Below are 230,686 nucleotides of genomic sequence, written 5' to 3'. Positions count from 1 at the left end.
CCTTTTGGGTATCTCTAAACTACTACTTGCAAAAGCCTCTCCAGGTTGGTATTGACTACCAAATGAGTTTATCAGACTTTACACAGCGCGATCGAGAAGACGAATTTTATCGGCTATTCGGACACTTAAATTACCAAATATCCGATACCATTTATATGAATGTCCAGGCTGGAGTAAGTTTAGGTAGTTCAACCGCCGAAAACATTGATTTTGATGGTTGGTTCTTCAGTATTAATTATGGTTTGCAATTAGGTCGGTTTTGAAATTTGTCATTTGTCATTTGTCCTTTGTCATTAGTCGTTTGTCCTTGGTGATTTATCTTTTATTAAAAACTAATGACCAATGACCAATAACTAATGACTATAAATAAGAAATCCAATCACTCCAGCTACCAGCATAAAGCTTACCCTTATTAATATCAGCTAATTCTAAAGAAAGTAAATTCACACAAGCAGTAACGCCAGAACCGCAATATACCAATATTTCTTCGGCTGTTTTTAGCTTTTCCCACCGACGGCGTTGTTCTTCTGGAGGGAGTAGGTAGCCGGAAGAGTCTGTAACTTCTTGCCAGGGATAGTTGACTGCACCGGGAATATGTCCAGCAATTCGATCGATTGGCTCTCGTTCGCCTTGGTAGCGATCGCTCTCTCTTGAATCTACCAATACTACCTCATGGCTATCTTTGCGGCTTTTCACCGCTGTAATATCTACCACCTTTTCTGTTTGTACTTGAGGGACAAACGTACCGATTCGGGGAGGAGGAATAACATTTGTAACAGAATACCCAGCTTTTTGCCATCCAGCCAAGCCGCCATCTAGTACTGCTACTTGCTCATGTCCTAGATAGCGCAACAGCCACCATAGACGAGCCGCAAAGGCAAAGCGCGAATCATCATAAGCTACAACTAAACTTTTTTGGTAATTTACCCCAATCGCTGCCAATTTGTTAGCTATATCATTAGGGTTAGGTAAAGGATGTCTCCCGCCATGCTTACCCACTGGACTGGAAAGATCCTGATTCAAGTCTAAATAATATGACCCCTGTATATGACTTTTTTGATACTGTTGTTGTCCTAGTTGTGGATCGGCTAAAGAAAAGCGACAATCCACAATAACGACTTGCGGATCTTCTAGATGTTCAAACAGCCAAGCTGGCGAAACAACAAATTGGGGACTTGTACTGAGCGAAGCCGTTGGCGCAGCCTCTCGTAGAGAAGTATTGGGCATTAGTCATTATTTAGTTTTTTTGTAAAATGTCAGACTTAGAGAATTTTACACCTAAGTTAACAGCAGATGGTTCTTTCACCTTTGTCTCTCATGAGTTTGGTGAATCCTTTCACAGCCATTCTGGAGCTACACAGGAGAGTTTTTGCAAGTTTGTGGAACCGACTCAACTGGCTACAGCAGCGCAAAAACCGATCTTGCGACTATTAGATGTTTGTTATGGTCTAGGATATAACACGGCTGCTGCTTTGCAAACGATTTGGGACGTGAATCCTAGTTGTTGTGTTGAAGTAATTGGTTTAGAACTGAATCCAGCAGTGCCACAAGCGGCGATCGCTCATCAGTTGTTCGAGAATTGGAACTGTAATTATATTGATGAAATTTTGAAAAAGCTAGCTTTTGAGCATCAAGTACAAACACCTTGCCTGAAAGCGAAGCTACTGATTGGCGATGCTAGAACTACGATCGCGCTAGTACGTCAGTCGGGTTTCTGGGCAGATGCAATTTTCCTCGATCCCTTTTCACCACCACAGTGTCCTCAATTATGGACTGTTGAATTTATTAAACAACTCTCATTGTGTTTACATCCAGATGGTTTATTAGCCACCTATTCTTGTGCTGCTGCTGTACGTACAGCACTTTTGGCTGCTGGTTTGGTGATATCTTCTACCCCACCTGTAGGAAGGCGATCGCCTGGTACCGTGGCAACACATTCTCAAAATGCTAAGTCTAAAGACGACTCCCTACTCACTACCCTTTCAGAAGTTGAAAAAGAACACTTGCTAACTCGTGCTGCTATTCCCTATCGCGATCCTCAATTGAGCGATCCAACTGAAGTCATAGTTAGGCGGCGACAACAGGAGCAAGAAACCTCTTGCCTAGAACCTTCCTCTCATTGGCGAAAAAGGTGGTTATTGGGAACACAAGATAGGGATTTTATGGGAACTAGTTTGTAGTTTGATTACAATATCATACAATATGCTACGTCTATGGACTGCAAGCCTAATTCAACGAGTTTTTACGAGTCAAATAGCTTATCAATATGTTAGTATTCAATATCACATAGTCTATAACAGTAATGGAATATTGCTATAACTAAGTAAGTAAAAGTAAGTAAAAACATTTGTATCTAATGATTACAATGATTACTATAAAAACTTGAAAGTCCAAATCAGATATTTCGATATAAAGAAGCCAAATATAACGCTTTTTGGCGTCAGAAAGCGAAAAAACCTCCGTAAAAAACCTGATTTAACATTTGCGATAATTTATAATACTGAAATTAAAAGCAAAAAATTTGACAACAAGATACATCTTGTTCGTAACATAAAAGATACATGCTGCGAAAAATCCCATCGCCAGCTTGACATCATGCATAATCCATATCGAAATTCTGACTCAGATACAGTCGAATCTTAAATTTGTTTTTAAAATCTGACACTGTTAACTAACTTGTGCAAAAACTTGGAGTGTCTTTGTGATTCAATGGAAATCCAACCATACAGGCTTTACAGAAAAAATTGTTAATGGATCAAACTCTATTAGCACAGTGAAGAGTATCGGTTCAAATCATGCCGTGGAATCGCAAAATGCGGAAGGTTATTCTTTAGGCTTATCTCAAGGAGACCTGATGCTTGAAGATAGACAAGCAATATCTTCTTGGATAAAATCTGATGTTAATTATGATGATTCATTGGTCTCTAGAACACTACAAGCCAAAGGTTCTAAAGTGAATGGGTTTGATTTAGATCCGCCGAAGGTTTTAGTAGTTGACGATCATGCCGCCAGCCGGATGACTGCTGTTGCCCTTTTGGGGATGGAAGGATATGAGGTGATTGAGGCGGACACTGGGTCTATTGTTGTGGGATTGGTAACTCAAAAACAACCAGATTTGATTTTGCTGGATGTGATGATGCCAGGAATGGATGGATTTGAAGTGTGCCAATTGCTTAAACAAGATGAGCAGACTAGACTAATCCCAGTAATTTTTATTACAGCGTTAAATGACAGGCGATCGCGCATTCGGGGAATTGAAGTTGGGGCAGATGATTTTCTCACCAAACCCTTCGATCGAGTGGAACTCGCAGCGCGTGTAAAGTCCTTGGTGCGGCAGAAGCGTATGAACGAAGATTTAGACCATGCCGAACAAGTACTGTTTTCCATTGCCATGTCTATCGAAAGTCGCGATCCTAATACAGGCAACCATTGCGAACGTCTAGTAAAACTGGGGCAATTTTTTGGTGAATACCTCAACCTCTCACGCTATCAAATTCGAGATTTAAGGTGGGGTGGTTATCTCCACGATATTGGTAAGGTGGGTATTCCCGATGCTGTGCTGCTAAAAAAAGGCAAACTCACCCCCGAAGATTGGCAAATTATGCAGCAGCACGTTTTGATTGGAGAAAAAATCTGCCAACCACTACGCAGTATGCGCGGTGTAATTCCGATTATTCGTCATCACCACGAACGTTGGGATGGTTCAGGCTACCCGGATCGACTCAAGGGAGATGATATTCCTTATCTAGCGCAAGTATTTCAGTTAATTGATATTTATGATGCCCTAACCAGCGAACGACCTTACAAAAAAGCTTTTACTTCAACAGAAGCCCTTTTAGTGATGCAAGAAGAAGCTGATTCTGGTTGGCGTAACCCCAAACTAATGCAGCAGTTTGCAGAGTTTATTTGCTCTTGTCAGGAAAATGGGAAGAGTGGGGAATAGGGAGTAATGATTTGTAGCTGCTGTAATGAACGCTAATTTGCACGATCGTAATCTCTGCTTTTGAGGAGTGAAATTATACCGACTCTAGAATTCTGGCTCCTTTAATATTTTCAGTCTTCTATAATTAGCTGGTATGATTTGAGCCGAGATTTTAAAGTACTAACAGCATTAATCACATTTCACTGATAGCTGATAGCTAATTATGGTAGTTGTAGCAATTTTAGCGGCGGGACGCGGCACACGGATGAAATCACGCTTACCCAAGGTTTTACATTCTTTGGGTGGGCGATCGCTAGTAGAGAGAGTTCTCGAAAGTATAGAACCACTTTCGCCCTCACGGCGAATCGTGATTGTGGGATATCAATCTGAGGAAGTGCAAGCCGCCATGCACTCGATTCCCAGTTTGGAGTTTGTCGAACAGACTGTGCAATTAGGGACAGGTCATGCTATCCAGCAATTACTTCCTCACTTGGAAAATTACACAGGAGATTTACTGGTACTTAACGGCGATCTACCGTTAATACGCAGCGAAACTCTTCTTCAGATGTTACAAACTCATGTCCAAAATCAAAACGCTGCCACTATTCTCACCTCGCATCTACCCGACCCTACAGGCTACGGGCGCGTTTTTTGTAACGATGAAAATATTGTGCAGAAAATGGTCGAACACAAGGATTGTACGCCTGCTCAACGAGAAAATCAGCGGATTAACGCTGGAGTTTACTGCTTTCGCTGGCCAGATTTAGCAAAGGTGCTTCCTCACCTCCAGGCAAACAATGCCCAAAAAGAATACTATCTTACCGATGCTGTGACTCAGGTAGGACAAGTGATGGCAGTGGATGTGGAAGATTACCAAGAAATTCTTGGCATCAACGATCGCTTGCAACTGGCAGCAGCATCCGAAATTTTGCAAAAACGAGTCAAGGAAAAATGGATGCTGGCGGGTGTCACCCTCATCGACCCCACAAGTATCACCATTGATGAAACAGTGGAATTGCAGCCGGATGTAATTATTGAACCCCAAACTCACCTGCGGGGAAATACGGTAATTCAAACAGGAAGTCACATCGGGCCGGGGAGTTTAATTGAAAATAGTCAGTTAAGTGAAAATGTCACAGTGCAATATTCAGTAGTCATAAATAGCACCGTGCAGGCCGGAAGCCGAATTGGCCCTTATACTCATTTGCGCGGTCAGGTACAGGTGGGTGCTGGTTGCCGTGTGGGGAATTTTGTGGAACTGAAAAATACGCAATTAGGCGATCGCACCAATGCAGCCCATTTGTCATATATAGGTGATACTGTTGTCGGCAGTCGGGTGAATATTGGTGCTGGTACAATTACTGCCAACTATGACGGCGTAAAGAAACATCGTACCAAAATAGGCGATCGGACAAAAACTGGCGCCAATAGCGTTTTAGTGGCTCCGCTCACTTTGGGAGATGATGTCTACATTGCAGCTGGTTCTACTGTGACAGAAGATGTGCCTGATGATTCTCTGGTAATTGCCCGTAGTCGTCAGGTGGTGAAACCCGCTTGGCGAAGGAAAAATGTTGAAAATGAAACCACAGATCGACATAAATAATTCATCGGTGTTAATCGCGCTCGATCTGTGGTTTTAGACTAGAAACCACGATTTTTGCTAGATGTCTAATCTAGCTAGATTAGTAGTATAGCCAAAATCTCAACACATAACATACATGGAAGAACTGCTAGAACTTAGGCAATTTCTAGAACAAGGCAAAATCCATGAGGCGTTGCTGTTGGTGGATGAGTTAGAAGAAATGAGCCTCAGTGACAAAATCAATAAAATTGATAGTTATGGTGTGATTCTGCTCATCCATTTAATTAAACAAATGGCCGAAAAACGTTCTACTCGCTCTTGGGATGTTTCAATAGAAAATACAGTGCGGGAAATCAACAAAATAAACAAGCGCCGCAAATCCGGTGGCTTTTACTTGAATCAAGCAGAATTAATCGATATTCTAGAACAAGGATATCAAGTGGCACTGAAAAGAGCGGCGCTAGAAGCTTTTGAAGGGCGTTATGAAGCCGAACAATTAGCTGCAATGGTTGACCAGCAAGAAATTTTAGCCGAAGCGCTGAAACTGATTCAACAATAGCCGATCAGTTCGTTGCCAGTCCATTCCAAAGTATCACCAATTTTTTCGCCATCGTGGTAGGCGGCGAGTAAGATTTCGCTAGTTTTCCCCCAAGCGATCGCTCCACTAGCATCTAAGGCGATCGCTCCCAAATCGCGTTTGTTCTCGTGGGCTTCCCCAAAGGAACGCTGCATTGCCTCCTTCAGTGACATCCCATCAGTGACACGTACCACAATCCGTGCGGCTAAACACTCATCGATAATATCTTCACCAATGCCAGTACAGCTAACACCAGCATTACTAGTAGCATAATTACCTGCTGGCATCGCCGAATCACTTACCCTACCAATCCGCTCAAATCCCTTACCACCAGTAGAAGTGCCAGCAGCTAACTTACCAGATGCATCTAAAGCTACTACACCGATGGTACCGCGTCCGGCATTGCTGGTTTCTAGCAGTTCGGGTTCTGCTACTACGCCTGCCATTGCGCTTTTAAAATTATCCTGGCGCTCTTGTATCCACTCTTGTAACCGCAAATCAGTTAAAGCGTTATAGCTGGGAATTTGCATTTCTCGCGCCAACTCAGCCGAACCGAAATCTGATAGCACTCGGTCTGGGGAGCTTTGTAAAAATTGCGCTAAATCAATCGGATTTTTCACCCGCGAGATATTAATCACACCACTAAACCGCCCTGATGCACCATCCATCAGAGAAGCACTCATACGGATTTGTCCATCGGATTGCAATACTGAACCAGTACCAGCATTAAAACGGGGGTTGTCTTCGAGCATTAAACAACCCTGCACCACTGCCTCTGAGGCAGTTGCTCCTGACAATAGCAGAGAATAAACTTCTTCTATTACTGTATGGAGCGATCGGCGCACCGCCTCTAATCCTCCTTTACCGTGGAGAGAACTACCAGCCCCGCCATGAATAATTAATTTAGGTTGCACCTGTAACTCCATTAATCTCTTGCGCTATTTGCGTCTGTATCGCGGTTGGTTTCATTTTGAGCTTCAGAACGGCGACGACGACAACGTTCTGAGCAGTATTTCACATCGTCCCAACAATCTTGCCACTTTTTACGCCATGTGAAAGGACGTTGACATACCGGACAGATTTTTGTAGGTAAGTCAGATTTAGAACGAACACGTCCCATATAAATACTGTGTAAATGAGAATTTCATTTCTGAGGGAGATGGAAGATAATTATAACCAGTTTGCTACGAAGGCAGGATAAATTCGACGAACAAATATATTGTCAATCTATCCTTAGACTTATTTGCAACATCTATTCTAAAAAGAGAGAGGCTTTAAATCTTACTATCCTTCTTTTTTAGGGACTTGCAAAAAATAAATTATCCTAAACTATTTTTAGATTTGTAGAGGTGCAAGGACTTACATTGGTGTCAACTTAAGGTTAAAGCTTTTAGCAGTTTATCTCATTGGCTGTCGGAGAGTGGGAATGTTTAATGAGAGGCAGCATTTCTAGCCTCTGACTGGAAACGAGATATTAAAGGAGTTTTAGCTGAAGTTTACTGATACCAATAAAGGACATGAAACACCCCTGATGGGTTAGGGCAAGGAAGGCTGTTTCATGTCCTAAAAGGTGCTGATTTAGAAACGTTTTAAGCAAAAAATCAGGTGAATCAAAAATCTGATTGCACAAGAAAATAGTGATGCCTTCTCCTGTCAGAGACGCTTCTCTTCCAGAGACGCTAACGCGAACGCAAACGGCAAGGCTTCTCTACGAGAGGCTACGCCAACGCTAACGCATTGAAATTGACTCTTTGAGATAGTAATTTTTCGATTACTAACTTCCCCGCATTTACTGCCTATAGGACTCGTATTTGATTGCCTGAAAAAACTCAGTACACATTTATTCCTTCTTCCCTATTCCCTATTCTTCTCCAAATCAAAGTGGATTCCTACATGTTGTTGACAATATCCTTAATAGCTCGAATGAAATAGGCTTGGGATTAGGGGGATTAAAAGTCCTTAAACTCATATCGAAACACTTTTAAAACGACCTCTAAATACTAGACGTTGTAAATAGCTTGATAGTACATAGCAAAGTACTTTCCAAAAAAGTTTTTCATCCTATATAGTGTCAGTAACTTGATAGTAGAATGTTTTTTACTTTGCAAAAGAAAATTTACGTAAAACTACTATTCATCGAATTCTAATAGTGCTATTCTTTGTATGCCACTAAAAAACAAGTTGTAGTGGTACGACCACAAACAAGTTGACCTTACTAATTCTTAGGAAAGTAAAATCATGATTATCAACGATCTTTCTCATGTAGAAACCGTTCTTGAAAATGAGAATGTTCAAGGTGGAATAGCTTTTGCAGATGCTAATTCAAAAGCATTCGCTTTTGGTAAAAACATCGCTATCACCAGCATTTCTACTAGCACCGTTGCTGTCTCCAAGAAATACAGCCTATCTGCTAGTGTCGGTTCATCTAGTTCTTCTGCTGGCTAAATATGCCTTAGTCCTACAGTGTACTACAGTGCATTTTAGATAGAAAAATTGCTGAAAGTTCTCAAAAACTTTCAGCAATACGTTCGTTTTTCAAAGAGAGCTTTTTTATGGAACGATTAAGAATTTTCGATCTCAGTTTTTGTGAAGATGAAGCTTCCGATCTTAGTCAAGTACAAGGGGGAGTTGCATCTGCTTACGCACGTAGTTATTCCACTGCTAAGAAGAGCAGTTATAAAGTAGACAAATCCGGTATTTCCGCTGAGATTTCAGGTGCTCTTAGTGCCGCTCTTGCTGGCGCTATTACTGATGGTGATAAAGCTATTGCATCTGCCAATACATCTGCAACAGCTTCCTAAAGCTTGCATAACCAGATTGTAGGTAACTTTTATGGGCAATGTCCATAAAAGCTTCTTATAAATATTTCTATACCTCTATCTTATACCACATAGTAGTATAAGACAGTAGGTAAAAGTGACACTTCAACGTTGCTCACTGACCATGCTTGTTTTTGAGTTCAAAGCTTCTGAAAAGTCAGCCCAGATAACAGCAATAGATAATGCAATTCTGCCTGTAAAAACTCATTAAAAATAGCTGTATTTGGCTATAGATGAATGTTAAAAATACAGTTAAAAAAGATTTGCATAAATTATTGAATTGATCGTGCTGTATTTGCAGGTAACTTTCCTTTTACTAATGAACTTAACTCAATGGTAAGACTTACCAGTGGAGAACAAGCATGGTCTTCTATCTCTTGGTTTTATGACAACTGTAAAAAGGGTACTCTGAGTTTAAAACCATTCATTTTTATAGCTATTTATTTGTATTTATTTAATGCTTATCTGTCAGGGTGCAAAATCACAAAATCATTTGCATACCTAATGACTTAGGGTTCCCATAAATCAATTTTGTACCGATCTGAATGGAATGCTAAGTAGGTAGCCGAGAAACCCGAAGAAATAAAACCTCGTTCTGCTAGAACTCGATCGATTCGATTTGTGATAGTAAGGGTAACTATATAAGTAGGTCGGCGTAAATAATTATTGTTGGGCTAAGGCAGGGGACAGGGGACAGGGGGAGAAAGAGTTTAAGTCTTATTTACTTTTCTTTACATTGGTTGATTTTATTACACCGACTTACTTATACCAGTTCAATTAATGATTGCAACACATCCTTGGGTAAAGACGCGATGAATCGCGTCTCTACAAATAGTCTATTTGTCGCATTATTTTTTCAAATTGGTATTACTTGCCCCATTTGCTTACCCTGAAGACTTGGTAGTATCAGCTTACCCGTTTGAGCAAACTCCTGAAAACAAAATATTTTTGAGAGATGGCTTAAACACAAAGACGCAAAAGCACTCCCTGCGCCTTTGCGTCTCTGCGTAATATATTCCTTACTACACCATCTCAGACGAAGCCTGCACTACCGGTTGCGGCTGTGGCTGGAACATGAATAACGAGTAAACAACGTCTCGGCGGATGTTAACCATCATATCCAAGAACAATTCATACCCCTCGCTCTTATACTCAATGAGCGGGTCTTTTTGCCCATAACCACGTAATCCCACCGATTCGCGCAAGGCATCCATTTGTTGCAGGTGTTCCCGCCACAGAGTATCAATGCGTTGCAAGATAAAGAAACGTTCCGCTTGGCGCATCAGTCCGGGTTGAACTTGGTCAATCTGCGCTTCTTTGAGATCGTAAGCAATTCGTACCTGTTCGTGGAGGAAGGCTTTAATCTCGTTGACTGTAATATCTTCTAATTGACTAGCTTGTAAATCCGCTAGCAGATAGACGAATTCTTTGACTTTCTCAACCAACTTTTCTAACTCCCACTCTTCCGAGGGTAAGTCTACGTTGATATAGTAGTCAACGATGTCATCCATCGTTTTTTCAGCGTATTTAATCACCTGTTCTTTCAAATCTTGACCTTCTAAAACTCGGCGACGTTCAGCATAAATAGCACGACGTTGATTATTCATCACCTCGTCATACTCAAATACCTGCTTCCGAATGTCATAGTAGTAGGTTTCAACTTTTTTCTGTGCGCCTTCCAAACTCCGGGTAAGCATTCCAGATTCGATGGGCATATCTTCTTCCACTTGGAAAGCATTCATTAACCCAGCGACGCGATCGCCACCAAAAATCCGCAGTAAGTTATCTTCTAAACTCAGGAAGAATCTTGTGGAACCAGGGTCGCCTTGTCGTCCGGCACGTCCGCGCAACTGGTTATCAATCCGGCGTGATTCGTGGCGTTCTGTACCAATGACGTGCAAACCACCGAGTCCTACTACTTCATTATGCTCTCGGTCGGTAAATTGTTCGTATTCCTGCTTAATTTGCTTATAAGCTTCCCGCAATTTCTGAATCACAGGGTCATCAATGGGAGCTTTTTCTGCGGCTACAGCTACCTTGTCTTCAGCTTCCAGTTCCGGTAAACTGCGTTCACCATACTCACGCACGGCAATTTCTACTGCATCTTTGAGTAGTTTTTCTGTTTCTTTTGTCAACTGAGTCGGGAAAATTTCTGGCGAAGCTCGCCAAGTTTTGACTTTTTTACCAGGGACAAAGCCTTGACCACCACCATGTCCTGTAGGCAATCCGGCTGCTCTTTGCACGCCAAAGGCATCTTCATCTTCTGGCATGACGATCCGGGGCATAAAGTATTCTCGCAGCTTCAGACGCGCCATATATTCGGAGTTACCACCCAAAATTATGTCTGTACCTCTACCAGCCATATTGGTAGCAATAGTAACAGCACCTTTTCGTCCAGCTTGGGCGACGATTTCCGCTTCACGTTCAACGTTTTCCGGTCGGGCGTTAAGTAATTCGTGAGGAATTGCCAATTCCTTCAATAGCCGACTGAGAAGTTCGGATTTTTCTACACTAGTGGTTCCCACTAAGACAGGTCTGCCGAGTTGGTGCATTTCGGCACATTCTCTGGCGATCGCCCCCCACTTGCCTGCTTCTGTCTTGAACACCATATCAGACAAATCTTCGCGTCTGCGATCGCGGTTGGTGGGAATTACCGCAACTTCAAGTTTGTAAATTTTTTCAAATTCTGGTTCTTCGGTTTTTGCTGTTCCTGTCATTCCACCGAGTTTTGGATACAGCAAAAACATATTTTGGTAAGTAATTGTCGCGAGAGTTTGAGTTTCTGGCTGAATCTCTACGCGTTCTTTCGCTTCAATGGCCTGGTGTAATCCATCACTCCAACGCCGCCCAGCTAATACTCGACCAGTAAATTCATCCACAATTACTACTTCACCGTTGCGGACGATGTAATTTACATCTTTGAGGAAAAGTTCCTTGGCTTTAATTGCATTGAAAATGAAGTGCGCCCAAGGATCTTCTGGGTCAAATAAATCTGTGACTCCTAAAAGATTTTCCGATTCCGCAAACCCTTCATCTGTCAATAGCACGTTGCGAGCTTTTTCATCCACTTCGTAATGCTCGTCTTTTTTGAGTGTGAATGCTATTTCAGCAGCTTGCAGATATTTTTCTGTAGGTCTTTCCACCTGCCCAGAAATAATCAGTGGTGTCCGCGCCTCATCAACTAAAATCGAGTCCACCTCGTCAATTACGCAATAATTAAACGGGCGTTGTACCACATCTGCCATTGATGTCGCCATGTTATCCCGCAGATAGTCGAAGCCGACCTCGCTGTTGGTAACATAAGTGATATCGCAGTCGTAGTTTTTCTGGCGTTCACTAGGAGTCATGCTTGACTGAATTAGCCCCACACTCAGCCCCAAAAACCGATGCACCTGTCCCATCCATTCAGCGTCCCGACGAGCTAGGTAATCGTTTACGGTGATGACGTGTACACCTTTACCAGTAAGGGCATTTAAGTAACTTGGCAAGGTGGCGACTAGTGTTTTACCTTCACCAGTTTTCATCTCGGCAATTTGCCCCACGTGCAAAATAATACCACCAAGGAGTTGGACATCAAAATGCCGCAAGCCTAATACTCGCCGTGCTGCTTCCCGAACAACGGCGTAAGCTTCTGGCAATATGTCATCTAGGGTTTCGCCTTTAGCGAGCCGTTGTTTAAATTCGACGGTTTTACCTTTTAACTCATCATCGGAAAGAATCTTAATTTCTTCCTCTAAAAGGTTAATTTCAGTAACAGAAGGTTGGTATTTTTTAAGCTTACGAGCGTTGGGGTCGCCCAACAAAAGTTTTAGCATGGCAGGTTATAGAACTGAATCAAGGGGGATGGGAATTAAAGGATCGGCATTGATTATAAACATTTAACCCAGTCCAAACGTCTTGGTCGTGGATGGGTGTGAAATGAGAATTACCTCAAAAGCAGGATAAAAACTAGCCAATCATTTAATAAACTGATTGGTTTGAACTCTTATCTTATATTTACTCTTTCTTCATAGTATCATTTTGCCTCCAGATGGGGCCAGAGAGGGTGTGGGGGAATAGAGTTAGGAGTTAAGAGTTATGAGTTATGAATTTTTAAACTCCTCATTTCTAACTCCTCACGCCTCACTTCCACTCTGCTGTCAGGCGGCGGAAATTGTAATCATTAGCACTGGGATGACAGCTGACACAGCTGCCAACCTGAATGGGACGTGGTAACTCAACTCCTGGATGCAAAGCTTTGAAATAACGCGAGTTGTTGAGGCGATATGGTGTTTCTTCATCGTCTAGCTGCACGCGGGAGAAAGTCGAAAGATATTTCCACACTAAGATGCGTTGCGGATCGACTAAAGGCTGGAGTTGTGCGCCGTAGTGCTGCGAGTCTTGCAGGATATTTTTCCAAGTTTGGGTAGGTAAAACGGCTGGCGGTATGGCAATGTGACATCTGGAGCAGTTTTCTAAATAAAGTTCTTGCCCCAATTGGTATTGTGCAGGTACTACGTCAACAGTGCCAATTTCAGCGGGAGGAGTCGCACTTTGGGCGTTAGTTGCCAAAGCTAGAAGCCAGCCCATAGCTAAACTCCACGTTATAATTACCAGAAGTAAACCGAAAAATTGGCGTTTGAATTCACGTTCGGCGCTTGGCTGTAGCGCTTGGCGTTGACGTAGCCCACCGTAGGTATCGCGGATTTTGCGCTTAACAAAAATTGACATTCCTCACATTCCCAAATATTTAAAAGTGGCGCTTGTGCTAATCATAAGACTTACGCAGTATCGGCAGTGTTTCAAATTTTGTGTAAGTGGTTTTGTCAAGCAACACATCTTTTATATTGACAACAGTAATATAAATATCTATTTAGCGCACTACTGACTATGCAAGGAAAAATATTTTAGTAGTTATAACCTGACTCACTAGAAAAATTAGCCACAATATCTCGGATTTCATTTGCACCAATATCTTCTCGGTCAGAATTGGAATAAATCGTTAGTAGCAAAATACTTGTAGGTGACTCAAGTTGATAAATCAATCGGTATCCAGCACTCTTACGTTTTTGGATACTACTGTTACGAACTCTCAGTTTGTAAACAATACACACCTCACCAATGTGCGCGTGCGAGTCATGTCTGACTCTACTGACGCAAAATGAACCATAAAAGCGCAAAAAAATATTTTACCCAGCAAAAAATGCAGTTACCGCCACCTGGGATAGCTGTTTTTTAGATCGTCAAAATCATTTTACATTAAGGAATAGAAACCGATCGCAATAATCGCTCAACAACAGTTCTTGAATTGCGCCCTCCTCTAGGAATAAGTCGATGGCACAGAACATAAGGGACAAGAAATTTCACATCATCGGGAATGGCATAATCACGCCCTAATAGAAAAGCTAACGCTTGGGCAGCCCGTTGTAATGCTAATGTGCCACGGGGACTGACACCAAGGGCGATTTCCTCATCTTGACGTGTTGCCCGTACCAATTCGAGAATGTATTGTTGCAAGGAAGTTGCTACTTTTACTTGAGAGCAGAGATAACGCAATTCCTGTACTTCTGCCAAGGTAATACAAGGCTGCAAATCAGCAACTTTGACACCATTTTGGAGATTTTGTAGCATCAGGAGTTCTTCTGCTTCAGAAGGATAGCCCAAACTCAGCGACAACATAAACCGATCCATTTGTGCTTCCGGCAGGGGAAAAGTACCTTGATACTCGATAGGGTTTTGAGTAGCAATTACAAAGAAGGGCTGAGGAACTGCACGAGATACACCATCAACTGTTACCTGATGTTCCTCCATAACTTCCAATAAAGCTGACTGAGTGCGGGGTGTGGCGCGGTTAATTTCATCAGCCAATAGCACATTAGTAAAGACTGGCCCAGGAAGAAAAGTAAATTCGCCGCTTTTTGGGTTCCAGATGTTGGTGCCGGTAATATCAGTTGGCAGTAAATCGGGAGTGCATTGTAGCCGTTGAAACTTGCCATCCAGCGAGCGAGCTAAGGATTTAGCGAGTAGAGTTTTACCAACACCAGGAACATCTTCTAAGAGAGCATGGCCACCACCTAGCAATGCTACTAGCACCAAGCGTATTGCCTCAGCTTTGCCAACGATGGTAAGAGCCAGATTTTTTGTTAAAGCGTCGATTTTTTCTCTCATGCGTTGTAGGGAATGGGGAGTGGGGAGTGTGTAATGGGGAGTTGGGAGTTGGGAGTTAGGAGTTGGGAGTTAGGAGTTAAGAGTTATAAGAATTCTTCCCTAATGCCCAATGCCCAATTTTCCTAAATACATTGTTCCCACTCAGAACTCCTAACTCTGCCAATTTTAGATTTTGAATTTTGAATTTTGGATTGAAATAAAAATCTAAAATCTAAAATCCAAAATTGAATGACTCCAAACTCCTAACTCTTAACTCCTAACTTTTAACTTTCCGCTCCAGCACTCAAAACTTCTCTAGCAACAACACAGTCAAGTTGAATTTGTGTTTTCAGGGCTTCGAGAGAAGGAAATTTTTGTTCGGGGCGCAAAAATTTAACTAGTTGCACAACCAGTTTTTTGCCATACAAATCACCAGACCAATCGAATAAATGTACTTCCGCAGATGAATAAGTACCGTTTACAGTTGGACGATTACCGATATTCATGACGCCCAAGTTCTCACTAGGAACAGTATCAGATGTTTCACCAAGAGTGAAAACACGGACAGCGTAGACTCCTTGGCGGGGCAAAAACTTTTCTTTTGGTAGTTGGAGGTTAGCGGTGGGAAAGCCAATTGTTCTGCCCAATTGTTGACCTTGAACGACATCACCAAGGAGGGTGTAAGGGCGTCCTAATAACAGATTTGCGTTTTTGATGTCTCCCTGCTCAAGGTTTTGGCGGATCAATGAAGTGCTAATACGGGCATCTTGAGTCGGAGTAGTACTGACGCAACTGGTTTGGGTGGACGAATCACCTGTATAAGTTTGTAAGGGAACGATGGTAACGGGAATATTGTGCTTGGCGGCGAGTAATTGCAAATCTTGAGCAGTACCACTGCGCTTTTCGCCAAAACAAAAATCTTGCCCGATGCTAATTCGTTGGCATCGCAGTTGTTGCACGAGAATTTTTTCGACAAATTCTTCGGGGGTTAACGCAGACAATTCTTTGTCAAAGGGTAGTAATACCAGTTGTTCTACCCCAAGCGATCGCAATTGTTGGACTTTTTCATCCAGTGGCGTTAACAATGTCCGGGGTTGCCCTGTAAAGAACTCCTGTGGATGGGGGTCAAAGGTGACAACAGTTGAATAGGTATATTCTTGTGTCAGTTGATTTCCCTTTGAGTGCGGATTACTAGCTCCTGACAAGTGACCACCAGTGTGCAAGACTGGTTGAATTACCCTTTGATGACCAAGATGAACGCCATCAAACTTGCCAAGGGCAACAGCAGTCGGCGTTAGTAGCCCAACGCTAGAAAAAGCAACCCGCACAGAACACCCATTTTTAGACAAATTTAGCACGTGGATTCTGAGATTTTAGGTTTATTTTAGCTCTCAGCAGGAAGCTACCCTATAGTAAACCGCCTTAAGGAGGACAGCTTTTGTAGTACCAATTTGTCATTTATCCTTTGTCCTTTGTCCTTTGTCATTTGTAAATAACCAATGACCAATGACCAATGACCAATAACCAATGACCAATGACCAGTGTGTCCTCCTGTTGTCGCCCTAATCCTGTGGTCGGCGTGACAATTCTGGGCAGCGCTGTCTCACCGTACAGCCAACAGGGACGCTCTGGCGCTGAAAGCCTCTGATCACCAATCTAATCTAAAATCTCTAATTCCTCCGATCGCAATCTTTAGGTAGAAAACTTGCTAACAGGAAAAGATTCTGATAAGACAACTGAGGTTGGAACCTGAAGTACCAATCCTTCCCGTGCCATAATCGCACCAGGAAATTTTTCAGCGGCTTCTTTGCCTACACGATCCAAAAAATCGTCATCGTGCGCTGGGTCGTGATGGTAAATCACCAGAGTTTTGACGTTAGCGGCTTGTGCCACTTTTACAGCTTCTTGCCAGGTAGAATGTCCCCAGCCAATTTTCGGGGATTTTGGCGAGTGGTATTCCTCGTCTGTGTAGGTAGAATCGTAAACCAGAATGTCAGCATTACGAGCTAACCACAGCACATTGTCATCAAGTCGATCGGGAAAATGTTCGGTATCAGTGATGTAAGTAGCAGCACCACCACGCCAGTTGACGCGATATCCTACAGCTTCACCTGGATGATTTAAAGGTGCTGTTTCTACAGTAACTTCATCAATGTGGATTGGTTGCCCCGGTCGAATGTCGTAGAAATTTAAATTGGCTTGCATAATCTGCAAGGGTACAGGAAAGTTCGGGTGCAACATTTGATCGTTGAGGCGCTGTTCTATGGTAGAACCATCAGGTGCGATCGCGCCGTAAATATGAAAGTCATTCCCCTTTACAAACCCTGGCGTAAAGAAGGGAAAACCTTGCATATGATCCCAGTGAGAGTGGGTAAAAAATATGTGAGCTTCTAACGGCATTTGGCGCAACAGAGATTGCCCCAAAACATGTAGTCCCGTGCCAGCATCGAAAACTAAGCGTTTATCGCCCGTTTGCATTGATATGCAAGGGGTATTACCGCCGTAACGAACAGTGTGTGGCCCTGGGCTGGGGATGCTGCCACGAACGCCCCAAAATTGTACGGTAAATTGATTCTCTATCCTAGACATGGGTGTTGCTTGCTGGACTGAGCGGGCGATAAATGAAAGAATTGTTACTTATTTTGTCTAAGTTTATGCTGTCTCTCCAATTTTGCTAGAGGGAGGATTTCTTGGTAAAACAGCATATCCTGTTTCTGGCTGATTGTGTAAATGTGAATGAAATACGTCTGTTAGAATTTTCCAGGTTTTGAGGTGAATGTGTATCGGTTATTTCAAGAGTGCCCCTACGTTATAGCCTACATTTTTCCGTGATGCATTTGAATAACCTCATTTTTGTCCCGATCAATCAAATGATTTAAGGAAAATTGAATTCCCACTCCGATAATTTCTCTAATCCAGTTGCGTAAGTAAGATTGTATTGTAACGGAGTAATACTGATGTAATTTTTACGTACAACTTCCACATCTGTAGGTACATTTTGAGGCAGATTTAATCCGCTTGGGGGTTCTACATCCTCAATTACCTCTCCAGTTAACCAGTAGTACGTTTTTCCACGAGGATCGACTCGTTTGTTAAACACATCAATGTAATGCCGTAATCCTTGACGGGTGAGAGCAACTCCGGCAATTTCTTCCCATTTGACCGCAGGAATATTGACATTGAGCAACATTAAATCTGGCAGCGGTTTTTGGGCTAACTGGTCTACGAGAACTGTGGCAAACTTAGCAGCAGCTTGAAAATCTTTAGATGTATGACTCATCAGACTCAGCGCTATGCTGGGAATACCTTCAATTAGACCTTCCATTGCCGCAGAAACAGTGCCAGAATACAGAATTTCTGTTCCCAAATTCGCACCTTGATTAATACCAGAGAGAACCAAATCCGGCGGAGTTTCCAGCAAAGCCCACAGCGCCAATTTGACGCAATCTGAAGGTGTACCATCACAAGCCCAAGCTTTGACAGCAGGATGAAAAATCTCTTCAACAATTTCGGCGCGAATCGGTTGGTGTAAAGTTAACCCGTGTCCAGTTGCCGATCGCTCTCGATCTGGGCACACTACACTCACATCATGACCAGCCTCTGCCAAATAGTTGGCTAGGGTACGAATCCCCAAAGCAGAAACGCCGTCGTCGTTGCTAATTAGTAATTTCATAGTCATTGGTCATTGGTTATTAGTTATTAGTTATTGGTTATTAGCCATTTGTCAATGTCTGAGGTCACAAACAGCAAAAAACATTTATACTCACTAGTAGTTCGCTTTCGTAACTTGGCTCTTTTAAGGGCAAGGGGGAAAGGGAAAGATGTTTACTTCTTTAACCTTTAAGATGAACTTCTTTTCCCAGCCCTCACAAGCGCAATTTTGGGTTGCCAGACTAATAGTAGTTCGCCAAGCGAACGCAAGCGGGGGAAGGGGGAAGGGGGAAAGGGTTTAAATCCCTTACCATGAATTCCCTTTTCCCTTTCCCCAGCCCTCACAAGCGCAATTTTGGGTTGCCAGACTACTAGAGTGTGTGGCGGGATTTTGCTTACCTTTAAGACAAGTTGCTCAATCCCCAAGTCTGGTTAAGTGAGATGTTAGCTGGATTTACGTGCCTGCTGTACTAGCCCAATCGTCTATCACTGATAAACAGAGGTTTGGTTGAAACCCTCACCTTTAGCTGATGTTAATGGTATGACTGTAAGTTTATTTATCGACCAGTTCACAGCTTTTGACTATAGACTAATGACTAATGACCAATGACTAATAACTAATGACTAGCAATTTAGAAGCTCAACTTTTAGCACTGCGGCAAGAAGGAGAAAAAGCGATCGCAGCTGCCGACACCTTAGAACGTCTGGAGGAACTCAGAGTTAACTATCTGGGTAAAAAAGGGGAACTGGGGGCGCTGTTGCGAAGTATGGGGCAGATGAGCGCAGAGGAACGACCAAAAATTGGAGCGATCGCCAATACAGTCAAAGAATCCCTGCAAACTAGTCTAGACCAGCAACGTGCTGCCTTAGAAGCCGCGCAAATTCAAGCTTTGCTAGAGGCAGAAACTCTGGATGTAACTATGCCGGGAATTTACAGCCCCCAAGGTCGGATTCATCCCCTCAATGGCATTATCGACCGGGCGCTGGATATCTTTGTCGGTATGGGCTACACGGTAGCTCAAGGGCCAGAGATGGAAACAGATTATTATAATTTCGAGGCTCTCAACACCCCGCCAGATCACCCCGCCCGTGATATGCAGGATACCTTCTACCTGCCGGATGGCAATCTTTTACGCACTCATACTTCGTCAGTGCAAATTCGTTACATGGAAAGAGAAGAACCACCGATTCGGGTTGTGGCTCCAGGGCGAGTTTATCGGCGAGATAATGTAGACGCGACTCACTCGGCAGTTTTCCATCAAATAGAACTTTTAGCCATTGATGAGGGACTAACTTTTACAGACCTCAAAGGCACAATTAAAGTATTTTTGCAAGCAATATTTGGCGATTTACCAATTCGTTTTCGCGCCAGTTATTTCCCCTTTACTGAACCTTCGGCTGAAGTGGATTTGCAGTGGAATGGGCGCTGGCTGGAGGTGATGGGCTGCGGTATGGTCGATCCAAATGTACTTAAGTCTGTGGGTTACGATCCAGAAGTTTATACAGGGTTTGCTGCCGGTTTTGGTGTAGAACGCTTTGCAATGGTGTTACATCAAATCGATGATATTCGTCGGTTGTATGCTAGCGATTTGCGTTTTTTGCAGCAATTTTAGGGAAGCGATCGCTTTAAATAATTAGCCAACATTAAATCCAAAAACGATTGAAATTATCTCATTCGGGCTTTTATTTTAAGTAAGCTTTGATGATTTGATAAAAGATTGAAAACTGAATATGAGGTAAAATTGCAACCAACAATAGAACAATTGCGAAGCTTTTACCAAATGTCGGTGAGGATGAGCAATTTACTTCGACCAATTAATTTAGTGCGAATGGACGAACGGACAAAACGTATAGTCATGTTGGTGGGAGAGACAATAGAAATAGAAATTTATCCCAATGGAGAGGTATTTACCAAATGACACAACCAAACTTTGTGGATATGACTGATGCCGAGTTACGAGCTTACGTGTTGCAAAATCCTAACAACACTGAAGCTTTTCACGCATACGTCGATCGCTTGCACGCCGCCAATCCAAATCCACAGCTAATGTCGATAGAAGAGGCTGAAGCTGAATTGGAAAGGAGGGTAAAACAAGGTCAAAGATAGTGGTAAGCATCCTGAACAAATCTTCAGGATGCTTTGCAAAATTTTACCAGATCGAAGTAAACTATCAGTACGCAACTCTGCTTTATGCGATATGACCGCGATCGCTGGCAAACATCTAACGCTTGAGGAATATTTTAAGTATGACGATGGCACGGATAGCCAGTATGAACTGGTGGCAGGCGAGTTAGTTGCAACGCCACCCGAAAGCCCAAAAAATGTCCAGATATCTCTCTTTTTACTGGTAAATTTCCTCAAGTTTGTTCCAGTTAATCGGTTGAGTAACAAAGTTGAAATTGTTGTTGCTGGTTCTCGTGCAACAACTCGCATTCCTGACTTAATTGTGCTGACGGATGAACTTGCAACCGCCTTAGAAGGTGCAACGCGATCCACAATCACCCTGGATATGCCACCTCCAGCATTAGTTGTTGAAGTTGTTTCTCCTGGCAAAGCTAACGAGGATCGAGACTATCGCTACAAACGTTCTGAGTATGCTGAAAGAGGAATTGCTGAATATTGGATTGTCGATCCACAAATAAATACAGTTACCGTACTGATATTAGTTGATGGGTTTTATGAAGAAACCAGATTTGTAGGAAATAGTGCGATCGCTTCTACTATTTTCCCAGAATTACAGCTAACCGCAGAGCAAATACTCAACGCTGGAGAAAGCAATTAGTGAGTTGTCTGCGAGGGATTAATGGCGTTGAACTCAATATCTTAACCATTTGGATGGTTGCAAACGATACAACCAAATTTGTCACCTTAGTGCCAGATTAAGGAGCCAACTCATGAAGGTACAGCACCCCCTATTCTCTCAAGTTGCCTTAGCACAAGACTTACCAGAATACAATCTAAAGCGAGGAAATGTTGCAAAAATTGTGGAATATTACCCCATGCCCGAAGGGGAAGAGGACGGGTATAGTCTAGAAGGGTTTGATCTGCCTTATGTGACGATCGAAGTACCAGCATCTCAAATTATCCCCAATGCCCAGTGGCAGCAAGAAGAAATGATTTTAGCTTTTCATAGATAAAATTTTATTTTCTTTCTTTACGCGAATTTACTTTCCGCTCTGGTCTGATGACCGAATGAACATATCTTTCAAAACATCCTTCTAAATTGGCTCCTTTGAAGTTAACTTCTTTCAATTTAGTTTTCTTTAAATTGGCTCCTTTCAAATTGGCTCCACCTAAATTTGCACCCCACAAACTAGCTTTACTCAGATTTGCTCCCTGTAAATTAGAATATGTTAAGTTTGTATCCCACAGTCTAGCTCCTTGAAGATTTGACCTTTGAAGGTTAGCTCTACTCAAGTTGGCATCTCTCAGATTAGTATTTTGTAGGTTTGCTCCTTCGAGATTCGCTCCATGAAAATTGATACCACTTAAGTTTGCTCCTTGGAGATTAGCATTTTGTAAGTCAACGTATGCTAGATTAGTCTTTTCAAGTAAACTATATGAACTAATCAAAGATACCACTCTCTGAGCAGTATCCAAATTTGGTGATCGAATATACAAATGAGAGTTAGACTTGCAAGTATTGTTTAACAGCTTTACCTCATTATTATCAATTTCTTCTAAAGTTTTTACAAGATTGTCATATAGCTCATAGCGCAACCACCAAATACACCACTCATCAAAACTAAAAGTATTCAAGATAGTTTGCAAATCTTTTTTTATAAGGTTGATTATATCAGTCCATTCACTATTTACTAATTCTACACCTATCAAAAGCGCCAAATTTTCTCGCACTTCATCTGATTCGAGTAAATTAGCAATTTTATAGACTATTTGAGTCTCATTATCTACTTTTATTAGCCTACAACGAGCGATCTCCAATAAAATAGCTTTTGCAAAAGCTTCGAGTGAGTTTAGTGAAAAATCTGTAATTAATTGATTCTTATCAAAGATGTGTATCATTTTTAAACTCCCCAAACACACATTGTAGATGCTTGACTTGTGCCTCTTATTCAGTTTTCCCATTAGCGGGTGCTAAATCACACGTATAAACTTCGATTAAAAATAAATAATATTGGTAAACCAGATGAAGCTATCTAAGAGGTGCAAGGGCGCACGTTTCTTGTGCTGTCGCTGCTATTGCTTCTGGTAAAAGCCTTGATATATACGCCTCAAGATACTTAGAATTTTGCACTAAAAGTAAGTAAACATGAGCAAACGAATATATATTTATTTTTGTAAAAACGGTGAAAGAATGTATTTGTAAGGTAGGTGCTAAATTTACATACTTATAAATTTTCTCGCCTGCTTACTTGGTATCTTTTCTAGTTCTCAATTTCAGTCTATTTACGATATGTCATTAGCCAAATTTTATTTATACTACAAATGTATTTATTAAATTTGCTATATACTCATGAACGCCATTGAACTAATAAATTTTACTTTATCGAAATATAAATTAGATCCTAGAAATCAACATTATTTAGTCATAGTAGATGCAATGCAAAAGTATCAGGCTAATCCTCCTGATATCATTATTAATGATATGAAGGATGCAAAGTATAGATCAAAGTATGAAAATTTAACAATAAATAAACAGTTTATTTTTGAAAAAGATAGATTAATCAGTTTAGATGATTTATTTTATAAATTTATCAGGTGTCCTAACGGTATAACTTCTGAGAATTTTAAACAAGCATTAACAGAATATGAAAATGAATTTATAAAAAATCCTAACATTATAGATCCATTTGACATTTAGCGATTTTCTGGTTTAGCAAAGCCATAAGCTGATGAAATTAGGAATCAGTTGTTGTATGGATACATCCTTCCAATCCTGAATGATTTTGAATATCTCTCAAAGGTTCAAATCTACCACCTAAGTATTTGGCGAGAAACTCTTCGGCGATCGCAAAAAAGTGCAAGCGATTTTCTGGTCTGGCAAAACCATGTCCTTCATCACTGTAAAGTACATATTGCACTGGTAAACCAGCTTGTTGCATTGCGTTGACAATTTGATCGCTTACTATTCCTAGCATTTAAGCTTGTCATTATGTCCTAACCTATGTGACTACGGCTATAACTTAGCGGCAATTGTCGCAATGTCCGCAACGCAGGTTAGCAGCTTCTTTATCAAAACCAAAGGCATTTAACAAAAACTGCCAACGACACTGCTTAGTTGTTAGGTATTGCTGCATTTGTTTAGCGGCGTGTAATTGCGTCGCTGGCTGATTTTCGGCTTTTTGAGCAATGGTGTAATGAAAAGGATCGAGCCAGTTTAACTGGCCGCTGCTATGGAGTAAAGCTAATGCTGTAGCACCTTCGGGAAATTGTCGCGTTACTGCATTCACTTCTCCCTGTTTTGGTAATTTTTTCACAAGTTGCTGCGCTATTTGTTGTTGCGATCGCATTTGTTCTTGAAAAAACTCCTGTCTTTGCTTATCCCCTGAATCTAACCACCCCGTAGGTTCACTTACCAATGTCAACGCCTCTGCTGGTTTCCCATCCCTTCCAGCCCGGCCTATTTCTTGCACATATTCAGATAGCAGATGTGGTGCGTGAAAATGGGCTACCCAGCGAACGTCACTTTTATTAATCCCCATACCAAACGCACAGGTACAAACCACAAAAGGGATTTTACCACTTAACCAGCTTGCTTCTACTTCACGGCGTTCAGTCGCACCCAATCCCGCATGATAACTAGCTGTTGCATAACCCATCTCTGCTAACCACTCAGCTAAATCTTCGCTATCTCTGCGAGTGCGAACATAAACTAATCCCGATTGTTGCGGTCTATTTTGAATAAACTTTAATAATTGTTGTTTTCTACCTCGTGGTGTCCAAGCGATGCGAACGCTGGGATGCAAGTTCGGACGGTAGGGATTCAAGCGAAAAATCTCTGGTTGCTGTAATTGTAAAACTGTTTGAATAATTTTTTGGGCTGAGGGGTCAGCAGTCGCGGTAAAAGCCGCGATACTAATTTTTGTTCCTGGTGGTTTTGATTTGAGCAATGCCGGACGCACCGCCCCTAATCTGCGATAAGCTGGGCGAAAAGTATCGCCCCATTGCACCAAACAATGAGCTTCATCTAAAATCAAACCATTAATTTGCAATTGCGGGTGAGATAATCTTTCCCACACTGGCACACTTAGTAAAGTTTCTGGTGACAAATACAGTAATCTTAGCTGTTGACGTTCTAAAGCTTGCAGAGTTGCACGGCGTTGAGATGAAGATAATTCACTATGCAAAAGTGCTGCTTTTTGGTGGCTTTCTCGTAGTTCCTGTACTTGGTTTTCCATTAGCGCCACCAAGGGCGAAACTACCAAGGTTAATCCTGTTTGTAACAGTGCGGGAAGTTGAAAACAAATCGATTTACCGCCACCTGTGGGCATAATAATCAGCGCATCTTTTTGTGCTAATAAACTGCTGACAATTTCTCCCTGTGGTGGACGGAAATCTTCATAACCCCAGATTTTTTTGAAAGCAGCGCGGACTTCTTGCCAAGATTTGGTTGTAGGCTGATTCATAATCAATAACTATATGCACCCATATCATTAGACTTCTTGCAGAAGAGGGGTAAAGGGTAAGGGGTAAAGGGTAAAGGTATGGAATTTTCCCTTCCCCTTTAACCTTTAACCTTTCCCCAACATCTTGCAAGATGTCTATTGAATGCTGAATATAGCCTTTGTTATCCAGTTAATGGTTCAGTAATTTCATCATCTTAACTGAACTGTATTGAGTTAGAAAGCAGGTTCCTCCTACCTCCTGAACTATTTATTAAATCTCCACTGATAATCCTGGATTAAAATAATTATTTGGTTCATCTGGATAACCACGCGGATTACAAATAACGCGAGTCAAACCGATTTGATAATCTAATTGATTGTGAATGTGGCCATGAATCCATAATAATGCTCCAGAGTCCTCAACTAAATTATCAAGATTTGAAGCATAAGCAGCACTTAAAATATCTTCTTGATATTGAAAAGGTATAGACTTTGCACTAGGAGCATGATGACTGATAATTACATTTTTACCAGACAAGCCAGATAATGTATTTTTTAACCAATTAACTGACTTTTTACAAATTATGGTTGTGTCAAGAGTTCTTAACTTTGAGTATTGAGGACTTAATCTAATTTTCTTATAATCGTTCATGACTTGACTAGCTTCTACACCTGCCATACGTGGTTCACCAAACAGTTTAAAATCAGTCCATAAGGTACAACCTAAAAAATTTACACCCTCAATGGTAACTAAATCATTCTCTAGAACATGAACATTAGTTCCTAATGAATAATCTTTCAGCTTCTCAACAAGCCTTGGATAAGCACTCCCATAGTATTCATGATTACCTAATACATATATCACTGGTTTATTGGGAATGTTTTGAATTGCCCATTTAATTCCTCTTTCTCTTAAATCAATATCTCCAGCTAAAACAACAATATCCGCATTTATATCAGGAGTATTAAAGGGTTTAAATTCAAGATGCAAGTCACTTAATATGTGAATTTTCATGCTAATTCCATAATTGAAGCATTTTGAAATACTATAGGACTAGTATTTGATTTTTGAAATGCACGTAGTGGACTATCTACGCAAAATAGTTTATTAGACGTAGACGTAGGTTGGGTGAAGCGGAGCGTAACCCAACATATATCAGGATGTTGGGTTACGCAAAGCCTCCACCCAACCTACAATTTTCTTGTATCGTATTTGTATTGTAATAAGTTAGTTTTATGCCCCTGAATAGAGCGATAAGTACTAGAACAAAAACATAGTTACAGTTTAATTATTAATCTCAGAACAAAGATTCTAAATCTCGATAACCACTGGCAACACGAGTAATACTAATTCCGTCTTCCCTTGGATAGTAAAATATAATGTAATCATCCACAACAAAACCGCGCAGATTTGGTACAAACCTTTCATAGCTTTTTCCTATATTAGGGAAACTCGCTACTAATTTACATTTGGAGCGAATCTCCTCAAAAAGTTTACTGGCTGCTTTTGGGCTACTCCGAGCAATATATTCACAAATTTCATCTAAATCTCGAATTGCTGCATCTGAAAATGAATAATTACTCATTCAGAGGACTCCTCAGCAATTAAACGAATTTTTTCTTGTAATCTGGCAAATACAACTTCGCCGTCAGTTACTTGTCCCTTAGCAATTTGTTCAGTTCCTACAGCAATTTTTTGCCGTAATTCTTCAAGTCGTTGCTCTCTTTCTTGTAACAGTTTAAAGGCTTCATTGATGACATCATCTGCATTAGAAAATCTACCACTTGCAAGCTGTGCCTGAATAAATTGCTCTAGTTCTGGTTTAATTTGGATGTACATATTTTCTAGCTTTATAGAATTAATATTTTTATCTAGATTCTAACAGCATTGACAGAACGAGAGAAAATCATGCTAACCAAGCTTGAGCAAAGCAGGGGCGAACCAGTGCGTAGGAGTAGCCCACACTTCTCTACGAGACGCTCCGCGAACGGCTGCGCTCAGTGACCATCGTAGACATCGCTAACCCACATTGACAGTTAGATTACAATCTTAGGTATAGTTTCTCTGACTGGAGTTGTTCATCGGGTGATTCAATCCGATTCAATGACAAAGCATACCAGACAAGTATTACTTAGTGCGCTCAAGGTGGTTGTCTTATGCCTGACACTGTTCCTACTATGCACTAGCAATAGTTGGGCGCAAATGACTACTGACAGCAAAATTTCTCCGCTGATTGAGAAGCTGATAGATAACGATGCCCACATCAGCAGCCTTGCAGCAGATGCATTAGTTAATATCGGTTCCCCAGCAGTGCCGTCTCTAATTGAAGCGTTGAAAAATCAAGATAGTAATCTTCGCTGGCACGCCGCTTCGGTTTTAGGAGATTTGGGTGCAGAAGCAGCACCAGCAGTTCCAGCCTTAAGTACGGCATTGCAAGATGAGGATGGACAAGTCCGCCTGTACGCTACTTTAGCTTTAGGAAATATTGGTACAGCAGCCAAAGCAGCAGTTCCATCTTTGATGGCGGCATTACAAGACAAGGAGCAATTCGTTCGCATTTATGTTCCTTCTGCCCTCAGAAAAATTGGTGTAGAAGCAAAAGTAGCTGTCCCAGTATTAACTGCTGCCTTAAAAGATCATAACCCCACTGTCCGTTACAATTCTGCCTACGCTCTGGGTGCAATGGGTACAGAAGCAGTATCTTCTGTCCCGAATTTAATTGCGCTGTTGAATGATAACCAGTTTTACGTGCGTTTAGGTGCTATCAAAGGTTTAGGAGGAATAGCGGCAGGTTTTCAAGACAAAGCAAATGCTTTACCTACCTCCAAGTTGCAGAAAGTCATCTCAGACTTTGAGCAGGTATTGGCAACTATACAAAAATACAAAGATAAATTCACAGAGACGGACATTAGGCTGATACGTCGCCCTCTCAATGCCCTGAAAGCAGAAAAAGAAACTCGCCTTTTTGATAGAGTTCTAGAATCGCTATTTAAGCATAAATTACTCTTGGGAATTGCCGCTTACGTTATCTTATTGCCTTCTATTTGGTTAATTCTATTGCGGCTAGCCCCTTTATGGTTGTTGAAAATTAACAACGCCCTCAAACCCTACACAGATTTTTCTCTCCCATTTATCAGCGTTAATGTACCTCTGCGATATGTGCTATTTGTTGGCTGGTTTCATTATCATCCGAGAGTATTAGATGCATGGGTAGCTAAATATATCAAAGCAGCCCGCGAACAATTTCCCAAAAAGGATACAGTTAGCAGTCGTGCTTGTTATATTCCCATTCCCGTTGTTCTGGATGGTACAACAGTTCCGCAACTGATGAATGAGAATTTGCGCTCAACTTTCGAGAAACAACGTAGCTGTCTAGTAATTGGTGGAGAAGGGGGTGTAGGTAAAACCAGTTTAGCGTGTCGAATCGCTGGATGGGCAATGGCTGAGGCTGAAGACCAACAACTCTGCAAACACTTGATGTTACCTGTGCTTTTGGAAGAAGAATTTCGGGTAACTGAAGGTAAGTCGCCGCTTTTAGAAGCCATCAGAGGACAGTTGCAAGCTTTAATTGATGAACCAGAGCCAATTTGTCAAGAATTACTGTTACGTTTGTTAAGAAAGAAACGCATTTTAGTAATTGTAGATCGGTTCTCAGAAATGAATGCTACTACACGAGAAGCAATTGAGCCGGAGTCGCCAGAGTTTCCGGTGAATGCATTGGTGATTACTTCCCGAATTGAGGAAAAGCTGGGGCGAGTTAATAAGACGATAATTAAACCTTTGCGGATTGAGGCGAATAAACTATCGTCCTTTATGGAAGCTTATCTCATGCAGCGAGGTAAACGCGATCGCTTTACTGACCAGGAATTTTTTGACGCTTGTAACCGTCTTTCTTTGATGGTCGGTCAAAATAATATCACTGTCTTGCTAGCTAAACTTTATGCCGAACAGTTAATCGCCAGTAAAGACATTACATCTAATATTTCTGCGCTACCAGAGAATATTCCTAATTTGATGCTGGGTTATATCAATGAACTCAATCGCGATGTTACAGACAATCAATTTGATGACCGCACCGTTCATCAAGATGCCAAAGCTATCGCCTGGGAATGCTTGCAGCAAAATTATCAACCAGGAACCGCCAAGCGTGTAGATGCAGTTGCGGCATTAGCAGCTTTAGGTATTGATGACCCGGAAGCACACCTCAATTATCTGGAAAAACGTTTGCATCTAATTCAAACTATCGGTTCTGCCAAAGATAGAATCCGTTTTTGTCTTGACCCTTTAGCTGAATATCTTGCAGGTTGGTATTTAATCGAATTGTATGGCAATAACGATGGCAAATGGCGATCGCATTTTTTCAAAAAGGCAGATGATTTAGTCAAAACAGGCAGACAAGATGCCATCAAAGGCTTGTTATTGGCGGTGCGAGATTGCTACTTATCTGAGGTTCAAGGTAGCAAAGAAACCGACTTTGTACCCCAAAAGTTGGGTAAACTGGCTGGATTTACACCTCCAGTCACAGCAGTTAGTAGTGTGCAAACAGTAATACCTTGATTAATTTCCAGCTTGTAATTCTGCTTGTAACTGTTACACTCGTTCTACTGTTAACCCTGTAATTCTTGCAACTATTTCCACTAATATTTTTTTACCCCACCCTAACCCTCACCTTATAAAGGCTACGGTGTACACACATCTCTAAAAATCCTACCCACCCAATATTTCTGTTCAAGTGAAAGTCCTACACAGAGCAAATATCCCGCCCGGAACTAAAGTTCCGGGCTGATAGTTAAAGTCCTCTAAAAGAGGACTAAACAAGAAATTTAGTTTATATCATGTCCGCCTAATTAGTTATAATTCGCCCATCTGTGCAAAAACCAGGAAACCCTCTTTCCCCCTACTCCCAGCAAGAACTGCCCCCCTGCGATCTTAATGATAAGTCTTTAACCGAACATGATATTAGTCCTCTTTTAGAGGACTTTCGTTCAAGGGGCGACAATCGCCTCTAAACCCTGCAAGCTAAAGGTTTGGGAGGCACAGACCCCTGGAAACATTTGTGTGCTTATTGAGAATGAACTGTACAGTTATTAAGCTACTATCTGTAGGGTACAGTTTAATGGTAAAAAAGAACGGTCTCGTAATTTGATTAAGACCGTCATAATAATGCTGGCATCATTCTACCAAAATTTTTTAGAAAAATACCTAAATAAAGCACAGTTAATCACCCTAAAGATGTTGGTGTGGTTACTACAAAATCAAAAACAAGTGAAGATAGAAAGACTGGCAGCGACACTACCATTACCAATACAACAAAATAGTCGTAGACGGCATATACAAAGGTTTTTAACGCTAAATGCCTTAAGTGTAGTATTGTTGTGGTTTCCGATTATTGAAGCCCTAATTAACCAACATTTTCAACTGGGGTCACAATTAACCATTGCAATGGATAGAACACAGTGGAAGGAAAATAATGTGTTGATGGTGAGTGTGATTTACCAAAAAAGAGCTTGGCCAATATATTGGTGTCTGCTAGGAAAAGATGGTAGTAGCAACCTAGAAGAACAACAAAAAGTATTACGTCCAGTAATTCGACTATTAAAAAAGTACAAACTAGTAATTATTGGGGACAGAGAATTCCATAGTGTCGAACTAGCACAGTGGCTCCACAAGCAGAACCTCAGTTTTATATTTCGTCAAAAAAAGGATACTACTTTTCGTCAAAAAAGACAGAAATTTCAACCTTTAAGTAGCATTGAGATTTATCCTGGTATTCGCTCCTTTTATCCTGATGTTAAAGTTACTCAAAAAAAAGGTTTTGGTTGCTTCAATTTAGCTGTTTATTGGAAAAGGAAGTATAGGGGGAAGCAAGATAAGGAAGCTTGGTATTTATTAACTAATTTACCTGATTTAAACACTGCCCTCAAAATATATGCTCAACATTTTGGCATTGAAGCGATGTTCAAAGATTGTAAAACTGGTGGGTACAATCTAGAAGCTTCTCAAGCCAATCCTGATAGACTTGTACGTTTAATTTTTTTAATAGCTTTAGCAATGACTAGTGCTTGGATACAAGGTCAAAAAATTAAATTACAACGACAACAATCTTATGTCTGCCGTTCCCAAGAGCAAGGTAAAACTGAAAAAAGGCATAGTAATTTTTGGATAGGTTTATATGGTTTCAATTGGATAGAAGCTTTGCATGAGTGTCAAGCATGGGTCGAAGAAATGGTCGGTTATATTCGCAATAAGCAAGCATATTATCAGCGAGGTTTAAAGGCTATGGAGCTTATACAGCAAGCACTTTAACTCGCTTGTCGCCCCTTGAAGGACTTTCGTTATGAGACTCGGAATTGATTCCGAGGCGGGATAGATACACTGCACTAATACTTGTGTGTACACCGTAGCCTTGTAAAGGGCAGGGAACTAAAGGGGAGAAATTGAATTTCCAGTTGCCTAAAAGTCGGGTATTTCTGGAGCTGCTGTGCTACCCAACGAGGATCTACAGCAGATTGCAAATGAGTGAGGTACAAATAATCGTAGGGGCATAACATGTTATGCCCCTACCCTGTATATTAGACCTCTTGCAAAAAGCACTTTTGCAAGAGGGGGAAAAGGGTAAAGGTTAAAGGGTAAAGGGACTTTTGCAGTACCTTTTTCCCCTTCCCCTCGCCCCTTATCCCCTTCTTGAGACCCCACCTTCCCCTTTTCCCGACTTATGCAAGAAGTCTATTCATCTGTGGTTAAATATTTTTTCTAAACTTACCCATGCGGGAACTAGGCAGATTTCTTATTTTCATCTGATGCTTGTCCTGCACTACCTTTTAAGCGAGTCAACCTGCTTCTGCGTATACGTTCGCTGTCACGAACCCCACCTGCTACTTCATATTCGCTGCTGTCTGTGCCATACTTAAAACCAACGCCCTTCAGCATCTTATCTGAAAGTTTACTTAACTTTTTTTCCATTTGATCGATTTTAGTTTTAGTAGAGTCAACCACAGCTAAAGCGTTATTATAAGTATCAAGCATAGTGCGAAACTCCTCAATTGATTGAGTCAGATTTTCCAAATCGCAACTATTACCAAAATCCATGTTTGAATCAATTGCTTTGAATCCAGATGTTCTCAATTCAGCTTTTTCTAGAATCCGCGATGTCCGCTTTGTACGAGGCATGGATGTACTCCTTGAAGATACAGCACTTTCGAGGTAAATGAGGTACACATAATATTGGTGTATCAAGACTTAAAATGAAAGCATACTCAATCGATTTACGAGAAAAAATAGTAAATACTTACGAAAAGGGTGGTACTTCAATAAGAAAGGTTGCTGTGCAATTTGGTGTAGCAAAAAGCTATGTGCAAAAGCTAATCCAACTTCATAGAGTGCAAGGACATCTAGAACCTAAAAAGCAAGGTGGAGCCATGAAGGGTAGGTTAGATGATTTCGTGAGCGAATTAGCCGAAATGGTTCAAATTTACCCAGACGCAACTTTATTGGAATATTGCGAATATTTTGGAGAAAAATACAACGTTTGGGTGTGTGCAAGTGTGATGTGTTGTGCATTACAAAAACAAAAATTAACGCGAAAAAAAAGTGAAAGTGCAGCCAAGGAAAAACAGAAAGAGTCCAAAAACTGAGAATAGAGTATTGGGAGAAAGTAAAGCAAGTAGACCCAGAAGACCTTGTATTTATAGATGAAATGGGTGTTTTACTTGGCTTAACTAGAACTCATCAAAGAAGCGAGCGCGGTACTAGAACGTATAATTTTAAACCATATTACCGGGGAGCAAAAATAAGTGTAATCGGAGGAATTAGCTTAAAGAAGGTTTTAGCCGTGATGACTTTAAACGGCTCAATGGATGGAGATGCATATAAAGTTTTTGTAGAACATTTTTTACTTCCGCAATTATGGGTTGGTGCAGTCGTTGTAATGGATAATCTACCTGCTCATAAAGTCGAAGAGATTAAGCTTTTGATTGAAGGAGTGGGAGCAAGTGTTCTTTATCTATCTCCTTATTCTCCTGAATTCAATCCAATTGAACATTGGTGGTCACAATTAAAAGCTTTTCTGAAACAATTTTCTCCCAAGAGTGCATCTGTCGTTGATGGTTTAATTAAAATTGCGCTGAAACTAGTTGATCCAAAGCATCTAAAAAATTGGTTTACTAATTGCTGCTACTGTACCTCATGAACCTCAAATTTGCTGTATTTCTAGAACTAGCTTGCCTCAATTAAGCTGTATTTTGTATCAGAAAAACTCGCAAATCATTATATTTTTTCTAATAATATTTGTCGGCAATTCCAGTGGTTTTGCTGAAGTCAAGAACTAGATGCTGATTTTTATAAAGATAATACAGCAGATTGCAGGTAAGTGAGGTACAGAACCAAAAACTTACAAATCAAATTATTCTTCTCCCTCCTGCCTCCTGCCTCCTGCCCTCTGCCTCCTGCCTCAAAACCAATGACTTTGTACCTCATGCAAAAGAAAACTGCTGTATATTTGAACTTTATACAAGCTTCAGTTTATTCACCATCGCTTTCATGTTGATGATTAATGTCGTAATATTAGTGAACGCCGTGTGCAACTTAATTTTGTTAAACCTTGATTCTACTGTGGGGTAGGCAACATGAGCGCCCAGAAAGGACGGACAAGAGGGAGCATCCCACAAGAATAAACAAAAGTCGCACATCGCGTTAGTGACTAATATTGTAATGTTGCTGACTAATATCGTAATGTTTGATGACTAATGTCGTAACATTACTCACTAATATCGTAATGTTAGTGACTAATATCGTAATGTTCGATGAATAATGTCGTAATATTACTCACTAATATCGTAATGTTGGTAACTAATGTTGTAATGTTTTGCCAGTTGCTTGAGTCAGGTTGACAGTAATATAGCGCTTCTTAGTTGAGTGCAATACAAACCTAACCTCCAGCCCCTTCCCTACTAGCGTTGGAGAGTAAAATTCAAAGCCTCTCTCTTAAAAGGAGAGAGGTTTGGAGAGAGGTCAAGATTTTTTCAGAAATCACATCGGATTCCTATAGCTCTACTGATTTTGAGAATGGAAAGGACAACCACCTGCCGTTAATTTCTGAAGAAAGACATTATTATCAAAATAATGCTCTAAAGACTCAATCTTCAAATCATCAGTGACGCGAGCAATACTAACTCCGACAATTTCGATTGTTTCACCTGTGGGTGCATAGTCCTTATAGGAACCATTAAATGTTCCCCAATGTCGCCACTTAAAGGTAACATTAGGCGGCCCAGAAAGGACTTCTGTTAATTCCCAAAGAAAGCCATTGGGGAAGGCTGTATGAAAAACTTGAAATGAAGATTCAAAAGTTTCTGTTTCCGAGTTATATTGCTCAGTTTTACCCAAAAATAGGTTATAAGTCCCTTCGTTTGCAACATCTTCAGCAGTGAATTCTTGTCCGCCATTGGTACTCATCTTAAACTTATCGGTAACAATCGAAAGCCACTGTTGAGGATTAGATTTATTAGAAGCTTCCATCTCAAAAGTGCGGACTAAATTTTGAGCGATCGCTTCTAATGAACCTTTTGGATGCTGAAATTTACTCTCTTGATGAAGAAATTCATTGGTGTATGAATAATCCGGGCGTTTTCCTTCTCGCCACTGTACTTCTTCATCATGAGTAATGACTATATCTCTATCTTGTACCCAGAGTGGCAATTCTGTTGTTTTCTCGCTACTCATACAAGCTAACTGGTTATAAACATCGTTTTTCAGAATAAAGTTTTATGCATACAAGTCAATCGAAAAATCTAAAAAAGTAAAAAATATTCATAATCAACTCAATAAATTTAGCTTGTGATATCCGACATTCTTCACCCTCACTGTCACAATCGGTTTTTTCGTATTTTCATATACAATTAAAGCTACTTTTTATACGAAAGTGAATAAATGTCACATTTTCAATTCTACCGTTTGTTTATTCTCCATAGTTTAGATATTTTCTTCGTGCCATTCGACTCTGTACTTGATTGCTCTATAAAGATGCATTATTGCTTTGCTAAGTTTAAAGACAATTTTCTCCAAGATACAGCGTTTAGGATATACAATTCTTGCGTGTTCTTCAAAATAAATCAACATTTCATCCTTGTTTGACTGTCCCTTTTTAATTTTAATTAGTTCGGTTTTATTATTAAAAAAGGAAATACCTGACATCTCGCTCCATCTCACTGGCAGCCCTGCTTTATAGGCAGCTAGACCTATGGCATTACCTTCACTTTCATAAACTCCATTTAGCTCAAAATATTTGGCAAGGATTTTCCACGTTTCTAAAAATTCAATTTCTTTTCCTGCTGATTTAGTAACAGAAAACAAATATTCATGGACAAAGGTAACATTTTCCCATTTTGGCTCTAAATTTAAAAATTCTCCTGCTGTTTTAATTACGTCAATCTCTGTAGAAAAATTTTTGTTAGTTGTTCCCAAAGCTTTGGCAAATTTTTTCGGCATATCCATACAAGCTCTAGCACTTATCCCTGGCTCTAAAAGCCATTCTATATCTTCTGGTACTGGTGCCAAGATCCGCATATCTGAATCAATGAATATACATGAATTAAATAGAAATAATGCTTTAGCAATTGCAAATCTTTTGTCGTGATAACACTTAACACCCTGTTGCTGATGCTGAAAGGCTAAAACTTGAGGATATTTGCTAAAATCTTGAGGACGATCGGTGAGAATTATAAAAGCAGTGTTAGGTGAATATAGTTCGAGGTCTTTTGCTAATAAACCAGCTAACGCCCGATACACTTTACCTAATGCTAAAGTACAAAAACAGTATTGTTGTTGAATCATATTTGGAGTATTTGAGAGTAAGCCTTGAAAATGTAAAATGACTAAATTAGTTAATACAACAGATTACCTATTAGTAAGTTACTAATACTTTTTGGATAAACTAACAATTCTAGTTAAATGACAAAAATCTAATTTTCAATAAAATTATAAGCAAGGGATAAAGGTGAATTGAAACGCTTTTTATTTTCACCTTAACTGAGTGAGAAGTATTGAGTGAAGTACAGGATTTTAGCCTACAAGCTAGATAAAAAGCCTTTTTTATTTCTGGCCGGAGTCTGTGAAAAAAACCTCATAAGGCAAGAAAAACCGCCAGAGGAAACCAGGGGGAAGTACGGCACTCGATTCAGCATCTATAGGTAAATATTGAGAACGGTAGGTTTCAATAGCCTGCTTTTTCCGAGATTGCACTTGATGAATTGCAACTCGATGAGCGCCTACCAATTCATCAAACTTCAGGTTGCTAAACAATAAGGACTTCCAAAGCAACCAGATAGCATATTGCCATAGCTCTACTGTTACTTCTGCTTTAGCAATAGCAGCTTTAACCAATTGATAAGTAATTTCATGATCTGGACTGCGATCTTGTTTATGAGTAACGTACACCTCTTGGGGTTGAAAACTACTTAATAATTGGGCCATTTCTTCAATTGTTTGCTGTTGTTCAGCTTCTGTCATTTTGGATAATGCACCATCACATTTATCAAGAAAGTGAATATCTATTGATTCCACCCCTAAAATTTTCAAAGCTGCTAACGCTTCTTCTTTACGAATTTGAACAATTTCTGAACGTGTAATCTTGGTATGACCTTGATGAGAACCTCCTCCATCTGTCACAAAAACAACTTTTATTGGTATCCCTTGTTCACGCTTGAGTGCAATCATACCCCCACAACCTAGTGCTTCATCATCTTGGTGAGGAGAAAATACAATGACCGATTTATGATTAATATTTAGTAGCTGACTACCTTGATACAAAAGCCAGTAAAACTGTAGTTTAATCAGCATTTCTCGAAATTTGTAATTCAACAACCACCACTTATTATGTAAACCTAACTTGAAGCGGTGAAGAAGATATCTCATTTTCATAGCACCCAATAGATATGATTTGAAATTCCGGTAATTTTTTACCATAAATGTCTGAATGTTTCTTATAATAAACATCACAAAATCGCTCTCCTCAATTGAAAGAGAGATTAATGGAAATTTGATTTCAGACTTTTACCTTATTCGGATATTAAATAAAATGTATGTCAATATTATGTAACTTCTATGTCATTTATATAAATTGAAGAATTTGAGTGAGTTGGTGTAGATATAGCGAAGCTATCATCGGGGACAAGATAAGCTGAAAGTATTGCAGAATATGGGTTTGAGAAAAAATAAGTGTTCATTGGGTTTTAACGAGCGTTTTATAAGCAAAGCCACAAATTGGACGAAATCTGTATCTCAAAGACAACACCAATTCACCGCAATTAGCGCGAATTGGTGTACCGTAGAGATAAGAAAACTTGGCTTTGATATGACTTCACATAGGGTCAACCGCAGCACCAGGATTCCAACATTGGGGACAAAACTTAAGCCCAGAAATCTGAGATACTTCTTCGCCCTTGATTACAGCAGAAAGATATTCTTGGGGTTGGCGTACACCAAACGCAACAGCTAAACCTTGAAGTGTCTTGCAATTAATTCTGACCGTAAGTCCCTTATGGTACAGAATATGGGTTGTATAAATCCGAGTACAAGCAAACACGGATGTTTATCGAGTTAGAAAGTTATCTTATTAGATTTAGGTTTATTCATCCGCTAGTTACACAGAATTCAATTCTGAATTCTGGCTCACCTCGACTGCGCTCGGCGACCACCTGGCCCCTGAATTCTGTTTCGTTAAATCAAATCCAATTGCATTACATTCCCTTCAGAAAAACCAAGGCTGGAGTAAACTGGTTTACCCAATGGCGAGACGTTAAGAACCACCCGCGTACAAGCGATCGCTTTTAAATATTCAATTGCTCTATTAGTTAAGGATTTAGCAATTCCTTGTCTGCGGTAAGGTTGTTCGACATAAACGCCCCAAATATATCCAAACTTGCGATATTCATCTTTGAAAACATTCGGGTATAAACCTGCAAACAGTTGACAACTTACAGAACCCACAACTGTATTATCAATCTCTGCAATAAAAGCCTTATAAAATAAATCTCGACGCGCCTCTTCTATAAATTGGAGAGTAATATTCTCCCATTCCAAAAGTATATTACTTTCATCAACACCAATATCCAGCCACATTTGGTAAAAGTGTTTTGCAATCAGTAAGTCTTCTTTGGGGATGGCTTCTCTAATAATGATATGTTTTTCTGTCAGCATAATTCCCAACAAATTTTTAGAACTCACAAATAACGCCAATTTGAAAAAAGAATGCGACAGATACATACGGACATATCTTTGTTATGTCTGGCTTTCTTAATTTTTGAATACTTCGGCTACGCTCAGTACAAGTTTTGAATTTTGAATTTTGAATTTTGAATTGATATAACTCCTCTCCAAAGTTGGAGAGGAGTTTGTTAGCATCAGCTAAAAACTAGCAGTTTCACAGATTCCGATCTCAGACTTTCTGTGCAGTTACTTCCTCTGGCTTTTCTTGAGTTTGCAAAGATGCATACAACCTATTCAACGCATTTACATAAGCTTGCGCGGATGCCACGATGATATCGGTGTTCGCTGCATGACCAGAAAACACTTTAGATTCATAACGTAAACGAATCGTCACTTCGCCAAGGGCATCAATACCGCCTGTTACTGACTGCACAGAAAACTCAATCAACTGGTTAGGCACATTCACCACCCGGTTGATAGCTTTGTAAACTGCATCCACTGGCCCAGTACCGATCGCAGCATCGGTTAATTCTTCACCTTCTGGGGTACGCAGGGTAACTGTAGCAGTAGGACGGGCGTTGCTACCGCAGGAAACTTGCACCAACTCTACCCGGAACAAATCGGGTGCTTGTTGGATTTCATCGTTAACGATCGCTTCCAAATCCCAATCGGATATTTCTTTCTTTTTATCTGCTACTTCTTTGAATCTGACGAATGCTTTATTTAATTCAGTATCCGACAGTTCAAAGCCCAATTCTTTTAACCGAGTGCGGAAAGCATTTCTCCCTGAATGTTTGCCCAAAACGATTTGATTGTCTGTTAAGCCAATCAATTGAGCATCCATAATTTCATAGGTGAGTTTGTTTTTTAGAACACCATCTTGGTGAATTCCAGACTCATGGGCAAAGGCATTTGCCCCTACAATCGCTTTATTTGGTTGTACTAACATTCCCGTCAAATTAGAAACTAAGCGTGAGGTTTTATAAATTTGTCGGGTGTCGATATTTGTCAGGGGTTCTTGAGAATTTTCTGGTCTGCCGAGATAAGGGTTAAAATATTGCCGCCGCACGTGCAACGCCATTACCAATTCTTCGAGTGATGCATTACCGGCGCGTTCGCCAATGCCATTGATCGTACATTCTAGTTGCCGTGCGCCATTTTTGACGGCTTCTAAGAAGTTAGCAACTGCCAAGCCTAAATCATTATGACCGTGAACGGAAATAATCGCTTGGTCGATGTTGGGGACATTTTCGATAATGCCTTTAATTATGGCCCCAAATTCGCTAGGGGTTGTGTAACCTACAGTATCGGGAATGTTAACTGTTGTTGCACCAGCTGCGATCGTTCGCTCTAACACTTGATACAGAAATTCTGGATCGGAACGAGCCGCATCCATCGGCGAAAATTCCACATCTGTCATGAAAGATTTGGCATAAGCTACCATTTCTTCAGCGATCGCTAACACTTCTGCCCGTGACTTTCGCAATTGATACTCTAAATGAATATCAGAAGTCGAAATGAATGTGTGAATTCTGGCATTAACTGCTGGTTTTAATGCTTCCGCAGCCGCTTCAATATCTGCTTTAATCGCTCTTGCCAAACTACAAATTACCGGGCCATTTTCTGTCCCGACAATTTGAGCAATTTTCTTGACTGCTTCAAAATCTCCGGGACTCGCAAAGGCAAAGCCTGCTTCGATTACATCTACACCTAGACGCGCTAATTGCTTCGCAATAACTAGCTTTTCGTCTATATTCAAAGTGGCTCCCGGACACTGCTCTCCATCTCGCAATGTTGTATCAAAAATGATGATTCGATCTGTTTTGTTTGTCATTTGCCGTTTATTGTTTAGTGTTTAGTGTTTACTTGTGGCTTAATATATCTTCAACTCTAGTTTTTCTTTTACTCTGATTTTTGTAAATAATTGTTAAAGTTACTAACCTTCAGTTTTCTCTATTTGATCTCTGATATCATTTAAATCTATATATCTATCAGTAGCATTGCGTAGCTCTCTAGCAATCATTCCTTCTGTTGATACTACTGTAATATGTGTATTTTTTGAGCGTAATAGTTCGATTGCTCTTTCAAAATCTCCATCACCACTGAATAATACTACTCGGTCATACTGGTCTACTGTATTAAACATATCTACAACAATTTCAATATCTAAATTCGCTTTTTGCGAGTAACGACCTGACGTATCATCATAATATTCTTTGAGAATTTTAGTTCGTACTGTATATCCTAGACTAATTAGAGCGTCTCTGAAACCTCGCTGGTCTTGTGGATCTTTTAAGCCAGTGTACCAGAAGGCATTAATTAATGTTGTTTCTGATTGCTCATGTTTGAAGTATTCTAAGACTCGTCGCGGGTCAAAAAACCAGCCATTTTTTTGTTGAGCATAGAACATATTGTTTCCATCTACAAAAATAGATAGACGATTCATTGGAGAACCCATACAAATTTACACCTAATAATATATATGAATTTAGATGGAACAATAGATTATAGCAATTTTCAAATGCCTTGTTTGCTAATATCTATAACGTAGTTTTTTATCTATAGCTTTTATCCTACCTCTTTCAAGACATAAAAACGCTTGCAATATTGGAGTTGAGATCCTGAGTGTTAACCTGATTCACTCAGCACAGCAAGAGCCACCCGGCGATCAAAATCTACCCATAAAATTGACCCAGTAACAGCATTCATCGCTGCATAACACTAAAGTTTACTCCTAAAGAGGTATAACATAGGCTTAAGGTAAGATATAAATTAAACCCTATATTTTGCTAAAGCTGTCAGTATTAGGACACGCTTTCTGGAGATTACCAACATTGCGCCAGAGACAGAAGACAGCCTTGGACGTTTATGGTATGACACCCAGTTAGAAACGTACTTGTTGGTTAGGTTAGGGTAAAATCTTGCCAGAACCAAATGCGCTGGTAGAGTATATCCGGCTCCGATCTATGAGACAATCACTACTTGTAACTCATTCAACAGAAAAAGAATAAATTAAGTAGTGGTTGAATAAGAATTTTTTGGGGGCTGGCTCTGCCAATAAAATTTTGTTGATGAATAGAAGATACTTTACAAATGTATAAGATTATCATTTAAGTCTTATTTCAATGTGCTTACACTAAAACGCGGTCTGAATAAATAAAAGTGTTGGACTAAAATCAATCAGTAACACGATATGGCAGAAGAACCTACATCTACCTTAACTAAAAACTATGTCTCTACTGCCAATAGACTGTCAAGTAAACCAACAAAAGTGACTTCAACAGCATCTGCTCGCCACTCTCGCTGGATGGTTCGCTTAGGTCATCTACTGGCAGGTACTTGGGCAATTGGGGGCGCACTATTGAGCGCTTCTGGTGGGGAATCGGTTCAATTGATGGAAAATCAGGTGCTTTCTGGCTTTTTTCAAATGCGTGGGTCGATCGCGCCTCCAGAAGACATCGTAATTTTAGCAATAGACGACCAGTCAATATCGGTTCCCGAACAGTACTATAAAACAGATCCAAAACAGTATGCTTATTTAGAAACACTAAAATCTTATCCTTATAAACGGGCTGCATACTCCCAGGTAATTACAAAATTAATCAAAGCAGGTGCCCGCGCTGTAGCAGTAGATGTAGTTTTTGATACGGCAAGCAGCTATGGAGTTGCAGACGATCGCCAATTTCAGGCAGTACTGCAAAAATATGGCAATAAAGTTACCTTAGCAGCCGTTTACGAAAACTCCCAGACGCACCAAGGGTCTTTTACGCAACTAACAGACCCACAACAAATGTTTCGTACAAAGTCAGTATCCATTGGTTCAGTTAATTTTCCTTTAGAAGTAGATGGAAAAGTTCATCGATTAGCAAGTGAGTATCCCAAATTATTAGGTGAAGATAATTTATTTACCAAAAAGCGACTCTCTTTTGATGAAGCCGCGCTGAAGGCAGCACAAGTAAATTATCCCCGGCCAAAAGGCGATCGCATTTATTTTTGGGGGCCTGCGGGTACATTTGAACAAAAACCTTTTTGGCACGTACTCGACCCGCAAAACTGGAACAGCTATTTGCAGCAAGGAAAGGTGTTCAAAGACAAGATCGTGCTGATTGGTGCAACAGATCGGTTACACAATGATTATTATCCAGTTGCTGGTAGTAATAGCACTGAACCGATGTCGGGCGTGGAAATTCACGCCAATGCGATCGCAACTTTGATGACAGGAAAAGCGATCGCCCCAGGAATTAAAAGTCCACCATTGCAGGGTTTGTTTGTGCTAATACTAATTGGCAGTGCAGCCTTGATGATTGGCAGACGCAAACGTAGCATCCATAGATTTTTCTATAGCCTCGCCCTGTCTGGCGCTTGGGTAGGAATTAGCTATGTGTTATTTGTCTATGGTCAGTTAATTTTTCCTACTAGCATACCAGCGATCGCGATCGCCATGACCGGAATTTCCTATTTGGCAACTTCAGTCATCAGAGAAAGCATCAGAAAACGCCAATTAGTAGATATTTTTCAAAAGTATAAAACTTCACCCGTTGTCCAAGAGATTATCAGCCAACAAGATGACTTCCAACACCTAATTCAGCAACGAGATTTAGCCTTATCAGGGAAAGTCTTGGCGAGACGCTACAAAATTGTCAAAGTTCTCGGTTCCGGTGGATTTAGTGAAACCTACATTGCCGAAGATACCCAACGTCCTGGTAATCCGCGATGTGTTGTCAAACAATTAAAACCAGCCAACACCAAACCAGAAGGATTGCAACTTGCCAGACGTTTATTTCACTCAGAAGCACAAACACTAGAAAAATTGGGAAGGCACGCTCAAATTCCTCAACTTTTGGCGTATTTTGAAGAAGATGAAGAATTTTATTTAGTCCAAGAACAGATAATTGGTCATCCTTTAAATCAAGAACTTCCAGCAGGTAGAGCAATTGATGAAATTGCCGCGATCAAAATTCTCAGAGACTTATTGCAAACATTAACATTTGTCCATGAAAACCACGTGATTCATCGGGATATTAAACCCAGCAATATCATCCGGCGACACTCAGACGGAAAACTGGTGTTGATTGACTTTGGAGCCGTTAAGGAAGTCGGCATCAAACAGCTCGATCGTCAAGAGTCCACCCCATTCACCATTGGTATTGGTACTCAGGGTTACGCTCCAAGCGAACAATGTTTTGGGCGTCCACAGTACAGTAGTGATATCTATGCAGTTGGCATGGTTGGAATTAAAGCCTTAACTGGTGTAGCACCCCGTGAGCTAGATAGAGACGCAAATGGGGAAATCAAATGGAGCGATGCCTTTCTCTACGAGACGCTCCGCGTAGCTTGCTTCTCCGAAGGAGTACGACAGGCTCAGGGTAAGACCTACGGCGGTAAACTACACACTCAGGTCAGCCACTCCCTAGCTAAGATTCTCAGTAAAATGGTGCTAAATGACTTCAAAGAGCGATATCAGTCTGCATCAGAAGCTCTTAAGGATCTTGAAGCTCTTAAAGTTCTTGACGATTTGGTAAATTTCCAACAGAGAGACTATATTCCACAAGATGACTTATTAATGAATACTTTAGACGATTTAGACATCCCCACAAAATCTTACTCAGAAGGACAAGAAACTTCCAAATAAAAAAATCTCCAATCACTAGACCTCTTGCAAAAGTAATTTTTGCAAGAGGGGGGAAAGGGATGCATGTTAAAGGGAAAAGGGTTTTTATGAGCCGCTTTCCCCTTTTCCCCTTACCCTTTTCCCCACAAATGCCAAGAAGTCTACTGTGGAAGCTCTTCTTAAGTAGGCAAAGCCAAATCTGATAGTTGTATTGGATACAAAAATTTGAATAATTTATACCAATTTGAAAAAATAATGCGACAAATAGACTATTTGTAGAGACGCGATGAATCGCGTCTTTACCCAGGGATGTGTTGCAATCATTAATTGAACTGGTATTAATTTTTGGAGTTGTCAAAGTAATAATCTGGCACGAAAATAGGAAGGTGAGAAGAAGGATTTCCCTCTTCTCTATTTGTGGCTTTTTCACTCAGTCCTGCACATGATTTTAATTTAACGACAGAAATTCTTCTCCTGTCGTGGGATGAATGCCTATTGTTTCATCCAAATCTTCCTTGGTAATGCCCTTGCGAATTGCCACACCTAAACTTTGAATGATATCTGCTGCATGTTCGCCTACCATGTGAGCGCCCAAAACTTGCCCAGAATCACTATTTAGCACTAACTTTATAGTGGTTGGCTCATCCTGTTCGATCATTTGATACAACAGTGGTTGGAACTCGGTGCAGTAGCATTCTACAGATTCACCAAATTTTTCTCGTGCTTTCGCCTCCGTCATCCCCACACTAGCCGCTTCTGGACGGCAAAAAACAGCAGTGGGCACATAATCATAATTTAGTTTTTGCGCCTTGTTCCCAAAAACTGTATCGGCAAAGACAATACCTTCTGCCTTAGCCACTGGAGTCAATTGCACGCGGCTGGTGCAGTCACCCACAGCAAAAATGTTTTCTTGGCTGGTGCGGCTGTATTCATCTACTTTGATTGCACCATGTTCGCCAAGTTCAACATGGGCATTTTCCAAACCAAGATTCTTGGTATTTGGAGCGTAACCTGTGGCAACTAAGATGGTATCTGCTGTAATTATTTCTTGGCTCTCACCAGTAATAGTTAACAACAAACCCTCTTCTGAGTATTTGATTTCTTGAACACTGCTATTGGTGAAAAACTTAATTCCGCGTTTAATCAACCCCTGTTGTACAGCAGAGCAAATGCGATCGTCAAACCCCGATAAAATCATCTCGTCTTTTTCAATCACCGTCACCTCACAACCGAAAGCGTGCATCATACTGCAAAATTCCACACCAATGTAGCCGCCGCCAATAATTGCTAAACGTTTTGGCAGATAGGGTAACTGGAACATCTCGCGGGATGTGATGGCGTATTCTATACCTGGGATTTTGGGCTTAAGGGGTTGTCCTCCCACAGCAATTAAAATTTTGTCGGCTGTAACTTTGCGTCCATCAATATCGATCGTATGGGTATCGATGAAAGTGGCATGTTGAGAAATTAATTCAATTCCAGCTTTTTGCAATTGCTGAAAATAGGATTGGTTAACGCTGTCAATATGCTGATGTACTGACTTAATAAATAATGTCCAGTCAAAGTATGTTTGACAGTCACTCCACCCATAACTTTGTGCGATTTGATTTTTGAGGGCGAAGTCAGCAGCGTAGACAATCAGCTTTTTGGGAACGCAGCCGCGATTTACACAGGTGCCACCAATAGCTTCTTGTTCGGCAATGGCGACACGTACACCATAGCTAGCTGCTTTTTTAGCTGCTGCCAATCCCCCAGGCCCAGCACCAATGACAAACAAATCGTAATCAAATGTCATAAAAATCTGTTCCTTTTTCACTTTTTGGAATGCAGAGCTATTTCATACCTTATAGTGATTCACACAAAACTTCATCTACTGTCTTTGGGTGGACAATTTGGGATGAAACCAGGCTAATATTTAGCAGATTGCCGCATTAATAGCAATTACATCCAAAAGGAACAGCGATCGCCCGATCATTACTAAGTTACATGACATTTCGTTGTGGAACAGACAATATACTCATTCTACAAGAGGTCAATGTTAGCGATGCCTACGCTTTTAACTTAGCGTAGTCAATCACTTGGCCGATTAAATAACAGCCTCATCTCCAGCATGATTTTGTTAAATGCTGTTGTTAATATTACTCAACTTACCCATAACTTAATTTTGGCTAAACTTGAGAATTTTTAATAAAAGTTTTTGTTTTTACGCTTGACAAGTATAAAATTATACATTAAATTAGTAAGCATGATAAAGGCGATCGCCCAATCCCGGAAAGATGAATGCGATCGCCCTTTGTCAGCCCTTTATCAGGAGACGATACAATCATGGCACAATTATCAAAATCCGCCCAATCAAAGTTAGAGCAGTTCTTGGGTAAAAATTTAGATACACCCACCCCCAAACAATCTCTCCAACAGCAACTTCCCAAAAGAGAGCCAATTAAGCATACGCTGATGGGTTCTCCCAAAGCCATTACCAGTACAATTCATCATTTACAGCTAATTGGCTACGCCAGTGTCGGAGACTGGAGTCCACTGGTACCAACTGGTAAACCAGATGAGGTCATGAGTATTTTAATCCGTTACATTCTGATGCAATAACCCAAATGCAGAGACGTTGCATTGCAACGTCTCTTGTTTTTGTTGAATGAGTTTAAACAACGAAATTAGGATTTAGATGGAAATGAGGTTAATGCCGAGTGTAGGCGATCGCACTTTTGCTCCAAAGCATATAAATAACAGCCTAATCTTCAGTTACAACCTCACCTCAGACTAAAATAGTTATGGAAAAGCACCCTTGTAAATAAATCTATGAATGTGTTCTTAAATCCAGAGATAGAGCAATTCATCCAAACTCAGATAGAAAGTGGTAAGTATGCTTCGCCAGAGGAAGTAATTGTTGATGCTCTCAAAGTGTTTGCAGCAAAAAGTAACATTGAAGCACCAGTGCAGGTAAAAACACCTGAAGAATTGGGGTGGCCTCCTGGTTTTTTTGAACAGACGGCGGGTTGTCTGCAAGATGATCCTCTGGTGAGATATCCCCAAGGTGAATATGAAGTGCGGGAGCCGTTAGAGTGATGTATTTATTAGATGCCAATGCTTGCATTGTTTATCTAAATCGTCCAATATCTGGAGTGCGACGACGGTTAGAGTCTTTATCACCACAGGATATTGCTGTTTGTTCAATTGTTAAGGCTGAACTGTTCTATGGTGCGAGAAGAAGCAATAATCCTCAACGCACCTTAGCTTTACAGTTAGCTTTTCTCAATAATTTTGTCTCTTTGAGTTTCGATGATGTGGTCGCCACAATTTTTGGTCAAATTCGTGCTGAATTGGCAACTTTAGGTACGCCTATTGGGCCTTATGATTTACAAATTGCATCGATTGCTAAGGCACATAATTTAATCTTAGTTACCCACAATAAGAATGAATTTAATCGCGTCAATGGGCTACAGATTGAGGATTGGGAGGAAGAAGGTTGATAATTGAGAGGGCAAAAGGGAAAGAGTGTAAAGGGTAAGGAATCCTCACGCCACAGCTACCGCAACCACCCGACAACCTACATCGTAGCCGCTAAAATCACGTGCGTCGTGGAGACGATAGGCAGATCTGCCTCCCTGGGCACTGTTGACCCACGAACCGCCACGCGATACTTTTATGTTATTATTTGTACCATCTAGCCACGGACTACCATCTGTCGGTGCGCCTATGTAATTATCGTTATATACATCTTGACACCATTCCCATACATTACCACACATATCATATAAACCGAAAGAGTTTGCCCGAAATTTCCCAACATCTGTTGTCTGCCCTTGATATTCGCCTTTGGGTGCAGAGCCGTAGGGATAGTTGTCGTTGTAGTTTACTAAATCTGTGGTAATTATTTCACCAAAATAAAACGGCGTGGTTGTTCCCGCACGACAAGCATATTCCCATTCGGCTTCGCTTGGTAATCTGTAAATACGTCCTGTCTTCTGGCTCAACTTTTTACAAAACTCTACTGCATCATCCCAACTCACACTTTTTACAGGTCGTTTCTCACCTTTGAAATTGGAAGGATTCGTCCCCATAATTGCTTGATACTGTGCCTGGGTGACTTCATATTGACCCATGAAGAACCCAGGTACTTTTACCTCAAGCTGCGGACTTTCATTTGAAAATCGTCCTGCTTCCTCTGGTGGTGAACCCATCGTAAAGGTTCCCCCTGGTATCTGCACCATTTCCAAGGTGACACCATTCCCTAAGTCTTCAACAAAATATTTCGCTTCTCGGTTGCTGCGGTTGGTGATTTTTCCTTGTGCATTCACCGTTACTGTTTCAAATTGAAAAGTTTGTAAATTTATTCTTTGTGAAGAAGTTGGACTTTTTGAAGGTGCAGACGGAGCATTGGGGATTTCTGCTTTTGGCGACGTTGTAGTTTTATTAGTGTCAGCAACAGGGCATCCTTCCGTACTAAATTTAAGTAGACGCTCTCCTATAATTGCCAAACTGAACCCCGCAACTGTCCACCCTACATTTTGAATCACCCGACGACGTGACAGGTCTGATGGGGGTTGGGGTTTAGGTGCAGGTGGTGACGGTGGTTGTGGTCGTTGCGGTTGTTGTGGTGTCATTGAACTAAATAAAATTCACCCTGTTCTTCAAAGTGGGCAAATAATCGCGGTATCTGGTCGCTATTATTTCCTAAGCAGTATAAAACTTGGGCTTCGCTATCAAATAATCTTCTAACGAATTGTAATATTGTTGGGTCGGAGTTAGGTTTGAGGTGTTTGACCACATACTTGGGATGGTTGGGTAAGTCTAAGTCTTCAGCAAGCTAGGTGTCGCCAACCCCGTCGCTGCCTAAGAGTTTGATAATTTTGTAGCGATTTCGGAGAATTTCGCCTATTAGCATCAGCTTTATCCGACAGAAGATGAATTACGTTAATTCTCCCAAATTTTACACTTATAGGACAATATCTAATACATTCGTGCGATCGCAGCGAAAACAATAGTTCCATTCCTGACCAATTTCTTAACTGTGTTATTTTGTATTCAATGTTGGTGTTGTACTTCTCAAAAATTGCGATGTCTACGACGGGCTGCGCTACGCACATCGAAGACACCCTACTTTTACCCATCGCTGAAATAAAAAAACGACCATTCAAAAAGTAAATCGTTTTCTTCTTTGCGTGAGGTAAAAATCAAAAACAAAGGCGGGCGCGGGGATTGAACCCGCTAATCCCCACAATGGTGGAGACGTAACCGATAACCCTAAATTCATCGGCCCCGAAAGGCAAGTTGCGAACAAGGATAACCCGCCATGAAATATGAAGGATAAAGTATTTCATCCTTTACCCTTCAGCAATATCTACAACTCACCCGTAGCTAGCATCTGGATAATCCGAGGCGTACCTTGATCGAACCCTGCCAAATCCCAAGATAGCGAATCTTCAGGATCTACCAAGGTAATTTGGTAAGGTGTCAAGGTGACATACACCGCCTTGACGTTAGGATTTACCTTTTTGCGGTACTCCTTCAGCGCTTGACTTGGATGCTTATACCCAGCCCAGCTTTCTGAGTCAGTCCAAAAGCAGACTACATCAGCTTTAAACTTATTCTTAATCATCCAGTCATAAGCTACCGATGCATCCGTTCCACCGAAGTTTTGATTGCTAGCTTTGCGAACCGCAGAACTAAAACTATCTTTGGCGGTGATACCCAATTCCCGGAATTCCGTAGCAAAGCCGCGAATCATGTAGTTTTTCTCTGCTTTTGCTGTCACCAGTGCCATTGTGGTGGCAATTTCACAGCAAGTCAGTCCCATATCTGCAACCATGCTACCCATAGAACCAGAAACGTCTACGGCGTGCATGAATACTTTACCTGTGGGTTGCACAACATCAAAAGACAGTTCAACCGCCTTTTCTAATATGTCTACAATCCGAGGAACTGGATTCCAAGTTTTCTTACTGCGTCCTAATGTTCCACCAGATTGATATGTTTTGAGTGCTTTCAAAACATCAATTGGATGAATGCGACCTTTACGCAGATGTTCTCTGCGATTAAGAACTGCTTCCACTTGCAGCAAGTTGGCGCTTTCATCGGCTCGCAACACACCCAGTTCAGTTAAAGAACCCAAGTTACGCAACATTGCACCTATTGGCATTTCCTGAAATAGCAGCTGCCAAGCAAGCTTATCCATTTTGCCCACAGGTGCAGCCATTTCGTGGGTTAACCGTCCTTGAGAAATAGCTTCATGGGTTTGAGTTGGATTGCGCTTCAGCCACTCATACCACCAAATCTGCGCTAACGCTTCTGAGGGGATATCTGCTGGTAATTCTTCCCAGCCTCTAACTACCCACTCAAATAGTTGACGGTGATTTTCTGTAGGCGGTTTGACATGGAACAACCGCAATGCATCTCGGTGGGAGAAGCCTTGACGCTGTTGATATTTCAACAGTTGATAAGCTAAACCCTTGACATCTTCCCTTGAGAGCCAAGTTTTACCAGCTTCCCGCACTACTTTGCCAAATCCCCGCAGAGATTTGGTGTAGTTCAGCCATTCGTAGAAGTGGCTACCGGTGCGGACAACTTGCGGGAAAATTTCACCAAACGCCTGTTTTGCTTCTGGTGTTTCACCCATCGATAGCAACACTAAAGCCAAGATAGGCGCACTGTTATTCATAGCGCGTCCATCGCTAGCATACAAAATTTCTTCTGCTACACGACCAGGATTTTCGGCAACAGCAAGTCTTACAACTGTCACAAAATCTTCAGTTAATTCCTGTTTACCAGCGTAGTAAGTGCTTTTTGCTGTGCCAACTAAAAGACAACGGCGCAGCATTTTCCAAATGCCAGCATCAAACATCCAGCCGCCGGAACGTCCCTGAACCATTTCGGCTTCTCGTCCGGGGATAGGTTGATTTTGGGGTGTAGTTGCCTTCTTTTTAGTGAAAAAATTGTAATTCATCGTTTCATCTCTCGGCCCTTGCGGGCAAAAATGAAAGGTGGCGGAGCAGGAATCGAACCTGCGACCTCTCGAACCCTAATCGATAACCCTAATTCGTCGGCCTTTGCAGGCAAGGGGTGAACAAGGATGTTTAGCGCTCTACCTCTGAGCTACCCGCCACATAAAAATTTTGGATTTTGGATTTTAGATTTTGGATTGAATTTAAAATCTAAAATTAATTGGTGTAGTGGAGCGGGATTTGAACCCGCGACCTCCCGCTTGGCAGGCGATAACCCTCAATTCGTCGGCCTTTTCAGGCAAGGGGTGAATAAGGATATTTAGGCGCTCTATCCACTGAGCTACCCACCACATATAAATTCAAAGCATTAAATTTGCTGTAACGAAGTAGGATTTTTACCTACACCTCCAGAAGTTTGATCGGGGGTGTTTTAGTTATATGCGATAACCCTCGATACGTCGGCCCTTTCGGGCAAGGTGGGCGCTCTGCCATTTGAGCTATTCGCTACTGCTGAAAGCTAACTCCCTCATGAAAGTTTACTTGTATCATTAATGTAGTATGTGTATTATCTGTTGTCAAGGGTCTGGTAAGCCAATTTAGAATTATTGCTTTGGAAAGAAAAGCTGAGATGTGTTGCGATCGCCATACATCTCAACCCCCTTATTTTTTCTGGTAAAAACTTTTGCGCGTAGTTTACCGCCGTAGGCATCGCAGACCAATCTTATATGAGCAAAAAGTTAATAAGCCTATAACACTTACTGAATAAAGCTTTTGCCGAAAAATTTGCCGCAACTTTGCCAAACGATACAAAAAAGTGTCTCAATTTTTGCCAATATAATAATATTATTTCCCAAAATTCACTTGGCAAAAATCGGCATGAGTGAGAAACCCATAGAAGGTAACGGTAAAGCTTTTCTCGTTCTACTTTTGCCCATCTCGTTTTTGATTATTTTCCTAGTTACTACCTGGAGAATTTTACTGGCGGTAATTGTGCTAGTAATTGCCTTCAAGCTTTGGCAGGAATATCAATGGCAACAGTGGACTGTGCGAGTTAATCCAATTTTTCATCAATTGGTTCGTGAAAATCAAGGCAGACTGACGCCAATGGACTTGGCAATCAGGGGCAATTTTCCTGGAACAACGGCAAAACGCTACTTGGATAGTAAAGCCTCGGAATTTGGTGCCAGTATAGTCAACTCTGAAGATGCAGGGCAGTCTTATTACTTTATAACTGCTAGCATTCTCGGCAATATTCTTGATAGTAGTGAGCCTGTTAAAGAACTTCCGGCTCAACCAGTTACTAAAACAGCGCGATCGCTTTTAGCACCACCAACCCCGCAGGAGGAAGAACCAGAAGCCGAATCACCACCACAGCAAACAGATGAGGAAGTTAAACGATCGCTGGAAAAACAGTTAATTTTTGGCTCTCTGATCCAATCTGAACTTGCTAAACGGCTCAATGTCTATTCCAGCACGGTTTATAAACGGCGAAACGATCCAGAGTTTCCTGAATGGAGCCGCAGCAGAGACCCTGATGGTATTGCCTGGTCATTCTCGGAAAAAACTAAAGAGTTTTTCCCAGTGGAGGAAGGATAACAATTCAAAATTCAAAATTCAAAATTCAAAATTAGAATTTTGGAATTTTTGTTTGTAAACCCACAGCTTCGTTGATGGAATTTAATCCGCTTTGTTCTAGTAGGACAAGTAAACCAGCTAGAATTCGGCGTACCATCATTGGCCCTTCGTAAATCCAGCCTGTATAAACCTGAATCAAGCTAGCACCAGCAGTAATTTTTTCCCAAGCATCTTCTGGGGAAAAAATACCGCCAACACCAATAATTGGGATTTGTCCTTGAGTTTGCTGCCAAATAAAACGAATTACCTCAGTGGAGCGATCGCGCAATGGTTTACCGCTAATTCCGCCTGCTTCATCCTGGGGTGATTTGCCTGTTTGGTCAATCGCCTGGGTTTTGAGTCCATCACGGCTGATGGTTGTGTTAGTGGCGATAATTCCCGCTAGTTGGTAGGTTTTAGCAAGAGTTACGATCTCAGCGATCGCAACCCAATCTAAATCTGGGGCTATCTTGACAAAAATAGGTTTATATGTAGTATTTTCTTGTTGTAATAAATCTAAGATGGCACTGAGCATAGAAGCATCTTGGAGCGATCGTAACCCTGGTGTATTGGGAGAAGAGACATTAACAACAAAATAGTCTCCCAAATCCTTGAGTAAACGAAAACTATCGAGATAATCCTGTGCGGCTGCTTCTAGGGGAGTTATCTTAGATTTGCCCAAATTTATTCCTATGGGTATTAAGTGGGTTGACTCCTGTTTTTCTTGTGTTAATCGTGCCGCCATTGCTACTGCACCACTGTTATTAAAGCCCATGCGATTGAGAGCAGCTTTATCCAACGGGAGGCGAAACAAACGGGGACGCGGATTTCCGGGCTGTGCGTGAAAAGTTACAGTTCCTAGTTCTGCAAAGCCGAAACCCAGGTTAGACCAAATGCCAGCAGCTACTCCATCCTTGTCGAACCCAGCTGCTAACCCTACAGGATTTGGAAAGTTTAGCCCAAACAAATTTTGTTCTAGGCGGGAATCGTACAGACATAAGGACTGCTTTAGGCGTTGGTTTACCCAACTAGCAGGAGGGCTAATATTTTTTTGCGATAGCCAACTAAAACTGCGAATCGTCTGCTGATGTAACCACTCTGAATCGGTTTTTACTACATTGAACAAAAGCGGACGAATAGCAAGTTGATAAATGTCCATTTCAATCCTTAACACTACGCGAATTCGGTAGACTGCCGCGCTTCCTCTTTAGCTCGTCGGAGTTCTTCTTTAGCTTGACGGAGTTCGTCTTTAGATTGCCGTGCTTCCTCTTTAGCTTCTCGGAGTTCTTCTTTGACTACCCGCACTTGTTCAGCAAACAGCCGGGTTTCTTCGGCAGAATTTCTGATTTCTTCAGCAAGCTGCCGGGTTTCTTCGGCAGAATTTCTGATTTCTTCACTAAACTGTCGCTGCTCCTCTTGTGAGAGCCTTTTATTTTCAGCAGACTCTCGCTCGTTCTCTTGTGAGAGCCTGGTATCTTCAGCAGACTCTCGCTTTTCCTCTGAGACTTGTCTCTGTTGCTCTTGAGCATCAGACGTAGTTTCGCCCATTTCCCTGGCACTCCATAATCTAAATTTAACGAACCTGTTACCTACAACTTTTAGCAAACACCTGTGGCAATATTACTCAGGGTGCTTTTCTGGGCATCTTATATATTACAAGTTATGTTAACCAATAAATCAGATGGGGCAGCCGCAAAAACCTATAGCCGCCGAACAACAGATCCTCTCTTTAGGGCGCGTCCTCCAGAGCCTCAGAGAAGAAGATGATGTTGACGTTCTGATTGAAACTACTATTTCTTATCTCAAAGAAGAGTTTGACTACAAACTGATTTGGATTGCTCTTTACGATCGCCTGAATCACATATTATTCGGAAAAGGGGGCATCACACCCGATCGCGATATGAGCTTTTTACGCCAAAGAGTTGTTCTCAGCCCTGGAGATTTATTAGAGCAAGTAGTAATTGAACAGCATCCTTTAGGCGTAGCTGATTTGCAAACTGAAATCCGCGCCGCCGAATGGCGAAAAGTTGCCGAAAAATTCCACATCCAAGGAACGATTATTTTACCGATTCGCTACAAAGACCGTTTCTTGGGCTTGGTATTACTGGGTTCAGAACGCTGGGGCTACCTACTGACAGGAGAAACAAAAGCACGTTTGATGATGGTTTTAGGTGAACTAGGGGCAGTGCTTTATCAAAATGAAATGCATAAGCACCAAAAGCAAACCAGGCGAACTGACGAGCCATTATTAGAATTGCTAGAAAATTTACGCAGCCTCAGTAACCTGAATCAAAGACTTGAAGCAGCAGTGCAAGCAACTCATAAATTTGTCTCCCCCAGCCGGACAAATGTTTACTGGTTTGAGCGAGAAGGGCGCTACTTTTGGTGTCGAATGAGCAATCAGCTGGTCAAAATGGATCGCAATTCTAGCACTCAGCAAGCAGCGGGAATGACTGTACAGGACTTAAGCGATTTTTATTATGCTTTGGCAGTTAACCAAATAGTCTCCATTGGTGATGCCCGCAGTTCTTTAAAAAGCCATTTTACGGCTAAATTGCTGCAACGCTTGCAGGTGCGATCGCTTCTGGCAGCTCCGATTTTCTGGCAAAAGAACTTAGTCGGTTTTCTGGCGGTGGAAAGCAATGAACCTCGCATCTGGACGGACACAGATAAAAATTTTGTCCAAGGTGTTGCTGGTTTAATCTCTCTAATTACACCTACCGAAAGCATGGAAAGCACTATCAAACAGATTCAAGAGGATGCTCAACTGACCAGCCAAGTTGCTCAAGGTATCTATAGCGAACATGACCTTCAGGTAACTTTACATAATTGTGCTAAAAGAGTTTTAGCTCGATTAGGTGCTACCCGCTTTTTGCTGTTGCAGTACGACGCCGAGCAGAAGAATTATCAATTTACTTACCAAAGTCAGCCCCAAAATCGTCGGCCGTTGACATTTACTCTTCATACTCTCAAAGAATTAGATGGGCAGCTTTTGCAAGGTTCAACACAGGCAGTGGAAATTGAGAACTTAGATGAAGATTTACGCTTTTTTAACTGGCGACCCTTGTTATTAGAGAATAATGTGCGATCGCTGCTTGTTTGTAAATGCACTCACGAGCATATACCAGCAGCACTTTTGGTGATTACTCATGAAAGCCATCGTTCTTGGACAACTCTAGAAAAAGAATTGCTGTGGGCTGTCAGTCAACAGATTGGTGTAATTATTCGTCAGTGGCAATTACATAACCGCACTACCCAGCAGCAAAAAACTTCCCAGGCTTTTGAGCAGTGCTTACGCATCCTGACACAATCCCAGAACAGCATTGAGGTCGAAAAAAAGCATTTAGAACCTACAGCACTCGAACAAATAGCCTCAATTTTGGGCTGTCCCCTAGCGCTAATGCTATCTTGGGCACCTGGTGAAAGTTGGGCAGAGATTATCCCTGGAGTGATTGACAATAGCCAATTTGGGATTTTTTCTGATGCATCTATTTCTATCCGAGCTGAAGCCTTAATTCAGTGGGCACTTGCTACAGAGAATTATCTGACTTTGAAGGTGGATAATTTGCCTCCAGAAACCCGGAAATGGTTGAATGTTCCAGACAAAAGCCAAATTATGGTAATGGCATTACGTACAACTGCTGATTATGAAACCACTGGTGTCGTGTTGCTTGTAGACTATCAAGAGCGTCGCTGGTCAGAACCAAACCTTAGTGCAACAGCAACTCTGATTTCTCAATTAGCCTGGTGGCGTCGTGAAAAGCAAATTACCCGACTTTTAGAATCCACAACCGAAGAATTACGACAACTCAACTGGTACAAACATCGTCGTCTAGAGGAAATTCAAAGAATAACGGCCCATTCCCTGAAACAAATACACGATTTGGGCATTCCTGCAAATGAATTGACTCAGATGCGTTACCAGCTATTGCTGCGGCAGTTAGATCAGACAGCCACTTCCATGAGTGGAATGCTAAAACTTGAGAACTGGCAGCTACATATTAGTTGGGAAACTATGCCCATAGCCAGTTTACTGAAGCGATCGCTCGAACGGATCGAAAATTTACTCAAACAACAAAAGCTGTGGATTGGTGTACATGGTTTGGGACAACCAATTGACGAGCAAGAAGCACCCAAGAATTCTTCATTAGTTAGAGGCGTTCCTCCCTCCAGCGCTCAATCTGCAATGGCGATCGCTGGTGATATTGTCAAAATTGAATTAGTTATCCATGAATTATTGGTTACTGCCTGTAACCGTTCTCAAATCGGTAGCAGAATTGATATTTGGTGCCGCCGTTTAGATGCGTCAAAACCCTTAGATATAAAATATTCTTCTTCTACAACTGGAGTGGCTGAACATCAGACATCGCTAGAATTATCGATCACATATAACGGTGCGATCGAACCACAGCTACTCACGGAACTACATAATAATACACCCAAAGATGTGCTTGCTCCTTCCTACCTCGACCAACCACCAGCTTTACATCTGGCGATCTGCCAAAACCTCATGCAAGAACTAGGAGGAGAGTTGAATTTCTATGAGTTACCAGATAATCGGGTAGTCAGTCGCTTGTTGTTGCCCTTAGCTATTCATGATTCTTAATACCAATTCGTAATCGTAATTAAGAAAGTCAGATATGGCCTGGCTTTTGGGGTTTGAATGTGTTGCCTCATTTTAGAGAATTGGTATTAGAACTCCTGCCTCACTTCGACTACGCTCAGTGACCACCTGCCTCCTGCCTGGTTGTTGAGCGTAGTCGAAACACTGTCTCCTGCCTGGTTGTTGAGCGTAGTCGAAACACTGCCTCCTGCTATACAGTGAGTTGCTTGCTCATCAAAGGATGCTTTGGCAGCAACATCACTTATATGACAACACGCTTGGGTTAAGGGTTGTTGGTGTAGATAATTGGTCTTTGAAGACGCGATAAATCGCGTCTCTACATCTGGATCTTGTTGCTCATTCTGAACTGTATTAACTTATGTGAACTTTTCTCTACTGAATTTGTGAACTTTTCTCTACTGAATCCTTACGTAAATCCCAATTAAAAAATGCTCTTTTTTACTCAAGCTTTACAAGAAACTAGTGGATGCACGACTAGTATAAATATGTAACCAATTGAACGCGCACTGGGTTTAATAACTAAATTACTTATATGGTTATTACTTATATAAAACTGCGCAAATGGTAAATAAAAATTAGTCCTGAAATAGAAGATTCCTTCTAAATAAGACAAACATGGCTTGAAAAGTTCCCAAGCTGACCATCCTGCTTGCCTATAACTTGTTCTTACTTATCAGTAAGGCAGTAGACAAGCATGACAAATTTGCAATCTTAACATTCTGAATGAAAACAATTAATTGTATGAAAAGCTACACCAAAATTGTAAAGCGTTTTTTTGCATTGGCTACTCCAGCGATCGCTACTTCGATATTGGCAACCTTACCAAGCCAAGCTGCTACCATTGCATATTCTGAGTCAAAATTCAACATCAACAACTTTAGTAGCAGCCCTTTAGATGTTAGGACTTTGACTGATACTTTGACCAACACAATTAGCACAGGTGGTCAAGTAACTGCTGATGCTAACGCTGAGGCTAAGTTTAATATCGATGCAAACAACTCTGCCTCCAATTTTTCCTTCAGCCAAGCTCAAGGTCAGGGTGATGGCTATACAGGGTCGGCGGAAAGCTTTGCTGGGATTATCGGTTATGATTTCATCGTTGACAAAGAGTTTTCTTTTGATTTCAGTGGCTTATTTAACCTGAAAACATCCATTGATGATGCCGTGACTGAACGTGCAAATGCTCGTGGAGAGTTCTTATATGAGTTATACGACAGCGATACTGGTAATCTTTTAGACTCTTTCAAGATTTCTGGAAATTTATCAACTATAGGTAACAATGATGCTTTTGTATTTGAACCGAGTAGTAACATAACTCTTGATTCAAATCAGACTACTATTGATAAATCTTTTGGCGGAACACAGGAATATGCTTTGACTAGCTTTAAGGGTAAATATTCCCGTACTTTCGATAAGTTAACTCGTTTAACCTTAATAGAATCTAAAAGTAATCAGGTGAGCGTCTATACTGTCCCAGAACCCTCAACAATTCTAGGTTCGCTGTTTACTTGCACTATGTTTGGTGCTGTCTCGATACGCAAGCGTAAAAGAGCTTCTTCGCTTGCGTTGTTGGTTAATAAGGATTGATTTAAGGTCTGTAAAACTTTCTTTTGTCACTCCGGGAACAGTAAAATCAGAAAGAAGGACTCAAAGCCAGGAGGGGAGAATGACACAGCTAAGAAGCCCCAAACCCAGCATCAAAAGCCAGAATAAACTGCCAAGTCCTCGCTCATATAACAATACGGTTCAGTTAAGCCCAAAAACCTGATGTGAGACGCGATAATCGCGTCTTCAAACACCAATAATTCTTAACTGAATCGTATTGGACTATATCCGAAAGCGCCCAGAATGCGATCGCTCTTAGTATTTGTTGAACTATATTTCTACAAGAGAGTATGTTGGTCAACTCTAGTATCCTTCCCAGAAATTACCTCAACTGTGCGGAATCCAAGCACCGCCAACAGATTATTTTCAGGGAGCTTGACGGGAGCAGGTTGATCGCCGTGACCTGGAGCGGGGAGGGGATAAGCGGTCGTCGTAGCACTATGGAAGCGAATATTGCCTTCGCTGTGCTCGATCACTTGATGGATGTGCCCCGTTAACACTGTTACCGATGCAAAGCGAGATAGCAGTGAGAGCAACTTAGCAGAATCAGCAGTTGCCCATCCCCATTTGGGATAAAGGTCATATAGAGGAATATGGCTGAAAACAACCAGAGGCGTATCCTGTTTCTGCGCTGCCAAATCTTTGGAGAGCAAGTCCAGTTGCGCCTCACCTAGTTTGCCTGTGCCGGTTGCCCCAAAGTCCAGCACATTGGTTAAGGAGACAAAGTGGATTCCCGCCCAATCCCAAACCTGTAAGCCTTCTTTGGCATCCTTGCGGTTAAAGGCTTCCTCGTAGGCTTTGCCGCGATCGCCAATGGTATCATGTTCCCCTGGTAGGGTAAACAGTGGGACTTTCAATTGGGAAAGTAGTTGTTTGGCTCGATCGAATTCTTCTGGTTTAGACAAATGGGAGATATCTCCCGTGTGAATCACAAAGGCGGGTGGAGTGGGTAAGGCATTGATCGCATCGATCGTTTTCTGAAGTGTATCGGTGACATGTTCATTTGCAGGTTTTTTGAAACCGATGTGTGTATCGCTAATTTGAACGAAGGAAAACGGTGAGGCCGTGGATGATTTTTGAGCATTTGGTTCTCCCACATTACAGGCAGTCAATAAGCCATTTGCACCAACAGCCCACACAATGCCGAGTCCTGTCCAGCCCACGTGTTCAATAAATTTTCTGCGTTGCATTGGTATTCCTCTGGTTAGTTTTTCTTATTTGTTACCTTCAACGTCCCTTTCATAAAGGGATGAATTGAGCAAATATAGGGATAAGTACCTGGTTTAGTGGCGGTATAGTTCCAGGTTTCATTGGTATCTAGTGCTTTAGAGTTGAAAGTACCATCCGTAGCTGTAGCCGTGTGGGGTTCTTCATCGACATTGATAAATTGCACAGTTTTACCAACAGCGATCGCCAAATTCGCTGGCTCAAATTTGAAATTACGAATTTTGACAGTAACATCGGCAGGCTGTTGGCTAATTTGGGGCTGTTCCTTGGGTTGTTTCATCATCATTGGTTGCATAGTCGTTGCCTTATGGTTCGGACTACAGGATGACAACGACAACAGGATGACCAGAAAGGCACTGGCGATCGCGATGAAAAAATAAGAAATGTATTTCATGGGCGTTCTTCCATCCGCTTTGGTTGACGGCGTTTAGCAAACAGTCCAGTCATGCTCACTCCGGTAGCCACTAAACCAATTAGACCTAGCCCATTTAAAACTGGCACAATGGCATCGAGTTTGAAGATTTGCATAGTGTGAACAGCGATCAAAAATCCAGCCAACTCTTCTTGATGCAACCATGTGTCGGCGATCGCAACGCTAATGCCAGTCAGAGCCGTAAAGAGCAACGGCAAACAAAAGAGTGTGGCAATTAGCCGATGGTACTTGCGAAATGTGTTTTTCATAGTTTGAGTATTCTTGTAAGGATATTACTGGAAGGCATCAAGATTTGATTGGTAGAAGCAAAGCATTGGCTAATCAAGTGCCCGAAAGGATGCTTTCGATGAACTCCCGAATGCTTTGCCATGCCAGTTGAATCGCGGCGTTGTTTCATACCTTGGTCATGATTGATTCAGCAACGCCAGTTTTTTAGTCTGCTGTAAATCCTTGCAGTTGATCTTCAAGGTTATGGCGATAGGCTCGATCGCTTAACGTTTGCTCAGGTAGGCGATTCGCTTTGACAGCGGCTTGAATAATGTCTTGAGCTGTAATTGTTCCAGACGCGATCGCATCGATCAATGCACCATTGCTGGGAATACCTTGGTCTTTTAAGTAGCCTTGATATGCAAGAGTTGCCAGATTAAAAGACCCGATCTGGTTTGCCCTGTGTTGATTTCCCACGTATGGATTAAGGCTGATTGGTGCGGTTTGGGCCTGCGCCGCAGCAGGCAAAATGGTGGCAGACAGCAGCAATGTTGTTAACAGCACAGAAATAGAGCGTCGCATAGAATTACCTCTAAGATTGGTTGTTTGGCTACAGCGGTTTTACTGACCTTCAATGCATGGATGCAGCACAAACTTTCAGACAATTTGGTTGAATCCAAACTGCCAAAAAAGAGCGTTACAAATTGACGATATAAATTTCGTCGGGACATTGCAGTGCAATGGCCAGTGTTAAAAGCTGTAGGAGTGGGTAGGTAAGCAATTAGCGTGATTTCAGGAATTTAGTTACAACTTATGCCTGCAAAGAATGCTAACTGGGTTATTTACTTGTCTCTACCTTTAAGACGACTGAGAAGCAATTTTGGATTTAAACTTTTCAAATGCCTTTGCTAGACTGATGTTCGCGGTGCGTTCGGTTTGGGGTGCGAGTTAATCAGAACAAAATAACCGACTTCTACAAAATTTCGACACTAGACTCATCCAATTAGCTTCACCAATCGTTTTAGAAATGAAAGTAAGTTTGCTCTATACTCAAAAGTTGTGAAATCAGGATTGGCACTCACGCTGCAAGATACATTAGGCATTTTTGCAGAGAAATTAGCCTCGGTCTATTCACCTGAATCTATGGATCTAAGTTCTCGCGATCGCCATTCATCAGAACCTTCATCGAAGAGCGATGCTGCACTTTTGGATGACCTGAAGGCACATCTTCCAACGGCGTTAAAGTGTCTCTACGAGCGCTACGGCAGCGTGGTGTATGGAGTGGCGCTGAAAGTTTTGCAAAGCCAGCCGGAAGCCGAAGACCTAACCCAGGAAATTTTTCTATCATTATGGCAGCGTCCGGTTGACCCAGTTCACCACGATCATTTGATGCGCTACCTGATTGTCATGACTCGATCGCGGGCGATCGACAAATTGCGATCGCGCAGTCGCACCCTTAATTTGGTGCAACGTTGGGGGCAGAACGTTACTGCTGCACCCCCTGCGCCTACTCCGGTTGAGCAGGCTGTTTTCAATGAGCGATCGCAGCAAGTGCGGCAGGCTTTGGCCCAGCTTTCAGATCGGCAACGACAGGTGATCGAACTGGCGTATGATGCCGGACTGAGCCAATCAGAAATTGCCCAACAACTGCATAAACCCCTGGGAAGCGTCAAAAGCTGGACTCGCCAGGGACTCTTGAAACTGAAGCAACTTTTACAACACTCCATTGACTAAGGTTATGACTGAACCCCTTACTCCTCAAGCAATCGAAACCTTGGCAGCAGGCTATGTTGTGGGCGACCTCGATCGCGCCGAACTAGAAGTTTTCGAGCAACTGCTGGCAGAAAATCCAGCATTAGTGGCAGAAGTGAAGCGGCTTCAGGCAACCTTAGATCGGGTTGTTTACAGCTTAAATAGCGTTGAACCGCCTCCCCATCTCCAATCTGCCATTCTGGCTGCCGCTACCACGACTTTCCAATCCTCCCAGCCCAAACCGTCTCGGCTTTTCTGGTACAACATCATGGGTAGTGTCGCGGCACTCCTAATTCTGTATTTAGGAATGGATAACTATCGCTTGCGACAGGATTTCCGTATGGCTAGTGACATCAATACCCTACTGCAACAGTCACAGACACAACTTTTCTCTCTCAAGGCTGTGAATGCGTCGGATACCGCTACGGGTAGCTTTGTGGTGAATCTAGGACAAAGACAGGGGATTCTAGCCGTGCAAAATCTGCCAGCTCCCCCCACAGGAAAAGTATATCGACTTTGGGCGATCGCTGATGGCGAAAAAATTCCCTGTGGCACTCTGAAAATTAATGCTCAGGGAAAGGTGCTAGATAAATTCTGGATGCCTGCCGACTTTTATGACACAGGTATCTCTGGATTATTCGTGACGTTGGAATTGTCTGAAACTAGTCGTTATCCAACCGGAACTATCGTGATGCAGAGTAACTCATCGACCAATATCTAACCTCAGTAACTCACCCTCTATCCCTAGCCCAAATACTATTACCACAATTAGATCGGATTTTCTCCAAAATCAAAAATCTGCGTTAAGGTCAAGCCATTCGCGCCTATTGGCCTGGAGTGGTAATTAATCCCACACAATACTTGTCGGGTTTTGGGGAAAAGGGGAAGGTGGGGCCCCCTCTAGGGATAAGGGGCGGGGGAAAGGGGAAAGACAAAACCTTTAACCTAAACCCAGTAACCTTTTCCCAAAACCCAATTCCAAGTTAAAAATCCACAAAGCGTGCAGTATTGTAATCCTACACAATTACCCAATCCAGCACTGATAATTGCAGAGGTAGGAGCAAGAGTTGGTTATTTACCAGAGCAATAGCTATTAATTTCATTGACTATTGAACTTTCTTCGTTACTACTCTTTTGCAGAGATACCAGAAAGCCCTTTGCTGCTGGTAGATTCTTTTTATCTATGGCTGTTGCTGCATTATTCAATTCTTTGCTAATGTTCTGATAGAGTGTGATAAAGCGTCCTTGGAAACCTTGCAATTTTTCATCTTTAATTTCTAGTGTTTTCATCTCTTTCGCAAGTGGATCTATCTTAGCCGAAAGTTCAGTTAGAGCTTTGGAACCTTTTGCAGGATTGGGATTTTTAGCGAATTCCTGACCGAGAGTAGATGCCTGATTGGCAACCTTTATGATTTTGTTACATTGAGCAACTTTACTTTCGCCACAACCTGCAAATAATAAAGCGATCGCAGTAGTGGCTGAAAGTATAAAACTTTGCTTAAATACGTGCTGCATAGGTTCTATGATCTCCAACTATGTTTCGTGAAAGTTGGGCAGTAGAAATGAAGGATAGCGAAAATACTTTTTCTAAAAAGAATCTTTATTTTTATTTTTAACTTTCTTGCTGCCCTGTTACTTTATACTTCATTTTTTCGATAATGCGTATGTAATTATACGTAAATCAACATAAATATGGGGAATTCCCCATTTAAGTAAGTCGGTGCAGTAAAACCAAACTGTGTCAACAAAAGTAAATCTGTCCATTTAAAATATGCTTGAGTACACAGCTAAAATTTTGTTTAGCTCCCAGTAGAACAATAGTATCGCTCTCCTATTTTCCAAAGCTGGAGCGCAACTATTAGAAAGATAATGCCTGCGATTGGCGATACATAGCAAAACCACAAAGGCGCTAAAAAAGCATCTTCTTTTTCAAGTACTGCAAGCAAAGGAAAATAACTAACGCAAGCAAGTGGTATCAAGAAAGTAAAGAATCGCTGAAACCACTTGCTATAAATTGCAAGAGGGTACTGAGCCGTTTCGACTCCTCCATAAGTGAGGATATTCATAATTTCGAGAGATTCAATAGTCCAGAAGGTGATGGTTGCTTGTATAATAACAATGCCAACAAAGAGCGCAACCCCACCAATAAATGAAGTGCCTAAAAGCCATAAATTTTTAAAATTTAAAGGGATGTGGAGAGATGAAAGTGACCACCACGTAACAACAATTCCTTGAAAAAGTCTTCCGATTCGTTTTAAAGTAAACTCTTTACCTAACAGTTGAAGTGCTGTGGTGCGTGGACGAACAAGTAAACGGTCAAAGTCTCCACTTTTAATTATTGTTGTAAATGAGTCAAATCCTTTTCCAAGGGCATCAGCACAAGCGAAAGAAATATTAACTATTCCATAAAAGAGAGCAACTTCATTTAAAGTCCACGTACCAATACTATTAAAACGACTAAAAAGTGCCCAGATTCCAAAAAATTCAACAGCAGTTCCTACAAGCTGCCCTATGACTTGCAGCCAGAAAGAAATTTTGTACTGCATTTGCGACTTGAAAGATACAGAAATATATCGAAGGTAAAGCAAAAAATCATTCATAATCGCGTTGTAATTTTCCTATAAAATAAATTACTTAACTTATCTCCTACTTAAAAAATTACGAATTACGTTAGCGTAGCAGTAGCGAGTCCACGTACCCCTACGGGGAAGCAAGCTACGCTTTTAGCGTGTCGTAGAGAGCGTCATTACGAATTACGAATTATTGACCGACATTCCTTGATGGTACAAGCCCCTAGATTTATCTATGGGGGTCAATCCAAAATCCAAAATCTCAAATCCAAAATTGTCTGACCGACATTCCTTGATGGTACAAGTCCCTAGATTCATCTATGGAGTTAATCTAAAATCTAAAATCTAAAATTCCCAAGCCCTAGATTTATCTATGGGGTCAATCCAAAATCCAAAATCTCAAATCCAAAATTGTCTGACTTATCCTCCCTGAATGACAAGCTTTCTGATGCCATATTTCACAAGAACACGCCCAATGATAATAATGACAACTATCCAAAAAGCTTGATGCAGTAATATATTAAACAGGGAATTTGGTTGAAGATTTCCAGTAAAAAGACGAAAAGGTTTGTCGATTAGTCCTGAAAAAGGAAGTGCATTCAAAAAAGGCTTGCTCCACTCAGGGAAAAGTGGCAACGGAACAATCATGCCAGAGAAGATACTAACAAGAGTAGGTAGAATACTATTAATTCCCTCCCCCGAAATTGTCCACATCATTGATACAGTCAGAAGCATAGTTAATGCAGACGAAAGTAAAATTGCACCAATAAAAGAGAGAAAAAAGGCAACAAAAGAAGCAAAGGAGGGTGAAAAAGAAAGCGACCATTCATCAAGCCCCAAAAAGGGAAAAAGAAAAATTGTGACTCCAAGAAGCGGAATGCTACGAAGTATCAGGGGCGTTGTGCGAAGTGCCAAAGCGCGAGTAAACCAAAAATTATAAAGGTCTGTGGGTCGAAGAAGATCGTATCCTACAGCACCAGTTCGGATGAGTTCTTGAATATCTCTATCACCTCCCCAAGGGACAATTGCCATCAAAAACGCCTGTCCCAGCCACACATATCCTACAGCTTGTTGAAAAGTCATAGGTTGAGCAGAGGTTGTATGAGTAAAGAATGCCTGTAAAACCATTACTTTTACTAACCCCCAGAAAAGCTGAGTTCCAACGCCAGCCAAAGCAGCAGCACGGTATTGCAACAGCAGTGTAAATCTAGCAACAAACAGTGACCAATATGCTTTCATGGGATAATTCCTGCTGAAATTGCATAAAGTTCCGCAATTATCTCTTCAATAGGTGGATTTTCTACAAAAAGATCCTCTACTTCGTGTTGTGAGGTAACTTGGCTAATTAAAGACGCAGCAGAAAGCTTTGTGGGATCGAAGGCGAGAGTTACGGTGCGACCTTCTTTAGAGATAATACTGACTCCTTCTAGTTCAAAAAAGAAATCATCGTTTGCTAGGTCGATTCTTAAGTATCGACGCGAGGAAACTTGAGAACGCAGTGCTGCTAGAGTTCCATCACAAAGGATTTCACCTCCACCAATAATAATTATGCGATCGCACAATGCCTCGATATCATCCATATCATGAGTAGTCAGGATGGTGGTTACTTGATGAGTTTTATTTAGCACTTTGATAAATTTTCTGACTGCAAGCTTGGAAACTGCATCAAGCCCAATAGTAGGTTCATCAAGAAAAAGAATTTCCGGTCTGTGAAGCATGGCGGCTGCAAAGTCACATCGCATCCTTTGACCAAGGCTTAACTGCCTCACCGGAGTGGAGAGAAAGCTGGCAAGACCAAGCAAATCAATCATTTCTTCGCGTGTCTGGCGATATTCTGATTGGGGAACGCGATAAATATCCCGCAGCAAATCGAAAGACTCAATCACTGGTAAATCCCACCAGAGTTGTGTTCTTTGACCAAACACTACACCGATACGATTAACGTGCTTGATTCGATCTTTCCAAGGAGTTCGTCCGCCAATTAGGCATTTTCCACTAGAAGGTACGAGAATACCGCTTAAAATTTTAATCGTAGTCGATTTCCCGGCTCCATTTGGACCAATGTATCCTACAAGTTCTCCTCTCTCCAGGGAGAACGAAACTCCTTTGAGGGCATAAACTTCTTTAGTTTTTCGCTGCACAAGTCCTCGTATTGAACCGAAAAGCCCAGAGGAACGTTCAGACACAAAGAAAGTCTTCCTGAGATTTTCGACCAGAATGTGAGACATATTTGGGCAGGAGGCAAAAAATGAGCTTGGCTGGAGTAAGAATTGTCTTGCTAGAGGTAGCTGGGGCAATCAATGTCGGAGCGATCGCTAGGGGATGAAAAATTTCGAGATATATCATTTAATAATAAGTAAATTGCCAATGCAATCCCCATGCCAAGAATCACCTTAGAAGTATCAGAGGAATTATCTCAACAACTAGCACAAGTAGGCGATCGCTTACCTGAACTACTTGCTTTGAGTCTCCAACAACCAGCTGTACCAGCACAAGTTTATCGATATATCCTAGATTTTTTGGCTAGCAACCCTACTCCTGAACAAATTGCTGAATTTAAACCTACTCCCCAAATGCAAGAACGGTTGCGTACCTTGTTAACACGCAGTAACGCAGGTGAACTCACACCCACGGAGTTGAAAGAACTAGATGAATACGAACGTATTGAACACTTAGTTGTGATAATTAAAGCTGGTAACTTATCTTATTTGACCAGCTGACCGTGAGTGTAACCTATATTCCGATTGTTCTTCGCCGACTTGTAGAAGAACGCGCAAACTACAGATGCGAATATTGCCAGTTACCCGCAGGAGTTGCTTTTTTTGCCCATGAGATCGATCATGTTATTGCTCAAAAGCACGGTGGCGCAACAAATGCTGATAATTTAGCCCTCACCTGCTGGCGATGTAACCGTCATAAAGGCACTGACTTAGGATCTTTTGATCCAGAAACAGGGGCTTTTAGTTTTCTCTTTAACCCACGCACCCAGAAATGGGCTGAACACTTCACATTTTCAGAACTGAATCTAGTGGGATTAACACCTATGGGACGTACAACGATTAGATTACTACAAATAAATAGTGACGAACGACTAGCTGAACGGCAAAGATTGCGCTGAACTGTTCAGAACTGACGCAGGCATTCACTTACACCGCTAAAATAATTTCAAGGAAACTCTTCAGCAGAAGCATAACGCTGAAAATTAGCCTGTAAGGATTATCTGGTGCGATCGCAGGAGGCAAAAAATGGGCTTGGCTGGATTAAGAATTGTGTTGGTAGAACCAGCTGGGCCGCTCAATATCGGCGCGATCGCCAGAGTAATGAAAAATTTTGGGCTGTATAATTTAGTATTAGTGAACCCCCAATGCGATCCTCTATCGACGGAAGCTTTGATGATGGCTGTTCACGCTCAGGAAATTTTAGAATCTGCGGTATTCGTGGCGACCTTACCAGAAGCATTACATGGATGTGTCAGGGCGATCGCTACTACTGGTCGCGTTCGTAGTTTAGAAACACCTTTAGAAAATCCTCGCACTGCACTACCCTGGTTAGTGGAGGAACCAGAAAAACCCACAGCCCTGATTTTTGGCAGAGAAGACCGGGGATTAAGTAATGAAGAATTAAATTATGCACAGCGGTTTGTTGGCATTCCCACAAGTCAAGATTATGTCGCCCTCAATTTGGCTACTGCTGTCGCAATTTGTTGTTATGAATTGTCACAATCTGCCCAAAAACTTGACACTCAAACTTTACCTCAAACTGAACTCGCACCCTTAGATGTTGTGGAAGGATACTACCAGCAATTAGAATCACTATTACTGAAAATTGGTTATGTATATCCCCATACGGCAGCTAGTCGGATGAGAAAATTTCGCCAATTGTATAATCGCGCTCACTTGAAAACTGGGGAGGTGGCCATGCTACGAGGAATTTTGCAGCAGGTAGAATGGGCCCTGAAAAACCAGAAGAATAGTGAAAACTTGTAATTATTCGTTTAATATATACGCAATCATCTCCCCAAAATAATTAATATGGCTTAAACTAAACACAAAAATGCTACTTAGTGGCAAAGTGGAATTTGAGTATTAATATTGCTTAAAGATTAAGTTTGGGGTCAAGAGTCTGCAAGAAAACACTCAAGTGGGTCACAAGGAGTAACGGTGTCAGAATCAAGTGGCGAACTAACAGCTTTCTCGCGGCGTCAACCCTTAAATCGCCGCCAGCAGCCACAAAAAGTTCAAAAAGTGGTAAAGAAGAAAGTTAAAGCTAACAGTCAGCAGCAAACTACAAATGGACAAGAAGGGGCACTAACACGCCCAAAAAATCAAATTAGTCCTTCCTCCCCAATCTCTGGCGCTACACGTAGGGTAAAATCGGGGTTAGTTATGCCAACGGCAGTAAAACCAATACCTAGTGTCAAGGGAAATCCTCCCTTCCGGCCGGGTGCTGTGATGGTTAAAACAGTGCGGATGGAAAAGCCAAAAACAGGCAGACGCTCATCGCGAAAAACCCAGTTAAAGCCAATGGCCAAAACCGTATTGTATGTTTTGCGGTTATTGATTGTGGGTATTGGCATGGGTGCAATTGTGGGCACTGTATTGTCAGTATTAGACCCAGCCAATCGCATTAGCACGAATTCGGCGTCGCAATCTAATAATAATGTTAGTAATGTGGCGCGATCACAGCCACAACCTACCCAAACTCCCCCAGCCGCAGCTTCGAGTATATACCTATCTCAAGAAATTACCTCTTTGAAAAATGCCGTGCAAAATTTGGCGGCCACCAACCCAAATCTTACACCTGGAATTTTCTTAGTAGATTTAGATACTGGTAATTATGTAGATATTAATGCCTCTACCACTTTTCCGGCGGCTAGTACGATTAAAGTACCGATTTTGATTGCCTTTTTCCAGGATGTGGACGCGGGGAAGATTCGCCTAGATGATATGCTGACCATGCAACAGGATATGGTAGCCGGCGGTTCGGGAGATTTGCAATACAAACCACCAGGAACTCAGTACGCCGCTTTGGAAGTAGTCACTAAAATGATTACAATCAGCGATAATACGGCGACAAATATGCTGATTGCCCGACTGGGAGGAATGGACGCTTTAAACCAGCGTTTCCGTAGTTGGGGATTGACAACCACAACAATTCGTAATCAACTCCCAGATTTGCAAGGGACAAATACCACTAGTCCCAAAGAACTAGGGAATTTGATGGCGATTGTGAGTCAAGGAAATTTAGTCAGTATGCCATCACGCGATCTCATGCTTGATATCTTGCGTCGCACCCAAAAAGACACTCTGCTGCCAGCAGGTTTGGGAACAGGTGCCAGAGCATACCACAAAACGGGTGATATCGGCACAATGTTGGCAGATACAGGTTTAATTGTGGTTCCAACTGGTAAGCGCTACATAGCCTCTGTAATGGTACAACGTCCTGCAAACGATCCCCGCGCCGAAAAATTGATTAGCTCAATTTCTCGTGCAGCCTACCAAGAGTTTAGCCAAAATCCTGTCACACCCAACACCACTACAAACATACCCGCAAATGGTTATCAGCCCCAGGTTGCGAATCCTGCTTTACCTAACGATACAACAAGCACTGCACCCATGAGCATTTATCAGCCTCCTGTTGCCACTCCTGTACCTAACGGTATGGGAAGTACAATACCCACAAACGTTTATCAGCCCCAAGTTGCGAATCCTCAATATTATCCTCAAAGATAATTTGTAATTCGTAATACTTTTCAAACAAGTGAAACTATTAAGATTTGATGATATGATTAAGGTCTAAATTACCATTCAAATCTTAAGAGTTCCTATTCCTAATAGCTAGTTTTCCACACCAAACGCAATTTATTTTGAATATTTATAGTCAATTAAATTGTTCTAACAATGTCTCAACACTAGCATTACGATCCAAAAAAGAAAATAAATGCCAGTAACGCAATTTTCCTTCTTTATCTAATACAAACTGCGCTGGCAAAGGCGCTCCCAGTGCTTGTCCTACTTGATATGTACGAAATACTCGACAACTAGGATCGCTCAAGAGTGGCATTTTTAAGCTTAAATCTTTGACAACTATTTGACTTTGCTTTTCATCAGTACTAGTAATCATCAAAACTTCTATTCCGCGATTTTTGAATTGCTCGTAGTTTTTATTCAAAGCTTTGATGTGAGGAAAACAAAGAGGGCAATATTGCTTTTCGGTAAAGATGCGAGTAAAGGCGAGTAACACTGGTTGTTTGCCTTTATAATCAGACAACTTTACTAAAGTTCCGTTGGTAATATCTGGCAATTGAAAATCAGGTGTTCCTACTCCCAATCTGAGTTGATTGCTAGCTGGAACTGGTAAAAAATTACGGAAGAATCGCTCATTTAATAAGCCACTAAAGTCAGTTGAAGTCAACATATTTTTAGCCTTGATTATTTAAATACTATTTTATAAAAAACCACAGATATTGACTGAGGTTGACATTGTTTAATGTGTATCTCTGTTTATCTGTGGTTTTCATTGATTTTGCTTTCAACTCTAAAAGGCTGGATTAGAGTTTTTTAGCTAGCGAAATTTAGACAGCAGAGAAGTAGACTTTAGACTTCACTGGGTCCGGATTCATGGTCTTGTCACCAGGTTGCCAACCAGCTGGGCAAACTTCGTCAGGGTGAGACTGAACATACTGAATTGCTTGTAATGTTCGCAAGGTTTCATCAACGCTACGACCAAAAGCTAGATTGTTAATGGTGGCGTGCTGTATGATACCATCTTTATCGATGATGAATAGACCACGCAAGGCTATGCCTGCTGCTGGGTCAAGAACGTTGTAAGCGGCGCTGATCTCTTTCTTGATGTCGGAGACTAGAGGATAATTCAGGTCGCCGACCCCACCAGATTTACGATCTGTTTGAATCCAAGCGAGGTGAGAAAATTCACTGTCAACGGAAGCCCCAAGGACTTCAGTATTGATTTTCTTGAATTCTTCGTAGCGATCGCTAAATGCTGTAATTTCAGTAGGACAAACAAAGGTAAAGTCTAGTGGGTAGAAAAACAGGATGACATACTTACCGCGATAATCGGAAAGTTTGATTGTCTTAAATTCCTGATCTACCACAGCTGTTGCTGTGAAATCGGGAGCTTGTTGACCAACGCGGAGGCTTCCTTCGGTTCCGTAAGTAAGGGACATTAACCTAATTCTCCTTTATCGGTTTAGTAGCGTTGGAATTTGGGTCAAGTAAAATTTACCCATCCACGCTCTCACAGTTTAATTACGATCTGTTACGACTATATCATACTCATAACGATTTTGAGTAGCAAATGTCTGATTTAGATACAAGAGAATGGTTACTTACCAACGGCTTAGGAAGTTTTGCCAGCGGTACAATTTCTGATGTCCGCACGCGCACATATCATGGTTGGCTGTTTGCCGCGACAAACCCACCTTCTGGAAGGACTCTGCTGCTTTCGCACTTAGAAGCTAGCTTGGAAATATTAGGGCGCGTTGTGGCACTGGGGACAAATGTTTGGGGTAACGGTCAGATTGAGCGAACAGGCTACGAACAGCTACGCTGTTTTGATATTAACCCAGTTCCTAAATGGACTTGGGGTCAAGATAACTGGCAATTAACCAGACAATTGGTGATGCCTTATGGTTTGGTGGGGACTGGAGGATGGGGAGCAGGGGAGCATACAACTCTTGGAGAGGCTACGCCAACGACTACGCTCAGTAACCGAGGAGAAGTTGCAGAAAGTTTTTCCCCTCTGCCTCTTATGCCCAATGCCCAATTTTGCCATCGAATTTTAATCCAGTATCGCTATGAAGGAACTGAAACAGCGATTTTACGGTTGCGACTGTTGATAGCAGAACGTGACTTTCATCACCAGCAGATTGCTAGTCAAGAATTACAGTTTTCACAATTGCTAGGGGAACAGCAAGTCTGTTTACAAGCAATCAATTCTGGGCGCTTCGGCATACCTTGGCACTTGCGTTGGACACAAGGAAATTATCAACCAGATGCAGTTTGGTATTGGGATTATAGATTGTCTGAGGAGACAAAACGCGGATTAGGCGACAAGGAAGACCTCCACAGTCCTGGTTACTTGATAGTCACACTTCAACCAGGAGATACGGTAACTTTAGAAGCACGAGTAGGTTTTCCCGACTCAGTGCCAGGTGTTCTCACCGTCAAAACCTTCACAGAAGCTGTGGAGGCAGAGCAAGAAAGGCTCTCCCAAATTTTTGGATGGAGAGACTCAGGCAGGGGGGCAGGGGAGCAGGGGAGCAGGGGGGCAGGGGAGCAGGAGAGCAGGGGAGCAGGGGAGGGGAAGAATAACTACAAATATCCAATGCCCAACGCCCCATGCCCAATGCCCAATGCCCAATTCTCAATCTGGCAACAACTACTCAAAGCAAGCGATCGCTTTATCGTCTATCGAGCCTCAATTGCCGGCCCTACGGTTATTGCTGGTTATCACTGGTTTAATGACTGGGGACGCGATACATTAATCGCTTTACCGGGGTTGGCACTAGTTCCACAGCGTTTTGACCTCGCAAAAGGAGTATTGCGAACTTTTGGGCATTATTGTCGCCACGGTTTGATTGCGAATGCATTTCCCGATCTCAATAGCGAACCAATTTATAACAGTATTGATGCGGCATTGTGGTGGATTGAAACTTTAGGACTTTATTTAGAAGCTACCCAAGACTGGGATTTTTTGGCAGAGCAATTTCCTGTAGTACAACAAATCTATAAAGCGTTTGTCGGTGGTACACATTTCAATATCCAGGTGGATGCTACCGATGGGCTAGTTAGTTGGGATGCTCGTGGTGTAGCTCTCACTTGGATGGATGTGATAATTGGGACACACCCCGTCACACCCCGTTATGGGAAGCCGGTGGAAATCAATGCACTGTGGTATTCTGCTTTATGTTGGCTGAGTCAGTGGGCAGAGCGCTTGAGCCAAATGGAATATGGCTCACCAGTGCGTCTTACTAAGCAAGCACAGCGTTATGCTAACCAAGCACAACACGTGAAAACCTCACTGCAAAAATTCTGGAATCCTCAGCTAGGTTATCTGTACGATACTATTGAGCCAGACGATCGCCGGAATTTTCAAATTCGTCCGAATGCCGTTTTGGCGCTGTCGTTACACCATTGTGGGTTTTTTGAACAGCAAGGGTGTCAGATATTAGATTTGGCAACTACCAGCTTGCTCACACCTTATGGTCTTCGCAGTCTCGATCCAGGAGATCCAGAATATCAAGGAAAATATGAGGGCGATCAACAGCAACGCGATCGCGCTTATCATCAAGGCACTGTTTGGACTTGGCTAATTGGGCCGTATATTCGGGCTTGGCAACGTTTTTATCCACAACAATCGTTGCCTTTTGATTGGCAACCCTTGCTAGATCACTTTTTCTTTGATGCTTGTCTTGGTTCTATTTCTGAGATTTTTGATGGCGATTCACCTCACACACCCAGAGGAGCGATCGCTCAGGCTTGGTCAGTTGCCGAAGTAATCCGCTACATTAAATAGTTGTACCGATATAGATGGTCTTGGATAATTATTCTTGATTAATATACATTCACAAATTAACGTTGCTAGTTGGAACCAACAAAACCACTGCTATACAAGCTTTTTATTAATTTATCTGATTATCCAAAAGTTACTAAACATTTTTGATGATTTCACAAATTGAGGCAGCAAAACCAAAAATGTTTATTTTCTTCTGTGAGGAAATATTTTATAAGAAAACTTCGTGAATCAGATGTAGTTTTATTGTATAGTAGCAATGTAGTTAAGGCTTAATTTAGATACTCTACAGGATGTATAATTAATAGCCCAATTACTATTGATCGCATCTAATTTTATATTTCCTTATTATGAAAAGCATCATATTTTAACCTTAAATAAGCCTAAAGAAGTATAGATATAAATTGAGAAATCAATTAATAAAATAAAGTACAAAAAATGAAGTTCACGTAGGAATAATTGTAAATAAAGTGACTCAACCTAATAACAACACTAACCTTCAAGAAGCAACAGATTTAGGGACTTCCATTGCTCTAGCTACTACTACAGATAAATGGCAAGTACTGTCATACAAGGCTCCAATCCTACCTATACATGCCGCTCTACTTCGTACTGGTAAGATATTCTTTTTCTGTGGCTCAGGTAACGATCCCAATCGGTTAAATACTCCCTATGACAGTGTGGTTTGGGATATAAACAAGGGAACCTTTTCGCGTCAAGCGCCTCCATTGGATAGTAACAATCAACCTATGGATCTTTTCTGTGCTGGTCACTCCTTCCGGCCTGATGGTCTGTTATTGGTTGCAGGTGGAACTTTGCGCTATGACCCATTTTATGGTTCCCCCTATGCTCTGATGTTTGATCCCATTGCTGAAAAATGGGTCAAGATCCTATCAATGAATAATGGTCGCTGGTATCCTACTGTGTTAACACTAGGCAGCGGTCGAGTCTTAGCAGTGTCCGGGCCAGATAAAGATGGCAAGCTCAATAGACAACCAGAAATTTATTCTGCTTTCTTTCCAAATGGTTGGAACGCTTTTCCAACAACTAGTGCTTTACCGGCATACGCACATCTGTTTCTACTAAGTAGTGGTAAAATTTTTTATTCAGGTGCTCAGATGGGTGTTACTGGAGTGACACCAAGGATATTAACCCTGCCAGAGAAATTTACACAATCCATTACAGAAACAGTGGTTACAGGGCTGCAAGATATAGCTTTTGGCGATCAAGCTGCCAGTGTGCTTTTACCACCTGCACAAGATCAAAAGGTGATGATTCTCGGTGGGGGTAGTGGTAAGACAGCAACAAAGAGAGTAAATATTGTCGATTTAAAAGCTAGTAATCCAACTTACGTAGCAGCAAAGCCTTTAAACTATGCTCGGATGCATCACAGTGCAGTTTTGTTGCCCGATCGCACAGTGTTTGTTTGCAATGGTAGCAAAATGAATGAGGACACAACACAAGCAATGCTGCCAGCAGAAATCTACAATCCAGCGACAAATACCTGGACAGTAGTAGCTAAACAAACTGTCCCCCGCGTATATCACTCGGTGGCTTTGCTGCTACCAGATGGTAGGGTTGCAGCAGCTGGAGGGAACCCTCAACGGACGGTCAATGAACTGCGATTAGAAATCTATAGTCCTGCGTATATGTCGCGATCGCGTCCAGTTATTCAGAGCGCTCCTCAAACAGTGACCTACGGGCAGCAATTTACGATTCAGACACGCCAAGCTGCGAATATTAAATGGGTTAGTTTTATTAGACCAATGGCAACTACCCATTCTTGCGATACGGAACAAAGGTTAGTCGATGCACCGATTATTTCTAGAAACGCTACTTCTCTTAAGGTCACGGTCATAAACAATCGAAATATCGCACCCCCAGGCTGGTACATGCTTTTTATTAGTGACAACAATGGAACACCCTCAGTAGCAACCTGGACGCAAATATATTAGCCTTATCTGTTTAAGTAAGTCGGTGCAATAAAACCAAACTGTGTCAAGAAAAATAAATAAGGCTCAAACTCTTTCTCCCCTGCTCCCTGCTCCCAGCAAGAACTGCCTTAGCCCAACAATAATTATTTAGGCCGACCTACTTATGTTCGCACTGCTACCTAATAAAAGTCATTAATTCTAGGAAGGAAAATATGAATTACAAGCTATCACGTCGACGGTTTGGACAATTGGCACTTGCTGGAACTGTAGTATCTGGACTTAGTTATCTAACCAAGAAAGCCTTGGCAGAAACACCAACTGTAAATATTGTCGGTATAGGTTCTAGCCCGATCGTTACTATTGACCAAACGGCTATTACAGAGGTAAACACCACTGAATTAGTAGAGAACACTGCCCTAAATAATGTAAGCACAGATATTAAGCCTGTAGGACTAGTTTTGCAATCCTTAATGACAGGCAAGGCTCAGGTACTTACGGATAAAACTACACCTCTATTAGAGCCTAATGAGATATTGAGTGGTTTTACCTCTTTAAGCGATGGCACACTTGTTGTAGCCATTACTCCGGTTGCGCTTAGTCGGAGACAGGCGACACCTACTCGCATTACATTTTTGGGTACGCCTGTAAAAACTTTGATCGTCTCAGGACTTAAACCAAATCAACAGCTTGGGAGCTTGCTAGGTACTAATGATGGGCGACTTCTTGGTTTAGTAGGTAAGAAGAACGGTACACCACCAATCAGATTGGTAGATATTAACCTTCAAACAGGAGAGATAAGTTCTATTAGTAAGGTTAAATTCCTGGACGATGAGCGGATCAGCAATCTAGCTGAGTCCCCAGATGGAGTACTTTATAGCTCTGTAGTTGGTGCGTATGGTGAGACAACTCTGGTGCAGCTAGATCCAAATCAAAAAAAGCCCATCAGACTAGGACAATTGAAAGTTAATGGTCAAGCATGGAATAATGGCTTACAGAGCTTAGTTTGCTCTGCAACAGGTCAACTCCTCGCCTTTGGGGCTATGAGATATGAGACACCTAATGCTGTATTTATTGTTGATAAGAACAGCGGAAATATGACTCGGTTACAAGACTTTGATACTGCTCAGATTACGCGTGCTCGTGCTTAGTCAGTTCGGGAAAAGTCGGGTTTATTCACCTCTAGCTAGCTGAAACGACACAAGCACGTTAATATATCCCAAAATAAAGCAACGGTGTAATGAGGGTTTCAGCTTATCCCGAACTCAGGTTACTTAATTGGTACTGGGCAATTAAAATCATCCAGTAGACCGAAGCGCAAAAAGGGCAGATAATGATTCTGCCCTTTAGACGTTAAAACTTAATTTTTGATCTTAAAGCTTAGTAGCGCGATCTATTGTATCCACCGCCACCGCCGCCGCGACGATCGCCACCACCAAAAGAACCACCTCTATCTTCCTTTGGTTTGGCTTTATTCACTTTGAGATCGCGTCCCATCCATTCAGCTCCATCAAGAGCATCAATGGCAGCTGTTTCTTCAGCTTCTGTGCTCATCTCTACAAAGGCAAAGCCGCGTGGCCGTCCTGTTTCACGGTCAGTAGGTAACTGAACCCGCTTTACAGTACCGTGTTCGGCAAATACAGAATTGAGGTCATCTTGTGTGACTTGGTAGGATAAATTACCTACATAAATTGACATCCATTATCTCCAAAATCATAGGTGTGTAGAGATTTAGATTTCGGAGGCAAGCTTGTTAAGACCAAAAGGAAAAAGCCTGTCAATACTAAAAACAAACAATGTAACCGAATTTTATTCTCACTTGATTACCTTAGCATATCATTGAGTTCTTACCCACTGTAACCAAGATTGGGCATGGGGCAGAGGGGAAAAACTTACTGCAACTTCTCCCCTGCTCCCCTGCTCCCCCGGTTACTGAGCGTAGTCGTTGGCGTAGCCTCTCCAAGAGTTGTATGCTCCCCTGCTCCCCCTACCGCTCATGGGCGAACTCCGATACATTAAGTAGCAGAAATTCCCCAAATAATTGCAAAATAAATGCAGTTCGTCATTGTTACTAATTGGAAATGCCGACTACACTTGCTGACGCACAAAATTTACTTTCTGACCTGATCGCTCGCTACTCTAAGCGTGTAGATTATCTGATGATTCGCCTGGAAGAAGCAGAAGGGACTGATATCTTGTTGCGTGGCGACAAGGTGGAAACTCTCAGTGAAGGCATCTCCATTGGTGGACATATTCGCGCTTGTTATAAAGGGGGATGGGGGTTGAGCTGCTTTAACCAACTGGCAACAATCGAAGAGCGCATAGAAGAAGCGATCGCAGCTGCGCGGATGGTTGGTAATGAAGAAACTTTACTTGCACCCATTGACCCAGTGCAAGCAGTATGCATTCTACCCCTAAAAGGTACCGATCCCCGAAATATCCCACTCTCGCAGAAAAAACAATTGTGCGATCGCTATGCCCAATTGCTTAAAAGCGTCGATCGCCGAATTACCACTACCTCGGTGCGTTACGGTGATAGCGCCCAAAAAGTAATCATTGCTACTTCTGAAGGTACTTTAATCGAGCAATCTTGGGTAGATATGGAAATGCGCTTTGCCGCCACCGCCAGAAATGGCGAAACCGTACAAACTGGACGGGAAACTACTGGCTCTCGCAAAGCTTACGAAGATTTAACTAGTTTGGATGAACAGGTAAAAGATGCTGCTCAAAGAGCGATCGCCGCTTTATCTCTACCACCGGTCAAAGGCAATACTTACACTGTAGTCATTGACCCAATTCTCACGGGTTTATTCGTCCACGAAGCCTTCGGACATCTTTCTGAGGCTGATATGGCTTACGAAAACCCCGATCTGCTGGAAGTTATGACCATCGGACGGCGGTTTGGGCCAGAAGAACTGCAAATTTTTGATGGTGCAGCTCCAGAGGGACATCGCGGTAGCTATTTTTACGACGATGAAGGCACACCAGCTACTACGACTCAACTAATTAAAGATGGAGTTTTAGTAGGACGTTTACATTCTCGTGAAACTGCTGGCAAATTGGAGGAAGCGCCTACGGGTAACGCCCGCTGTCTCAACTATCACTTTACTCCCATTGTGCGGATGACAAATACCTGGATTGAACGGGGTAAAACACCAGTTGCAGACTTATTTACCGATATCAAAGAAGGAGTTTATGCCCGTAATTGGTTGGGTGGGATGACCAATGGAGAAATGTTCACCTTTAGCGCTGGGGAAGCGTGGATGATTAGGAACGGCAAAATTGCTGAACCTGTCCGGGATGTGACGCTTTCGGGAAATGTATTCCAAACTTTAGCGGATATTGAGGCACTTGGTGATGATTTTTATTGGGATGAATCTGGCGGTTGTGGTAAAGGAGGGCAAAATGGCTTGTCAGTGGGTTGTGGTGGCCCTAGCCTCCGAATTCGAGACGTAGTGGTTGGTGGGGAAACATGAACTATCTACTTCAGTCGTAAGAATCATAATCTGTAAAAGAATAGGAATTGGTTTTGCCATAACCTTTAGCAGATGAACACCACAATTGAGTATAGCGATCGCTTTGCACTAATGCTTAACGTGAGTTCGACAGACCTCTCTCGGACAGCCTCCCTCTCCTAAAAGACGAACGCGAGTGCGTCTGGGTAAGGAGAGGGAAAAGTAACGAGTAAGGAGGGTTTTTGCTCCCCTCTCCTGGTAGGAGAGGGGCTGGGGGAGAGGTCAAAATAGCACTCGTCGAACTCACATTAATGCTTAACGTGAGCCTCCATTGCAGACTCACGTTATTGCTTAAACTTTTAAAGCGAGCAACATCCCTCCCAAGTATGAAATTAACTCACAACTCTAGGTAGTAGCGCTAGTAGTTAAAAATAGCTAGTCTAGACAAAATTGATTCAATATCCACTCTAGTTTGATTCATCACACTAATCCTCCGTGGCGCTTGCTGAAGATTTACAGTTAGTCTGAATAGTTCAAAATTATTCATAATCGTTTGCTTGCAGACTCGCTACTACTGCGCTAACGTAATTCGTAATTAAAGACTATTTCAGACTCTTATTTAAACACCCAAACTGAAACGCCACGTATATATAAATGGCAATTACATTCAAGAATTACGAATTACGAATTACGAATTACGAATTAGTTAAACGTTCCTTAGCACAGCGACAGATATGAAAGCAGATCAACTCCTGAAAAACTATGCCGCAGGTGTCAGAGACTTTACTGGTATCAACTTGAGCGAGGCCAACTTAAGGGAAGCCGATCTCAGTGGCGTAATTTTAGATCGAGCAATTTTAGATGGAGCTAATCTAAGTCACGCTAATTTAGCGCACGCCAGTTTAATTGAAGCAGACTTAAATGGAGCAGATTTGAGCAATGCGGATCTCAGTAATAGCAACTTAAGCGGAGCAATTTTGGATGGAGCTATCTTGGATGGAGCTATCTTGGATGGAGCTAATTTGAGTCACGCTGATTTGACGGTTGCTAAATTGATTGAAACTAAATTGAGTGAGGCGGATTTGCAGGAAGCAAACTTGATAGCGGCGAATCTAGATGGAGCAGATTTAAGTGGTGCAGATTTAACTGTAGCTGACTTATCCCAGGCAAATCTCACTCAAGCAGATTTGAGCCAGACAAATTTGAGTGGAGCAAATTTGGATGGAGCCAATATAGAAGGAACTATTCTAGATGAGAATGTTTAATCTCGTTTCCATACAGAGCAAGGGTTCTGGGTTGCTGACTCAATACATTAACCAAAACAGTACCTCGGAACACCGAGATTAAAACTCGAAACTAGAGCTTGATTTCATGTTTGTTTGATTACTGAATTAAACCCGGAGAACCTCACACGCCAGATGCTCCTCTACTTGGGGAAACTCCAGACGCTCGCGGACTCGCTTGCCGCCGACGCTATCGCTTTTGGAGTGTCCTCTTCTCCCAAAGGCAGAGGCTAGCGCCAAGGGAGAAGACTTCACTGGTTCTCTTAATCTCCTCTTTGCAGACGCGACAGCTTACACACAAGTTTTTTAGAGTTGCAATGGCATTGTTTCGACTGACAATGCGATTGTTTCGACTGACAATGCGATTGTTTCGACTGACAATGCGATTGTTTCGACTGACAATGCGATTGTTTCGACTGACAATGCGATTGTTTTGACTGACAATGCGATTGTTTCGACTGACAATACGATTGTTTCGACTGACAATACGATTGTTTCGACTGACAATGCGATTGTTTCGACTGACAATGTGATTGTTCTGGCTAACAATGCTATTGAGATGAGAACTTAGAATGTTGCACAAGAGTTTATAACTTTTGTGTACACACGATCTGCTTGCCCGAAAAAGTCAGGTGGATATATTTTCTATACACAAGGATATTACTGTGAAAAAGTTTGCTACAAGTAGTGTTATTTACGATTGTCATAATTAAAACAATTGACTCTCAACTATCAATGGTGAACTCTACCCTCGTCGTCACACTTTATGTCAACCCTATGACAGGGAATGATACCAATACTGGTTCACGGTTGAGTCCTTTTAAAAGCCTCACCCGTGCTTTAAAAGTAACCAAAATCCCGACGATAATTCATTTGGAGTCGGGGACTTACAATGCCGCTAGTGGTGAGGTGTTTCCACTAATCATTCTTGGAGGGGTGACAGTGGTGGGTAATGAAGCTAACAAAGGTGTAGGGATTGTAATTTCCGGGAGTGGTGAGTATCAAAGTCCCAGTTTTGGTATACAAAATATTACGCTGCTCTTGGTAGATAATGCCAGTCTTTTAGGTGTAACTGTCACCAATCCCTCAGCTAAAGGTACTGGTATCTGGATTGAATCGGCTGCACCTACTTTAAGTAACAATACTTTGAGTAACTGTGGGCGGGAAGGTGTGTTTACCACTGGTACTGCCAAACCCGCAATTTTAGATAACATATTTGTACAAAATACTGCTAGCGGGTTAGTAATGGCAGGTCATAGCCAGGGAGAAGTACGGCGGAATGTATTTCAAAGAAACCCTTTAGGTATAGCAATTAGTGACTTTGCCGTTCCAACGATCGCCAATAACAAATTATCAGAAAATCGCACGGCGATCGCACTTTCTCGTCATGCCCAACCTGTGCTGCGTCAAAATCTGCTTACTAAAAATACCCAAGGTGGTTTATTAGTCAATGGCAATGCAGTCCCAGATTTAGGTAATACCGAAGATCCAGGCGATAATATTTTTCGCGATCATAGTGAATTTGATTTATATAATGCCACTACACAAAAGCTAGTTTCCGTAGGTAATCAATTAAATGCTGCTCTAATCAAGGGCTTAGTCGAATTGATCCCAGCCAATGAAGTAACACTTAGCACCAGTTTTTCTGATTCCCCAACAGAATCCTCATCTCAACAACTCCCCTTGTCTCCTTGTCCCCTTGTCCCCTTGTCTCCTTCTCCTCCCCTCCCTGCATCTCCCGAACTAAAGGGACATTGGGCAGAACCATTTATTCAAGCATTAGCGAGGATGGATTTAATTCATGCGTTTGCTGATGGTAGCTATCAGCCAGATAAACCCATGACTCGCGCCCAGTATGCAGCAATGGTTGCGATCGCTTTTAACCCATTTCCCAAAATCCCATCTCCTGATTTTACGGATGTACCCAAGGATTTTTGGGCTTATAGCGCTATCCAAATCGCGGCTAGCGGTGGCTTTGTTGGCGGATTTAGCGATCGCACTTTCCGCCCCGATCGAAGTGTGCAGCGGCTACAGGTGATTGTCTCCTTAGTAAACGGACTGGGATTACCAGCTGTTGATAGCGGTGTTGTAGAAGTATATAGCGATCGTCATACCATTCCCGACTATGCCCGAACAGCCGTTGCTACTGCTACACAAAGGGGAATAGTTGTCAACTATCCAGATCCGAAAGTACTTGCACCTTTACGTTTTGCAACACGCGCCGAAGTTGCAGCGATGGTTTATCAGGCATTAGTTGCCATTGGGCGAACATCTGCGATAAAAATAATTCGTAATACAACTCTTGGAGAGGCTGCGCCAACAGCTACGCTCAGTACAAGTTCGTAATTCGTAATTAAGTTTTGCAAGGAGGATAAAGACAAGAGCCACAAAACTTGCTGCGACTCGACGGCTCGACTGAACATTCGCCGAACGTCTTGTCAGTTGCTATGCAACTTAAACCCTTAGAATTTGTTAAATCAGTCTATGTGGGGTTGCATTCTAGAAGTTGACAAGTAAAATAAGGAACACTGCCTATCGGCTCGGCAACTCTTGGAAAAATAAACCATGTAGTTAAAAGCACGCTAGGCTAATATGCGATGGGTGACAAATCTTAGACCTATTGCCTAAAGCTAATAGCCCCATGTTAACAACACTTCCAGACACCTCTGCCAACTTGGCGATCGCCTTATTAATTAACTATAGTTTCGATCTTGGTGGGTATAGTGCCAATGAGCTAGTTGAGCGTTGGCAAACGCAATACCCCCTTAATTGGCTACACCTGGCAGTGATTGAGGCACTATATCAAGGTCGTTATAAAGCGGTTTCTGTGCAGCAAATTTTAGTATTTTGGCAACGCCGGGATCAGGCTACATATCATTTCAACATGGAATTTGAACGGATGATTTGTAGCAAGTTTCCTCAAAACTTAACGTCATCGACTGCGCCAGCTCTACCGCCAGCCAAGAAAAAACCCACTGTAGAGCAAGTTACGAGTCCTCAATTACCACCAGCTAAGATTCGCAACGGCTATCAACACAGCAATACTGCAATTCTCCAACTGAAAAGTTATCAACCAAAGACATCTTTGAGTGAAGAAGAAGGAAAGCAGGAAGATAGAGACAATAAAACCGTCTTAAAATCTCCCCTTCCTGCGAAATTTACCTCTTCAGCAACCCTTGAGCGATTATCTGCTGTCAGCCAAAAGCAAACTTCACAAGAAAGTCCAGTGCCTTTCGCGTCACCAAACCATCATCAACGACAGCCAAAACTGCTCCCGCCTGCTCCTATTCATGCCCCAATTGGGCAATTTACCCCCGAAACAAGCGATCGCCCTGATTCTTTTACATCTAAACTCAAAGCCATGTCTAGCGAACATAACCCAGGTGTGGGGAGCAGGGGAGCAGGGGAGCATACAACTCTTGGAGAGGCTACGCCAACGACTACGCTCAGTAACCAGGGGAGCAGGGAGCAGGGGAGCAGAGGAGCAGGGGAGCAGGGAGCAGGGAGCAGGGGAGCAGAGGAGCAAAGGAGCAGGGAGCAGGGAGCAGGTGGTCACTGAGCGTAGCCGAAGTGGGAGCAGGGAGAGAATACTAATGACAAACGACAAACGACAAATGACAAATGACATTTTATTCTGCAACTAATAGCTTGAAGCGTTCATCGTCGGCAATATCATCAAAATCGAGGTCGGTTGCTGCGTCTTCTTTATACCTGGGATTAAGTTCAATCGCTTGTTGTAGAGTTAACAGAGATCGGTCAACTTGTCTTTGCAGTGCGTAACAGGCTGCTTTGTTGTAATAGGCACTGGCATAATCTGGCTTAATTTCTAAGGCTTTGTTAAAACTAGCGATCGCTTCATCATCGCGTCCTAATCTTACTAATGTATAACCATGTTTATCCCAGATTTTGGGAGAATTAGGTTGGAATTCCAGCGCTTTCTCAAAGGAGATTATTGCCTCTTCGTATTGTTCTAATGCTACTAGGGAAAGACCGCGATTTAACCAAGCAACGGCATCATCTGGTTTGATTTGTGTAGCTTTATCAAATGAGTCAAAGGCTTGCTGATGCTGTTGTAAGTTACCAAAAGCAACGCCGCGATCGCACCAAGCTTGATGATAATCTGGCTGAATCGCAATCGCTCGATCGTAAGATGCGATCGCATCTTGGTAGCGTTTTAACCTTCCCAGAGTTAGACCACGTTTTAACCAAGTTACAGGTTCATCAGGTTGGATTTTAACTGCTTGGTTGTAAGCTGCGATCGCATCTTCATAGCGCCTTTGAGAAAACAGATCGTCTCCCTGTTTTACATACTCATCAGCAGTGAATTCCGGTTGTTGCGGCTGTTCTTGTACTTCTTCTTGAACTTCAGAATTTACCATCTCTATAATCGATTCCGGCGTAATTTCAGTTAGTTCTTGAAGAATCAGATCCTTTCTTTCTTCGGCATCCAATTGTAACTCAGAGAGTTGAGAGGCAAACTCAGTTTCTAATCTTTCTAACTTCTCTAAAATGAGAATCTTTTGTTGTTGAGCATTCCATTGGAATTCTGAGAATTGCGAACTAAACTCAGAGCCAGATTTTTCTAAATTCTCAATGATTAGCTCTTTGGATTTTTGAGCATCTGACTGTAATTCAGACAATTGAAATTTAAATTCTGACTGTAATACTTCTAAACTGGCAATAATTTTATTTTTTTGTTCTTGAGCATCTACCTGCAATTCAGATAATTGAGATTTCAGTTCTTGCTCAAATATATCTAAACCGTCAACGGCAATCTCTTTTTGCCTTTGAGCATCAACCTGTATTTCGGATAACTTTTCTACAAATTCTGACTGTAATTTTGTTAAGCTTTCAAAAATTATATCTTTTTCTTGTTGCGCATCAGTCTGCCATCTTGAAAGTTGAGATGTGAACTCAGACTTTGATATTTCTAAATCAGCAACGGCTAGTTCTTGCTGTTGTTCCACACCTAACTTTAACTTAGACAGTTCTTCTGCGATCGCAGATGCTAATTTTCCTAAATTTTCCAGTGCTATATCTTTTTGTTGTTGAGCATCAAACTCTAATTTAGATAACCCCGAAGCAAATTTCAACTCTAAATTTTTTATATTTTCTTGAGATTTTTTTAGTTCCGCTTCCAATCTAGTTAATACCTGCGCTTTCGCTAAATCTAGATCGGATATCAGAATAGATACATTTTCTTGTTCGTTTTTAATTTTTTGTTGCAAAGCAGTCGTTTGCTGTTCTAATTCATAATTTATTTTTTTCGCATCTTGAATAACATTTTCAGCTTCTTGTTTAACAGTGGTTAGCTGATTTTGTAATTTTTCCATTCCCTGGACTTGTTGCATTGCCCTATCAACAATTTCCCTAATTATCACCCGTCGCAACAGCCACAACAAAGCAATGACTGCGACTGGAAAGAGACTTAGTATAACTAGCCAAACATCGAGTAAAATAGTTGTGCGGCTAAAAGTGCTTTTGAAATCAGATTGAACTTGTTGTTGAATTCGTTTTTCTGCTCGTAGTCGTGCTAATTCTTCCCGTTCTGAATTCGATAACACCGGAGTCGGAGTTAGTGCTGGATTGGGTGATGGTGCAGATTGTCCACTGGCGATTCCAACGAATAACAGTAAGGGTAAAAATATAATAGTGCTTTTTACAATTAAAGCGAAAACAGCTTGATTTTTGCTCTGCATAACAACCATCTGCGTCTGTTGGTCAGTTTTTGAAGCGGCGTGCCTCTTTCCAATCTATAACAGAATTAAGTAGTCAAATGTTGTAAAGGCAGTGTAAAATTCTGAGCAATCCTTAACTAATCCGTTTCCTCGTCCTTAGTGTACGTACAACTTTAGTAGTAGAGTGCAGTTAAGTTTGTGACAATTTTTTTGAGGTACTATTATAACATTACTAAGTTGTTATTACTGCTAAAGATGGTGAAAGTCAAGCGGTAAAAATAATAATTTATCAACTAGTGGAAGAGAAAATGCGAAAGCATCGACGCTTTCTTAGACCATTCACCAAAGAAGGTTTGGATTTTGTTTTTACAGATAACAGGGCGTTTAAACTGGAAGTTCTACCTGTATGGGAAGTGTCAGATGTGGTTACTTCGCATTAACATTAAATTATCGACAATAAGTAAATTACTTGTACTCAAATTAACTTAACAAAGGCGGTAGAAAATGGGTCGCATAAATCCTTACACACTGCAATTGCAGATTACCCGAATGTTTGAGCAAGGGCAATCATTTTTTGCCACAACCAAGGTACAGGAATGGTTGAAAGAACATAAACACAATCCAGAAGATTATGACATTATTTTCCATAAAAAACCTGCACCTCCTGGTTCCAAAGAAGTGATGGTTGTGGAAATTGAATTACGCCGCAAAGATGGACAACCTGTAGATCCGTGGTTGCAGGAACAAGCAAATCTCCATGCCTGAGCGCAACTATAGCAGTCCTAAATTAGATGTGGAAACTTATTTTTCTCTTCTTGGCATTTCGCAGAAAAAGTGATTTGTTCATTTTCACAAATTTTATATAAGTGACGTTGCATCTCTAAAAGATGCAACGTGTAGCTTTTTCGTTCAAAACTTAATTCAGAATGCTGTCTTGTTAAATAAACTTACTGCGAGAATTTTTCGGCTGGATACCAATTACAGATGGTCGGGGAATACCTGTAGCTTGCTCCTTACCACCATCATTTTTTGAGATATTACTTGGCCAACTACTGCCACGAGGTAAACTTCGTGTTTGATTAAATGTACTACCATTCAAATCTAGTAATTCAATGCTGCGACTTAGCATTGTGCCATCGTTAATTGGACAATCTTCACCAGGATGTTGTACTGAAATAATCAGTGTATTTCCAACAAAAGTTGGCCCGGTCATTTCGCAACGCACTGGGCCATGAGCAAACGGTATTACCTGTCCAGCATTTGCACCACTGGTAGGGATATAAAACAGCCAGTTATTACCGAATACTCCGGTAAAATCAGAAACATTACCACTAACTGTATGATCGATTTTGGTTTGCTTACCTTCAGCACCTACATTAAAACCGTTGTGAGTGTCGGTAGACATATCCGTGACACCCCAAACATTTCCTTGATTGTCAAAAACTAGATTATCAACGTTGGCAAAACCAGCACCATTAACTGAACCGGCTTCGCCACCTTGGACAAATCTCTGCCACCGGAAGGTTAAACCTGTAGCATCGGCACTATCTTCAATAATTTTATACAGTCCTCCTGATTGCTGAGTCGCATTGGCATCTGTGTTTAACTTAGCAACTTGAAAAATCCGCGAATCAGGATAACCATCACTTCCCGGCGCACCATCAGTATAGGCAATGAATACTTCTTTGGTGGTTGGATGCACTTCTATATCTTCGGGACGCGCTGTGGGAGTTCCCCCAACTAAGTTGGCAGCTAAAAAGGCATCACTCAGAACAGCACCTTGGCTAGAGTAGAAGTCAGAGAGTTTCTTATTTTGATAATCAGGTAGTGCTTTTGCTTCGTTAGTGCGATCGCATTTAAATGTACCACCATCTTTGGTTTCACCTGCAATGCCACTACGTCTCGGTAGCGGTAAAAGACCTTCTTTTTGAACTTTCTGTAACGCAGCAAATTCTACAGAAGATAGAACTGTCGGCGTAATTGGATTGGTAGCAGTAGTTAAAAGTAACGGTATCCATTTACCTGTACCATCTGGATTGTAACGGGCAACATACAAAGTTCCCTTTTCCCATAAACTACTGTTAGTTTTACTGGTGGGTGAAGAAATCGTGTTTGCGCTGACAAATTTCCAAGTGTGTCCCCCACGTCTGTCATCACCCAAGTAAGCAACCAATTTCTTACCTTTTTCAACGCGCAGGGCAACATTTTCATGGCGAAAACGACCTAACGAAGTGTGTTTGCGGGGGCGGAATTTCGGATTTTTGGGGTCAATCTCTACAATCCAGCCGTATTTTTCGCCAACTAATCCAAAAGTCTTGCCAATCGTTTTGTCTGTATAATCTATCTGAGTACCATTAGCTTTGACTCCTTCTGTGAAGCTATTTTGGAAGTTCTCTTCCGCAGATAAAATCGTTCCCCAAGGAGTTTTACCGCCAGAACAATTAAAGGCAGTACCAATAATTTTGTTGCCCAATTCATCAGAGGATAGATTAAAAACTTGGGTTGCAGCTGGCCCAGTTCCAATTAAATAATTTTTGTCACCTTTTTGATGATTGCGACTTCCCCAAGCTGTGATACTTTTGTAGTCATCATTGCGTTGGCTATTGATACCCAACCCAGAAAGACCATGAAGCCGGCGATTTTTAGCATCTTTGACTACAGCAAAACGCTTATTCTTATTCTGGCGAGAAATACGAACGATTGAGCCGCCTTGATTATATAAAAATTCACCTTCGACTTCAATATTTCTGCTGGAGGGTAAAGCCCAACCAATTACGTTTTCAAATGCGTCGGGCAGTCCTTTCAGATCGGATGAATCTTCTACGACTAAAGTAGAAAATGGAAAACTAATGTATTCATGATTCACCCATAAATACCCGACATCATTAGTTTTCCCAAGGGGAATAAATCCAGTGAAATCGTTATTGTAACCGAAATAATCATCTTTGTTGGGAAAGACGCGATCGCCCCAACTGACAATTACATAACGTTCGTACTCTGGCGGTACTATCACATCATCAATAACGTTATAGTTACTTAACTTAATATCAGCAGATGGATAAACAACTTCTCCCTGATCGATTCTTTTTGGCAAGAAATTTTTATGCTGTTGATAAATTGGTAGGGGATGTGGTAAGCGTACAGGTGTAAAGCTGATACTAGACGTTTTTGCATCTGCCCCACTAGCAAAACTATTTAGAAGTTTGTCTCCCAAAATAGCAGCACCAGCACTGCCAGCAAGAAATATTAAAATTTCTCTACGACTTAATTTAGACATTCAACTTTCCTCTGTGTGGCAGAAAAAATTAGTAAAAATAAACTCTAATTTCTGAAAAATTACTGTATTTGAAATACTTAATAAGTTATTAATAATAAAAGGATATTATTTTATAATTTACTTTAGTTGATAATGATTAAGCTGAGGTTATAAGTTAATTAACTAAAAATTATCACCTCTGACTATTTCCTTAGCTCAAATCAAGTAAGGAACAGTGTCAGCGCCCTATCTGTCCTATCCTGGAGATGGATAAATCAATAGTGTTGTGGGTGAGACTGTGTTTTTCAGCGTTGTGATACCGACTTATAATCGCCAACCGATTTTAGAAAAGTGCCTCCGCGCTTTGGAGTTGCAGGAGTTAAGTCAGCCAAGTGTGGTTACTGATTACGAGATTGTCTTGGTAGATGATGGTTCTACTGATGGCACATTGGAGTGGTTAGCAGCACACAAAGAAGAGTTTCCCCATGTGCGCTGGTTTGAGCAAGATCATGCTGGCCCAGCTGCGGCGCGGAATTTGGGAGTAGAAAAGGCTCAGGGAGACACAATTATCTTTATTGATAGCGATCTAGTAGTGCTGAAGAATTTCCTGCAAGCTCATACTGATGCACTAATAAAGGGGAAAGAGAAATTGGGGAGCGATCGCTTGTTTACTTACGGCGCAGTTATTAATACTTGCAATTTCGACAATCCAACTGCTGAACCCTACAAAGTCACAGATTTTTCCGCAGCTTTTTTTGCTACAGGAAATGTAGCAATTCCTAAACATTGGTTAGATAAAGCCGGACTTTTTGACACCAGTTTTCAACTCTATGGCTGGGAAGATTTAGAGTTAGGTGTGCGACTAAAAAAACTAGGTTTGACACTAATTAAATGTCCAGAAGCCGTAGGATATCACTGGCATCCAGCATTTAACTTAGAGCAAATTCCCCGATTAATTGACCAAGAAATTCAACGCGGACGTATGGGAGTTTTATTTTATCAAAAGCATCCCACATGGGAAGTGCGAATGATGATTCAAATGACTTGGCTGCATCGCTTACTTTGGGGAATTTTGTCAATTAACGGCACACTGAATGAACGGACAATGGCTCCGTTATTGCAATGGCTAATTAATTTAGGTAAACCACAATTGGCTTTAGAAATTGCCCGAATTTTTCTCAACTGGTACAACGTGAAGGGTGTCTATGAAGCCTATGCTCAAATTCAGTAAACATCGTGATTTAAACACTTTAGGAAGTAGCACCGTGTAATCAACCTGTTAAAACTTTGTTGGTTATGTCGCACATCTCAACTCAATACCTGATTCTCTGATAATGAACAGATGCAGGATGTCGGGAAATAGAAGGTTAAGCGACATAAGGTAAAAAACTTCTACTTTAAGGTATTTAGCGCTAGATTAAGTTACAAGCAATAGAGTCAGGTAATTTTCGGGAAACATATTTAGGACTTACGCACAGGTAACGGAAAACGAACCACAGAGGCCGCAAAGGTCACGGAGAAATGAGAGTTTGAGAGGATTTTTGCGTAATTCCTAATATTAACAGACGACTCGTTACACCGGGGAGCCTGACCAATTATGACGGGGGCGGGTTTCTTCTTTGAAGGGCTTAGTCATGAATCGATTAATTTGTCATACATCAAAATACTGCTAGTGTTTTATTCAAACCCTACCCCTTTCTCCATACACTTGTCTAGACATAAAGAACTGAGAAATTTTTACTTAGTATCCAAAGATAAGGCAATAAACTGTTGTCAACACTTTTGAACAAGTGCTAAAATCTTCCCTATACAGGGAATGATTTATTTTTGTAAGAATTCAGGAGTCAAAATAGTTAAACGATCGGGAAAAAATTTGATTAATCAATATACCAATTATATTAGATTATTTCTAAATTCTTATGAGTGCTGAATTCTTACTTATTTAATTAAAATATATGTCAAAAAAAGTTTAAAAAGTAACAACCTGTCTATACTTTTTCTAGGTTAATGTAGAGTTTAAAGCTTGGAGTTAATGCGTATGTATATAGAAACTTTTACCCCTACTGAAGCTGCTGCATTTGTTGAATTACCAACAAAGAAGATTTATAAGGAAGTAGAATATAGAATTCTTCCTGAATATAATCCTCCAAGACTTAATTTTGCCGCATTAGTTTATCTACGTTTAATTAAAGAGATAGACTTTATTACTGTTGATTTTCGCTCATCTCTTTATCAAAGCTTAGTTAGAGCCTTGGAGGAAAAGTTACCAACTATTGAAATAGCAAGATTTGTAAAAATAGAAGTTGAGTCTATTGCCAAGGAAGTATTAGAATTTATCAAACGTTTTCAGGCGTGGAAAGAAAATTTAGTTTCCGATCCGAACATAATGGGCGGAGAAACAGTGTTTCCTAATTCTCGGCTTACGGTTCGTCATATTGGTTCAATGCTTGATAGAGGCGAGTCACTAGAGGTTATACACGAAGACTATCCTTATTTGACTGAAGAAGATATAAAATTTGCTCAAGTCTACGTGAAAGCTTACCCAAGTGTTGGACGACCTAAAAAGAATTAAATTCCTAATTGATGAGGATATTTCACCAGCCGTTGCACGTTACTTGTGTAACGAGCTTTTTATTGATGCAATTGCTGTTAGAGATCGGGGGTTACTTGGTGCAAAAGATTATCAAGTTTTAGAATACGCTTTTAATCAAGAGCGTATTCTTGTAACAGCAAATGTTCGGGATTTTGAAAAGTTTGCTCGTACTACAGAAATCCACGCTGGTATTGTATTCATTTGCCAGGGAGATTTATCTCGAAATGAGCAAATTACTATTGTCAAAGAAGCTGTGAATGCAATAAATGCTGAATTAGAAAATGGACGCGATATATTAAATCGTGTCCTATACATGGAAGAAGATGGTACTAAAAGGTTTGAGAATTTGCGGTAAAACTAGCAAAAGTATTAGGCGAGCAAGGTTTATTCGCCCGTCAAACGTCTAATATAACTAAAAAATAAGTCCACTGCTCTGTCAGACTTCAAGGAGAGTTTGTATGACGAATGTATGACAAAATCAGTAACCTTTAGAGGGAGCAACGCGATTTTGTGAGGTCAGACAAAAAAGGTGCGATGCCTGCGGCGGCGTAGCGATCGCTTCCAACCATCTCAAACTACTCAAGCAGCAGAAGCTTCTCAACCAAAACTTTCTGCCCACGGTGAAAATGAGAACAGTCTAATTTAGTCTTCAACCGGAAGTTCAACAAGTCATAGCGAGGTTCACCATCTGGATGACTAGCCCTTGGTGGAATATCGAGTGCTTCGATTGGACAACCGCCAATTGTGGAATCTGGAGTTACCCTAAAACTCAAGCCTGGTAACTCAAGGCGCTTGACTACAATATTCCGCCACCGACGAGAATGGTGAATAACAAGCTCCACCTCAACTTGAAGAGAAATTAGCAACTCCATTATTGTATTTTTTAATATTTTCAACAGCTTTTATCTCTCTTCTATTAGTCTCCGTAAGGGCGATCGCTATTTGTAGAGACGCGATTCATCGTGTCTTTACCCAAGGATATGTTGCAATCATTAATTGAATTGGTATGAGATATATTACGTCAAAATCGCCCCACCCATTAAGCGCTCATATCGATATTTCAATTCTTCTTTCATTAAATACCAACGCTCTAAAGTAACATCCATTTCTATAATTTTCTCGGCTGCTTGCCGCGCTAAAAGTAAAACTTCCTCATCGTCAACCAAACTCGCTAAGGTAAAATCTGGCACTCCAGATTGACGAGTTCCCAGTACTTGCCCTGGTCCGCGAAAACGCATATCCATCTCGGAAATGAAAAAGCCATCCTGAGATTGCTCCAACACCTTCAACCGTTGTTGAGCATCAGGACTCCTAGAACTGCTCATCAACAAACAGTAAGACTGAGCCGCGCCACGACCAACGCGCCCCCGCAGTTGGTGCAGTTGTGATAAGCCAAATCGCTCTGCATTTTCAATCAGCATTACTGTAGCATTAGGTACGTCTACACCAACCTCAACAACAGTAGTAGAAACCAAAATTTGCGTTTGGTTATCACGGAATTTGGTAATAGATTCATCCTTTTCGGCTGAACTCATGCGACCGTGCAGTAACCCCACTTGAAAGTCGGGAAAAACGCTTTCTTGTAGCTTTTGATGCTCATCTACAGCCGATCGCAAATCTAATTTTTCTGACTCTTCCACCAATGGCAAAACCACATAAACTTGTCTACCTTGGACAATTTCTCGGCGAATGAGGTCGTAAGCATGGTTGCGTTGCTGACCCGATAGCACTGTTGTCTGAATTTTTTGCCGTCCCGGCGGTAACTCATCAATTTGGCTGACATCCAAATCCCCGTGTATTGTTAGTGCCAACGTTCGGGGAATCGGGGTAGCTGTCATAGTTAACACATGAGGTTGATTGCCTTTTTGCTGCAAACGTGCCCGTTGTTCTACCCCAAAGCGATGCTGTTCATCTATGACTACTAACCCTAGTTGTTGGAAGTTTACAGGGTCTTGAATCAACGCATGAGTTCCCACTAACAGAGGTAATTCACCAGTTCCTAACTGAGAATGTATTTGTCTTCGTTTAGCAGCTTTAGTGGAACCTGTAAGTAATTCCACTGGTAAATGCAGCAGGTTAAACCAACTAACTAACTTACGATAATGTTGTTCTGCCAAAACTTCTGTGGGAGCCATCAGTGCCGCTTGGTAGCCAGATTGAATTGCTGCAAGGATAGCCAGCACGGCAACGACTGTTTTACCAGAACCGACATCACCTTGCACCAAACGATTCATTGGCACGGGTTTTTGTAAATCGTTGAGAATGTCGTTGAGAACTCGTTGCTGTGCGCCAGTGAGTTGAAAAGGCAGTATTTCGTGAAATTTCTCTACAAGTTGACCGCGTGGGACAAGGATGGCGCTGGTTTGAATCGCTCTTGCTTGCTGTTGACGTTGCAGTAACCCAAGTTGCAGGTAGAAAAATTCGTCAAAAACTAGGCGACGACGGGCAACTTGTAGAGCGGCGCTATCACTAGGAAAATGGATATTAGCGATCGCATCTTTTAATTCCATCAAACCATACTTCTGCCGCAAACCACTTGGCAAAGGGTCTTTCAGGTTAGCCGCAGCAGGCAAAGCAGCAATTACCGCCTGTCGTACTGTATTCGCCACCACGCCTTCAGTTAGTCCATAAATTGGTACTACCCGCCCAATATTTAGCGACTCAATCGTATCTCCTGGACTTGCCAAAACCTCTAATTCTGGATTATCCAATGTCAAGCCGTATTTACTTTCTTTCACCAATCCACAGGCTGCCAGAATGCTACCTACTGGATAACGGCGTTTTAAACTTTCTTGCCAAGCGCGACTGCTAAAGCGCGTACCTGCGTAAAAACGGCCAATTTTGATTTGACCGCTGTTATCTTTTACTACCAATTCTAAAATTGATAATTTCTGATTTTTAGGGCTAGTAAAGCAGTTGCAACGCTTTACCGTTGCCACTATTGTCACCGTCTCACCCGCTTGTAACTCGCGGATATTCACCTGACGCGCATAATCAATATGGTCGCGAGGATAGTAGAAAAGCAAGTCACGGACGGTATATAAACCAAGCCGTGCCAAATTATCAGCTTTTTTAAAACCTATTTCTGGTAAATCACTAAGTTTTTGTTCAATTTTTGGTGCAAGTCTCCGACTTACCTCAGTAACAATTGGAGATTTGGGATTTTTAATTTTGGATTTATAAATTCTCCCTTGCTCCTCTGCTCCTCGGTCACTGAGCGACTTGCCTTGAGCGAAGTCGAAAGGAGCCGAAGTGCTGCTCCCCTGCTCGTCCTTCCGCTGCTCCTCTTGCTGTAATTGGGAAAGATACCTACGAGTCTCTGCTACTAAATGCTGCCTTTCTTCCAGTGCTAGATGTGGATAACTAGCAAATTGCACCGCTAATCCTTGCCAACGGCGGCGTTCAGTATGGGGTAAGCCTGTTGGGAATTTGCCCAAAGTTAGGCTCAGAAATTCACTGAAACGGTATTCTCTGCCCATCAAGTCTGTAAAGCCACGTTCAGCTTCTATTGCCAAGGCTTTGTGCAATCGTATCCAATCTGGTTTTTCATTAGTCATTGGTCATTGGTCATTGGTCATTAGTCATTGGTGAGCCAGTGCGGTCTTCTCCCAAAGGGAGAGGCTAGCGCCAAGGGGGTTTCCCCCATGAGCAACTGGCGTTAGCGCAGCGTTAGCGACGCAGGAGCGTCACCCGAAGGGTCATTGGTCATTAGTCATTGGTCATTTGACTCTCGACAAATGACTAATCCTCAAACCAACTAGCGCGCCATGCAGCTTCAGCTTCAGCGATCGCCTTTTCTTTATATCTTTTTTTATACTCTCGTCCTAGTTTGTTTAGCTGAACTAAAATACTGCGGATTCGCTTGCGATCGGAGGAAAGGGTAACATCAGCAAATTCAATTTCTCCTAGCCGCAGGTTAATAGCCATGATTTGAGTCAGTCCCGAATCTTCTGACTGTTGCTCATTTTCAATTTCAATTACTAAGTTTAATAAATTGGGTGGCCCTGGCATGACCTCAGCAGATGCTTCTGATGCTGCCGCCGCTGCTGCTAAAATCGGCTCTGGTAATTTTTTCGGCAATACTCCAGCTTTTTGTAACAAAAGATTAGCATCGTGCGAAAGTTTTTTCAGGATATCTTGCGCAACCTCTTCTAATTTTTGTTGCCATTTTGCCAGTTCTATAGGATCGGAGGTGTTGGCAGTGAGATACTGAGAATTGGAAGTGTCAAGAAATAGTGAAGATGAAGAGGGTGTTACTTCCTCATCCACTTCATGCATTTCATCTCCTTCATCCATCTCATCTACCTCATTTTCCCCTGATTCTTCACTTGTAAGATAAATGAGCAATTGTTCAGCTGCGAGTTCACCCAACTTGCGGATGGCTTGTTGCAATTGTTGGCGCTGATTCAATGATAAATGCAAAAAGTTTTCGGGATATCCTTGAGTGCAGAGGTGGTAACTCGCGAGAATCAATTGTTTGCGTACAGCTAGCCCCAAGGTGTTTAGATAACTAGCATAAGCGCTTTGTAGTTCGATTGCGATCGCCCGGATCGCTTCTTGGAGTGCTGCAATATCCTGCTCAATTCGCTCGATTGCTCTTGCCATATTTTTTCGCTCTTGCCCATCTGAACCATTACATAGTACAAATGTACAAATTTATTTTAAGATAACTTTTCAGAGAATTTTAGATTTTAAATTAAATGCGATATTTCACGTCTTTTACTAAATAAAAGACAGGTCAAGCAAATAACCTGACCTGTTTTTTAAAGAGTCATTAGTCATTCGTCATTTGTCCTTGGTAAAGACTAATGACTAATGACCAATGACCAACGACTAATATTACTTAGTACCCATTTGTGCAGCGACTTCATCGGCAAAGCTGATTTCTTGCTTTTCAATGCCTTCGCCCAGTATATAACGGACAAAGCGAGTCACTTGAATCTCTTCACCTAATTGAGCCTTGACTTGTTTGATCAGGTCTTCTACGGAAATACTCTGATCGCGAATGTAGGGCTGATCGAGCAAAGTTAATTCTTTCAGGCGTTTTTCAATCCGTCCCTGAACAATCTTTTCTTTGATGTTTTCAGGCTTGTTCGCCAAATCATCCTTGCCCATTTCAATGTCTTTTTCCTTTTGGGCAATTTCGGCGGGGATTTGGTCTACGCTCACATACTCGACATTGGGACAAGCCGCAACTTGCATTGCAGTGTTCCGTGCCAAGGTTTGGAACTCTGAATTAGCAGCCACTGACTCAGTTTGGGAACCCAGTTCTACTAATACACCAACTCGACCGCCAGTGTGAATGTAGCTGTCTACTACACCTTGTGTCCCTTCTGCTATTGCAAAATTAACAAAGCGGCGCACTTGGATGTTTTCACCAAGGGTGGCAATGGTTTGCTTGATAAATTCTTCTACAGTCGCACTTTCATTATCAATATAGGGTTGAGCCAGCAAAGACTCAACACTATTAGCTGTCGCTGCTTGCTTTGCTAGATTCTTAACTAAAGCTTTAAAAGCCTCGTTACGAGCAACAAAGTCGGTTTGGCAGTTGACCTCTATGAGTACACCCACTCGACCTTCAGGCTGAATGTAAGTGTCTACTAAACCTTCTGCCGCAATGCGATCGCTTTTTCCCCCCGCCTTAGAGATGCCCTTTTTCCGTAGCCAGTCTATGGCTTCTTCTATATTGCCATTAGTCTCTATCAGCGCTTTTTTGCAGTCCATCATGCCAGCACCAGTTTTTTGGCGTAGCTCTTGGACGAGTTTTGCAGATATTTCCGCCATGTTGCCTCAATTCCTAACTTGACCTCGAGTTGTAATCACTTAATTTAGTACTGAGTACTGAGTTTTGTTAGCGTTAGCGGGGCGTTTAGCCCGTGCTGAGTTTTGAGCGTTCAGTTATCAATTTTATTCTTCATTGACAAATCACAACTTACAACTTCAAAAATCAAGACTCAGCACTATTCAATTTGCTGAGTCTTTCTATCTTACTCAGGACTTAGCACTCAAGACTCAGCACTATTCTTCTGTTTCCTCGTCGGGAATTACGGCATCAGTATATTCGCTTTCTTCGTAGTCATCGTCATACTCACTACCGTCGTAATCTTCGTAATCATCCTCAACATCCAGCTGACCATGACGACCTTCATAAATGGCATCTGCCAATTTTCCGACTATCAGCTTAATTGACCTGATAGCATCGTCGTTTGCGGGGATGGGGATATCTACTACATCGGGGTCACAGTTTGTATCCAACATGGACACAATGGGAATATTCAGCTTTTGGCATTCTTGAACTGCGTTATATTCCCGGCGTTGGTCTACGATTACCACGATATCGGGCACTTTTCGCATTGTCTTAATACCGCCCAAGTATTTCTGAAGCTTCGTCATTTCCCGACGTAGCATTGATGCTTCTTTTTTCGGTAATAAATCTAGTGCGCCAGTTTCCTCACGGCGTTCTAAATCTTTCAGACGGTCAACCCGTGTTTTGATGGTTGCCCAGTTGGTCAACATTCCGCCCAACCAGCGTTGGTTAATGTAGTGGGAACCACAACGGCTAGCTTCTTGGGCAATAATTCCAGCTGCTTGGCGCTTAGTACCGACAAAAAGAAATTTCTTCCCTTGTTCTGCGTGCGATCGCATGTAGTTGTAAGCATTATCCATCAACTGGGCAGTTTGCACCAAGTCGATAATATGTACACCATTGCGGGAAGTATAAATGTAAGGAGACATTTTTGGGTTCCAACGCCGGGTCTGATGCCCAAAGTGAACCCCTGACTCCATCATTTGAGCCAATGAAACTACTGGCATATATTTTTCAACTCCGATTCGGGTTAAACCTCCATCCAAGTGTATTTCCCAATCGGGAAACACCCGAATTCTTAGATGTGCGAGATTAGTTAACCATACTAGGTTAACATATTCTGAAGAGTTGTAGTTGCTGGATCGAGTGAGTCCAAGAAAATAGCGCTGCCTACTCAACAATTGGGCAGCACTATTAATGAAAATCTTGCTGTTTTAAAGGTCTACTAGCGGTCTTCTCAATCTTCGGGTTTAGGTTTTTGTCGCCGTTGTTCGATCTGATCGTCGATGGTTTCTCTCATTTTGCGATCGGCAGCGTCCATCGCAGAATACTTAAAGCGGTTGATTATGCCACTGAACAAGTTGCCAAAGAATCTTTCAATTTCTTGCATAATTTTATACCTCAATATTTAAAGGTAAATTCTTGACTTGACATTGGTCTTGGACTTTTTAGTGGAAGTTAGAAATAAAACACCAATCTCTGCTTCAAGTATCTATTAGTCTCTTAGCGTCTCAGGGTTCTTAAAAGGCTGGCGGTTTATTTATCCTTTGATTCAGTTTTGCTTGCGAATGACTGTATAAAACAGTCTTCTCTATAAAATCAGTATTGTTGAGACTTGCTAGATTGAAACGCGCTAGAGATTCATCTATTGTATTCTGTCTCAAGTAATAAATGTGGCAAACACACAGGTAACAAATTGTCTACTTGTTTATAACACCTAGTACGTCTACGATGCACGTAGCTATAGCAACTTCTGGTGCGTGTTACTCAATAGTATCGGTGTCTACATTGAGCGATGGCTGCGCCAACGCCAAGGGCGAACGCAACCTTACCTTTAACTGTTCTATTTGCAATTCTGCTTGTTCAGCTCGTTGGCGTTCTTGTTCAGCTCGTTGGCGTTCTTGTTCTACCAGTTCTTCTGCTGCTGTCTTGCTAAAACTTCCTGCCTTAAAGCCTGTGCCAGTTCGTCAGGGATCAGTAATTTTTCCCCGGTATCTTCTCGATAAAACCCAATTAGCCTTCCCTCAACTACCAAGCGCAGTTGTAAGGGTTCACTGCGTCCATCCTGTATAGGTTCGTAGATTTCTCCCCGCAGGCGATAGCCACGTAACTGTTGTTCCACCCACTCGCTTTTAGGGTCAAATAGCCAGTATTCTTTGACACCTAGCTGCTCATAGAGGGTCTTTTTGAAGATTTCGTCTTGTCCCTTAGTTCCAAAAGATGTCATTTCAAAAATAACTGTGGGTACTTGACCTTCTTCCCAGATTTTATAGTTGTCTCGACCGCCAGGTGTAACATCAAAAATTACCATTACATCTGGGGCTACCCGCAACTTCGGAAAACCCTGTGCATAGTAAAGAAATTGATTTCCTAATACTGTTGCCTGACGATTTGCCAAATACTGTTTCAGGACTTCTAAGGTAGTTAGTAAAGCATAAAGGTGGTCGTAGGTTTCTGCCACTGGTTGACCATCAGCACTGGGGTAGAAGATTTCTGATTCGACACTAACAGGTAAAGTAGCCGTCATGGTTGTAATTTCAGTGCTACGAGATTATTGTAGAACAACTCTAGTTCTCCCTAACTTGAGATGTGCAAGCTTTTCAAAATATAGCTAGATAACTCACAAAATCCTTCCCCTTCGGCAGCAGTGGTAATGTAAGCAGGCTGATATTTCAATTGATTCACATATTCCAGCACGTTAGCCACGCCTACAGAAACAGGAAAATAACGCCGATCGAATAAACTTTCATCATTGGGACTATCGCCAACAGTCACAATTTGTTCTGGTGAGTACTGGGGCAAATATTCGTGCAATACTTGCAATAATCCCACAGCTTTATCTTGTCCTTGAGGTTTAATGTGACACTGCACGTTGCTATAGGTAAATCCCCAACCCATTTGTTGACAGAGATTATCTAGGGTTTGTAGTTCGTTTTCACGCAAACCAGCTACATCAAAAGTCCAGTCGGTGACGCGAAAGCGATTATCAGCAGATTCTTGGATTTGGGGAAATTTAGTTTGTAAATTCTCAAAAGTCGTAGCCAAGTGCTGGCGATGTTGAACTAAATCAGGAATCGGTGTTAAGACTATTGGTTTCTGATTTCCAGGTGGAAAGAACAAACCGCCATTTTCTGCCATCCCACCTGCCACTGGCATCAAACTACTCAATCCACTTACCCATCCAGCCGAACGTCCGGTGACAATTAGAACTTTAATGGCAGCTGCTGCTAAATCCTCTAAAGCTTGTAGCAGTGCGGGAGTAAATTTTCCTCGTCTAGTCAAGGTGCCATCCATATCTGTGGCTATCAGACGAATATTGCTCAAGCTTGTAGATGAAACCTCAGATAGGGGAGCGAGGCTCAAATCTCTGGACATATACGGTTTGTAAAAGGCTGTAAAAAATATTAATCATACAGCAAGATGACCTTAAAGATTTGGGCATCCTAAACATCAGGAGTCAAGTTTTTCAGTTTCCCACCATGTCCACTTCAATGTTTCTTGCCCAATCCTCTGGGAAAAAGGCTACTAAAAAGGCATCCCAGGAAGTGCCAGCAAGTAATCCTCAAATACCACCATTACTGTTGGTAACTTCTGGAGGACTGGCTTTAGTGGTGATTGCTTTGATTGTGTATATTAAACTCCAGAAGGATAAGCTGGAGAAAAAACTTAAGTTTGAGCAATTCCGCGCGCGAGAATTAGAGAAAAAGTTTAAGCTGGCGCTGGAAACAATTCGCAAAATGGAAACTAATCCCGATTTGGTGAACTCACGGGATTTTAACCTGGATTATCTGCGGATGCGGATGTCAGAGGAGGTGTTTCACTTTGCAATTCTTAATCAAATAAAGATTCAGATCAAAGAAAAAATTTCTCAAGCCCTGCGTCCAAGTCAAGCCCAACAAGGATCGGTTGGAATTGCTAATAGTGCTGGACGACAAGTAGATGAAATTTTTGATGTCGAGTATGAAACTGGTAGTCCAGGGAATTCTGCTAAACGAGTGCTGTTTCGGATTCAAATCAAGTTAATGAAGTTACCGACGCAAGCAACTTCTGCTACTATTAGTCAAATTATTGATTGTATAGAAACTTATTTAAGCCCGATAGAAGACGAAGATAGTTGGCAACCAATAATTCAAGGTCGGATTGCTACCATGCATTGGGATCAAAAGGCTAAACCTACGCCTCTACTAGTACTGGAACAATCGAATGAAGGTGTGAATGTAACTTTCCGTACCAGTCGCCAACCAAATACTCCAACTCCACCAAAGTCACCTGGAATTAAAAAATCAGGCTCGGCTAGACAATAAATTATGGTTGTCATTGGTCATTGGTCATTAGTCATTGGTCATTGGTCATTGGTCATTGGTCATTATCGGACACTTGTACTAAGCTTTATCGTTGACGCAGCCTCTCGTAGAAAAGTATTGGTCAATGGTCATTAGTCAAGAGTTACTAGCTAAATGATCAAAATGACAAAGAACAAAGGACAAATGACTAAAAATCATGACTGAATAACTGTATTGGGGGAATTACGGGTTAAAAGACCATCTTCCATTTCGACGATGCGATCGGCTATGTCTAAAATACGGTTGTCGTGTGTCACCAATAAGATAGTAGTTCCTTGATTTTTGGCTAGACTCTGCATTATTTCCACGACATCGCGTCCTGATTGTTTATCTAATGCTGCTGTTGGTTCGTCTGCTAGTACCAAGGGGGGACGATTCACCAAGGCGCGGGCGATCGCAATTCTTTGCTTTTGTCCACCAGAAAGATTATCTGGGTAGTAATCAACTCGTTCTTCTAGACCAACAGACCCCAGCATAGCTTTAGATTTAGCCATTGCTTCTGCTTGAGAAATATTATCGTTCAATTCTACCGCCATTTGCACATTTTGCTTGGCTGTCAAGAACCCTAGCAAATTGTGAGCTTGGAAAATATAACCAATGTTGCGTCGCATCTGCACTAATTTGTTTTGACTGACGCCAATAAGTTCTTCACCTAAAAATTTTAAACTTCCCTCTTGTACAGACCGCAAACCACCAATTAAGCTCAGTAATGTTGTTTTACCTGAACCTGATGGCCCGGTCATAATCACAATCTCACCTGGATAAATGTTTAGGTTTATATTAAATAATATCTGTTTTCTCAGTGCGCCTTTGCCATAGAAGTGATTGAGATTTTTAATGGCGATTACAGGTTCTTTTTCCATCATGCTTTTGTTAGTTGTAAATTAGTATTTCAAATTTTAACTTTAGTGACTGTCAGAAATTAAATTTGCTAGTTATGAGCATAAGTCCAATTTATTATTAATATTTTTTAATTAAAATTAGATTAGTTAAAAAATATCTGCTGGATCGGCAGAGCGTAATTTTCTAACTGCGATCGCACCAGAAATAATGCACATCAGCATAGTCAAAATCAATACCATTACAGCCCGCTCAAAACTCATAAAAACTGGTAAAAGTGTGGCATTTCTGGCACTGTTATACATAAATAAGGCAAAAACTATTCCAGGAAAATATCCTAAAACTGCTAATAATAAAGCTTCTTGAAGAATAACTGTCAATAAATAGTTTTGTGTATAACCTATCGCCTTAAGGGTAGCGTACTCGGCTAAGTGGTCTGCAACTTCTGTATAAAGAATTTGATAAACAATTACAGTCCCCACAATGAAACCCATAACAGTCCCTAATGTGAAAATAAAGCCAATAGCTGTACTATTCGCCCAGTAACTCCGCTCAAAATCAATAAATTCTTGTTTAGTTAAAACATTTACTTCATTAGGTAAATACTTTCGTAATTGTTGGGCCACAACATTAGCATCTGCTCCCGGCTTTAATCTAATTAGCCCAATATCAATTAATCCTTTTTGGCGATTGCTAAATATTCGCAGAAAGTTGATATCGCTCGTAATTAAATTACCATCTGCACCAAATGATGCACCTAATGTAAAGAGTCCTTCTACTTTAACTCGCCGCCTTCGGACTTCTGCCGTTACAGGCTTTCCTTGGTCATAATTAGCAGCGATCGGCCCATACTCTACCCTAGAAGAACGGTCAAATAGAACTACATCAGGTAGTTTAAGTTTATCTAAATTTTCCTGAACTCCAGGTAAGTTAACTAAGTTAGTTTCTGGGTTCATTCCAAAAACTAGGATACTCCGAGGACGCCCGGTTACAGGATTTTTCCAGATTGTAAAGTCCAAATAGATCGGATGTACAGATTGAACTGCGGGTAATTCTAAGGCTTTATATAATCGTCGCTGAGAAAAGCTTCTCATCGCCAATATAGCGTTAGATTGACTATTAATTAAAACAATATCGCCTTGTAAGCTGTTATGAAATCTAACGTTACTATAATACAGAGCATCTCGAAAGCCGAGTTGCATAAACATTAAAATATCGGCAAAAGCAATTCCTGCTAATGCCACAGCTAGGCGAGTTTTTTCCCTTGTCAGTTGTAGCCACGACAGAGGTATTTTTTGATTCATTTTATAGGCGTCTCAACAAGTGTAGCGATTTTAGATTTTCAACCCATTATGGTGACACCCGTACCGGATTGATAGAATGTTTAAAATTGATTAAACAGACTATTGAATCATATTTTTAATCCAAAATATCAAATTATGGATTGGAATTACTGCTCACCTATAACTTAATTAGTTATTAATATCCACAAGAACTTTGGCGTAAGTTAAACCAGAAACTTTCTGGCTATCTTCTGGAGACAGAGCAATTTTAACTTCTACAACTCTGGCATCTACATCTGCGGCTGGATCTGTATTCAGTACATCTTTTTTACCAATTTTTCTGCCAATTTCAGTGACAGTTCCCTTTAATTCGCCGCTAAATGCGCCGTTATCACTGGTGATAGTAGCATTTTGACCAAGACGCACTTTAGCAATGCTGTCTTCAGCAACTTCAGCAATTACAAACATTTGCTTGGTTTGGCCAAGTTCAGCAATGCCATTTGCGCCGATCGCTTCACCCGATTTGGCATAAACCTTTAAAATCTCTCCAGCGATTGGTGCTTGAACGTAGCTCAATCTCAGTTCTGCTTCAGCTTTTCTAACATTTGCGATCGCATTACTAACTTGGGCTTGCGCTACTTGCACATCGGTAGGACTAACATCTAAAATTCTGCTTAGTTTGGCCTTTTCTTCATCGATTTGTCTTTGCAAAGTTGCAACAGTTTTATCGCGGTTAACTCTAGCTTCGATTAACTGCTGTTGCAAAGTTGCTAAATTTTGGATTTGGTTGGCTCTAGCCTCTGCAAGTTGCTGTCGCAAAGTTGCCAATGTCTGCTTTAAGGTAGCTTGGCTTTCAGCCACCTGCTGATTAGCAGTTATTGCACTCAAGCGTCTTCTGTCTCGTTCTTGCTGAGAAATAGCACCTTCTTTGTATAAATAATCATAGCGTCCGGCATCGACTTGAGCATTGCGCTGTTCGGCTTGAATACGTACAACCGTTGCTCTGAGGGCATCTCTTTGCCCACTGAGTTCAGCTTCTAGGCGATTCACGGTTGCTTGTTGGACAAGTTTATCACCGCTTAACTGAGCTGCAACCCTTGCGATCGCTGCTTGCGCTGCATTCCTTTCGCCAATTAACTGCGCTTGTAGGCGAGCAATAACTGCTCTTTGAGCTTGAATATCCCTTGGAGAGCCAGCCCTGACTTGCGCTAAATTCGCACGGGCTTCTTGGACTTTCGCTTTTGCTTCTTGTAGTCCGGCTACTTGGGTATCGCGGTTGTCTAAAATTGCCACAATTTGACCTTGCTTTACCTGTTCGCCCTCTTTCACCAGAAGTTGCTGAATTCGTGATGATGGTGCTAATCCTGATGATGGGGCGGACAATTTAACAACTTCGCCTCGCGGTTCCAAACGCCCTACAGCACTAATGCTATTGGTAGATGGCATTACGGGTGCGGATGTAGTTAGTTTTCTTAACTGCTCGATTTTAGCCGTACCTAGTATGCCAGCGGCGATTACTACTGGCACGGCTACAGCGATACCCCACCAAATCTTAGGTTGTTCATGATTTAGTGTTTGTTCACTTGGTTTCGGCTTTTCAGTCACCCTTGACATAATATGTTGCCCATTTACCTGAATTGTGCTAATGGAAGTAATAAATAAAAAGGTTTTTAATCAACAGCCAGCTGTTAGGACAAACAACGTGGTTTCAAGCTGGGTATGGCTTAAAAATCGATTGTGTGATGAACGTTCAACACTATGGCTTAACAAAATGGTGTTTTCTATAACCGCTCATTATGTATGCAATACACTTTGACCTCACTTCCATTTCTCTCTCCTAAAAGGAGAGAGGCTTTGAATCTTACTCTCCTTCCAGCGACAAAAGTTTTTCTGCTTCCCTCTCCTCGTAGGAGAGGGTTAGGGAGAGGTAGGGAAGGGGCTGGGGGTTAGGTCTGTATTGCACTCAACTGATAACCGCTATATTGAGACATGAATGCAATCGGAGTTAGCAGAATTCACAAGCAGTATGAATCTAGATATAGAGATGCGATATATCGCATCTTTATAAAAAATTCTCAATTGGTATGATGCGGTACTTTACTGCTACATTCACTACAGTTATAGTTAGTCACAAAATTGAAAAGAAACATCAAAAATAGACTGTTGCCTTTGTTAGACACAATCTTGCTACAAAAGTTAGTCTTCCTTAAGTGAATCAACGATTAACTAACTAAAAAATGTCTATCAACTTGAACATTCCTAACATCAGAGTTTCCTTAACTTTCTGGTCGATGAGTTAGCTGTCTCTAGTTGTTTGCACTTACCAAGACAACAAACCATTTTGTGATATTCGCTTCAAAGACCTTGCTATTCTCCCTGTTGCTGTTTTGGAACTCCATAAAACTCTCGTTGAATGAATTCTACATTTATCCGTTAGCTGAAAACGTAGCAGAACCTACAGATGGGGGAGATGAGGGTGATGGAGGAGATGATTAAGTTGGGAGGTCAAATAAAACTGTGGTCATATAATTTTCTGCCCAAGCTGGGCCAAAGGCTTTTTCAAGTACGCGGCGGGTTTTATCGTTTTGCTGCTGTTTGGTGCAGTAGTTGTGTTGTCCGGCGAGATTTTGGGTGACTTGTTCAACTGAAACAGGATGTGAGGCGATCGCTTGGATGCAATGAATGTCTAAAAATTCTCGCACCCGCGAGAGAAACATTGTTTCTTCTTCAGGGGAACTGGGGCGGACAAAGATGCAGAAATCCGAAAAAATATTTCCCCATTCTGGTAATTCACGGGGTTGGGAAAAGTTAAGCACTGTTAGCTGTGTCAGTGCCGAAGTATAAGATTCTGGTAAGGTGCGTTCTACTTGAATAGGAGAAAGGTCTGCGATCGCTGCACTAATTTGACCTCTACCCCCAACTAAATCACAACCAAACATTGGCAGGTTGTATTCTGGCCGGGGAAACATGACGCAGTGCAAAATATCCAGCATATTGCCGATTTTTGCCAGTTCCAAGTGCATTTTCCGAAACTGGGGCGTTTGATAGCAACGGTTTTCAATCGTCAGTTTTTCGCCTTCTAATCTACCTTCCACATACCCCAACTCATTAGGCAAATAGTAAGGGGATAAATCTAGGTGCTGATGCCAAGCTGCCTCAATACAATCAGCTAGCTGACGAATTAGGGGATGTTGTTGCTCGCGCAGCGAGGGCATAGAAGTAAATGACATATTCTAGTTGGGAATGCGATCTAATGGCCAGTCTACAACCTGTCGTGCCATACCTGTTGTGGTCTGCAATATAAGCAAACACTTACACTCAGCCAACGTAAATTTATAAGACAGATACTTTTCACAAGGATTATTTATTTTGTAGTCTAGGTTACAGAAATAATTTTAGATTAGCCCATTTGTGAAGGCTAATAGAAAGCTATGAAACTAGATTCTTATAAACCGGATTTTGCTGTACATACAAGAAAGCACAATAATCTCGAAGGCTTACAGAGGTTCAAAGCTTCTACTTGGGTAAACCTTTTGCAACTTCCCAACCCATTTAGTTTTGACGAAGCACTTTTATTGTGTCCGGTTTCAGCAGATGAGTGGCTAGCCTGGATTCCAGATCATGGAGAGGCAATACTCAATATCAGGCAATTTAGTTATTAATCATTAGTCATTTGTCATTGGTTATTGACTTTGGACAGATGACTATTCCTGCCAGAAATCAGTGACATCGTATCCCAATTCACTTAACATCTGCCGCAGCAGAGGTAAACTGAGTCCAATTACATTGCTGTGGCAGCCTTCAATTTTTTCTACAAAGAAACTTCCAAAACCCTCAATGGCAAAAGCACCAGCACACTTGAGCGGTTCACCTGTGGCAACATAAGCTTTAATTGCCTTCTCGTTCATTTGAGCAAAGTAAACTCTTGTAACTCTTGACTTGACTAAAGTACGGTTTTGCTGATGGTCAATTAAGGCGTGACCTGTGTACAAGTCGCCAAAGTTATCTTGCATTATCTGCCAACGAGCGATCGCTTCCGAGAAGTCTGCTGGTTTGCCATAAATTTCACCATTGATGGACAAAACTGAATCACAACCCATAATCAAAGCTGATTGAAACTGTGGGGCTACAGTTTCTGCTTTATACTGGGCAAGAGTTTTGACCAATTCTGCTGGTTCACTTAGTTCAATTTGCGACTCATCAAAGTCACTAGGTTGAACTATTGGTTCAATACCAACAGTTTGCAGCAAGCGGCGTCGGGCTGGAGAAGCTGAAGCTAGTACAAAAGGTGGAATTTTCATGAGATTTTAGAAAAATTGTTAATTGGGCATTGGGCATTGGGCATTGTAATTAAGTTTCTTTCTTATTCCCCATTCCCAATTCCCCATTCCCCATTCCCTACTCCCTAATTAATAAACAGAAAAAGAATTAACGACCTCATCAATCATTCGTTTAACTTTCTGCCAGCGTTTTTCAGGAATTGAGGCGTTGAAGGTAAAAAGTTTACCACGACTCACAGCAACGCTGGCGATGTTGTGTCGTTGTTGTTGATTGGGGAGTTTAACCTCATACTCTAAAAGGTAATATGTTTTACCATCTACTTCTCGCTGGGCAGCATTGACTAATTCAGCCGAACGACCAGAATCGGGAGGCGCAAGAGCTGCTTTTCCTAATTTGTATCCTACTTCTGTTGGGGTTCCCAATTCTGACAAAGTTTTGCCTTCAGGAACTGGGCTAATCACAACCGAAACGTTTTCAGACACCTCAATCAAATCGTGGAAAACCACATCTGGGCCATTGGCAACTTTAACTGGCAGCCAGCCGTTAGGATATAAAAACTGATAGCCATCACCACTGTCTACAAAGCTTTTAAGTCCAGCCGCAACCGCTACATCCGAATTACTCAGACTGAAGCTCAACACCAATAGCAAAATTAATACAATTCGTTTCCACATTTCTACAGATTCCTTTGGGCTGGAGATAACACAAGGCTTGCATCATTTCTCGTCTTTATTCTCCCACCAACCGGGACGCTTCGGATAATGTATTAGATGGTAAGTATAAATGCTTATGTTCCCTAACGCCTAATTTTGAAGAAGAATTCAGGAGTCAGAATTGTCATACCAATTTGAAAAAAGAATGTGACAAATAGACCATTTGTAGAGACGCGATTCATCGCGTCTTTACCCAAGGATGTGTTGTAATCATTAATTGAATTGGTATCAGAATCAAGACGTTTCTGGTAGAGAAGCGTCTCCGACAGGAGAAGAGAAGGCTTTACACTATCCGTCAGCGTACAGAATTCCCAACTAAATTCTGGCTCCTGAATTCTGTTCGATAAAAAAGAGAGGCAGATAATTCTACCTCTCCTATATGGGGATAGACAAATTACTTGAACTATCCCATAATTAATTCCAACTAACTAGACTTAGTATCTGTTGGGTTTGTGAACAAGAAAGCTGAGAACTTGGCACTGCTTGATGTTGTCAAAACCCACAACACGGATATAGCTGTTGTTAAATTGAGAGCGGCATCCTTGAACTTCGCTCAATACTTCTTGAGTGGATTTAGCACCGAACAAAGGCAGCTTCCACATTGTCCAATATAATTCTGTTGGCTCAGAAGTTTCGTTAAATTCGATCGCAGGAATGTAACCTTGATTCAAGATGTACTGGACTTGTTTAGAGATTTGAGCATCAGACAGAGGGGGAAGATAAGAAAGGGTTTCGTAACGACGCTCTTTTGGTAAAGTTTGCATAGCTTTTGATAATGGGTTGCGATTTTTACTAGTAGATTGACCGAACTAATTGGATAAGTTATCCAAATCTCGATCTGAAGGTGTTTGATGTTCTGGTTGCAGACTGGGGTTAGATGTGTCTATTTGTGTGATGCGTTCTAAATGCTGGCGACGCTGCTCCATGTTGGCTTGCTGAATGCCAGTGCGAACCATTTCCGGTAAAAATTCTGCAATTTCTTCCGCAATGTGTTCTCTGACAGTCATGATTCGCAAAGCCAAATCTGGTTTTTCTCGCAACAGTTGCTCAATGAATGACTCACCATTTTGAATTTTGCCAGACGAAAAGTTATGCAACCAAAGTTCTAATGGCGGATTAGTTTCACCTAGCTGTGCCAATACTGTCCTTAGAGCCTGATAAGTCAGATAGCTTTGGAGAGTTTTGGCTGTGTCCTTCGCAATTTGCTTAAGATTCATGCTTGACCCCAGCCCTGAAGAGTTATGAGTTATGAGTTATGAGTTATGAATTAATGCAAATCCTAACTCTAGTACAGACGCGATGAATCGCGTCTCTACTTCTAACTCTTAACTCTTAACTGTTAACCCAGATCAGACGGTATCCATTGCTTCAAACTCGAACTTGATTTCTTTCCACAGTTCGCAAGCAGCAGCCAGTTCAGGAGACCACTTGGCAGCTTCACGGATGATATCGTTACCTTCACGAGCCAAGTTGCGGCCTTCGTTACGAGCTTGAACAACGGCTTCTAAGGCAACGCGGTTAGCAGTTGCACCAGGAGCGTTACCCCAAGGGTGTCCCAGAGTACCACCACCGAACTGTAGTACGGAGTCATCACCAAAGATTTCTACTAGCGCGGGCATGTGCCATACGTGGATACCACCAGAAGCAACTGCCATTACACCAGGTAGAGAAGCCCAGTCTTGGGTAAAGTAAATACCGCGAGACTTGTCTTGCTCAATGTAGTTTTCACGCAACAGGTCAACGAAGCCCATTGTGATGCCGCGCTCACCTTCCAATTTACCAACTACTGTACCAGTGTGGATGTGGTCGCCACCAGACAAACGTAGAGCTTTCGCCAATACACGGAAGTGAATACCGTGGTTCTTTTGACGGTCAATTACAGCGTGCATCGCACGGTGAATGTGCAGCAATAGACCGTTATCGCGGCACCAACGAGCCAATGTAGTGTTGGCGGTGAAACCTGCGGTGAGGTAGTCATGCATGATGATGGGCATTTTGAGTTCTTTAGCGTACTCAGCCCGCTTCAGCATTTCTTCACAGGTAGGAGCGGTGACATTTAGGTAGTGACCTTTGATTTCACCGGTTTCTGCTTGAGATTTGTTGATAGCTTCAGCGACGAACAAGAAGCGATCGCGCCATCTTTGGAATGGTGCGGAGTTAATGTTTTCGTCGTCTTTGGTGAAGTCCAAACCACCGCGTAAGCACTCGTATACAGCGCGTCCGTAGTTCTTAGCGGAAAGACCCAATTTGGGCTTAATGGTACAACCCAACAAAGGACGACCGTATTTGTTTAACTTATCGCGCTCAACTTGGATACCGTGAGGAGGCCCTTGGAAGGTCTTGATGTAAGCTACTGGAAAACGGATGTCTTCTAGACGCAGTGCCCGTAGAGCTTTGAAACCAAATACGTTACCGACAATTGAGGTCAATACGTTGGTTACAGAGCCTTCTTCAAATAAGTCCAAAGGATAGGCAACGTAACAAATGTACTGGTTGTCTTCGCCCCGAACTGGTTCGATGTCATAGCAACGACCTTTGTAGCGATCGAGGTCGGTGAGCAAATCTGTCCACACAGTTGTCCAAGTACCTGTGGAGGATTCAGCCGCAACAGCCGCACCTGCTTCTTCGGGAGGAACACCAGGCTGAGGTGTCATACGGAACGCAGCTAGAAGATCGGTATCTTTTGGTGTGTAATCCGGTGTGTAATAAGTTAGTCTGTAATCTTTAACCCCGGCTTGATACCCAGATTTGCTCTGAGTCTTCGTTTGAGCGTAAGACATAATTTTATCCTTCCCTGAAATCACTCTTGTTAATTATCAAATCACGTTTTGTGCAACTTCCCCTCACCCCGCTCTTGCCCCCCTGAGCGAGGGGAAGATCGGAAAAATTTTTTGTTAGGAGTTGCCTTTGGCAAAGGTTAGCAGTTTTTTTGCGGCGGACACAATGGATAGCGGTGGTAGCCCTCCTCACCAGTGTTTTCCCCTTCTAGGGGTACACGACCTAGCGCTTCTACTATTCCCTCTTGCTAAAAATCAAAATTCTTTTTTACCTCTTCTTCGCACCCAACTAAACCTTCTCTTCTCAATTTCACCAAAACTTCCGCACTTTGCGGCTTGATTTAGATAATTCCCCCATAAATTCGGGTATTCAGGGGATTGGGCTGGCTGGCACACATTCCCGCCTTTACACTCCTTATATCTTTCCCTTTCACGGAAAAGACACCAGAAAAGAATTTACTTGACAGAGATTTAGCAGAGTGGTGAGCAAAAGATAAAAGAATTGCACACCACGTAATTTGTAACTTGTTTCACAATATATCAAGAATTCGATAAGTTATTCTTTGAAAGTTTTTAACTTATCTATTTAATTTTGTTATTACATAAAGATTTAAACTTTTTGTTACAAATACTTTACAAAATGTCATTAATAACTGTAAAGAACTGAAAAGATGAGGGCGATGGCGAAATCCCCAGTTCCCACCAATACACTGAGTTTCGAGTGCGCGATAATCGAGCGACTTGTACTGAGTTTCGACACTTCGACTGCGCTCAGTGCATCGCTGCGCGGTAATCGAGCGACTTGTACTGAGCGTAGTCGTTGGCGCAGCCTCTCCGACAGGAGAAGTAAGTCGAGATTCAACTACCGCTTGTCGTTGGCGCAGCCTCTCCGACAGGAGAAGTAAGTCTAGATTCAACTACCGCTTGTCGTTGGCATAGCCTCTTCAAGAGTTATGTCCCCAATCCCCAATGTTTGAAAAATCCCAGCTAGGGGAACACTGAAATTAACCCAAAGCCAGTTGAGGTAAATGCTATGGGTACTGTCTTTAAAGGAAATGTCACCGTGGTATTGTTTTACAAGCGTACTAGTTTATTAATTACTTCTATCTTGCTGGGGTTGATAGCTTTGCCAAATATGGGATGGGCGCAAAAAACCCCTGACATTAATTCATCTGATGTAACTCCCGCTTACCCAGCTTCCGCACCGCCACCGCGAGTAGAATCTTTGCCCGATGAGCGGGGAGTTGAAGAAAATTCGCCAGAAACTGATTATCGTGTTGGTAACTTACTGGCAGATGTTACAGGCAATCTTTGGGTAGGTTCTTGGCGGGGACTATCGCGAATCGATCCTAAAACCGGCAAGATTATTTCTCGTGTTAGCTTACCAAATGTTGCCATTGGTGCTTTAGCCCAAGACAAAGTAGGACGTTTGTGGGTGGGAAGTTATGGCGGACTAGTTCGAGTAGACCCTCGAACTAATGAAATCACCGCACAGAATTTATTTTTGCCTTCTAAACGCGTGTTGTCACTGTTACTTGACAAACGAGGTTATTTGTGGACTGGAACCGATAGCGGTTTAGCCCTAATTAGTCCCGACCAAGGCTTGATTATGACAACATTAAAAAATCTGCCTGGTGTCAGTGCTAATGCCCTGACTTTAGATGCTGAAGGTCAATTGTGGGTTGGTACTCTGGATGGGTTGGTGCGGGTAAATACTGCTAGTGCTGCGATTATGAAGCGAATAGCTGATTTGCCAGGGACGACTGTACAAGCTTTAGCTATTAGTCCAGAAGGGTTAATTTGGGCGGGAATGCCGAATAATTTGCTAGTTATTAACCCAAAAACTGGTGCAGTGTTGCGGTCTGTAACTCGTCTGCGTGGGCGTGATGTAACGGCGATACGTTTTGCTAAAGATGGTAGTGTCTGGGTCGGGACTAATAATGGTTTGTTACGATTAGATCCAAATACAGGAGCCGTATTAGACCCAGAAGTTGCTGGACTTCCTTCTAGTCGGGTTCTTACCCTTGCACCTGACATCGCCAATAAATTATGGATTGGTACTAGTGAAGGTCTAGCGTGGTTAATGCCCAAAACGGACAGTGCAAAACCCCATATTGCATTCAGTCGCGCCGTTAAATGATTAGTCGTTTGTCCTTTGTCCTTTGTCATTAGTCATTTGCTAAGGACAGAAGACAAAGGACAAAAAATCCAAAATCTAAAATCTAAAATCTAAAATTGGCAATGGCAATCACTACCCAGCAATTAATTCAATGGAAACAACAGGGACGTTCAATTGTGGCGTTGACTGCCTGGGATTATGCGATCGCTCAACTCCTGGATGCAGCTGGTGTAGACTTAATCCTTGTGGGTGACTCTATGGCAGTAGTTTTAGGGTATGAAACAACACTGCCAATTACTTTGGATGAAATTATCTATCATGCTAAAGCTGTTCGCCGTGGGGTGAAACGGGCATTAGTAGTAGTAGATTTACCATTCTTGACGTATCAAGAAAGTCTCCAACAAGCGATGCACTCAGCTGGGCGGGTACTAAAGGAAACGGGCGCTCAAGCGGTAAAGTTAGAAGGTGGCTATCCTGCGATCGCTGAAACTGTGACTCGTTTGGTAGAAGCCGGAATTCCGGTCATGGGTCATGTGGGTTTGACACCGCAATCAATACATCAACTGGGTTTGCGACAACAAGGAAAGACGCAAGAAGCCAGTGAGAGGATTTTACAAGAAGCGATCGCTCTCGAACAAGCTGGTGTATTTTCTCTAGTTTTAGAGCATATCCCCGCAGATTTAGCAATGCAGATTTCACAAAAATTGACTATTCCCACAATTGGTATTGGTGCGGGAGTTCACTGCGATGGACAAGTTTTAGTTACTTCAGATGTCCTTGGACTGGCCCAGAAGCATCCACCATTCGCCAAAGTTTACACAAATCTACGCGAGACAATTACCAAAGCCGTCCAAGATTATGCCGCAGAAGTGCGAGACCGGAAGTTTCCTTGACTTCATCATTAACTATGGCTGAAAGTGAAGCAACAAATTTCTTAATAGTTCTACTTCAAAAAGAGCCAGAGCAAGTACAAGCTTGGTTGAGAATGGTTTGGGCAGAGCCACAGCAAGTACCAGAAAAATTTAATTGGCTTGGTTTAGCTGAAGTCTCTACTTTCAGAGCGCAAGAACTAGCCAATGAAGAATTTAATGAATCTCATTCAGAAAGCCTTGCTTGGGCAGAGATAGCAACTTCAGTTTACGAATTTTTAGCTGAAAATAATCCTAGTTTTTCTGAGCTATATCTAAATTCTTTAATGGGATTACGAGCTTACATGATTGTAAAATTTGGTGCCTTTCCAGAAAATCCAGTTCTCGATATACAGCAGATTGTTACTTGGTTTTTCGATAATTTACACATTTCCTACCAAGAAGCATTAACTAAAGCAGCAGATTGGAGAGAAGCTTTAGCAGCCAAGAATCCAGAAGAAACTCAAAAAAAGTTTGATAGCGAACTTGAAGATTTCAGAAAACTAAGGTTGATTAAGAATCGGTTATCAATCATTAAATATTTATCTAAGAGTAAAGATTTTGTTCCAAACGAGGAACTCAATATTTGGATTTCACTTTGGGAGAAATTGCCCTGAGTTCTACTGCTGAAGTATTTTTAAATCTTTTTTTAATGTAGTACCGCAACCTAAATAATTAAATCAACAATAACTACTAAATAAAAGTTAAATAAAGGGCTAATCGAGAACATAAAAAACCTCGACTTAATGCCGAGGTAGATGGGAGAAGTCCAAATGTCGATGGGATATTGCAAAACCGAAGTCTGTTTTTCTTAGTTAACACCCAATGCAACCAAAACTATATAGGAAATAGACAAGGTGCAATTTTAGCTATGCAGCTTACTCTAGGGCTTTACTAAGCTATGTAAATAAATATAACAATAATATTACAAATAGTCAACTAGACTTGACAAACAAAGGCTGATATATTTTATAAGGAATACTTATCAAAACAGTACGAGCCGCAAATAAAACGGGTTACTGGGTGAGATAGTCAATGAAAACGAGAACCGATGTTTTGGGGAGTAGAAAAACTAAACGATTAGCTGCACAATTCAGGTAGGTGGAATTAAGCCAGAGATTTGAGAAGCTAGCTACTAGATCGCGAAAGTCTTTACAATTCCCTTGTTGACTCAAAAAGTATTTCTCGACCTATGACGAATCAAGCTCCTATACCGGTTATTGTCAACGGTGCTGCTGGCAAAATGGGCCGTGAGGTGGTTAAGGCGGTGGCACAAGCGCCTGACTTAAACCTAGTGGGTGCAATTGACTACAGTTTAGAACATCAAGATAAAGATGCCGGGGAGTTGGCGGGTTTAAGCGAACCTTTGGAAGTGCCAATTACCAATCAATTAGAACCGATGTTGGGGTATGTGGCTGGCGACAGACAATCTCCTCCAGGGGTGATTGTAGACTTTACCCATCCCGATTCAGTTTATGACAATATTCGCAGTGCGATCGCTTACGGTATTCGTCCTGTAGTCGGCACTACTGGGTTAAGTTCAGAACAAATTCAAGACTTGGCAGATTTTGCCGACAAAGCTAGCACTGGTTGCCTAATTATTCCTAATTTTTCCATTGGCATGGTACTGTTGCAACAAGCTGCGATCGCAGCTTCTAAATATTTTGACCATGTGGAAATTATCGAACTGCATCACAACCAAAAAGCTGATGCTCCTAGCGGTACTGCCATTCAAACAGCCCAGTTACTAGGAGAATTGGGTAAAACTTTTAACCCTGCTCTTGTAGAAGAAACGGAGAAATTACCAGGAGCGAGGGGCAGTATTGCAGATGAAGGAATTAGAATTCATAGCGTGCGCTTGCCGGGATTGATTGCCCACCAGGAAGTGATTTTTGGCGCAGCAGGACAGATTTATACTTTACGACATGATACGAGCGATCGCGCTTGTTATATGCCAGGAGTGCTACTAGCAATTCGCAAAGTCTTAGGGTTAAAGTCGTTAGTATATGGATTAGAAAAGATACTTTAAACTCACTATTGGGCATTCATTACTTAGCACTCATGTTAGTACCACTGACTCGCCAGAAATTTGAACAAGTTGTCCCCCTAATTGCTACTGGTTTGCAGTACAAATATTACTGGGGGAAGTTCTCAAATTTTTTGCAACGGCTGTTAATTTCTGTAGTTGCGGTAGTTGTTATTTTGCTTGTAACAGTTATTTTCAAGCTTGAGTTTGCTTCAATAGTATTTGTACTAGGGGTAATTAGCGCTTTTTTTTGGCTGTGGTATCCAGTGTTTCAAGCAAGTATGCGGAATTTACAATGCCGCCGTTATAAATACGGCGGCTTTTTCCGTGGTCGAGTCTTAGATTGGTGGATTACAGACCAGTTAATAGGTAAAACCGAAACAGTCAACAACAAAGGCGAATTGGTGATTGTAGAAAACCGAGAAAAACAGATAAATTTAGAGATAGGTGATGATACAGGATTTAGTATTGAGTTTGTAGCGCCATTGCGTCCTGCCCACAAAGTTATTACTCGCGGTCAAATTGCAGAAATGGTAGTGATGTCCAATCGCCCAGATTTGAGCAGTATTGATGAATTTAGCGATATATACTTTCCTAATCGTGACCTGTGGGTTAGCGATTATCCTTATCTGCGCCGAGATTTCTTTAACGAAGTCGGTCGTCGCTTGCGTGAAGACCAACAACAAAAGCCGCGTCGGCGGCGTCGTAGAGTAGAGGATTGAAAAGGTAATTAGCTATAGGACAATACAGTTCAGAATGAGCAACAAAACCCAGATGTAGAGACGCGATTTATCGCGTCTTGAAAGACCAATGTCTACATCAATAATCCTTCACCCAAGCGTATTGCAGTATAGACTTCTATTTCACATATCCTGAATTTCCTGCCTGATTGCTAACGAGAGCATCCCACTTTGATGAGTTTTTCTTGCAAGCGATAAGTCACTGTCCCACAGGCAAAACCTGCCGAATTAGATTCTACATAAGGTCGTGTCGGCGGATTTTGTTTATCTAACCGCGATTTCCAATTGCCAGATATTTTTTTTAGAGTGGGATACTTGCTTAAAAATTGTGAGCCTGCAACAATATCGTGAGAACCTTTAACATTTATCTTAGAACTATTCATGTAGATATTATAATCATAAATAACGTTTTTATTTTTAGTCTTATTATTAATATTTTTTCCAGGATAAGCATAGAGAATGTTCCTGAGAATTCTGACATCAGATGATGTATGAGCAAATATTTGCCCGCCATTAAGTTCTGGACTTTGATTATTTAAAACAGCTGTGTTATTTACAATATCAACATGCTCGCTTAAAAATGCATGAATACCTGACCCACCATTATTAAATGCAAGATTATTTTGAACTAAAGTGTATCCTTTATATGCATCCAATTTGGAGTTATTTTGATCGTTTCTAGAACTATCGATAATAATACCATTACCGTCTGTGATCTTTCCGACTGCAATCCAAGGGATGTACATGCGATTGTTGTAGGTTTTGTTGTTAGTAACAAACATCTTGTATCCCCGCTTATTGTCAGAGTTCCAACTATTCAAAATTGAAATGCCACTGTTACCATAAACACTATACCAGGCATTATCGAACACTTCGTTATTATCTATTGTCACATAATCCGATTCAATCGCTGAAATACCTGCTCCTCCACACTTATGTACCTTGTTGTTGACAATCCGTATATGGCGACTATGACCATTTGTTCGTCCATCCACACTGATGCAGTTTCCATTTGTAAGCGGGTTTTGTTTGTTAGTCTTCTGACTCATTGCATAATCAAGGGTTATATTGCGATTATTTCCTATCACCTCCAGCCCATTTATCTCGATGTATGAAGCTCCATTTGAAATCGAGATACCGTTCCATGTATTGTGCTGAATTTTTGGGAAATGACCGGGATATGCTTTATACTTAATCCATGCATTTGCAGTTCCAGAACGTCTAATACTTACTGCACTACCAGCTTTGCCTAAATTTGTGTACACTCCGTTCATAATCAATACTGTATCGCCAGGGTTAGTCAGATTTGCTGCCTTTTGAATTGTTCTAAAGGCGGATGAAATAGAGAGTCCGCTATTTGTGTCATTTCCAGCACCACTAACATAGTATGTTTTTGGAGTTACCGTAGTGCTAATTAGCTGACGGTTGGATAGGATAATTTCCTTGTTAGTAGATACCTGACGAACGTTTTTAACTAAAGATACTTTTATTCCTTCTCCATCAACCAAAAGACTTAATACCACAGGAATTGTAAGATATGCACTTAAATTGAAAGCTTGAATTACCACAAGAAAAGGCTCCTTGAACGGCACGACTTCAGAAAAATATGAGGATATTCAATGATTGATGAATACTCTTTTGGATACAAAATATAATCATCGAGTCGACTTTCCTAGCTCCCCCGATTTCCATCTTGTCCATAGGCTTGCCAAGCTAAGTCTACCAACCCATCAACGATCGCAGCTGCTACAACTGCATTACCTTTGCGGCCGTCAATTATAATGTGAGGGACTAGAGAGTCTTGTAAACGTTCTTTAGCTTCATCAACATTTACAAATCCCACTGGAGTTGCGATTATTAAAGCAGGTCTAATTTCCTCAACTTCAATTAAATCCACCAGTGCAGTCAAAGCCGTTTGGGCTTGACCCACCACAAAAATTCCCTCTGGATAACGCTTTGCTAAAGTTTCTATTCCCCATGCTGCGCGAGTCTTTTCTTTTTGAGGGCGTGTGAGAGCTTCCATGCTGCAATACACTGGATTCGCAAAGGTATTTTGAATATCGTAGGCAATACCTACTTGTACCATCGGGACATCTACCACAATCGTGGTACGTGCGGCTAGCGCTGCTGCTCCAGCTTGCAAGGCACGCTCAGAAAAGCGAATCAAAGACTTATACTCAAAGTCAGCCGTGGCGTAGATTACCCGACGCACAATCTCATACTCTGCGGGTGAAAAGACATGATCGCCAATTTCACTATCAATGATTGCTAAACTTTGAGCATCAGTTACGTGCCATTCCATTTTTGTTGAGCTTCTCAAATATTAGCTTTCAGCTTATCAGCTTCAGAGAGTTAAGAGTTAAGAGTTAGGAGTTATAAGTTAATTAAACTATTCACTCCTAACTACTCACTCATAACTCATTACTAGAAGACCGATTGAAAATAGGAGATAGGTAGGCAACCAAGACGCCAATGAGAAACCCAGAGATATTGCGAACTAAAGGCAACCAGTCGCTTGTACGTGTCACAACTGGCCCAATGCCGAAGGCAATAAACAAGATTCCCCACAAAGGTGAGAAAATTAAAGCCCATTGCCAAGCAAAAACTTGTCCTTTTTGGCGGGGTTGAGCTGCAAATCCACAAATCACCCCACCAATAACTGAGGTAATCAAGGTGAGAATCCACTGCTCTCGTGGTAGTCCGGGGACAACATTACAACCCCCTTTGAGCAAACAGCCTTTAACCGATTCTAAAGCTTGTAGAATCGCTTGATCTTCACCTTGTTCGCGGACAAAATACAAATTACCGAAGCGAGTTTGCAGTTCTATCCAAAAAGTCCGGGGTAAAAGTTTATAAACAGCATCGCCGACGCTAAAACTGAGGATGTTACCGCCACGAGAATCGGCAACGAGTAGAATGCTTTTGTCATCCAAACCCCAATATTTGATAACTGCGCGACCTGGGGTGCGGTCATACTGGGTTAAGACTCGCAATTTCCAGCCTGTGTCGGCTTCAAACTGCTCTAAATCTTTAACAAGCTTTTCTTCTTGCAGTACAGGCAGAGATTTAGCTAAATCTACAACTGGGGTAAAGGTGTCAGGAAGTAACTCAGGATTGTCATAAGCCAGTGCTGGGGGAGAATGCATCACCCAAATTGACCCAGCCAGGAAAAATATTGCAATAGATACTAGAATTCGTCGCCAAAAACAAGATTGCATGGACGTTTTTATACAAATATTAACGGTAAAAGCGAACAAGTTGTTTTAAAAGAGTACTAGAAAAATGATATGTTCTTTACACTTGTTTACTTTACTCTAATCTAGGGGATCAAAGCAAAAGGTTTTTGAGTATTGGGTATGCCCAATGACGGCAGTTGCTCCACTTGGGGAGACCCCAGACGCTCGCGGACTCGCTAACGCTACGCTATGCGCTAAAGCGTCTCCCCTTGGGAGAAGACCGCACTGCCTCCCCAATGCCCTAATTCAATCTTCATCATCGAAATTGGTTTCCCAGCTAGTGGCATCGTTATAACCGTCATTAACGCGGTACACTTCTGCTTTGATTCGACGATTTTCTTGCCTCAACACTTCTCGTTCTCGCAACGTTAGTGGTGGTTTTTCATTGCTTGGGGTGCGATATCGCTCGTCCGCCTTGCGGGTTTTTGGCGCGTGAAGTTTCTCCAAGCAGCTTTCGCGCCCACAAAGATGCTGCGCGTACTTACTTGCAGATTTTGAGCCTGAATTCTTGCACTATCAAGGCTTTGATCGACTTGTTTCACAACCTGACTAGCACTTTTTACGCCCTCACTGACATCATCAGTTAAGTCAGTGATTTCCAAACCAGTCACACGGATAGCTTCTAAAGTCGGTGGTAACTCCCGCGAGAGAGTATCAAATAGCTTTTCTGCACTGCGAGCCGCGCGTGCTAACTCCTGCAAAGCCGGTATCGCCGCCACTAAAACCGCAGTCAAGCTTGTGGCGACTAAAAGTAAGGAAAGTCCCAACCAAAACAGGGGTTCAATCACGGTTATGTCATTTATGAGCGTTCTAATTGCTGTGGAAGCGAATCTGAGTCTTTAACAGATGTTTGTCGCTTCAAGACTTGGCTTTCTCGCTGGCTGGCATCTACACCTGCTGCGATCGCTTCCCGTAATCGATCTAAAGTCTCATCCCAATTTCGTAGTGCGCTAGCAGAGAGACGATCTGCCTGAATTTGCACACTCATTGATAAATCTTCTGCCAATTCTGGGATAGCATTAGCAGATTTTTTCAAAATTTTACGCGTTTCGCGCCCTGTGCGTGGAGCCACGAGTAAACCGGTCAAAGCACCGATTGTAGCTCCCAGCATCAAACCGCCAAAAAATACTCCAGAACGGTTATTAGACATGTTATTGTTTCTCTCCTTACACCCATTTTAGGTGGGTTTTCTCCCCTTGTAAGACTCAACCGATTTTATTCAGTTAATCTATGGTGACAAAATATCAGCCAGAAATGTTGCTTTTATTCATTAATACTAAAAGCATTAATTACTTGTAATTCAAAACTCCCCGTATTTCTCAACGTTTTGATACCTCTGGTGGGCATCTTTTTGTGTTATGTCTTGGGTATTCCATACCCTTCTACTGAAGGAACGCTCTTAATAACAAGCTTTGAGGGTATGGAAAGAGGAAGTGATGCCTGCGGCGGTCACTGAGCTTTGTCGTACCACTTCGTGGAAGCAAGCTACGCGGAGCGTCTCGCAGAGAAGTGCGGGCTATGCCTACGCTAGAAGCCAATGCACCCTATGGGATCTTACTACGGATCTTTCTGTGTGTTCCCCGTCAGCCTTAATATAGACCTCTTGGCATTTGTGCCTTTTGCAAGAGGTTGGGAAATGGGTGCATGTTAAAGGGGAATGTTAATTTTATCCCTTTTCCCTTTAACCCTTACCCTTTACCCGACAAATGCCAAGAAGTCTAATGTTCATATGAACCTGACATAACTCATTTTGCAACTGTTCTTTTCCGAGATATTAACTCTAGCTTCAGAAAATAACGCTGCCAGATTTGCCGCCCTAGCAAAAGTAAATTGATAATTTGCCGCACTTGTTGAATTTGCATTTGTAGCGCTTGATTTCTCTGCCGTAAGTTATAAATATTCTGTTGGCTGAGATAAATATTTTCGGGTGCTTTATTCAGGGTTGTATTCGTACAACTTTCATAAGCGGTTAACCTATCTGCTATGTATGCTAACTGCTGCTTAAGTTGCCACACCCGCCAAGCCACATAAATTAGTATCAGTGAAATCAGGGTGTTAATTATGACAACTAAAATTACCATTATTTATCTTGACCAATATTAGCTTTGAGGAATTGTTCTATATACTTGATTTGGCTCTTATTTAATGATGAAGAAACTAAAGGATAAAATTTATGGCACAAAGTACATCCTGGATTCTGGCAATAAAAAGTAGTTAGATAATGCTCTAAGCAATATTAAAAGGCTTTACTAGGTAAAAATTAGTGTAACAAAGGCTGATGGCTAAAAAATCGCCAATTTGCCAATTTTGTAACAATGATATGTCCACACCTGGCAAAACCACAGCTACAATTGCCTTAGATTCACGACTCGGTTTGCGAAATCAACCCGTATGCTCCATAAGCCCCATTACTACCTCCCACTCCTTAACCTGCTAATCCTAATCAATGTGCGAGCTTTGTGGGATGTAAGCGCAATGGTATAGACCCTTCAACAGATGGTGAGAGAACTACACTTCTTGGAGACTCCCCAGCATTGCCTCTATTATTGTGCTTCGACCTCTACCAGTTTTCCAGTTTGTCGTGTGCAGTTAACTAATATTTTGCCTGTAAACACCTCACTAGTGGATCGCCAATCAAAAATTGCTGGGTGTGGACTTGGGAAACAGATAAGTGATGGAGGAGAAAGTCTCTTAATTCCTCTTCCCTTAAACTTTACCCTTTTCTTTGCCGAAGCCTTCTCCCTCAGCCCTTAATCTCTTCTTTGCTGAAGACTCTCCCCTGGTATTTTACTAATACTTTACCAACAATGATTATCTTTTTTTATACATCCAGTAGGAGTTGAGGATGTCAAAAAAATCGCCATTGAATAATTTCTTCCCAGTTATTCTTGCTGCCTTAACAATTGGATTTGTTGGATGTAGAAATCAAGCTGTAAGCACTACATTCACTCAGACTAACACCCAAGTAAATGAGAATCTTCCCCAAGTTGTAGCGACTACAAGCGTACTGTGTGACTTAACCAGGCAGGTTGCTGGCAATACAGTTAACCTCACCTGCTTAATTTCCCCTTCTGCCGACCCCCAATTTTATAAACCAAAACCGGAAGATCGTAAAGCCATTGAGCAAGCTAATCTTATTCTTTATAATGGTTACAATTTTGAACCAAATCTGATTAAGTTAATTAAAGCAACTAAAAACCCTACACCAAAAATAGCCGTTGCTCAACTGGCAGTACCTAAGCCACAAAAATTTCAGGTAGGTGGTAAGAATATAACCGCTCCTCATGTTTGGCACAATACCAAAAATGCTATCAGAATGGTGGAGGTAATTAATAGTAATTTGAGAAAATTACAATCTAGTGATGCAGAGGCTTATAGCAGTAATACTAAAAAAATTACCAATGAACTCACTCAACTAGATAGCTGGATTAAGTCAAGAATTGCCAGTATTCCTACCAAAGAACGTAAGCTAGTTACAACCTCTGATGCACTGAGTTATTACGCCAAAGCATACCGTATTTCATTGACAGGAGGATTGCAAAGTATTAGTACTAATGAAAATCTGACAACCGAACGAGTCAAAAATTTGGCTACAAACATTAAACGGGCTAAAGTCTCAACAATTTTTGCTGAGGCGGAAATTAATCCTAATTTGATTCAATCTGTAGCCAAAGAAGCTGAAGTGAATATTTCTGACAGAAAGCTGTATGCTGAGGGACTTGGTGAACCAGGAAGCGACGCGGACACTTATCAGAAAATGATGATTGCCAATACACGCACAATTGTAGAAGGGCTAGGAGGGACGTATTTGATGTTTGAAAGAAAAGCTGCTAGGTAGCCATAACATCAATTTAGTAATCCTAAAAACTCAGTTTATTAGTAGCAAGTTGAGTTGAGAAACAAAACCTAACATTTAATCCTTGTTTATGTTGGGTTTCACTGGCGTTCAACCCAACCTACATTGATAGATTTTGTTATTCAAAATTTAAAATCGTTAGACTGAAGGCTTACGACAAGTCCAAAATCCAAAATCGACTCACCATCCCCAAGTACCAGGAGCGCCTTTAAATGGCCCAACAATATCACTGGTTATCCAACCGCCGTAGAAGTTGCCTGGTTGTGGTTGCACCTCTTCGCTATTAACGTAGCATTTATCCATTAAATGAGCATAAAAAGCTACATAGTCCTTGATAGATTCAAAGGCTGGTGTGGGTTTGGGGTAGAACCAAGCAGCATTATGGACTTGTTTATCACCAACTCGGATTGTATAGTAACCAGCATTACCCTTCCACTCACAAAAGCTAGATTGCGGAGTCATCTGTAGATATTCCATTTTGATATCCGCTGGGGGAATGTAGTAAGAAGGAGGATGACTGGTTTCTAAAACACGTTTGGCGCTGTGAGTATCTACAATTACTACTCCGTTAAAGATTATTTGGATATGTTTGGTTGTGTCCTCCAAAAGAGGAGGACGGGGGTAATCCCAAACTGATTCTTGTCCGGGAGCGGGTTCGATACGTTGAAAATTAACCATTATGAAGAGTGCTGCTTGCTAAGTGCTAAGAGAGAAAAAATACTCAGTACAAATCTACTTGGTGAAGGAGCAACTTCCCTTGTAGAGCCACTGCAATCTTTTAACTCAACCCTCTTCATCGTACCTGTTTAAGAGCATCAACTTGCTTAGTAAATAACTCCGTGAATAAACTAAGCACAGTCCGTTCTTCGCGCACTTTTATATTGGCACTGATGGACATACCTGATTGCAAGTTAACTTTTTTGTCTTTAATCACTAGGGATTGTCTATCTAATGAGACTTTTGCCGGAAATCTGTAAAACTGATGGGTTTGGTCTGGCGGTAATGCGTCTGAACCTATCTCAGTCACTTTTCCCTTAATATCGCCAAACTCGCTGTAAGGAAAGGAGTCAATTCTGACATCTACTTTCATACCTTTTCGGACAAACCCAATATCTTTGTTAGTGATGAAAACTTCAGCGATATAGTTTTCTTTGGGGACAATTTGCAACAGTTTTGTAGTTGGAGTTGCAACAAATCCAGGGTTTTTTGCTTGCAAATCGAAAACTGTTCCGGCTACAGGTGCGCGGAGTTCTTGATATTTAACGTTTAACTGTGATTGAGATATTTTGCTATTGACATCTGCCAAACGCTGCTCATTTTCCAGCACAACTTTCATGAATTGGCTATCGATTTCGGCAATTCGCTGTTTGTTATCAGCTATCTTATCCAAAATGTTTTTATCAGAAACAGCGACCGTATTGCTTAACTCTTGTTGTCCTTTTTCTATATCAAATTGGAGACGTTTCAGTTCTTCACCTAGTTGCGCTACTTCTGCCGTGCGGTTTTGAACTTCTTGTTGCTGGTTGAGATACTGAAGTTGAGAAATACCACCTTCTTCTGCTAATATCTTCAGCTTATTTAAAATCCCCTCTTGAATAGCTAAACTTGATTTACTATCTTCCAGCTTAATTTGATTTTGAACCAGTTGTTTTTTGGTTTTTTCGACTTCTAATCGGGCTGCGGAAGACCGAGAGTCTAATTCTTGTTTGGCAACTCGTAGAAGTTGTTGTTCATCAATTCCGACTCCAGAATCTTGACCAGAATTTTTTAATTGAGTGCGGAATAATTCATTTTCTGCTACTAATGCTGCCCGACTTTTCAACAGAAAAGCAGTTTCTTGTGGCAAGTTACTACGCAAATATAACAGTTCAGATCCATTGGCAGTACTTGCATTCATCAATCGCCGATAAATCTGATTTTCTTTCATTAATGCAAGGCGAATTTTATTCAAAGAATTTAATTCGGCAACAGAGGCTATGGAATCAAAAGTTAGCAGTATATCACCTGGCTTCACTTCTTGTCCATCTTTTACATTAACTGTTTTCACTACTCCACTCACAGGAGCCTGAACTTCTTTGACTGTTCCTTGAGGTTTCAATTGCCCGGTTGCTGGCACTACTTGCTCAATTTTTGCAAAATAAGTCCAACCAATACCAAAGCAGGCTAACCCCACTAGTGTAATCATGATTGTACGCGACCAAATTGGAGATTGGCGCAAGACAATAGATTGCTCAAATTCCAGATTGTTTAAGTTAGTTAAAGACTCTTGAGCAGCTTTTTGTTGTTTTGTCAGGACTTGTGAATCGTGCTTTACTCCATTTTTGTGATTGCCGTTTTTGTGATTGCCGTTGAGGTGATTCCCATTAAGTTGAGTCATAACGATTTTGGGTTTTGGACTTGTCGTGAGCGTTCAGTCGAACGATTTTGAATTTTTTGTGGGTTGGGCAATGTTTCCCGATGCCAAAAACCTTTGCCCTCAAGAATGATTAATTACAAGTTTACATCTTGTTGCTGATACAGGTAATAATAATGACCCTTAGTAGCCATTAATTCTTGATGGCTACCTTGTTCTATAACCCTGCTGTTATCCATCACAACAATCATATCTGCATTACTGACAGTATTCAATCGGTGGGTAATAAAAAATACTGTATCGCCCTTGAATGCTTTGGCTAAATTGAGACATATTTGCCGTTCTGTAGGATAGTCTAATGCGCTAGTTGCTTCGTCTAAAACTAATAATTTTGGTCGTTGTAAAACTGAACGAGCGATCGCAATTCTTTGTCGTTGTCCACCGGAAAGTGCAGAACCCCGTTCTCCCACCCGCGTGTTGTAACCGTTAGGTAAGTTCATGATAAACTCGTGGGCACACGCAACCTGAGCCGCTTCGATAATTTCTTCGGTTGTGGCATCGGGATTGGTTAGGGCAATATTTTCCTGAACGCTGCCGTCAAACAATAATGTTTCTTGGGGAACTACACCAATTTGTCGTCGCAACGAATAAAGTTCTACTTTGGCGATATCATAACCATCAATCAAAATTCTGCCAGACTCAGTTTCGTAAAGTCTCAGCAGTAATTTCATCATCGTACTTTTACCAGACCCACTTTGCCCGACAATGCCGATAAATTTACCTGGGGCAAATTCTAGGTTGACATTAGAAAGTTGCAGAGGACCACTTGTACCGAAACGGAAGGAAACATTTTCATATTTCACTGCTCCCTTGATTGAAGGTAAAGGTATATTGTAGCGGTCTGTTTCTGCTTCTTGTGGGGTATCGACAATATCGCTTAAACGCTCTAGAGACAAGGCAGTTTCTTGGAAGCTTTGCCAGAGTTGAGCTAAACGTAATATTGGGCTGGTGACATAACCCGATATAATCCTAAAGGCAATTAATTCGCCTAAAGTTAGTTGTTGTTGCAGTACTAAATAAGCTCCTACCCACAAAACTAGTAAGCTACTGAGTTTGTTGAGAAAGTTGCTAGTAGAGTTAGCGAGGGTAGAAGTCACAACTGTTTTAAAACCAGCGGCGACAAATCGGGCGTAACGCTCTTGCCAGGAAAAGCGCGATCGCAATTCGATATTTTGCGCTTTTACTGTTTGAATTCCTGACATCACCTCCACTAAATAAGATTGAGTTTCGGCGTTGCGTTCGGCTTTGGCACGTAACTGTCTGCTAATGGTGGGAGAAGCAACTAAGGTGATAATCACAAATATTGGAATTGTGCTTAAGCCGACTAACGTGAGTTGCCAACTGTAAATCAGCATCACACCTATATAAACCAGCGAAAACAAAGCGTCTAATCCGACTGTTAAAGCAGTACCAGTCAAGAATTGGCGAATATTTTCTAGTTCGTTTATGCGAGTGGAAAGTTCACCCACCGGTCGGCGTTCAAAATAGCGCAGTGGTAGACGTAGTAAGTGGTCAATGATTTGCGACCCTAAACCCATATCGATCCGGTTCGTGGTATCGACAAATAAGTAGGTTCGTAAAGTAGTCAACACTGCTTCAAATAGTCCGACTACTAAGAGCAAAATCCCCAAAATATGTAGTGTGCCAATACTATTTTGAGTGATAACTTTGTCGATAATTAATTGAACGACTAGAGGATTTGCCAAAGCTGCCAACTGCACGAAAAAGGAAGCGATAAAGACCTCTATCAGAACTCGACGGTGCTTTGACAAATAGGGCAGAAACCACCGTAAACTAAAGCGTTCTTGGGGTGTTTGGTTGGTCGTAGTCAGCAGTAATACCCTAACTTTGGGCGGAAAGTCAGTTGGATCGACATCTAATTGTTCAACCAATTGAGCTACTTTGCAGCGCACAATTCCTTTGGATGGAACACCTACAACCGCAATATTTGCATTTACTTCATATAAAACGGCAAAATTATCACCGTAGTGAATAAGCGCAGGTGTCGGAATGCGCGTTACTGAAGCGACTGGTAACTCTATCAACTGCGCCTTCAGTCCAATTAACTCTGCTAGGTAAGCAGTAACTTGAAACGATATAGTCCCCTGACGTTTGATTTGCTCAGTTAAGATCCGGCGAACCACCTCGCGACGAAACGGCATTTCTAAATGCTTCGCGATCATTTGGAAGCAGGCGAAGGCTGAATTTAGTTCTCCTTTACCGCCAAAAAATGGATATTTTTGTTTTGACGGATTCTTCGAGTTTTGGGGGACTGGCTGTGGAACTATTTCGTCTGATGCGTAGGGAATAATATCTAAGTCGTCAGCGCTATCTCTATCTACTTTGGTTTCAGTTACCGCAAGTTCTATCTCATGACTAGTTTCTAAGATCAAATCTGACGGATGTATACCAAGCAAGCGTGCGGGGTTTTGACCGATGACCTGAATTTTGTCTCTGTCATCGTCTGGTTCTAGGCGATCGCCAGGTGAAAAATTCGTGACTGTACCACCGCCACTCACAAACCAAACGCTTTTGCTATCCAGTTGGTGGAAGGGAGTTTTGCCGGAAGGGAGATAATGTATTTTCGCCTGTGGTAAGGCTTTTTCTGTCAGTTCTCTGAGATTTAAAGTAGCGATCGCTTGCTTTTGCCAATAGGAAGCGAGAATATCGAAAACTTCTACCAAATAACTGCGGTTCTTGCGAGCTTCGGCAAAAGCTGGGTATGAAGCCAGAAAGCTAAAATATGCTGATGCACTCAAGGTTAAACATACTACTTCGGTGGAAGCGATCGCTGTTTCACAGGGGACATCGCGCAACAAACCAATTTCACCGATAATTTCCCCAGGTTGTAGTAATTTTAGGGTAATTGGCAATTGCGTCTGAGGGTCGTATCCCAACAAGCGCACTTGTCCCTCATAAATGATCGTGATGCGTTCCGGGAGACTTTCTTTACCGATGATTTTCTGGCCTATGCGATAGCGCCAGGCTTGCAGTTGTTCTGATAGATTAGCGATCGCTCCATCTGGCAACTGCTCAAACCCCTCTAGGGCGGTGAGAAATTCGGGAAAAGTGTTCTTAATATAAGTCATATAAAACAAGTTAAAGTGAGGAGTTAAGTTGAAAATATTAGGGGGTATCTCTTGTACTAACAGTAGCAGTGTTTGGTTTTATGCCAGCAGTAACAATACTTCTGTGGGATTCAGGTGTTTAAATGTGTAAAAGCACAGAGGATAAGTTCGTCTAATTGCAGACCTGTATTTATATCACACGGTGACGATTGTTATGTGTTTTTCAAAAGGAAGCATACTCTAAATAGATCGAAGACAAGTTATCACTTGGTTAACGCTACATAATTTATACAAAATTAAAATCAATATTTAGTATTGCAATTATGCAAGATGGATACTTATCATCAAACCAAAACACATAAACGTGGTTGTTAAATTTAGCGCTGCATATTTTAGTTTATGATAGTCAACATGAAAATATCACAGATGCTTTTCTAAGTAAATACCCTAATTAAGAATTATGTAATAAAAAAAACTTTAAATTTCTAAATTATTTTTGACAAATTCTTGAATACAGGGATTGACAATATCATTAATAGCGAAAAACAGGAGCTTTCCTCGTTAAACATCGCCTATACTTAATTATGAAAGAATTCTCCATCACTTTTTTGCTAGCTTAATTTAATAAAAATTAACTGGTAAAATAAAGATTTTTTGTCCCCTTAAAGGAGTCAACTATTAAATTTATGAAGGAAAGACAATAACTGCCTTCAGTAAATTTACTAGTTTAATTAATAGCAAGTCCATTTAATCACCATGCATAAAACAACCTCATACTGTAACCGGGATGAGGTTGTTGAATTTTCCTAAGTAATTAAGCTAATGCGCCTACATATTGCACAAACTCCGTTAAGACCGTCATTAGTCATTAGTCACTTGTACTGAGCGACTCGTACCGACTTGTGCCGAGCGAAGTCGAGGTAGCGGAGCCGAGGTAAGCCGAAGTATTAGTCATTTGTGTTTACCAACTGGACTTTGGACAATTGACTTAGGACAACCTTCACCAGTTGATGTGCTTTTCTTTTCGCGTAACAGCTTACTCGCCTTTGATACTAGCCAAGATTGGCACTCAAATTGACCTGCACAATTACATCGTTGTAATCTTTATCACCACCATTTGGTAAATCCTCAAAACCAAAGGTGTTATTTCCCAATAGTCGAATGTGATCTACCTTATCTGAATTAGCACCCAAAAATGTGAAGTAAACATTCTTATTGCCATTGCCATTAAGAATCGCATCAGGTCTGCCATCCACAATAATAAATGGTGCAAACAAAGAATTCGGATCAAAAGTGCCAGTGGAATTTGTAGTGCCTTGGTTGCTTACCGTCAAGTCAATGCCTGCAACACGCCCACGCACAGCAGCTTCGGCGTAGCCAGCCTGACCAACGAGAATATCTGCCGTGCCATCGCCATTGGTGTCAATACCACCATTTTCATCAGCCACCCGATAAAAGCCGACAAAGTTATTGTAAGATGCCTCTCTGTTGACTTGAAACTCAGCTGTTACCGATTGTGTCACACTCCGTAAATCAATCAGTTCGCCTTGATATTCACCTTGCACACCAGTACCTAAAGATACCTCTTGATTGGTTGGCTGAATATCCACAACCAAATTCTGAAAATTAAGAGAAAACCCTTGATTTTCTATGTTGTTATTTGTACCTGAAGAAAAAAGCACACTTGAGGAGGGGGTTTTTCCAGACAGTACAGCTTGAGTAGTACTGTTGGATACCAGATAAAATCTGAGTCTGGTATCAGAGTTGAATTCTAATATGTTTTTCAGGTCGGCGGGATTAAAACCATTAGGCAAATTGGCAAGAGTGGAGAAAACCACCTTTGAACGCAAAAGAGCCGCTTGTGTATAGCCTTCTGCACCAGGGGCTATGCCGTTAATCCTACCTTCTTCATCGTCAACAGTAAATACATTTAGTTCATTCACCTCTTTAGAGGTGTTGTTTTTAATCTTGACTGAGAGTTTTGCTTTATCACCTTCATTGTTCAGCTTAGTCTTGACACTAAAGATATCGCCTGTAATTGTGACTAGAGGAGTATTGTCAGCAACCGTAAGTTGAAACACATCACTGGTTTCCTCTCCAGCAATATCCTTAGCTGTGACTTTGATATTCAAACTACCTACATCCTCATTCTCAGGAGTACCACTGAAGGTAAAGGTAGTAGGATTGAAGTTCAACCAAGTGGGTAGTAGCTCATCATTTTCCAGGGTTGCAGTGTAGGTGAGGATGTCTCCAACATCCACATCGCTAAAGGTGTCATCTGGGACGGTGAAGTTAAAGAGTGTGTCTTCGGTGACTTCTTGGTCTGCAATTTCTTTTACCAAGACAGGAGGATCGTTGACATTATTAATCGTGATTTTAAACACATCACTGGCTTGCTCTCCTGCAAAATCTTGAGCGGTAACTTTGATGTTTATACTACCTACGTCTTCATTTTCAGGAGTGCCACTGAAAGTCCTGGTAGCAGCATCGAACTTCAACCCTGTCGGTAAAGGCGTATCGTCGGGCAGAGTTGCAGTGTAGGTAAGGGTATTTCCGACATCTGGGTCAGTGAAAGTGTCATCTGGTACAGTGAAGCTGAAGAGAACACCTTGAGTGGCTTGTTGGTCTGCGATCGCCTTGGACAAGACTGGAGGAGTATCAACAGTAAGTTTAAACACATCACTAGCTGTTTCTCCACCAACATCCTTAGCGGTAACTTTGATGTTTAGACTACCTACGTCCGTATTCTCAGGAGTACCACTGAAAGTCTTGGTAGTAGCATTGAACTTCAACCCTGTCGGCAAAGGCGTATCGTTGTCCAGAGTTGCAGTGTAGGTGAGGCTATCTCCGACATCTGGATCGGTGAAAATGTCATCTGGTACAGTGAAGCTGAAGAGAATACCTGGGGTGGCTTTTTGGTCTACGATCGCTTTGGACAAGACTGGAGCAGTTAGTACTGAAGCGTAAACTGCCATTACTTCTGGCTGAAATGCCAGAGTAGGAACAATTGCGCCCGTAGAAACTTCCAGTTCCCAGTCACCACCTAATGCAGTACTCCCCGTTAAGTTATCAGACGCCGCTACTACTGCACCTGTGAATTCACTCAGACGTTGTACAAATGCTTTACCTTGCTCTGTTTGCCCAACTTCGCAACCATACAATAGTAGTTGTGCATCTGTACTCAAAACATTTGCCCAGTCCATGAGTTGCCAAGCATAATGGTTGAGGGTTTCGTAGCTGAGTTGACTGTTTCCCAGGTAGACTTGCCCTGGTGCGCCGTGAGAAACAATGTGTAGAGTATTGATTTCCCGATGAGTTGCCAGCACTTGGCTAATTTGTTCAATGCCATTCTGGTCAGGATCTAAGACTACAACAGAGGTATTCGGCAATACACCTGCTACTAGACTTTGGTAGTTCTCAACCTGTGGGTCTATGAAAACTAGGTGAGTAGCAGGTATTTGCTCATACAAGTCTTGAGTTGATTGGGTAGCGATCGCGATCGGGATGGTGTCTGACATAATTACTCTTATTAATTAATAGTTTTTTCGTTGCAGCCGTTGCGTGCTATATCCTGGAAATCACGTAGAAGCAGGATTTTTTTGGCATAGCCAAGGAGCCAATTATTAAACTGATATAAAAATCATATTTGATTTATGGACAAGATTTTAGATAAAATCCCGATCGAATGGGCTTTTCAGTCTCAGCATGTTTTCAAAAATTAAATCGGAATCCGAATATAAATATAAAAAGCTAATGGTAAACTTCAGTAAATATACTGCCTAAACCTTCGGCTCGATATTACCATACCATCAATAATAGACCTCTTGGCAAAAGTGCTTTTTGCACTCTTGGGGAAAAGGTTTTGGTTAAAGGGGAAGGGGACTTTTGCAGTACCTTTTCTCCTTTTCCCGACTTATGCAATAAGTCTAATAATAAATGGCCCAAACAGAGAATCAGCTTTGAAAGTCGCGGTGTAATTAACTGTCCCTTGGTTATTCACCGTCAAAAAATACCTGTAACACGCTGATGCACAGGTTCAAGACTGATACAAAGGTTTTATTGGCGATCGCATTTATACATATATGAGTCCATACGATCGCCATGCAGAAAACAACCTCACCCCGCAACCGGGATGAGGTTGTATTATTTTTATAAGTAATTACTCGCCTTCGATCTAGGCAAGATTGACATTCAAATTGATCTGCACAATCATATCGTTGTAATCTTTATCACCACCATTGGCTAAATCCTCAAAACCAAAGGTGTTATTTCCCAACAGTCGAATGTGATCTAGCTTATCTGAGTTAGCACCCAAAAATGTGAAGTAAATCTTTGGATCGTTATTGGCATTATTATCGAGAAACTTATCCGCTTTACCATTGATAATAATAAAGGGTGCAAATAACGAATCAGTTCCGAAAGTGCTGGTAGATGTTGCCGAACCTTGATTGCTCACCGTCAAGTCAACGCCTGTAACACGCCCACGCACAGCGGCTTCGGCATAACCTGCTTGTCCAACGAGAATATCTGCTTTACCATCGCTATTGGTGTCAATGCCACCATTTTCATCAGCCACCCGATAAAAACCGACAAAGTTGTTCAATGCAGCTTCTCTATAAACTTTAAAGTCAGCCTTTACCGGTTTTCCTACACCCCGTAAATCAATCAGTTCGCCTTCCTTTTTGCCTTGCAAATTTGTACCCAAAGATATTTCTTGATTTGTTGCCTGAACCGTTACAGCGAAATCTTGGAAGTTAAGAGAAAAGCCTTCCTCTGCTGTGTTGGTATTTGTGGCTGAGGAAAAAACCACACTTGAAAAAGATGCTTTTCCAGACAGTACAGCCTGAGTAGTACTGTTGGATACGCTATAGAATCGGAGTTTGGTATCAGAGTCAAATTCTAAGACGTTATTCACATCGTCATGCTTGAAACCCTTGGGCATATTAGCAAGGGAGAAGAAAATCACCTTGGAGCGTAGAAGAGCAGCTTGTGTATAGCCTTCTGCACCAGGAGCTATGCCATCAATCTTACCTTCATCATCATCAACATTAAATACACACAGCTCATTCACCTCTTTAACAGTGCTGGTTTTAATTTTGATGGAGATTTTTGCTTTATTGCCTTTAGTCTTCAGCTTAGTCTTGACACTAAAGATATCGCCTGTAATTAATGTGAAAAGAGTAGTAGGAGTATTTTTATCGGCAACCCCAAGCGTAAATGTATCACTAGCTTGCTCTCCAGCAATATCTGTAGCAGTGACTTTGATGTTTAGATTACCTACATCCTTTTTTGTGGGAGTCCCACTGAAGGTAAGGGTAGCAGGATCGAACTTCAACCAAGTAGGCAGTAGGTCATCATTTTCTAGAGTTGCAGTGTAAGTCAGGGTATCTTCAACATCTGCATCGCTAAAGGTTTCAACTGGAAGGGTGAAGTTGAAGACACTATCTTCGGTGGTTTCTTGGTCAAGAATTTCATTTGTCACCTCTGGCGCATGATTCAAAGAGGCACTAAACACCGCCACAGCAGAGTCATCAGATCCAGCAGTATAAAGGTATTTGCCATCGGAGCTGAGAGTTACAGAAACCGCACCACCAAGTCCATCAACACCATCTGTATCATCTTTTTGAACTTCTACAAAACTTAGTTTGCCTGTGGTTGTATCCCGCTCAAACACAGCTACAGCTGAGTCATCATATCCAGCAGCATAGAGGTATTTTCCATCGGAACTGACAGTAATGGAAGAGACACCACCAAGCCCATCGACACTACTGATACCATCTTTTTGAACTTCCACAAAACTCAGTGCGCCTGTGGTTGTATCCCGCTCAAACACAGCTACAGCCGAGTCATCATATCCAGCAGCATAGAGGAATTTGCCATCGGGGCTGACTATGAGGGATTTAGCACCAGCAAGTCCATCGACACCATTTGTATCATCTTTTTGAACTTCCACAAAACTCAGTGCGCCTGTGGTTGTATCCCGCTCAAACACAGCTACAGCCGAGTCATCATATCCAGCAGCATAGAGGTATTTTCCATCGGGGCTGACTGTGAGAGATTCAGCACCAGCAAGCCCATCAACACCATTTGTATCATCTTGTTGAACTTCTACAAAACTCAGTGCGCCTGTGGTTGTATCCCGCTCAAACACAGCTACAGCCGAGTCATCATATCCAGCAGCATAGAGGAATTTGCCATCGGGGCTGACGATGAGGGATTTAGCACCAGCAAGCCCATCGACACCATTTGTATCATCTTTTTGAAATTCTACAAAACTCAGTGCGCCTGTGGTTGTATCTCGCTTAAATACCGCTACAGCCGAGTCACTATATCCAGATGCATAGAGGAATTTTCCATCAGGGCTGACAGTGAGGGATTCAGCACCAGCAAGCCCATCGACACCATTTGTATCATCTTTTTGAAATTCTACAAAACTCAGCGCGCCTGTGGTTGTATCTCGCTTAAATACCGCTACAGCCGAGTCATCATATCCAGATGCATAGAGGAATTTGCCATCGGGGCTGACTGTGAGGGATTTAGCACCAGCAAGTCCATCGACACCATTTGTATTATCTTTTTGAACTTCTACAAAATTCAGGATTTTCTGTGTCATATTTTCCTTGAGATTGCAAAATAGTTTGTAAAAGTAATCTTCTTTTCTAGCAAAGTGAAGAATGTACTATATAGCTTATTGTCTGATTTTTATTCAAGCCTCAGTATATATACTACGTATTTTCCAGCTTCTAACTGATACAAGGGCTTTAATGGCATCAAATTTATACATGTATAGTTAAAGTTATTACCCACAAATAAAACAACCCCATCCCGCAAGCGAGATGAGGTTGAAAGCTATAACTATTTCTGTAAATTTAGATGTCTACAATAGCTCGATCTATACAAGCCCTCATTTTTTCAGCTAGAGTTCGAGCATGGGGTTCTCTAAAAATAGAGTCGTGGTTTCCTGGGACATTTTGAATATCCAAATCTCCTAATACCATTTCACTCCAACCCATTTTGGGGTCAACCTCCCGTTTTTCTAATGCATTGCGCTCTTCTGCTCGGAATACAGTAACTCGACCTGGATAAGCTTTTAGAACGTATTCTCTGGCTGCCTGTTTATTGGCCTCTTCGATTGTTAATTTACGGTAGTTATAAGGTACAGTCCGCCAGATTCTTAAGGAAAACTTAAAGATCAATTTTCGGAACTTTTCTTGAAATTTATACTTCAGCCAAGAACTTTTGTTCCTGATTTGCTCAAGCACGTAATTAGTTCCAAGTTTTGTCAGGTTGTCCCAATGCTGAGAAACTCGCTTTTCTAATGGCGCTTGTTTAATGTAATTTGGGCCAGTAGTATCAAATAAAGCTAACAGAGCTACTTTTTGACCTTGTTTGACTAGTTGTTGAGCCATTTCCCAAGCTACTAATCCGCCAAAAGAAGAGCCACCCAAAAAATAAGGGCCTTCAGGTTGAATAGTTTGTATCTCTTTGATGTAATGAGCCGCCATTTCTGCAAGCTTGGTAAAGGGAGCTTCTTTTCCACTTAATCCTCGTGCTTGTAATGCATAAAATGGCTGATTTTCACCTAAATGAAGTGATAAATCTCGATAGTAGAGGACACTTAAACCAATTGCATGGATACAAAATAGAGGTGGCTTAGAACCGTTGGGCTGCATTGGTACTAGTGATGACCAAGGTATCGATTTTCCTGAGTTGGGAGTAGTACTACTTTTAACTTTATTATGGCTTTCTGGGAAAAACCCTTGCTGGCGAATAAAATTAGTTAATTGCTCAATAGTTGAATATTGCAAGAGAATAGCTAAGGGCAGGTTTAGTTCAAATGTTTTTTCAATCTGAGAAAACAAGTGTACTGCAAGTAGTGAGTTTCCACCTAAATCAAAAAAGTTGTCTTTTATGCCAATGGGATGCATACCTAAAAGGTCTTCCCAAATTTTAGTTAACTGAAGTTGTAATGGATCTTCTGCTGTGGCAAATATTTTTTCTGTTTTAGAATTAGTTGGATTCAGTGCAGATAAAGCTTTGCGATCGACTTGACCATTAGCATTCAATGGCAGAGAATCGACTATGAAAAAGGCAGAAGGCAACAAATATTTAGGCAGCTTTTGCTGGAGAAAACTCAGCAGTTGCTCACTCCCAAAAGTTTCTCCTTGTTTGGGAACAATATAAGCAACTAAACTTTTATCCCCAGGAACATCTTCTTTGGCAATCACCACAGTTTTTTGTACGCCTGGATATTGCTCTAAAATTGTTTCAATTTCAGCCAACTCAATGCGAAAGCCGCGAATTTTTACCTGATTGTCTAAGCGGTCTAAAAGCTCAATGTTGCCGTCATTTAAGTAGCGTCCTAAATCACCAGTTCTGTAAAGGTATGCCCCAGATTCGCTGCTAAAGGGATTGGGGATAAATTTCGCAGATGTTAATTCGGGACGATTAAAGTGGCCTTGGGTAACACCGATACCGCTGATGTAAATTTCACCAGTTACACCAATAGGGAGGAGTTGCGATCGCCCATCAAGAATGTAGACTTGGGTATTGGCGATCGCTTTTCCTATGGGAATTTCTGACCGAGTGTTACTGGCTTCAGTGGCAGTCTTAGGATCGTAAACTGTGGCGGTTAAGGTTGTTTCTAGCGAGCCATAAGCATTCAGCCAGCGTACTTGCTTGCCAACTTTTTCTACCCAAGTTAGATAAGCATGGCGTGAAACTTTTTCACCACCAACCATCACTAAGCGCAAGCTAGCTGGCAAGGTTTGGGGAGATAGAGATGGCTCTTTAACTAACTCATACCAAAAAGAAGTAGGTAAATTGACAACAGTAATCTGTTGTTGAGCAATGAATAGGAAAAATTGTGCTGTCGAGTTTTGTAGCTTTTGAGGCTGGAGAATTGCGGTAGCACCAGTAATCCAACAGGGGAAAAGTGATTCAATAAAAGTATCGCAGCTGATACTAGGTATAAGTAATAGGCGATCGCTCTGGGTCAACTCCCAAGTTTCACTTATTGCCAAGCTGTGGCTGACAAGATTATGGTGGGTAATAGCTATACCGTTTGGTTTTCCATTGGAGCCGGACACATACATTACACAGGCGAGAGTCCGATATGTGCCATAACTTTCTGGATTTTCAGTCACGTGTACGGCAATAACTTCCCACTCACTATCCAAACAGATAGCTTGTGCTTGATGCTCAGAGAGTTTGTCAACTAATGAGCTTTGGGTTAACACCAAAGATATTTGGGCATCTTCTAAAATCACAGCCAGACTATCTTGCCCAGATGTCGGAGCGATCGGTACGTAAGTTCCACCGACTTTTAAAATACCCAACAGCCCGACAATCATCTCTAGGGAAGGCTCTAGATAAAGACCGATGAGTACCCCCGATTCTACCCCTAAAGTTTGCAAATAGTAGGCTAGTTGATTTGCCCGTTGGTTAAGTTCTTGATAAGTTAGTTGCTGATTTTCAAACCTGACTGCAATCTTATTTGGAGTTGCTTTAGTTTGAGTTTCAAACCACTGATGGATACAAGTATCCTGGGGATAATCAGCTTGTTTGCTATTCCACTCAACTAACAATTGATGTTGTTCCGGTGCTGTCAACAGGGGTAATTCAGCGATCGGGCGATCGGGATTAGCAACAATACCTTCAAGTAAAGTTTTGAAGTGTCCCAACATCCGCTCTATGGTACTGGCATCAAACATCTCGGCATTGTAATCAAATACCATACCTAGACCATTATCCTGTTCCCGCAAGACCAATGTCAGATCGTATTTGGTCTTGCCATGATAGATGTAGCCAAATAAAGAAGTGATAGTCAAATCAGGTAGTTGCACTGATGCCATACCACGACCATTCGACCAAGGAGGATTGAGGGAGAATTTTACCTGCAACAGGGGCGAGCTATTGCGACTTCGCTGTTCTGGTCTAAGTTCTTCAATTAGCTTCTCAAAGGGTAGGTCTTGATGGGTGTAAGCTTCTAAGCAATCCTTACGCACGCGGTCTAATAATTCTCGGAAAGTTGGGTTTCCTGCAAAATTACTCCGCAGTACAAGAGTATTAGAAAAAAATCCAATCAGCCCCTCGGTTTCAACTTGTCCTCGACCTGCACTTGCAAAGCTAATTAGTAAGTCTTCTTGTCCAGAATAACGGTAGAGCAATAGCTCAAATGCTGCCAGTAGAGTCATGAACAGGGTGACACCCCATTTTTGACTCAAGTCTGTTAGGGCATGGTTCAGCGTCTTTGATAGCAGCAGGGCCCCGCGATCGCCTCGATAGGTTTGCACTCCTTGAGGACGGGGGCGATCGTAAGGTAACTCAATGATCGGTAAATTGCCTTCTAGCTTTTGCTTCCAGTAGTTTACCTGTGACTCTAAAACTTCTCCTTGGAGCCATTGATATTGCCAATTGGTAAAATCAGCATACTGTACTGGTAAGGGAGTTAAAGGAGAAACTTGACCTGCTGATAATGCTTTATAGATGGTAGTGAGGTCTTGATAGAACAGATCGGACGAAGCACCATCACAAACTATGCAGTGCATATTCCAGATTAGCAGATGTTCGCGATCGCTCAATCGCAGCAATAACACCCGCAAAATCGGCCCATTAGCTAAATCAAAGGGTTGATGAGCTTCTTTTGTTGCCAGTAGGTGAGCTTCTGCCTCTCGTTGTTCATCAGGTACTTGCCGCAAGTCAATTATTGGCAATGTCAAGGAAACATCGGTGGCAATGACTTGAGTGGGTTTTCCATTCACTGCTGGAAAAGTTGTCCGCAGAACTTCATGGCGACGGACGACTTCTCTTAAACTTTCCTCTAAGACAGCAACATTGAGATTCCCCGTAAAACGCACCACAACCGGCATATTATTTGAGGAACTATCAGGCTCAAACTGATGCAGGAACCATATCCGTTGCTGACCAAAGGAAAGCGGCAAGTTGCCATTCCGTTCACAAGCGACAATTGGGGGAATCTGTGAACTGGCGGCTGTAGTAATTTGTCGGAGAAAGTTGATGATTTCGGCTTTTTGAGTTTTTAACTCCGTCAGCAATTCTGGTGTGAGACTATCTTTTGCCGCCCGATAACGTAAGCGATCGCCTTCTAGCCAAAGTTTAACATCGCGCTGACGTAGCTCAGATAGTAGTTCATCTAATGTTTTCATAGCTCACCTTCCTCGTAATCATCAGCCGTTTCACTCTCAGCAGCTTGAACACCTTGGGTTGCCCAACGCAGAGTTTCCACTCGTTCAGCCAAATCTGCTACTGTTGGTAATTCAAATAAATTCGACATCAGAATTTCTGCTTGCAAAGCTTGGCGCATTCGAGAAATCACTTGAATTCCTAGTAGAGAATATCCACCCAATTCAAAAAAGTTGTCGTAAATCCCGACTCGCTTGACATTTAAAACCTGCGTCCAGATATCTGCAATCTGCTGCTCAATGGAAGTGCGAGGCGCTACATAATTTGCCTCCAGTTCTGGGCGGGAAGCATCTGGTTTTGGCAATGCCTTGCGATCGACTTTGCCATTGGGGGTTAACGGCATAGCTTCTAGTGCCATAAAGATCGTTGGCACCATAAAGTCAGGAAGCTGTTGTTTCAAGAATCGACGCAACTGTGAAATCACTTGCAAGCTATCTTGACCAGTTTCGGCAACAATATAACCGACTAGACTAGTCTCATTAGGAGTGTCTTCTCGAACAATGACAACGGCTTCTTTTACTTCTGGATGTTGCAAGAGTGCGGTTTCAATTTCACCCAATTCTATGCGGAAACCACGTAATTTTACCTGATAGTCGATACGACCCAAGTATTCAATATGCCCATCTAGTAAATAGCGAGCCAAATCTCCAGTTTTGTATAAACGCGATTCCGGGTTTGGGCTGAAGGGATTAGAAATAAATCTTTCAGCAGTCAGTTCGGGACGATTCAGATATCCCCTTGCTAGTCCTTCGCCACCAATATACAACTCACCTGATATACCAATGGGAACGGGTTGTAAATGGGAGTCTAAAATGTAGATTTGCGTATTAGCTAGAGGGCAACCAATGTTTATTGCTTTATTTGCCGTTGTCACCTTATAGCCTGTTGACCAAATCGTTGTTTCTGTGGGCCCGTAGAGGTTCCACAGACAAGCTCCTTTTGGTAATAATTGATTTGCGAGGTCTCTAGGTAAGGCTTCACCTGTGGAAATCATCTTCAATTGAGGACTACCTTGCCATCCGGCTGCCAGTAATAGCCGCCAAGTAACTGGCGTCGGTTGCATAAAGGTTGCGCCGGAGGTGGTTAGGGTTTTTAACAGTTGAGTACCATCAGCCGCAACTTCACGACTCACCAATACTAACTTCGCACCTACAGACAGAGGTAGAAAAATTTCTGAAACGGCAATATCAAAAGATAGGCTAGTAACAGAGAGGAGAGTATCTTCAGCAGTTAAACCGGGTTCTTTTGCGATCGCATTCAAGAGATTAACAGCACTCTGATGTTGAATTTGAACGCCTTTCGGTTGACCTGTGGAGCCAGATGTATAGATGACGTAGGCTAAGTTATTGGCAGTGACGTTATGTGTTGGGTTATCTAACCCGGAATTATTTATGGATTGCCAATTGCTATCAAGGCAAACAATCTTTGCCTGATGGTTGGGTAGTCCCGATTTTAGCTTCTCCTGCGTTAGTAGCACTGACACCTGAGCATCTTGCAGCATGAAAGCTAAACGTTCTTGAGGATAAGCATAATCTAACGGTACATAAGCTCCCCCGGCTTTGAGAATGCCTAAAACTCCTATAACCATTTCCAAGCTGCGCTCGACACACAGACCAACCAGAACTTCTGGCCCGACTCCTAAGCTTTGGAGGTAATGGGCTAGCTGATTGGCTTGCTGATTCAGTTCGCGGTAGCTAATTTGTTCATTTTCAAAAACTACAGCGATCGCATCTGGAGTCTTCTCCACTTGAGTTTCAAACAGTTGGTGAATGCAGATATCTTGGGGATAAGCTGTTTGAGTATTGTTCCATCTTGCTAATAACTGTTGCTCAACTGCTGGCAAAATTGGCAATTTAGCAATAATTTGATTAGGGTTAGCAACTATACCAAATAACAAAGTTTCAAACTCTGCCATCCGGCGGCGGATAGTATCAGCGTCAAATAAGTTAGTGTTGTACTGGCATTCCAGAATAAGTTCACCATGCGATTCTGTAGCATTGATAAACAGTTCAAAATTCTCGAATGCGCGGGGATTGGAGAAAAATTCTACCTCTAAATCAATAAACGGAAGCCGATCGCTGTCTAAGGCTTGATCGACATTAAATATAATTGGTACTAAGGGAATGCGGCTAGAATCCCGTGGCAATACTAATTTTTTGACCAGACTACCAAAGGTAAATTGTTGATGGTCATAAGCATCTAAGACAGCCGATCGCCGCGTTTGCAAGTAGTCACTGAACGATTTTTCCCCATTAATCTGGCTACGCAATGGTAGTAAATTTACACAGTGACCTACAAGATTATATTGCCCTAAAGCAGCTTGTCCGGCGGCTGGAATACCTACAACTAAGTCGTTTTGTCCTGTCAGACGGTGCAGCCAGACCTCGAATCCTCCCAGAATCGTAGTCATAAAGCTACAACCGAGTTTTGTTCCTAGTTGTTTCAGGTTAGTAACTAATTCGGAATTTAAATGCCAATCTTCGCGGGCGGCGTTAAAGGTTCTGAGTGGAGGACGGGGGCGATCGCAGGGGAAATCGAGTACAGGTACAGAGTCAGCGAATTGTTGTAACCAGTATTGTTCTGTGGCGATCGCTTCTGGACTATCCGCCTCTTCTTCCTGCAAAATCGCATATTCACTTAAGTAGTCTGGTTCTTCTAATTCAGGAACAATACCCTGTTGCAAGCCAGAATAAAATTTACCCAAATCTGGTATCAGCACAGCCCAAGACCAACCATCACAAATAATATGATGGGCTGTCAAAATAGCTAGATGCTCCTGCGGCTGCAATTTGACAATTTTTGCCCGAAATAGAGGACCATGTTCTAAATCAAAAGGTTGCTCTACCTCTTGTCGCAAGATACTAGCTAATTTTTCCTGTTTTTCCTGTGGTTCTAGGTTAGACAATTCAATAATAGGAATTTCAATTTGCCGAGAAGCAACAATGCAGAGTGTATTGCCATCGGTACTAAAAGTTGTCCGTAGTGCTTCATGACGTTGTACTAACTTTTCTACCGCAGATTGGAAAAGTTTAACATCAAGTTCGCCTTTTAGTCGCAGAGATTGAGACTCATTATAAGCACAATTAGCAGCATCGCCCATTTGCACAGAAGCCCAAATTTCTTTTTGTGATTCTGTAGCGGGGGCGGTTAGAAGTAATTCTCCATCTGCAAATGGATCAAAATCAACCGCAGTTAATGTCGATTGGTAATCTACAGGTGATAAGGTCATAAAACTCTATTATTTTCTCAGTTTATTGAATGTGGATAAATCTCAATCTTTTTTAGATTACTGACTTTAAATACCTTGTTTAGCCAAAATTGTAGACTTTAAATAATTACGTGCCGGGACTTCTACATATTTATATGTCAATGATGCAGCCAATAAGACAATCATAAGAAATACCCCTAAAGATGTCAACGATTGATATTCTGTGAACTCTTTACCAAAAACATCATGAAATTTATAAAGCCAGAATGATTTTAACAATTCTTGAAAAAACCAATGAACCATATAAATTGAGTAAGATATAGTCCCAATGTATAGCATTAAGCCTGAATTTAAAAATTTTGATATTACGCTATTATTCTTGATAGATACAGATAATATCAATAAAGAAAAAGCTGGTAAAATTAGCCAATCATGAAGATTACGAAAATCATGCCAATAGTAATGCATAATCAGAATTATCCAAGTTATAGCTATCATTGCCAGTAAATTAAGATTGCAATACTTTTTATAATTACCTCTATGGTAAATTTTGTAAGTTATAATACCAAGTATGCATTCTAAACCACATCTAGCTATCGAAGGTACGCCAATAATAGTATCTAAATTTCCACCGGTAAAGGTGATTAGTAGTAATATGCTAAACAGAGTAAAACTATAAATAATAAAATCATTTTTATAGCTATTCTTTAATAAAAATAATAATAAAAATGGAAATATACAGTAAATAAAAAACTCTACGCTAATTGACCAAGCTGGTTCATTCCAATAGGTATCACACCAGAATAAAGGTGGGCATTTTAGATCGAATGCTTGAAGAAGGAAAATATTAGCAAAAAGAGCAGTTAAGTTAAATTTACCAGTAAAAGCAGAAGTGTTGAGGAAAAGTAATTTTACAACCTCTAATCCAAAAAATAGAGAAATAATAAATATATGCAGAGGATAAATTCTAGCAAAACGCGAGAATAAATATGAACGATAGTTCTTTAAGCTGACTTTTAAATAAAAAGTCTCTGTATAAACGTGGGTCATGATAAAACCACTCAGAATAAAGAAAAAGTCAACCCATAAATATCCATTTTTAAAAAAATTACTATAGGCTGATAAAGTTGAACCTATTTTCGGCAAACCGTAATAAGAAAAATGGTGTACAACAACAACCAAGGCTGCAATACCGCGTAAAGAAGTGAGCGATTTGATGTGTTTATACATTGATATTTTTGGTTTTAGTTTCTATCTATAGCAATCCTATTTAAATTGTAAAAGTTATTTTTTAAACTAAATGTGTAGTTGATTTATATCAGCTACATGAAGGATGTAACAAGCGCTTACTCTTGTATAGAAGCAAGCTACGCGAAGTGTCTAAAATATAAGATTTTACAAATGATTTAGAATTGCTATAGAACACGACTCAGTATTCAGGCTAATTAATAATTAGTCATGTGAACAAATTAGATTTTTTTGGCAATATTGTTGATAAATTGCTTTAACTTTCCCTCAAGAGATTTGAGTCTTAATACACCAGAGCGCAGGATCATAAATTTACTTTTCGGTTGGCGATCGGATAGAAGACCCAAAGCAAAAATTTTGAGCCGATCTTTCAAAGCAGATTTACCTGGTGGAGTGGGTTTTAATCCTAGTCTGCGTAAGTAGCTGTTGACTTGATATATTCTGGCTTTGAGATCGTAAGGTTGCAGATAAAATAGGATACTCAAAGCCACAGAGACATTATTACCATTTTTAGCCCAGTGGGGTGCCAATATTGGATGATGGAGTCCCTTACCTGGTTGCAAATGATAAACAGTCGCTTTACTTTGATTCTCCTCTTTATAATTTGCTACATTCAGGTCGCCTACATAAAATTTTTCGATTTCCTCTTCGCTCAGTACAGAACGATCGCTTTGATTGAAGAGGCTCATATCTTTCTCGCCCTGAATTTGAAACAGAAAATTCAACTCACTATCGATATGATAAGGTGTAATAGAATTTGGGGAACCAATAAAGATGTAAGCACCTAGCCAGGTCATCTGCTGCCGAAGGGGTTTACCTGTAAGAGTTTCGAGTTCAGTTATAATCTGGTTGACCAAGGCAGCATATTCTGGATCTACTTGAACATCTTCAAGCATGACCCAAGAATCCGATTCCCCAATATGTGCGATCGCTTCGTTAATTTGCTTGATTCCAGGTCGCTGATTCCACTTTTGCTCAACAGGAACTTTGCTGATATAAGACTGGATTTTATTTGTTCTACCCTGACTTAGCATGGTATTTGCAAGCTCAACTAAGCGAGGGATCTCAAATAAAGGATGTCCTGCAAGGTTGTGCGAAAACATGAAGTGAGAAGAGTTGAAGTTTTCCCGAAAGTTTGAAAAATCGGTTTCAATGATTTGTTCGGGAATTTTTAGATCGGACTTAATAGAACTCGGTTCAAGTAGATTATCAACTGACATACAAAACCTGGATGGATGAGTATTTACTATTTGCAAAAATTACTGGCGCTCATTACACTTTCTATACACTTGATTTTTGAAAGCACTTCAAGAAACACTTGCGACTTGTAAATATTTCCCAGGACGCTCGGTATCGGGGATATACCAAGCGGGGTTTCCTTGGGGATCTCGTCCTAATTTGGCATTAGGTTGCGGAGGACGATTACGTAGGCTGTTATTGGTAACTTCGCGGTTTGTTACTTCTATGGGCGGTGCAGACAAGAAGCCAGCAGACTGCATTTCAGCAATACTTTCTTTAAAAGCTGCCATTACAAAAGCTAGATCGGCTTCGGAATGTGCTGTCGTCAAGAAGCAAGGACGATGATCCCAAGTATGTACTCCTTTATCCCGCAGCAAGTAAAACAGTAAATCTCCGTAAGCGAACTCTGGTGCAGACTTCACCATAAACAGGGAGCCGAAATTATAAGCTGTAAACGGAGCTTGAACTTGCTGGAAATAGCCCATGAGTTCCGCTACAAACTTATCGGTTCTGGCATTGAGATTTTGTTGCAAGCTGGGGCCACTCTGTTTTAAATGCTGAAGTACTGCTTTGGCGGCTGCTAGTGCTAAAGGATGGCGGACGAAAGTGCCAGCGAAGTAGGTCACTCCTACTTCTGGAACTGAGTCATCGCCAAACTGCCAAAACCCACCATCCAAAGCATCCATATATTGTGATTTGCCAGCGATGACTCCAATTGGTAGCCCTCCACCGACAATCTTACCGTAGGTTGCTATGTCTGCCTGTATACCAAAATGTGCTTGAGCGCCACCTGGATGAATTCTAAATCCGGTAACGATTTCATCAAAAATCAGCGCAATACCAGCTTCTTGGGTGAAATCACGCAATTGCTGGAGGAATTCTTTGGGTTGGTATTCAGGGCGACGGCTTTGCACAGATTCCACCATCACTGCTGCTAACTCATCAGCCCGACTTCTCAGAATTTCTAAAGACTCAGGCGAATCATAGTCCACCACCAAGATGTTTTCTACCATTTCGGGTGGGATACCAGGAGCAGCAGGAATTGACCGAAGTTTCTTTGTACCTCGAACAATTACTTCATCCAAAATACCGTGATAAGCTCCAGAAAAGATGGCGATTAAGTTACGCCCTGTAATGGTGCGTGCCATCCGCATCGCTCCCAGAACCGCTTCTGAACCAGTGTTGCAAAAGGCTGCTCGGTCAAAGTTGGTCAACTCACACATCAGTTTCGCCACTTCTCCAACCAAGGGAGTTTGCGGCCCAATTTCCATGCCGAGTTTCAGTTGTGCTTCAATAGCTTCAGTAATGAAAGCTGGCGACCAACCAAACAAATTCAAGCCAAAGCCATTGCTTAAATCGACATATTCATTGCCATCAACATCCCAAAGTTTAGAACCTGAAGAACGAGACGCCACGATGGGGTAAACCATCTCTTTCATCGTCGGATTAAACCCAGAAACAGTTCTTGGGTCTGCCAAATAAGGGCGATGAGTTTGAGTATATTCTTTGGATTTTTGAGTCCGTTTTGTATATCTTTGGATAATTTTATCTAGATGAGTGCGTTGTTGGGCTGTCAAAGTTTTAGTCTGGGTCTTTTCAATTCGAGCAGCCGCACCAAATGCCTTTTTAGCACCATTTGACTCTGTTTCTACTGATGCTGATTCTTTGCTGGTTTGGGTTGGGGGGACAGATACAGCATTTTGTGGCTTGACACCATTATTTTGAGATGTTGCCGCAGGTACAACTGGGACTGTTACAGATTGACTGCTATTCCCCAATAGCGCCAATTGCTGGCTCATAATTTGTAGCTGCTGATTAATCACACCTTCTAGGATGCTACTAGATGCAGCAGGTTGGAGGGAAATCTTAGGTGCAGATCCATTCGATCCATTTGTATGAAGTTCATGAACTACCAAGGTAGGTGATGTGGTTACAGGTGCAGGTTCTGGCAATGGGGCTTCGGGAACGATATCTGCAACGGTTTCTGTTAATCCTAATGCGGATAAAGTTTCGGGAGACAAGGCTGAATTGATAAAGTCAGCCAGTGTTCCTAAATTGGGGTAAATTTCTAGTAACTGCCTAAGTGTGACTTTGACTTGAAATTTTTTCTTTAACGCTAGCCCGACTTGTGTCAGAGATAAGGAATCTAATCCCATTTCTAAAAATGTTATCGAGTCGTCAACACTAGCAATTTCCAATCCTGATGTTTCTTCGATAATTTGTTTGAGCAGAGGAATAAGTTTTTGCTGAGGGGATGTTGTCATAGTTTGGGTCTTTTCTAATAATTGGGGATTTGGAAGTTTGGAAGTTGCTGCCCGATTGGGATGAGGTGGAGGATCGATCCAGAAGCGTTGGCGTTCAAAGGGATAGGTAGGTAGAGGAATTCGTTGTCGCGTTTCCCTTTGATAGAAGTTGCTCCAGTCAATAGATACTCCTGCTAGCCACAGTTGTCCTACTGCCTTGAGTAATGCCGTCCATTCGGCTTCGTTTTCAGCGTTATCACCCAGAGAAGGAATCGCTATCTGTTGTTTGATATCTTTTGCTTGTTGGCGGGCTAAGGTCGTAGTTGTGATTCGCGGCCCCACCTCTAACAGTAAGCGTTCTGGCTGCTGCCATAATGTTTGTATGCCCTCAGCAAATCGCACAGTCTGACGCAGATGTGTAGCCCAATACATCGGATCGGTTGCTTGCTGGGCTGTAATCCAGTCGGCGGTAACTGTGGATACAAAAGGAATTTGAGGAGGTGATAATTTAACTTTCCCAACTACCTCAGCAAAGGGGGCGATGATGCTATCCATCATTGGGGAATGGAAAGCGTGAGAAGTATGTAAACGGCGACACATAACTTCTTCGCTTTCTAATTGTTTTTGCAGAGATGCGATCGCCTCTATGGGGCCAGAAACTACACACAGGGAAGGGCCATTAATTGCAGCGATCGCTAGTTCTGTACTCAATCGCGGCTCTACCTCTTTAGCTGGTAGGCGCACCGAGAGCATAGCCCCTTCTGGTAACTCCCACATTAAGCGACCGCGAGTTGCCACCAATATCAGTGCATCTTCTAAGCTGAATACACCCGCAATACAAGCGGCGACAAATTCGCCAATACTGTGACCAATCATACTTTGGGGCTTGACTCCCCAACTTTGCCACAATTGTGCTAAGGCATATTCAATGACAAATAACGCTGGTTGGGTAAAGCAGGTTTGCCGCAGGGAGATAGCCGCAGTTTCGCGCTCGCTCGGTGCTGGATAGATGATTTCTCGTAAATCCTTGCCCAACAAAGGTTTAAGGATTTCAGCACATTCATCTACTGCCTCCTGAAATACAGGTTCGCAGTTGTAGAGATTCAGTCCCATGTTCACATATTGCGATCCTTGTCCGGGGAACATGAAGACAACGGCTGGATTGCGGATTTCTGTATGACGGGTATTTACTTGATTTGGATCTAAAGATTGGAGGGCTGCGATCGCATCTGTAATATCGTGACAAACTATACTGCGTCGGTAGTTAAAAGCTTTGCGCCCTCGCTGTAGGGTATAAGCTACATCAGCTAAGTTAATTTCGGCATTATATTGTAAATGTTGCTGCAAATTCGCTGTTGCAGCCTCTAAAGCTTGACTAGTTTTTGCCGAAAGCAACAATAGCTGCTGCGGGCGAGAAGATCCGGAACTTTGAATTTGTGGCGCTTCTTCTAGCACAATATGAGCATTAGTCCCGCCGACACCAAAAGAACTCACACCTGCTCGTCGCAAAGTTTCACCTTCTGACCATTCAGCTAGTTTGGTATTTACATAGAAGGGGCTGTTGGCAAAGTCAATTTTGGGATTGGGAGCCTCAAAATTTAAACTAGGCGGAATCTTTTTATAATGCAGAGCGAGAGCAGTTTTAATTAACCCTGCTACTCCAGCCGCTGCAACTAAATGTCCGACATTGCTTTTAAGAGAGCCGATCGCACAAAATTGTTTAGCATCTGTATGCACCCGGAATGCTTGCGTCAGCGCTTCAATTTCAATCGGGTCGCCTAAGGGTGTAGCTGTGCCGTGAGCTTCAATATAAGAGATGGTTTCTGGGTGGAAGTTAGCATAAGCTTGCGCCATTGCAATGGCTTCTGCTTGTCCGTCTACGCTGGGAGCGGTAAAGCTCACCTTATCAGCGCCGTCATTATTGATACCAGAACCTCGAATTACGGCATAGATGCGATCGCCATCATTGAGTGCATCTTCTAAACGCTTGAGGACAACTACTCCTGCGCCATTGTTGAACATTGTGCCCTGAGCGCTGGCATCAAAGGGACGACAATGCCCATCCCCAGACAACATACTGCCTTCTTGAGCTATGTAACCACTATTTTGGGGTGTAGTCATAGATACACCACCAGACAAAGCTAAATCGCACTGATAGCTGGTTAAGGCTTGGCAAGCCTGAATGACTGCTACCAAAGAAGTGGAACAGGCTGTATTAACGCTGACGGCTGGGCCTTTGAGGTTGAGTTTGTAAGCCGCACGGGTGGTTAAAAAGTCTTTTTCATTGGCTAACATCGTTTGGAACTCACCGATGCGATCGACAATTTCCATACGACCAGCAATATGGTTAGCAAAATAAGTATTTTGACCACAACCAGCGTATAAACCAATCAAACCCTCAAAAGACTCTGATTCATAACCAGCATTTTCTAGGGCTTCATAAACCAACTCTAGGAAAACTCTAGCCTGTGGGTCCATAACCACAGCTTCAAGTGGATTAATGCCAAAGAAAGCGGCATCAAAGGTTTCTCCCCCAGGAATTATCCCTCTAGCTTTTACATAGCTAGGATCTTTGCAAAGGTTCGGATCGATACTAGGATCTAGTTCTTCATCTTGAAAGAAAGTCGTTGATTCTAATCCCTCGCACAGATTGCGCCAAAATTCATCGACATTTCCAGCGCCAGGAAATCTTCCTACCATGCCAATAATGGCAACACCATCACTAGGATCTTGGTTATCGGATGCTTGCATATTTACCATTGCTTAAACACCTTGTTGATGATTACGGCGACGAGCACGAGCTGCTTGTTGGCGTTGGGCGCGATTTTGCAGCTTGTCAGAAGACGGTTGGCTGTTCTGGTTTGAATTTAAATAGTTTGCTAAAGAGCCAATTGTTGAATACTGAAATAGCTTCACAGCAGGTAGCTCAATACCAAGTTCTTGTTTTATTCGCGCAGCAACTTGGAGAATTGAGATTGAAGTTGCTCCCAAATCAAAGAAATTATCATCAATCCCAACGCGATCGATTTTGAGCAGTTCCGATAAAATACCTGCAAGCAGACGTTCTAAATCGGTTTGCGCAGCAATGTACGCTTGTTCCAGTTGCGGACGTTCTCTACTTGGTGCTGGCAATTTATGTCTATCTACTTTGCCATTTGCAGTCAAAGGCAGTGACTCTAACATCACAAATGCTGATGGCACCATGTAATTAGGTAGTCGCTGTTGTAAGAAACTACGTAATTTATTGTGCGTATATCCACTGTTATAGTGAGGAACAATATAAGCCGTTAACTGTTTTTCACCTGCTTCATCTTGACGAGCTAAGACGACAATTTCCCGAACGTCTGGATGTTGGGCAATTTCTCGCTCAATTTCCCCTAGTTCAATTCGGAAACCGCGAATTTTTACCTGATTGTCAATCCGACCTAAGAACTCGATATTGCCATCTGGAAGATAACGAGCTAAATCTCCAGTTTTGTAAAGGCGTGTTGCCAAATTGCAATCAAATGAGTGAGAAATGAATTTTTCGGCAGTTAGGTCTGGGCGGTTTAAATAGCCTCTAGCTAATCCATCACCACCAATGTACAATTCACCAGCTTCTCCAATTGATACTGATTGGAGGTTTTTATTTAATATATAAACTTGGGTGTTAGCAATTGGACGACCAATAGGAATCGAAACATCTAGTTGTAGTGGTGCTGTTATCGGATGGCAGCAGGTAAAAGTTGTATTCTCAGTAGGTCCATAACCATTAATTAGTTGACAGTTCTCTACTGTTTGGAGAAACTTCTGTACATGGGGAACAGATAAGACATCACCACCCGCTAAAAGTTGACGTAAGGATTTTAAAGCATCAATTTTTTCATCTACTATCAGGTGAAATAAACCGGCTGTCAGCCAAAGAGTAGTAACTTGGTATTGCTGAATAATCTGCCCTAATTCCTCTAAAGATGGTGTATTAGGAGGATAAATTACTAGTCGCCCGCCATTAAGTAAACAACCCCAAATTTCAAAAGTGGAAGCATCAAAGGAAATAGGAGCAAGTTGCAGGATTACTTCTTCAGATGTGAGGTGAGCATAATTAGTTTCTTTGACTAACCTAACTACACCACGATGGATAACGCTAACACCTTTGGGTGTACCTGTAGAACCTGATGTATACATAACATAAGCCAAGTTCTCAGCAGTGACACTAGTGCTTAAGTTATCTTTGCTATTTTGGGCGATTGTGTTCCAATCTGCATCTAGGCAAATTACAAATGCTGTGTGAGTAGGTAATTTGGCAACTAGTTCTTTTTGAGTTAATAGTACAGATACCTGGGTATCTGATAGCATGAAAGCTAAACGTTCTTGTGGGTAGCCTGGATCTAATGGTACATAAGCTCCACCTGCTTTAAGGATAGCTAAGAGTGCTACAACCATTTCAAAGGAGCGCTCTATGCAGATTCCTACAAGAATTTCTGTTCCTACCCCTAGCGATTGTAGATGTTTTGCTAGTTGATTAGCACGATTATTCAAATCTCTATAAGTAAGATGCTGATTATTAAAAATTAGTGCTACAGCATCAGGTGTTTTCTCGACTTGTGTTTCAAACAACTGATGAATAGACGCTTGTTGAGGATAATCAGTTTGAGGATGATTCAACTCTATTAGTAGGTTATTTTCAGATTTCAAAATAGGTAATCTTAAATTATCTCGTTCTAAGTTGCTTTCTGATGATGAAGGTTGACCATTAGTCATCAGTAATTCATTTTTATTTTGAGCCAATGAATTAGTTATTGGTTTCATTTTTAACTTGAAGCAGAAATATTTGTGTCAATGAATAACAAAAAATTGGGTATATTTAAATTTAAGAAGAGATGTTTATTTTTCGTATTTAGATAAACAGATAAAATCAAAAGTGGAAAAGCGTTTTTATATTTTTTTATTAGTGTTTATACGTAGAATATATGGTTACATTGTTAGCTTTAAAATTAGATTAAAAGATTAATTTCACAAAAAATTATGCCGCAATCCTACAATATTTGTGTGAAAGGGCATTGACTCTAAGATTTAGTTCTCTCATTCTGACCTATTTCCTCAAAATCGTAGTTAGTTTCAGTACATCTTCACTGAAAATTAAAACTTTAGAGATGTTTGCAATGGGAATATTAACTGTACGCAGGCTGATTTCGAGATAACAAGAAGAATTAATACCTTGAGGAACAAGGAATACTGCGATTTTAGCAACTGATAAGTAATGTAAACTCTTCGAGGTAGGTTGAACTCCAGCAAAACGAGAATAGGGTGAGCATTACAATGCCCACCCCACAATAACCAACTATTTGCTGTAGTCTATGTAATTGAAAACCGCTGTTTCAACTGATAGTTATTTCTGCCGTGCTGCACTAGCCTAACAGACTAAGCCACAACACTAGCAGAGAAAACGAAGTCATTTGCTGTCAGGTTAGTTGAGGTAATTTGTAGTAATGAAGCCAACTCGGTATTTCCGAGTTTTACGATAGTGTCAGCACCCTGTTGCAATAGGGTTAGAGCACTAAATTGAGTGACGCCAATCCCGCCCAGCCCGATTTTATCAATACCGATCGCAAAATCAGTCACAATGTTCTTACTAGATGGCAGACTGGCGTTAATAATCCAGAACTGGTCAGCACCAGCACCACCAGCAAGGCTATTACCACCCTTTTGACCAGCAAATAGCACATCATCACCATCACCACCAAATAGTGAATCATTTACACTGGAGAATAATTTGTCATCTCCAGAGCCACCATAGAGACGGTTATTGCTACCATTACTGGTGAGGGTGTCGTTACCTGAGCCACCGAAGGATAATTGACGAGTACCTTCAACTACCGTCAAAGTGTCAGCACCTGCGCCTCCAAACAAATTATTATTACCACTAGCTTCGACTACGGTAACTTCATCATTAGCATTGCCACCATCAGCATTAGTGTTGTTAGCAGGACCATTTGCGCCAATCAAGACTCGATCGTTACCATCCCCAGTGGACACAGAGGAGTTACTACCAACTACCACCGTGTCATCACCGCTTCCAGTCAGAATTTTGTTACCTTTATTACCTTGTACAAAGTCTGCTCCGTCACCTGTAAATAAGGTTTGATTTGGCTTGAGGGTGACATCATCACTACTGGTAGAACCAAATTGAAGGTCTAGTGTTGTTAGTCCAACAGTACCACCATCAAACCCTGCGGCTGTAAAGTAATGAGTATTGCCTACACTTTGAGAATCGAGAATTGTAGCTTGACCATTAGCAGTTTCTTCTGAAGTCAAGACTTCTTTAGTGGAGAAAACTGTATCCGGGCCTCCCACCAAGGCTTCTGTAATAGCACGACCTTTCAAATCGCCATTACTGGGAATATCTAACCCTAAAATCCGAGCAAGTGTAGGCGTTACATCAGCATTACTGACGGGCGCATAGTCCACATAGCCTTGTTTAAAGTCGGGACCAATAGCCTCCATATTATTGAAGGTATCACCTCGACCAAAGCTGCCATGCATCCCCTGCCCTTGCTGCAAAGTTGTGTCAGCAATTTCTACTTGAGCTTGAGGATTGTTTGGGTTATTTGGGTCGCTGCTAAAGGTTTTGAAGTTGATAACTATAGATGGAACTGGTGTTTTAGCATCACCTTTTAGCCCGATCGCACTCAGTGGTAAAGCACCTGGAATAGTTCCGTAGGCATCGTCTACAAAAATACCACTGATGTAGTCTTTTTGTGAAAGCAAATTCACTACCTGTTTGGCTAAGTCAGCATTGCCATTAGGTAGATAAATCAAGTCAGAACCACCATTGGCAGCTACAACTATCTTTGTACCTGGGTCAAGCTGGCCATTAATTACCTCACCTGTGCCACCAATTACACCATTCCCAGAAATAGGACGTTGACCTTTTGTGGCATCAACAGTTGCATACTGGATGTGGTTGAGGTCTGGGGGAAGGGTTGTAGGGTTAGGATCGTATAAGGGTAGGCCTAGATCGTGAGCTAAATCAATTGCCACAAAACCTGCTGGTAGAAATCCCGGATTTACGCCTTCATAAGTTTGGGTGGCAGCATAACTTGTAGTTTTTGTCCCTTGGCTATCAATAGCTTGTTTGCTGATGGTAGAAAAACCGTGGTCGGAAGTAATAAAGACATCAGTAGTCTTGTCCAAGCCTGTGCTTTTAAGATAGTCAAGAAGCTGCTTTAAATTATCATCAGCATTTTTGACCCCAGCTTTTGAAGTCGGGCCATTGATACCTGGTGTCAAGGTGTTTAAACTATCACCCTGATTGTGTTGACTACCATCAGGATCTCTTGACCAGTAAACCAATGCGAATGGTTTACCATCTTCTTGAAACTTGGGTAAAATTACTTTGGTAGTGGCATCTGCAAAGTATTGTTGTTGAGCCACATTGGCATTCAGGGTGCCAGGAGTTGTGTTGGTACCAGCTGGCTGGACTCGCGGTGTCGGTTTTACATCTAAACCAGCAGCTTGTAACCGACTAACAATATCTGGATCGAGTGGAACAGCAGAAGGTGAACCGGCAGCTGTAGGCGGCGGGGTTGCACCATTTGTAGTGTCATCAATAATAATTGTATCGGGAGTAGGAATAGTACCTGTAGTACCACCTTCTCGGTTAACTTGGGTAACATCTTGAATCGCAACAGGCCCTAATTTACCAACTGCTGCTGTGTTGAAACCCTGCGATCGCGCGTAAGCTAAGAGTGACTCTTCATCTAAAAAGTTGTTACCGGGGAATTTTTCATCAATATCCCCCAGAACCGCATCATTTTCGATAAATGGCGTGACACTACCATTGGCATTAGGACTAGGAAAACCAGTGTATATGGTGTTACTAAAGTCACCTGTATCACCAAGATAATGCCCCGTGGCGATCGCAGAAGCATTTGGGGTGGTGAATGTCGGAAAGATCGAATGACTATTGGCGAAAGTAACTCCCTGCTGACGAATGCTATATAAAGTCGGGGTATCAATTGGGTTTACAGAACCGTTACGCAATCCATCTGCAACAAAAATAATGACATTTCTACCGTTGCCATTTGTATCAGTCATGCCGACTACTCCTTAAGTATTATGAGCTACGAGCGATGCCTACGACTGGCTACCTCTACGCAGCAATTGTGTGTTTTTATGAGCGATTAATTACACTCAACCCAAGCAAAAAATTTTTGGCTACAGAAACCCAAGTAGTATTTGGCGACAAAATGCTTAAAGTCTACAAAAATTAGTGGAGATAAATTAATGAACTTAAATCTGGTTACTGTTTCAAAAGATAGTTGTTTAATGTTTAAGGAAAGTTATAAACAAGTTAAGATTTGGGACAAGAAGCAGAAAGATTCTTAAAGGCAAAATTACTATAGAAGATATAAAAAGCGAGGGAATATCATTCCCCCGCATTAGCAAAATCGCTACAGCTTAACTAATGAATGAATATTGAATCTAAGCTGTAATTATCTTTTGGCTAAACTATACTGGCAGAAAAAACGAAATCATTTGCTGTGAGGCTAGTTGATGTAATTCCCAGCAATGAAGCCAACTCTGTATTTCCAGTTTTTACCAAAGTATCACTACCTTGTTGCAACAGTGTTAAAGCACTAAATTGACTAATGCCAGTGCCACCAAGCCCGATTTTATCAGTGCCGATCGCAAAATCAGCCACGATATTCTTACTAGATGGCAGACCGGCGTTAGCAATCCAGAACTGGTCAGCACCAGCACCACCAGCAAGGCTATTACCACCCTGTTTACCAGCAAATAGCACATCATCACCATCGCCACCAAACAGAGAATCATTGACATTAGAGAAGAGTTTGTCATCTCCAGAACCACCATAGAGACGGTTATTGCTACCATTACTGGTGAGGGTGTCGTTACCTGAGCCACCGAAGGATAATTGACGCGAACCTTCAACTACTGTCAAAGTATCATTACCTGCTGCTCCAAGTAAATTATTAGTACCATTGGCTTCTACTACGGTAACTTCGTCATTACCATTGCCACCATCAGCATTAGTGTTGTTAGCAGGACCACTTGCGCCAATTAAGACTCGATCGTTACCATCTCCAGTAGACGCCAAGGAGTCACTACCGACTACCACAGTGTCTTCACCGTTTCCAGTCTGGATTGTGTTGCCTTTAGTACCCTGTACAAAGTCTGCTGCGTCACCTGTGAGTAAGGTTTGATTTGGCTCAACGGTAATATCATCACTGCTATTAGAGCCAAATTTAATTTCTTCAGCTTGAGGTTGACCTAAACCAGGAGCAAGGTTAAGGGGCTTCTCTAACTTCAGCAGTAGAATTTCATTGTTATCTATGACTGGATTTTGAGGATCGTTTCCAGGACGACCTGTAGAGAAGGGATAATTGTTGTCATTAGCGACCAAAATGGTGTTTTTGTCAACAACTAAAACATTTTCAATTGTTTGAAAGGGGAAGTCAAAGTTAGTTTTGCCATCTCCATTGAGGTCATTGGGGTCTTGAATATTTAACAAGTCTGCAACTTCTTCTTTCGCTACATAGCCATTAGAATCTGTTTTAGACAAGTCTACTTTGTAGATTCTCTTAAATTTAGCCGCAGCTCCTTGATTGTTATCCCGTTCAATGACTAAGTATTCATTATCATTGATAACTGCTAAATCCCCAATCGAATTTGAGGGATTGTCCAGTCTGTAGTAAAGTTTTCTATCACTATACTTGTGACTAGCTAAATCAAATTCGTTAATCCGCAAAGCACCAGGAGTATCACCTTGAACCGTACCTTCTAGGAGGAAATAAAGCTTAGTTTTGCTGGCGTTAATTGCTCCACCTTCAAAACCTTTGGAACCAGCCAAGTTAGCAAAAGCATCTCCTGAGAGAACGTCGGGATTTTGTGGCGATCGCACTACATTATACTGAGGATCGTCTCTAAGTTTATCCCGTACTTTATCGGCAATATCTGGGAAATCTGAAAAGAGTGCATCTACCCCTAATTGATAGAACTGCTGAATTTCTGACTCTAGCTTGCCTTTGTAATCTGCTGCTAAGAATTGATCTTCTGCCCGGAAAGTGTAAGGATGAACCTGCAATCCGGCATTGTGAGCATCTTGAATTAAGGTAGAAGGAGGTAATGTTGTCTTATCAGCATCATTGACTGCTCCATCCCCATTCACATCATCAGCTTTGCCATCACCATTAGCATCAGTACCTTTGACGCTAACAATCATCCGTTTCCAAGGGCCAATGCCATCAGCATAAGTCGCAACTTCAGCCAAGCCTTCTGGAGTTCGTAAGTCGCCATAGGTGCGAGTGTCACCACTGACTTTCAAATCATAAGGTTGACTTTCAATAATTTTACCGTTGATGTCAATATCACTGGCATCTAGAAGTTGGATGAGTGGAATATCTACGCCTGCCGCAGGCATAATGCGATCGTGCAGTTCTTTAAGGTTACTCACTTCAAAGGACTGGATGAAAATCCGACTGGGGTCAGTAAAGTTATTTGCTTTGAGCGTATCAATGAGTAACTGACTGATGTTTCTGTGTATTTTGTCCGTAGTGCCTACATAGGTGGCTTCATCAGCAAAATAGGTCGGATGCTTAGTTTCCGGGTAAATACCAATCTTTTTACCTGTCTTGGCTTCCACATCCTTAACCAAATTGATGATTTCCGTGAAGGTGGGAATCTCAAATTTATCGTCAAAGGAATGATCGCGGAAAGGTAAACGTTCTTCTGCTCTTAGAGTCTTGATTTCAGCTAAGGTGAAGTCTTCAGCAAACCAACCTGTAATTGTGTTTCCATCTAAGCTTACTGTTTTTTTGCGATCGGCAAACTCTGGATGTTTGTAAACATCTGTGGTTGTGTTGCTGAAATTGACAGTACCATCAGCGTTCAAAACTGCTAAGGCTGGCTCATGGCGAGCAATTAGCACACCATCTTTTGTCACAACCAAATCAGGCTCAATGAAGTCAGCACCGCGCTCAATCGCTTGCTTATAAGACTCTAAGGTGTGTTCTGGACGATAGCCACTTGCACCTCTGTGACCAATAACTTTAGGTGCTTCTCCATCTAAAGTTTTGAATTGGTCGGGTGTAGCGATGGGAGCCTCTAATAACTTACCAGTGGCATCAAAATGCAGCAGGTAAGGGCCAAACTCGTCTCCCACCCAGATTGTCCCGTCTTTATCAAAGACGAATGACTCTACATCAAAGTCTGCACCAGTCAGCAATCTTTGAGTAGTTCCCTCATTCACAATTTCAAAAGGAACTTTATTGTTAGGGTCAGACAATTGAATGTAGTCTAAAACTTTAACGCTACCATCGCCATTCTCTGTTCCCTTAAAATTCGGGTCTAAACGATTAATCCGCAGTAGGAAATCTGCACTATTGTCTTTACTACCGTAACCATTGTCTGACAGGAAGTAGAAAGAGTTGCTGTTAGCAAATTGAACCCCGCTAAAGCCTTGAATTGGCTGTCCTGGGAAAGGCCCGGTTCTGCCATTGGCTGAAATGTCTGCACCAGAAGCTGGCCCATCACTAAATGTATCAGCAGGCAAAGAAGCAAAGCCTACTAACTCAACTTTTGGCACTATTGAAGCAAACATTGTTTGGTAGATGTGGGTTTGATCGTTTAAACCCGCAATTCCTGGAATATCAGAACCGTAGGCGTTATAACCTTTACCAACCAAGCTATTTAACACTTCAGAACCAGCACCTTGGTAGTAAACAGGTACGGGACGGTTGGTGTGAGTTCCCCAACCATACTTGACATTCGGATCGGACCCCCAGTAATGTCCAACTTCTGCTGGAGTATCCAAATTGGTTAATGCTTCAGCACCTTGATTTTTTACTAAAGTCGGAAAATTACCGTCGAGAGTCAGGTAGTGATCGTGGTCAGCAGTAACGATTAGTAGGTTTTCATCCCAACCACCATTTTTATCGATCCAGTCAATCGTAGATCCAACTGCTTTATCAAAGTCCAAGGTGGTGCCGATCAAGTTGTCTATGTTGTTATCATGGGCAGACCAATCGATATCGCCACCTTCAACCATTAACCAGAAACCATCGGGATCTTTACCCAATACATCTAATGCAGCACTTGTCAAGTCTTTGAGAGTTGGGTTTTCGTTAACCTCTTTGGCGATGAAAGATGCATCTGTCTCTCCCGGAAGCAGTGGACGTGTGGTGTCCACTTTGGTGTTATCACCTTGGTTAGTGAAAACGCTGAACATATCTAAACCAGTGGTGCTGTAGTCGCCGTTGGCAGAACTGACAGGCAAGTTACCATTTTGACCACGCGCACCGTATAGACCGAAGAGGCGATCGCCTTTTTCTGGATCGATTGTCGCCGCAGTTTGGGCTAGTTTCTGGGCGGCATTCTCGCCCCGCTCTAAAAAGGTGTAATCGTAGATGTTATTAGTTGGTTTAGTGCTAAGTTCTGTGTAGGTGGATTGACTAATGTATTCATTGCTCCTATTAGGCTCAATCCCGTTTGGTAGTAAATCTCCAGGAGCAGAGAGTGGGTGTCCACCACCAAGTAATACTGTTGGTTGATAGACACGGAGTTGCTGTTGCAAGATGTTGTCTAATGCCGGATAGTCAGCATCATACTTGCTGCGACGGTTAACGTTGGCAGCAGCAGCAGCAGGTGTTGCATGATCGATGGGAACTGAAGTTACCAAACCAGTAGATTTACCAACTTCGTTTGCAGTTTTGAGAATTGTTTCTAGAGGATTCTCGAAAATATCAACGCCAACAGCGTTGTTGTAGCTCTTGACGCCAGTGTACAGAGTTGTTGCAGTGTTTGCAGAGTCAGGATAGCTGTACTTAATATATTCAGGATCGTTACCAGGAGTCCAAGGATTAACGCCGCCTCTGGTAGGGTCATAACCTACTAGGTTTCCAACAGCACCATCACTGACTTTTGCACCACCTGTTGGGGTATTACCTTGGTTAAAAGTTGGATCGAAGGTGAAACCAGGGCGAACCGGGCTTTCTCCTGTGATCGGATTAGTCCCGTCAAGGGCGGAATTACCAGTATTAAAAACTCCATTACTATCGGCGATCGTTGTCCCATAAGTGGTTGCCAAACCGTAGCCTTGGAGTGTTTGAAAGTTGAGTCCTTGACCCTTACCTTGTGTATAAAAATCACTCAGATTAGCGCCTGTCTTACCATTTTGAATCTCTTTGTAGATGGACGTAGCACGAGCCATTTCCCAGCCCATACCATCCCCAATCATAATGATGACGTTCTTAGCCATGAAAGAGAATCTCCCTGTGTTTAATTGTTGAGATGGTCTTCGCTCTAGTGGAATCAAAAAAGTAGTACAGCAGAATTCAGAATTCAGGAGTAAAACACGCTTTATACCTGAGTAACAGACTTTACTTGTGTACTTCAAAAACTTGAAATCTGCTGTGTTATTAGGGCAAAATGTGTAGTTCTAGACATCTAGAGATGTAGTTGAGTTGTAAACTTGTTGATTCTGAACTATTAAATATCAACCGCTATAATTGACATCTCACTAGAGGGTTAAGGTATCAAAATTAACAAACTTAATTGCATATTAATTAACATACATAGCAAAAGTTGTGAAAAAATTGTGGACTGGTTAAGAAATGTTGTATTGCAATCTTTTGCTTAATATGTTGTCAAAAATTTTGTGTATATTTCTGCTCGTATAATTTTTTTTGCATTTTTGTGTTAGTGATGAAATTGCCCAAGTATTTAGTTTTTAATAAAAAGCCGACTTTGCGATGTTTTTGTGAAAAGCTTTAGTCAGTGCGAAATAATAAGGAGACTATTTCCATGACATCAAAGGGCAGGAAAAAGACTTCACGACGTAGTTTCCTCCAAGGAGTAGCCATTAGCACAGCTGCGGTTACTGGAGTTGAGTTACTAAAAAAAGATGTGGCAGATGCAGCAGATGCTACAAGTGAAGGGCAGTGCGGGGAGATTCCTTCTCAAAGCACTGAATTTGACTTTACCGAGAAATCAGCAGCCTTACAGCCAGACAAAATTGTTAATAGTGCTTGCCAATTTTGTAATTCTCTGTGTCGTCTGAAAGTTCATATCAAAGACGGACGGATCGTAGATGTCTTAGGTGAGCCGGACGATCCAGTACAGGCTGGTGGTTTTTGCATCAAGGGGCCAATGATGACTGAGCTAGTCTACAATCGCTTTCGGCTAAAATATCCGATGAAGCGGGTTGCAGGAGAGAAAGGTTCACCAGATTCACAATTTGAGCAGATTTCTTGGGATGAAGCTCTTTCAATCATCGCCAGCAAGTTCTTGGCACTTAGAGATGCTGGAGAAGCTAGAGCGATCGCGAATAAAACTTCTGGTAGATTACCACGGGGAACAGGTTCTTTGGTCGGACGCTATTTCAATTTGTTGGGCAGTCCCAACGATACTGATGTCGGGCCTGTATGTAATGATGCTGGTGGCAATGCCTTGGCTTGGACATTTGGATTAGGCAATTTTACCAATGGTTATGGGATTGATGGCGCAACTAAAAAAGAAGACTTAGGCTCGGCTAAATTCTTCCTGTTTTTGGGTACGAATCAAGCAGAAACTCATCCTGTTACCTTTACTTACCTTTTGAGAAGCCGAGCGAAAACCAAAGCCAAATTAGTAGTCATCGACCCACGCTTAACTCCCACAGGAGCGCAAGCTGATGAGTGGATTGCACCCAAACCACACACAGACTTGGCTTTAGTCTTAGCAATGCTTTACCACATAGTTACTCATAACTTATATGATGCTGCTTTTATACAAAAGTGGGTGCTGGGTTTTGCAGAACTCAAAAAACACCTCAAGAGCAATAATTATACACCAGAATGGGCGGCAGAAATTACGGATGTTCCAGTATCAAAAATCAAATTTATAGCTGAAACTTATGCTAAAACCAAGCCTGCTGCTATTTTCTGCAATGCAGGCATTTCCCATCAACTGAATGCTTTTGATACTTACCGCTGTCTGGCATTCTTGGCGGCGATTACGGGCAATATTGGTATTCCTGGTGGTGGCTGCAATTTCATGCACAACACTTGGCCAGGGGGATTAAATCTACCACCGATTCAAGGCAAGATACCTAAAAAAGATATAGCTTTACCAGTTGGGCCGGATTATCTTAGCGAAGCTATCATCTCCGGTCAACCTTATCAACTCAAAGCACTCATAACTCAAGGCAATCCTCTGCTAGCTTGTTCCAACACAACTAAAGTACAACAGGCTTACCGCCAATTAGAATTTTATGTTTACACGGGATTATTTATGGAGGAATCGGCTTATTATGCCGACATCATCTTGCCCGTCACCAGTGGTTTTGAGATGGAAACTGTTTATATGCGACGAGACGATCGGGCAATTCGTTGGCAACAACAAGTAGTTGCGCCTGTAGGTGAATCAAAACCAGATTGGCACATTTGGATTGAATTAGCACACGCCACAGCTAAATTAGACAAACGTAATCCACCGCAATACTGGCAGGACAACTTTCCTTCTTCTTGGAAAGACTACCGCCATCTGTGGGCAACTTTTGTGGCGAACACTCCAGGCATGGCTGGTATGACTCAACAAAGGCTGAGTGAACGCACCGAACCCTTACGTTGGCCTTGCCCAACTGTAGATCATCCTGGTGTCAGCACTCTTTATCTGGATTGTTCGTCTTGGTATCAGGCCGCAGAAAGCCTGAATGTTGATAATATTGGTAAGCGATTTCTAACTCCTAGTGGAAAAGTGGAAATCTACACTTCAGAGTTACAAAAGCAGTTGACAAAAGCGGGACACTCTGCATTACCTATTTTCTATACCCACCCAGAAGTTACAGGTAGAAATCCGACAATCGAGTATCTAGCAGAACTAGTAAAAAATCCGGTGAATCCCCACGCACTGACTCACAATGTGAAGTTGGGAAAACTTTCGACTAATGAAATACATAAAAAGTACCCACTAATGGGGACTACTGGCAGGTCTAGTATAGTTCATTTTCATTCTGTTACTCACTGGACTTACACAGGCAAGCAAAAAAATGGTGTTCGCTTAGTACAAATTCACCCAAAAACCGCGCAAACTGCTGGTATTGAAAATGGTGACGAGATTATTGTTGAAAGTCCCAGAGGATCGATCAAAGGCACAGCATTGCTTTGGCAGGGAATTCGAGAAGATACTATTTTTGTACCTAATTGGTTTGGTTCCCAACAACAAATGGCTCAAGATTTAGGCACACCATACTATGAAGCAGCTAATGTCTTGATTGACCAAAAGTACTATGACAATCTTTCAGGACAGCAAGCTTTTAAATGTTTTGCGTGCCGAATAACAAAAGCATAATGGAAATTTAAAAGCACCAATCGAAGCATTATTGAAATCTTTGGGAAGTTGAAGCGATCGCATTTGACCCGATTTGAGAATAGACTGTTGAGTTTGATTGAGCAGAAATATGGGATGATAGAGTAAAAAAAATTGAGTAATTACGCCAAAGGCGAACGCGTCTTGGCATCTGTAGGCTGCGGGAGAACTTTATAAATAAGGGTTTTTGCAATCATTGAGTACAGCTTCATTAACTTTTGCTGTGTAATGAAGCTGTAACAATCATACTAGTAGTCTGGCAAGCCAACTTTGATGGGTAGAGGTTGGGTAAAGGGTAAAGGGAAAAGGGTAAGGGATAAAAACCTTTTCCCTTTTCCCCTTGCCCTTTACCCTGCCAAGTTGCCTTGGCGTACTACTAGGCGAACAAATTAACCTACAACACTGCTAGAGAAAACAAAGTCATTTGCTGTGAGCCTAGTTGATGTAATTCCTAGCAATGAAACTAACTCGGTATTTCCGATTTTCACGATAGTATCACTACCCTGTTGCAATAGTGTCAGGGTATTAAACTGAGTAACACCAATACCGCCCAGCCCGATTTTATCAATGCCAACTGTAAAATCAGTCACAATGTTCTTGCTAGTTGGCAGACTGGCGTTAGCAATCCAGAATTGGTCAGCACCAGCACCGCCACTCAGGCTATTACTACCCCCTTGACCAGCAAATAGCAGATCGTCACCATCGCCACCAAACAGGGAATCATTGAAATTAGAGAAGAGTTTGTCATCGCCAGAACCACCGTAGAGACGGTTATTGCTACCGTTACTTGTGAGGGTGTCGTTACCTGAGCCACCGAATAATGATTGACGAGAACCTTCAATGACTGTGAGATTATCATCACCTGCCGCCCCAAACAAATTATTACTACCATTAGCTTCCACCACAGTAATAACATCATCACCACTGCCACCATCGACACTGGTATTTTCAGCCGAGCCATTTTGACCGATAAATATGCGATCGCTACCATCTTCCCCGGAAACTGAAGAGTTATTCCCTGCAAGCACTGTGTCATCTCCGTTTCTAGCTAGGATTGTGTTACCTTCAGCACCTTCTACAAAGTCTGCTCCATCACCTGCATTAAAGAATTGTCCTGGCTCAAGATTGACAGTATCGCTGTTGCTAGAACCAAAACCGTTCGGGAAAATAGGCTCTACACCTGTTAGGTTATTGGGTAATTCGAGAATACCCAGTTTTTCAGCAGCCGTATTACCTGTAATATTGAAATCGTTGTCGTTAATCAAAGCTAGAGTATTGGGTGCTACCAATGCTAGACCTTCTAATTTTTCCACCCCGGTGTAACCCAACTGAGCAGCATTAGCAATCAAACTCTTGCTGACAGGGGTAATATTGGCAGCAGCTAACTCTGTAGAGGTAAGTTGTTCAATAGTTTTACCAACTGGCAAGGTAAAGTTAGCAAAGTTGTTGATGTTGGTCGCCCCAGCTAAATCAATTTGGTAAATTAGTTTATTGCCAGCAGACGTATCATTATCATCTCGTTCAACTACTGCAAGTTTGCCGTTACCCAAAGAAACTGCATCGCCAATCTTATCGGTTCCTGGTAGACCTTCTAGGCGATATAAATACTCTCCTGTTACCTGCTTGCTGACAATATCAAACTCTAGAATTCGCAGGTTGAGAGAAGCTTTGGAAGTCGCATCATTGGCGACATCTGGATTATCGATCGCACTCTGAATAAAGGCATATAATTTATTACCTTCTAGGGCGACAGCTTCAAATCCTCGGTTATTGCGGCGTTGGGCATAAACTGCTGGCAATACCTCAGTGCCAAAAGTTCCAGCCGATCGATCTGGGTTGGTTGCTGTGGCAGTTCCTTGAGGAATAAAGCGGTCAATCAGTTTTCCATTAGTGTCAAAGTGGTAAATTGCCGGACGGTACTCATCCACCAACCAGTAATCTCCATTTTCCGCAACTACAATGCCTTCTAAGTCAGCACCCAAAGGATCGTTAGGTAGAACATTGTTGTCTAAGTCAACGGCAATTTCATCTGTGTAGGCTAAACCGTTTCCTACAGCTTGCAAGTTAGGCAATCCCGTTAATGGGGTCGTTCCATCTTGGCGAAATAGTTTTGTTCTGTTGGTAATGCTGATTTCACCTGTGGTGCGGTTGAGTTCAAAGCTGACTATTTCTGGTTGGAAGTCGGGTAATAAAAATGGTCTTTTGACACCATCAGGTTCTCCATTGGGGCCACGATCTGTGTTGGTGACAAATTTCAGGTTGCCATTGGCTGCAAACCCTTGGAAATACAACCCAGAAAAACCACCCAAGAAAATATCTTGATTTTTAGAGGTCGTGCCTAACTTCGGTAGATTTTCAAATTCATAGATAGTCAACTTGGGTTGGGCAACAGGATTGCGAGGATCGTAACTAGTAGTATCGATATTTAGAGTATTGGGGAAGGCATTGGCTATATTCTCCCAAGGCACCAGTTTAAAGTTAGAACTGACGTTTTCGCCATCGATTGTCTTGGCAGGTTCATTAGAACCATCTTGGGTGACAAATAAACCAAATGGGAAGTTAGGCCCCAGTGGCACATTAATTACATCAGCCCCATCTGACTCTTGCACGCTGTCAATTGACCCATTGTTACCAATGGCAAAGTTACCTACGTATTCGTTGTTACCTTCACGTGTGTAGGCAACAAAGGTGCTATCGCCTTGGCTGGATGCTAACAAGTAGCCTGTGCCGTTTTTGCCGTAATAAATAGTCAACCCTTCGGCATCATCGGTAAGGTGAGAACCACCCTCAAAACGGACGTGATCGATCAGCCTGCCTGTTGTGCCACCGTCTGGTTCTGCCTGGAATTTCCAGATGCCCACATCTTCTTGGGCTATGTAGAGAAAGCCGGTTTCTTGGTCAACCACCATCCCCTCTGTTTGAGGAGAACGCCCTTCTGTGGTAGGTGAGGGGATGGTAAACTCCCGCACCAGTTCAGCGCCAATTTTGCCATTCCCTTTGTCAATCAATTTGAACTGAGCTATATCTCCAGTTTCTCGCCGACTGGTAAAGACATAGTAATCATTAGTTATGGGGCTACGGTATAAGGTAACTCCGTAAGAACTGCGAGTTGATGCAGAATAGGGAGGTTCAAAAGGTGCTGTTTGGAAGATAGTACCAATATTGCTATCAGTGATATCTTCCAAATATTGTCCGGGGGTAGTGGGGTTGGGGTTGATTTTGAAGATTGCTAGTTTATCATTGTTGCGATCGCTAGCTACGGCAATATCAATAGATTGATTGCCTAATTTAAAACCGTATTGCAGGTCAATGTTATTGTAACGAATGCCACCAGGATTAACTGTTTGCAACAAATTGCCAGACAAGTCATAAACCCGCAGTCCGGCATTTTTGACTGAGGTTAGTACTAGGCTATCGGCAGAATTTGCGGCATTGACATAGATGGCAGGATCATCAGCATCAGCATTTCGATCTACAGCAGCTAGCGCTGGATCTTCATCGTCAAATAAAGCAGGACGAGTTTCTAGTGTAGGAGCAGCGGTCGGAACTAAGTCTGCACCCAAAGTGAGGATTTGGGTATATTGGGTACTACCAAAGTTGTTGTCACTTACCAGCACAATCGACTGACGACCATCTGCTAATTTGGGGCCGAAGGCAAGACCTTCTATATTATCCACTCCTGTAATCGGGTGGTTTGCATCAGTAGGCAGATTCAGGTCAGTTAAATTCAACAGCAGTCGTTTTTGAGCGGGTTTAATAGCTGCTAGTTGTTCAGTACTCAGATTGTTGAGAGAATCGTAGAAACTGATGTCAGTTGCACCTTGCAAAGAAACTTCGTAGATTTTGATCGTGTTGCCTACACCTTGTGCAAAGGAACGTTCTAACGCCAGTAATGTGCCTCGATTATCTATTGCTAATAAGTCTGCCAAACCATTGTCAGCGGAGCCTGTGCTAGGGTTGGGTGCTTCGGGAATGGCATCAGTAATATAGAGGTATTCTTTTTCTGGTTGTCCAGTAATATGATGTCCGGCTAATTAACCATAATTAAGCTGCAAATTCAGACCACCAGTAAAAATTGGTTAAACCGCGAATGAGATCGGGACGGTCAATAATTTGGCGACAGCGCTCAAATAAAGCCTCCTCAACCCGATCCAAATTTTCAAAACTACGATTGGCAATTGGTTCATTGGTAAGTGTCCATAGGCGCTCTGCGGGTTGTAATTCTGGTGAGTGGGACGGTAGAAACAAAAGATGAATACCCTCTGGTACAGAGACTTGATTGCTTATGTGCCATCCGGCTTGATCTAGAACTAAAACAACTTGTTTGGTTTTACCAACATTAAAGTGACGAGCAAAATCTTGAAGTACGCGAGTAAACAATTCGATATTGACATAGGGTAAAATCCACCAATACGTTTGCCCAGATTTGGGGTGAACAAAACCATACAACCACAACCATTGAAATCGCCAGTTGACATTTGCAATCGGTACTGCCAATTCATCAACCCAAATACGACGAATCACTGGTTTGAGTCCAACACGATGTTCATCCATTGCCCACACTTCCACGTCGCAATCTGGGTTTGTTCGTTTGATCTGTTCGACTTCGTTGACCAAATTTTTTTTTCCATTCCTCTTGTTCAGTAGGACTTGGTTGAGTATGTTCAGGGCGAGGAACTCGCAATCGGTAGCGCATTTGTTTAAGATAATCCCATCCTCGCTGACGACTGACACGACGACCAATCAGCCTCCCAATCCAGTCTGCTACTTTACGACCGTTCCACAGTCCCCCTTCAATTGGTGGTTCCTGCAATGCTTGCCACAGATAAGCTTGTTGCACATCATCAAGCAATGGTTCGATACCACCTTGATTGTGATTGCGCTGGTCTCCCAATGTTTGTGGACCAATGCGGTTATAGCCCCAAACCAATTCATAAATCCAGCTACGACTGTATCCCGTCGCTGTGGCTACTTCTGCGGTACGCAATCCTTTGGCTAGTAACCAAATAATTTGATAATGTGTTCGCTCGACTGGTTCTTTCGCTTGGCGGTATCGGATCTCCAACTCTTCGAGGCTAAGATGCCCCTCGATTGTGATTCGTTTTGGCATGGCGATCGCTCTTGTACTACACCCTTCATCTTTATTATGGTTGATTGCCCGGACATCATATAACTAGATTGTATTGCAGAATCCGGGAAGGGCTGCCACTGGTGAGCGAAGCCTTTAATCCATCTTGGGACAACGCGTTTTCAGTCGCAGTGAATAAGGTTTTCTGGTTGGGTGTAATGGTGAGGCTTTCAAAAGCTAAGTTATTGTAAACACCTGATGTCTGCGTATCACCTGCATCGATAACACCATTGCTGTTGCTGTCTTCTAGTACTGGTAGAAATTTGCTGGGGACAAATAGCGATCGCACTTCTTGCCCTGTGGTTAGCGAAAACTCTTTAATAAAAGGATTGGTAACACGACCAGCAGTAGGATTAACTTCGCCCTCTGAGGAGATGAAGACTGTCCCATTATTGGTTAAAGCGATACCTTCTGGATCTAGGCTGTTAGTTGCAAAAAAGTTGCCGTTGGTATCTTTTAGGGGTGTAACATTAGTAAAATTCACCCCAGAATTGGTAGCAGTGAAGGTATAAAAACGGGCAGGGGCAACTTGAGAGCGATCGTCTGAGATTGTATAGTAGCGGTTGTTAACTGCATCGTAGGTTACACCAGATAGTCCGCCTAGTGGAGTTTGTACCCCATTCACAGTTCCCGCCACGCCAGCAGGAATAAAGCCTGTGGCAAAAGTACTCTGCCCTACAAATCCAACATTGGGAATGGTTTTACCTGGTTCGGTTGCTCCGGTTTGCACATCTGCGAACACCAAGCGATGGTCAGAACTGGGGAAGGGAAAAGTACCTACCAAAGGAAATGTTGAATCAGTATTTAGAGGCCAAAATACTCCTGAGTTGGCAATTGTCAGGTTAGCGGAAGGTAGCACATAGTCAGTCCGCAGGTTTCCGGGAGTCGTATCGGCAAAGTCTGCGGTGTCAAAGCTAGGATTACCCTTTTGGCTAGCGTTTGCACCAGCTTGTAAGTCTGCTTGTTGGCGCGCACCCAGACTGGTAGGGATGACATTAGTATTGATATTGGGATTTTGCAACAATTGACGAATAGAGTTGTCAAAACTATCACCATCCAACGGATCTGCATTTTGATCGCCCACAATCACAAAGCTCGATCCAGTAGCAATACCGCCAGTTTTACCCTCATCATCGTAAATGTAATTACCATTACCAGGGGTAATATAGTCTGCCCAAAAGCGGATCTCGTCGTGGTTGCGCTTACCGTTGCGGTCTTCCACACCATCAAAGGTTGGGGGTGTGGGGTGGCTGGCGAGGACATGAATTGTCTCGCCGTTTACTTGGATGGGTATATCCCAGTGACTTTTAGAAGAAAGGCGTAGAACTGCCAATTCTTCCTGAGAATACCAGTCATTTGGCTGTGGTGTTGTCGGATCGTCAGGAAGTAAAGCATTGGGCATATCCTTCCATAGAAAATTTTGAAAGGTGCGGATGTTGGCAGTATCGATGGGATATTTGGACAACAGCAACATCCCATATTGACCAGGGAAATTCCCGAATCCGAAAGCATCATCGCCATATCCCAATTCGCCTGGGGTTGTAACTGTTGTGCCATTGTTGTTCAAGTCAAAACCAGAGGCAATACCTGTATTGGAAGGAGCGATGTAGAAGTAGGGGTAGTCAACGGGTGTTGTACCATTCTGGCTAACGGCTAGGTAATTTTGCCGGAATAGTTGAACTGCCTCCGGTGAGTAGTCAAACTCGTTAATTAGCAACACATCCGGGTTATTACGCTGGATAATTTCTGCAACTGCCTTTGCTTGAGCGTTGTCAGGGGTAGACAAATCGCTGACTAACTGACCTTCGGCATTACGATTCAAAGAAGCGTTGAATTGAGAAAAGCGAATTGTATTAGTAGTTACCATGTTTAATTCTGAGATAGATTCTAGATATGAGACTGCTTTGAAAATTGGGAATAAGGAACCGCAGAGGCGCAGAGTACACAGAGAAATCGGAGTTTGATTAAATCTGCGTTAAATAAAGACGAAACGAGTAACAGCCACTGTCGAATATCTGATTGCTGCTAGCATTCCAACATTCCGTATTCCATACAAACGAAGATTCAGTACTACCAATGGTGGTTGGACTCGAAACTGTGCCGTCACTGAAATAAATAGTTGTATTCGGATCTATATCTACAAATGTGACAATAGACCAGCCATTTTCATTAGCATTGAAAGAGATAAAAGCAATATCGCCTTGTGTCAAAGCCATGAATAACGTCTCCTTCAATTTATTTTGTATTGTTTGAAAATTGCCTGAAAAGCTGATGTTCAGTAATAATTGGCAAACATAATCAAGTCACATTGACAATCGCAAGATCGCTATTAAAAAAACTATTTTTTAGTCAAAAAAGCTACGGTTTTTACTAGTATTAATCCATATTCAGCAACCTCAAGTTATCTCAGCAACGTTAAGAAACTGCTAGCAAAAGGTTAAAAGAATAAATAATATACAGTTGGATTTAGATCCCCGACATTTTGAATAAGTCCGAGGGACAGCAATTTTATGTCCATAAAAAAAGGCAGACATCTTGTCCGCCCCACAATAAGTAGTTGGATATTTTTTATTTGAAAGTCATTTTGTATTAAAAGCCACTCTTGCTTACCGGAATTTACCAGGGTTGAGACGAACACCGTTAGGTTGAGACTGACGACGAATTGCAACTCCACTCCGCAAATTGTTTCCAGTACCACCATCTTGACGATCGAGGAAAGGTTTCAGATTAATCCCACTTCTAGATGAGCTAATCCGATTATTGCCACCGCCTAGAAGTGTGCGTCCTAAATTATATAATTCGTTGCCTCCACTACTGCGATCGCCATAAGTGTTAACGGCAATAGTTTGTTGTCCACTGTCAGCAGTAGTCAAGTTTTGGAAAATGCTATTGCGGATAACGTAGGGATCTTTGCCACGTGGAACTGTCAGCACAATTCTACAGGTTGGGTTAGTTTCAGTTGTGACGCAGACAATATTTTCGTTATTTTCTACGGCTGTCTGGAGTTCTTGTAAACCATCTGGGCGATAAAGTTCCAAGCGACTAGCAATTGCTGCACAACGCCTTTGTGCGTCCCAACCACCACCTAAAGCCGCAGGTGCTGCCCAAGGAAAAAATTGTCCTGGTTGACTTTGTGGCTGGTACATGACAGTATACTGTCCATTATAAGTCTGACAGGTAAACCGAGTTGTACCATCAGCAGAGGGAGAAGGTGGTACGCCTGTCGATGTGTCTATTGGGACTGGTGCTGATGTGCCACCTGATGGTACTGTTGGTACTACTACACCATCGCCATTAGAATCATATTGCGCCATTGCTGCCGAATTGCCCAGACACAAAGATAAGCCAAGACTGCCCAAAGATATCAACCGCAGCATTTGTGATGACATAAATCATCCTCCAGGAGAAATAAGTAGGGAATTGATAGTTTAAGTGACGAATAATTCTGGCTTTTGATTCAGCAAAAACCTATTTTTTTCCTCTCTTGCTTTTTCACCAGTGCTTGAATTTCTGTATGATGCCCCACTCCTTGATAGGGGTAACGGTTGTAGCACTTATTTGCTTAAACTGAGTCACTCAAATACTTGAAAATTTTATTTGTATATGCTAAGGCAAATTATTTGGATCGATACCTTGAGATTGTAGATAGGCAATTAGCCGTTCTTTTTGCTGGCGTTCCTGTTCAATTTGTTCCACTGCCCAAAGTAACAAATTACCTGTCTCATCCCACCAGCGCAACCAGTAACCAGTTCTGGCTTCTTTTGTTCCTTGCCAGGTTCCCAGAAATAAACCCATTGAATCAATCCAATGACGACCATTTTCATCAGGTTGCTTCAACTCGTAGCGCCTGTTTTCGAGTTGGTAAAATTCTAATAAACCACCATTTGGGTCAAAAATTATGTAAATTGGGACTTGAATAATCTGCTCGTAAAAAAACCATTTTCCTGGTGGATAGGTTCGTTTAAAAGAGTATTCTCCACCCTCAGTGTCAGATAGAAATTCCATCACAATTGCTGGAATATCTCCATCTAAATTAGGTGTATAGCTTTTACGTTCTCCTAAAACCTGATTTACCGATGGCACATAAACCCAGTCGGGTGCTTTAGCTAGAAATTGCCCGTTTATCGTCGCACAAAGTCCAAAATTTGAAGCTATCAACATCTGCGGTTGGATGAAACCACTTATCTCAAGGCTTTCGCGCAAAGCACCAGCTAATAGTGGCTGACCTGTATTTTCCACTGGTTCATCCTCTAGGTGAAAATCTGCGGGCAATGCTTCCCAAGATATTACCAGTTCTGTTGAAGATTTAGCTTCACCGAGTTGGGTTGTCATAAACACCCCCTTTTATTGATTTGTCTTTATTTTATGGCTGACCAGTGGTTTGTTGCTGACCGGGCGATAAAAAAAGCTAGGATGCAAATAAAATCGCACTGATTCTCAACAAATACAAAAAACCCCGGCTAAATTAGTCGGGGTAAAGTCGAGAAGTGAGATTGACGATGAGATACAGCGATACTGAAATCAAAAAATCTTAACTAACGCTAAAACCAACCAAAACTAAAGCGGTGACGATTAAAGTTGCAAAAAGACCCTGTAAAACGTATTTACGTTGTTCCCAAATTGCTGGGTACTCAGAGTAGTACATTTTGGGTTCTGCTGCGTAGTTGTTGAGAATGCCGTCTTCGTTGGTGGTGGTGTACATAGTTTTTTCTTTTCTTTCTTTGTTATCTTATGTAAATAAATATAACAATTTCGTTATAAAATGTCAATTAGACTTGACAAAAAAAGACTGATAGTAAACATAAAAATGACTTATCGGCACACCACTACCGTTTGGGATAGGTAAAAAACAAAAAACCCCGGCGAAACTAACCGAGGTTACAGAGAGAAGTATGAATGACGATGAGATACAGCGATACTGAAATCAAAAAATCTTAGCTAACACTCAAACCAACCAAAACTAAAGCGGTGACGATTAAAGTTGCAAAAAGACCCTGTAAAACGTATTTACGTTGTTCCCAAATTGCTGGGTACTCAGAGTAGTACATCTTGGGTTCTGCTGCATAGTTGTTGAGAATGCCGTCTTCGTTAGTGGTGGTATACATGGTTTTTTCTTTTCTTTGTTTTGTTATTTTATGTAAATAAATATAACAATTTCGTTACAAAGTGTCAATGAGACTTGACAAAAAAAATACTGATGCTAGCCATAAAGCTAACTTATCTGCGATCGCAGATTCCCGCGAAACGGTTCTAGGGAATGAAAGTAGCTTGTCTATAGCCCTCTTTTACCACTCTAGACAGAGGAAAAATAGCGATTAATTTTTTGATATTCCCTAAATTTCTAACCCAACTACCATTAAGTCGGGCGGATGTTCAACATTAAACTGGTAATATATCTCTCGTCGCTCTTGGGCTGGAAAAGTTAACAGCCATTCTAAAATCCCCATTTCACCGAGTTGAATTTGTGGATTGCTGCGACTGAGGCGTACTTTAATTTGCTCGTTGCGGCTAACTGGCAATTGTTCAGTTAATTTTAGATTTACTTCTTTCTCTAGTAAGTTAGTAACAATCAACCGATAACTATAAGTAATCCGGCGCTGGTTGCTAATTAATCTTTTATCTACCAGGCGTTCAACTAAGTCGCGCTCAATTTTTAAACCTTCGTCAATTCCTAAGTTCAGTTTGAATTCTTGCCCTGGTGCAATATTTTCTAACTGAGTTGTCCCAATAAAAACGTTATCGCGGAAAATATTCGCTTTGCCTGGTAACAAAGTCGCACCGTTGAGACTATTTTTCACATTCGCTTGCAGATAAGCAAAACTTACCAAGCGCGGCATTGCTACATAATCGAAGCTACAAGGATAATCATCGTTGAAAATCGTAGTTTTATGAGGTGCGCCATCGCTGGGAATGTTACCACCGCCATTCAATTTAAAGGTGACTACACTCCCTTCTTTGGATACTTCTGCTGTAATGGTTTCTGCTGGAATCAGACTATCTTCTGCAACTTCGTCTTGTTCTTCTTGCCAATCCACTCTGGCAGCAGAAGCAGGTGGCTCTGGTATGCTAGGGAGTAGTGGTGGCTGGGCAGCAAATCGAGCTCGTCGCATTCTTTGAGGAAGTGGCGTATCAATATACCAGGGTTCAAGTTTGGGTGGAAGTGTACCTAATCCCGGTTTAGCGGTAGAAAGAGTGAGATTTGCACCAATCCAATCTTCGCCAGTGCTTTGAGTGATTTCTGCAAGGTAACTCAGATGTACAATATCGCTGGTAGTGCTAAAGCGCAAGTCATAAAGCGGATTCCAACTAGCGCGATTTACTATGTAGGATATTTCTAATTCAAATTCGCCTTCACCCGCGACTTCAACGGCTACAACTAAGCTAAAACTCTCTTTAGGATGGGGCGTTTGGATTATTTGCAATGAGGTGTGGAGTGCTTGGAGTTGTTTGTCTAATTCCTGCTGTTGAGTTTTGCACTCTCCAGATGCAATCGCATATTCACTATACTGGCTGCCGAGAAAGTTCAAAAAATCCAAAGTTTCGCTGAGGCTGAGATTTTTCCGAGACAAACTTTGTGCAAAGGGTTCTTCTGTTTTTTCACGTAAGCCAGCGATAAAACTAGATTGCAATGCCAAAGCGTCTACTTGGGCTTGCAGGTGGCGTTTTTCTGCTTCTAATTGCTGAATTTGCCTTGTCAAATGTGCTACTCGCTCTGCTATAGGTTCAGTAGTGTAGATGCGATCGCTACTAACTCCCATCAAGCGCACCCCTACCGTACCTGTACCGCTAACCCGAACAGACTCAGTTTCTAGAGTCATTGGCACTGGGGTAATTACTAATTCCTGTTCAATTCCGGTTAAATCAACTACACCTCGCCGTGTAACCAATGCTCTGTCAGAATACACTGTAACAGCTACAATCTCGCTTTGTACTGTTTTGCGCCAAGATGGTATTTCCGGGTTAACCACTGCCAGTTTTCCCCCATTTTTAATGATTCTGCTGGTTAATTGTCAATGTTTATCGGTCTAACAGTCAACCCCTTTAGAGAATTCGTAATTCACAATTACGAACTACGAATTACGAATTCTCTTATCCATGAATTGGTTCAAAAGTACTATAAGCAGTATCAGCTTTTTGTTTAACAATATTTTTTGCCGCTGCTAGTAGATACTCATAATAGGCACGAGCGACGATAGATAGCTGCTTGCCAGATGGATAAACCATGTACCAATCCCGCTGAATGGGGAAGTGTTGCACATCTAAAATGCTAAACTCTGAAGCGTCTGATAGTAAGGTATGACGTGATAAAACAGAAATTCCTAAACCACCTGCGATCGCTTGTTTAATCGCTTCGTTACTTCCCAATTCTAGCTTGACTTTTACTACTACCCCTTGTTCTTCAAAGAGCTTTTGGACGGCGCGACGAGTTCCTGAACCTGGTTCCCGCATAATAAAAGGTTCGTTAGACAGACGTTGTATAGGAATATTTTTTTCTTTAGATAAAGGATGATTAGTCGGTGCAAAGACTATCAAAGGATTTTCTAGAAATGGTTCACAAGTCACATCTATATTGTCTGGAATTTGACTCATAATATATAAGTCATCCAAATTTTGACTCATCCGCTCTAAAATTTGTTCGTGATTTGTTACTTGCAGCGAGATATCAATCCCTGGATAAAGTTCGCAAAATGGCCCTAACAAACGTGGGATAAAATATTTTGCTGTTGTAATCACTGCCAAACGTAATTGTCCCTGTTTTAGCCCTTTTAAATCTGCCACCTTCATTTCATACTGGGCTATATTGTGAAAAATCTGCCGACAAGTAGCAAACAACTCCCGTCCTGCCTCTGTCAGATACAATCGCTTCCCCACTTGCTCAAATAATGGCAAACCTACTGATTTTGTAAGTTGCTTGATCTGCATAGAAACGGTAGGTTGGGTAAGAAACAATTCCTCAGCAGCACGAGTAAAGCTACTGTGCCGTGCCGCTGCCTCGAACACCTTTAACTGGTGCAGCGTCGCTTGGTTCAAGAGTGATTCTCCTATATATAGCGATTAATAGATATAAAACTAGTATTGCTGAACACTGGCAAATGATATAGTGATGCTCACAGAAAGTTACGAGTTTTATCATAGACAAAACTCTATTACTTATATTAAAACAAAAGTATTTATTTATGGATTGAAAGAGCTATTATTCAGAATAGCTAAAGCGTAAGATGCCTTCTATCTAAACGATGAATGCTGAACGATGATTTGACAAAATTCATCTATCATCATTCATCATTCCATAATTCTTCTTGAACTTTTGTCGGTAGCTTGGTTAAGTCTGGTAATCTTAGTACCTCGATCTCCGCAACTTGTTCTTTTTCTTTAACATTCACTGGTAAGTTTAACGGTTCGCGTTCTTCTATCCAGCAGCTTGCCAATGGCAAAGTTAACTCCATTTCATCCAGAGGTCGAGGAATTACCATCACTGCATTCAATTCCCCAATGCGTTCTGCTTCAAACATTCCCGCTTCCACTGCTACCGCCACATTTGCTACGGAACCACGAATAATAGCCGTACACAAACCCGCACCAATTTTTTCATAAGCTGCTAAATGAACATCAGCAGCTTTGAGCATCGCATCACACGCTCCGACCATCGCGGGAAATCCTCGCGTTTCTACCAAACCAATTGCTTGATTACTCAGACGGCTGGAATTGCCCTCTTCCATCAATTTAGTGAAACGAGTTGTAATGGGAAGTACTATATCTAGGTTGGGATAAGGTCGGGGAATCACCAAACTAGAAACCAACTGACCAAACTGTTCAGCCGTTTGCACGCCAGATTCTACCGCCAGACGCACGTCAGCAATTCCACCCCGAACGATCGCAGTACAATGACCACTACCAATTTTTTCATACCCAACCAGGTGAACTCCCGCTGATTTCAGCATCATATCAGCCGTCCCAACGATTGCCGGAAAGCTACGGCAAGAAACCAAACCCAAAGCAGTATCCTGAAAGGTTTCTTGACTACTCGCTCCCTGGATAGTACGAATCGACCGTTGATTATATGTTTCCATGATGAATTCTCCAAAATACGGAAAAAGCCGACAACTTACAATTAACACTTACTCTGACTAATCGTCAGGGTTTGGGTCGTTCAAGGATTGTCTATGAGGAAACAATGTAGTCAACAGTCTGCTTATGCTCCCTTGTCCATAAATTTGAGTCCCAAAACCATTAGGGGATTCTAAGGCAGACTGACTGGGATCTGAATGATGTTCTGTTGACTCTTGGGATTCCCCCAAGGCCGAGTCAGTATCATTGGTCGGTTCCTCCACAGGAGGAGACTGACTTTCGGGAGTGACGGGAGATTTAAAATAAGAAATCGACTTGTTTTGTTTGAAATCTACAAAAGCCGAAGCTGAGAAGTTAGTTGAGGAAACTACCTTTTCCTCAACTCCACCTGAGCTATTTTCTTCTTCCTTAGGTGGTCTATTTGTAGTAGAAGTTGGGTTATTTGTAGATGCTTCTAGCTGTTTTTTTGGCTCAATCTGCCGACTGGTGTCTCCTAAAATTGAACCAGGCGGTACTACTTGTTCAGGTTCAACCGAATAGTTAAAAACTGTAGTCGCTGAACCAATACAAGCATTTGCGCCAATTTTGCCTTTGCCAATCATCAAAAAACCGGCTCCCAGGTTTGCACCTGCTTCTATCTCTAGGGTGCCTTCATGGACTTGGAGAATTGCTCCCATACCAATACAGACCCCTGGCCCAATGACGATCTTGCTGTTTACAGCCGCTTGGAGGATTACCCCAGGTGCAAGTACCGCGCTTGGATGAATAGTCACCTCACCACTAATGTAAGTATCAAAGTTATTGCTGAGGCGCAGTAGCGGCACAGACATGGAAATTTTAACCTCGCAAGCCCTAAGAAGATAGGAGTTAAAAGTGAGGAGTTAGGAGTTAGTTAAAAGTGGGGGAGTTATAAATTTTCAGTTTGGAGTTATCAATTAACAATCTTTTTTAACTCCTAACTTCTAACTCCCAACTCTTGTACAGACGCGATTAATCGCGTCTCTACTCCTAACTCCTTAAGGTCGTTGAATAATCGTTTCTAATACACGACGCTTGGCTTTGGGGTCAACACCAATTAAGCGCACATATTCCCCTTGGTATTCGCCGAGTTGTCTTTCTATGGCGGCGATCGCTTCTCTTTCTGAGGAGGCTTGAATTTGACCAGTGCTAGTCCAAGAACCTGTACGGAATCGTCGTTGATCTACGTGTTCAATGCTAATTTTTGAGCCGCTAGCCAATAATTGCCGGAGTTGGTCTACTACTTCACTACTTAAGCGGGTACTAGTAGCTGTTGCTGTTGCTGTTGCAGAGGGCGCACTGCTAGTATATGATTTCTGACTACCAGAGGAGGCTACTTGACCATTTGGACGTTGGATAATGGTTTCTAATACCCGTCGTTTGGCTTTCGGGTCAATCCCAATTAAGCGTATATATTCTCCTTCGTATTCGCCGAGGTGTGCTTCTATGGCGGCGATCGCTTCTCTTTCTGAGGAGGCTTGAATTTGACCGATACTAGTCCAGGAATTTATCCGGAAGCGGCGCTCATCCACGTGTTCAAGGCTAATTTTTGAGCCGCTAGCCAATAAATGCCGAAGTTGGTCTACTACTTCAGAACTCAAACGGTTAGTGCTAGCTGTTCCCCTATCATAGGATGCTGTACTACTACTAGTACTAGTATATGATTTCTGACCACCAGAGGAGGCTACTTGACCATTTGGACGTTGAATAATGGTCTCTAACACCCGCCGTTTTGCTTTGGTGTCAATACCGATTAAACGTACATACTCACCTTGATGGCTTGCTATACATTCTTCCAAAGCGGAGATGACTTGATTTGTGGAAGTTGCATCAATTGGCGTGCAACTAGTCCAGGAACCAGTACGGAAACGACGCTCATCTACGTGTTCCATACCAATTTTGTAACCACCTGCCAAGAGTTGGCGGATTTGCTCTAGAGTTTCGCCACTGATTGTGCCACTGCTAGAACCGTTACCGTTACCATTACTGCTGCTGTAGCTGCTGTAACTGTTATTGCCATGACTAGCCGGCGCTTTAAAGCTGCTAGCTGGTTTTGCATCATCATCGGGACGTTGGATGATGGCTTCTAGCACGCGCCGTCTACCTTTGTCAATGCCAAACAGTCGGACATACTCGCCGCTATGCTCTTGTAGACAGCCTTCTAATGCTGCGATCGCTTCACCGAGGGATCTCGGTTCGATTGGTTGGCAACTAGTCCAAGAACCCGTGCGGAAACGTCTTTGGTCTACATGTTCCGTACCAATTTTATACCCTTGCCCCAATAGATACCGCAACTGATCTATTGTTTCTCCACCCAAGCTATTGCTCGACACTTCACTACTCCTTTCCAACTCTAAAACAGTAATACCATTACCTGTATAAGATTTAGCGTTCTCATCCCGAATGGGTGCTATACATTTAGTATCCGCAGCACAGAGATAACCAGCTCGTAATGCCTGATTAATTCCAACCACATGATGAGCAAATTCTTTATCTTGATCTTGCACATCTGGCAAGCGATCGGCTTGCTGCTGGCTGGTAATTATCGCTCCCGAAGGTACATACTTCCCAGAGGGAATCTCTACGTCTTGAATCAAAGCGTGCATCATTACGATGCAACCTGCACCCACCCTGGCATTAAATATCGTAGAGCGAAAGCCAATGAAGGAATTATCACCTACATAAGCTGGCCCGTGAATTAGAGCCATGTGGGTAATGCAAGCGTTTTTACCAATCCATACTGAGTATTTATTTTGGTCATCGCCAATTACTCGGCCTTGCTCCAACCCATGAATGACAACACCATCTTGAATGTTGGTGTTTTCACCCAGATAAAAAGGTGTGCCTTCATCCGCTCTAATCGTAGTCCCCGGAGCAACGATTACATTTGCACCTATTCGTACATCCCCAATCAGATTGGAGAATGAATGCACAAAAGCAGTTTCATGGATTTTGGGTTCAGCTAAATTCCTTGACCACGGGGTTGGGGGTGCCGCCGTGCTGCGGACTGCCATCGCGAGATTCCTCCTGTATTGTCATTGTCAGTTGTCATTTGTCATTTGTCTTTTGTCATTTGTCGACAGCTAATAACTAATACAACTCTTGGAGAGACTGCGCTAACAGCTTCTCTTAGAGACGCTAACCGAACAAGGTTCCTGAGCGTAGTCGAAGGGCAGCACAAGTGACTAATGACCAATGACTAATGACTAATGACTATCGATATTGATCTTTTTTGCTGTAAATTAGGCGATCTTCAACGTGAATGGTGTCTACGATCGCCACTACTACTGCATCTAATGGACGTTGTTCATTTCCAAGCACTTGACGAGCAACACTGCCACGACTGACAAGTACCCACTCATCTACTCCTGCTCCTACACTATCTGCTGCTACTTCATATTGTGGCAGGATGTTTCCGTTTTCATCCACTAATTGTAACAACAGTAGTTTTACACCTCTAAGACTCGGATCTTTTTGGGTGCTAACTACTGTGCCGCGAACTTTGGCAACTTGCATTACAAATTACGGTCTTCTACCAAAAGGACGAATTGCATTCACATTTTCCCGGAACTGCTCTACGTCTTCGGTATAACGAATTGGGAGGACGTATTCCAAGTTTTCGTGAGGACGAGCAATGATATGAGTAGACAATACTTGTCCGCCGTTGACCCGCTTTACAGATTCAACTCCTGCGGCCACAGAAGCTTGCACTTCCGAAACGTCACCCCGAACAATTACCGTCACCCGACCACTACCGATTTTTTCATAACCTACTAAAGTGACGCGGGCAGCTTTCACCATTGCATCAGCAGCTTCCACCACTGCTGGAAAGCCCAGCGTTTCAACCATTCCCACTGCAATTGACATTAGTTTTAATCCCTATTTCAAAGTTTTTAGTCTTGGACAAAAGTGATACTCTTTTCAGGCAAAAAGCGTTAATTACTTTGTTTAAACAGCTTTTAAGTACGGAATTGTTCCACCGCTTCTGTGTAACGTATCGGCAAGACGTATTCCAGGTTTTCGTGAGGACGAGCAATGATATGAGTGGATAACACTTCACCACCAAAGACTCTTTTTGCCGCTTCAACCCCAGCAGCTACGGATGCTTGCACTTCCGATACATCTCCCCGAACTATCACGGTGACGCGAGCGCTACCAATTTTTTCATACCCTACTAAGGTGACACGGGCGGCTTTCACCATCGCATCAGCAGCTTCCACCACTGCTGGAAAGCCCTTCGTTTCAATCATTCCAACTGCAATTGGCATCGCAGAACTCCTACAAAATTAATGCAATCTGTACTGTCGTTTGAATTTTTTGACGGGGAGAGCCTGATCTTATAGCTAAGAAAACACTTCCAAATTAAGCATAGGAAAGCTTGGCGTTCCTGGCAATATAAATTACTATAATAGTTTATGATAAGAAAGTTTTAAAAAACTTAACAAAAAGTTATCTAGGCTTCTGAGCAATTAAAGTTTACAGATTCCTTGAGCAAGCACTTATGCTTTATAATTTCTTTATCACATTTATAAAACGACATTCATAACCAGGGCTAATCCTATCCGATCGAAGGTAAACAGCGGCTGTATGTTTTGCTGTATCTATCTTTTCTCAAATATTTCTAAGTGTACAATGACTAGGTAAAACATACATAAGTTTTTTAAATATATTGTATAAATTACTTTGGTGAAAGTAGAAATACAAATGTAAAAAGGTCAGTGATATTAAGGCAAGTAAATGCTTTTGCTTATGTAAAGTTATATTTTACTTAATATTTAATAGGGTAGCGTTAAGTAAAAGTACTTCTGGAAGTTAAGTTAAAATAATAGTAAAGAAACATTGGTAATTTTGGTAAATTAATTTTATTAAATAAAAAATTGGTTGGAATTTTTTTAAAATCAAGGCTGAGTCATTAAGGGAAATTTAAATGGAGCAATTTCTATTTTCAACAAGTTGGTTTGTGCCTTTGTATAGCTTATCAGGTGCAATTTTGACCTTGCCGTGGGGAATAGGAATAATTAGGCGAACAGGGCCAAGACCTGCGGCATACTTCAACTTGTTGACGACCGTTTTAGCTTTTGTCCATAGCCTGTTTGTATTTAAAACTATCTGGGATAGAGAACCAGAAAACTTATTAGTCAATTGGTTCAAAGCAGCAGATTTAGACTTATCTTTTGCCTTGGAACTATCGCCAGTCAGCATTGGGGCAACAGTTTTAATTACAGGGTTAAGCTTACTGGCACAAGTTTATGCTCTGGGTTACATGGAAAAAGACTGGTCGTTAGCGCGTTTTTTTGCGCTGCTGGGATTCTTTGAAGCAGCGCTGAATGGTTTAGCGATTAGCAATTCTTTGTTTCTCAGCTATGCCCTTTTGGAAGTACTGACGCTTTCGACTTACTTGCTGGTGGGTTTCTGGTACGCTCAACCATTAGTAGTGACAGCGGCGCGGGATGCATTTTGGACTAAACGGGTAGGAGACTTGTTGCTGCTGATGGCTGTAGTGACACTTTCTACCTTAGCTGGGAGTTTGAACTTTTCGGATTTATATGAGTGGGCGCAAACAGCTAATTTAAGCCCAATGACATCGACGCTGCTAGGGTTGGCACTAATTGCTGGGCCTGCTGGTAAATGTGCCCAATTTCCACTACATCTGTGGTTAGATGAGGCAATGGAAGGGCCCAACCCTGCCTCGGTAATGCGGAATTCTCTGGTAGTAGCTGGTGGTGCTTATTTACTGTATAGATTTCAACCATTATTAGCGCTGTCGCCAGTTGCCTTAAATGCTTTGGTAGTCATGGGTACAGTAACGGCGATTGGAGCGACATTAGTATCCATAGCTCAAATTGACATTAAGCGATCGCTATCTCATTCCACCAGTGCATACATGGGGTTAGTGTTTTTAGCAGTGGGGTTACAGCAAGGGGGTGTAGCCTTGATGTTGCTGTTAGCTCATGCGATCGCTAAAGCGTTATTATTTATGAGTTCTGGTTCAGTCATCTTAACTACCCAAAGCCAAGATTTAACAGAAATGGGCGGTTTGTGGTCGCGGATGCCAGCCACCACCACAGCCTTTGTAGTTGGTTCAGCCGGGATGGTAACACTGCTCCCCTTGGGAAGTTTCTGGGCAATGTTAGCATGGGCTGACGGTTTCGTGAGTATTAGCCCTTGGGTAATTGGGGTTTTAATATTAGTCAATGGTTTGACAGCATTGAATTTGACGAGAGTATTTAGATTAGTCTTCTGGGGTAAACCGCAACAAAAGACCCGTCGTACCCCAGAAGTTGGTTGGCAGATGGCCTTCCCAATGGTGTTTCTGACAGTGCTGACTCTGCTTCTACCTTTGATGCTACAGCAATGGTACTTACTACCAGATTGGGAAAGTATTAATTGGTATGTGGTGTTAGCCTTGTTTGGGTCTACCGTAGTGGGGGTAGGTGTAGGGTGTACAGTTTACCTGCACAAAGCTTGGTCAAGATCCAGAATCTTAACGTGGAGATTTCTGCAAGATTTGTTAGGTTATGATTTTTATATTGACCGAGTTTATCTTGTAACCGTGGTAAGTGTAGTAGCACTGCTATCTAAAATCTCTGCTTGGAGCGATCGCTACTTGGTTGACGGTTTAGTAAACTTGGTTGGGTTTGCGACCATTTTCGGCGGACAAACCTTAAAGTACAGCATTTCTGGGCAATCTCAGGGCTATATGTTGACCATCCTAGCAGTTGTCAGCGTCCTGGGTTTTTTCATCAGTTGGTCATTGGGTTTACTAGATAAATTGCCTTTTTAGAGAGACGCGATAAATCGCGTCTGTACAAAACGTAGAGACGCGATTTATCGCGGCTGTTATTCATGCCTCATCTCCCCTTACCCGAAGTCTATGCTTAGTGTTTTAATTCTAGTGCCGTTGATTGGCGCGGCTTTAATTGGTTTCTCGCCCTCTAGCATCAGTGGGAAATTTGCCCGTAGGGTGGCTTTGGTCTTTGCGATTATCGCTTTCTTGTGGACAATCGTATTAGTAAGTCAGTTCCATCCAGGAGAAATTACTCAACAGTTTGCTGAATCTCTCCCTTGGATAGATGCTATAGGGTTAAATTATAACCTTGGGATAGATGGTTTATCTTTGCCGTTGCTGGTTTTAAATGGATTGTTAACTTGTATTGCCATTTACAGCAGCGATGAATCCCTACAGCGTCCGAAATTTTATTACTCTTTAATATTATTATTAAACACTGGGGTGACAGGAGCCTTTCTAGCACAGGATTTACTGTTATTTTTCCTGTTTTACGAATTGGAACTAATTCCGCTGTATTTGTTGATCGCCATTTGGGGTGGCTCCAAACGCGGTTATGCTGCGACTAAATTTCTGATTTATACAGCCGTTTCGGGAATCCTGCTTTTAGCAAGTTTCCTGGGTATGGTTTGGCTGAGTGGTTCCTCTAATTTTGCACTAGCAACCTTGAACGCAACAACTCTACCTCTAGCCACACAGCTTTTATTGCTAGCGGGAATTTTGATCGGTTTTGGAATTAAAATTCCCTTGGTTCCCTTCCATACTTGGTTGCCAGATGCTCACGTTGAAGCTTCGACGCCGATTTCTGTGCTATTGGCTGGGGTGCTGTTGAAGTTGGGAACCTACGGCTTACTGCGCTTTGGCATGAACTTGTTACCAGAAGCTTGGGCTTATGTGGCTCCTTGGTTGGCGATTTGGGCAGTAGTGAGCGTACTCTATGGTTCATCTTGTGCGATCGCCCAAAGCGATATGAAAAAAATGGTAGCATACAGCTCCATTGGACACATGGGTTACGTGCTTCTAGCGGCGGCGGCGGGTACACCTTTAAGTGTGTTGGGTGCTGTGATGCAAATGATTAGCCACGGCTTGATTTCGGCAATGCTATTTTTGCTGGTAGGGGTTGTGTATCAAAAAGCCGGAAGCCGTGATTTAGCAATCATCAAAGGATTGCTGAACCCAGAACGGGGTATGCCAGTAATCGGTAGCTTGATGATTGTCGGAGTTATGGCCAGCGCTGGTATACCGGGAATGCTAGGGTTTATTTCCGAATTCGTAATTTATCGGGGAAGTTTTGCAGTTTTTCCAGTGCAAACTTTGTTATGTATGCTTGGTACTGGTTTAACAGCAGTTTATTTCTTAATACTCGTCAACCGCGCCTTTTTTGGACGTTTATCTTCACCTGTTGTTAATTTACCACGTGTGTATTGGAGCGATCGCATCCCAGCTGCAATTTTAGCTGTGCTGATTGTGATTTTTGGCATTCAACCTAGTTGGTTAGTGCGTTGGACTGAACCAACAATTACAGCAATGATAAATACCCAAAACGTAGTAGCAACAGTGTCCTTAGATAAAGCAATGGGGAATGGGGAGTAGGGAATGGAGAGATGAGGAAGATAGGGGGACAAGGGGACAAGGGGGTAAACAAAACTCCTAACTCCTAACTCCTAACTCCTAACTCTTAACTCAGCACTCCTAATGCCCAATGCCCCAATTCCTAAACTTTTTGGAGAGATGGCAATGGTAACTATTAAAAAGAAAGCTACTCACAATCCTTTAGCTGAGTATATTGAACGCCTACAAAATGGAGATGCATTACTCTTTGATAGTCCAGAGAATGTATTGGAAGTTGTTGGGATTCTGAAAAGCTATGGAGTAGTTTTAGATGCTTATTCAATAAATCTTAACTATATTGCCGAGCATCAGTTTTTAGTATTTTTCCCATTTTTTAAATACTTTAATGGAGACGTTTCTTTTCAGAAATTACTCCGTCACTGGTGGCATGACCGAATAAATTTTGAATATGCCGAATATTGCATGAAAGGCATGATGTGGCATGGTGGCGGCGGACTAGATACGTATTTAGATACACAAGAATTTCAAGAAAGAGCGCAAGCCGTTATCAACGCAAAATTTAAAAATAATCCCTTGATTTTGGGTATTAACCAACTGTTTCCAGATTTCTTAACAGAACAGTTGCGCGTCTCTGCTTACTACAGCGGTTTAGGTCAATTTTGGCGAGTCATGGCCGATATGTTCCTCAACTTATCAGACCGCTATGACCGAGGCGAAATCAAATCGATTCCCCAAGTTGTAGACCACATTAAAGCCGGGTTAGTGGCAAATGCATCAAACCCAATTACCTATGCTGTCAAAATTCGAGATCAGGTCTATGAAATAATTCCTAAAAGCGTTGGTTTGACTTTCTTAGCAGATACAGCAATACCTTATGTAGAGGCAGTATTTTTCCGGGGAACTCCTTTCCAAGGTACTGTTTCATACAACGCCCAAGCTTATCAAATCTCCCCAGATCAAAGTCGATTTCAATATGGTGCATTGTATGCCGATCCTTTACCCATCGGTGGCGCGGGTATTCCTCCTACCTTGTTGATGCAAGATATGCGTCATTATCTTCCAGAATATTTGCACGAGATTTATCGTCGCAGTCTTCGGGGTGAAGATGATTTGCGAGTTCAAATTTGCATGAGTTTCCAAAAATCGATGTTTTGCGTGACCACAGCAACGATTTTGGGACTGATGCCTCATCCTTTAGATACTAAAGATCCAAATGAGCAAAAAGGTAATCTAGTTTATTTAGAGAAGTGGATGAGTCGGTTCCAAACTTCGCGGTTGCTGGATGTGAATAAATGACAGATGATTCCACCATTACTCACGAGGCATTCAAGCAATTTGAGCGCGACAAATTTTCTCTTGTAGCTCAAGAATACGATCGCGCGATCGCTGTTGTGACTTCTCAGGTAGATGAAGCCATATTGGATGCTGTGGGAGCTAAGGGTGGTATTCGATTGCTAGACGTGGCTTGCGGCACTGGCTGGCTTAGTGCCGCAGCACTAAAGCGGCAGGCTATAGTCACAGGATTAGACTTTGCAGAGAATATGGTGGCCATTGCCAAAGTGCGATGTCCTCAAGGGTCATTCTATCAAGGAGACGCTGAAAACTTAACTTTCGAGTCGGGTCAGTTTGAGGCGGTGGTTTGTAACTTGGGTATTCTCCATTTCCCAAACCCCGAAAAAGCGATCGCTGAATCCTTTCGCGTACTCAAACCGGGAGGACGCTACGCTTTCACCTGCTGGACACCGCCAACACGCAATCCATTTATGGCTCTGATACTGGGTTCGGTGCAGACTTATGGCAGCATGGATGTGAATTTACCTTCTGGGCCACCCCTATTTCGCTTTGGCGATCGCACTGAATGCGAAATGGTTTTAAGCGCCGAGGGATTTACTCAAGTATCTGTCACCGAACTGCCCATCACATGGACTTTCTCTACACCTGAAGATGTGATGCCAAAGATTACTGTAAGTTCGGTGCGTCTGGGGTCGATATTGGCAATGCAAACCGATGAGCAACGGCGTAATATTGAAAACGCAATTATCGAGGGAGCCTCAAAGTATATCACAGAAAATGGTGTGGAAATTCCCGCTTCTGTGATGCTGACTCTCGGTTACAAACCATAAGCTAGAAAAACCTTTGAATTTAGTAATTTTTTAAGTATTTTTCCATGACAAAATTTATCAGCTTTTGCCCTCTACGCTCTACTTCTTGCTTTTTGATAACAATAAATCCCTGACTTTCAAAGAAAGGTTTAGCTGTAATACTAGCTTCTGCAAATAACTTTTCTAACCCTAAAGAGTTTGCTTTTAATTCAATCTGTTCTAAGATTTTCTTACCAACACCTTTCCTTTGAAAATCTTTATGGCAATAGAAACGGTCGATATGACCATTAGCCTCTAATTCTCCAAAACCAATAATTTTGTCTTCTTCTGCTACATAAGTAAACTTACTTCCTAAACTTTTAATCCAAACTTCAGTATCCATATTTGCTGGTGCCCAAGCAGCTACTTGTTCTTGTGTGTAATCGTGAATATTCACTTCATGAATAGTGTCGTAGAACAACTTCATAATTTCTTCGGTATCAGCTATTTCGTATATTCTTAATTTCATAAAGAAAGTAATTAATCACAAATAATTCCTCTTCTAAGAAACGAGGCAGGAGGCAGAAGGCAGAGGGCAGAAGGGAAGAGGATTTGACTTGTTTCTTCCATCCATAACGGAATGGATGTAAATAAGTAGTTGATTTTTGATCGATATTATGCTTCTGGTTCAATGCCAAGCGATCGCAATTGAGCAATCAGAATCTCATTTCGTTGGCGTTCTTGTTCAGCACGTTGGCGTTCTTGTTCAGCGCGTTGGCGTTCAACTTCTGCTCTTTCATCGCCAGTCAACAACAAATTACCTTGCAAATCCCACCAACGTAGCCAAGGTAATTGCATATTTTGGTAAACTCCATGCCAGATACCTAGCTCAACGCCTAAAGGATGTATGAGATAATGTCCCCGTTCGTTTGTTGGTAATGGCTGATACTTGCCCTCAATTAAGTGATACACTTCTATGCTGGCTTTATCCACTTCATAAATGCCGTAGAAGGGAGTCCGAATTATTTGCTCATAAATCCAAAATTTGCCTTTCCAAGGAGTTTGATCTCGTTCCTCACTCCCATCACCAGAGACAAATTCTAAGGCAATTAATGGGGCAATAAATTCTCGCCACAGTACATAAGACCTGCGTATTTGCCCGTCGAATAAGGGCGGGACATTGGCGACATAAAACCAGTCCGGTGCGACTGCGCCTTTTTCTGGCGGGTCAGTTAAGCGCCAATAGATGCCACAATCTTGACCAATACAATATTGCCCATCAGGGTGAAGTTTTTGTAATATCGGTTGAATCGAGTCGGTAATCAGAATGCTTTGGGGATGTTCCTGGAAATTCTTCACAAATGTGCCATCAGACTCTGGTAGCTGCGTGTGGTCTGGGAAAGGAGTGAGGTCAGCGGGGTTGATGGTAGAGGTCATAAAGTTACCTTTGCACTAGCTAAAGGTTGTTTTTAGTTTAGCAATAGAGGGAGAAAAAAGTGTAGGCGTAGCCCTTCTCCTGTCGGAGACGCTGCGCGAACGGCTGCGCTCAGGAACCACCCGTCGTAGACATCGCAGTGTTTCTACAAAGCTAGGCTCAAGTTATTAAAGCTCTCTTGTGTGAGAATTAATCTAAGCATTTTGGGAGTTGCAAAGATGGCTTGGAGAGATAGCGATCGCTTGCAAGGTGGAAAATACACCATTGAAAAAGAGTTGGGAAGAGGACGCTTTGGCATTACTTATTTGGTAAAAAATAACAATGGCGATCGCTTTGTCATTAAAACCTTAAATGATGACTTGCTAAATTCCCTTAATCAATTGGAACGCGAACGGCTAAAGACAATGTTTTTGCGGGAAGCTTTAAAGCTTCAAAAGTGTAAGCATAAGTATATTGTGGAGGTCGTAGACTCCTTTGAAGAAGCAGACTGTTTGTGTTTGGTAATGGAGTATGTAAATGAAGTGAGTTTGGCTGACCTGCGTCCACCAACTCTTTCAGAACCAGATGCACTACGTTACATTCAGCAAATTGGAGAAGCGCTGATAGTTGTACATGAAAATGAACTGATTCATCGAGATGTGCATCCAGGAAATATTTTGTTGCGCAAGCGAGAGGGACAGCTAGAAGCAGTGTTAATCGATTTTGGTTTAGCTTTGGACTTTGACCATATCTTAACCACAAGCCGAACTAAGGAAACTTCTGATGGATTTACGCCTCCTGAACTTTACGCTAGAGGTACTATAACTCGTGCGTATAGCGATATTTATTCACTGGCAGCTACTCTGTATAAACTTCTAACGGGGAGAACACCTGTTGATGCAGTAAAGCGCAAAGTGGACGGCGAGCATTTAGTGTCTCCAAAAGAATGGAATCCTCAGATTAGCGAAGACACAAACCGAGCAATTTTAACAGGTATGAAGCTAGACCCGAAACAGCGTCCTCAATCAATGCGGGAATGGCTCGATTCTTTGGGTTTGACTGGAGAAAACTTGCAGCCTTCAGTAATTGAACCATCTAAAACTAACTCAAGTTGGGAGCGAAACATCCAGTTTTGGGGAGTGGTGATAGCTGCGATCGCAGCTTTAGGAGGCTTACTTGCAGGGGTGGGTGCTGTGATGGATAAATTAAAATCCCCTCCATCTAATAGTCCACCATCAGTATCTCCTAGTCCGTCATCTAGCAAAACACCGTAGAATTAGCTAAACTCTCATTAAAACGCTGGCATTAAAGTAATTTTTTACTTAGAGGTATTCATGCCCTGGATAGCAGGACAACAATTGCAAGGTGGCAAATATGTAATTGAGACAGTCCTGGGACAGGGAGGATTCGGAATTACTTATAAGGCTTTGCATGTTGAACTAAACCAGACAGTTGTAATTAAGACACCTAATGAATATCTCAGCCACGATCCGGAATATGAAAAGTACATAGAGAGATTTATTCAAGAAGGGCGGACACTCGCACGCTTATCAGAAGACCCTCATCCTCATATTGTGGGAGTGATTGATTTATTTCGGGAAGGTGCTACCCACTGTTTAGTGATGGACTTTGTTGAGGGAGAAAATTTATTTGAGGCAGTGAAGCGTAGGGGGGCTTTACCAGAAGCAGAGATTTTACGCTGCATCTGCCAGATTGGAGAAGCTTTGAGCGTAGTGCATCAAGCAGGTTTAGTACATAGAGATGCCCATCCTGGAAACATCATGGTACGGAAAAATGGCAAAGCCGTATTAATTGACTTTGGAATCGCCAAAGAACTTTTACCTCAAACTCTGAGTTCAAAGGGTATTCTAGGTAATGAAGGGTTTGCGCCTTATGAACAGATGAGCAGAGGCAGTCGAGAGCCAACAGTAGATGTTTATTGTTTGGCTGCTACACTTTATTATGGAGTGACAGGTCAACGCCCTACAACTTCTCTAGCTCGCAAGCTCGATAATGCTTCTCTAAAATCACCTAAACAAATTAATCCAAGAATCAGTGACAAAATAAATAAGGCAATTCTCAAGGGTATGGCACTGGAGGCAAAAGACCGCCCTCAGTCGATGCAGGTATGGTTGGCAATGTTAGAAGCAATTCTAGGTAAACCAGCTACTAAATCACCTAGAATTATTCCCTGGGGCTGGTTGGTTGGTCTATTATTCAGCAACCTATTGATAGGCTACTTCTTAGCTGCGTTTGACGCTCCCTACACAGTTTGGATTTTGGCTGGGGCTGTGGTTTGGATTTTGGCTGGGGCTAGGGCTTGGCGTCTGGCTTGGGCTTGGGCTGTCGCTGTCGCTGTCGCTGGAGCTTGGGGTGTCGCTTGGGGTGTCACTTGGTCTGGAGCTTGGAGTGTCGCTTGGTCTGTAGGTTGGGCTATGGCTTGGGCTGTGGCTGTGTTTGGAGTTGTGGCTGAGACTGATATTGCTCAAAAACAATTACGAAAATCTTTTAGCAAGGTTAATACTTTTCTAATTTTGGCTAGCACTTCTAGTCTAGGCTTGGGTTTTGGATGGTTAGGACATAAGATTTTTAATACACGTTCATAGCTTTATTATCTAAAGCTAGCTGGCAAAAGATTTTCTAGCTGTTGTATCGAGTAGAGAAGCGATGTCTAACGACAAGTCGCTACGCATCTACGCACCTTTAACCTCATAGCAAAATATTAAATTTCCGGCTCAATACCAAGCGCTGGTTTTAAAAGCGTTGTTAAAGAAGATAAGCTAAGTAAATAAACTGATATCTACATTAAAATAGTCCGCCAATGCTTCTGCTTGAGTTTTACTAATGGTGCCGCCATTAACAATTTGCAAGGCAATTTCCAATGAACCAATTACCTCAGCTAATGCTTCGGTTGTAGTATCGCGTGCGTCCATTAGATGTACTAACATCGAATTGGGTGTACCTTGGAGAATTGGGTAATGGGTATCTTCAAACTGCTCAATTAAAGTCACCAACAGTTGCAACAGCATTTCTTCTTCTGGTGTACGATTGGGACGATGTTCTAAGGTTAATGCAAGTGCGATCGCTTGTTCGTTTTCTGCATCCGTAGTAATGATTTTTGGCTGATACTCGGCTAGCAATTTACCATAAGATTCTGGATTAAAAGTACGGGTCATTTTTCCATTTATCCTTATCATATTCAGCGTGAGTCAGGACATATTTAATATAGATTCTTTGAGTTTCGTAAACAATATCAGCAATCAAACGGTAATTGTTTCCTTTAATATTAAACACAGTGAAGTTACCAACTGCTTCTGCTTTTGCATAAATAGCCTGAACTTCAAGCAGATTTTTCCATTCAGCTTTAGTTGCTATCCTATACCAATCATAAAGTGCTTCCCTTGCATCTACATGTGCCTCACAAAATTCTCGTAGAATTCTGCGACTAATAACGTGCATTTAAATTTACTATGATTACGATTCTTAAATTTTCTCTTAAATTCCGGGTTTTATAAGGCTTTTAGAACTGTGTTATTCTTCCAAACACATTGCGGCAAAATATTATTGTAATAAGTTAAGGATCTCAAGAGGTTGTTTGAAAAGTGATTGACTGTGATTTTAATTGCGTTTTTACCCCCCTTAGTCCCCCCTTATAAAGGGGGGAAACAAGAAAAATGCGGTTCCCTCCCCTTTGTAAGGGGAGGGTTAGGGAGGGGTAAAAAAATATTTGATACATCAATCATGACTTTTCAATGTTATCTTTTTTCTATTGGTTCACTACCTAACCAAAAATCTCCCGATTGGAATTCGGGAGAGTGTCAAAAAACCTAAATTTATTGTCTTTATTAAATAACAACTTCTTGCTTAGGCTTCCGCGCTGGACGCTTGCGATCGCTGCGGCGAACGCCCCCTGCCATTTTGTATTCATCGCTATTCTTGCCATACTTTGCAGCTACGCTAACTAACACATGTTCTGTTAATTCCATCAGCGACTTTTCGGCTAATTCAAAGGTTCCCTGAGTTAGATCCACGGTGGAGAGGGTGGAGTTATAAACTTCCAACTTGTCCTGTGTTTTTTTGATGGCGTCGGCAAAGGTGTCAATAGTGATTCCATTACCTAAATCTAAGGTGGGACTAATCGATTTCAAAGCCGCAATCCGACGCTGTGCCCTATCAAGTACTTTAGACCCACGTTTTGGACGTGACATAAATAACTTTCCTTTTATCGATCGTGCACTAGGATAAAAACTGAGTTCTATCCTTGTCTCTACAACATTAAGATAAACAAAATTGTGGCGATCGACACCCGCAATATTCAGTATTGCTTAAAATTTTTAATACAAAAAAGTATATTTTTTACGTAAATTTATTGAGATTTATCTGAATTCAATAAACGACTGCCCGAATTCAATAAACGACTACCCAAATTCAATAAACGACTGCCCAAATTCAATAAACGACTACCCAAATTCAATAAACGACTGCCCGAATTCAATAAACGACTGCCCGAATTCAATAAACGACTACCCAAATTCAATAAACGACTGCCCGAATTCAATAAACGACTGCCCGAATTCAATAAACGACTACCCAAATTCAATAAACGACTGCCCGAATTCAATAAACGATCGCCCTGATTCCTCATGCTTTAATCTATGTAAAAATATTTAGAAAATATCTTTACAAGTATAAAAATATACTTTAATATAAAAGCATAAGAAAGGCGATCGCCCTCGCGCAAGAGTCTGCGATCGCCTTCTTTTAACCCCAAAATCGGAGTCAAATATTATCATGGCACAATCAAACAAGTTCGCCAAATCACAACTAGCCCAGTTTCTCGGCACAAAAGGCGGTGACGTACCTCCTTTCCATTCATCTTTCCAAGACTCATCACCCAGAAGAGAACGGATTAAACATTTATTAATTGGTTCACCCAAAGCTGTTACCGCCACCATTCACTTGTTGCATGTTTTGGGCTATGCAAATGTAGGTGATTGGAGTCCACTACTACCAACAGCTAATCCCAATGAAATGATGAGTATTTTAACCCGTCAGATTTTGACGCAATAATTTATACTGGGGTGCAAAGGGCACCCCTACATCCCATATTCTGCATGAGTAATGGGCAAACTACTTTTTACTGCAAATAGTAGTAAAACCTTTACTTTCTCTAGCAGTTTCTACTTCATGAAAATGATTTATTGACCAGTGGCATAGTAGCCGAAGTGGCTCAACTAACGTTTCTCCCAACGCTGTCAAGGAATACTCTACAGTAGGAGGATTAGTAGGATAAACTTTACGCTTCACAAGACCATCTCTTTCTAAATCACGCAGAGTACGAGTTAGCATTCGTTGTGAAACACCTCCAATTTCTCTATGCAACTCACCATAGCGTTTCTTACCTTGGGATAGAACGTAGATGATTGCTGTAACCCATTTGTCAGAAACCAGTTCAAGTGTCTGCCGTAAATAAGGATGATCGTTGAGGATTTGAGGTGATTGAGCCATATTTAAGATAGATCCCTACGTACACTTGTGTTCCTACTTGTGCAATGCTTGATGTTCGTTTCAGAATAAGTCTAGAGATTTCTAAGATCGTATCAACAGTCAACTAAAAAAATAGCACAATGAAATTTTCTGACTTCACTCAAGAAAACTCGGCTATGCTTCTGATCGATCATCAAGTTGGCACTATGAAGCTGATCAAAAACTTGCCTCTGACCGAGGTAGAAAAGAATACTCTTGCACTTGCAAAAGTGGCAAAGGTACTTAAAATACCTGTGGTTTTGACAAGTAGCCAAGAGGAGCGGTTTCAAGGTTTGCTGATGACTGCTTTAGCACAAAGTCTACCTAAAGCTTACGAGGTAAGAATCAAGCGTGCAGGTATTGTAAATGCTTGGGACGATAAGAACTTTGTTCAAGCAGTCAAAGATACAAATCGTACTAATTTAATTATGGCTGGCATAACTACTGACGTTTGTTTAGTTTATCCGGCTATCAGCGCAGTGCGTGAAGGCTACAGTGTTCAAGCAGTTATGGATGCTTCCGGTTCACCATTCTATCTCTCGGAAGATTTAGCACGGCAACGGATGCGTGATGCTGGGGTTGTGCTAACTGCTACAATCACTTTGATTGCCGAGTTAGTTAAGGATTGGAGCCGTCCCGAAGGCGTGGAGTTACAGCAATTACTGTTTAGTGATATATTGCCCCCTGAGTTCATTGAAGGCAATAGCACTCCATATTAAGAGGCTTCCAAAAAATAAATTATCCCAAATTAATTGTCCGTCTGTAGGGTAGCACAGCTGTGCTACCCTACAGACGCAGGCATCATTATTATACAGTACAAATATACTAATTAGCTGCTAAAATGCTTTAAAAGTCAGCTAGCCTTGCTTGAGGTAGTATGAAAAAAATCTCAGATACAGACAAAAAGCCCATTTTGCTGTTCCAGCCTACATTTGTAACTACTGCTATAGTGCCACTGCAACCCCAAGAAAAAAAAATCATCAGTGAACAGGAGCGTTTTATAACACAAGTCGAACGCATCAATCAGATGGCGGAAGAGTTAGAAGCAGCGATATTAGAGTTGAAAGCGATCGCTAACAAAATGAATACTCAAAAACGTTGCCCATTCTTGATAAAGGAGATATGCAAAAATATTTGTCAGTATTTCGCAGTTAGCATCCCTTGGGTGAAACGAAAGTCTGACGAATCATTTATTTTGACAACGCGAAAAGTTGATTTATTCCGAGCCGAAAGGGAAGCTGCACTGCTAGCACAGCAACTTCGTCAGCAAACCAAAAAAAGATTAGCATCGCAGCGACACAGAAAAAATAAGAATGGGGCTGAAGCAGACACAAAACGCTTCTTCAAAAAGGTATTAGTCAACAAATCTTAAAATTATCAACATTCAACGGCAGATCGCCTCTGAGGTTGTAACAGTTATGCTGATTAAAGTGGCAGAAGGAACTTATTCCTCAAAATTGCTAGATACTACACTGCCATTATTTCTTTGCAACCATAGTTGGTGACAAAGAAACAAAGCCGCCCTAATATTTGCACTTCCGTAAAACCAGAGTGTAACATCAGGGACAATCCATCAGCGCCCAGAAGAGGTAAAAAGAAGGTGTTAAAAACACTTTTAGTGATTGCCGTTGGTTTTTTACCGTCCCTGTTTTCCCTGTGGATGATCCGTAGAACCCAGCGATCGCGTTTGCAGATGAGGCAAGCAGCCATGAATTTTCCAGTGGTACAGGGACGGCAAAACCTTAGACCTGTGGAAGGCGATCGCTATTATTTAGAAGGGGTAGGTTATTTAATTGGCGATATCAGCTGTAAGTTTAATGCCCGATCTGGCTACATCCGCTGTGCTATTAATCCCGAAGGGCCGTGTAACGGTTGCCGTCACTACGAACCTAGAGAATTAACTGGTAATGAAAAAAGTACTTAAGATTCCTCACTCAATACTTAACCTACCTAAAATTACCTGGTTAACACAGACGCTATGACGTAGATAGTTTTCTGGCGACTTCATAGCACTAGAACCAGGGAATGATAAAATCATTACTAATTATAATAATTTGTATTTACAAGCACTTTGAATATTTCTCTTTGCATGGTGAAATAAGAATGATTTAATAGAATTCGTGCAAAAGTGTAAATCTGCATCATTTTGTTTGCAGATTAGGAACTTTACTATTAGCTTTTGCCGAATATCTCATAACTAGATGATTATCCAACGATGAACAACGCGATCGCTCGGGCAACAGCATTATTTTCAACTTGCGCTTTGCTACTAACAGGCTGTGGTGGTGGCACTAGCACAGTGACAAATTCTCCCACTAATAGTCCAAATAGTATTCCAAATAGTACCCCTAATAATACTGCAACCAATACCCCAGCAACAACGGATACATTATCAAGTGCTATTCCTATTGGTATTGGTGTTGCCCAAACTAGCAATGTGGCATTACTTGGTCAAGAGCAAGTCGCTGGAGCCAAACTTGCCCAGAAGTATTTTAATAGTAAAGGTGGTGTTAATGGTACACCAATTAAATTAGTTTTTCAAGATACTAGCGGTGATGAAGCAGGAGCAATTAACGCTTTTCAAACTCTAATTAATAAAGATAAAGTTATAGGAATTGTCGGCCCAACTTTGTCACAGCAAGCCTTTAGTGCCGATCCCATTGGCGAACGAGCAAAAGTACCAATTATTGGCCCATCAAATACTGCTAAAAATATTCCCGAAATTGGTGATTACATTGCTCGTGTTTCTGCACCAGTTTCCATTGTTGCACCTAATTCAGTGAAAGCGGCACTTAAGCAAAATCCCCAACTGAAAAGAGTCGCAGTTTTCTACGCCCAAAATGATGCATTTAGCAAGTCAGAAGCGGAAATTTTTCAGCAAACAGTTAAGGATCAAGGGCTAGAATTGGTAACAGTGCAAAAATTCCAAACTAGTGACACAGATTTTCAAAGTCAAGCAACCAATGCGATTAATCTCAAACCAGATTTGGTAATTATTTCTGGCTTGGCTGCTGATGGTGGTAATTTAGTTAGGCAATTGCGGGAACTGGGTTATAAAGGTTTAATTGTCGGTGGAAATGGTCTAAATACATCGAATTTATTGCCAGTTTGTAAAGCACTTTGTGATGGGGTATTGATTGCTCAAGCCTACAGTCCAGAACATCCAGGTGAAATTAACGCGGCATTTCGTAAAGCTTATATTGAAGAATATAAAAAAGAACCACCCCAATTTAGCGCCCAAGCTTTTGCAGCAGTGCAAGTTTATGTTGAAGCACTCCAATCTTTAGATAAAAAGAGCAAAGTCAACAAACTACAGCTACCAGAATTACGGACGCAGCTAAACAAACAAATACTTGCAGGAACATACAATACACCATTGGGTGAAATTGGTTTTACTCCCACAGGTGAAGTTGTGCAAAAAGATTTCTATGTTGCCCAAATCAAAATGGAAAAAGATGGAAGTCAAGGTAAATTTACATTTCTAAAATAGTTGCTAAATGAATATTAATATCTTTTTGCAGCAATTATTAAATGGGTTATCCATTGGCAGCGTCTATGCAATTTTTGCCTTGGGATATACCTTGGTTTATTCGATTTTGGGCATTATTAATTTAGCTCATGGCGCGATTTTTACCTTGGGTGCGTATTTCACTTATGCACTTATGGGTGGGAACTTTGGATTTAATGGTTTGCTGGCTAATGCAGCCTTGCCGATAAAATTACCATTTGCTATATCCTTGATTTTAGGAAGCACCTTGGCAGGATTGGTAGGGGTAGTGATGGAACGCGTTGCTTTTCAACCTTTGCGTCGTCAAGGCTCCGATCCTTTACTAACTGTTGTTTCCAGCTTGGGGGTAGCAGTGGTAATTGTGAATTTAATTCAATATTTAGTAGGTGCGGAAAGTTATACATACCCCGCAAATACTTATGGTAATTTGCCACCTGCGATTAACTTTGGTAGTCCAGAAAACCCAATTCCGATTCGCAGTGTTCAGGTGGTAATTTTTACTGTGTCAGTAGCAATCGTGGTAATTCTTACCTATTTTATCAATCGAACTAAATATGGTAAGGCAATGCAGGCGATCGCAGAAGATCCAACTACAGCTAGTTTGTTAGGAATTAATAGCGATCGCTTTATCATCCTAACATTCTTCATCAGCAGTTTTTTAGCAGGATTAGCAGGAACTTTAGTTGCTTCTAGTGTTAGTATTGCAGGGCCATATTTCGGCATTGCTTTTGGTTTGCGCGGTTTAGCAGTAATTGTTTTAGGTGGTTTAGGTAGTATTCCTGGTGCGGTGGTAGGAGGTTTGTTAATTGGATTAGTTGAGGCATTTGTCCCTGTTGATTATTCTGGATATAAAGATGCAGTAGCCTTTGCAATTTTGTTTATCATGCTATTAGTTAGACCTCAAGGTTTGTTAGGGCGGCGGTTTATTCAGAAAGTTTAAAGAGAGTAGCGCTATGAAAACATATACTAAACAAAAATTAACTTTTGACCAATTTTTAGAACAGTGTCCAGAGGAGGGATTATATGAACTTGTGAATGGAGAAATTATAGAAGTGCGTGCAACCAGAAACCATAATGATGTCGCTGACTTTATATTGGTTGCTTTCAATGATGAAATTAGGCGACTAAATCTGAATTATGTAGTTAAGAACACAGCAGTATTTAAAACTATAACTGTTAATGGCATAGAGCAAGGGCGCAAGCCTGATGTAAGTGTCATAGATAAAGATAAATGGCGCTCAAATCGTTCTGCTTATGCTGCACTTGAAGAACCCATCCAATTAGCTGTAGAGGTGACATCAACTAATTGGGAAGATGACTACATTGATAAATTAGATGAATATCAACGCTTAGGTATTACAGAATATTGGATTGTAGATTATTTGGCAATTGGGCTAAGAGAGTATTTGGGAAATCCAAAAGTTCCGGCTGTGTTTGTTTTTCTCTTAGATGCTGAGGGAAAATACCAATGCACACATTTTAGACGTTCAGAACGAATTGTGTCACGAACTTTTCCTAAATTGGCGCTGACAGCAAAGCAAATATTAACAGCTTAACAGTTGATCAAACCAATAGTTTGATTGAACTTCTATAAATTATATAAAAATATTAAAAAAATGGCTGATTTTTTCGCTACTTACGCATCTTTAATTGTCTCTATGGTATTAGGGGCATTACTAGGATTATCGCTTTACTTACCGCTAATGACAGGACAATTGTCTTTAGCTAGTCCCGGATTTTATGCTTTAGGTGGATATATTGCCGCAATTTTATCCACAAAAGTTTTTACATCTAGCAGTAGTTTATTTCCCATTCCATTATTGTTATTAGAGATGTTGATTGCGGGTGTAATTTCTGGATTATTGGGTGTAATGGTGGGAATTCCGGCGTTACGCTTGCGAGGAATTTATTTAGCGATCGCAACTATCGCTTTTGTGGAAGTTCTACGTGTCATCTCCTTGAATCTAGATATTACAGGTGGTGCTGTCGGAATTTTTGGTATTCCTCAACCTTTCCAAACACAACTTGAATATTTATGGATTGCTCTGCCATTACTATTAATTAGTATGGTGCTACTTTATCGTTTAGAACGCATCCGCGTCGGCAGGGCTTTTATCGCTATCCGCGAAGATGAATTAGCTGCGGGTGCAATGGGAATTGCTCCCACTTATTACAAAGTTTTGGCGTTTACATTAGGGGCTATGCTTGCAGGGGTTGTAGGTGCAATTAGCGCTCACTTCCTCAATACCTGGAATGCTCGTCAAGGTACTTTTGATGCCAGCATTATATATTTAACTTTTGTTTTAATTGGTGGTTCGAGAACTTTTTTAGGCCCTGTAGTTGGAGGTATGGTATTTACAGCTTTACCAGAGATTCTGCGAAGCCTCGCTGATACTGGTGGTTTACCTAATTGGTTAGCACAGTTTTTGCGAGATGGTAGATTAATTATTTTTGGCTTTTTAATAGTAATAGGTACAATATTTTTCCCTCAAGGGCTAATTACTCCAGATGTTTTTCAAAGAAAAAAACGAACCGCCTTTCCTCCGGAACGCTAGGCGAACGCGAAGCGTCTCGTTGGCGCAGCCTCTCGTAGAGAAGATAAGCACGCAAAGGAATAAGAGTTTTAGAGAGTTATTGCGTAAGTTTTATATTCATAATAGTATGCAAAAATGTCACATAGTATTTCAGGAACCAATAACAGTATTGTTTTAGAAGCAAGAGCATTAACTCGCCGCTTTGGTGGTTTAGTGGCTGTAAATAATGTATCTTTTAGTGTCAAAAAACATGAAATTTTTGGACTGATTGGCCCTAATGGTGCTGGGAAAACAACACTGTTTAATTTAATTACTGCCTTCATACCACCTTCTAGCGGTAAATTAATTTATCAAGGTGCAGAAGTTTCTCAACTGCGTCCTCATCAAATTGCGGCTTTAGGTATCGCGCGTACCTTCCAAAATATCCGCTTGTTCGGAGAATTATCGGCATTAGAAAATGTGATAATTGCCCGACATTTACATACCAAAAGTAATATGATTACGGGTGTTTTGGGATTACCACCAGCGCCTCGTGAAGAATTGAAGACTAAGCAAAAAGCTTTCGATTTATTAAATTTGGTAGGATTAAGCGATCGCGCTGACGAAAAAGCCAAAAACTTTGCCTACGGCGATCAGCGTCGGCTAGAAATTGCCCGTGCTTTAGCATTACAACCGCAAATTTTACTTCTTGATGAACCGGCGGCGGGAATGAACCCCAATGAAAAGCAGCAATTGAGTGAATTTATCCGTAGCCTGCGCAATGACTTCAATTTGACGATCGTTTTGATTGAACACCATGTACCATTGGTTATGGGTTTGTGCGATCGCATTGCTGTGCTAGATTTTGGTCAATTAATTGCCTTGGGTGAACCATCTGTAGTCAGAAACGATCCGGCTGTAATTGAAGCTTATTTGGGCAATGAATAATATCTGATTATCTATCTGACAATGACAAAACCTGTTGTAATTCCTCAATATTATTTGCTGTTACAACGTTCCGTAAAATTATCTTCAAACGCTCTATATCATTAACTTCCGTGATTTGTGGCATTAACTGTAACCCGTTGTTGCCAAATTTTAACTCCAAATTAATTTCAATACTAGAAAGTATTCCTCGCAGCTCTCCGCGTGCTTCTCCGCGTGCTTCTCCGCGTGCTTCTCCGCGTGCTTCTCCGCGTGCTTCTCCGCGTGCTTCTCCGCGTGCTTCTCCGCGTGCTTCTCCGCGTGCTTCTCCTTCACGTAAAATTTCTTGATACCAAGGCGACTCACGTAACACAACCATATCCCACCTCATGATTTCTTGAACGAGTCCAGTTTCTAAAACAAATGTAGCAAAAAAAGCTAAGACCGTTTCCAGTTGGTTTAGTTGTTCATTAGCACGAAGAATTTGCAATGCTTCTCTAATAGTAGATTCATTTTCACCACCTTTGAGAATGGGTACAAACGGCAGTAAGGATGGTAAGGGTTGTTGAAAAGCAATATTGACATCAACTTCCCACAGGTTAATTACTCGATAATCTTGTATTGCCCGTAATCCAGCAATATTTGATGTAAAGCTTGTGGGTATTTCGTTGTTGCCAGTTTTAAGAATGTTAATGAGAACGGGGTATGTTGGCAAGTTATATTTTTCTTCCGCAAGTGCAGCGTATGCACGCATCCGACGTGGCATTTTGGATTGATAGCGTAATTGCAATTCATTAAGAAGCAGAAATTCTCCGTGTTGGGGACTGTTGACACGGATTAAAACATCACTTTCCCGGCTAATCCACTGAAATTCGCTAGTTAGAATTTCCCCGGCAACGATATCAGAAATCTGCGTCACCCATCTTACCCAATTGTCAGGTGCAAGGCTAATTAATTTTTTGGTGCTGACATCAGCAGATTTTGCCATCGGGGTGTAGATGCACTCAGAAAGTGAGATTTATCATAACTTGAAGTGTGACATATTTATCAGGTAAAACTTTATCTAACTTATCCCTCAGCAATGTTGCTACTGGCGATCGGTTAGTGCGATCGCACCTGTAATATTCCACCTCATGATTTGTTGCACTAAAGGCGATCGCACCTACAAATTCAGGTAAACAAAATTTGCACGAATTCGTCTAAAGAATTCACTGCGATCGCGCTATCCATTAAGCTTTCTAATCTTTCCACACTCTCGCCTTCAAGCCTTGCTTCCACTTCATGAGGAATTTCATCAAAACGTCGTCGCAATACTCGGATTAACTGCCGTTGTACACCCTGCTGAAGACCTAGCTGAATACCTCTTTGCTCAATTTCCTGATACCAAGGCGATTCTCGCAATACTGCCATATCCCACCTCATGATTTGTTGCACTAAAGGCGTGTCTAACACAAAGCTAGCAAAAAATGCCAGCAATGATTCTAATTGGTTCAACTGTTCATCTGCTCGTAGCGCCTGTAATGCGCGTTGCACAACTGATACCTCTCCCCCTCCTCGCAAGATTGGCACAAAGGGTAACAACGATGGTAATGGTTGCTCAAAGACTATTTCAGCATCGATTTCCCACAAATTGATCGTGCGATAATCTTGGATAGCACGTAATCCCAAAAATTCCTGCTCGTAACTACTGACAATAGTTAAGCTGGATGAAGGCGGTAAAATGTTGATTAGTACTGGGTAAGTTGGCAATCGATAGCGTTCTTGTGCTAAGGCAGCATAAGCTCTCATCCGTAGAGGCATCTGTGTTGTGTACCGTAGTTGTAGTTCATTGAGTACGAGAAAATCTCCGTGAGTGGCACTGTATGCTTTCACTAACACATCTGTTTCGCGGCTAATCCAGTGAAACTCAGAGCCGAGAATTTCTCTCGCCACCACTTCCGGACGCTGTGTTACCCACTTTACCCATGCATCGGGAGCTAAATTAATTAGTCCTTTGCTACCAATATCTGCTACTTTTGCCACTGGACGCTTGATATCTTTATCAGTAATTAATGGTACATCATAAAGATTACGGTATTATGGCGTTAGTTTGAAGTTGAAGCAATGTCTACCCACTGTTTTAAGAAATGTATGATTGATGTATCTTAGATTTTGAATCAACATTTCTGGATGTAAACCGCCGATGAAAGCCGATAGTAAACCAGACTATACAATTTTAGAAGTTCAAGAACTTGATGTTAATTATGGCGGCATCCAAGCTTTAAAAAAGATTAATTTAATTATTAAAAAAGGTGAGGTAGTTACTTTAATTGGTGCTAATGGTGCTGGAAAAACTACTACACTTCGCGCTATATCTAAAGTAGTTAATCCTAAGAGTGGCGTAATTATCTATAATGGACATAATATTACTCGTCGCCAAACTCACGAAGTTGTCCAACTTGGTATTGCCCATTGTCCTGAAGGACGTAGAGTATTAGCGCGGCAAACTGTATTTGATAATTTACTTTTGGGTGCTTATATTCGTTCCAATCAAGCCGAGATTAAAGCAGACATTCAGCGCCAATTTGAGCTATTTCCCCGCTTGTCACAAAGACGCAATCAACTAGCAGGAACCCTCAGTGGTGGCGAACAACAAATGTTAGCGATCGCTCGCGCTGTCATGAGTAAACCACAACTGTTACTTTTAGACGAGCCTAGCTTGGGTTTAGCACCTGCGATCGTCCGGGAAATCTTTTCTATTATTGAAAATCTTCGGGCTACAGGCGTGACTATTTTGTTAGTTGAACAAAACGCAAATTTGGCGCTGCAAATTGCCGATCGCGGTTATGTTTTAGAAGCTGGTTCTATTACCTTAACAGGGGCAGCATCAGAATTGATTAGTGATGAGCGGGTTAAAAAAGCTTATTTAGGGTAAATATTAAACTTCTTGTAAAACTAGGGAAAAGGGTAAGGGGAAAAGGGTAAAGGAACAATAAAAAACCTTTTCCCGCCTCTTGCAAAAATGACTTTTGCAAGAGGTCTATTATTCTGACTCTTGAATTCTTACCTGAATTCTTCTTCAATTCCTTCCTCATTGTTGTAACACCGAGAGAGTACCTTCTAGAATCACACCCAGTGGTGCAGTTAGTTCGCGAAGTAGACGTTCATCATTGGCATCAAAGGGGTTTCCTCCTAGTTTGTTGGTCAACACAACCACTGCAAACACTTGGTTTTTAGTATTGAACATGGGTAAGCAAAGAATATTACAAGTATGATATCCAGTTGCTCGATCGATTTCTTTATAGAACTGAGGATTTTGCTGAACATCAGTTATATTTACACTCTCACCAGTTGTGGCAACATAACCGCTAATACTAGCATTCATCGGCAGGAAAATTTCTACCGCTTCTTCATTTTCACTCCGAGAAACCTTAGACCAAAGCTGGTTTTTTTCCCGATCGACCACAAAGATAGTTGCTCGATCCGCACCCATAATTTGGGCAATTTTCCAGGCTAACGCCCTAATCACTTCCTCAATATTTGCTTTTAGCATTTGCTCGCTGAGAATATTCATTGCTTGCAAAACTTGTTCAAATTCTTCTTTGAGCTTCTGAAGCAAACTCAAAAACTGAGGGATTGTTAATTCTTCGAGCGTGCGGCTCAATTCCTCTTTTTTCGCTTTCACTAATGAGGTGGTTGTACTCTCAATGTCTAGAATTGCTTGCTCTGTCGGCGAGGCTAAACGGCCATCTTCTAGATGAACGATGCGATCGGCAATATCTAAAATTCGGTTGTCATGGGTTACTAGCAAAATGGTACAATTTTGCTGCTTTGCCAGTTTTTGCATTAGTTCCACCACATCTCGACCGCTGGCTTTGTCTAGTGCTGCTGTTGGTTCATCAGCCAAAATCAGTTGGGGTCGATTTACCAAAGCTCGTGCGATCGCTACTCGTTGTTTTTGTCCGCCCGATAACTGGTGTGGATAAGAATGAATCCGCTTTTGCAGTCCCACTTGCTCTAATATTGCTTGCGATCGCTCTTGTGCTTCTTCCATTGCGATCGCATCATTCAGCACCAAAGACATTTGCACGTTTTGGTTTGCGGTTAGGGAACCTAACAAATTATGAGCTTGGAAAATGAACCCTATCTGCTTGCGGACATTTTCTAGCAACCGATTGCTGGCTTTGCTTAACTCGTGTCCTAGTACCTGAAGGCTACCTTCTTGAACGGAACGCAATCCCCCAATTAAAGTCAGCAGTGTTGTCTTTCCAGACCCAGAAGGCCCGGACATAATCACAATTTCTCCAGGATAAATTTTCAGGGAAATATCAAATAATATTTGTTTGCGTAATTGACCCTTGCCATAATAATGATTGAGGTTTTCAATGACAATAATTGGTTCGGTAGACATCAGTTTATATCAACATCTATTCAAAATTTTTATTAATAAATATCGGCAGGATCTATTTTTTTAAGTTTTCTGCTGGCAATCAGTCCAGAAATAACACACATTAAAACCGTTAAAAATAGCACGAGGCTGATAACGTTCAAATCCATTTCTAATTGCAGCCCTGTAGCCGTAGAAATTAATTGATAAAAAATAGAACTTAAGCACAAGCCCGGAAAAAAACCAAAAAATGAAAGAATTATCGATTGCAGAAAAACAATACTGACAAGATAAAAATTAGAATAACCAATAGCTTTTAAAGTGCCATATTGAGGTAGATTATCTGCAACATTACTATAGATAATGTTGTAAACAACGACAATACCAACCACAAAACCGATGATTGTTCCTAGTCCAAAAATAGCCCCAATGCCAGATGCTTGCATCCAATAATTTAGTTCTTTGGCAATAAAATGTTGTTTGGTGTAAACAACTATATCAGATGGTAAAGCTTGATTTAAAAACTTTTCTAGGCGATCGCTATTCGTTCCTGGCGTCACTTTGATGAGACCAATATCAACGTCGTTGAGCGATGAACGAAGCTTGGAATCAATGCCAGAAGGTCTAGTTGCAAAGATTCTCAGAAAATTAAGATCGCTGATAATTAAATTACCATCAGTTACAAAGTCAGCACCCAGTTCAAACGTGCCAATTATTTTGATGTTTACACCAGAAAGCTCAGTCGTCACACCCGGTTGCATAGAACCATAATCTTTGCGAGACCTGCTATCGGTCAATACAGTGTTGGGCATTTTGAGAACGGATTCAGCGGCTTGAATCTCAGGCAAAAGAAAAACAGGATCGTCTAAGTTAAATCCCAGTACTCGGATAGACCTTTCCTCAGCAGTTCCAGAACGTCTCCAACTACCGAGAGTGATATAAAGAGGATAAGCGGCGGCAACGCCCTCAAATTGTCTAGCTTGATATAATCGAGTTCGATTAAAGGTTTCGTCAATAACGGTAACATAGCGTCGCTGACTGAGCATGATTAAATCAGCATTTAATACCTGAATAAACGCAACGTTACTATTCAACATTGCATTCTGAAATCCGAGTTGGGAAAACATCAGAAAAACTGCAAAGGCGATCGCAGCTAATGCTGTGACAAACTGCGATCGGCGCTGGAGCAGGTTGCGCCAAGCAAGGGAAAACTTAAAAAGGACAACTCGAACCTTTTTCCTAGAAAACATCAGCGGGATCTGCAACTAATACTTTGCGAGCAACAATAAGTCCAGACGCACTACATGTCAGAATCGTCAAGCCAAATACTAATAACATCCGGCTAACAGTCATGGCGACTGGTAGTCTTGTAGAAATAAAAATGGCATGGTACATACCCAAAGCCAGAAGACAACCGGGAATAAACCCCAGCGCCGCCAGCACAACCGCTTCTTGGACAACGACTGTCAACAAACGCAGATTAGTATATCCAATGGCTTTTAAAGTTGCGTATTCGTGCAAGCGTTCAGTGACATCAGAACTCAGGACTTGATAGACAATGACAGTCCCAACTAAAAAAGCCATGACAACGGCAACACCAATGATATAACCGAGCGAAGAAGATTTAACCCAAAATTCCTGCTCTCTGGCCATGGCTTCCTGGCGATCGAACACCTTAATCGTTGCCGGCATGATTTGGCGTAAGCGTTGTACGACTTCATCAACGTTTACACCTGGCTCAACCTTCAGCAGCCCCAGACTCACATCATTTAGCGATCGCCCCGGATTGAGACGAATAAAATTTCCATCGCTCACAATCACAGTGCCATCAGCCCGGATAGTGTTATTTAAGCTAAACAACCCCACAATCTCAACTTGTCGCCTGCTCAGTTCAGTTTTCAGACCTACTTCTCTCGGGCCAAATTCGGAGCGTGAAAAGCGATTCATTAGCAAGGTATCTTCGCGTTGCAGGTCTTGTAAATACGGATAAACTTCTGGCACGCGCAACACACGATCTCGATAATTAAACCCCAAAACCAAAAGCGCTCGTATTCGCGTCGTTTCTACATTGCGCCACGAGCCAAATGACAGGTATAGCGGTTTAGCAGCAGCAACGCCATTCATCCCTCCCGCCTGATACAAATAACGTCGGGGAAAGGGTGGAACATTGGTAGACTCTGGCGACTTGGATGAAATCAACACAATGTCAAAATCGAGGCTGTCATAGAGGAGCGTCGCTCCCTTCATCACTCCGCCAAAGAGTCCAAGTTGCATAAATATTAAGGAAACCGCAAAGCTGATGGCTGAAACTCCCACGCTTAAGCGAGCTTTACTCTGCATTAAGTTGCGCCATGCCAACGGGGGCCCTTTCCAGTGTTTGCGGTGCTGACGTTTAGTCACATTCCCTGACTCCTGATGATTTATACCAATTCGTAATACTCGCCAAGGGCGAGAAGCAAGCTACGTAATTCGTAATTCGTAATTAAGAAAGCTAGACTGAATCTATGTTTAGGGGTTTGAATGTGTTGCCTCATTTTAGAGAATTGGTATTAGACATCTTTAAATTTCTTAAAGTCCAAGCCTCCTGTTCCCTGTTTTCTTTTGAAAAACCTTTAGCGAATTAATTTAAATCAATCTCGGTATCTACTTGCAGATTACTTAGATTGGAGGCAAGTTCGCTTCGATCTAAGCGGATTTTCACTTCTACTACTCGGACATCTGATTTTGCTGTCGGATCGTCCCCAATAATGTCGTTTTTGAACACCAGTTGACCAATTTTGGCGACAGTGCCAGTCATTTTTTCTTCAAAAACCGGACTGGTAATCGTTGCTCGCTGTCCGACTTTAATCAACTTAACGTCTGTTTCAAAAACCTCTGCCACTACATACATATTACGTGTGTTGCCTAGAGCCAGAAGCCCGCGATCGGAAATCACTTCTCCAGCCTGGGTGTAAATCTTCAGGACTTGGCCGTTTTTGGGCGCACGGATAATAGTTTGCTCTAACTGTGCTTGGGCCAGTTTTAAATTTTGGATGGCTGAAGTCAACCCACTATGGCTAGCGACTCGCTTTAAATTCATCTCTGAGCGTTTGAGGTTCTCTTGAGCTACTTTGATATCTTCTGTGCGGGTCGTGGTTAATTGATCTAACTTGGCTCTGGCTTGACTTAAATTCTCTTGGGTTTGTACAACCAGTAACTTCCTAATCTCATAATCTTCTTTAGGAACTGCACCTTCAGCATAAAGTTTTGCATAGCGATCGCGTATGATAATTGCTTGATCTAACTCTGCTTGCGATCGGCGAACAGCAGCCTGTTGAGAGCTAATTTCTTGCAAACGAGGAGTAGAAATCTGACCAATCTGTGCTTGTGCCTGACCAATCTCAATTTTATTCAGGGAGCTATCTGTTTGTATCTGTTTTTGCACCTCCTCTAACTGGCTAGCAACCAAATTTCGTTTAGCCAGCATTTCTTGGTGACTTTTGAGATAAGCCAAAACTTGTCCGGCTTTAACCCAATCACCCTCAGAAACTTTTAATTTATCGATCTGCGCCCCCACTGGAACTGCAACTTTGGTAATTTCCCCTTCTGGTTCCAACCGCCCCAATGCCAAGACTTTTGTTTTTTCAGGGGGCAACGATAACGAAGATGACGAGGCGTTGTTGGCGGCTGACTGGCTAGATACTTTAGACAGGAAAATGTATCCAGCCCCGATACTTAAGGCAAGTAGACCAGCAAAGATACTAAGATTGCGAGCAGTAACAGTAGGGGTCACGTCGATTTTGGATTTTGGATTTACAATTTTGGATTAACCTCTTTTTTAAAGAAGAGGCTTCAATGATGATTTTTTGAAATATTCTCCATAAATGGAGAAGCTTGAAACCTTTTTTAGATTTTAGATTTTGAGTTTAATCCTTGCATCATTGCATCTAAAATTGTCTCGGTCATAAGTAGTCAAAGTTACCAGTTCTTATTCGTTCTTCAAGTTCAGCCCCGATCGCTGAATTTCGCTTTTAAGTTCGTCTAGAGATTGCTTGAGATTCCGAATTTCTTCAGATGTCTGTTCTTGAACTCCCCGTATTTGTTCTTCGGTAGTCATTACAATCCCAGCTTCTTGTTCCTGGAGCATTTCTTGTAAAAAGATGCTGAGAATTCCTCTAATCGGTTGCCACAACTGATGCCACCGTTTTTTGTCTTCTTCTAGCAGTTGAATGTAGGTATCGAAGCTGTGAGGGAAAGGAACACCTCCCATAAATTCTGCCGCTCCCCCAAAATTCAGAGAGACACCGTGATTTCCCAGTCCGATTACGTGGTGAACTTCTCCCACATGTTCGTAATTGCCTAAGTAAAGTTCCCCCAATCTCAAGCCATTGCCAGCAACCATACTTAAAGGGAAAGGAAGGCTAAAAGGTACTAGAGTAAACAGATCCAGTTGATTTTCGACGCGGTAACTAAATCCTTCTCCTAATTGTTCGTTGTAGTAATTGGCAAAATGCCGATTGCCAACTTTCACAGATCCAAAGGTGTATACTTTGACTCGTAAAGCTGACTCTCCCAAAGAACTAAAACGGCGTTTTAAGAACAGAGCGCCGAGTTGAGCTAAACCACCGCCTAAACTATGACCGCCTACGCAAACCTCAAGGCGGCTGGCGTTTTTAGGTATCTTAGATATAGAATTCAAGCTAGCGCCAGCCCTGCGACTATTCGATAACTCACTCATTTCTCTAGAGATATCTTCAAAGTTCAACAGTTCATCGCGGGCAAAACTCCAGGCTCGATTCAGGTTGCCGATCGCATCATAAGAGAAAACTTCCGAAATTAGTTTTTTTAATCGCCGCTCAAAGGCCAGTCCGAATCGGATTCCTCCAGCCGCAGCGATGGCATGGGCAATAGCAATTTGTTTGCCAGAATTCAAGGTTTGAAATATCTCAAAATCTTGAGCATTAATTTGACCTAAGAGAACCTGAAAAAAGGCAGCAAGTTCATCTTTGACGGCTTCAAATCCTTCAAAAAATCCCCGTGCAACTTTGACTCGCGTATCTGGTAAAGAACCATAGTTAATTAATGACCAATTGAGATCGGTCAAAATATCCGTTAATTCAATTTGACCGCGATCGGTAACAATAGAGCCTCGAAAAATCACCGCAAATTGATTACTTCCTTCCCGTTTAAAAATGAAACCTCGGATATTAGTTTCATTATTATGCAAGCTATGAACTAATTTCCAGCCCTCATTCTTATACAGAGAGTTATAAATATCTTGGACTTCGGCATCTTCAACAGAGCCTCCCCCAACTTGAAATATTTCATAACTTCGTTTGGAGAACTTAGCCATTAAAATCGCTTCATCAAAGCTAAAACCACTGCGAAGCTTTAAAGGTATACTCATAAGAAGTAGGTCGGTGTGAATATTGATTATTGGAATTGGGCAGAAGGTAAAAGGGTTTAAGCCTATTTTATTTTTTTTACATAGTTTGGTTTTTTGAAGCCGTTCTAGTTATTTGCTTGATTTTTTATCCTCTGAATATAGATAGAGACTTGATTAGGATAATATCAGTTAGTACTGTTTTATAACTATCAGTAATAAAATTGGATATTTTTGTTATTATTTCTTTTTATAAATTTACTGATAGTATTATCAAGCTAATATAATCCTGCCAGGAAAGAACAAATCTACAATAGACCTCTTGCACTCTTGTGGGAAAAGGGGAAAGGTTAAAGGGGAAAGGTTTTTTTATTCCTTTTTCCTTTCCCCCAAACCCAATTCCCTACTTCTGCAAGAAGTCTAATACCTCCACCTTTTGAACCTGGACGCGATCGAGACAAGCTTTTAGCTTTTCGGCAAGTACTTCTACATGGGGCGGGAGAACTAAATTCAGATGGTTTCCCGGAATTTGATGAATCTCAACTCCGCCGATCGCTAGATCGCCCCAGCCAAGGGTTGCGTCTTGGGGATTTTTTCCAGTTTGTTTGCTTGTCCGAAAGAGAGTAACTTTACCTGGATAAGGCTGCGGCTTGTATTTGAGGAGGGCTGAGTTATTAGCTTGCATGACTTGGAATAGCCGTCGCGCAGCTGGTTGGAAAAGCTTACTCAGCCTAGACTGGTGGGCGACAACCTTAGCTATACTTCCTGGCTCAACCAAAAAATGCAATGGCTTCGAGGTCTTAGTTCCAATCTGTTGGGTGAGTTGTCGTTCTTCGACAGCAGTCAGAAAATGGTCTACTGTCTCATCCAGATAAGGGCCAAGATTGCGAAGCACGGAATTCACCAGAAATTTAGCCATCTGGAAGAAATTCTGAGTGCGATTGTCGCAAAAGGCGGGAGTATCAATCAGTGCCAGTAAGACAATGGTCTGTCCTGCTTGCTGTAACTGTTGGGCCATTTCAAATGCCACCAGCGCCCCAAAAGACCAACCTCCTAAACAATAGGGGCCTTCTGGCTGCACCTGTTGGATACCGTGGATATACTCAGCAGCAATGTCTTCTATACAATCTTTTGATTTGCCTTCGCCAGTAATCCCGGCAGATTGTAGCCCATAGAAAGGTTGTTCTTGACCCAATAACTCTGCCAGATCGGAATAAACAGAAGCGACACCCATCACCGGATGAATGCAGAAAAAGGGTAGCTTTTCGCCTTGCTGCTGAGAATTTACTCCAGTCAATTGTCTGAGAATTTGAGCAGCGAGATTTGCAATGGTCACACCTTCGAGAAACTTGACCACAGGAACATTGACTTCTAGATCGACTTCGATTTGATGTTTAATCTCGATCGCAGTCAAGGAATCGAGGCCTAGCTGATGCAAGGGTTGTTGGGGATGGAGTTTTGCCAAGTCAACTTTCAGTCCCCTGGCTAGTTTTGCTTGAATGTAAGACTCTAAGTGCTGCTGTCTTTGGGTGGGAGCGATCGCTAATAGTTCTGCTGCTGTGAGTTTATATTCGCTATCTCCACCATCCCATTCGGGCAAGATGTCAGCAGCAATGATATCTAAACTACCTGTTTGAAATCCATTGCGGCAAGCAGTACGGGAAATCTTACCACTTGAAGTTTTGGGAATGCTAGCAGTCTTGAGCAGCAACACTGCATAAACTGATAACTCATGAACCTGTGATACTGCTTGGCGAATTGCCGCGATCGCTTCCTCGGCATTCAGCTTTCTTAAGTAGGTGCGCTCGATTTCTTGAGCAACGACGATTCTTTCTTCTCCTTCTACCTCAATGGCAAACACTGCTCCACAGCCTTGTCGGAGAGCCGAATAACTTTCCTGCACCGTCAGTTCAATGTCTTGAGGATAGTAATTGCGACCTCGAATCACAATTAAATCCTTGAGTCGCCCGGTAACAAATAATTCACCATTATGTAGAAATCCCAGGTCGCCCGTTCGCAGAAACGAACCCCCGCCTGTATCGTCTAAACAGGCATAGAATGTTTCTTGCGTTTCTTGGGGTTTCTGCCAGTACCCTTGAGCAATACTCGCTCCTGTAACCCAAATTTCTCCAACTGCACCATCTGGACATCTCTGGAAAGATTGTGGATTGACGATCGCAATTGTTTGACCTAACCCCGTCCTACCTTGCCCAACAATCTTGATACTATGCTGCTGTTGCTCTGCACACAGCACAACTTGGTTTTGTTTGAGAGCAGCACTTTCTACATTACACACCGTTGGGTAGCACTCTTTTATTCCCCCGGAAATCAACAATGTGCCTTCAGCCATCCCATAGCAAGGATAAAAAGCTTCAGGGCGAAACCCGTAAGGCTCAAACTTGGCAACAAATCGCTCTAGGGTCTGGGCACGAACTGGTTCGGCACCATTGAAAGCAACTTTCCAACTGCTCAGGTCAAGATCCACTAATTGTTCTGGCTGAATTTTCTGCACGCACAAATCATAGGCAAAATTCGGCCCGCCGCTAATCGTCGCTTGATAGCGGGAAATCGCTTCTAACCAACGGTATGGCTTTTGCAAAAACGCAACAGGCGACATCAAAATTATTGAAGAACCGACGTAAAGGGGTTGGAGGATGCCCCCGATTAAGCCCATATCATGATAAGGGGGCAGCCAGGATACGCCTAATTCGTTGGCAGTGGTTTGGAAAAATTGATGAATCAGTTCTAAATTGTGCAGTAAGTTGCCATGACTGACCATAACCCCCTTGGGTGTCCCGGTTGAGCCAGAGGTGTATTGCAGAAATGCGATCGCGTTTGCATCGATTACGGGTTCGCGCCATAACTCTGCTTGCTGATTATTGATGGTGTCGGTAGTTAAAATCTGTTTTGTAGCCAGGTCTGGATGGTGGTTAAATTGAGTAGCGATCGTGGTCAGTAAGGAGGTTGTAGTCAGGGCAACCTTAGCCTGGGCATCTGCTATAATTGCCATCAGTCTGGAGATGGACTGATTTTGTCGAGGCGGATAAGCAGGAACGGCGATCGTACCAGCATATAAGCAGCCAAAGAAGGCGGTAATGAAATCAAGACCAGGCGGGTAGAGAAGCAGGACACGCTCATGCTTGGCACTGACAGTTTGCAATTGCGCCGCGATCGCTCGTGCCGATAGATCCAGTTCTCGATATGTGAGACTAATTACTTCCTGTTCTCCATCCAGCACAAAACTATAAGCGAGGCGATCGGGCTGTTGTTCGGCGCGACAACGCGTCAGTTCTACTAAATTTTTGACTGACAAACTGGATGTTAACAATTCATTGAATACCATATTCAGCCCTCTTCAAAACCCGATCTGCTTTTGCTTGTACTCGTCTCAATACCGAACTGAGGCTAAAGTGTTAACTCCTCTATTTCCTCAACAAAATTAGCAATCTGAATAGTTGGGATCAAATTTTTCAAAATTAATTGTTCGTGGCAAGCTTGAGCTAATTCCGCAATGCTAGGACTAGCAATAAACTGTTCGATTGGCAGTTCAATCTTTAAATTGGTGACAATGCGATTTCTCAAACTCACAGCCATCAGAGAATCGATGCCCATACTATTAAGTGGCTTTTGGACATCAACTTGAACAGCTTCACACTCTAAGGCTTGGACAATTTGTGCTTGAATGTAAGTGCTTAATAAATCGGTGCGTTGGCTATTTACCGCTACTGACCATTGCTCTACAATATCAATCTGTTCGGCAATCTGAGAGCCAACCGCACTAGAGGCTTCAACAGTATTAGATCCTAATCTATCTTGCCGTGAGGCTTCTGATTCCTGCCAGTAACGCTGTCGTTGCCACGGATAGGACGGCAAACGCACAAAAGAACCACCATGAGGATAAAGAGCATTCCAATCAATGGAATCTTCTAGGGTATAGCGCTCTGCTAAGGAATTCAACATTTGAGCGCATTCAGTACCAGGATTTTCCTCTACTCTACTGTTTTTATGTTGTTCTACATAGCCGGAAAACATCGAGGGGCGGTTTTCTTGTGCGAGAAAAGCCATTAAATGCTCGGCAAGTTGTTTTTTGGAATCAACCACCATTGCCAAACGGTGGGAGTGATGGCTACGGCGCAAACTAGCTGTGTAGCAAATGTCTGCCAAGGAAATTCCGGCGTTAGAATGCTCGGTTAAAAACTCAATATAAGCTTTAGCAAAGGCTTTGAGAGCCTCTGGGCTACGAGCTGACATTAAAAAAATTTGTGGTTGGTTAGCGATCGCAGTATCAATTGGCAAGGATCTTGGCTGACCAATCTCTACACCTTGCAGAATCACATGAACATTCGTGCCTCCCAGACCAAACCCATTCACACTGACGATTGGTGGTTGATTATCCTTATTCGTTAGTGGTTCTAAGGATTGTGCCACGCGCAACCGTAGTTCTTGCCAAGGAATTTTGGGATTGGGGGTTTGAAAATGCAGATTGGGTGGAATCTGACGATGGCTAACTGCTAGCGCTGCTTTAATCAGTCCGCCAATGCCAGCAGCCGCTTCCATGTGTCCAATATTTGTTTTCACAGATCCGATAGCGCATTCATTGCCCAAAGCGCGATCGCTGCCGATCGCAGCCCCGATCGCTTTGGCTTCAATCTCATCCCCCATCGGCGAACTGGAGCCTTGAGTTTCTACATACTGCACCTGCTGAGGGAGAATTCCTGCCCGCTGATAGGCTTTTTGCATCACTGCCTGCTGCGCCAAAACTTCGGGGGCTGTAAAACTGCTGCCGCGACCGTTTTGATTGACAGCACTGCTGCGGATCGTTGCATAAATAGGATCGCCGTCAGCTAGAGCATGGGACAGTGGCTTGAGGACAACAACCCCCACCCCTTCAGCCCGCACAAAACCATCTGCTGCGGCATCAAAACTCTTGCAACGACCATCCGCAGACAGTAAAAATGCCTTACTCATGGCGATGCTGACTTCTGGTTTGAAGATGACATTGACCCCACCTGCTAGGGCAAGGCTACATTCCCCATTCCAGAGACTAGAGCAGGCAAGGTGAACAGCGACTAATGACGAGGCACAGCCAGCGTCAATCGGCAGACTGGGGCCTGTGAAGTCAAAGCAGTAGGAAATGCGATTAGGTACCAAGTTGAGGTTTGAGCTAACTATAGTGTGGGCATTAATTGCATCGCGATCGCGCTCCCCCAATTGAATGTAATTGTAATCCCGGTTAAGTACCCCAATAAAAACCCCGGTATCGCTGCCAGCTAGATGTGCCGGCACAAGTCCTGCATCCTCTAGCGCCTCCCACGTTGTTTCTAACAAGAGTCGTTGTTGGGGGTCAATCCGAGCCGCTTCCGCACCAGAAATCCCAAAGAATTTGGCATCAAACTGGTCTATTTGGTCGAGAAACCCACCCCAGCGGCTATACATCTTACCTGGTTCTACCGGATCGGGATGATAAAATTTGTTAACGTTCCAGCGATCGCCAGGTATTTCGGTAATTGCATCCCTGCCATTTTGCAACAGGTTCCAGAAGCTACCTGGGCTTTGGACACCTCCAGGAAAGCGACAACCAATACCAACGATCGCGATCGGTTCTTGATTCATATCCTACTCACTCGCCGATGAATTTCAGGCAAAAGCTGAACGCCAGATTCAAAATCAATCGCTCTAGCACCCAAGTAAAACACGTACATTGTCGTCAGCCAGTTGGTAAATTCCTGCTTAGAACCTAAGTGCCGCTCCATATTCAGCATAATCCAGCCCATCTGCGACCAAGTTTGGTAACAGGTTGAGCAATCGGGATGTTCGCTGGTGCAGCATGTCCTGGTTGATTTGCCATCAGGATTGTAAGCGCGAAAGTGAAGATTATAGGGTTTACCATTTTGGAATCGGACTGCATTCTCTGGGCGATTTTCACTAATGCAAGGACAGACATCATAGCCCCAGGTTTCATCGTACATTTGCCCTGTAGTAAATACTTGATTCATGTACGAGGTCATCAAGATGCGATCGGGATAGCGGGCAATCATCCGGTCGATTTCATGACGCACATCTGCAAACCCTTGTTGATTATCATAAACACCTCCTAACCCTGCCTTATCCCCGTAAAAGTTAAACATTACGTAATTACCGTTTTGGACACATTTTTCAACAACCCGTTCAATTTCATGGGCGTTACCAGCGGTCGTTGTGTAGTACCAAAAGGCTCGACGATCGTCTTTGTAATTTTTGAGAGCCTTGCTGAAAACATCTAACTTACCTCCTCCCCGCAGCTTTTTATCGGTTTCGCTATCTCCCCAAAGCGAAACACTAATAGCTGTATTTTCAAATCCCTCATAAGGAATTTTGATCGCCCCGTTTGTGACAACAATCATCCAAAAATTTTGCGCCAGCTTTCGCAATCGATCCAGCATTAAGGTAGGCTCACCCCCAACTGCCGTAATGTAGTTAGTGCCTCTAGCTTTTTCTCGTGCAATTAAAGCCTCAAATTCAGCATCGTCTTTGGGTGCTGCATTTTGATCCAGGTCATCGGTAAAAAAACAACAACCCTCACACCGCAAATTACATAGATGAGTTAAGTCTACAGAGATTCCTTTAATAGCGCCCGCTTTTCTAATCTGTGCGAACAGGTGATACAGAAAGGGGTCTTCTAAATACTCCATTAAAGGATCTTGTACCTCGGTTTCTATTACTTGAGTAGCCATAGCAATTTATTTCCTTTGCATCAAACTGACTAATATATAGGATTCCTATTTGATTTTTGAACAAGACTCAGTACGTATCTATCCCTTTTTTCTGTACCCTATACCCTGTTAAGAGTTCCCTCTCCACGCAAGAAAATTCTCCGAATCAAACGGGATTCCTATAGAAAGAAATTGATCCTGGGTGATTAACAATTTACTCGTCGATGAATTTCTGGCAAAAGTTGCACGCCGGATTCAAAGTCAACCATGCGGCACATCAGGTAAAACAGGTATGTCGTAGTCAGCCAGTTAGTAAATTCTTGTTTGGAGGCGAGATGTCGTTCTAGATTAATCATGATCCAACCAACCTGCGCCCAAGTTTGGTAACAGGTTGAGCAATCTTGATTATCACCTGTGCAACAACGCCGAGTTGATTTCAGATCGGGATTGTAAGCGCGATAATGGGGGTTATAACGTTTACCATTTTTAATCCGGTTTCGATTAATTTCATGATCTACAGTGAGACTGGTGCAAACTTCATAACCCCAAGTTTCATCGTAAAGTTGCTGTGTGGTAAACACGCTGCTCATGTACGAAGTCATTAAAATTTTGTCAGGGTAGCGGGCGATCGCTTTATCAATTTCACGTCGCACATCTGCAAACCCCTGGTTATGATCGTAAACTCCTCCTAAGTCCATGCGATCGCTGTAAAAGTTAAACAAGACACGATTACCGTTGGCTACGCACTGCTCGACAACGCTAGCGATTTCATGGGCGTTACCCGGTGTGGTAGTGTAATGCCAAATAGCACGCGGATCGTCTTTGTAATTTTTTAAAGCTTTGCTGAAAACATCAAGTTTACCACCCCCTCGGAGTGTCTTGTCAGTTTCACGATCGCCCCAAAGAGAGATCGCGATCGGCATTGTTTCAAATCCCTCATAGGGGATTTTGATCAGGGCGTTGGTAACAACCATTAACCGAAAATTCTGGTAAAGCTTCTGCAATCGCTCTAGCATCAGGCTGGGTTCTCCCCCAACCACTGTAATAAAATTTGTTCCTCTGCCCTTTTCGCGAGCAATAAATGTATCAAATTCGGCTTCATCTTTGGGTGCTTTGAATTGATCCAATTCATCTAAAAAGAAATAGCATCCCTGACACCGAAGATTGCACGCATGAGTTAAATCAACTGATATCCCTCTAATTTGTTCAGCTTTTCTGATTTGTTTAAAAAGGTGATTTAAAAACGGATCTTCCAAGTATTCCATTAATGAATCTTGGACATCAGACTCGACAACTTGAGTAACCATTTTCACCTGCTTTTGGAAAAAGAACGGGGACTGCAATACCGTTTGGTTAACGTGAGTTCGACAGACCTTTCCCGGACAGCCTCTCTCGCCTTTTAAAAGAGGGAGGAGTAACGAGTCAGGAGGGTTTTTGCTCCCCTCTCCTGGTAGGAGAGGTCAAAATAGCACTCGTCGAACTCACTGGTTAAGGTTTTTTGATGAAAGTTATAGATTACAAAGACGCGATTTATCGCCGTCTATACGAAGGATCGATCGTTGTTGTACAGACAGCGATTTATCGCTTCTTGTACCTTAGAACAATATTGACTGGGGAATTTTTATGGCGTAACTTTAACTTCTTGAGAAGCTTCATCTTTAAACTTGGCGAACAATTCCACCAAATCATCGATTGTCTTAAAGCTAGAAACTTCTGTTCTGGGAATTTTTATTTTGAGTTCTCGCATACAAGCAGAAACAATTTCTACGCCGTCAAGACTACTGGCTCCATATTCTCCGATGGTTTTATGTGGATCTATTTCAACATTTTCCAGTCCATCTATGTTGAGCTTAATATGTTTAATTACGACATTTAATACTTGCTCTCGATCCATGATGTCTTGTCTCCTATATTGAAAATCAAAAAACAAAATCTAGGCTAAATAAGCCGCTTCGATGTGTGCTAATGTCCCTGGAACGCCAAAACAGATTTTGTGCATTAGGTGTTCGCGGGACAATGCTGCTTGGAGAGCTTGACGCCGGGGTAATGACAAGGTGTCTTTTACCATCTCCAAAACATGTCTGGGTTTTTCGGCAATTCTTCTTGCCATATCCAAGGCTAAAGTCATAACTTCCTCAGTTGGAACTATGTAGTTAAATAAACCTCGTCCCTTGAGTTCTTTGCCTTTGTAGAGCTTGGCGGTAAGGAGCATCTCGCTAGCAAAGTGATGTCCAACCATTGCAGGTAAGACAGATAAGATACCCATTCCGGGGGTAAATCCCAAATCTGTAAAATTAACTCCGTACCGACTGTTTTCGGATGCGATCGCCATATCGCAGTAGAGCGCTAACGCTATGCCACCTCCCACAGCATGACCTTGCAAAGCTGCAATAATTGGTACGGGAAAGCTGAGTAGTTGGTTGGGAAGTGATAAATCTTTGACATCTGCATTGCCACTCACAACTTGTTTGATGGTGTCCAAGCTGGCTCCGGCACAGAAGACATCCGATCGCCCACTCAAAATCAAGACTTTCAGGCTCGGTTCTGTCGCGAGATGAGTCAGGGTTGTCATCAATTCATCACATAGTTCTTCGCTCAAACGATTTTCGTTTTCAGGGTCATCGATTTGCAGTTGGAAGATACCGTCTTCTAGATTGGCCAGCAAAACTTTAGACATGGGTTTTTCCCCTGTACTTTTGAAACCAAGGTGGCGAGAATCCCTCGGTGAAACTTTGAATTCCTTCTAAGACCTCCGGTTGTGCTAACCATGAAACAAGTTGATTCAGGGCAATATTGGTTTGTCGCTGTAAATCTGACCCATAGAGTTGTTCAAAATATTGTTTACTGGCAGCGATCGCTTCTGGAGAAGAACGAAATAGCCGTTGTAATTGTCGGTTCAAGGTGGTAGCCATGCCTTCAGTCGCCACTTCATCGACTAACCCAAATGCCTTGGCTTCTAGGCTGTCAATACCCCTACTGCTGAGGGTTAAATAATTGAGCTGTGCTATGGTCAGACGACGCAGTAAGAAGGGTGCAATCAGAGCTGGAATCATGCCAATGATGACTTCTGGCAACATAAATATTACGTTCTCGTTGGCAATAACGAGATCGCAAGCCGCAACTAAACCCAGTCCTCCACCTGTAACATTACCTTCAACACAGGCGATTACAGGCAAGTGGGAATGACAAATCAGTTGCAGACAATTTATAAAGGCTTGAAACAGTTCTATTTGAGGTCTTCCTCCCTGCTGTAATATCCATTCCAAATCAAGTCCTTTGCAGAAGTCAGTTTCCTCAGCCCGAAGCACGATCGCCCGACAAGATGAATCAGCGATCGCAGCTTGTAATGCTTGAGTGAGTTGATTAATTAGGGATGGATTGAGCGCATTACCTGTTTGGGGTTGCACCAAGGCAATCTGGGCAACTCCTGAATCGATTTTATAGCGAACGGCCTCTACAACTAACTCCATTTATATTGCCTATAGTAATTTTCAACATTGCTTAACACAAGTAAACCTCGGCCTCGATAGCGTTTTTCATAGCGTTCATCTAAATAGTTTTCTAAGTTAAAGTCTCGGCGATCGCTATATTTTTCACGCGTCAATTCACTAGCTTCATAATCTGCAACGGATAAACGAAGTCGCTGATTAAGATGTTCGTCAATATTGAGCGATCGGACAATTTCAGTTGCAGCCTTTCCAATGGTGGCGCTGTAGAATTCTGCTTGGCAGCCACCACCATAGGCAAACAGGGAAATGCGATCGCCCGGATTAAGATCCTTAGCAGAATTTAAAAGACTTAACAAACAAATAAAATTAGAACCCCCATACGAACTACCAATTTGTTGAGCAAAATGTATACTCTCTGCAACTTTTGATTGAAAACTTAACTTAGCAGCCGCTTTCCCTACCGCCTCAAATCGGTTGAGTATGGTGCGATGTGCCTGAAACGTCATTGCTGGAAAGGGTGCATGATAAATATGTTTTTTGAAATCAGCATCATAGTCTACAGAACCCACAATTTGCTCGTAGTGACTGAATGCTCCTTCCAAAGCATCTAAATAAGAGTAAAGACTCGTTTCACTTTTGATCACTTCGGTGTTGAAAGTGGGGCGTAGATAGTCAGAAATCTCCTTTGTCCAGTAACCCGCCTTATCCAGTTCAATTTCGAGAATTTGAGGATTAGTACTAACGAGCATCGCCACTGCACCACCTCCACAGATAAACTCCTGGTCAGTATTGAGCGTCACACTGCTGAAGTCCGTGTTAATTACCAATGCCTTTTTCCCAGGTCTCGCCCCTGAAGCTACCCAGGAAGCGGCCATTTTGAATGCCGCAGTGCCACCGTAACAAGCGTGCTTCACCTCAAAGTTACGGCAATTTGGAGACAAGTTACAAAACCGATGTACCCAGGTGGACAGGGATTTGCCACAATCAACCGCAGATTCGGTACCCACAATTAGTAGTTCAATATCTTGGAGGTCTTGAGGTGATAAGAGTTGTTTGGCTGCATTCACCGCCAGAGTAATCGCATCTTCATAGACCGGATAAACCGATCGCGTTTTGCACATTAAACTATCGGCAATGTGCTGGAAGTTTTTACCACGCGCTTCGGCAAGATCGGCAATATCTAGATAGAACTGCCCTGAGTACAGATTGAGTTTCTCGATTCCTATAGGCATAGAATGTTGGCTAATTGCTGACTGGGAACAGTGGGGTATTTTTTATTTGGGAGTCAATCAATTTTGGATTTGGGATTTGGGATTTTGGATTGAGGAATTTTTAATCTAAAATCGGCAATCTAAAATCTAAAATTGAAGCGGGGCGGGGCATGAACCAAAAAATCTAAAATCTAAAATTTAAAATCTAAAATCTAAAATTCGTTGTCAATCCAACAGCGTTGGCGCTGGAAAGGATAAGTGGGCAGAGCAACTCGTTGTCTGGGAGAATCTCGATGAAATTCTGACCAATTAATGTTTATACCCTTCTCGTATAAAGTAGCTAAGGTGTCGAGCAGCGATCGCCAGTCGTTGTGCCCTTGTCTTAAAGAAGACAACCAAGTAGCAGTGTTTTTAGGTAGACAGCGTTTACCCATACTTGCCAAAGTATCTGTTGGTCCAATTTCCAAGAAAATATTATACCCTGTCTCTGCTAAAGTCTGGATACCTCGATCGAAACGCACAGGCGATCGCAGTTGGGAGCGCCAGTAGTTAGCATCTAGTACCCCTGCCTCGAATTCTCCCGAAAGATGAGAGATAAACGGTAGACAAGGTGGATGAAACTGCATTTGCCTCAAAGTTTGCTCAAAGGCATTTTGGATGGGGTCTACTAAGGGTGAGTGAAACGCGTGGGCAACATTCAACTCGCGAGTCATAATGAAATCCGATTCCAGACGGGCGATCGCTGCTGAAACCGCTTGTCTATCGCCCGCAATCACCGTTTGGGTAGGGCCGTTAAAGGCAGCAATGGCAACAGCATCCTGGTAAGATGCGATCGCCTCCTCTACAATCTCCTTCGCTGCAAACACCGCCACCATTTGCCCTTCTCTAGCTTGCGTTGCCATCAATCGTCCCGGTTCCGCGCTCAAGTACAGCCCTTCCTCCAAGCTAAATACACCTGTCACACAAGCAGCTACATACTCTCCGACGCTGTGACCCATCACCGCATCGGGTTCAATGCCCCATGACTGCCACAATTTCACTAAGGCATACTCTACAGCAAATAAAGCAGGTTGGGCATAGGCAGTTTCATCTAGAAGATAAGGCGCTAAGTTTCTTTCCCTTTCCCCTTTCCCCTTTTCCCTTTCCCCTAATGGATACAGTACTTCCAGCAGTGCCCGATTTAAATAAGAGCGTAAGATGCGATCGCAATCGTCTAAGGCAGCACGGAAAATAGGCTGGCTGTTGTAAAGTTCCCATCCCATACCAACGTATTGCGAACCCTGTCCAGCGAACAAAAATACAATCTTCGGCCGATTCTCCAGCTGGAGCCGTCCTGTTGTCTGTTTGCTAGTGGCGAATATCCTCAGTTCGGAGATTAAATCAGGTAAATCGCCTGATGAAATGATGGCATGACGATGATTAAAATGCGATCGACCGATATTAGTTGTGAAACAGATATCGGGAATCGATTGAGCACTATGGTTTTCTAAACTATCTGCATAGCAACTTGCTAGTTCCCGTAACGCTGTCTCAGTTTTTGCCGAAAGCGTCAACAGCGATTTGATATGTGAAGCTACTCCCTGCTCCCCTGCCCCCCTGCCCCTCTGCCCCCCTGCCCCTCTGCCCTCCTCTGCTGCTTCCAGTACTACATGAGCATTGGTGCCGCCAAAGCCAAAAGAGTTAACGCCAGCAAACCGAGGCTTGATATCTATCGGACGATCGATTGTAGGAATCAAGAATGGTGTTGACTTGATGTCAATATGGGGATTAATGGTTTTGAAATGGGGATGAGGGGGAATTTCTCCGTGTTGCAAACAGAGGACAGTTTTGATGAATGCGGCAATCCCACCAGCAGCTTCTAGATTGCCAATATTAGTTTTTACAGAACCGAGTCCGCAGGGTTGGTCAAGGGTTCGCCCCTGTCCTAGTACCCCCAAGATTGCTTGTAGCTCGATGGCATCCCCCATTGGAGTACCGGTACCATGTGCCTCAACATAATCAATTTCATCGGGTGCTACTCTGGCATTTGCCAATGCTTGCCGAATCACTGCTTGTTGAGCCAACCCATTTGGTGCAGTTAAGCCAACACTGCGGCCGTTGTGATTCACCGCAGTTCCCCGCAGTAAGGTTAAAATGCGATCGCCATCTTTGACCGCATCTGAAAGACGCTTCAGGATAACTACCCCACATCCTTCTCCTCGGACGTAGCCATCGGCTGTAGCATCAAAGCTTTTGCAACGTCCATCAGATGACATCATGCCAGCCTGGGAAAAGGTGACATTCACCTCCGGTAACAACATAATATTCACGCCGCCCACCAATGCCAGATTTGACTCTTGATGCCGCAGACTTTGGCAAGCGGTATGAATGGCAACCAGAGATGAGGAACAAGCAGTGTCAATTGTCACACTAGGGCCTCGCGCATCCAAAAAGTAAGACAGGCGATTTGCCGCCATACTATTGGCAATCCCGGTACCGGCTCTCGTGGGAATTGCGGTCATGGCTTTGTAATAATCACAAGTGGCAATTCCCACAAAGACACCAGTCTGAGAACCAGCCAGTTGTAAGGGGTCGTATCCAGCGTTTTCTAATGCCTCCCAACTTACTTCTAATAGCAAGCGTTGTTGGGGGTCAATGGTAGCTGCTTCGCTCGCGGAAATTCCGAAAAAGGCAGGATCGAATCGATCGATATTTGCTAAAAAGCCACCCCAACGAGTGTTAGTTTTGTCATAACTACTTAAATCGGGATCGTAGTAAGCATCTACATCCCAGCGATCGCTAGGGACTTCGGCGATCGCATCACCACCATTTTTGCATAACAGCCATAACTGCTCTGGAGAGTTAACTCCTCCAGGAAAGCGGCAACCAATACCGATGATTGCAATCGGTTCAGTTGCAGCATGTTCGAGGGTATTGAGCTTTGCTTGTAGAGCTGATAGCTCCAGCAATGCGTTCTGCATCAATTGTCCATAATCTCTGGTTTCGGAAGGACGACTCATAGCAGTTTTCCCTCTCTGATTGATGCTAGTTTTGCAGCCAGCAAATCTGCAATTTCGTCAAGCGATTGCTCCGGCGATGACAATCTCGCTCTGTTTTCTAATGATGATTCTTCCAGTAAAACTTGTTGCTGGACACTCTCTGAGTTAGAATTAGCCTCCTGGGCTGATGCTTGTGGATCTAACGACAACACTTGCGTTTCCAGATAATTCGCCAACGCTGCTACCGTCGGATAATCAAATAGTGTAGTTGGGGAAAGGGAACAGCCTAAACTATTTTGCAATTGATCTTTCAACTCCGTAGCAGTTAATGAATCCATCCCTAATTCAAAGAATCCTTGCTGCAAACCGATGGACTGGGGTTGCTTTAAGCCTAAAACTTTGGCTACCAATGAGCGGATATGAGTAATTAATTCCTCCTGTCGCACTCGTGGAGGCTTGGTTACTAGCGATTGGAGAAATGTTGATTGTGCTGTGTTGATGGTGGCAGCAATGGGCGATGGAAGATGATTAGACTTCTTGCATAAGTCGGGAAAAGGGGCGGGGGGAAAGGGTAAAGGTTTTGTATTGTCCCCTTCCCCTTTAACATGCACCCTTTTCCCAATTGCAAAAGTGTTTTTTGCAAGAGGTCTATTGTGGTTAACTGGGTTATTGCTGCTTATGCTCTGAGCCAGGATGACAACTTGTTGGAATGAATCGCCGATCGCTTCGCAATCAGGTGCCAGATGCACAGCTTCTTGAAACCCACAATCAGACAACAATTCCAGCCAGTCAGTCACCGCTAACAAAGGGTAGAATGGTCGCAATTCGTAGTCTGAGAATTTCCACCACCCTGGCGTTAATCCAAAAACCAAATCTAACCAGCGTCGGGGACTTGTTCCTTCAAGCAACACTAATAATCCTCCTGGTGCTAACAGGCTGCGAACGTGACGTAAGGTTTGCTGTAAATCCTCAGTTGCGTGCAGGACATTTGCTGCCACAATGATGTCGTATTGATGGTTAGTAAATCCCTGAGATTGGGGGTCTTGTTCGATGTCTAAGGACTGATAGCGGATAAATGGGTAATCCCGAAATTTCTCTTGAGCCTTGGCAGTAAACCACGTTCCTAAGTCTGTGAACACATATTCAGTTCGCTCTGTTGGGAGATGGGGTAGAAGGTAAGCAGTTGTTCCGCCGGTTCCGGCTCCAATTTCCAAAATGCTGACTGTAGCGGTGGAAATTGCGGTTGAGATTGCCTTTTGGACTAGTGCGTTCATTACCTTTGCGCCGGGAGAATCCTGGTAAAGCTGGGTTAATGCTGTCAAATCGCCTTGGGGAAATAGCAACTCCAATGGACGAGTTTCACCTTGGAGTACTTGAGCCAGGTGCGAACCGCAACGCTCTAGCAGCGTCAGTTC

At 42.0% G+C, this 230,686-nt stretch carries 181 protein-coding genes, 2 tRNA genes and 6 pseudogenes (2 of these 189 running past the window's edge); 69 read left to right on the top strand and 120 right to left on the bottom strand.

What is annotated here, in order from left to right:
* On the top strand, window positions 1-263 hold the 3' end of the coding sequence (locus tag ACR5KR_RS34845; RefSeq protein ID WP_448269981.1) for a hypothetical protein. 1,069 nt of this gene lie to the left of the window's left edge; 263 of the gene's 1,332 nt are visible here — the last part of the coding sequence; its start codon lies off the left edge, out of view; its stop codon occupies window positions 261-263.
* Between the two features lie 97 nt (window positions 264-360).
* Here the strand turns inward: ACR5KR_RS34845 and ACR5KR_RS34840 are convergent, their stop codons facing one another.
* A complete protein-coding gene (locus tag ACR5KR_RS34840) occupies window positions 361-1,227 on the bottom strand; it encodes a sulfurtransferase (protein WP_448269979.1) in 867 nt (288 codons plus the stop codon).
* A 26-nt stretch (window positions 1,228-1,253) separates the two neighbouring features.
* Between ACR5KR_RS34840 and ACR5KR_RS34835 the strand changes: the two genes are divergently transcribed.
* From ACR5KR_RS34835 to ACR5KR_RS34820, 4 genes are all read left to right on the top strand, one after another.
* On the top strand, window positions 1,254-2,180 hold the full coding sequence (locus ACR5KR_RS34835; protein WP_448269978.1) for a tRNA (5-methylaminomethyl-2-thiouridine)(34)-methyltransferase MnmD: 927 nt from the start codon (window positions 1,254-1,256) through the stop codon (window positions 2,178-2,180).
* A 521-nt stretch (window positions 2,181-2,701) separates the two neighbouring features.
* Window positions 2,702-3,943, top strand: coding sequence for a response regulator (locus tag ACR5KR_RS34830; protein ID WP_448269976.1), 1,242 nt, complete (start codon window positions 2,702-2,704; stop codon window positions 3,941-3,943).
* Between the two features lie 202 nt (window positions 3,944-4,145).
* A complete protein-coding gene (glmU, locus tag ACR5KR_RS34825; RefSeq protein WP_448269974.1) occupies window positions 4,146-5,525 on the top strand; it encodes a bifunctional UDP-N-acetylglucosamine diphosphorylase/glucosamine-1-phosphate N-acetyltransferase GlmU in 1,380 nt (459 codons plus the stop codon).
* A 115-nt stretch (window positions 5,526-5,640) separates the two neighbouring features.
* Window positions 5,641-6,063 carry a DUF29 family protein gene (locus ACR5KR_RS34820; RefSeq protein ID WP_448269972.1) on the top strand — a complete coding sequence of 141 codons (423 nt, stop codon included), beginning with the start codon at window positions 5,641-5,643 and terminating at the stop codon, window positions 6,061-6,063.
* Here the strand turns inward: ACR5KR_RS34820 and ACR5KR_RS34815 are convergent.
* Entirely contained in the window at window positions 6,054-7,007 is a 954-nt protein-coding gene (locus ACR5KR_RS34815) for an isoaspartyl peptidase/L-asparaginase (RefSeq protein ID WP_445629687.1), read from the bottom strand. The genes ACR5KR_RS34820 and ACR5KR_RS34815 overlap by 10 nt on opposite strands.
* The gene (locus ACR5KR_RS34810) at window positions 7,007-7,201 is read right to left on the bottom strand and encodes a DUF2256 domain-containing protein (RefSeq protein ID WP_289799005.1); all 195 of its coding nucleotides are present in this window, start codon (window positions 7,199-7,201) and stop codon (window positions 7,007-7,009) included. Before ACR5KR_RS34810 ends, ACR5KR_RS34815 begins: the two co-directional genes overlap by 1 nt.
* A gap of 1,118 nt (window positions 7,202-8,319) precedes the next feature.
* Between ACR5KR_RS34810 and ACR5KR_RS34805 the strand changes: the two genes are divergently transcribed.
* Both ACR5KR_RS34805 and ACR5KR_RS34800 read left to right on the top strand, forming a co-directional pair.
* On the top strand, window positions 8,320-8,526 hold the full coding sequence (locus ACR5KR_RS34805; RefSeq protein WP_445629686.1) for a hypothetical protein: 207 nt from the start codon (window positions 8,320-8,322) through the stop codon (window positions 8,524-8,526).
* A gap of 107 nt (window positions 8,527-8,633) precedes the next feature.
* The gene (locus tag ACR5KR_RS34800; protein ID WP_445629685.1) at window positions 8,634-8,882 is read left to right on the top strand and encodes a hypothetical protein; all 249 of its coding nucleotides are present in this window, start codon (window positions 8,634-8,636) and stop codon (window positions 8,880-8,882) included.
* A gap of 1,040 nt (window positions 8,883-9,922) precedes the next feature.
* On the opposite strand, the gene secA is transcribed toward ACR5KR_RS34800, so the two are convergent.
* From secA to surE, 7 genes are all read right to left on the bottom strand, one after another.
* Window positions 9,923-12,715, bottom strand: a complete 2,793-nt coding sequence (secA, locus tag ACR5KR_RS34795; protein WP_445629684.1) for a preprotein translocase subunit SecA — start codon at window positions 12,713-12,715, stop codon at window positions 9,923-9,925.
* A 307-nt stretch (window positions 12,716-13,022) separates the two neighbouring features.
* A complete protein-coding gene (locus ACR5KR_RS34790) occupies window positions 13,023-13,610 on the bottom strand; it encodes a cytochrome C (RefSeq protein WP_445629683.1) in 588 nt (195 codons plus the stop codon).
* Window positions 13,611-13,786: 176 nt separating this feature from the next.
* Window positions 13,787-13,993 (bottom strand): type II toxin-antitoxin system RelE/ParE family toxin, encoded by a 207-nt coding sequence (locus tag ACR5KR_RS34785; protein ID WP_445629682.1) that lies wholly within the window; start codon window positions 13,991-13,993, stop codon window positions 13,787-13,789.
* Between the two features lie 145 nt (window positions 13,994-14,138).
* Window positions 14,139-15,047: an AAA family ATPase gene (locus ACR5KR_RS34780; RefSeq protein ID WP_448269969.1), complete on the bottom strand. Its 909-nt coding sequence runs from the start codon at window positions 15,045-15,047 to the stop codon at window positions 14,139-14,141.
* A gap of 263 nt (window positions 15,048-15,310) precedes the next feature.
* The gene (locus tag ACR5KR_RS34775) at window positions 15,311-16,384 is read right to left on the bottom strand and encodes a bifunctional riboflavin kinase/FAD synthetase (protein WP_448269967.1); all 1,074 of its coding nucleotides are present in this window, start codon (window positions 16,382-16,384) and stop codon (window positions 15,311-15,313) included.
* Between the two features lie 334 nt (window positions 16,385-16,718).
* The gene (locus ACR5KR_RS34770) at window positions 16,719-17,615 is read right to left on the bottom strand and encodes an MBL fold metallo-hydrolase (protein ID WP_448269966.1); all 897 of its coding nucleotides are present in this window, start codon (window positions 17,613-17,615) and stop codon (window positions 16,719-16,721) included.
* 286 nt (window positions 17,616-17,901) lie between these two features.
* On the bottom strand, window positions 17,902-18,699 hold the full coding sequence (surE, locus tag ACR5KR_RS34765) for a 5'/3'-nucleotidase SurE (RefSeq protein ID WP_448270426.1): 798 nt from the start codon (window positions 18,697-18,699) through the stop codon (window positions 17,902-17,904).
* A gap of 598 nt (window positions 18,700-19,297) precedes the next feature.
* Here surE and pheS point away from each other — a divergent pair.
* The 5 genes from pheS to ACR5KR_RS34740 all read left to right on the top strand — a co-directional run bounded on the left by pheS (window position 19,298) and on the right by ACR5KR_RS34740 (window position 21,815).
* Complete coding sequence (gene pheS / locus ACR5KR_RS34760) at window positions 19,298-20,290, top strand: phenylalanine--tRNA ligase subunit alpha (RefSeq protein WP_229490194.1); 993 nt, start codon at window positions 19,298-19,300, stop codon at window positions 20,288-20,290.
* A gap of 129 nt (window positions 20,291-20,419) precedes the next feature.
* On the top strand, window positions 20,420-20,596 hold the full coding sequence (locus tag ACR5KR_RS34755; protein WP_448270424.1) for a DUF6888 family protein: 177 nt from the start codon (window positions 20,420-20,422) through the stop codon (window positions 20,594-20,596).
* Entirely contained in the window at window positions 20,593-20,784 is a 192-nt protein-coding gene (locus ACR5KR_RS34750; protein WP_334937599.1) for a DUF6887 family protein, read from the top strand. The genes ACR5KR_RS34755 and ACR5KR_RS34750 overlap by 4 nt, the downstream gene beginning before the upstream one ends.
* Window positions 20,785-20,875: 91 nt before the next feature.
* The gene (locus ACR5KR_RS34745) at window positions 20,876-21,460 is read left to right on the top strand and encodes a Uma2 family endonuclease (protein ID WP_448270422.1); all 585 of its coding nucleotides are present in this window, start codon (window positions 20,876-20,878) and stop codon (window positions 21,458-21,460) included.
* A gap of 112 nt (window positions 21,461-21,572) precedes the next feature.
* A complete protein-coding gene (locus tag ACR5KR_RS34740) occupies window positions 21,573-21,815 on the top strand; it encodes a DUF4926 domain-containing protein (RefSeq protein WP_448269963.1) in 243 nt (80 codons plus the stop codon).
* A 4-nt stretch (window positions 21,816-21,819) separates the two neighbouring features.
* On the opposite strand, the gene ACR5KR_RS34735 is transcribed toward ACR5KR_RS34740, so the two are convergent.
* Window positions 21,820-22,701: a pentapeptide repeat-containing protein gene (locus tag ACR5KR_RS34735; protein WP_448269961.1), complete on the bottom strand. Its 882-nt coding sequence runs from the start codon at window positions 22,699-22,701 to the stop codon at window positions 21,820-21,822.
* A 451-nt stretch (window positions 22,702-23,152) separates the two neighbouring features.
* Between ACR5KR_RS34735 and ACR5KR_RS34730 the strand changes: the two genes are divergently transcribed.
* On the top strand, window positions 23,153-23,500 hold the full coding sequence (locus ACR5KR_RS34730; protein ID WP_448269959.1) for a hypothetical protein: 348 nt from the start codon (window positions 23,153-23,155) through the stop codon (window positions 23,498-23,500).
* Between the two features lie 37 nt (window positions 23,501-23,537).
* Here ACR5KR_RS34730 and ACR5KR_RS34725 read toward each other — a convergent pair whose 3' ends face one another.
* The 5 genes from ACR5KR_RS34725 to ACR5KR_RS34705 all read right to left on the bottom strand — a co-directional run bounded on the left by ACR5KR_RS34725 (window position 23,538) and on the right by ACR5KR_RS34705 (window position 27,084).
* Window positions 23,538-23,777, bottom strand: a complete 240-nt coding sequence (locus ACR5KR_RS34725; RefSeq protein ID WP_448269957.1) for an alpha/beta hydrolase family protein — start codon at window positions 23,775-23,777, stop codon at window positions 23,538-23,540.
* A 45-nt stretch (window positions 23,778-23,822) separates the two neighbouring features.
* Window positions 23,823-25,265: a RecQ family ATP-dependent DNA helicase gene (locus tag ACR5KR_RS34720; protein WP_448269955.1), complete on the bottom strand. Its 1,443-nt coding sequence runs from the start codon at window positions 25,263-25,265 to the stop codon at window positions 23,823-23,825.
* 250 nt (window positions 25,266-25,515) lie between these two features.
* Window positions 25,516-26,259 (bottom strand): metallophosphoesterase, encoded by a 744-nt coding sequence (locus ACR5KR_RS34715; protein WP_448269953.1) that lies wholly within the window; start codon window positions 26,257-26,259, stop codon window positions 25,516-25,518.
* A gap of 283 nt (window positions 26,260-26,542) precedes the next feature.
* Window positions 26,543-26,830, bottom strand: a complete 288-nt coding sequence (locus ACR5KR_RS34710) for a type II toxin-antitoxin system RelE/ParE family toxin (RefSeq protein ID WP_448269951.1) — start codon at window positions 26,828-26,830, stop codon at window positions 26,543-26,545.
* Complete coding sequence (locus ACR5KR_RS34705) at window positions 26,827-27,084, bottom strand: type II toxin-antitoxin system ParD family antitoxin (RefSeq protein WP_445629671.1); 258 nt, start codon at window positions 27,082-27,084, stop codon at window positions 26,827-26,829. The genes ACR5KR_RS34710 and ACR5KR_RS34705 overlap by 4 nt, the downstream gene beginning before the upstream one ends.
* A 363-nt stretch (window positions 27,085-27,447) precedes the next feature.
* Here ACR5KR_RS34705 and ACR5KR_RS34700 point away from each other — a divergent pair, with 363 nt between their 5' ends.
* Together ACR5KR_RS34700 and ACR5KR_RS34695 are read left to right on the top strand one after the other, a co-directional pair.
* Window positions 27,448-29,802, top strand: a complete 2,355-nt coding sequence (locus tag ACR5KR_RS34700; protein ID WP_448269948.1) for a HEAT repeat domain-containing protein — start codon at window positions 27,448-27,450, stop codon at window positions 29,800-29,802.
* Window positions 29,803-30,408: 606 nt separating this feature from the next.
* Window positions 30,409-31,551 carry an IS4 family transposase gene (locus tag ACR5KR_RS34695; protein WP_448269946.1) on the top strand — a complete coding sequence of 381 codons (1,143 nt, stop codon included), beginning with the start codon at window positions 30,409-30,411 and terminating at the stop codon, window positions 31,549-31,551.
* 468 nt (window positions 31,552-32,019) lie between these two features.
* Here the strand turns inward: ACR5KR_RS34695 and ACR5KR_RS34690 are convergent, their stop codons facing one another.
* Complete coding sequence (locus ACR5KR_RS34690) at window positions 32,020-32,415, bottom strand: hypothetical protein (protein ID WP_448269944.1); 396 nt, start codon at window positions 32,413-32,415, stop codon at window positions 32,020-32,022.
* Between the two features lie 74 nt (window positions 32,416-32,489).
* On the opposite strand from ACR5KR_RS34690, the gene ACR5KR_RS34685 reads away from it, so the two are divergent.
* Complete coding sequence (locus tag ACR5KR_RS34685) at window positions 32,490-32,879, top strand: helix-turn-helix domain-containing protein (RefSeq protein ID WP_445628212.1); 390 nt, start codon at window positions 32,490-32,492, stop codon at window positions 32,877-32,879.
* On the top strand, window positions 32,876-33,433 hold the full coding sequence (locus ACR5KR_RS34680) for a transposase (protein ID WP_445632213.1): 558 nt from the start codon (window positions 32,876-32,878) through the stop codon (window positions 33,431-33,433). Before ACR5KR_RS34685 ends, ACR5KR_RS34680 begins: the two co-directional genes overlap by 4 nt.
* Window positions 33,434-34,293: 860 nt before the next feature.
* Here the strand turns inward: ACR5KR_RS34680 and ACR5KR_RS34675 are convergent.
* The 6 genes from ACR5KR_RS34675 to ACR5KR_RS34650 all read right to left on the bottom strand — a co-directional run bounded on the left by ACR5KR_RS34675 (window position 34,294) and on the right by ACR5KR_RS34650 (window position 40,906).
* A complete protein-coding gene (locus tag ACR5KR_RS34675) occupies window positions 34,294-34,965 on the bottom strand; it encodes an ester cyclase (protein WP_448269941.1) in 672 nt (223 codons plus the stop codon).
* 249 nt (window positions 34,966-35,214) lie between these two features.
* Window positions 35,215-36,075 carry a hypothetical protein gene (locus ACR5KR_RS34670; protein WP_448269939.1) on the bottom strand — a complete coding sequence of 287 codons (861 nt, stop codon included), beginning with the start codon at window positions 36,073-36,075 and terminating at the stop codon, window positions 35,215-35,217.
* A 258-nt stretch (window positions 36,076-36,333) separates the two neighbouring features.
* The gene (locus tag ACR5KR_RS34665; protein ID WP_448269938.1) at window positions 36,334-37,155 is read right to left on the bottom strand and encodes a PIG-L deacetylase family protein; all 822 of its coding nucleotides are present in this window, start codon (window positions 37,153-37,155) and stop codon (window positions 36,334-36,336) included.
* Between the two features lie 804 nt (window positions 37,156-37,959).
* Window positions 37,960-38,466, bottom strand: coding sequence for a GNAT family N-acetyltransferase (locus ACR5KR_RS34660; RefSeq protein WP_448269936.1), 507 nt, complete (start codon window positions 38,464-38,466; stop codon window positions 37,960-37,962).
* Window positions 38,467-38,677: 211 nt separating this feature from the next.
* Complete coding sequence (locus ACR5KR_RS34655) at window positions 38,678-40,282, bottom strand: 2-isopropylmalate synthase (protein WP_448269934.1); 1,605 nt, start codon at window positions 40,280-40,282, stop codon at window positions 38,678-38,680.
* 102 nt (window positions 40,283-40,384) lie between these two features.
* Entirely contained in the window at window positions 40,385-40,906 is a 522-nt protein-coding gene (locus tag ACR5KR_RS34650; RefSeq protein WP_041565194.1) for a LabA-like NYN domain-containing protein, read from the bottom strand.
* A gap of 735 nt (window positions 40,907-41,641) precedes the next feature.
* On the opposite strand from ACR5KR_RS34650, the gene ACR5KR_RS34645 reads away from it, so the two are divergent.
* Window positions 41,642-44,080: a CHASE2 domain-containing protein gene (locus tag ACR5KR_RS34645; RefSeq protein ID WP_448269932.1), complete on the top strand. Its 2,439-nt coding sequence runs from the start codon at window positions 41,642-41,644 to the stop codon at window positions 44,078-44,080.
* Window positions 44,081-44,507: 427 nt separating this feature from the next.
* On the opposite strand, the gene gorA is transcribed toward ACR5KR_RS34645, so the two are convergent.
* Window positions 44,508-45,854 (bottom strand): glutathione-disulfide reductase, encoded by a 1,347-nt coding sequence (gene gorA, locus ACR5KR_RS34640; protein WP_448269930.1) that lies wholly within the window; start codon window positions 45,852-45,854, stop codon window positions 44,508-44,510.
* Between the two features lie 530 nt (window positions 45,855-46,384).
* Between gorA and ACR5KR_RS34635 the strand changes: the two genes are divergently transcribed.
* From ACR5KR_RS34635 to ACR5KR_RS34625, 3 genes are all read left to right on the top strand, one after another.
* Complete coding sequence (locus ACR5KR_RS34635; RefSeq protein WP_448269928.1) at window positions 46,385-46,660, top strand: hypothetical protein; 276 nt, start codon at window positions 46,385-46,387, stop codon at window positions 46,658-46,660.
* Window positions 46,661-46,870: 210 nt separating this feature from the next.
* Window positions 46,871-47,137 (top strand): ribbon-helix-helix domain-containing protein, encoded by a 267-nt coding sequence (locus ACR5KR_RS34630; protein ID WP_448269926.1) that lies wholly within the window; start codon window positions 46,871-46,873, stop codon window positions 47,135-47,137.
* Window positions 47,134-47,541, top strand: a complete 408-nt coding sequence (locus ACR5KR_RS34625; RefSeq protein ID WP_448269924.1) for a PIN domain-containing protein — start codon at window positions 47,134-47,136, stop codon at window positions 47,539-47,541. Before ACR5KR_RS34630 ends, ACR5KR_RS34625 begins: the two co-directional genes overlap by 4 nt.
* Window positions 47,542-47,586: 45 nt before the next feature.
* Here ACR5KR_RS34625 and ACR5KR_RS34620 read toward each other — a convergent pair.
* From ACR5KR_RS34620 to ACR5KR_RS34605, 4 genes and pseudogenes are all read right to left on the bottom strand, one after another.
* Window positions 47,587-48,956, bottom strand: a pseudogene (locus tag ACR5KR_RS34620) (SUMF1/EgtB/PvdO family nonheme iron enzyme).
* A 456-nt stretch (window positions 48,957-49,412) separates the two neighbouring features.
* Window positions 49,413-51,014: a TROVE domain-containing protein gene (locus ACR5KR_RS34615; protein ID WP_448269923.1), complete on the bottom strand. Its 1,602-nt coding sequence runs from the start codon at window positions 51,012-51,014 to the stop codon at window positions 49,413-49,415.
* Window positions 51,015-51,051: 37 nt separating this feature from the next.
* A tRNA-OTHER gene (locus ACR5KR_RS34610) sits at window positions 51,052-51,173 on the bottom strand.
* 60 nt (window positions 51,174-51,233) lie between these two features.
* Window positions 51,234-51,363, bottom strand: a tRNA-OTHER gene (locus ACR5KR_RS34605).
* 525 nt (window positions 51,364-51,888) lie between these two features.
* Between ACR5KR_RS34605 and ACR5KR_RS34600 the strand changes: the two genes are divergently transcribed.
* Complete coding sequence (locus ACR5KR_RS34600) at window positions 51,889-52,608, top strand: hypothetical protein (protein ID WP_448269921.1); 720 nt, start codon at window positions 51,889-51,891, stop codon at window positions 52,606-52,608.
* Window positions 52,609-52,639: 31 nt separating this feature from the next.
* On the opposite strand, the gene ACR5KR_RS34595 is transcribed toward ACR5KR_RS34600, so the two are convergent.
* Entirely contained in the window at window positions 52,640-53,785 is a 1,146-nt protein-coding gene (locus ACR5KR_RS34595; protein WP_448269919.1) for a quinone-dependent dihydroorotate dehydrogenase, read from the bottom strand.
* Between the two features lie 14 nt (window positions 53,786-53,799).
* On the bottom strand, window positions 53,800-54,174 hold the full coding sequence (locus tag ACR5KR_RS34590) for a hypothetical protein (RefSeq protein ID WP_445629659.1): 375 nt from the start codon (window positions 54,172-54,174) through the stop codon (window positions 53,800-53,802).
* A gap of 133 nt (window positions 54,175-54,307) precedes the next feature.
* On the opposite strand from ACR5KR_RS34590, the gene ACR5KR_RS34585 reads away from it, so the two are divergent.
* On the top strand, window positions 54,308-57,232 hold the full coding sequence (locus ACR5KR_RS34585; protein ID WP_448269918.1) for a GAF domain-containing protein: 2,925 nt from the start codon (window positions 54,308-54,310) through the stop codon (window positions 57,230-57,232).
* Window positions 57,233-57,991: 759 nt separating this feature from the next.
* A complete protein-coding gene (locus ACR5KR_RS34580; RefSeq protein ID WP_448269916.1) occupies window positions 57,992-58,837 on the top strand; it encodes a PEP-CTERM sorting domain-containing protein in 846 nt (281 codons plus the stop codon).
* Between the two features lie 296 nt (window positions 58,838-59,133).
* Here the strand turns inward: ACR5KR_RS34580 and ACR5KR_RS34575 are convergent, their stop codons facing one another.
* From ACR5KR_RS34575 to ACR5KR_RS34560, 4 genes are all read right to left on the bottom strand, one after another.
* Complete coding sequence (locus ACR5KR_RS34575) at window positions 59,134-60,045, bottom strand: metallophosphoesterase family protein (RefSeq protein ID WP_448269914.1); 912 nt, start codon at window positions 60,043-60,045, stop codon at window positions 59,134-59,136.
* Window positions 60,046-60,059: 14 nt separating this feature from the next.
* Window positions 60,060-60,476, bottom strand: a complete 417-nt coding sequence (locus ACR5KR_RS34570) for a cupredoxin domain-containing protein (protein ID WP_448269912.1) — start codon at window positions 60,474-60,476, stop codon at window positions 60,060-60,062.
* Window positions 60,473-60,763 carry a peptidase gene (locus ACR5KR_RS34565; RefSeq protein ID WP_448269910.1) on the bottom strand — a complete coding sequence of 97 codons (291 nt, stop codon included), beginning with the start codon at window positions 60,761-60,763 and terminating at the stop codon, window positions 60,473-60,475. Before ACR5KR_RS34565 ends, ACR5KR_RS34570 begins: the two co-directional genes overlap by 4 nt.
* A 184-nt stretch (window positions 60,764-60,947) precedes the next feature.
* Window positions 60,948-61,304 carry a hypothetical protein gene (locus ACR5KR_RS34560; protein ID WP_448269908.1) on the bottom strand — a complete coding sequence of 119 codons (357 nt, stop codon included), beginning with the start codon at window positions 61,302-61,304 and terminating at the stop codon, window positions 60,948-60,950.
* 477 nt (window positions 61,305-61,781) lie between these two features.
* Here ACR5KR_RS34560 and ACR5KR_RS34555 point away from each other — a divergent pair, with 477 nt between their 5' ends.
* Both ACR5KR_RS34555 and ACR5KR_RS34550 read left to right on the top strand, forming a co-directional pair.
* Window positions 61,782-62,456 (top strand): sigma-70 family RNA polymerase sigma factor, encoded by a 675-nt coding sequence (locus ACR5KR_RS34555; protein ID WP_448269907.1) that lies wholly within the window; start codon window positions 61,782-61,784, stop codon window positions 62,454-62,456.
* Between the two features lie 4 nt (window positions 62,457-62,460).
* Window positions 62,461-63,195, top strand: a complete 735-nt coding sequence (locus ACR5KR_RS34550) for an anti-sigma factor (RefSeq protein WP_445629651.1) — start codon at window positions 62,461-62,463, stop codon at window positions 63,193-63,195.
* Window positions 63,196-63,545: 350 nt separating this feature from the next.
* On the opposite strand, the gene ACR5KR_RS34545 is transcribed toward ACR5KR_RS34550, so the two are convergent.
* From ACR5KR_RS34545 to ACR5KR_RS34530, 4 genes are all read right to left on the bottom strand, one after another.
* A complete protein-coding gene (locus ACR5KR_RS34545) occupies window positions 63,546-63,989 on the bottom strand; it encodes a hypothetical protein (RefSeq protein ID WP_448269905.1) in 444 nt (147 codons plus the stop codon).
* Between the two features lie 284 nt (window positions 63,990-64,273).
* Entirely contained in the window at window positions 64,274-65,074 is an 801-nt protein-coding gene (locus tag ACR5KR_RS34540; protein ID WP_448269903.1) for an ABC transporter permease, read from the bottom strand.
* A 390-nt stretch (window positions 65,075-65,464) separates the two neighbouring features.
* The gene (locus tag ACR5KR_RS34535; RefSeq protein ID WP_448269901.1) at window positions 65,465-66,283 is read right to left on the bottom strand and encodes an ABC transporter permease; all 819 of its coding nucleotides are present in this window, start codon (window positions 66,281-66,283) and stop codon (window positions 65,465-65,467) included.
* Window positions 66,280-67,230, bottom strand: coding sequence for an ABC transporter ATP-binding protein (locus ACR5KR_RS34530; RefSeq protein WP_448269899.1), 951 nt, complete (start codon window positions 67,228-67,230; stop codon window positions 66,280-66,282). Before ACR5KR_RS34530 ends, ACR5KR_RS34535 begins: the two co-directional genes overlap by 4 nt.
* A 192-nt stretch (window positions 67,231-67,422) precedes the next feature.
* Between ACR5KR_RS34530 and ACR5KR_RS34525 the strand changes: the two genes are divergently transcribed.
* The 4 genes from ACR5KR_RS34525 to ACR5KR_RS34510 all read left to right on the top strand — a co-directional run bounded on the left by ACR5KR_RS34525 (window position 67,423) and on the right by ACR5KR_RS34510 (window position 70,776).
* Window positions 67,423-67,764 (top strand): hypothetical protein, encoded by a 342-nt coding sequence (locus ACR5KR_RS34525; RefSeq protein ID WP_445629646.1) that lies wholly within the window; start codon window positions 67,423-67,425, stop codon window positions 67,762-67,764.
* A 2-nt stretch (window positions 67,765-67,766) separates the two neighbouring features.
* A complete protein-coding gene (locus ACR5KR_RS34520) occupies window positions 67,767-68,162 on the top strand; it encodes an HNH endonuclease (protein WP_448269897.1) in 396 nt (131 codons plus the stop codon).
* 127 nt (window positions 68,163-68,289) lie between these two features.
* The gene (locus ACR5KR_RS34515; RefSeq protein WP_448269896.1) at window positions 68,290-69,030 is read left to right on the top strand and encodes an RNA methyltransferase; all 741 of its coding nucleotides are present in this window, start codon (window positions 68,290-68,292) and stop codon (window positions 69,028-69,030) included.
* Between the two features lie 174 nt (window positions 69,031-69,204).
* Window positions 69,205-70,776 (top strand): serine hydrolase, encoded by a 1,572-nt coding sequence (locus ACR5KR_RS34510; protein WP_448269894.1) that lies wholly within the window; start codon window positions 69,205-69,207, stop codon window positions 70,774-70,776.
* A gap of 148 nt (window positions 70,777-70,924) precedes the next feature.
* On the opposite strand, the gene ACR5KR_RS34505 is transcribed toward ACR5KR_RS34510, so the two are convergent.
* Both ACR5KR_RS34505 and ACR5KR_RS34500 read right to left on the bottom strand, forming a co-directional pair.
* The gene (locus tag ACR5KR_RS34505; protein ID WP_445629642.1) at window positions 70,925-71,461 is read right to left on the bottom strand and encodes a peroxiredoxin family protein; all 537 of its coding nucleotides are present in this window, start codon (window positions 71,459-71,461) and stop codon (window positions 70,925-70,927) included.
* Window positions 71,462-71,618: 157 nt separating this feature from the next.
* Window positions 71,619-72,230: a peroxiredoxin gene (locus tag ACR5KR_RS34500; RefSeq protein WP_322651784.1), complete on the bottom strand. Its 612-nt coding sequence runs from the start codon at window positions 72,228-72,230 to the stop codon at window positions 71,619-71,621.
* A gap of 131 nt (window positions 72,231-72,361) precedes the next feature.
* On the opposite strand from ACR5KR_RS34500, the gene ACR5KR_RS34495 reads away from it, so the two are divergent.
* From ACR5KR_RS34495 to ACR5KR_RS34485, 3 genes are all read left to right on the top strand, one after another.
* Window positions 72,362-74,581, top strand: a complete 2,220-nt coding sequence (locus ACR5KR_RS34495; RefSeq protein WP_448269892.1) for an amylo-alpha-1,6-glucosidase — start codon at window positions 72,362-72,364, stop codon at window positions 74,579-74,581.
* Window positions 74,582-75,048: 467 nt separating this feature from the next.
* The gene (locus tag ACR5KR_RS34490) at window positions 75,049-76,533 is read left to right on the top strand and encodes a galactose oxidase-like domain-containing protein (protein WP_448269890.1); all 1,485 of its coding nucleotides are present in this window, start codon (window positions 75,049-75,051) and stop codon (window positions 76,531-76,533) included.
* A gap of 191 nt (window positions 76,534-76,724) precedes the next feature.
* The gene (locus ACR5KR_RS34485; protein WP_445629639.1) at window positions 76,725-77,660 is read left to right on the top strand and encodes a hypothetical protein; all 936 of its coding nucleotides are present in this window, start codon (window positions 76,725-76,727) and stop codon (window positions 77,658-77,660) included.
* A gap of 229 nt (window positions 77,661-77,889) precedes the next feature.
* Here ACR5KR_RS34485 and ACR5KR_RS34480 read toward each other — a convergent pair whose 3' ends face one another.
* Entirely contained in the window at window positions 77,890-78,207 is a 318-nt protein-coding gene (locus tag ACR5KR_RS34480) for an RNA recognition motif domain-containing protein (RefSeq protein WP_445629638.1), read from the bottom strand.
* 383 nt (window positions 78,208-78,590) lie between these two features.
* Between ACR5KR_RS34480 and ACR5KR_RS34475 the strand changes: the two genes are divergently transcribed.
* Together ACR5KR_RS34475 and ACR5KR_RS34470 are read left to right on the top strand one after the other, a co-directional pair.
* Window positions 78,591-79,985, top strand: a complete 1,395-nt coding sequence (locus ACR5KR_RS34475) for a TldD/PmbA family protein (RefSeq protein WP_448269888.1) — start codon at window positions 78,591-78,593, stop codon at window positions 79,983-79,985.
* A gap of 713 nt (window positions 79,986-80,698) precedes the next feature.
* Window positions 80,699-81,229 carry a pentapeptide repeat-containing protein gene (locus tag ACR5KR_RS34470; protein ID WP_448269886.1) on the top strand — a complete coding sequence of 177 codons (531 nt, stop codon included), beginning with the start codon at window positions 80,699-80,701 and terminating at the stop codon, window positions 81,227-81,229.
* Window positions 81,230-81,355: 126 nt separating this feature from the next.
* Here ACR5KR_RS34470 and ACR5KR_RS34465 read toward each other — a convergent pair whose 3' ends face one another.
* Window positions 81,356-81,502 carry a hypothetical protein gene (locus ACR5KR_RS34465; protein WP_448270449.1) on the bottom strand — a complete coding sequence of 49 codons (147 nt, stop codon included), beginning with the start codon at window positions 81,500-81,502 and terminating at the stop codon, window positions 81,356-81,358.
* On the bottom strand, window positions 81,438-81,830 hold the full coding sequence (locus ACR5KR_RS34460) for a hypothetical protein (protein ID WP_448269884.1): 393 nt from the start codon (window positions 81,828-81,830) through the stop codon (window positions 81,438-81,440). The genes ACR5KR_RS34465 and ACR5KR_RS34460 overlap by 65 nt, the downstream gene beginning before the upstream one ends.
* A gap of 152 nt (window positions 81,831-81,982) precedes the next feature.
* On the opposite strand from ACR5KR_RS34460, the gene ACR5KR_RS34455 reads away from it, so the two are divergent.
* Both ACR5KR_RS34455 and ACR5KR_RS34450 read left to right on the top strand, forming a co-directional pair.
* Window positions 81,983-83,593, top strand: a complete 1,611-nt coding sequence (locus ACR5KR_RS34455) for a DUF1565 domain-containing protein (RefSeq protein WP_448269883.1) — start codon at window positions 81,983-81,985, stop codon at window positions 83,591-83,593.
* Between the two features lie 295 nt (window positions 83,594-83,888).
* A complete protein-coding gene (locus tag ACR5KR_RS34450) occupies window positions 83,889-84,806 on the top strand; it encodes a hypothetical protein (RefSeq protein ID WP_448269881.1) in 918 nt (305 codons plus the stop codon).
* A 70-nt stretch (window positions 84,807-84,876) separates the two neighbouring features.
* Here the strand turns inward: ACR5KR_RS34450 and ACR5KR_RS34445 are convergent, their stop codons facing one another.
* A complete protein-coding gene (locus ACR5KR_RS34445; protein ID WP_448269879.1) occupies window positions 84,877-86,946 on the bottom strand; it encodes a tetratricopeptide repeat protein in 2,070 nt (689 codons plus the stop codon).
* Between the two features lie 483 nt (window positions 86,947-87,429).
* Here ACR5KR_RS34445 and ACR5KR_RS34440 point away from each other — a divergent pair, with 483 nt between their 5' ends.
* Window positions 87,430-87,690 carry a hypothetical protein gene (locus ACR5KR_RS34440; protein ID WP_179068682.1) on the top strand — a complete coding sequence of 87 codons (261 nt, stop codon included), beginning with the start codon at window positions 87,430-87,432 and terminating at the stop codon, window positions 87,688-87,690.
* 172 nt (window positions 87,691-87,862) lie between these two features.
* Here ACR5KR_RS34440 and ACR5KR_RS34435 read toward each other — a convergent pair whose 3' ends face one another.
* Window positions 87,863-90,202, bottom strand: a complete 2,340-nt coding sequence (locus ACR5KR_RS34435) for a PhoX family protein (RefSeq protein WP_448269877.1) — start codon at window positions 90,200-90,202, stop codon at window positions 87,863-87,865.
* Window positions 90,203-90,467: 265 nt separating this feature from the next.
* Between ACR5KR_RS34435 and ACR5KR_RS34430 the strand changes: the two genes are divergently transcribed.
* The 3 genes from ACR5KR_RS34430 (at window position 90,468) to ACR5KR_RS34420 (ending at window position 93,129) form a co-directional block, all read left to right on the top strand.
* Complete coding sequence (locus tag ACR5KR_RS34430) at window positions 90,468-91,412, top strand: glycosyltransferase family 2 protein (RefSeq protein ID WP_448269875.1); 945 nt, start codon at window positions 90,468-90,470, stop codon at window positions 91,410-91,412.
* A gap of 807 nt (window positions 91,413-92,219) precedes the next feature.
* Complete coding sequence (locus ACR5KR_RS34425; RefSeq protein WP_448269873.1) at window positions 92,220-92,753, top strand: DUF433 domain-containing protein; 534 nt, start codon at window positions 92,220-92,222, stop codon at window positions 92,751-92,753.
* Window positions 92,728-93,129 carry a DUF5615 family PIN-like protein gene (locus ACR5KR_RS34420; RefSeq protein WP_445629628.1) on the top strand — a complete coding sequence of 134 codons (402 nt, stop codon included), beginning with the start codon at window positions 92,728-92,730 and terminating at the stop codon, window positions 93,127-93,129. Before ACR5KR_RS34425 ends, ACR5KR_RS34420 begins: the two co-directional genes overlap by 26 nt.
* 220 nt (window positions 93,130-93,349) lie before the next feature.
* Here ACR5KR_RS34420 and ACR5KR_RS34415 read toward each other — a convergent pair whose 3' ends face one another.
* The 8 genes and pseudogenes from ACR5KR_RS34415 to ACR5KR_RS34380 all read right to left on the bottom strand — a co-directional run bounded on the left by ACR5KR_RS34415 (window position 93,350) and on the right by ACR5KR_RS34380 (window position 101,955).
* A complete protein-coding gene (locus ACR5KR_RS34415; RefSeq protein WP_448269871.1) occupies window positions 93,350-93,646 on the bottom strand; it encodes a hypothetical protein in 297 nt (98 codons plus the stop codon).
* Between the two features lie 144 nt (window positions 93,647-93,790).
* Window positions 93,791-96,331 (bottom strand): ATP-dependent DNA helicase RecG, encoded by a 2,541-nt coding sequence (gene recG / locus ACR5KR_RS34410; protein WP_448269869.1) that lies wholly within the window; start codon window positions 96,329-96,331, stop codon window positions 93,791-93,793.
* Between the two features lie 184 nt (window positions 96,332-96,515).
* A complete protein-coding gene (locus ACR5KR_RS34405) occupies window positions 96,516-97,379 on the bottom strand; it encodes a hypothetical protein (RefSeq protein WP_445629625.1) in 864 nt (287 codons plus the stop codon).
* Window positions 97,380-97,613: 234 nt separating this feature from the next.
* The gene (gene tsf / locus ACR5KR_RS34400) at window positions 97,614-98,558 is read right to left on the bottom strand and encodes a translation elongation factor Ts (protein WP_445629624.1); all 945 of its coding nucleotides are present in this window, start codon (window positions 98,556-98,558) and stop codon (window positions 97,614-97,616) included.
* 234 nt (window positions 98,559-98,792) lie between these two features.
* Entirely contained in the window at window positions 98,793-99,587 is a 795-nt protein-coding gene (gene rpsB / locus ACR5KR_RS34395; protein ID WP_445629623.1) for a 30S ribosomal protein S2, read from the bottom strand.
* Between the two features lie 230 nt (window positions 99,588-99,817).
* The gene (locus tag ACR5KR_RS34390) at window positions 99,818-99,970 is read right to left on the bottom strand and encodes a hypothetical protein (protein ID WP_445629622.1); all 153 of its coding nucleotides are present in this window, start codon (window positions 99,968-99,970) and stop codon (window positions 99,818-99,820) included.
* A gap of 373 nt (window positions 99,971-100,343) precedes the next feature.
* A pseudogene (locus ACR5KR_RS34385) lies at window positions 100,344-101,107 on the bottom strand (Uma2 family endonuclease).
* A gap of 50 nt (window positions 101,108-101,157) precedes the next feature.
* Entirely contained in the window at window positions 101,158-101,955 is a 798-nt protein-coding gene (locus ACR5KR_RS34380; RefSeq protein WP_448269866.1) for an HAD-IIB family hydrolase, read from the bottom strand.
* 104 nt (window positions 101,956-102,059) lie between these two features.
* Between ACR5KR_RS34380 and ACR5KR_RS34375 the strand changes: the two genes are divergently transcribed.
* Together ACR5KR_RS34375 and ACR5KR_RS34370 are read left to right on the top strand one after the other, a co-directional pair.
* Complete coding sequence (locus ACR5KR_RS34375; protein WP_448269864.1) at window positions 102,060-102,884, top strand: hypothetical protein; 825 nt, start codon at window positions 102,060-102,062, stop codon at window positions 102,882-102,884.
* 3 nt (window positions 102,885-102,887) lie between these two features.
* Window positions 102,888-103,019: a hypothetical protein gene (locus ACR5KR_RS34370; RefSeq protein WP_448269862.1), complete on the top strand. Its 132-nt coding sequence runs from the start codon at window positions 102,888-102,890 to the stop codon at window positions 103,017-103,019.
* A gap of 59 nt (window positions 103,020-103,078) precedes the next feature.
* Here ACR5KR_RS34370 and ACR5KR_RS34365 read toward each other — a convergent pair whose 3' ends face one another.
* The 4 genes from ACR5KR_RS34365 to ACR5KR_RS34350 all read right to left on the bottom strand — a co-directional run bounded on the left by ACR5KR_RS34365 (window position 103,079) and on the right by ACR5KR_RS34350 (window position 108,276).
* Entirely contained in the window at window positions 103,079-103,786 is a 708-nt protein-coding gene (locus ACR5KR_RS34365; RefSeq protein ID WP_445632266.1) for a DevA family ABC transporter ATP-binding protein, read from the bottom strand.
* A 126-nt stretch (window positions 103,787-103,912) separates the two neighbouring features.
* The gene (devC, locus tag ACR5KR_RS34360; protein WP_445629619.1) at window positions 103,913-105,067 is read right to left on the bottom strand and encodes an ABC transporter permease DevC; all 1,155 of its coding nucleotides are present in this window, start codon (window positions 105,065-105,067) and stop codon (window positions 103,913-103,915) included.
* 168 nt (window positions 105,068-105,235) lie between these two features.
* The gene (locus tag ACR5KR_RS34355; RefSeq protein WP_448269860.1) at window positions 105,236-106,660 is read right to left on the bottom strand and encodes an HlyD family efflux transporter periplasmic adaptor subunit; all 1,425 of its coding nucleotides are present in this window, start codon (window positions 106,658-106,660) and stop codon (window positions 105,236-105,238) included.
* Window positions 106,661-107,538: 878 nt separating this feature from the next.
* Entirely contained in the window at window positions 107,539-108,276 is a 738-nt protein-coding gene (locus ACR5KR_RS34350) for a phycocyanobilin:ferredoxin oxidoreductase (protein WP_445629617.1), read from the bottom strand.
* Between the two features lie 201 nt (window positions 108,277-108,477).
* Between ACR5KR_RS34350 and ACR5KR_RS34345 the strand changes: the two genes are divergently transcribed.
* The gene (locus ACR5KR_RS34345; protein ID WP_322696502.1) at window positions 108,478-108,708 is read left to right on the top strand and encodes a hypothetical protein; all 231 of its coding nucleotides are present in this window, start codon (window positions 108,478-108,480) and stop codon (window positions 108,706-108,708) included.
* A gap of 42 nt (window positions 108,709-108,750) precedes the next feature.
* Here the strand turns inward: ACR5KR_RS34345 and ACR5KR_RS34340 are convergent, their stop codons facing one another.
* The 5 genes from ACR5KR_RS34340 to ACR5KR_RS34320 all read right to left on the bottom strand — a co-directional run bounded on the left by ACR5KR_RS34340 (window position 108,751) and on the right by ACR5KR_RS34320 (window position 112,820).
* Window positions 108,751-109,347: a Maf family protein gene (locus tag ACR5KR_RS34340; RefSeq protein ID WP_445629615.1), complete on the bottom strand. Its 597-nt coding sequence runs from the start codon at window positions 109,345-109,347 to the stop codon at window positions 108,751-108,753.
* Window positions 109,348-109,455: 108 nt separating this feature from the next.
* The gene (gene psbP / locus ACR5KR_RS34335; protein ID WP_445629614.1) at window positions 109,456-110,001 is read right to left on the bottom strand and encodes a photosystem II reaction center PsbP; all 546 of its coding nucleotides are present in this window, start codon (window positions 109,999-110,001) and stop codon (window positions 109,456-109,458) included.
* Between the two features lie 473 nt (window positions 110,002-110,474).
* Window positions 110,475-110,804 (bottom strand): ribulose bisphosphate carboxylase small subunit, encoded by a 330-nt coding sequence (locus ACR5KR_RS34330; RefSeq protein ID WP_322696505.1) that lies wholly within the window; start codon window positions 110,802-110,804, stop codon window positions 110,475-110,477.
* 45 nt (window positions 110,805-110,849) lie between these two features.
* On the bottom strand, window positions 110,850-111,257 hold the full coding sequence (gene rcbX / locus ACR5KR_RS34325; protein WP_445629612.1) for a RuBisCO chaperone RbcX: 408 nt from the start codon (window positions 111,255-111,257) through the stop codon (window positions 110,850-110,852).
* 132 nt (window positions 111,258-111,389) lie between these two features.
* Window positions 111,390-112,820, bottom strand: a complete 1,431-nt coding sequence (locus ACR5KR_RS34320) for a form I ribulose bisphosphate carboxylase large subunit (RefSeq protein WP_445629611.1) — start codon at window positions 112,818-112,820, stop codon at window positions 111,390-111,392.
* 1,030 nt (window positions 112,821-113,850) lie between these two features.
* Here ACR5KR_RS34320 and ACR5KR_RS34315 point away from each other — a divergent pair.
* From ACR5KR_RS34315 to ACR5KR_RS34295, 5 genes are all read left to right on the top strand, one after another.
* Entirely contained in the window at window positions 113,851-114,957 is a 1,107-nt protein-coding gene (locus tag ACR5KR_RS34315) for a ligand-binding sensor domain-containing protein (RefSeq protein ID WP_448269857.1), read from the top strand.
* A gap of 101 nt (window positions 114,958-115,058) precedes the next feature.
* Window positions 115,059-115,829 carry a 3-methyl-2-oxobutanoate hydroxymethyltransferase gene (gene panB / locus ACR5KR_RS34310; protein WP_445629610.1) on the top strand — a complete coding sequence of 257 codons (771 nt, stop codon included), beginning with the start codon at window positions 115,059-115,061 and terminating at the stop codon, window positions 115,827-115,829.
* 14 nt (window positions 115,830-115,843) lie between these two features.
* A complete protein-coding gene (locus ACR5KR_RS34305; RefSeq protein ID WP_448269855.1) occupies window positions 115,844-116,461 on the top strand; it encodes a hypothetical protein in 618 nt (205 codons plus the stop codon).
* A 575-nt stretch (window positions 116,462-117,036) separates the two neighbouring features.
* A complete protein-coding gene (gene dapB, locus ACR5KR_RS34300) occupies window positions 117,037-117,873 on the top strand; it encodes a 4-hydroxy-tetrahydrodipicolinate reductase (RefSeq protein WP_448269853.1) in 837 nt (278 codons plus the stop codon).
* 32 nt (window positions 117,874-117,905) lie between these two features.
* Window positions 117,906-118,592: a phosphate ABC transporter permease gene (locus ACR5KR_RS34295; protein WP_448269852.1), complete on the top strand. Its 687-nt coding sequence runs from the start codon at window positions 117,906-117,908 to the stop codon at window positions 118,590-118,592.
* A 170-nt stretch (window positions 118,593-118,762) separates the two neighbouring features.
* Here the strand turns inward: ACR5KR_RS34295 and ACR5KR_RS34290 are convergent, their stop codons facing one another.
* The 6 genes and pseudogenes from ACR5KR_RS34290 to ACR5KR_RS34265 form a co-directional block, all read right to left on the bottom strand.
* Complete coding sequence (locus tag ACR5KR_RS34290; protein ID WP_448269850.1) at window positions 118,763-120,178, bottom strand: right-handed parallel beta-helix repeat-containing protein; 1,416 nt, start codon at window positions 120,176-120,178, stop codon at window positions 118,763-118,765.
* Between the two features lie 104 nt (window positions 120,179-120,282).
* Window positions 120,283-120,912, bottom strand: a complete 630-nt coding sequence (locus ACR5KR_RS34285; RefSeq protein WP_289799093.1) for a precorrin-8X methylmutase — start codon at window positions 120,910-120,912, stop codon at window positions 120,283-120,285.
* 109 nt (window positions 120,913-121,021) lie between these two features.
* On the bottom strand, window positions 121,022-121,828 hold the full coding sequence (locus ACR5KR_RS34280; protein ID WP_445629606.1) for a TPM domain-containing protein: 807 nt from the start codon (window positions 121,826-121,828) through the stop codon (window positions 121,022-121,024).
* 264 nt (window positions 121,829-122,092) lie between these two features.
* A pseudogene (locus ACR5KR_RS34275) lies at window positions 122,093-122,634 on the bottom strand (DUF948 domain-containing protein).
* 11 nt (window positions 122,635-122,645) lie between these two features.
* Window positions 122,646-122,996, bottom strand: coding sequence for a YtxH domain-containing protein (locus ACR5KR_RS34270; RefSeq protein WP_445629604.1), 351 nt, complete (start codon window positions 122,994-122,996; stop codon window positions 122,646-122,648).
* Window positions 122,997-123,591: 595 nt separating this feature from the next.
* Entirely contained in the window at window positions 123,592-123,927 is a 336-nt protein-coding gene (locus ACR5KR_RS34265) for a hypothetical protein (RefSeq protein ID WP_448269847.1), read from the bottom strand.
* A 764-nt stretch (window positions 123,928-124,691) separates the two neighbouring features.
* On the opposite strand from ACR5KR_RS34265, the gene ACR5KR_RS34260 reads away from it, so the two are divergent.
* Window positions 124,692-125,684 carry a metal ABC transporter solute-binding protein, Zn/Mn family gene (locus tag ACR5KR_RS34260; RefSeq protein WP_448269845.1) on the top strand — a complete coding sequence of 331 codons (993 nt, stop codon included), beginning with the start codon at window positions 124,692-124,694 and terminating at the stop codon, window positions 125,682-125,684.
* 198 nt (window positions 125,685-125,882) lie between these two features.
* Here the strand turns inward: ACR5KR_RS34260 and ACR5KR_RS34255 are convergent, their stop codons facing one another.
* From ACR5KR_RS34255 to ACR5KR_RS34200, 12 genes and pseudogenes are all read right to left on the bottom strand, one after another.
* Window positions 125,883-126,380, bottom strand: coding sequence for a DUF427 domain-containing protein (locus ACR5KR_RS34255; RefSeq protein ID WP_448269843.1), 498 nt, complete (start codon window positions 126,378-126,380; stop codon window positions 125,883-125,885).
* A 115-nt stretch (window positions 126,381-126,495) separates the two neighbouring features.
* A complete protein-coding gene (locus ACR5KR_RS34250) occupies window positions 126,496-128,079 on the bottom strand; it encodes an HlyD family efflux transporter periplasmic adaptor subunit (RefSeq protein ID WP_448269841.1) in 1,584 nt (527 codons plus the stop codon).
* A gap of 113 nt (window positions 128,080-128,192) precedes the next feature.
* On the bottom strand, window positions 128,193-131,204 hold the full coding sequence (locus tag ACR5KR_RS34245) for a peptidase domain-containing ABC transporter (protein ID WP_448269839.1): 3,012 nt from the start codon (window positions 131,202-131,204) through the stop codon (window positions 128,193-128,195).
* Between the two features lie 1,031 nt (window positions 131,205-132,235).
* Entirely contained in the window at window positions 132,236-134,701 is a 2,466-nt protein-coding gene (locus ACR5KR_RS34240; protein ID WP_448269838.1) for a putative Ig domain-containing protein, read from the bottom strand.
* A 656-nt stretch (window positions 134,702-135,357) separates the two neighbouring features.
* A complete protein-coding gene (locus tag ACR5KR_RS34235; RefSeq protein ID WP_448269836.1) occupies window positions 135,358-137,796 on the bottom strand; it encodes a beta-propeller fold lactonase family protein in 2,439 nt (812 codons plus the stop codon).
* Between the two features lie 256 nt (window positions 137,797-138,052).
* Window positions 138,053-142,351 carry an amino acid adenylation domain-containing protein gene (locus ACR5KR_RS34230; protein WP_445629597.1) on the bottom strand — a complete coding sequence of 1,433 codons (4,299 nt, stop codon included), beginning with the start codon at window positions 142,349-142,351 and terminating at the stop codon, window positions 138,053-138,055.
* Window positions 142,351-145,617: pseudogene (locus tag ACR5KR_RS34225) on the bottom strand (non-ribosomal peptide synthetase); the annotation flags it as partial. The gene ACR5KR_RS34230 and the pseudogene ACR5KR_RS34225, both read right to left, overlap by 1 nt.
* Before the next feature lie 66 nt (window positions 145,618-145,683).
* Complete coding sequence (locus ACR5KR_RS34220; protein ID WP_448269833.1) at window positions 145,684-146,826, bottom strand: acyltransferase family protein; 1,143 nt, start codon at window positions 146,824-146,826, stop codon at window positions 145,684-145,686.
* Window positions 146,827-147,065: 239 nt separating this feature from the next.
* Window positions 147,066-148,064 (bottom strand): cupin-like domain-containing protein, encoded by a 999-nt coding sequence (locus ACR5KR_RS34215; protein WP_448269831.1) that lies wholly within the window; start codon window positions 148,062-148,064, stop codon window positions 147,066-147,068.
* A gap of 87 nt (window positions 148,065-148,151) precedes the next feature.
* The gene (locus ACR5KR_RS34210; protein WP_448269830.1) at window positions 148,152-153,086 is read right to left on the bottom strand and encodes an aminotransferase class III-fold pyridoxal phosphate-dependent enzyme; all 4,935 of its coding nucleotides are present in this window, start codon (window positions 153,084-153,086) and stop codon (window positions 148,152-148,154) included.
* Between the two features lie 3 nt (window positions 153,087-153,089).
* Window positions 153,090-155,114, bottom strand: coding sequence for a non-ribosomal peptide synthetase (locus tag ACR5KR_RS34205; protein WP_448269828.1), 2,025 nt, complete (start codon window positions 155,112-155,114; stop codon window positions 153,090-153,092).
* A gap of 612 nt (window positions 155,115-155,726) precedes the next feature.
* The gene (locus tag ACR5KR_RS34200; protein ID WP_448269826.1) at window positions 155,727-158,402 is read right to left on the bottom strand and encodes an alkaline phosphatase family protein; all 2,676 of its coding nucleotides are present in this window, start codon (window positions 158,400-158,402) and stop codon (window positions 155,727-155,729) included.
* 35 nt (window positions 158,403-158,437) lie between these two features.
* Between ACR5KR_RS34200 and ACR5KR_RS34195 the strand changes: the two genes are divergently transcribed.
* Window positions 158,438-158,578 (top strand): hypothetical protein, encoded by a 141-nt coding sequence (locus tag ACR5KR_RS34195; protein WP_448269824.1) that lies wholly within the window; start codon window positions 158,438-158,440, stop codon window positions 158,576-158,578.
* Between the two features lie 233 nt (window positions 158,579-158,811).
* On the opposite strand, the gene ACR5KR_RS34190 is transcribed toward ACR5KR_RS34195, so the two are convergent.
* The gene (locus tag ACR5KR_RS34190; protein WP_448269823.1) at window positions 158,812-163,584 is read right to left on the bottom strand and encodes an esterase-like activity of phytase family protein; all 4,773 of its coding nucleotides are present in this window, start codon (window positions 163,582-163,584) and stop codon (window positions 158,812-158,814) included.
* A gap of 545 nt (window positions 163,585-164,129) precedes the next feature.
* On the opposite strand from ACR5KR_RS34190, the gene ACR5KR_RS34185 reads away from it, so the two are divergent.
* Window positions 164,130-166,655 carry a molybdopterin-containing oxidoreductase family protein gene (locus ACR5KR_RS34185; protein WP_448269822.1) on the top strand — a complete coding sequence of 842 codons (2,526 nt, stop codon included), beginning with the start codon at window positions 164,130-164,132 and terminating at the stop codon, window positions 166,653-166,655.
* A gap of 407 nt (window positions 166,656-167,062) precedes the next feature.
* On the opposite strand, the pseudogene ACR5KR_RS34180 reads toward ACR5KR_RS34185, so the two are convergent.
* The 8 genes and pseudogenes from ACR5KR_RS34180 to psb34 (ACR5KR_RS34145) all read right to left on the bottom strand — a co-directional run.
* Window positions 167,063-170,692, bottom strand: a pseudogene (locus tag ACR5KR_RS34180) (phytase); the annotation flags it as partial.
* A gap of 25 nt (window positions 170,693-170,717) precedes the next feature.
* Window positions 170,718-171,783: pseudogene (locus ACR5KR_RS34175) on the bottom strand (IS630 family transposase).
* Between the two features lie 55 nt (window positions 171,784-171,838).
* A complete protein-coding gene (locus ACR5KR_RS34170; RefSeq protein WP_448269820.1) occupies window positions 171,839-173,668 on the bottom strand; it encodes an esterase-like activity of phytase family protein in 1,830 nt (609 codons plus the stop codon).
* A 97-nt stretch (window positions 173,669-173,765) separates the two neighbouring features.
* Window positions 173,766-174,017, bottom strand: a complete 252-nt coding sequence (locus tag ACR5KR_RS34165; RefSeq protein ID WP_448269818.1) for a hypothetical protein — start codon at window positions 174,015-174,017, stop codon at window positions 173,766-173,768.
* A 390-nt stretch (window positions 174,018-174,407) separates the two neighbouring features.
* Window positions 174,408-175,190, bottom strand: a complete 783-nt coding sequence (locus ACR5KR_RS34160; RefSeq protein WP_448269816.1) for a COP23 domain-containing protein — start codon at window positions 175,188-175,190, stop codon at window positions 174,408-174,410.
* A 217-nt stretch (window positions 175,191-175,407) separates the two neighbouring features.
* Entirely contained in the window at window positions 175,408-176,133 is a 726-nt protein-coding gene (locus ACR5KR_RS34155) for a Uma2 family endonuclease (protein ID WP_448269814.1), read from the bottom strand.
* A 199-nt stretch (window positions 176,134-176,332) separates the two neighbouring features.
* Complete coding sequence (psb34, locus tag ACR5KR_RS34150) at window positions 176,333-176,503, bottom strand: photosystem II assembly protein Psb34 (protein ID WP_322673543.1); 171 nt, start codon at window positions 176,501-176,503, stop codon at window positions 176,333-176,335.
* Window positions 176,504-176,735: 232 nt separating this feature from the next.
* Entirely contained in the window at window positions 176,736-176,906 is a 171-nt protein-coding gene (gene psb34, locus ACR5KR_RS34145; protein ID WP_448269812.1) for a photosystem II assembly protein Psb34, read from the bottom strand.
* Window positions 176,907-176,973: 67 nt separating this feature from the next.
* On the opposite strand from psb34 (ACR5KR_RS34145), the gene ACR5KR_RS34140 reads away from it, so the two are divergent.
* Window positions 176,974-177,120 (top strand): hypothetical protein, encoded by a 147-nt coding sequence (locus ACR5KR_RS34140; RefSeq protein WP_448269810.1) that lies wholly within the window; start codon window positions 176,974-176,976, stop codon window positions 177,118-177,120.
* 14 nt (window positions 177,121-177,134) lie between these two features.
* Here ACR5KR_RS34140 and ACR5KR_RS34135 read toward each other — a convergent pair whose 3' ends face one another.
* From ACR5KR_RS34135 to ACR5KR_RS34100, 8 genes are all read right to left on the bottom strand, one after another.
* On the bottom strand, window positions 177,135-178,769 hold the full coding sequence (locus ACR5KR_RS34135) for a mucoidy inhibitor MuiA family protein (RefSeq protein WP_448269808.1): 1,635 nt from the start codon (window positions 178,767-178,769) through the stop codon (window positions 177,135-177,137).
* 121 nt (window positions 178,770-178,890) lie between these two features.
* Window positions 178,891-179,832: a LysR substrate-binding domain-containing protein gene (locus ACR5KR_RS34130; RefSeq protein ID WP_448269806.1), complete on the bottom strand. Its 942-nt coding sequence runs from the start codon at window positions 179,830-179,832 to the stop codon at window positions 178,891-178,893.
* A 245-nt stretch (window positions 179,833-180,077) separates the two neighbouring features.
* Window positions 180,078-180,872: a BMC domain-containing protein gene (locus ACR5KR_RS34125; RefSeq protein ID WP_445629582.1), complete on the bottom strand. Its 795-nt coding sequence runs from the start codon at window positions 180,870-180,872 to the stop codon at window positions 180,078-180,080.
* Between the two features lie 57 nt (window positions 180,873-180,929).
* Window positions 180,930-181,700, bottom strand: coding sequence for a transferase (locus tag ACR5KR_RS34120; RefSeq protein ID WP_448269804.1), 771 nt, complete (start codon window positions 181,698-181,700; stop codon window positions 180,930-180,932).
* Window positions 181,701-181,886: 186 nt separating this feature from the next.
* The gene (locus ACR5KR_RS34115; RefSeq protein WP_448269802.1) at window positions 181,887-183,902 is read right to left on the bottom strand and encodes a ribulose bisphosphate carboxylase small subunit; all 2,016 of its coding nucleotides are present in this window, start codon (window positions 183,900-183,902) and stop codon (window positions 181,887-181,889) included.
* A gap of 199 nt (window positions 183,903-184,101) precedes the next feature.
* Window positions 184,102-184,404: a EutN/CcmL family microcompartment protein gene (locus ACR5KR_RS34110; protein ID WP_445629579.1), complete on the bottom strand. Its 303-nt coding sequence runs from the start codon at window positions 184,402-184,404 to the stop codon at window positions 184,102-184,104.
* Between the two features lie 6 nt (window positions 184,405-184,410).
* A complete protein-coding gene (locus tag ACR5KR_RS34105; protein ID WP_010995041.1) occupies window positions 184,411-184,755 on the bottom strand; it encodes a carbon dioxide-concentrating mechanism protein CcmK in 345 nt (114 codons plus the stop codon).
* Window positions 184,756-184,847: 92 nt separating this feature from the next.
* Complete coding sequence (locus ACR5KR_RS34100; RefSeq protein WP_012410633.1) at window positions 184,848-185,156, bottom strand: carbon dioxide-concentrating mechanism protein CcmK; 309 nt, start codon at window positions 185,154-185,156, stop codon at window positions 184,848-184,850.
* A 659-nt stretch (window positions 185,157-185,815) separates the two neighbouring features.
* Here ACR5KR_RS34100 and ACR5KR_RS34095 point away from each other — a divergent pair.
* From ACR5KR_RS34095 to ACR5KR_RS34080, 4 genes are all read left to right on the top strand, one after another.
* Window positions 185,816-187,672, top strand: a complete 1,857-nt coding sequence (locus ACR5KR_RS34095) for an NAD(P)H-quinone oxidoreductase subunit F (protein WP_448269800.1) — start codon at window positions 185,816-185,818, stop codon at window positions 187,670-187,672.
* Between the two features lie 90 nt (window positions 187,673-187,762).
* Complete coding sequence (locus tag ACR5KR_RS34090; RefSeq protein WP_448269798.1) at window positions 187,763-189,268, top strand: NADH-quinone oxidoreductase subunit M; 1,506 nt, start codon at window positions 187,763-187,765, stop codon at window positions 189,266-189,268.
* Between the two features lie 144 nt (window positions 189,269-189,412).
* Window positions 189,413-190,543, top strand: a complete 1,131-nt coding sequence (locus tag ACR5KR_RS34085; protein ID WP_448269796.1) for a CO2 hydration protein — start codon at window positions 189,413-189,415, stop codon at window positions 190,541-190,543.
* A complete protein-coding gene (locus tag ACR5KR_RS34080; protein WP_448269794.1) occupies window positions 190,540-191,370 on the top strand; it encodes a class I SAM-dependent methyltransferase in 831 nt (276 codons plus the stop codon). The genes ACR5KR_RS34085 and ACR5KR_RS34080 overlap by 4 nt, the downstream gene beginning before the upstream one ends.
* 19 nt (window positions 191,371-191,389) lie before the next feature.
* On the opposite strand, the gene ACR5KR_RS34075 is transcribed toward ACR5KR_RS34080, so the two are convergent.
* Together ACR5KR_RS34075 and ACR5KR_RS34070 are read right to left on the bottom strand one after the other, a co-directional pair.
* Window positions 191,390-191,857 (bottom strand): GNAT family N-acetyltransferase, encoded by a 468-nt coding sequence (locus ACR5KR_RS34075; protein ID WP_448269792.1) that lies wholly within the window; start codon window positions 191,855-191,857, stop codon window positions 191,390-191,392.
* A 146-nt stretch (window positions 191,858-192,003) separates the two neighbouring features.
* Window positions 192,004-192,765: a Uma2 family endonuclease gene (locus tag ACR5KR_RS34070; protein ID WP_448269791.1), complete on the bottom strand. Its 762-nt coding sequence runs from the start codon at window positions 192,763-192,765 to the stop codon at window positions 192,004-192,006.
* 216 nt (window positions 192,766-192,981) lie between these two features.
* On the opposite strand from ACR5KR_RS34070, the gene ACR5KR_RS34065 reads away from it, so the two are divergent.
* Together ACR5KR_RS34065 and ACR5KR_RS34060 are read left to right on the top strand one after the other, a co-directional pair.
* Complete coding sequence (locus ACR5KR_RS34065; protein ID WP_448269789.1) at window positions 192,982-194,016, top strand: serine/threonine protein kinase; 1,035 nt, start codon at window positions 192,982-192,984, stop codon at window positions 194,014-194,016.
* Between the two features lie 60 nt (window positions 194,017-194,076).
* Window positions 194,077-195,348, top strand: a complete 1,272-nt coding sequence (locus ACR5KR_RS34060) for a serine/threonine protein kinase (protein WP_448269788.1) — start codon at window positions 194,077-194,079, stop codon at window positions 195,346-195,348.
* Window positions 195,349-195,522: 174 nt separating this feature from the next.
* Here ACR5KR_RS34060 and ACR5KR_RS34055 read toward each other — a convergent pair whose 3' ends face one another.
* The 3 genes from ACR5KR_RS34055 to ACR5KR_RS34045 form a co-directional block, all read right to left on the bottom strand.
* On the bottom strand, window positions 195,523-195,918 hold the full coding sequence (locus ACR5KR_RS34055) for a helix-turn-helix domain-containing protein (protein WP_448269786.1): 396 nt from the start codon (window positions 195,916-195,918) through the stop codon (window positions 195,523-195,525).
* Window positions 195,902-196,201 carry a type II toxin-antitoxin system HigB family toxin gene (locus ACR5KR_RS34050; RefSeq protein ID WP_448269784.1) on the bottom strand — a complete coding sequence of 100 codons (300 nt, stop codon included), beginning with the start codon at window positions 196,199-196,201 and terminating at the stop codon, window positions 195,902-195,904. Before ACR5KR_RS34050 ends, ACR5KR_RS34055 begins: the two co-directional genes overlap by 17 nt.
* A 386-nt stretch (window positions 196,202-196,587) precedes the next feature.
* Complete coding sequence (locus ACR5KR_RS34045; RefSeq protein ID WP_448269782.1) at window positions 196,588-196,950, bottom strand: hypothetical protein; 363 nt, start codon at window positions 196,948-196,950, stop codon at window positions 196,588-196,590.
* Between the two features lie 583 nt (window positions 196,951-197,533).
* Between ACR5KR_RS34045 and ACR5KR_RS34040 the strand changes: the two genes are divergently transcribed.
* Window positions 197,534-197,812, top strand: a complete 279-nt coding sequence (locus ACR5KR_RS34040; RefSeq protein WP_445629567.1) for a hypothetical protein — start codon at window positions 197,534-197,536, stop codon at window positions 197,810-197,812.
* Between the two features lie 60 nt (window positions 197,813-197,872).
* Here the strand turns inward: ACR5KR_RS34040 and ACR5KR_RS34035 are convergent, their stop codons facing one another.
* Window positions 197,873-198,250, bottom strand: coding sequence for a winged helix-turn-helix transcriptional regulator (locus ACR5KR_RS34035; RefSeq protein ID WP_445629566.1), 378 nt, complete (start codon window positions 198,248-198,250; stop codon window positions 197,873-197,875).
* Window positions 198,251-198,369: 119 nt separating this feature from the next.
* On the opposite strand from ACR5KR_RS34035, the gene ACR5KR_RS34030 reads away from it, so the two are divergent.
* The 8 genes from ACR5KR_RS34030 (at window position 198,370) to ACR5KR_RS33995 (ending at window position 205,237) form a co-directional block, all read left to right on the top strand.
* The gene (locus ACR5KR_RS34030) at window positions 198,370-198,987 is read left to right on the top strand and encodes an isochorismatase family protein (RefSeq protein WP_445629565.1); all 618 of its coding nucleotides are present in this window, start codon (window positions 198,370-198,372) and stop codon (window positions 198,985-198,987) included.
* Between the two features lie 158 nt (window positions 198,988-199,145).
* A complete protein-coding gene (locus ACR5KR_RS34025; RefSeq protein ID WP_448269780.1) occupies window positions 199,146-199,640 on the top strand; it encodes a hypothetical protein in 495 nt (164 codons plus the stop codon).
* A 228-nt stretch (window positions 199,641-199,868) separates the two neighbouring features.
* Window positions 199,869-200,192, top strand: coding sequence for a DUF6464 family protein (locus ACR5KR_RS34020; protein WP_448269778.1), 324 nt, complete (start codon window positions 199,869-199,871; stop codon window positions 200,190-200,192).
* Between the two features lie 291 nt (window positions 200,193-200,483).
* Window positions 200,484-201,758, top strand: coding sequence for an ABC transporter substrate-binding protein (locus ACR5KR_RS34015; protein ID WP_448269776.1), 1,275 nt, complete (start codon window positions 200,484-200,486; stop codon window positions 201,756-201,758).
* 7 nt (window positions 201,759-201,765) lie between these two features.
* Window positions 201,766-202,716 (top strand): branched-chain amino acid ABC transporter permease, encoded by a 951-nt coding sequence (locus ACR5KR_RS34010; RefSeq protein WP_448269774.1) that lies wholly within the window; start codon window positions 201,766-201,768, stop codon window positions 202,714-202,716.
* Between the two features lie 13 nt (window positions 202,717-202,729).
* The gene (locus ACR5KR_RS34005) at window positions 202,730-203,332 is read left to right on the top strand and encodes a Uma2 family endonuclease (protein ID WP_445629561.1); all 603 of its coding nucleotides are present in this window, start codon (window positions 202,730-202,732) and stop codon (window positions 203,330-203,332) included.
* 60 nt (window positions 203,333-203,392) lie between these two features.
* On the top strand, window positions 203,393-204,331 hold the full coding sequence (locus tag ACR5KR_RS34000; protein WP_445629560.1) for a branched-chain amino acid ABC transporter permease: 939 nt from the start codon (window positions 203,393-203,395) through the stop codon (window positions 204,329-204,331).
* Window positions 204,332-204,445: 114 nt separating this feature from the next.
* Window positions 204,446-205,237: an ABC transporter ATP-binding protein gene (locus ACR5KR_RS33995; RefSeq protein ID WP_448269771.1), complete on the top strand. Its 792-nt coding sequence runs from the start codon at window positions 204,446-204,448 to the stop codon at window positions 205,235-205,237.
* A 7-nt stretch (window positions 205,238-205,244) separates the two neighbouring features.
* Here ACR5KR_RS33995 and ACR5KR_RS33990 read toward each other — a convergent pair whose 3' ends face one another.
* Both ACR5KR_RS33990 and ACR5KR_RS33985 read right to left on the bottom strand, forming a co-directional pair.
* Window positions 205,245-206,201 carry an Rpn family recombination-promoting nuclease/putative transposase gene (locus tag ACR5KR_RS33990; protein ID WP_448269769.1) on the bottom strand — a complete coding sequence of 319 codons (957 nt, stop codon included), beginning with the start codon at window positions 206,199-206,201 and terminating at the stop codon, window positions 205,245-205,247.
* A 182-nt stretch (window positions 206,202-206,383) separates the two neighbouring features.
* The gene (locus ACR5KR_RS33985; RefSeq protein WP_445629557.1) at window positions 206,384-207,235 is read right to left on the bottom strand and encodes an Rpn family recombination-promoting nuclease/putative transposase; all 852 of its coding nucleotides are present in this window, start codon (window positions 207,233-207,235) and stop codon (window positions 206,384-206,386) included.
* 160 nt (window positions 207,236-207,395) lie between these two features.
* On the opposite strand from ACR5KR_RS33985, the gene ACR5KR_RS33980 reads away from it, so the two are divergent.
* A complete protein-coding gene (locus ACR5KR_RS33980) occupies window positions 207,396-208,127 on the top strand; it encodes an ABC transporter ATP-binding protein (protein ID WP_448269767.1) in 732 nt (243 codons plus the stop codon).
* Between the two features lie 156 nt (window positions 208,128-208,283).
* On the opposite strand, the gene ACR5KR_RS33975 is transcribed toward ACR5KR_RS33980, so the two are convergent.
* From ACR5KR_RS33975 to ACR5KR_RS33905, 15 genes are all read right to left on the bottom strand, one after another.
* On the bottom strand, window positions 208,284-209,603 hold the full coding sequence (locus tag ACR5KR_RS33975; protein WP_448269765.1) for an ATP-binding cassette domain-containing protein: 1,320 nt from the start codon (window positions 209,601-209,603) through the stop codon (window positions 208,284-208,286).
* 32 nt (window positions 209,604-209,635) lie between these two features.
* Window positions 209,636-210,829: an ABC transporter permease DevC gene (gene devC / locus ACR5KR_RS33970; protein WP_448269764.1), complete on the bottom strand. Its 1,194-nt coding sequence runs from the start codon at window positions 210,827-210,829 to the stop codon at window positions 209,636-209,638.
* Window positions 210,819-211,979, bottom strand: coding sequence for an ABC transporter permease DevC (gene devC, locus ACR5KR_RS33965; RefSeq protein ID WP_448269762.1), 1,161 nt, complete (start codon window positions 211,977-211,979; stop codon window positions 210,819-210,821). Before devC (ACR5KR_RS33965) ends, devC (ACR5KR_RS33970) begins: the two co-directional genes overlap by 11 nt.
* A gap of 220 nt (window positions 211,980-212,199) precedes the next feature.
* Entirely contained in the window at window positions 212,200-213,351 is a 1,152-nt protein-coding gene (locus tag ACR5KR_RS33960) for an efflux RND transporter periplasmic adaptor subunit (protein ID WP_448269761.1), read from the bottom strand.
* A gap of 195 nt (window positions 213,352-213,546) precedes the next feature.
* Window positions 213,547-214,965: a lipase family protein gene (locus ACR5KR_RS33955; RefSeq protein WP_448269759.1), complete on the bottom strand. Its 1,419-nt coding sequence runs from the start codon at window positions 214,963-214,965 to the stop codon at window positions 213,547-213,549.
* A gap of 379 nt (window positions 214,966-215,344) precedes the next feature.
* Entirely contained in the window at window positions 215,345-218,284 is a 2,940-nt protein-coding gene (locus ACR5KR_RS33950; protein WP_448269757.1) for an AMP-binding protein, read from the bottom strand.
* Window positions 218,285-218,346: 62 nt separating this feature from the next.
* Window positions 218,347-220,554 carry a beta-ketoacyl synthase N-terminal-like domain-containing protein gene (locus ACR5KR_RS33945; protein WP_448269755.1) on the bottom strand — a complete coding sequence of 736 codons (2,208 nt, stop codon included), beginning with the start codon at window positions 220,552-220,554 and terminating at the stop codon, window positions 218,347-218,349.
* Window positions 220,551-221,654: a hypothetical protein gene (locus ACR5KR_RS33940; RefSeq protein WP_445629548.1), complete on the bottom strand. Its 1,104-nt coding sequence runs from the start codon at window positions 221,652-221,654 to the stop codon at window positions 220,551-220,553. The genes ACR5KR_RS33945 and ACR5KR_RS33940 overlap by 4 nt, the downstream gene beginning before the upstream one ends.
* Before the next feature lie 185 nt (window positions 221,655-221,839).
* Complete coding sequence (locus ACR5KR_RS33935; protein WP_448269753.1) at window positions 221,840-222,940, bottom strand: 4Fe-4S cluster-binding domain-containing protein; 1,101 nt, start codon at window positions 222,938-222,940, stop codon at window positions 221,840-221,842.
* A gap of 314 nt (window positions 222,941-223,254) precedes the next feature.
* Window positions 223,255-223,527, bottom strand: a complete 273-nt coding sequence (locus tag ACR5KR_RS33930) for a phosphopantetheine-binding protein (RefSeq protein WP_322692430.1) — start codon at window positions 223,525-223,527, stop codon at window positions 223,255-223,257.
* A 39-nt stretch (window positions 223,528-223,566) separates the two neighbouring features.
* Window positions 223,567-224,310: a polyketide synthase gene (locus tag ACR5KR_RS33925; RefSeq protein WP_448269751.1), complete on the bottom strand. Its 744-nt coding sequence runs from the start codon at window positions 224,308-224,310 to the stop codon at window positions 223,567-223,569.
* On the bottom strand, window positions 224,303-225,103 hold the full coding sequence (locus ACR5KR_RS33920; RefSeq protein WP_445629545.1) for an enoyl-CoA hydratase/isomerase family protein: 801 nt from the start codon (window positions 225,101-225,103) through the stop codon (window positions 224,303-224,305). Before ACR5KR_RS33920 ends, ACR5KR_RS33925 begins: the two co-directional genes overlap by 8 nt.
* A complete protein-coding gene (locus ACR5KR_RS33915; protein WP_445629544.1) occupies window positions 225,094-226,314 on the bottom strand; it encodes a hydroxymethylglutaryl-CoA synthase family protein in 1,221 nt (406 codons plus the stop codon). Before ACR5KR_RS33915 ends, ACR5KR_RS33920 begins: the two co-directional genes overlap by 10 nt.
* 191 nt (window positions 226,315-226,505) lie before the next feature.
* Window positions 226,506-229,292, bottom strand: a complete 2,787-nt coding sequence (locus tag ACR5KR_RS33910; RefSeq protein ID WP_448269749.1) for a type I polyketide synthase — start codon at window positions 229,290-229,292, stop codon at window positions 226,506-226,508.
* Window positions 229,289-230,686, bottom strand: the 3' end of a protein-coding gene (locus ACR5KR_RS33905; protein WP_448269747.1) for a beta-ketoacyl synthase N-terminal-like domain-containing protein. The gene runs 5,295 nt beyond the window's last position; only the last 1,398 of its 6,693 coding nucleotides appear in the window; its start codon lies off the right edge, out of view; it ends in the stop codon at window positions 229,289-229,291. Before ACR5KR_RS33905 ends, ACR5KR_RS33910 begins: the two co-directional genes overlap by 4 nt.

Source organism: Nostoc sp. DSM 114159 (assembly GCF_053470285.1).
Note: the sequence above shows the minus strand (reverse complement) of the source record. Positions and strands in the feature narration are given on the sequence as shown.

Bases quoted from the DNA above. Each gene is read 5' to 3' on its own strand.
- ACR5KR_RS34165 (WP_448269818.1), bottom strand. From the start codon at position 174,017: ATGGCTTTGACACAAGGCGATATTGCTTTTATCTCTTTCAATGCTAAT.
- ACR5KR_RS34280 (WP_445629606.1), bottom strand. From the start codon at position 121,828: ATGCAATCTTGTTTTTGGCGACGAATTCTAGTATCTATTGCAATATTT.
- ACR5KR_RS34645 (WP_448269932.1), top strand. From the start codon at position 41,642: ATGGCAGAAGAACCTACATCTACCTTAACTAAAAACTATGTCTCTACT.
- devC (WP_448269764.1), bottom strand. From the start codon at position 210,829: ATGTTTTCTAGGAAAAAGGTTCGAGTTGTCCTTTTTAAGTTTTCCCTT.
- ACR5KR_RS34230 (WP_445629597.1), bottom strand. From the start codon at position 142,351: ATGAAAACATTAGATGAACTACTATCTGAGCTACGTCAGCGCGATGTT.
- ACR5KR_RS34675 (WP_448269941.1), bottom strand. From the start codon at position 34,965: ATGAGTAGCGAGAAAACAACAGAATTGCCACTCTGGGTACAAGATAGA.
- ACR5KR_RS34670 (WP_448269939.1), bottom strand. From the start codon at position 36,075: ATGATTCAACAACAATACTGTTTTTGTACTTTAGCATTAGGTAAAGTG.
- ACR5KR_RS34060 (WP_448269788.1), top strand. From the start codon at position 194,077: ATGCCCTGGATAGCAGGACAACAATTGCAAGGTGGCAAATATGTAATT.
- ACR5KR_RS34370 (WP_448269862.1), top strand. From the start codon at position 102,888: ATGGTTGTCATTGGTCATTGGTCATTAGTCATTGGTCATTGGTCATTG.
- ACR5KR_RS33910 (WP_448269749.1), bottom strand. From the start codon at position 229,292: ATGAGTCGTCCTTCCGAAACCAGAGATTATGGACAATTGATGCAGAAC.
- ACR5KR_RS34745 (WP_448270422.1), top strand. From the start codon at position 20,876: ATGACCGCGATCGCTGGCAAACATCTAACGCTTGAGGAATATTTTAAG.
- ACR5KR_RS34560 (WP_448269908.1), bottom strand. From the start codon at position 61,304: ATGCGACGCTCTATTTCTGTGCTGTTAACAACATTGCTGCTGTCTGCC.
- ACR5KR_RS34770 (WP_448269966.1), bottom strand. From the start codon at position 17,615: ATGTCTAGGATAGAGAATCAATTTACCGTACAATTTTGGGGCGTTCGT.
- ACR5KR_RS34050 (WP_448269784.1), bottom strand. From the start codon at position 196,201: ATGCACGTTATTAGTCGCAGAATTCTACGAGAATTTTGTGAGGCACAT.
- ACR5KR_RS34125 (WP_445629582.1), bottom strand. From the start codon at position 180,872: ATGGAAACATATAATCAACGGTCGATTCGTACTATCCAGGGAGCGAGT.
- ACR5KR_RS34600 (WP_448269921.1), top strand. From the start codon at position 51,889: ATGAGTGAGAAACCCATAGAAGGTAACGGTAAAGCTTTTCTCGTTCTA.
- ACR5KR_RS34170 (WP_448269820.1), bottom strand. From the start codon at position 173,668: ATGGTAACTACTAATACAATTCGCTTTTCTCAATTCAACGCTTCTTTG.
- ACR5KR_RS34210 (WP_448269830.1), bottom strand. From the start codon at position 153,086: ATGGTAAATATGCAAGCATCCGATAACCAAGATCCTAGTGATGGTGTT.
- ACR5KR_RS34585 (WP_448269918.1), top strand. From the start codon at position 54,308: ATGGGGCAGCCGCAAAAACCTATAGCCGCCGAACAACAGATCCTCTCT.
- ACR5KR_RS34820 (WP_448269972.1), top strand. From the start codon at position 5,641: ATGGAAGAACTGCTAGAACTTAGGCAATTTCTAGAACAAGGCAAAATC.
- ACR5KR_RS34205 (WP_448269828.1), bottom strand. From the start codon at position 155,114: ATGAAACCAATAACTAATTCATTGGCTCAAAATAAAAATGAATTACTG.
- ACR5KR_RS34705 (WP_445629671.1), bottom strand. From the start codon at position 27,084: ATGTACATCCAAATTAAACCAGAACTAGAGCAATTTATTCAGGCACAG.
- ACR5KR_RS34260 (WP_448269845.1), top strand. From the start codon at position 124,692: ATGTCAAAAAAATCGCCATTGAATAATTTCTTCCCAGTTATTCTTGCT.
- ACR5KR_RS34305 (WP_448269855.1), top strand. From the start codon at position 115,844: ATGGCTGAAAGTGAAGCAACAAATTTCTTAATAGTTCTACTTCAAAAA.
- ACR5KR_RS34055 (WP_448269786.1), bottom strand. From the start codon at position 195,918: ATGACCCGTACTTTTAATCCAGAATCTTATGGTAAATTGCTAGCCGAG.
- ACR5KR_RS34780 (WP_448269969.1), bottom strand. From the start codon at position 15,047: ATGAGAGAAAAAATCGACGCTTTAACAAAAAATCTGGCTCTTACCATC.
- ACR5KR_RS34730 (WP_448269959.1), top strand. From the start codon at position 23,153: ATGAACGCCATTGAACTAATAAATTTTACTTTATCGAAATATAAATTA.
- ACR5KR_RS33955 (WP_448269759.1), bottom strand. From the start codon at position 214,965: ATGAGTATACCTTTAAAGCTTCGCAGTGGTTTTAGCTTTGATGAAGCG.
- ACR5KR_RS34035 (WP_445629566.1), bottom strand. From the start codon at position 198,250: ATGGCTCAATCACCTCAAATCCTCAACGATCATCCTTATTTACGGCAG.
- ACR5KR_RS34190 (WP_448269823.1), bottom strand. From the start codon at position 163,584: ATGGCTAAGAACGTCATCATTATGATTGGGGATGGTATGGGCTGGGAA.
- rcbX (WP_445629612.1), bottom strand. From the start codon at position 111,257: ATGAATCTTAAGCAAATTGCGAAGGACACAGCCAAAACTCTCCAAAGC.
- dapB (WP_448269853.1), top strand. From the start codon at position 117,037: ATGACGAATCAAGCTCCTATACCGGTTATTGTCAACGGTGCTGCTGGC.
- ACR5KR_RS34665 (WP_448269938.1), bottom strand. From the start codon at position 37,155: ATGAGATATCTTCTTCACCGCTTCAAGTTAGGTTTACATAATAAGTGG.
- ACR5KR_RS34265 (WP_448269847.1), bottom strand. From the start codon at position 123,927: ATGGTAATTTTAGTTGTCATAATTAACACCCTGATTTCACTGATACTA.
- gorA (WP_448269930.1), bottom strand. From the start codon at position 45,854: ATGACATTTGATTACGATTTGTTTGTCATTGGTGCTGGGCCTGGGGGA.
- ACR5KR_RS33980 (WP_448269767.1), top strand. From the start codon at position 207,396: ATGAAAGCCGATAGTAAACCAGACTATACAATTTTAGAAGTTCAAGAA.
- ACR5KR_RS34800 (WP_445629685.1), top strand. From the start codon at position 8,634: ATGGAACGATTAAGAATTTTCGATCTCAGTTTTTGTGAAGATGAAGCT.
- pheS (WP_229490194.1), top strand. From the start codon at position 19,298: ATGACTAGCAATTTAGAAGCTCAACTTTTAGCACTGCGGCAAGAAGGA.
- ACR5KR_RS34790 (WP_445629683.1), bottom strand. From the start codon at position 13,610: ATGTCAATTTTTGTTAAGCGCAAAATCCGCGATACCTACGGTGGGCTA.
- ACR5KR_RS34470 (WP_448269886.1), top strand. From the start codon at position 80,699: ATGAAAGCAGATCAACTCCTGAAAAACTATGCCGCAGGTGTCAGAGAC.
- ACR5KR_RS34595 (WP_448269919.1), bottom strand. From the start codon at position 53,785: ATGGACATTTATCAACTTGCTATTCGTCCGCTTTTGTTCAATGTAGTA.
- ACR5KR_RS34005 (WP_445629561.1), top strand. From the start codon at position 202,730: ATGAAAACATATACTAAACAAAAATTAACTTTTGACCAATTTTTAGAA.
- ACR5KR_RS34375 (WP_448269864.1), top strand. From the start codon at position 102,060: ATGTCCACTTCAATGTTTCTTGCCCAATCCTCTGGGAAAAAGGCTACT.
- ACR5KR_RS34435 (WP_448269877.1), bottom strand. From the start codon at position 90,202: ATGTCTAAATTAAGTCGTAGAGAAATTTTAATATTTCTTGCTGGCAGT.
- ACR5KR_RS34480 (WP_445629638.1), bottom strand. From the start codon at position 78,207: ATGTCAATTTATGTAGGTAATTTATCCTACCAAGTCACACAAGATGAC.
- ACR5KR_RS34485 (WP_445629639.1), top strand. From the start codon at position 76,725: ATGAATTACAAGCTATCACGTCGACGGTTTGGACAATTGGCACTTGCT.
- ACR5KR_RS33935 (WP_448269753.1), bottom strand. From the start codon at position 222,940: ATGGTTACTCAAGTTGTCGAGTCTGATGTCCAAGATTCATTAATGGAA.
- ACR5KR_RS34540 (WP_448269903.1), bottom strand. From the start codon at position 65,074: ATGAATGATTTTTTGCTTTACCTTCGATATATTTCTGTATCTTTCAAG.
- ACR5KR_RS34655 (WP_448269934.1), bottom strand. From the start codon at position 40,282: ATGACAAACAAAACAGATCGAATCATCATTTTTGATACAACATTGCGA.
- ACR5KR_RS34565 (WP_448269910.1), bottom strand. From the start codon at position 60,763: ATGAAAAACACATTTCGCAAGTACCATCGGCTAATTGCCACACTCTTT.
- ACR5KR_RS34215 (WP_448269831.1), bottom strand. From the start codon at position 148,064: ATGTCAGTTGATAATCTACTTGAACCGAGTTCTATTAAGTCCGATCTA.
- ACR5KR_RS34580 (WP_448269916.1), top strand. From the start codon at position 57,992: ATGAAAAGCTACACCAAAATTGTAAAGCGTTTTTTTGCATTGGCTACT.
- ACR5KR_RS34245 (WP_448269839.1), bottom strand. From the start codon at position 131,204: ATGACTTATATTAAGAACACTTTTCCCGAATTTCTCACCGCCCTAGAG.
- ACR5KR_RS33925 (WP_448269751.1), bottom strand. From the start codon at position 224,310: ATGTCTAAAGTTTTGCTGGCCAATCTAGAAGACGGTATCTTCCAACTG.
- ACR5KR_RS34040 (WP_445629567.1), top strand. From the start codon at position 197,534: ATGGCACAATCAAACAAGTTCGCCAAATCACAACTAGCCCAGTTTCTC.
- ACR5KR_RS34030 (WP_445629565.1), top strand. From the start codon at position 198,370: ATGAAATTTTCTGACTTCACTCAAGAAAACTCGGCTATGCTTCTGATC.
- ACR5KR_RS34220 (WP_448269833.1), bottom strand. From the start codon at position 146,826: ATGTATAAACACATCAAATCGCTCACTTCTTTACGCGGTATTGCAGCC.
- ACR5KR_RS34105 (WP_010995041.1), bottom strand. From the start codon at position 184,755: ATGTCAATTGCAGTGGGAATGGTTGAAACGCTGGGCTTTCCAGCAGTG.
- ACR5KR_RS34720 (WP_448269955.1), bottom strand. From the start codon at position 25,265: ATGAATCAGCCTACAACCAAATCTTGGCAAGAAGTCCGCGCTGCTTTC.
- ACR5KR_RS34250 (WP_448269841.1), bottom strand. From the start codon at position 128,079: ATGACTCAACTTAATGGGAATCACCTCAACGGCAATCACAAAAACGGC.
- ACR5KR_RS34740 (WP_448269963.1), top strand. From the start codon at position 21,573: ATGAAGGTACAGCACCCCCTATTCTCTCAAGTTGCCTTAGCACAAGAC.
- ACR5KR_RS34750 (WP_334937599.1), top strand. From the start codon at position 20,593: ATGACACAACCAAACTTTGTGGATATGACTGATGCCGAGTTACGAGCT.
- ACR5KR_RS34380 (WP_448269866.1), bottom strand. From the start codon at position 101,955: ATGTCCAGAGATTTGAGCCTCGCTCCCCTATCTGAGGTTTCATCTACA.
- ACR5KR_RS34525 (WP_445629646.1), top strand. From the start codon at position 67,423: ATGCCAAGAATCACCTTAGAAGTATCAGAGGAATTATCTCAACAACTA.
- ACR5KR_RS34350 (WP_445629617.1), bottom strand. From the start codon at position 108,276: ATGTCATTTACTTCTATGCCCTCGCTGCGCGAGCAACAACATCCCCTA.
- ACR5KR_RS34320 (WP_445629611.1), bottom strand. From the start codon at position 112,820: ATGTCTTACGCTCAAACGAAGACTCAGAGCAAATCTGGGTATCAAGCC.
- ACR5KR_RS34810 (WP_289799005.1), bottom strand. From the start codon at position 7,201: ATGGGACGTGTTCGTTCTAAATCTGACTTACCTACAAAAATCTGTCCG.
- ACR5KR_RS34475 (WP_448269888.1), top strand. From the start codon at position 78,591: ATGCCGACTACACTTGCTGACGCACAAAATTTACTTTCTGACCTGATC.
- ACR5KR_RS34590 (WP_445629659.1), bottom strand. From the start codon at position 54,174: ATGGGCGAAACTACGTCTGATGCTCAAGAGCAACAGAGACAAGTCTCA.
- ACR5KR_RS34700 (WP_448269948.1), top strand. From the start codon at position 27,448: ATGACTACTGACAGCAAAATTTCTCCGCTGATTGAGAAGCTGATAGAT.
- ACR5KR_RS34630 (WP_448269926.1), top strand. From the start codon at position 46,871: ATGAATGTGTTCTTAAATCCAGAGATAGAGCAATTCATCCAAACTCAG.
- tsf (WP_445629624.1), bottom strand. From the start codon at position 98,558: ATGGCGGAAATATCTGCAAAACTCGTCCAAGAGCTACGCCAAAAAACT.
- ACR5KR_RS34415 (WP_448269871.1), bottom strand. From the start codon at position 93,646: ATGGAGTTGCTAATTTCTCTTCAAGTTGAGGTGGAGCTTGTTATTCAC.
- ACR5KR_RS34735 (WP_448269961.1), bottom strand. From the start codon at position 22,701: ATGATACACATCTTTGATAAGAATCAATTAATTACAGATTTTTCACTA.
- ACR5KR_RS34340 (WP_445629615.1), bottom strand. From the start codon at position 109,347: ATGAAAATTCCACCTTTTGTACTAGCTTCAGCTTCTCCAGCCCGACGC.
- ACR5KR_RS34110 (WP_445629579.1), bottom strand. From the start codon at position 184,404: ATGCAAGTTGCCAAAGTTCGCGGCACAGTAGTTAGCACCCAAAAAGAT.
- ACR5KR_RS34000 (WP_445629560.1), top strand. From the start codon at position 203,393: ATGGCTGATTTTTTCGCTACTTACGCATCTTTAATTGTCTCTATGGTA.
- ACR5KR_RS34710 (WP_448269951.1), bottom strand. From the start codon at position 26,830: ATGAGTAATTATTCATTTTCAGATGCAGCAATTCGAGATTTAGATGAA.
- ACR5KR_RS34155 (WP_448269814.1), bottom strand. From the start codon at position 176,133: ATGACAACCCAACTCGGTGAAGCTAAATCTTCAACAGAACTGGTAATA.
- ACR5KR_RS34715 (WP_448269953.1), bottom strand. From the start codon at position 26,259: ATGAAAATTCACATATTAAGTGACTTGCATCTTGAATTTAAACCCTTT.
- ACR5KR_RS34550 (WP_445629651.1), top strand. From the start codon at position 62,461: ATGACTGAACCCCTTACTCCTCAAGCAATCGAAACCTTGGCAGCAGGC.
- ACR5KR_RS34635 (WP_448269928.1), top strand. From the start codon at position 46,385: ATGGCACAATTATCAAAATCCGCCCAATCAAAGTTAGAGCAGTTCTTG.
- ACR5KR_RS34285 (WP_289799093.1), bottom strand. From the start codon at position 120,912: ATGGAATGGCACGTAACTGATGCTCAAAGTTTAGCAATCATTGATAGT.
- ACR5KR_RS34090 (WP_448269798.1), top strand. From the start codon at position 187,763: ATGCTTAGTGTTTTAATTCTAGTGCCGTTGATTGGCGCGGCTTTAATT.
- ACR5KR_RS34450 (WP_448269881.1), top strand. From the start codon at position 83,889: ATGTTAACAACACTTCCAGACACCTCTGCCAACTTGGCGATCGCCTTA.
- ACR5KR_RS34345 (WP_322696502.1), top strand. From the start codon at position 108,478: ATGAAACTAGATTCTTATAAACCGGATTTTGCTGTACATACAAGAAAG.
- ACR5KR_RS33950 (WP_448269757.1), bottom strand. From the start codon at position 218,284: ATGGTATTCAATGAATTGTTAACATCCAGTTTGTCAGTCAAAAATTTA.
- ACR5KR_RS34185 (WP_448269822.1), top strand. From the start codon at position 164,130: ATGACATCAAAGGGCAGGAAAAAGACTTCACGACGTAGTTTCCTCCAA.
- ACR5KR_RS34695 (WP_448269946.1), top strand. From the start codon at position 30,409: ATGCTGGCATCATTCTACCAAAATTTTTTAGAAAAATACCTAAATAAA.
- ACR5KR_RS34690 (WP_448269944.1), bottom strand. From the start codon at position 32,415: ATGCCTCGTACAAAGCGGACATCGCGGATTCTAGAAAAAGCTGAATTG.
- ACR5KR_RS34805 (WP_445629686.1), top strand. From the start codon at position 8,320: ATGATTATCAACGATCTTTCTCATGTAGAAACCGTTCTTGAAAATGAG.
- ACR5KR_RS33945 (WP_448269755.1), bottom strand. From the start codon at position 220,554: ATGAATCAAGAACCGATCGCGATCGTTGGTATTGGTTGTCGCTTTCCT.
- ACR5KR_RS34255 (WP_448269843.1), bottom strand. From the start codon at position 126,380: ATGGTTAATTTTCAACGTATCGAACCCGCTCCCGGACAAGAATCAGTT.
- ACR5KR_RS34505 (WP_445629642.1), bottom strand. From the start codon at position 71,461: ATGTTGACTTCAACTGACTTTAGTGGCTTATTAAATGAGCGATTCTTC.
- rpsB (WP_445629623.1), bottom strand. From the start codon at position 99,587: ATGCCAGTAGTTTCATTGGCTCAAATGATGGAGTCAGGGGTTCACTTT.
- ACR5KR_RS34075 (WP_448269792.1), bottom strand. From the start codon at position 191,857: ATGAAATTAAGAATATACGAAATAGCTGATACCGAAGAAATTATGAAG.
- ACR5KR_RS34315 (WP_448269857.1), top strand. From the start codon at position 113,851: ATGGGTACTGTCTTTAAAGGAAATGTCACCGTGGTATTGTTTTACAAG.
- ACR5KR_RS34025 (WP_448269780.1), top strand. From the start codon at position 199,146: ATGAAAAAAATCTCAGATACAGACAAAAAGCCCATTTTGCTGTTCCAG.
- ACR5KR_RS34685 (WP_445628212.1), top strand. From the start codon at position 32,490: ATGAAAGCATACTCAATCGATTTACGAGAAAAAATAGTAAATACTTAC.
- ACR5KR_RS34080 (WP_448269794.1), top strand. From the start codon at position 190,540: ATGACAGATGATTCCACCATTACTCACGAGGCATTCAAGCAATTTGAG.
- surE (WP_448270426.1), bottom strand. From the start codon at position 18,699: ATGAAATTACTAATTAGCAACGACGACGGCGTTTCTGCTTTGGGGATT.
- ACR5KR_RS34200 (WP_448269826.1), bottom strand. From the start codon at position 158,402: ATGACTGATACAAATGGCAACGGTAGAAATGTCATTATTTTTGTTGCA.
- ACR5KR_RS33930 (WP_322692430.1), bottom strand. From the start codon at position 223,527: ATGGATCGAGAGCAAGTATTAAATGTCGTAATTAAACATATTAAGCTC.
- panB (WP_445629610.1), top strand. From the start codon at position 115,059: ATGGCAATCACTACCCAGCAATTAATTCAATGGAAACAACAGGGACGT.
- ACR5KR_RS34365 (WP_445632266.1), bottom strand. From the start codon at position 103,786: ATGGAAAAAGAACCTGTAATCGCCATTAAAAATCTCAATCACTTCTAT.
- ACR5KR_RS34500 (WP_322651784.1), bottom strand. From the start codon at position 72,230: ATGTCCCTTACTTACGGAACCGAAGGAAGCCTCCGCGTTGGTCAACAA.
- ACR5KR_RS34355 (WP_448269860.1), bottom strand. From the start codon at position 106,660: ATGTCAAGGGTGACTGAAAAGCCGAAACCAAGTGAACAAACACTAAAT.
- secA (WP_445629684.1), bottom strand. From the start codon at position 12,715: ATGCTAAAACTTTTGTTGGGCGACCCCAACGCTCGTAAGCTTAAAAAA.
- ACR5KR_RS34065 (WP_448269789.1), top strand. From the start codon at position 192,982: ATGGCTTGGAGAGATAGCGATCGCTTGCAAGGTGGAAAATACACCATT.
- ACR5KR_RS34160 (WP_448269816.1), bottom strand. From the start codon at position 175,190: ATGTCATCACAAATGCTGCGGTTGATATCTTTGGGCAGTCTTGGCTTA.
- ACR5KR_RS34070 (WP_448269791.1), bottom strand. From the start codon at position 192,765: ATGACCTCTACCATCAACCCCGCTGACCTCACTCCTTTCCCAGACCAC.
- ACR5KR_RS34545 (WP_448269905.1), bottom strand. From the start codon at position 63,989: ATGCAGCACGTATTTAAGCAAAGTTTTATACTTTCAGCCACTACTGCG.
- ACR5KR_RS34495 (WP_448269892.1), top strand. From the start codon at position 72,362: ATGTCTGATTTAGATACAAGAGAATGGTTACTTACCAACGGCTTAGGA.
- glmU (WP_448269974.1), top strand. From the start codon at position 4,146: ATGGTAGTTGTAGCAATTTTAGCGGCGGGACGCGGCACACGGATGAAA.
- ACR5KR_RS34515 (WP_448269896.1), top strand. From the start codon at position 68,290: ATGGGCTTGGCTGGATTAAGAATTGTGTTGGTAGAACCAGCTGGGCCG.
- ACR5KR_RS34405 (WP_445629625.1), bottom strand. From the start codon at position 97,379: ATGGCAAGAGCAATCGAGCGAATTGAGCAGGATATTGCAGCACTCCAA.
- ACR5KR_RS34195 (WP_448269824.1), top strand. From the start codon at position 158,438: ATGCCTACGACTGGCTACCTCTACGCAGCAATTGTGTGTTTTTATGAG.
- ACR5KR_RS34575 (WP_448269914.1), bottom strand. From the start codon at position 60,045: ATGCAACGCAGAAAATTTATTGAACACGTGGGCTGGACAGGACTCGGC.
- ACR5KR_RS34095 (WP_448269800.1), top strand. From the start codon at position 185,816: ATGGAGCAATTTCTATTTTCAACAAGTTGGTTTGTGCCTTTGTATAGC.
- ACR5KR_RS34445 (WP_448269879.1), bottom strand. From the start codon at position 86,946: ATGCAGAGCAAAAATCAAGCTGTTTTCGCTTTAATTGTAAAAAGCACT.
- ACR5KR_RS34100 (WP_012410633.1), bottom strand. From the start codon at position 185,156: ATGCCAATTGCAGTTGGAATGATTGAAACGAAGGGCTTTCCAGCAGTG.
- ACR5KR_RS33995 (WP_448269771.1), top strand. From the start codon at position 204,446: ATGTCACATAGTATTTCAGGAACCAATAACAGTATTGTTTTAGAAGCA.
- ACR5KR_RS34615 (WP_448269923.1), bottom strand. From the start codon at position 51,014: ATGAATTACAATTTTTTCACTAAAAAGAAGGCAACTACACCCCAAAAT.
- ACR5KR_RS34010 (WP_448269774.1), top strand. From the start codon at position 201,766: ATGAATATTAATATCTTTTTGCAGCAATTATTAAATGGGTTATCCATT.
- ACR5KR_RS34235 (WP_448269836.1), bottom strand. From the start codon at position 137,796: ATGACACAGAAAATCCTGAATTTTGTAGAAGTTCAAAAAGATAATACA.
- ACR5KR_RS34390 (WP_445629622.1), bottom strand. From the start codon at position 99,970: ATGCAAGAAATTGAAAGATTCTTTGGCAACTTGTTCAGTGGCATAATC.
- ACR5KR_RS34440 (WP_179068682.1), top strand. From the start codon at position 87,430: ATGGGTCGCATAAATCCTTACACACTGCAATTGCAGATTACCCGAATG.
- psbP (WP_445629614.1), bottom strand. From the start codon at position 110,001: ATGTGGAAACGAATTGTATTAATTTTGCTATTGGTGTTGAGCTTCAGT.
- ACR5KR_RS34425 (WP_448269873.1), top strand. From the start codon at position 92,220: ATGTATATAGAAACTTTTACCCCTACTGAAGCTGCTGCATTTGTTGAA.
- ACR5KR_RS34115 (WP_448269802.1), bottom strand. From the start codon at position 183,902: ATGGCAGTCCGCAGCACGGCGGCACCCCCAACCCCGTGGTCAAGGAAT.
- ACR5KR_RS34085 (WP_448269796.1), top strand. From the start codon at position 189,413: ATGGTAACTATTAAAAAGAAAGCTACTCACAATCCTTTAGCTGAGTAT.
- ACR5KR_RS34840 (WP_448269979.1), bottom strand. From the start codon at position 1,227: ATGCCCAATACTTCTCTACGAGAGGCTGCGCCAACGGCTTCGCTCAGT.
- ACR5KR_RS34140 (WP_448269810.1), top strand. From the start codon at position 176,974: ATGAGACTTGACAAAAAAAATACTGATGCTAGCCATAAAGCTAACTTA.
- ACR5KR_RS34570 (WP_448269912.1), bottom strand. From the start codon at position 60,476: ATGAAATACATTTCTTATTTTTTCATCGCGATCGCCAGTGCCTTTCTG.
- psb34 (WP_448269812.1), bottom strand. From the start codon at position 176,906: ATGTATACCACCACTAACGAAGACGGCATTCTCAACAACTATGCAGCA.
- recG (WP_448269869.1), bottom strand. From the start codon at position 96,331: ATGACTAATGAAAAACCAGATTGGATACGATTGCACAAAGCCTTGGCA.
- ACR5KR_RS34815 (WP_445629687.1), bottom strand. From the start codon at position 7,007: ATGGAGTTACAGGTGCAACCTAAATTAATTATTCATGGCGGGGCTGGT.
- ACR5KR_RS34725 (WP_448269957.1), bottom strand. From the start codon at position 23,777: ATGCTAGGAATAGTAAGCGATCAAATTGTCAACGCAATGCAACAAGCT.
- ACR5KR_RS33915 (WP_445629544.1), bottom strand. From the start codon at position 226,314: ATGCCTATAGGAATCGAGAAACTCAATCTGTACTCAGGGCAGTTCTAT.
- ACR5KR_RS33920 (WP_445629545.1), bottom strand. From the start codon at position 225,103: ATGGAGTTAGTTGTAGAGGCCGTTCGCTATAAAATCGATTCAGGAGTT.
- ACR5KR_RS34455 (WP_448269883.1), top strand. From the start codon at position 81,983: ATGGTGAACTCTACCCTCGTCGTCACACTTTATGTCAACCCTATGACA.
- ACR5KR_RS33990 (WP_448269769.1), bottom strand. From the start codon at position 206,201: ATGGCAAAATCTGCTGATGTCAGCACCAAAAAATTAATTAGCCTTGCA.
- ACR5KR_RS34835 (WP_448269978.1), top strand. From the start codon at position 1,254: ATGTCAGACTTAGAGAATTTTACACCTAAGTTAACAGCAGATGGTTCT.
- ACR5KR_RS34015 (WP_448269776.1), top strand. From the start codon at position 200,484: ATGAACAACGCGATCGCTCGGGCAACAGCATTATTTTCAACTTGCGCT.
- ACR5KR_RS33975 (WP_448269765.1), bottom strand. From the start codon at position 209,603: ATGTCTACCGAACCAATTATTGTCATTGAAAACCTCAATCATTATTAT.
- ACR5KR_RS34650 (WP_041565194.1), bottom strand. From the start codon at position 40,906: ATGGGTTCTCCAATGAATCGTCTATCTATTTTTGTAGATGGAAACAAT.
- psb34 (WP_322673543.1), bottom strand. From the start codon at position 176,503: ATGTACACCACCACCAACGAAGACGGCATTCTCAACAACTACGCAGCA.
- ACR5KR_RS34270 (WP_445629604.1), bottom strand. From the start codon at position 122,996: ATGTCTAATAACCGTTCTGGAGTATTTTTTGGCGGTTTGATGCTGGGA.
- devC (WP_445629619.1), bottom strand. From the start codon at position 105,067: ATGAATCAAAAAATACCTCTGTCGTGGCTACAACTGACAAGGGAAAAA.
- ACR5KR_RS34535 (WP_448269901.1), bottom strand. From the start codon at position 66,283: ATGAAAGCATATTGGTCACTGTTTGTTGCTAGATTTACACTGCTGTTG.
- ACR5KR_RS34045 (WP_448269782.1), bottom strand. From the start codon at position 196,950: ATGTCACGTCCAAAACGTGGGTCTAAAGTACTTGATAGGGCACAGCGT.
- ACR5KR_RS34120 (WP_448269804.1), bottom strand. From the start codon at position 181,700: ATGTCTGTGCCGCTACTGCGCCTCAGCAATAACTTTGATACTTACATT.
- ACR5KR_RS34330 (WP_322696505.1), bottom strand. From the start codon at position 110,804: ATGCAAACTTTACCAAAAGAGCGTCGTTACGAAACCCTTTCTTATCTT.
- ACR5KR_RS33940 (WP_445629548.1), bottom strand. From the start codon at position 221,654: ATGGCTACTCAAGTAATAGAAACCGAGGTACAAGATCCTTTAATGGAG.
- ACR5KR_RS34240 (WP_448269838.1), bottom strand. From the start codon at position 134,701: ATGTCAGACACCATCCCGATCGCGATCGCTACCCAATCAACTCAAGAC.
- ACR5KR_RS34295 (WP_448269852.1), top strand. From the start codon at position 117,906: ATGTTAGTACCACTGACTCGCCAGAAATTTGAACAAGTTGTCCCCCTA.